A 221,631-nucleotide genomic window follows, 5' to 3' on the forward strand; every position below is an offset into this window, starting at 1 on the left:
CCTTGTCGGCGATCACGTGGTCGGGCCGGGTGCGAGGCCGCCCGGGCCCGATGCGTGGGACGCGGATGGCCTGCATGACGTGCTCGAAGCGGGTGCAGTCGTTGGTGTTGCCGCCGGTCAGGACGAAGCCGAGCGGGCGCCCGCGTCCATCACATGCCAGGTGGAGTTTGGTGCTCAGTCCGCCACGGGACCGGCCGAGGGCGTGATCACCCGCTTCGTCCTGATCGAGTGCCCCTTTTTGCCGCCGGCAGCGTGCTGGTGGGCCCGGACGATTGTGGAGTCGACCGACACCAGCCAGTCGATGTCTCCGGCCGCGTCCTTCTCGGCCTGGACCTGCTTCAGTATGCGCGAGAACGTGCCGTCCAGCGCCCACCTGCGGAAACGCGTGTACAGGGTCTGCCACGAGCCGTACCGCTCCGGCACGTCACGCCAGGCCGAACCGGTCCGCAGCTTCCATACGATCCCGTTCAGCACCACCCGGTCATCACTGCGCGGCCGCCCCGCGGTCCCCGAACTCGGCAGGAACCGCGAGAGCACGGCCCACTCGGCATCGGACAGCTCATGACGACGTATCACGCCCCAGATGATCTCACTGCTTGATCTTCTTTGAAGACGGGCCCTAGGGCGTCGCCGGTGCTGCGGTAGGTACGGGTGCCGCTGACGGGGTCGGTCAGGATCGTGGCGGTCTTCTCGTCGTGGTGCCGGGCGGCGATGTGCCCGGCCCGGCCCCAGGGGCCGTCCGGCAGAAGCCCTCGTCGACGCCCATGTCCGCTGCGGGGTGGCGGTGGGCGTGGATCTGTAGGTAGTCGCCGGTCATCAGGGCGTGGACCGGTTTGGTGAACGTCGCGGCGCGCCGCGGCGCCCGGGGCGACGGTTAGGCACCGAGCGGGGCGGGGAGCGGTTCGGGGCCTGCGGCCTCGGTGCGGGAGTGGTGCGCGTCGGCCGGTTCGGTCGTGTCCCGGAACCACAGCGGCTCCCCGGGCGGCCAGGTCGGGTTGGTCTCGTCCCACGCCAGGCGCTGCGCGTGGATCGCGTCCGCCACCCGGTGGCCCCCGCAGCGCAGCAGCAGCGGTCCGGGCATGCCCTGGCAGAACACGGCGGCCGTCGTCTGGCCGCGCGCCATCATCGTGAGCAGCCCGTCGGCCTCTGGGTTGAGGAGGCCGTCCGCCGACGGAATGTGCTCCACGCGTTCGATCCGGGCGTATCCCTCGCCGGGTCCATGGCCGTCCACGGACCACCGGAAGGACGCGATCTGCAGGTAGTCCCCCGCGCGAAGTGCCTTGTCCAGATGCACGCCCACGCCCATCTCCCCTCCCTACGCGACCTGGCCCATCATGGTGGGCCCTCGCCGCGGCGGCGAACGCCCCGGCCTACACCGTCTCCTCGGGCTTGTAGTACCGGTGGTCGGCGAGCTTCTCGCCTCTACGGGCGGCACGACGCAGGTAAGGAACAGGCGCCAGCCGTTGGCGCATTCGATCGTGGCGCCGTAGCGGAAGGCGGGGCGCTCGGGCTCGGGCCGGGTACTGTAGCGGTCGGCCCGGGCGACGTCCCCGGCCTCGGTGCCGGCCTTCAGCGCGGCCAGCAGGGCCAGCTCGATCTGGTCGACCGCGGCCTTGCCGTCGCCGGGCAGGTCGGGCACGGGCTGCTCGGCCACGGGCTCGGCCCTCTCACCGGCGGAGACGGCGTTGGACGCGCCGGTGATCGTCCAGTAGACGGTGCTCGCCGACGCGCCAGGACTCATGGCCGCGATGGGACCGGGGTTCGCCATCGAGCTGGTGCTGACCCGGTGGTGAGGGCGGCGGCACGCTGGAGGGGGCGGCGGGGGCCGGTGCGAGGCGGGAGCGTGCACCTCGTCGGGAACGCTGCTCTCGGGTGGTGGGCGACACGGTCGGCGGGGACGGTGGCGCCGGGCGAACTGGGAGAGCGGGTGGAAGACGGCCGAGCGTAGGAGCCGGGCGCCCGTCCCGTGGGGGCCGGGGCAGGCACTCGTACAGCACCGGTAAGGCCCCCTCGATCGAGGGGGCCTTACCGGTCTGCAGTGTTTCACGACAGGAGTGCCGAGAAGTTCGACCTTCGGAGTGGGGAGATGGTTACGCGGCAGGGCGGGAGAAGAAGCCGGCCGGTTGTCAGCGCCGTCGGCGGCGCGACCAGACGATTGCTCCCACCACGAGCACGAGTCCCACGGCAAGAAGTACGGCGTCACCGATCGGTCCGATTCCGAGACCGGCCCCACGAGCCAGTTGGTGCATTTTCGATCCTTTGCTCTGTCGATTCATGCCCTGCGGCGCAGGATGTTCATTCCGACGAGGAACACGGCGACCCCTGCAGCCCCGATCGCAATGAGCAGGGCGCCTGCCTGCCAGCTGCGGAAAATCCCTATGCCGAGTCCCAGCACCATGAGGACCGACGAGGACACCACGGTCAGGTAGCCGTTTCGCCCAACAGCCCTGGGAGACCCGTACGAAGACTCGAAGAATTTAGCCAAAATTGTTACCCCGCCTTCTGCTCGACATAACTGGAGGCCCTGTCACCGACCGATGTCGCTATGGCCGCGCAGCCCACCTCCACCGCCATGCCCCCTATGCCTGCCGTCGGAGCGGCGGCCAGGCCTGCAACGAATTGGCAGCCACTTTCCACGGCGATTCCGGTGGCCACTCCGGCGAGGTCCCCGAGCAGTCCCGCTCCGTCTCCTTCTTCTGCGTCCTGCAGAGTGCTGATGACGTCATTGGCGTCGTCCCAGAGGCCTTGGACGCTGCCTATGAGGCTGGTGCCGTTGGGGTCGGTGTGGTTGACGGGGTCACCGGCGGTGTAGGCGTAGGGGTTGGTTTCGCGGCCGGAGGGGTCGGGCTGGGTGAAGCGGGCGAGTGCGGGGTCGTAGTAGCGGGCGCCGAGCTTGTAGAGGCCGGTGGGGTCGAGGTAGGCGCCGGTGTAGCGCCAGGGCTGGGGGACGGTTTCGGTGGTGCTGCGGGCGGTGCCGTACGGGGTGTAGGTGTAGGCGTCGACCTGCTGGCCGGCGTTGTCGACCACGGTGGTCACCGAGCCCTGGGCGTCGGTGAGGTAGTGGTAGGTGGCGCCGCCTCGGGTCATACCGGTGAGGGTGCCCGAGGGTTCGCGGATCATGCTGGTCGTGGTGGTGCCGGTCTGAAGGGCCGTCACGCCCAGGGCGGTGTTGGCGAAGGTGGTGGTGCCCAGGCGGGTGCGTTCGCCGTTGTCGGTGCCCGCGTAGGCGGCGTCCAGGTGGGTGGTGCCCGTGGTGATGCCAGCCAGTTGGGAGAAGTCGGTCCAGGTCTCGGCGGTGCGGGCGCCGGTCGGGGAGGCGGCGGCGCTCTCGTTGCCGGCGTTGTCGTAGGACCAGCCGGTGGTGGAGCCGCCGGAACCGGTGAGCTGGTTGGCGGCGTTGTAGGCGTAGGTGGCGGCCTGGCCGGTGCAGGTGCTGCTCGAAGTGGCGGTACTGGTCGTGGTGGTGAGGTTGCCGGCGTTGTCGTAGCAGTACAGCCAGCCCGCGGTGCGGGCGCCGGAGCCGTTGGTCTCCACGGCGCGGGTGAGGCGGCCGAGGGTGGTGTAGGTGTAGGTGGTCTTGTTGCCCGCGTTGTCGGTGCGGGTGGCGGTCTTGGTGCCGTCGGTGCCGTTCGGCCCGGTGGTGTAGGCGTAGGTGAGCTTGGACAGGACGGTGCCGCTCGCGCTGGTGGCGGTGATCGAGGTGGGGCGGCCGTCGTTGTCGAAGGCGGTGGTCTGCTTGGCGCCGCCGGGGAGGGCGGTGCCGGTGCGGTGGTTGGCGTCGTCGTAGGTGTAGGTGGTCTTGGCGCCGCCGGGTTCGGTGAGCGTGGTGAGGCGGTTGGCGTCGTCGTAGCCGTAGGTGAGGGTGCCCGAGGGGTCGGTGGAGGTCTTCACGTTGCCGGCGGCGTCGTAGCCGAGGGTGGCCTGGTCGCCGGTGGGGAGTTTGCGCCAGTCCTCGCGACCCAGCGGGTCGTAGTGGAAGGTGGCGGTCCCGGTGGGGCCGGTGCGGGTGGTGAGGTTGCCGTCGGTGTCGTAGGCCAGGGCGATGTGGGTGGTGGGGGTGTCGAGGGCGGTGGGCCGGTCGTGCTTGTCGTAGGTGTAGGTGGTCTTGACGCCGCGTCCGTCGGTGACGGTGGCGGGCCGTCCCGCGCTGTCGTAGGTGATCGTGGTCCGGCCGAGCGGGGCGGGCGGGGTGACGGTGGTCAGGTTGCCCTGGGCGTCGTAGGCGAAGGCGGTCTTGTTGCCGCCCGCGTCGGTGGCCGAGCAGCGCTGGCCGGGGAAGCCGCCGCAGGTCGCGGTGGCGGGGTTGTAGGTGTAGTCGAGGTGGGCGGCGCTGCCGCCGCTGGTGGTGTCCTTGGCCTGGGTGAGGTTGCCGGAGGTGTCGTAGCTGTAGGTGGTCTGGTTGCCCTGCGCGTCGGTGAGGGTGGCGGGCAACTGCGCGCCGCCGCGGGCCGCGTAGCCGCCGAGCAGGGCGCTCGCGCCCAGCGGGAGCTTGGCGGAGGTGGGGTTGTTGCCGCTCCAGCCGAAGGTGGTGGTGTTGCCGGGCGTGGTGCCGGTGCCGAGGGCGTCGGTGGCGGTGGCCTGGTTGTGCGCGGCGTCCCAGGTCGCCGAGCGGGAGTGGCCCAGGGCGTCCTTGACCGAGGTGGTCTGCCCGTCGCCGTCGTAGCTGTAGGCGGTGGCGTGGCCGGCCGGGTCGGTGACCGTCGTGGTGCCCGCCCGGAAGCCGCTGTAGGCGTAGAGGGTGGTCAGGCCGGTGCTGCCGCCGGTGGTGGTGAGGCGGGTGACGGAGGTGACCCGGTCGTAGTCGTCGTAGGTGAAGGCGGTGGAGCGGCCTTCGGGGGTGGTGACCTTCGCGATGCGGTGGTCGGCGTCGTAGGCGTAGACGGTCGGGTGGCCCTCGATGTCGGTAACGGTCAGCACCTGCGCGTCGTCCGGGCCGGTGAAGGCGTAGGAGACGGTGCGGCCGGTGCTGTCGGTGGCCTTCCAGGTACCGGTGCCGGTCGCGCTCAGGTCGATCCAGCGGCCCGAGCGGGTGTCGGTCGCCCTGGAGCCGGTGGTGAACCCGTTGGAGTCGGTGTGCTGGGTGACGTTGATCGCGTCGCCGTTGCGGTCGGTGATCGCCGCCAGGTTCCCGGAGGAGTCGTAGGTCTCCTTCGTGCCGTCCTTGCGGTGCAGCAGGGTCCAGGTGCCGTCCGCGTTGTGGGTCAGCGACTCGTCGTAGCCGGTGGCCACCTGGTAGGTGCCGTCCGCGTTGGCGTCGAAGGTGACGTTCTCCCCGGACGGTCCGTAGGCCACGACCTCGTCGGAGAAGACCTGCAGGTAGCGGTCGTAGGCGCCGAACCAGCCGTGGTCCAGCGGCCCGTAGGGGCCGCCGCTGAGCGAGTTGAACGTGCGGGTCAGCTGCAGGCGCTGCCCTACCGCCGCCAGGTCGAGGTCCGTGGCGTCCAGCATCAGGTTCCCGTCCCACAGGTTCACCTTCGCCACCAGCGCGTCGTCCAGCCGCACCGTCGTGTAGCTGTTCCACGGGATCTCGCCCTGGCCGTAGGGGACGAACACCCGCGGCGACACCACCCCCTGCGTGGTGCCCGGCGACGAAGCCGAGGACGGTGACGGGGCCGGGGACTTCGCCTGCGGCTCCGCCGGGGACACGGCGGGCCGGGGTGACCTGGAGTGCTGCGAGAGCGGCGCCTCGGTCACCCCTGTCGGGACGGCCGGGCGGGCCAGCGCCGCACCCGATCCCCACCCCGACGGCGCCACCGGCGCTGCCCAGGAAACCCCCGGCACCAGCGCACCGGCGACCGCCAGGGCCACCGCCACCGCGCTCGGACGGACATGCCGGAACGACGTGCTCCGGGCACGTGAAGAGAGCATCTTCCCCCCAAGGAAGACATTCGCCGACCCTGCCGGCCGACGAGCCGCGCAAACGTTCCCACACGCACCGACCCGAAAAGAGGCCCCCTTCTACCCCCGAACTTTCTCCCCAGACACCCAGAACCCGCCAACCCCGACCGGCGGACGAAACACCACCAACCACCCACGGCCACAGCCCCCACCCGCCAGCACACGCCGACGCGACCACCGAGCACGACCCGCCGAACTGGACCGACCCGCGCCCGAACGTCCGTCGGCACCCGCCACGTCCACAACGTCCGGAACACGCCCACCCACTTGCCCCCACGAAATCCTCGAACCGGACAACTGCGACACCCGCGTGCCACGGGCAACGACCACCGCCACCAGGGGCTCCGCCGGGGCCCCGGTGCGCGCGGCGCGGCCGGAGCGGCTCGGCCGGGACGGTGCGTCAGCTTTCTGGACGTGCCCACAGCGGCTTCCGCGGTGTCCCGGGCGTCGACGGGTACCACGGCACTCCCCGCCGGTGGGCGGTGTGGAGCGAGGCGCACCACACCCGTTGCTCGGACTGCAGGAACCGCTCCCACTGCTCGGGTCCGCCGCGCAAACGCGGCGTGCTCCCCACTCAGGCGCACCGGCGTCCCGACCGGGACCAGGCCGGTGGCGAAGGCGAAGTCGATGACCGGCGGCCAACCGTCGACGGCCGAACGGTAGTACGCGGACGAAGGCCCTCGCCTCCGTGGTCTGGTGCCCGCCGCGGGGCGGGCACCAGACCACGGCTTCAGCGGGGGTTACGACGCACCAGGACCTCGAGGGCTCCGCGGGCATCGTCGCGGCGCCGGTCGGGGGTGGGCGCCGCGACGGCGGTGACGGCGGCGGCTGCCGCGTACCAGGCACTGCCGACCGCGGCGGTGAGCGCAGCGTTCTCCAAGACGGCGGTGGGCATGGCGGTGTTCTCCGATCAAGTGGCGTGGGCTGGGTAGTGCCGTGACCGGGCAGGTGTCGGGCCGGCCCCGGCAAGGCGGACGGGTCAGCTGGAGGTGAGTGCGTGCAGGTGTCCGGCGATGTCCTCCGGCTGGGCACCGCGGTCGATCGCCTGGCAGCGCGCTTACGTGGCCGCGCGGACCTGGTGGCATGAGGCGGACGGCCGGGTCGACTGGTCGGCGCTGGCGGCGGAGACGGTATTCGAGGGCGAGCAGCTCGGCCACTGGGTCGCCGCCCAGCGCGGGGCGTTCGCGGACCTGGGGCAGGAGCAGGAGGGCCTTCTCGTCGCCATCGGCGTCGAGGAGGACCCGGCGCTGGCGCAGGCCGCCGCGGCGACGGAGACGCTCCCGGTCGGGATCCGCGCGGGCACCATCGCGGCCGAGCAGGAGGGCCGGGTGCCGCTGTGGGGGCGCCGGTACGTGCGCTTCCCGCGGCTGCTGTTCGCCCTCACCGGCACCGGCCGGGTCGGCTTCGACAACCGGGTCGACGAGCTCCAGCTGCACGCCCGGGACCGGCACGTCGCCAAGATGCCCCGGGCTGTTCCGGCCGCCGCGGCCAGCCTGGAGGGCCTCCAGCAGTACGGGCCGAGCGGCGAGGTCCGGTACCCGCTGGTGGACCGCCGGGCCGAGCCGGCCGGCTTCGACGAGCTCACCTGCCCGGCGCCGGCTGATCGCGGACCGTGCGCACCTTGACGGCCGCCCCGGGCTTTCGGGGCGGCCGTTGTGAACCGACCCGGCGTCAGCTTCCGTGCCGGGCCGGTCCGGAGGGTCCGGGTCAGCGCGGAGGGTGTGCGGCGACTCGTGCTACCGTCCGGTCCTCACGTGATCGCTCGTATGCGGACGCAGGGGGTGCGGGGTGCCGAAGGGGTGGGAGCGCCTGGTGCGGTGGATCGTCGGTCTCGTCGCTCTGGCCGTACTGGCGCTGATCGGGACGGAGGTGGTGCGCTGGGCCACGGACCCGGGGCCGCCACTCGGCGACGAGCGCGCCTGTGCGGGAACCGGCGTCCCGCTGCGGCAGGCACTGGCCGTGACCGGGCTCGACCTGCCGGCCGGGGCGCAGGACGTCCACTACCTGGCACAGGAGGATCCCGCGACCGGCCGCGTCTCGCTCTCGTTGGTCCTGCGCACCACCCGCTCCGCGATGACCGACTACTTGGCCTCCCACGGCATTGCGGTCGACCGGCCCGGCAGCCTCGACGATCCCCGCTACTCGCGGGTCGACACCGGGATGGACCCCGATCTGTGCGGCGGCGTGCTGCGGACCCCGGCCGTGCTGCTTCCGCTGCCCGCAGGTGACGGGACCACGGCCAACGCCGTGGTCGAACTCGACGACAGCGACGCCATCCGCGCGGACACCACCGTGATCATGCACGCCTCGACCCGCTGAGCCGCCCCGGCATGGCACCGAGCACACTGCCGGACGGCTGGCAGGCCGACAGCCGGCTGTTCGAGGAGGCCACCGGGGCGGCCTTCGCGGCCTGCTTCTCGTACCAGGACGTGGCGTTGACGCTGCTGGTCGAGGACGCGGTGACCACGGCCCGGCTGGTGGAGCACGCGGTGGTGCACGGCACCGCGCAGGTCAGCGCCGCGCTCGGCCCGCTGTTCACCATCGTGATCGGCGCCGCGCTGATCCTGGTCGCGGTCCGCTACCTGGGCACGCTGCTCAAACTGCTGATGGTCGGCCGGGCCCGGGACGCCCTGCTCAAGGCCGTCGGCCGCAACGAGTACCTGGCCATGGCGACCGGCATGGGCGTCACCGTGGTCACCCAGTCCTCGACCATCACCACCTCGGTGCTGGTGCCGTTCGCCGGTACGGGCATCCTGACGCCCGCTCAGGTGTATCCCGTCGTGGTCGGCTCCAACCTCGGCACCACCTTCACGGTGGTCTTCGCCGCCTTCGCCGGCGTCGGGCCGGACGCGAAGATCGGGCTGCAGGCCGCATTCGTCCACCTGATCTACAACCTCTTCGCGATCGTGGCGATCTACGTGATCCCGTTGCTGCGCCCCGTGCCGCTGTACTGCGCCGAGCAACTCGCCCGCCTCGCCTCCGAGCGGCGCTGGATCCTCGGCGTCTACCTCGGCACGGTCTTCGTCGCCCTGCCCGCCCTGGTCATCGTGCTGGTGGGCGTGCTCTGAGCAGCCGAGCGGCCGAGCACTTTCGAGGGCGCCCTCGCGGCCGCAGCCGGGACGGGGGCCGGTTCCAGGAACGGCGCGGGCTCCACAGGACGACGTGGTCCGCCCCCGGGGGCGACGGGCTCGTCGACGGCGGAGGAGGAGAACAGGGGCTGCCCCAGCGGGCTGCGGTCAACGTTCATGCCCCCAGTCTGTCCTCCCGTCACCGGCCCAACCCCACCGGGCCGTCCGGCTGCACGCGGGTGTCGGGCCGGAAGCGCGGTCGCCCTGGAGCTGCGCGCCGGCGGGGGCGGCGCCGGCGCGGGGGCGCGGCTCAGCCCGTCGGCTTGAACTGGAAGCCGCTGCCGCGTATGACCACCTGGAGCGTGGTGTAGCCGGGCTTGCCGTTCGGGGCGTGCGGGCTCCAGTACTGGCAGGTGAAGCCGGTGTCCACCCCGGAGTCGTAGGCCGCGACCGCGGGCATCTCCTGGCAGGCCAGCTTGCTGGTGTCCGCAAGGCCGGAGCCCGGGCCGTAGTTGTCGTACAGCTTGGCCTGGACGGTCTTGGCGACCACCAGCACCTTCATCGGGCTCATGGTGTACGAGACCAGTCCCTGCTTCGGGTCGTACGAGGAGCTGATCTGCACGGCGTACGGCACCTCCACGCCCTCGTAGGCGACGGTGCACCGGCTGGTCACCCCGGCCTCCACCTTGATGCCGTCCGGGCAGGAGACACTGGTCCTGCCGGGCACCAGGGCCCGCTGCAGGAGGTCCTCGCGGAGCTTGGCGCCGATCTGCTCCTCCAGCGGGGCGTCCTTGGCAGGCCGCTCCACCGACAGGGCGTCACCGGCCCTGCTGGGGATCAGGTACACGCCTTCCACCGGTCCGTTCACCGCCACCGGCAGCGCAGCACCACCGGCTGTTTCCGAGGCGGAGCCGGAAGCCTTGCCGGCAGCGGTGTCCGGAGCGGGGCCCGCGGCAGAGGAGCAGGCGGAGGTCAGCAGCAGCGCCGCGAGGGCACCGGCGAGCAGAGGCGTGGGAATGCGCATGAGCGGGGACCTTACTCGCCCACCGGTCCGTGCCAGAACCGTTTTCACCATCCGGACCGCGGCCGCGGCGGCGCCGCGGAACGCTCGGCCGCGGACACCGGGACCGACTGCTGCTCGGCCTCCCCCGCACCCCGGTGAAGGGGCGGGCCCCGGTGTCGTCGGGGCGTCAGGTGGCGGTGGTGGGAGGTGCGGCGGCGAGGATGCCAGCCTTCTGGTCGGTGCGGCCGGAGGCATGAGGATTCGGGAGAGCCCGGACGCGGAACGCCCGGGGCGGCGGGGTCCGGGCGCGGGTGCGTCCGGTCCCCGCCGCCCCGGGCGAGGGTCGGGGCTCTCAGGAGCGGGCCGTGAAGGTCCGTTCGAGGAACCCGTCCAGGGCCTTCCTGGCCTGCTCCCGGTGCTCGCCGTCGAAGATCTCCGCGGCGTGCAGGGTGCCGGGGAGCACGGTGACCTCGGACTCCGGGAAGCGGCGGGCGACCTCGCGCAGGCGGCCCTCGTCGGCGAGCGGGTCGCGGGCGGTGCCCAGCAGCAGCATCTCGCCGCGGTAGGCGGCGCCGCCGTCGACCCGGGTGCCGAGCAGGGAGGCCAGCGGGCTGACGCCCGCGATGCCGGCGGGGCGGTCGGGGGTGTCGGCGGCCATGGCGAGCATGACCGTCGCCCCCATGCAGCCGCCCACCCAGGCGACCGACTCGGCGCCCTGTCCGCGCAGCAGCGCGGTGGCGGCGGTGACGGTGCCGCGCCGGTCGCCACCCCAGTCGAAGGTGAGGACGCGGTAGCCCGCGCCGGCCAGCCGCTTGGCCTCACCGGCCCACTCGCAGGCGTCGCCCCAGGAGATCGGGGCGAACACGATGCCGTGCGGGCCTTCGCCGAGGGTGATCATCCGGCTGCCGGAGCCGCCGCCCGTGGTCACCCGGTGGACGGTCGCCGCGGTGTCCCGGAAGCAGTCGGGGACGGCCGTCCGCTCCGTGGTGGTGTCGCGGCGCGTGGCCACGGTGGCCTCCTCACCGGCCCGCGGGGCCGTCGTCGTGCCGGTGCCTGGTCCGGCGCCGGGGTGGGCCGTCGAGCAGCCCGCGGTCAGGAGCAGGGCCAGTGCGGCCCACCGGGTGCGTGCGCGTGCCCTCCCGGCCCCGGTCACGTCAGAGGGCGGCCGGTTCGAGCTCGGTGGCGGCGCGGCCGCGGAGCTGGATGTGGGTGATCTCGGCGACGCGGCGGCCCAGGGCCTCGGCGGTGCGCAGGTCGGAGGCGGAGGGGGTGACCTCGGGGCTCTGGTCGTTGTTGGACTGGGACATGGCGCCGAGCCAGCTGCCGAGGCGGTTGAGGTCCTCGGTGCTGCCGGTGGAGGTGTTCCAGCCGCCGTACTCGGCCAGGCCGACCCAGATCATGCCGTGCTGGGCGGCGAACAGGGCGATGTCGGTCAGGGTGTGCAGCTTGTCGCCGGACATGTTGCCGCTGTTGGTGAAGCCCGCGGCGATCTTGTTCTTCCAGCGCATGTTGTCGCCCCAGACCTGGGACGTGGCCTCGACGAAGGTGCGGAAGACGGCGCTGGAGCCGCCCATGTAGGTGGGCGAGCCGAAGACGATGGCGTCGGCCTCGCCGAGGGTCTGCCACAGCTCGTCGTTCAGCTCGGCCAGCGAGACCAGCTGCACCGTGGTGTCCTCGACCTTGCCCGCGCCCGCGGCCACCGCCTCGGCCTGCTTGGCGGTGTGGCCGTACCCGCTGTGGTAGGCGACGACGACTCGAGCCTGCATGATCACTCCCAGTTGGGTCACGAAAAAGCTATGTGGAAAGCTTTATGCTGAGATTGAACATAGCGCCTCCCCGTCGGACGGGCAACAGTGGAGGTGGGAGCGCCGCGAGGCCCTGAACGCCCGCCGCCCTCACCCCTTGAGATAGCTTTACGCCGAGCTATCCTGGAGGGCCGACCCGGCGAGAGCGCCGCGGACCAAGGGAAGGAGGGGCCCGCCATGTCCGAACCGGACCACGTCGACGAGATCATCAGCGCCTGGCACGTCCAGCTGCCCGAGATCGCCGGCCTCCCGCTGGAGCTGGCCAAGCGCAGCGCCCTGCTGACCGCCGCCTTCGACGAGGTCGCCGCCCGCGAACTGGAGCGTCTGCGGCTGACCCAGGCCGAGTACGGGGTCCTCGCCGTGCTGCGCCGGGTCGGCGAGCCCTACCGGCTCAGGCCCAGCGAGCTGACCGGCGCCCTGCTGCTGTCCTCCGGCGGCACCAGCAACGTCCTCAAGCGGCTGGGCGCCGCCGGGCTGGTCTCCCGCGAGGCCGACGCCGACGACGGCCGCAGCACGTGGGTGCGTCTGACCCCCCGCGGCGTGGAGGTCGCCGAGGCGGCCGTGCGCGCCGTCACCGCCGCGCACGCCCGCATCGTCGACCGCATCCCCCGGGCCGAGGCCGAACTCCTCAACAACGTCCTCAAGGACGTCCTGGCCGCCGTCGAGGAGGGCGTCCTCGTCCGCCGCTGAACCGGCGATCCAGCCGTGGCCGCCGGTCCAGCCGTGGGCCTTCGGTTCAGCCCGCGAGCCGCCGGCGCAGCTCCTCGGCCTGCTCGACCAGGCCGGGCAGGCCGGGGTGGAGCAGCCGGCCGTCGCGCTTGACCACCCGGCCGGCCACCAGGACGGTGTCGACGTCGGCCCGGTCCATCGCGCAGACCACGGTGCCCACCGGGTCGTGCACCGGCAGGACGCCGGGGCGGTCGGCGCGCAGCAGCAGGAGGTCGGCCTGCTTGCCGGGGGTGAGCGAGCCGATCCGGTGGTCCAGGCCGAGTGCGCGGGCGCCGTCGATGGTGGCGGCGGCCAGCACGTCCCGGGTGGTGGGCAGCCGGTCGACGGGGGTGTCGGCGAGGTGCAGCGCGGAGTACCGGGCGATCTGGAAGGCGGCCCGCATCTGGCCGAACAGGTCGCTGCCGGTGGCGACCTCGACGTCGGCGCTGAGCGCGGGGCGCAGCCCGGCGGCGGCCGCGGCGGCGAACGGGGGCAGGCCGTGGCCCATCGTCAGTTCGATGGCGGGGGCGATGGAGAGCGCCCCGCCGCTGTCCGCGATGAGCTTCAGCTCGCCCGGCTCCAGGCCGGTGCCGTGGACGTAGACGGTGCCGGGCCTGAGCAGTCCGAGTCCGCGCAGCCGGGAGACCGGCCGGCCGCCGCGCACGTGCAGGACGGTGGACAGGCCGAGTTCGGCGGCCAGGGCCCACTCCTCCCGCACGGCGCGGTCACCGCCGAGTTCGGCGTTCAGCGCCATGGTGACCAGGGCGTCGTCCCGGTGCAGCCGCTCGGTGCGGATCCGGCGGGCGTCCGCGGCCGGACCGTAGCCGTAGCCGAACACGGCGCGCAGGCCGGAGTGCTCCAGGGCGTCGACCAGGGCGTCGCTGTGCTCGGGGGTGGTCTTGGTGACGTTGGAGACGTCCTGCACGGTGGTGACGCCCGCGTCCAGCGCGCCCAGCGCGCTGAGCAGTTCGCCGAGGTACAGCTCGGCGGGGTCGAAGGCGGTGCCGTAGGCGTGCAGGGTCTCGCCGAAGTACTGCTCCAGCGTCTGGTCGGTGCCGAAGCCGCGCAGCGCGGCCTGCCACATGTGCCGGTGGGTGTCGACGAAACCGGGCAGCACCAGGTGGTGGCGGGCGTCGAGGCGTTCGGCGCCGTCGGCCTCGATGCCGGGGCGGACGGCGGTGATCAGGCCGTCCTCGATCAGGACGTCGGCGTGGTCCAGTTGGCCGAGGGCCGGGTCCATGGTGAGGACCCGGCCGCCGGTGACCAGCAGTCGGCGGGGGGAGTCGGCGCTCACCGGGCGGTGCCCCAGCCGGCCGGCGGGGCGAGCCGTCCGGGCTGCAGGTTCCAGTACTCGACGTTGTGCCGGCACAGCAGGTCGGGGGTGAAGGTCAGCACGTTGGTCTCGATCAGGGTGATCCAGTCGTCGCCGGACGGGTTGGCCCCGGCCGCGCGCAGGGTGACCCACAGCTCGACGCAGGCCCGGTCGCCGGTGACCAGCGGGGTGCCGCGCAGGGTGGTGATCTCGCTCTGGCCCGCGGTGACGCCGCTCCAGTAGCCGCGGATGGCGTCGCGGCCGACGTAGGTCTGGTCGGCGACGCCCGGCACCGCCTCGTAGCGGGCGTCGGGGGTGAACAGCCGGGCGGCGGCCGCGGCGTCCTTGCTGCGCCAGGCCGCGAGGTAGGCGTCGGTCCAGCGCGCCGCCTGCTCGACGGTCAGGCAGGCGGCTGCCGCGGGGGCCGGGGCGGCGGCGAGGGCGGCGGGGAGGGCCGCGGCGGCCCCGGTGAGCAGGGCGGTGCGGCGGCTGAGGCGCGGTGTCATGGCGGTCGTGGTGCCTTTCCTGGTGGTTCGGCGGCTCGGTGGTTCTGGCGGCTCGGTGGTTCTGGCGGTTCGGTGGTTCGGTGGTTCGGTGGTTCGGGTCCTGCGGGCCCCGCCGGTGGCGCGGGCCGGGCGGGCCGACGGGTCCAACGATCCGTCGGCGGTGTGGTGGCGGCCGGAGCCGGGTGGGTCGCCGGAGCCGGGTGGCCCCGCCGCGCGGCGGGGCCGGTCCCGGTGTCAGATCCCGGCGGCGGCCCGCAGGGCGTCCACCCGGTCGAGCCGCTCCCAGGGCAGGTCGACGTCGGTGCGGCCGAAGTGGCCGTACGCGGCGGTCTGCGCGTAGATCGGGCGCAGCAGGTCGAGGTCGCGGATGATGGCGGCCGGGCGGAGGTCGAAGACCTCCCGGACGGCGGTCCGGATCCGGACCGGGTCGGTGTGCTCGGTGCCGAAGGTCTCCACGAACAGGCCGACCGGGGCGGCCTTGCCGATCGCGTACGCGACCTGCACCTCCAGGCGTTCGGCGAGGCCGGCGGCGACGGCGTTCTTGGCGACCCAGCGCATCGCGTAGGCGGCCGAGCGGTCGACCTTGGAGGGGTCCTTGCCGGAGAAGGCGCCGCCGCCGTGGCGGGCCATGCCGCCGTAGGTGTCGACGATGATCTTGCGGCCGGTCAGCCCGGCGTCGCCCATCGGGCCGCCGGTGACGAACCGTCCGGTCGGGTTGACCAGCAGGACCGCGCCGGAGGCGTCGATGCCGAGCCGTTCGAGTTCGGGTTCCACCACGTGCTTGCGGATGTCGGGTTCGAGCAGTTCGGTGAGGCTGACGTCGGCGGCGTGCTGGCTGGAGAGCACCACGGTGTCCAGCCGGACGGGGGTGTCGCCGCGGTACTCGACGGTGACCTGGGTCTTGCCGTCGGGGCGCAGGTAGGGCAGGACGCCCTCCTTGCGCACGGCGGTGAGCCGGCGGGTGAGCCGGTGCGCGAGGGAGATCGGCAGCGGCATCAGTTCGGGCGTCTCGATGGTGGCGTAGCCGAACATGAGGCCCTGGTCCCCGGCGCCCTGCCGGTCGAGGTCGTCGCCGGCCCTGCCGGTGCGCTCCTCGTGGGCGGAGTCGACGCCCCGGGCGATGTCGGGGGACTGCGCGCCGATGGCGATGTTGACGCCGCAGGAGTTGCCGTCGAAGCCCTTGGCGGAGGAGTCGTAGCCGATGCCGAGGACGACCTCGCGGACGATCCGCGGGATGTCGGCGTAGGCGCTGGTGGTGACCTCTCCGGCGACGTGCACCTGGCCGGTGGTGACCAGGGTCTCGACGGCGACCCGGGAGGCCGGGTCCTGGGCGAGCAGGGCGTCGAGGATGCTGTCGCTGATGGCGTCGCAGATCTTGTCGGGGTGGCCTTCGGTGACCGACTCGCTGGTGAAGAGCCGTCCGGACATCCAGGGGTACCGTCCTTTCGTGAACGGGTGGGCACGGGCGGGTGGCGGGGTTCAGGCGGTGCGCAGGCTCAGTTCGACTCCCTCGCCGAGGGCGAGCGGCTGGGAGAGGTAGCCGGCGGCCGAACCGCGCACGTGCTCCAGGAACTCGGGCGGCAGCATCGGCAGGTTGTCGGAGACCACGGCGGCGCCGTCGCGCAGGGCGGGTTCGAGGGTGCGCAGCACCGGCAGGTAGAGCTCCTTCCAGCCGTCGAGCAGCAGCACGTCGATCGGCCCGGGCAGGTCGGCGAGTTGTTCGAGGGCGTCGCCGACGCGTATCTCGGCGTACTCGGCGAGGCCGGCCCGTTCGAGGTTGGCGCGGGCCCGGGCGGCCTTGCCGGGGTGCAGTTCGGAGCCGATGACCAGGCCGGTGCCGTTGTCGCGCAGGGCGGCGGCGAGGTGGACGGTGGAGGCGCCGAAGGAGGTGCCGAACTCGACCACCAGGGCGGGCCGCACGGCCCGCACCAGTTGGTAGAGGAAGCGGCCGACCTCGGGGGCGACCGGGAGGGCGGCCCGGGCGCACAGTTCGGCGGCCTGCAGCGGGGTGGGCTGTTCGGCCCAGCCCGCGGCGGTGGCGTACGCCTGCCGGACGACGTCCTCGTCGTGCTCGGCCGAGGCGGCGATGTCGGCCAGGACGGCGCCGACCGCGGGGTCGGCGAGCGAGTGGGGCGCTGGGGCGGTGTGGGCGCTCATCGCGTTCACGCCCGGCCGGGCATCAGGTCGCGGTTGAGGTAGCTCTGGGCGTTGTAGATGGTGCGGTCGGGGTCGAGGATGGCGCGGCGGCCGTGCATCACCCGGGTGTTGTCGATCAGCGCGATGTCGCCGTCCTGCCATTCGAGGTCCTCGGTGACCTCCTCGGTGAGGGCGAGCAGCTCGTCCAGCAGCCACTGGGGCAGGTCGCTGCCGTCGGCGAACGTGATCTTCGGGGGCTCGTAGTTGTAGGAGGGGCCGAAGATGCTGTTGGCCCAGGCGAGGCGGGTGCCGAACAGGGTGGGGTGGGCGGCGCCGACCCGGTAGGAGTAGGAGATGGAGCCGTCCTCGTTGAGGGTGATGTCGCTGCCGCGCTGTCCGGCGGTCAGGGCGGTGATGTCGTCGAAGGTGATCTCCTCGACGCTCTTGCGGCCTTCGAGCTGGTGCACGACGAAGGCCTTCCACTTGGCCTCCTCGACGCTGCGGGTGTAGACGATGTCCTGCGCCGCGAACAGTTCGCGGGCCCGCTCGCTGATGCCGTCCCAGACCCGGTAGCCGTCGCAGACGGTGGTCTGCGAGCCGCTGGAGGCGGCCTTCTCGCACAGGAACCAGGTCAGGTCGGGGCCGAAGGGGCTGTTGCCGTTCTCCAGGTGCAGGCCGACCGCGGCGGTGCCGGCGTCGACCTTCTGGGCGACGTCGCCGCCGTGGAAGGAGCGGGCCGGGTCCAGGGTGATGCGGTCGGAGTGGGCCTTGACGAAGGCGCTGAAGTCGCTGAGGTCGGGGCCGAAGCCGCGCAGCAGCAGGAAGCCGGACTCGGCCAGCAGGCCGATCACGGCGGCCGGGTCGAGGTCGCCCAGCGTGGTGCCCCCGACCGGGCTGATCACCTTTCCGGTGCCGTTGCCGTAGGGCCGGATGTCGACGGTCGTGGTCATGGGGTCCTCTTTCGCGGCGTGGTCGGTGCTCTGGTCGGTGGGGCGCTCCGCGGCCGGTGCGCCGGTGGCGGGTGCGGGCGCGGGCCGGTGGCCCTGCAGCGCGCCGGAGGCCAGGGCCTCGGCGATGGCGGCGCGCATCGGGCGGCCGGTGACGGTGAAGTAGGTGCGGTAGGTCTGTTCGTCGAGGGTGACGAGGTGGGCCACGGCGACGCGTTCGACCTCGGAGAGCCGTTCGGCGCCGAAGGCGTGGACGGCCGCCAGCGCCCGGTCGGGGTCGGTGCCCTCGGCGACGACGAACAGGCCGTGCAGGGCGGCCATGCCGTCGCCGACCACGGCGACCGTGCGGACGAACGGCAGCTGGCGGTACTGCGCCTCGACCCATTCGGGGGCGACGTTGCGGCCGGCGGCGGTGATGATGACGTTCTTCTTGCGGCCGGTGATGGTGATGTACCCGTCCGGGTCGATCCGGGCGAGGTCGCCGGTGCGCAGCCAGCCCTCCTCGTCGAGGATCAGGCTGGAGGGGTCGTCGCGGGTGTAGCCGGCGAACAGCGAGGTGCTGGTGACCAGCAGTTCGCCGTCCTCGGCGAGGCGGACGCGGACGTGCGGCAGCGGGCGGCCGACGGTGCCGTTGCGGCGGGCGCCGGGGGTGTTCCAGCTGACCACGGAGCTGTTCTCCGACAGGCCGTAGCCCTCGTGGACCGGCAGGCCGTGCCCCTCCAGCCGGTCGAGCAGGTCCGGGTGGACGGGGGCGCCGCCGGCGCACAGCAGCGGGGTGGTGCCGGTGCCGAACAGGACCGCGGTGGGGTCGAGTCCGGCCTCGGCGGCCCGGTCGGCGGCCGCGGCGAAGGCGTCGACCAGGGCGGGCGGGGCCACCAGGGCGGTGGGGCGGGCGGCCGCGACGTGCGGCAGGACGTCCTCGGCGGCGGTCGCGGTGGTGCCCACCAGGGCGGTGGCGGGCGGCAGTTGGACGAGCGTGCCGCCGTCGAGGAGCACCAGGTACAGTCCGGTGACCTGTTCGATGAGCAGGCTGAAGGGCACCAGCGACAGGTAGCGGGTGTAGGCGCCGACGGGCATGGCCGTGTGCAGCGAGTCGAGCAGGGCGTCCAGCGCGTGGGCCCGGATCCGGACGCCCTTGGGGCGGGAGGTGGTGCCCGAGGTGTGGATGACCTTGCACTCCCAGTCGGCGTCCGCCTCCGGGCCGGCGGGCAGTTCCAGCGGCCGGCCGTCGGCGAGCAGTTGGTGCTCGTCGAGGGTCAGCAGCGGGCAGCCGGGGCGCAGCACCCGCTCGGGGCCCCATTCGGCCATCCGGCGTTCGCCCTGCTCGTCGAGCAGGCACAGGTCGACGTCCTCCAGCAGGCTGGCGGCCTGTTCGGCGGAGAAGGCCAGCGGCACCGGGACCTCGACCAGCCGGGCGGCGATGAGGGCCAGGTCGGCGAGGGCGAAGGCGGGGGTGTTGCCGCAGACCACGCCGATCCGCGGGGTGCGGCCGTCGGCGGGCAGCGGGTGTGCGGCCAGCCGGTCGATCAGCGCCTGGGCGCCGCGGGTGACCTGGCGGTAGCTCAGCACCCGGGCGGGGGCACCGTCCTCGCCGAGGACCTCGACGAAGGGCCGGTCGGTCTCGGCGTGGGTGCGCAGCGCGTTCTCAACGGTTCGCATGGGTGGCCCCCTGGTCGCCGATCAGGTTCAGTTCCATGTCCGTGAACAGGTAGCGGCCGGTGGCCGCGGAGAAGAGTCGGTGCAGCGAGTTCAGCTGGATGACGCCGACCTGCGGCTTGTGGTCGTAGTAGCTGCCCCAGCGGGCGTCGTCGCCGGGGTCGAGCCGGTCGGGGTCGGCGGGGCCGAAGGGCGTGAACTCGATGCCGGCCCGGTCCAGTCCGACGACCAGGCTGCTGGTGACGGTGCACAGGATGTACTCCATGCCCAGGCACCAGGCGACGATCGGGGTGGCGCGGATGACCTCGCCGCCCACGGAGCGCTGCCGGGTGGCCAGGGCGCCGACCTCGACCACCCGGCGGCGGTCGGGCCGGGCGCCGAAGCGTTCGGCGATCTCGTCCTCGACGGGGCGGTCGAGGTAGCGTTCGGAGAACAGCGGCCGGTCGGTGCCGAAGGTCAGGCCGGCGCAGGCCAGCATCTGCTCCCCGTCGTCCGCCGCCCCCGGGCCCGGGGGGTCGGCCGGTTCGGCGACGATGAAGGCGTCGGGCGCGGGCAGTACGGTGGCGCCGTACGTCTTCCGGTAGATGTCGCGGGCGAGTTCGGACGCCGCCAGCCACTTGCTGGTCATGGCACGCGCCAGAGCGATCTTCACTGCTTGCCTCCGGGCTCGGGGGACGGGCGGACGGGCGGGCCCTGCTACTTGGTGCCCACCACCAGGGAGACCGAGGACGGCAGCGCGATGTGCTCGACGGTGGCCAGGTCGGCGTCCTCCATCCAGCCGGTGATCTCCGGCAGGCTGTAGGTGCGGTCGCCGGAGCAGGCGAACATGGCGAGGCTGAAGGCGGCGTTGTGCTCGTCGAGCTTCTCGCCGCGGACGTCCTCCAGGACGACGATCTTGCCGCCGGGGCGCAGCGCCTTGGCGGCGCGGGCGATCAGGTCGCGGTTCTCCTCGTCGGTGTGGTTGTGGACGATCTCGAAGAGCAGGACGACGTCGTAGCCCTCGCCGAGGTCCTCGGTGAGGAAGCTGCCGCGGCGCAGCGAGACGCGGTCGGCCAGGCCCTCGGCCTCCAGGGCGGCGCCGGTGTTGGCGAGCGCCTCGGGCAGGTCGAGGATGGTGGCGGTCAGTTCGGGGTAGCGGCGACAGAACGCCATGGTGTGCAGGCCGTGCGAGCCGCCGAGGTCGAGCAGGCGCTGCGCGCCCTCGGGGACGGGGACGGCCTCGGTGATGGAGTCGACGGTCAGCCGGGACTTGACCTTCATGTAGGCGGAGAAGTCCTTGCCGGCCTCGGGCTTGTCGGCCCAGCGCTCCCAGAGCGACTGCGCGGGCTTGCCGTCGCGGACGGCCTGCGGCAGCTCCCACAGCACGTTGGTGAGTTCGTAGGCCCACAGCAGGGCGGGGGTGAAGTCGAGCACGGAGTCGGTGTCGAGCCAGCGCTCGGCCAGCGGGCCGGTGGCGTAGCGGCCGTCGGAGAGCTCCAGCCAGCCGAGCACCGCGGCGACGTCGGCGACGGCGCGGGTGCCGTCCACGCTGGCGCCGATGGCCCCGGCCAGTTCCTCCAGGGTCTTGGGGCCCTCGCGGAGCGCGGTGAAGACGCCCAGCTTGGCGGCGGCCGTGACGGCGGCGTACTTGATCGAGTTGCCGATGAACTCGTCGATCGGGTTGCCGGCGAGGTCGGCGTCGGTGGTGGTCTTGAACATGGCTGTTCTGCTCCTCGGTACGGGTGACGGGTGGGACGGGTGCTGCGCACGGCCCGCCCGGAGGCGGGCGCGGCCGGTCGGCACGCCGGCCGCGGGGGCGGCGGCGTGCGGAGCCGGGCACCACTGCGCGCAGGGGTGCCCGGACGTGCGGGCGGTGGAAACGGGCGTGCCGGAGCCGGCGGGCGGGCCGGGGAAAAGGGCTCGGCGCACCGCGGGGAAACGGGTCGGGCCACCGTGGGAAACGGGTCAGGGCGTCGCGGTGCCCTGGGTGGGGGCGTCGCGCGGGGCGTCGCGGCGCCCCGGTCGGGGGCGTCGCGCGGAACGGCTCAGGGCACCGTGGGCGGTCCGACCGGTAGGGTGCCGGCCCAGGGGCGGGCCTGTTCGAGCTGGGCGGCGAGGGCCAGCAGGGTGGCCTCCGCGCCGAACGCGCCGGTGAACTGCACGCCGACGGGCAGTCCGGTGCGGTTGCGGTGCAGCGGCACGGACATCGCGGGCTGCCCCGAGAGGTTGGCCAGCGGGGTTTCGTGCGCGAAGGCCAGGGCGTCGCGCAGCTGCTCCTCGGGGGTTCCCCGGCCGAAGCGCCCCAGCGGGGGTGCGGGTTCGGAGGTGACCGCGGACAGCAGCACGTCGTAGCGCTGGTGGAAGCCCGCCAGCGCGCGGGCGGCGCGCTGCATCCGGGAGACGGTGAGCAGGTAGGAGGCGGCGCTGAGCCGCCTGCCCCGCTCGTAGAGCCACCAGGTGAGTTCCTCCAGCAGCTCGGGCCGGGGTTCGCGGCCGCCTGCCGCCGCGCCCTGTCCGGTGACGGCCGAGGAGACCCCGGCGGCCCAGACGTCGAGGAAGGCGTCGGCGAGTTCGGCCATGCCGACCTCGGGCGCGTCCTCCACCACCTCGTGCCCGAGTTCCGCGCACAGCCGGGCGGCCTCGCGCACCGCCTCGGCGCAGTCTGGGTGCGGTTCGGTGCTGCCCGCCCGGAGGGTGAACGCGATCCGCAGCGGCCGGGGCGGGGCGTCGAGCGCGCCCGTGAAGGGTCCTTCGGCGGGCGGGGCCCAGTACGGGTCGCCGAGGTCGGGTCCGGCGATCAGGTCGAGCGCGGCGGCGCTGTCGCGCACCGTGCGGCTGACGACGTGCTCGCAGGCCAGGCCGTTCATCAGGTCGCCGACGTCCGGTCCGAGCGGGGTGCGGGCCCGGGTGGGCTTGAGTCCGAAGACCCCGCAGCAGGAGGCCGGGATGCGGATCGACCCGCCGGCGTCGTTGGCGTGGGCGAAGGGGACCATTCCGGCGGCGACCGCGGCGGCCGCGCCGCCGCTGGATCCGCCGGCGCTCCGGGTGAGGTCCCACGGGTTGCGGGTCGGCCCGAAGCGCACCGGTTCGGTGGTGGGCAGGACGCCGAACTCCGCGGTGGCGCTCTTGCCCAGCACCACCAGCCCCCCGTTGCGGAACCTGCGGGCCAGCGTGCTGTCCCGGGCGGGGGTGTAGCCGTCCAGGAACGCCGAGCCGGCGTTCGCCGGGACGCCCGCGCAGCCGGGTCCGAGGTCCTTCAACAGGAAGGGGACTCCGGCGAACACCGCGCCCGGGGTGCCCGCCGCCCGTTCGGCGTTTTCCAGCGCCTGTTCGTAGCAGGTGATCGACACCGCGTTGACGGTGCTCCGGAGCTGTTCGATCCGGTTGATCGCCGCCTCAGTCAGCTCTCGGGCCCCGATCTCCCCCTTGCGCAGCAGCGCTGCTTGGTCATGGGCGTCAAGCGCGCTTAACGCGTCTAACGTGCCTTCCAGATCAGTCACGGTCGCGGCCCCCTCGTACCAACACCATTAGCTGCATGGAAAGCTTTTGATTGAGCTCCTGGAGCCTAGCTCGTGTCGTGCTCGTGATGCAACGCCCTTCTTTTCGAGTCTGTTCGAGTGGTCCCCGACCGGCCGGGAGGCCGCTCCCGGGGCCGTTTCCGCGACGGCGACGCGGACGCACGGGACGGCCCGGCGGGCCGGGTGCGGTCCGCTTTCGTCCCAACTGGCCTGCGGGTGAACGGTGTTGGGGAAGTATGGTCGGCGCCTCGGCGGGCGACCTTCCGGACGGGGCGTCAGCTTCCCGGACGGGCGGACGGTGGCACCGGCGCGCCCGTGCCCGTGGCGGTTTCCGCGGCGTCCCGGCCGTCGACGAGCACCACGGCACTCCCCCGCCGGTGGGCGGCCCGGAGCGAGGCGCACCACGCCCGCTGCTCCGGTTGCAGGAACGGCTCCCAGGTCCGCCACGCGAACGCGTCGTGCTCGGCGCTCAGGCGCACCGGCGTCCCGACCGGGACCGGGTCGGCCGCGAAGGCGAAGTCGATGACCGGCGGCCAGCCGTCGGCGGCCGAGCGGTAGTCCACCGCCAGCGGGCGCAGCACCCTGGCGGGGTGGAGGCCGGTCTCCTCGGCGAGTTCGCGCCGGGCGGTGACGGGTGGGGCCTCGCCCGGGTCGGCGAGCCCGGCGGGGAGCTGCCACCAGGCCGGGTGGCCGGGGTAGGGGCGGGCCTGGTGGAGCATCAGGACTCGGCCGTCGGTGTCGGTGAGCAGGACGGTCGCGGAGACGACGTGCCGCGGCAACGAGGCGGCGAACACCTCCGGGTCGACGTGGGCCGCGGGAACGGTGGTTTCGCAGGAGGAGGTCAGGGCTCGCTTCCCCTCTTGGCGGTCGGTTTCTCGGACGGGCGTCAGCGGGCGGGGTGAACCCGCTGCTGGGGCACACCGTGAACGACGCACTCCCCCGTCGAGTTACGCCGACCCGCACCCTGTTCGGGCCGGACGGCCGGACGGTCCGACCGCCGGCGGCTCCGGCACCCTGCGGCCGGGGATCAGCGCAGCAGGGCGTCCAGGAACGGGTTGCCGAAGACCCGGGCCGGGTCGTACCCGTCCAGGGTGGCCACCGCCTCGTCCCAGCCGGGGGCGCCCGGAGCCCGGAGCGTGGCCGGGACGGTGCGGCCGAGCACGGCCGGATCGGCCCAGGCGGCATCGGTGGTGTAGGCCCAGCCCTTGGACCACTCCACCCGCAGCCCGGCCCGGGTGCCGTCGAACAGGCCGAGCAGCTCCTGCTCGATCTCCCGGTAGAAGGCGTGCAGGCCGGGGGTGCCGGGCAGGGTCAGGAGGTCCAGCCAGACGGCGGTGTCCCACTCCGGGTGGTCGGCGTGCGGGCGCAGTGCGGAGAGCAGCGGCGGCTGCGCCCCCGGCACCCCGCAGGCGACCGGGTCGTCCAGGCCGGTGACCCGGATCTCCGCCGCGCCGTTCATCGGGTACTCGCCGCGCGCCTGGTGGGTGGCGAGCACCTGCTGGTAGGACGAGGCGAACCGGGAGACCACCCACTGCACGTCCGAGCGGCGGCAGTGGATCGCGTACCCGTTGGCGGTGACCCGCAAGGTGGTCGGGCGGACGTACTGGAGCAGGTGGCGGGAGGCGCCCCACAGGTCGGAACGGAGGCCGCCGGCGAGCAGGTGGGTGAGGGTGTCGCCGCTGAGCAGGCTGCGCAGCAGGCCGGGGGCGAGCAGCAGGTCGGTCACGTCGCCGGTGAGGCCGATCTTGGTGATCAGGAACTGGAGCTGGCCGAAGACCGGAGCCAACTGCTCGGAGCCGCTGACGAGTTGTCCGGCGAGCTCGGCCACCGGCTGCGGGAGGTTGTCCGAGAACGGGTAGTTGTAGGGCGCGGAGACCTCGTGCGCGAAGAGCGGCTTGTCCGGAGCGGGCTGCCAGGTCTTGAGCCAGGGGTGGTCGGTGAAGGCGAACCAGATCGCCTCGACCCGGCCGGTGCTCGCCAGGAAGTCCGCGAACGTCCGTCCGCCGCCCGCGGCCGGGCTGCCCGGGGCGGCGAACAGTTCGGTGGCGGGCACGTCGACCCGGCTGAGGCAGCGCAGCCGGGTGTCGGGCGCGGCCCGGAGGACCACCTCGGTCAGGAAGGCCCGGCCCAGGTGCACCAGGAAGGCCGCCGCGTCGGCCTCCGACCGGTCGAAGGTGCGCAGCACGTACCGACCGGCGGAGGCGTCGTGCACCACGGCGGTGAGCGAGAGCACCTGGTTGCTCAGGCTGCCGAAGCCCTGACCGGGCCGGGGCGTCTCGCCCGCGGCCGGGACGGCCGTGCCGTGGCCGCCGACGGCCAGCGCGCCGCCGACCGTGAGGTCGCCCGGCGCCGGGCAGGCGGCCACTCCGAGGCCCTGGTCGGCCAGGAAGGCGAGCAGGTCCTCCAACGAGGCGCCCGTCTGCGCCCGGACGGCCCGGCCGCCGGCGCCGCCGAAGCCGCTCGCCAGGCTCAGCGCGGTGAGCGAGCGGGTGGTGTCCACCAGCAGCACCCTGGTGTCGGCGGGCGTGCCCGCTGCCACCGTGAACGGCGCCCAGCCGTGCCGCTGCCCCTGCGCACGCAGCCGCCACCCGTTGGCCGCCGCCCAGTCGGCCAGGTCGGCCACCTGCTGCGGGGAGTCGGGGGCGCAGACCCAGAGCGGGCTGGTGCGGATCTCGCCCGCCCAGTTCTCGTACACCTGCTGGTACGGCACCAGCCCGCCGGGCAGCACCGGCGCCGTGCCGATCGCCCGGGCGCTCTCCGGCCCCACCGTGCCGCGCAGCAGCCACACCGCCCCGCCGGCCGCCGAAGCGGCGAGCAGCCGCCTCCTGCTCAGCCCGTCCGGGCCCCGTTCCGCCGCACCCTGTTCGGCCATGCCCCACCCCTCGCACTGTCGGGTCGCCCTGTCGGACCGTCAGCCCGGTCAGTGACGTTAGGACAGCGACCCGGCCGACCGGGCTCGCAATGATCAGCGTCACTCGAACGAGTGATCACGCCCGGATTCGTCCCGGCGGAGAAGGACGGCGTCGGCCACGCGGCGTTCCGGCCCGGTGGATTCGGCACCGGGGGGAAGGCGGGGCCGTGACCGGTGCGCCGGACGCGGGGAGTCGGAGGAGGAGGACACGGTGACCGAGGACGGAAGGAGTGGTCCGGTGGAGCGCAGGGACGGCGGGGGTGCGGCCGGGGAGGACGGGGCGTGGTGGAGGTCGGCGGTCGTGTACCAGATCTACCCCCGCAGTTTCGCCGACTCGGACGGCGACGGGATCGGCGACCTGGACGGCATCACGTCGCGGCTGGACCACCTCGCCGAACTGGGCGTCGACGTGCTGTGGCTGTCGCCGGTGTACCCGTCGCCGCAGGCCGACAACGGCTACGACATCAGCGACTACCAGGACGTCGACCCGCTCTTCGGCGACCTGGCGGCCTTCGACCGGCTGCTGGCGGCCGTGCACGGGCGCGGCATGCGGCTGGTGATGGACCTGGTGGTCAACCACACCTCGGACCGGCACCCGTGGTTCCGGGAGTCGCGCGACCCGGCGAGCCCCAAGCGCTCCTGGTACTGGTGGCGGCCGCCGCGCGGGGCCGCCGGTCCGGGTGCCGCCCGGCCGCACGACGCCGAGCCCAACAACTGGGGTTCGTTCTTCTCCGGGCCGGCCTGGACGTACGACGGGGCGTCCGGCGCGTACTACCTGCACCTGTTCGCTCCCGGGCAGCCGGACCTCAACTGGGAGGAGCCGGAGATGCGGCAGGCGGTGTACGCGATGATGCGCTGGTGGCTGGAGCGCGGCGTGGACGGCTTCCGGATGGACGTCGTCAACCTGATCTCCAAGGATCCGGCCCTGCCGGACGGCCCGCTGCGCGGCGACGGCCCGTACGGTGACGGCTCGCCGTTCTACCTCTGCGGGCCGCGGGTGCACGAGTACCTCCAGGAGATGCACCGCGAGGTGTTCGCCCGCCACCCGGGCCGGCTGCTGACGGTCGGCGAGATGCCGGGGGTGACGGTCGAGCAGGCCCGGCTGTTCACCGATCCGGCGAGGGCCGAGGTGGACATGGTGTTCCAGTTCGAGCACGTCAGCCTGGACCACGGCCCCGGCGGGAAGTTCGACCCGAAGCCGCTGCGCCTGACCGAGTTGAAGGCGTCGCTCGCCCGCTGGCAGCAGGGCCTGGCCGACACCGGCTGGAACAGCCTCTACTGGAACAACCACGACCAGCCCCGGACCGTCTCCCGCTTCGGCGACGACCGCCCGGCCCACCGGGTCCGCTCGGCCACCATGCTCGCCACCGTGCTGCACCTGCACCGGGGCACCCCGTACGTCTACCAGGGCGAGGAACTCGGCATGACGAACGCCCCGTTCGCCTCGATCGAGGACTTCCGCGACATCGAGTCGCTGAACCACTACGCGCAGGCGCTCGCGGCCGGGCAGGACCCGGAGCGGGTGCTGCACGGGCTGCGGGCCATGGGCCGGGACAACGCCAGGACGCCGATGCAGTGGGACGCCTCGCCCGGTGCCGGGTTCAGCACCGGCACGCCGTGGATCGCGGTCAACCCGAACCACACCACCGTCAACGCGGCCGACGCCCGGCGCGATCCCGGCTCGGTCTACCACCACTACCGGCGGCTGATCGACCTGCGCCACCGCGAACCGGCCGTCGTGCACGGTGACTTCACCCCGCTGCTGCCCGAGGACGAGCGGGTGTACGCCTTCACGCGCCGCCACCGCGGCACCACCCTGCTGGTCCTCGGGAACTTCACCGGCGAGCACGTGCCGGTCGACCTGCCCCCGCACTGGCGGACGGCCGAGCTCGTCCTCGGCAACCTGCCCGAGCCAGGCGCCCCCGCCGTCCTGGAGCCCTGGGAGGCGCGCGTGCACCGCATCACCGAAGAGGAGGACGCCCGATGAGACTGACCGAGACCGCCGACCTGTGGTGGAAGAACGCGGTGGTGTACTGCGTGGACGTCGAGACCTTCCAGGACGGCAACGGGGACGGCGTGGGCGACTTCCCCGGCCTCACCCAGCGGCTCGACCACCTGGTCCGGCTCGGCGTCACCTGCCTGTGGCTGATGCCCTTCCACCCCACCCGCGAGCGCGACGACGGCTACGACATCACCGACTACTACGCCGTCGACCCCCGGCTGGGCACCCTCGGCGAGTTCACCGAGTTCGTCCGCACCGCCCGCGACCGGGGCCTGCGGGTCATCGCCGACCTGGTCGTCAACCACACCTCCGACCACCACCCGTGGTTCCGGGACGCCTGCTCCGGCCGGGACGCCGCCCGGCGCGACTGGTACGTGTGGTGCGACACCCCGCCCGAGGACGGCCCGCGAGGCGTCACCTTCCCCGACGCCGAGCAGAGCCTGTGGCAGTACCACGAGCCCACCGGCCAGTACTACTTCCACCACTTCTACAAGGAGCAGCCCGACCTCAACATCACCAACGCCGAGGTCCGCGACGAGATAGCCCGGATCATGGGCTTCTGGACGCAGCTCGGCCTGTCCGGCTTCCGGGTCGACGCGGTGCCGTTCCTGCTGGAGACCGCCGGGCAGGTGGACGCCGACGACCTGCCCGACCCGCACGCGTACCTGGCCGACCTGCGCTCCTTCCTCGGCCGCCGCAACGGCGAGGCGATGCTGCTGGGCGAGGTCAACCTCCCCTACGACGAGACGCTCCGGTTCTTCGGCGACCCCGCCTCGGGCGGCGACGAGCTGACGATGTGCTTCGACTTCATCGGCATGCAGCGGATGTACCTGTCGCTGGCCAGGGAGCAGGCCGCCCCGCTGGCCGACGCGCTGCGCGGGCGGCCGCAGCCGCCCCGCTGGCCGACGCGCTGCGCGGGCGGCCGCAGCCGCCCCGCGACGCGCACTGGGCGACGTTCGTGCGCAACCACGACGAACTCACCCTCGACAAGCTCTCCGCGGCCGAGCGCGACGAGGTCTTCGCGGCGTTCGGCCCCGAGGCGGACATGCGGCTGTACGGCCGGGGCCTGCGCCGCCGGCTGCCCCCCATGCTCGGCGGCGACCGGCGCCGGATCGAACTCGCCTACAGCCTGCTGTTCACCCTGCCGGGCACGCCGGTGCTCTTCTACGGCGAGGAGATCGGCATGGGCGAGAACCTCGCCGCCGACGGGCGGCTCGCCGTCCGCACCCCCATGCAGTGGGCCCCGGGGCCGACGGCGGGCTTCTCCGGCGCCGACCCGGCCCGTTACCCCCGGCCGCTGACCCGGGGCGCCTTCGGCCCCGATCGCGTCAACGTGCGCGACCAGGCCCACGACCCGCACTCGCTGCTGTCCCGGATGCGCTCCTTCGTCCAGGGCTACCGCGAGGCCCCCGAACTGGCCTGGGGCCGCTGCGAGATCCTCGACGCGGGCGACCCGGCCGTCCTGGCCCACCTCAGCTCCACCGGGGACGGGGCCATCCTGGTGCTGCACAACTTCGCCGGTCGGCCGGTCACCGCCACCACCGCCGGGGTGCCGGACGGCCGACTGACCGACATCCTCACCGGGGCCGCCGTCGAGCGGGCGGCGGACGCGCCGCGCGTCGAACTGCCGCCGTACGGCTACCGCTGGCTGCGGGTCGGCGAGCCCTGATCCGCGGTCCGGGTCGGCCCGTTCGCGAGCGGGCCGACCCGGCGCGGCTCAGAGCCGCTCCTCCAGGCGGATCGCCTCGCGCAGCTCCCGGTGCGCCCGGTCGCCCTCGCCCGCGTGCTGCTCCAACAGGGCGGCGGCGATGGCGTCCAGCTTGCGCTGCAGCGCGTGCTCCGCGCGACGCTCCGCGTTCTTCAGCAGGGCCAGCAGGACCAGCGTGACGGCGGTCATCACGTCACCCGCGAGGATCTGCCACTCGGTGGACAGGCCCAGCGCGTGCACCGTGAAGAAGCCCGCCACCAGCAGCAGGCAGAACACCGAGAACACCGGCGAGCTGCTCAGGTTGGACGCGGCCTCGGCCAGCCGCTCGAACCGGCCCCGCCCGTCGTCGGTGCGCTCGGCGGGGTGCGGGAAGACGGTCATCCGGCCCTCCCCGTACGGTGGTCCGCCGGTGCGTCGGCCCCGGGCCGGGGCGCGGGCGTCACCGTCGGCGCCCGAGGTAGGTGCCGATCGCCACGGCGGCGGTGGCGGCCAGCGCTCCCGCGACGACGCCCCGGTGGGTGGTCGCCCACAGCTGCGGGCTCCGGTCGACGGCCCTGTCGGTGAAGCGGCCGTGCGCGCCGTGGTCCTGCCGGGCGTCGGCGGGCTCCCACAGGTTGACCGGATCGTCGGCGCCGCGGGGCCGGTCGGTCTGCTGGGAGTCCAGTCCGGTCCGGGCCAGGTAGCGGTCGAGCAGTCCCGGCACCACGGCGTTGGCGATCAGGGTGGCGGCCGTGCTGCCGCCCACCCAGTACTCGCGCCGCTCCGGGCGGTCCGCCGCGCGGACGACCGCGCGGGCCGCCACCTCGGGCTGGTAGATCGGCGGGACGGGCTGCGCGCGGTGCGGCAGCCGGGAGAGCACCCAGTCGAACTGCGGGGTGTTCACGGCCGGCATCTGCACCATCGTGGTGCGCACCCCCGAACCGGAGGCCAGCAGTTCGCAGCGCAGCGCCTCGTGCCAGCCCTGCAGGGCGTGCTTGGCGCCGCTGTAGGCGCTCTGGAACGGGATGCCCCGGTAGGCGAGCGCCGAGCCGACGTGCACCAGCGTCCCCCGGTCGCGCGGCAGCATGCGGCGCAGTGCGGCCTGGGTGGCGTACACGTAGCCGAGGTAGGTCACCTCGGTGACCCGGCGGAACTCCTCGGCCGAGATCTCGGTGAAGGGCGCGAAGACGGAGGTGAACGCGTCGTTCACCCACACGTCGATCGGCCCGAGTTCGCGCTCGACGCGTTCGGCGGCGGCCTCCACGGCCCGCGGGTCGCTGACGTCGGCCTCGATCACGACGGCCGTCGTGCCCGCCTTCCGGGCCTCGGCCGCTGCTGCTTCCAGCCCGGCGCGGCCACGGGCGATCAGGGCGAGGCGGTCGCCGCGCCCGGCGAACGCCTCGACGCACGCCCGTCCGATTCCTGCACTGGCGCCGGTGATCACCACGACGCGTGAAGTGGGTGTGGTCATGCCCTGTGGTGTGTCCGGTCCTCCCCACCGCAAACCGCCCGAACCGGACGCCGCGGGAGGCCGCTGCGGCCCCTTCGACGCCGACCGGCCCCCGACCCGTGCAGTGGGTGCCCGGTCGAACCGGACGGTTGGGGGCGCGTCCCGGCGTGGTCGCGCACTGGGGCACCGGGCACGCGTCAGCTCGTCCCGGCGGGGTATTCGCACGCCGTCCCCGGACCGGCCGGTGCGCGGTCCGGACTCGAACCCAAGGAGCGACATGGCCACTTCGTCGGCACGGCGGCTGCAGCAGAGCGCGCGGGAGGTCTTCGGCTGGGAGCGGTTGCGGCCGGAGCAGCTGCTGGCGATGGAAGCGGTGATGGAACGGCGCGACACCCTGGTGGTGATGCCCACCGGAGCCGGCAAGTCGGCGGTGTACCAGGTGCCCGGGCTGCTGGTCTCCGGCCCGACGGTCGTGGTCTCCCCGCTGATCGCCCTCCAGCGCGACCAGGTGCAGGGCCTGCTGCGCCGGGCCGGGACGGACGCCGCTGCGGTCAACTCGGCGAACAGCGGCCGGGAGAACGCGGCGGTGTGGGACCGGATCAGCGCGGGGGACGTCGACTTCCTCTTCCTGTCCCCCGAGCAGCTCTCCAAGGACGAGGTGGTCGAGCAGCTCGCCGCTGCGGGGCCGGCGCTGTTCGTCGTGGACGAGGCCCAGTGCGTGTCCTCCTGGGGCCACGACTTCCGGCCCGACTACCTGCGGCTCGGCCAGGTCGTCGACCGGATCGGCCGGCCGCCGGTGCTGGCCCTGACGGCGAGCGCCGCCGCGCCGGTGCGGGCCGAGATCGTCGCCCGGCTCGGCATGCGCGACGTGCGCGAGGTGGTCACCGGCTTCGACCGTCCCAACATCCACCTGGAGGTGGTGCCGTTCCGGGACGCGGCGGCGAAGAGGCGCGCGGTGGTGGAGCGGGCGGCGGCCGAGCCCAAGCCGGGACTGGTGTACGCGGCCACCCGGCGGGAGGCGGAGGAGTACGCGGCGGAGCTCGGACAGCTCGGCTTCGACGCGGCGGCCTACCACGCGGGGATGCCCGCCGCGGAGCGCGCCGCCGTCCACGACCGTTTCCTGGCGGGCGGGTTGGACGTGGTGGTGGCGACGTCGGCGTTCGGGATGGGCATCGACAAGCCGGACGTGCGCTTCGTGCTGCACGCGTCCGTCCCCGGCTCCCTGGACGCCTACTACCAGGAGATCGGCCGGGCCGGGCGGGACGGCGGGCCGGCCCGGGCGATCCTCGCCTACCGGCCGCAGGACCTGGGCCTGCAGCGGTTCTTCACGGCGGGCCGCCCGGACCCGGACACCGTCGCCCGGGTGGCGAGCGCCCTGGCGGACCACGACGGACCGGTCCACCCGAGCGATCTGCGGGCCTGGACCCGGCTGACGGCGAGCCGGCTGACCGCCGTGGTCAACCTGCTGGAGCAGGTCGGCGCGGTGACCACCACCGGGGACGGCGAACTGGCACCCGCCGGTGACGCCGACCCGGCGGACGCCGCTCGGAGGGCAGTCGAACTCGGCGACGCGCACCAGCAGTTGGAGCGCTCCCGGGTGGACATGATGCGCGGCTACGCGGAGAGCACCGACTGTCGGCGCCGCTTCCTGCTGGGCTACTTCGGCCAGCCGCGGAAGGCCTCCGACAGCGGCGGCGGCTGCTGCGACCGCTGCGAGGCGGCCGAGCTCTCCCGGCGGGGGCCGGTGAACGGTCCCGCCGTCCTGGCCGGCACCGGCGGCGCGCTGCCCGGACCGTCCGCCCCGGATGACGACCCGTCCGACGGCTACCCCGGCCCGGCCGGGGAGCAGCACCCGTTCCGGCCGGGGGTGCTGGTGCGGCACGAGCACTGGGGCGAGGGCGCGGTGATGAGCGAGGAGGACCGCCACCTGACGGTCCTGTTCGACAGCGTCGGCTACCGCACCCTGTCGCTGGACGTGGTGCGCGAGAACGGCCTGCTCACCGTCACCCGATCGGTGGGGGCGGCGGCCCGGTCGGCATCGCCGTGGGAGGCGGGGGTAGCAGGGGGCTGCCAGTGAGGCGGAGGGTGAGAAGAGAGGAGGCCTTCGTGGCCGGAGGCATCTGGGACTACGAGAACGCCACGGGGTACGCGACGGGCGTCGATCTGACGGGGTACCGGGTGGAGGCCGCCGACGGTCGCATCGGGAGGGTCGACGCGCACAGCGAGGAGGTGGGGGACGCCTACCTCGTGGTCGACACCGGACTGTGGATCTTCGGGCGGACGGTGATCGTCCCGGCCGGCACCGTGAACCGGATCGATCACGAGGACAGGTCGGTGTGGCTGGACCTGACGACGGAGCAGGTCAAGGCGTCACCCGAGTTCGACCCCGCCGCGCACGAGGACGCGCACGGTCACCGGCGCACCGTCGGCGCCTACTACCAGGACATCGTCTGAACCGAGGCTCGTCCCGTTCGGCGCCCCGGCCTCCCGGTCCACGGCGCCGAACGGGCCCGCCCGACCCGCCGGTGAGGGCGGACTGCTGCTGCAGCTGACCAGGCGTGTGCCGTGGTCCGCCCTTGGGGGGCGGGACCACTGACCACCTCGGCTACGAGAGGCACGACAAGGCCGGGGTCTGCGGCGGCAACTCCCGCAACGGGGTCCGGTCGAAGACCGTGCTGACGGACGTCGATCCGGTCGGGATCGCCGTGCCGCGCACTCGCGAGGGCTCCTTCGAGCCGCAGGTCGTCAAGAAGCGCCAGCGGCGACCGTCCGGCGTCGACGAAACGGTGCTGTCCCTCTCAGCCCGTCGAGAACCGCGGCGTCGAGGACGTGTGCCCGGTCGTCTGCGACGGCCTGAAGGGCCTGCCGGACGCCATCGGCACGATCCGGCCGCAGGCGATCACGCGGACCTGCGTCGTCCACCTGATGCGCGTCGGCTTCCGCTACGCGACCCGCCGGGACCGGGACAAGGTCCCGGAGGCGCTCAAGCCCGTCTGCGCCGCCCCGACCCAGGACGCCGTCCAGGAGCGGTTCCGGCAGTTCGACGTCGAGATCCGCCGCGTCGTCCGCACGACGAACGCAATCGAGTCGGTCAACGCCCGCATCCACAAGGCCGTCCGGGCCCGCGGGCACTCCTCCGACGAGCAGGCGGCCCTGAAGTGCGTCTCCACGGCCGTCATGAGCCTCGGCCCCACCGGCCAGGGACGCAACCGCGGGACCATGCGATGGAAGCCCGCCCTCCAGGCATTCGCCATCGCCTTCGACGGCCGACTCTCCATCGTTCGCCGAGGACTCACACGGCATCGGATACACCAGCCACTGGACACACCCCCTCCTTGGGTGCGTGCGAGATCGGCCGAGCGCACGGCTCCCTCTCCGGGCCCGCCCCGTCCGGACCCGTTCGGTTCGCCCCCTTGACTCGTCCCGGACAACCTGCCACGGTTTGCGCAAAGATGCTCCGATGAGTCACTTATCAAGCATCTTTGAACACACCCTCCTGCGTTCCGGAGCTCCCATGAGACTTGATCGACGGCTGGCCGGGCTCGCCTCCGCTGCCCTGACGGCCACCGCACTCACCGTGGTTGCCCCGCCGGTGGCGACTGCCGACACCGTGGCCGCGAACACCAGCACCCCGATCGGCGAGAAGCCGATGATGGGGTTCAACAACTGGGCGCGCTTCACCTGCGCGGCCCAGGCCCGCCTGGACGGCACGAGGAGCGGCTACTCCTTCCAGCAGTTCATGCAGGACCAGGCCAAGGCCATGAAGGACACCGGCCTGGTCGCGGCCGGCTACACCAACCTGACCGTCGACGACTGCTGGATGCAGCGCACCAGCGCCGGCTACCTGCACGGAGCCGCCACCTGGGGCGGCAGCTCCCAGCCGGGATTCGACTGGGAGCTGACCGGTTACGCCGACTACCTCCACGGCCTCGGCATGGAGGCCGGCCTCTACAGCACCTCCGGCGTCAACACCTGTCAGGGCGTGCCGGGCGGCGTGATGGGCCACGAGCAGGCCGACGCCACCTCGCTGGCGTACTGGGGCATCGACTCGCTCAAGCTCGACAACTGCGGCACCAACAGCGGCAATCGGCAGCAGGAGTTCACCGCCATGGCGAACGCCCTGAAGACCGCCACCGCCGGCACCAGCCGCAAGATCCTCTTCAACGAGTCCGCCCCCGCCGGATACGGCCCGACCAGTGCCGAGAAGTACAACTCGATGGACTGGGTGCGCGGCCTCGGACAGATGTGGCGGGTGAGCCCCGACATCCAGGTCTGGCACTCCGACCAGCCCGACTCCGCCTGGAACTGGCCGCACGGCGGCGACTACTACGAGGGCGGCGTCTACCAGAACCTCAACGACACCGTGGCCCTCGCCCGCTACAACGGCCCCGGCAACCACAACGACGCCGACATGCTCCTGATCGGCGACAACAACCAGCTCACCCTCGCCGAGCAGCGCAGCCAGTTCGCCCTCTGGTCCGCGATGGGATCCCCCCTCATGATCAGCTCCGACGTCCGCAGGATGGCGGCCGACCCGGCCGCCTACGCCCCGCAGCTGGCCATCCTCAAGAACACCGACATCATCGCCGTCGACCAGGACTCCCTGGGGGCGGGCGGCTACCTCGCCTCCCGCACCAACGCCTCGGCAACCGCCGGGATCGACGTCGTGGTCAAGCCCCTGGCCGGCGGCCGCCGCGCCGTGGCCGTCCTCAACAAGAACGCCACGGCGACCACCTACACGCTCAACCTGGCCAACGTCGGCTTCGGCAACACCGGTTGCACCCGCACCGCCCGCGACCTGTGGTCGCACACCGACCTGCCGGTGCAGTCCGCCGTCACGACGACGATCGCCGCCCACGACACCGCCATGTACACCATCGACCCGGGCAGTTGCGGCTCCGCCGTCCCCGTCGGACAGATCCAGGCCCCGCAGGCCGGCTTCCAGGCCTCCGCCCTCTGCCTCGACGCCTACGGCGGCGCGACGACCGGGACGAAGGTCGCCCTCTACGGCTGCACGGGCAACGGGAACCAGCAGTGGCAGCGCCGGGCCGACGGCCTGATCTCCTCCCTGCAGAACCCCGCCCTGTGCATCTCCGGCGGCTCCACCGCCCTCACCCTTGCCGGCTGCAACAGCGGCGACACGAAGCAGCGGTGGACCTACAACCGGCAAGGACAGCTCCGCCTGGCCGACGGCACCTGCATGGACATCACCGGCTCCGACTTCACTGACACCACCGCCGCGGTCAAGACCTACGCCTGCGGCGCCCACCAGCCCAACCAGTCCTGGAGCGCCCCCTTCGCCACCCCGCCCGCTCCCTGACCGGCCCGTCGCCACCCGCGCTCCGTGCCCGGCGGGCACGGAGCGCACGGCTGCGTGCGGTCCCGTCGGAGGACGTTTCATCCCGTTGTCCGGTCGCGAGGTTCCGGGCTGACGGCGGCTCAGGTGCCACGCCGTGTCGAGGTGCTCTCGCCGGTGAGCCTTGCGGATGGTGGTGCGGCAGGTGGCGCCAGGGGACGCAGGTACAGTTCACGTGGAGGACCGCGTCCAGCAGGCTCCGCAGTCCGGCGGTCGGCCGATGTCCAGCCTTCACGTCCGTGAGGTGTGCAGGGGACCGTTCTGAACAGTACCCCCCTCCGTCTGGCCTGCGTGCCGGGCCCCGGTGCCGAACTCGACCGGGTCCTGGCCTTCACCTCCGGGGAGCCCGTAAGGCTGCTGCCCCCGACGACTACCGGGCGGAAGCCGCCCGACGCCGCTACCGCCCCGAGCGGACCTGGGCGGCCTGGGCCCCCGACGCCCGGCACCTGCCCCGGGCCGGGCGGGACGGGACAGGGGTGGCATGGTGGGCCTGCACCGGCCGTGCGGGGGGCTGCGCAGCCGGCCGGCGTGTGCGGGATCGGTCGTGGAACTCCGTACGGCCGCCGGGTTGTCCGGCCCTGTCAGGGTGACTCCGTTCCGCCGGAAGGGACCACCCCGTCGTCCCGGCCTGCCGCGGGCCCCTCGGCCCTACGGATGACTTCGCCGGCGGCGTTTCGCACGTCGTCGAGCACGCCGCCGGCCCACGGCCCTGTCGTCGTGTCGGAGAGGTCGCTGCCCAGCATGCCGGTGAGCACGGTGGCGGCACGGGCCATGGCGGCCGCCAGCGTACCGACGGCGTCGGCGACGGGATCGATCCAGCTGTCACCCGTCTCGTCGGAGACGACCGCCACTGCCACCTGGTCAACGTCGTAGAAGGTCCTGCTGGCATCGCGCGCCGCGGCCAGGATCCCGAACAACCGGTCGGCGAGCGCATCCCGTGCCCGCAGCACCGGCTGCCTCGGGCAGGTCATCGAATCGTGGCCGAGCACGACCTCGACCTCCCGTGCGATCGCCACGGCCTTGTCCACGAACCGCTGATTGGCTTCCGTGCTCTTCCTCGCCCACTCGCTCTCGAACGTCATTCGACGATTATGGGCGGGCGCCGTCAGGCCCCGCGACGGCCGGCTACGGCTTGTTGACGGGTCGAGAGCGGACTTGGATCCTGCATTGGGAGGGATCCCGCAGCGCCTACCGTGAGGGGGAGCTCTACGTCAGCGTTGCCCGCGCCTCCTACGACCGGCAGTCCTTCCGTGACGTCGTCGCCCGGACCAAGGGGCAGCCCGTCACGGAGCCCGGACTCGGCGACGCGGCGTACAGCTTCCACGTGCAGGGGGACTCGCAGGACTTCGTCCTGCTCGACGTCCTCAAGGACGGCAGGCTGGTGCAGATCACGGCGCCCTCCGCCGAGGAGGCCCGGAAGGCCGCTTCGACGGTGCTGGCACAACTGGGCTGATCGCACCCCGCCCGGACGAGCAGCCCGAGCACCCCGGCACGCCCGGCGTCGAGCCACCGGCCGCCCCGGCCGGGGCAGGAGGTGCTGCACGTGGGTGGCTCGAGCTCCCGCCCCCTCGCTGATCGAGGGGGCCGCGTCGACCGTGCTCGGTTGGTGGACGTGACCTCGGCGTGACGGACGGGATGCGAATCGGTGCGCCGGGCGGCGGGGTGCAGGTCGAGCACGACGGGTACGACAGGGGGCGGCTTGCCCACCGGTCGGGCGGCAAGCCGTCCGGGAGTCTCGGCTACTGCGGCGGGGTGTCCTGCGTCCCCTCGTTGCCCAGCTGTTCCTTGAGCCTGTCCTGAGCGGTGTCGACCTGGCCGCTGTACTTGCCCTGGGTCTTCTCGTCAGCGAAGTCCCCTGCCTTGTCGATACCCCGCGAGGCCTGGTCCTCGTGGCCCTTGAGCATTTGCTTCAGCTTGTCCATGACCGACATGTCCACACTCCTCGAAGCCGGTTCATCAGCAGTGGATCCCAGGATCACTCCCCGCGGCTGCAACCGCATCCGAGGAATCCTGCCCGGCCTCCTCCGCCGCGCCGTCCCGACCGGTGCCGCCCGTCCCGAAGACCTGCTGCCGCACGGCTCCGGCTCGGCGGAGGACGGGACGTGCGCCAGCAGGGGACGAGGTGCGCCTGCCGCGGCCGCGCCCGCGGTGCCCGCTGCCCGGTGGACTGGGCCGTCCGTCGTGGGCCGTGTTCCACCTGCCGAGGAAGGGGCTGCCGACGTTGATTCGGTACTCGGACGTCGAGTGGACGGTGAAGGTCACCGTGCAGCTGCCGCCGACCGGGACCGAGGACGGCGGCAGTTGCGAGGAGGCCCGCGGGCGGAGTGGCGGCCGGCCTGGTGGGGCGGTCGATGGCGGGTCTCCGACTGTTCGTTCGCACGGCGGCGGACCGGTGTACCAGGTCACGCCTTCGTAGCCGAGGCGGCCGCGGCGGTGTTGTCCCGCGGCCGCTGCGGGTGCGGCCGGAGGCGTCGCGACAGGGGTGCAGTACGGCGCAGCGTCACCGGCCGGTCGGTCGGTGCGGCAGGTCGTGGACGTCGTCCAGGGCGCGCAGACTGCCCTCCCAGCGGTGGCGGCGTTCCGGGAGGGTCTGCTCCCACCAGGGGGTTCCCCGCTCGCCCAGGCCGACCTTGGCCAGCTGCACCCGGGCCCGGGCGGCCTGCTCCGCGTCCCGGTCGTCGCCGGTGCGGGCCAGGGCCCGGCGGGCCGCCATCAGGTGGCGGGTCAGCTGCTCCCGGACCCCGTCCGGCAGTTCGGGGTCGCTCGCCCGCCAGCGTCGGCCGCCGATCACGACGTAGCGGCCGTCGGGTGTGCGCTCGACCTGCTCGTTCCTCGCCATGGGGCCATGGTCCCCCGGCTGGTGGCCGGGCACGCTTCGGTCCGTCCCGCCGACGGGCTGCCCGCACGCCCGCCCCGAGCCGGCCGGTGCGACCGACGGCCGGGCCCGCCGCCGCTCCGCGCAGCAGCACGGCCACCTCGCCGACGCGGCGGCGCTGGGGCGGCGCACGACGTCCGGGGCCCCGCGTCGCTGGACGCGGGGCCCCGGACGGCCCGGACCTGGTGGGTCAGACGGCGGTGCCGCCGTAGTAGCCGCCGACCTGGTTGCGGTAGGCCGGGTCGTCGGCGTGCTTGTCCCGGTCGTACTCCGGGGAGTTCTTCACCTCGTCCTGGGTGCGGTTGACCCACACCGTCTTCTCCGCGTCGTCGACCCGGGTGATGGTGCCCGCCGGGAGCAGCACCTCGCGGCCGAAGATCCACGGGCCGGTGTCGACCACGATGTAGCCCGCGCCGACGTCCACGGTGTGCTTGTCGACCTTCCCGATGTGCCCGTCCGTCGCCTCGACCCGGTACCCGGTCAGGTCCGCGCCCGCGGCGTAGCCCTCGGCACCTTCGTAGCCCCACATCGCCTCGGTCATCTGCTGCCTCCTCGTACTCGGCGTGCCTCGTTCTCCGTACGGCACGCCGCCTGCCCGGACGCCGGGCAAACATGCCACGTCCTGTCCCACCGACCTCAACGCCCTCATCCGCCCCCGCTCCGGCCCCGCTCCGCCCCGCCCGGCGCGGGCCGGGGTCGAGGCCGCTGAGCCACGGCCAAGGCGGTACCGGCCGAGCTCCTCGTGCAGTTCCCGGCACAACGCGGCGCGACCGGGCCTGCGGCCTGCGGGCAGCGCGTGTCGTACAGCGCCGGGGCGGCGGGAGCGGCGGTGGGCCGTGGGGGCGTGCTCGCCGTCCGACGGCCCGCCGTGCAGCTCGGCCAGGGCCCACTGCTCGGTGCCCACGATAGGGGGACAGCGCGGGCAGCGCCGTCTGCCACGGGATCCGGAGCGAATCACCGTTGCGCGGAACCCCGTGGTTCACACCTGCCCGTGCTCGGCGGCCCATCCGATGATGGCGACGAACGCCCGGTCGAGGCTGTTGGCGTGGCCCAGGCGCACGCTGTCACCGTGGCCCTTCCGCCCGTAGGTGTCCCATCCGCCGGCGTGGTTGACGGCCCATCCGATGGCCATGAACCCGTCGTGATAAGCGGGATGCCACAGGAAGACCGTCTCTTCTCCGAACTCGACTTCCCTGGTCGTCCGGTACCCGGCCCTGGCCAGTTCCTTCTGCATCTTCCGCGACGGCTCCGTCACAACTCCCCCTGAGTAGACGAGTGACTTCAGGCTAGGCGCTCGACGCGAGGTGCGGAAGAAGGCTTGCTCGGGGCGATCCACCGCGGACCAGCCTGCGCGAGGACGCGCTGAAGGCGATGAACGCGATCGTTCGGACGGGGGCGGCGACGCACGGGGACCGGTGCGTCGACCTCCACACCTCCGGCGTGGGCCACGACGTGTGCGCGCCCGGGGACACCCGGTGGACCGGAGGCATCTGCGGCGACGCCGGGCCCTCTGGCCGACCGCGTTCCCCGGCCTGCGTTCGACTGCGCCGCCAAGGGCGTGTTGGCGGCCGTGTCCGGCGCGCCGGTGGTGGTTCCTGCACGTCAGTCGGCGGGCCTATAGTGCTGGCCGACCTGCTTGACTCCTGCCGCGCCCGCGGCGCGCCCCGGCGCCGCGCGGCCTCCCACGTTCTGGAGCCGCCCCCGATGGCTGCTGTCTGCCCCTCGTGCTCGCTGGCCGACCGCACGGTGCCCGTTCCGACCGCGCTACAGGACCACGACGCCCCGCTGGACCGGTCGGCCCGCCGGCTGCTGGGCGTGCCGCCCGAGCCGGCCCGCGGGAGCAGGGTCTCGACGCTGTTGCTCCTGCTGGCGGTGTTGTCGGCGCTGCAGACGCTGCGCGGCCTGGTGATGCTGGTCCGGGCGGGGAGCGCGGCCGGGCTGCGCGAAGTGGTCTTCGTCGTGGTGGCCGGCGCGGTCGCGGTCGGCTCCTACTGGGCGAGTTCGGCGCTGCGCCGGGCCGGGGACCGGAAGGCGGACCGGCGGCGGGCGGCCGCGGGCGACTGGCCGGTCTCGTACGAGCAGTGGACGCTGGTGCACCAGGCGTGGCGGGCGTCCTGGCTGTGCCGGGCCTGCCGGTCCGCGTTCCTCCCGGCCGGGGCGCTGGGGGCGGACTTCCCGGCGTCCGGCCCGCTGTCGTTCGAGCACTTCAGGGACCGGCTGACCGAAACCGCCCGGCGGGCCGACCTGGCAGGCGGCTTCTCCCCCGTCGACGAACAGCCCGCCGCGGCCGCCCGTGAATGAACCCGCGCCCTGCGCGCTCCACCGGTGCGATCCAGTCGGCCCCTCTCGCCGGGTCCGGTTCCATGGACCGGACGAGCAGTGTCAACGTCTCCTGAAAACTGCCCCCGGCCGGTTCTCCGTGTTCACGCACCGATCAGCCGGGCCGCCTGCCGCGGGTCGCGCCACCCCTCGCTCTCGGCGACGATGTGGGTTCGCGCCCACTCCGGAACGCTCGACCGGCAGTAGTACTCGTACGAGCGGCATTGCTCGCACCACTCCCAGTACCGTCCTGTCCCGCACATTGCCACCCCGCGCTCCACCCAACGCCGTTCGGGCCCGTCGATGGTGAACGCCAGCTGCAGCCTCCCCGTCCCGCAGACCGGACAGCCACCCTCGAGGGTCACCACCTGCTCCTCGAGCATCGCGTTGCAGACGCTGCGCCACGCGACGTGGTCATCAGGCGCGTTCCAGGTGCCATCACCGGGTGTCACCAGTGGTCCCCCATTCCTCGGCCGTACGCTTCGAGCCAGTTTCCGATGCCCCACGGGGTGCAGTCCATGGAGTATTCGTGCCCATGGAACTCCACAGTGCAGGGTGAAACCGGCCCCCCATTGGCCCTCAGCTCCGCCGTGTGACAGCGAGATGGGTCCACCGCTCAAGCTACGTCGGTGTCCTGGCTGACAGCCTGGAGACGGTTCTTGAGGCGGTAGCCGTATCAACTTTGGCGCACAGTCACTCGTACGAGATGGTGCATGTTGACTCGTACGCCGACAACCCCGGTTGGTTGTGGCGGAAGCTGCAGTGACGCGGGGCTGTGCTCGTGGAAGTCTTCGGGGGCCTCCTTGCCCTTCGGGGGTGGCTCGGCCGGAGGAACCCGCCCGGTGGCCCTCGCCGTCGGACCCGGCGAGGGAGGGCGCCGCCTCCCCGGGATCGGCCGCCTGGGCCGACGCGCGAGGAGCAGGGAACCGCGGGCGGTCGCCCCGGCGAAAAGGGGGTGCGGGGAGGATGTCAGGCAAGTGCCATCCCGCTGTAACGGTGGTCCATTGACCGGCCGCACCCGGCTTGCGAGCATCCGGCGCACAAGGCCGTCGAACCGATCCCGACAGAGGAACCCCCATGCTGCCAGCGCTCGTTGCCAGGCCCGGCTCCCCGGCCGGCGTCGATCGGCCGGACAGTGCCGCCGCCGTGCTGCGGGCGGTGCTGGACCAGGGGCCGCTCGGTCGTACGGCGATCGTCGGGGAGACCGGGTTGAGTGCGGCCGCGGTGTCTCGGCACTCGGCCGACCTGCTCGCGATGGGGCTGCTCTGGCAGCCGCCGGAGCCCGCGCAGCGGCCGCGGCCGGGGCGGCCGCGCATTCCGCTGGACATCAACACCTCGCACCACCTGGCGGCGGGGGTGCACGTCGCGCTGCCGCGGCTGACCTTCTCGCTCACGGACCTGCGCGGGCGGATCGTGGCGTCCGAGCACCTGCCGAGGGCCGAGCGTTCGGGGGCGGTGCTGGCGGAGGTCGCCGCGCGGCTGCCCGGTTTCCTGGGGCGGTACGCGCGGGGGCGGTCGGTGCTGGGGCTGGGGGTGGTGACCGGGGGGTGGGTGGATCCGGAGGCCGGGGTGGTGGTGGAGAACGCCGCGCTCGGCTGGCGCGACGTGCCGGTGCGGGACGCGTTGCAGCGGGTGGTGCGCCTCCCGGTGCACGTGGAGGGGCACGCCCGGGCGCTGGCCCGGGCCGAGATGCTGTTCGGCCGGGTCGGCGAGGGGGTGCTGGTGCACCTGTTCGTGGGCAATGCCGTGGATGCGGCGATCGCCACCGGCGGGGTCCTGCTGCAGGGGCGGCGGCACGGCGCGGGCGGCATCGCGCACCTGCCCGTTCCGGGCTCGACGCAGCCGTGCCCGTGCGGCCGGACCGGTTGCCTGCAGGCGACCGTGGCGGACCGGGGCCTGCTGGGGCGGGCTGTGGCGGAGGGCGTGGTGCCGCGTCCGGACCTGCAGTTGTTGCTGCGGGCCGCGGGCGGGGGCGACGCCCGGGCCGTGGAGCTGTGCCGTTCCCGGTTGCGGATGGTGGCCCGGGCGGTGCGGCCGATGCTGGAGGTGATCAGCCCGGACGCCGTGGTGCTGACCGAGGCCGCCACCTTGCAACTGCCGTACCTCTTGGATGAGTTGAGTCGGGAGATCGGTGGGGCCGACGGTGTGGTGCGGACCGGCTCGTTCGGCCCGGACACCCTCGCGCTGGCGGCGGCGGTGCCGGTGCTCGCGGCCGTCTACCAGGACCCCCTGGGGCTGCGCACGGTGGGGGCCGGCCGGTGAGCGGCCGCCCGGCGGAGTTTCTTCCGCGCCGTCACAAACCGTTGTCCGCGGGGCGACCGGGGCAGCAGACTGCTGCCATGGACGCGCAGGAGAAGGCCACGATCCGGGCAGCCGCACAGCGGCTCCCCGTGAACGCCTTCCGCGCGCACCACTTCGCCGGCCTGCGCTGTCACGCCTGCTGACCGGCGTTCCGCCGACGCCCCGCCGGGCGTGCGCCGCTCCGTGCTGAGCTGCACGCGGCGTCCTCCGTCCCGCTCGCGGTGACCCCGGGCGGACGCGTCCCCGGCGAGCCGCACCCATCTGCACTCCGTCACGCATCTGTACCCCCTCACCCGCCTGCGCCCCCGCGCACCCCGGCACCGTCGTGCCGCGGTGCCCCCCCGGTGCCCGGGTGCCCGTCCGTCACCGAAAGGACCCCACTGTCATGAGCACGCTCACCGTACGTCCCGTCGCCGGTCACATCGGCGCCGACATCGACGGCGTCGACCTCTCCCGGCCGCTGGCCGCGGAGGACGTCGCGGCCGTCCGGCAGGCCCTGCACCGCCACAAGGTCGTCTTCTTCCGCGGCCAGGACCTCGACCACGCCGCCCAGATCGCCTTCGCCCGCCAGTTCGGCGAGCTCACCTACGCCCACCCGCACGACGACGCCCCGCCCGCGGACCACCCGGAGATCTTCACCGTCGACCCGCGCCGCTTCGAGGAGCGCTACGGCAAGGGCTTCCAGGAGGAGTACCGCAAGCGCCGGTACAGCTACGTCGACGGCTGGCACACCGACGTCACCGCCGCCGTGAACCCGCCCGCCGGGTCGGTCCTGCGGGCCGAGACCGTCCCCGCGGTCGGCGGCGACACCCAGTGGACCAACCTGGTCGCGGCCTACCAGGGCCTGTCCGCGCCCGTCCGGGCCTTCGTGGACACCCTGCGCGCCGAGCACCGCTACGGCGGCGGGCAGCAGGTGGCGGGCGACAGCGAGTACGGCCGCCGGATCAACGACAACCTGCTGGTGGCCGTCCACCCCGTGGTGCGGGTGCACCCGGAGACCGGGGAGCGTGCGCTGTTCGTCAACCCCGTCTTCACCAGCCACGTCGTGGACGTCACCGCGGTCGAGAGCCGACGCATCCTCGACCTGCTCTACGCGGAGATCACCCGGCCCGAGTACACGGTGCGCCTGCGCTGGGAGGCCGGGCACGTCGCCTTCTGGGACAACCGGGTGACCGCCCACCTGGCCCCGCTCGACCTGGACCACCTGGACGTCGAGCGGCGCCTGCACCGGGTCACCCTGATCGGCGACGTCCCGGTCGGGCCGGACGGGCAGCGCTCCGAGCTCGTCGCCGGACGCCCGTTCACCGCCGACCACCGCGTCGCGGTGGCCTCCTGACCCCGTACCGGCCCCGGCCGACCCGCTGCGAAAGGAACCGCACTCCCGTGTCCCCGCTCCAGGACCTCCCCGCCCCGAACCGGAGGCTCTTCCTCCGGACCCTGCTCGGCGCCGGTGCCGCGCTCGGCCTCGGCGCCTGCACCAGCGCCGCCGCCAGCGGCCCCGCGCTGTCGGCGGACGCCGCGCTGCCGACCGAGGTGCCCTCCGGCACCAGCCTGCGCATCGCCTCCTCCCTCGGCGCCCAGCAGCTCCAGCTCCAGCTCTCCGGCCTGATCCGGCAGATCCCGTTCGACGTCCCGTCGTGGCCGAACATCGGCGCGGGGCCGGACGTCATCAACGCCTTCCGCGCCAACTCCCTGGACCTGGCCAACAACGCGGGCATCCCGCCGATCCAGGCCCACTTCCAGGGCTACGACGCGCGCATCGTCGCGATCAACCTGACCCGCAAGCCGTCCTACCTGTTCGCGACCAAGCCGCACAGCGACATCCAGTCGGTGGCGCAGTTCGCGGGCAGGAAGCTGGCGTTCTCGCAGGGGCAGGCCCAGGGCGTGGTGCTGCTGCGGGCGCTGCGGCAGGCCGGGCTGAAGAGCTCGGACGTGCAGCTGGTGCCGCTGACCAGCAACCAGTTCCTGACGGCCCTGCAGGCCGGGCAGGTGGACATCGCCCCGCTGGGCATCGCGCAGGCCCCGGCCTACCTCAACCAGTACGGCGCGGACGGCGCGCACACCATCGCCACCGACGTGGTGGACCTGCTCAGCCTGCTGTGGGCCCCGGCCGGGGTGCTCGCCGACTCCCGCCGGGCCGCGGCGATCGCGGCGTTCGTCCCGATCTGGGCCAAGGGGCTGGTGTGGGTGTACGAGAACGCCCCGGTCTGGGAGCAGGAGTACTACGTCAAGTCGCAGAAGATCACCGCCGAGCAGGCCAGGCAGGTGACGGCACTGAGCAACAAGCCCCTGCTGCCGCCGAGTTGGGACGAGGCGATCGCCTGGGAGCAGCAGACGGTCGACCTGCTGGCCGAGGGCGGCTTCGTGAAGTCCTTCAAGGCGGACGTCCTCTTCGACCGCCGTTTCGAGCACCTCGCGGCGGCGGCCGTTCCCGCCGAGTACCGGAGCTGATGATGGCTGAACACGTGTCAACCGCCGGGCCGACAGGCCGGTCGACCGGCCTGTCGGCCGGCGTGGTGACCGGCGTGGTGACCGCCCCGAGGCGACCCGGCGGCACGGCTGCGGGGGCGACTGCTGAGCGGCCCGCGGTACCGCCCGAGGCCGTCGTCGCCGGGCCGGGGCCCGCTCCGGGCGGGCCGGTCGCCGGTCGCCCGCGGGCGCGCCGGCTGGGCCCCGGGCCGCGCCGTCCGTACGCCCGGCTGGTGGGTCCGCTGCTGCTGCTGGCGGTGTGGGCCGGGGCGAGCGCGGCCGGGGTGCTGGACCCGCGGGTGCTGCCCGCGCCGTGGTCGGTGGTGCGGACCGGGGCGGAGCTGTGGAGCGGGGGGACGCTCCGCACCGACCTGGGCACCTCGCTGTGGCGGGCGGCGCAGGGCTTCGCCATCGGCCTGACGGCGGGTGTGGTGCTGGCGCTGGCCGCGGGGCTGAGCCGGGTCGGCGAGGCGCTGATCGACGGGACGGTGCAGGTCAACCGGGCCGTGCCGACGCTGGGTCTGATCCCGCTGTTCATCCTGTGGCTGGGCATCGGCGAGACGTTCAAGGTGGTCATCATCGCGATCGTCGTCTACATCCCGGTCTACCTGAACCTGCACGCCGCGCTGGCGGGCATCGACGCGCGCTACGTCGAGCTCGCGGAGGTGCTGCGGTTCGGCCGCTGGCGGTTCGTCCGGCAGGTGGTCGTGCCCGGCGCGCTGCCCGGCTTCTTCGTGGGGCTGCGCCTGGCGGTCACCGGCTCCTGGCTGTCGCTGGTCGTGCTGGAGCAGATCAACGCCACCAACGGCCTGGGCTACATGATGTTCCAGGCGCAGAACTACGGCCAGACCCAGGTGATCGTCCTCGGACTGCTCATCTACGGGGTCTTCGGCTTCGCTTCCGACACCGCCGTCCGTCTCCTGGAGAGGAGGGTCCTGTCGTGGCGCCGATCGCTGAGCAGTTGACCCGGCCCGCTGTCCGACTCGCCGCCCTGACCCGTTCGTTCGGGTCGCGCACCGTCCTCGACGCGATCGACCTGGAGATCCCGGCCGGCCAGTTCGTCGCGCTGCTGGGCCACTCCGGGTCCGGCAAGAGCACGCTGCTGCGGGCGATCGCCGGGATCGACCACGACACCGCGGGCAGCGGCGGGCTGTCCGCCCCGGAGCGGGTGTCGGTGGTCTTCCAGGACTCCCGGCTGCTGCCGTGGTCCCGGGTGCTGGAGAACGTCCTGCTCGGCGTGGGGAAGCGGGACGCCGACGGCCGCCCGCCGGCCGAGCGCGGCCGGGCGGCGCTGGCCGAGGTCGGGCTGGCGGGCCGCGAGCGGGCCTGGCCCGGGGAGCTCTCCGGTGGCGAGCAGCAGCGGGCCGCGCTGGCCCGCGCGCTGGTCCGCGAGCCCGAACTGCTGCTCGCCGACGAGCCGTTCGGGGCGCTCGACGCGCTGACCCGGATCCGGATGCACGCCCTGCTGCGCGAGCTGTGGCAGCGCCACCGCCCGTCCGTGCTGCTGGTCACCCACGACGTGGACGAGGCGGCGGCGCTGGCCGACCGGGTGCTCGTCCTCGAGCGGGGGCGGATCTCGGTGGACCTGGAGATCGACCTGCCGCACCCCCGCTCCTACCGGGACCCGCTGCTGGGCGAGTACCGCGAGCGGCTGCTGGCGGCCCTCGGGGTGCGGCCCGACGGCGCACCCGCCACCGGGGCGGCGCGGGACGGCGCGGCCTCCGCGGGGTCGGCGGGGCCCGGAGGGGAGAGCTGAGGTGGGCGAGTTCCTGTGGTACCTCCCCAACACGGTGGAGCCCGGCCACCGCGGCGACGAGCCGCGGGAGGACTGGGGCAGCCTCGACCACTCGACCGAGCTCGCCCGCACGGTGGAGCGGCACGGCTGGGGCGGGGCGCTGCTGGGCACCGGCTGGGGCAGGCCGGACACCTTCACCGTCGCGACCGCCCTCGCCGCCCGCACCACGACCTTCAAGCCGCTGATCGCGGTCCGGCCCGGCTACTGGCACCCGGCCAACTTCGCCTCGGCCTCGGCCACCCTCGACCGGCTCAGCCGGGGACGGGTGCTGGTCAACGTCGTCAGCGGGCTGGACGACGCCGCCTCCTACGGCGACGGCGAGTTCGACCGCTCGCGCCGCTACGGCCGCACGCTGGAGTTCCTCCGCCTGGTCCGCCGGCTGTGGAGCGAGGAGCGGGTGACCTTCCGCGGCGAGCACTACCGGGTCGCGGACTCCGTGCTGCGGCCGCGGCCCTGGGGCGCCGAGCAGGGGCGCCGCCCGCGGCTGTACTTCGGCGGTGCGAGCGCGGCCGCCGAGCGGGTCGCCGCGCAGGAGGCCGACGTCCAGCTGTTCTGGGGCGAGCCGCTGGACGGCGTCGCCGAGCGCATCGGGCGGCTGCGTGCGCTCGGCGCGAGCCTCGGACGGCGGCACCAACCGCTGGAGTTCGGGCTGCGGGTGACCACCGTCGTGCGGGACACCTCGGCGGAGGCGTGGCGCGCCGCGGAGCGGAAGGTCGAGCTGATGGCCCGGCAGGGCGCGCAGGAGCCGGAGGCGTTCCGCAGCCGGGCGGCGGTGGGCCAGCGCCGCCTGCTCGACCTCGCGGACCGCGGCGAGGTCCTGGACGACTGCCTCTACACCGCGCCGGGCCGCTACGGGGGCGGGGGCGCCGGGACGACCTGGCTGGTCGGCTCCGCGTCGGAGGTCGCCGACGCCCTGCGGAAGTACCGCGCCCTCGGGGTGACGCACTTCGTCCTGTCCGACACCCCGTACCGGCAGGAGGCGGCCCGGGTCGGTGACCGGCTCCTGCCGCTGCTGCGGCGGCCCGATCCGGTGGCCGCGGCGTCCGGGGAGGTGCGCGGATGACCGCCGTGGCTCCCGACGGCAGGACCCTGCGGGCGGTGTACGGCGCCTTCCCCACCGGTGTGACGGCGGTGGCCGCGCTGGTCGACGGACGGCCGGTCGGGTTGGCGGCCAGTTCGTTCACCCCGGTGTCGCTGGCGCCGCCGCTGGTCTCGCTGTGCGTGGCGCGCACCTCGGGGACCTGGCCGGTGCTGCGGCGCGCCGAGCGGCTGGGCGTCAGCGTGCTCGGTGCGCAGCACGCGGCGCTGTGCCGCCGGCTGGCGGGGCCCGCCGCCGGGCGGTTCGCCGACGCCGCGTGGCGGGCGGCGCCGGGCGGGGCCGTGCTGCTGGACGGTGCGGGCGCCTGGTTCGCCTGCTCGGTCGAGCAGGAGGTCCGCGCCGGGGACCACGACGTGGTGGTGCTGCGCGTGCACGAGCTGCACCTCGATCCGGCCGTCGACCCCCTGGTCTTCCACGCGAGCACGTTCCGCTCCCTGAACCGCTGATCCCTCGCCCCCTCGATCCACCGACCGATCCACCGACTGTTCCACCGACCGATCCACCGACGGAGGACCGCCCCATGGGCAAGCAGCTGCACTTCAACCTGTTCATCCACGACACCGGCCACCACGAAGCCTCCTGGCGGCTGCCGGAGTCCGATCCCGCCGCCGACCTGGACCTGGCCTTCCACCAGCGGCTGACCCGCATCGCCGAGGAGGCGAAGTTCGACTCGGTGTTCCTCGCCGACAGCCCGTCGCTGTGGGGCGATCCCAGCCGCCGTCCCTCGGGCAAGCTGGAGCCGACCGTGCTGCTGGCCGCGCTCGCCGCCGGGACCAGCCGGATCGGACTGATCGCCACCGCCTCGACCAGCTACAACGAGCCGTACAACCTGGCGCGGCGGTTCGCCTCGCTCGACCACCTCTCCGGCGGCCGCGCGGGCTGGAACATCGTCACCACGGCCGGTGACGCGGCGGCCCGCAACTTCGGCCTGGAGGGGCAGCCGCTGCACCGCACCCGCTACGAGCGGGCGGCGGAGTTCCTGGAGGTGTCCACCAAGCTGTGGGACAGCTGGGCCGACGGGGCGCTGGTGGCGGACAAGGAGGCGGGCGTGCACGCCAGCCCCGACCGGGTGCGCCCGGTCGACCACCGCGGCCGCTTCTTCCGGGTCGAGGGGGCGCTGAACGTGCGCCGCTCGCCGCAGGCGTACCCGCTGCTGGTGCAGGCCGGGTCGTCGGAGGACGGCAGGGAGTTCGCCGCGCGGTGGGCCGAGGCGGTGTTCACCGCGCAGCCGACCCTCGCGGAGGGCCAGGCCTTCTACGCGGACGTCAAGCGCCGCGCGGCCGCCGCCGGACGCGACCCCGAGCACGTGAAGATCCTGCCCGGGATCGTCCCGGTGATCGGCGCCACCGAGGCCGAGGCGCGCGAGCTGGAGGCCGAACTGGACCGGCTGATCAGGCCGGAGTACGCGCGCGAGCAGCTGGCGACGGTGCTGAAGGTGGAGCCCGAGCGGCTGCGCTTCGACGAGCAGCTCCCCGCGGACCTGCCCACCGAGGACGAGGTCGAGGGCGCCAAGAGCCGCTACACGCTGATCGTGGACCTGGCGCGCCGGGAGCGCCTGACGGTGCGCCAGCTGATCGGGCGGCTCGGCGGCGGCCGCGGCCACCGCACCTTCACCGGCACGCCGGTGCAGGTGGCCGACACGATCCAGCACTGGTTCGAGCACGGCGCGGCCGACGGCTTCAACGTGATGCCCGCGGTGCTGCCGTCCGGGCTGGAGGTGTTCGTGGCGGAGGTGCTGCCGATCCTGCGCGGGCGCGGCCTGTTCCGCACCGAGTACGAGGGCACCACGCTGCGCGAGCACTACGGCCTGCCCCGGCCCGCCAACCAGTACGCGTTCGCCGGGGCCGCCGCCGTGTCCGCCTGAGCGTCCGAGCGCCCGAGGACCGGGCGCCGTGCTGCGGTTCAGGCGGCCGCCGGGGCGAGGCCGGCGAGGGCGGAGCGGACCTGGTGGCGGAACCAGCGCTGGGCCGGGTCGCTGTCGTGGCGCGGGTGCCAGCCCATGGAGATGTCGATGGGCGGCAGGGGCAGCGGGATCGGCAGCGCGGTCAGGCCGAGGGCGGCGACCAGGGGTGCGCCGGTGCGCGCCGGGACCTGGCTCACCAGGTCGGAGGCGGCGACGAGTTGGAGCGCGGAGGCGAAGGTCGGCATCGCCGCGACCACCCGGCGCCGCAGCCCGACGGCCTCCAGCGCGTCGTCCAGCGGCCCGCGCAGGCGCCCGCGCCGGGAGGGGACGACGTGCAGCGCGTCCGCGAGCGCGGCCGGGGTGAGGGGGCCGCGGGTGAGCGGGTGCCCGGGCCGGACGGCGGTGGCCATCGCGTCGACCAGCAGCGGCTCGACGCGGGTCTCCGGTGCCGGGGCGGTGATCACCCGGACCTCCAGGTCGGCCCTGCCCTCGCGCAGGACCAGGTCGTCGGGGTCGGGGCCCTCGGAGAGCAGGACGACGGTCACCTCCGGCGCGCTGCGGCGCAGGCGCGGCAGCAGGCGGTCGGCGAGGGCCCCGGCGAGCAGGTCGTTGGCGACGACGGTGAACGTCCGCTCCAGCCGGGCCGGGTCCACCGGGCGGTCCCGGGCGAACAGGGCGCGCGAGCGCTCCAGGACGGCCTTCACCTCCGCGTGCACCGCCTCGGCGCGCGGGGTCGGCACCATCGTCTGCCCGGAGCGGACCAGGATCGGGTCGTCGAACGCGGTGCGGATCCGGGCCAGCGTCCGGCTCATCGCGGGTGCGGAGAGGCCGAGCCGGTCGGCGGCGGCGGAGACCGAGCACTCGTCGAGCAGGACGTCGAGCGCGGTGAGGAGGTTCAGGTCGACGTCCCGGGTGGTGGTGGCGGCCACGGGTGCCCTCCCAGCTGGATGATTGCGTCCGGTGCACTGTACTCGTGCAACGGGTGCATTTGTCGTCATGGCGGTCCGCCCCTAGCGTCTCCCCCAGTGAGGTCCACGACCTGGAGGGGACGAGATGAAGACCGAGCACCTGTCCGTCGGGCGCGCCGCGCCCGGTGAGCCGACGAGCGCGAAGCGGGTGGGGGCCGGGGGCACCGTCGCCCTGATGTCCCTGTGCGCGGGGACGCTGCAGGCCATGGCCGCCGCAATGAACCTCGCGGTGCCCTCGATCGCGCGCAGCGCCCTGCACCCGGGCCCGACCGCGCTCGTGTGGATCGTGGACGCGTACCTGATCGCCTTCGCCTGCCTGCTCGTGCCCGGCGGTGCGCTGGCCGACCGGCTCGGGCGCAAGGGGGTCCTGCTGGCGGGGCTGGGCCTGTTCGCGGGCGGCGGGCTGCTCGCGGCCTGGGCCGGGAGCGTGCCGCTGCTGATCGCCGGGCGGCTGGTCGCCGGGGTGGGCGCCGCCCTCGCCCTGCCCGTCACGCTCGGGCTGCTGGTGCTGGTCGTCCCGCAGGCCGGTCGCCCGGCGGCCGTGGCGACCTGGACGGCGTCGCTCGCCGTCGGCGGCATCCTCGGCAACGTGGTCGGCGGCGTCGTGCTCGAACTCCTGCCCTGGCAGGGGCTGTTCCTGGTGTTCGGCACGGCGGGGGCGCTGCTCCTGCTGGCCTGCGCGCGGTGCGCGCCCCGGACTCCCCGGCGGGCCGTCCCGCTGGACGCGCCGGGCTCGGTGCTGCTGGCCGCGGCGATCGTCGCCCTGGTCCACGGCCTGATCGAGGGCCGCGAGCGCGGCTGGACCTCCGCCTGGGTGCTCGGCTCCTTCGCCGCCGCGGTGGCGGTAGCGGCGGTGTACGTCCGGGTGGCGCTGCGCCGCGAGCACCCGCTGCTGGACCCGCGGGTGTTCGCGCTGCGCCCGGTGCGGGCCGGGACGGCCGGAGTGGCGGTGGCCTTCGCCGGGGCGTTCGCGATGTTCTACGTCAACGCCCAGTACCTGACGCTGGCCCACGGCTACTCCCTCGCCCTGGCGGGCTTCGCCATCGCGCCGATCGCCGTCGCCATGACGCTGGCCTCGCGCTCCTCCGGCCGGCTGGTGGAGCGCTGGGGCGCGAAGCGGGTGGTCGCGCTCGGCTTCGCCGGGCTGGTGGCCGGTCTCGGCGCCTTCTCCTTCGTCGGCGCCGGCACCCCGTACGCCCTGTACCTCCTGTGCCCGGCGCTCGCCCTGGCCGGCATCGGCCTGGCGCTGCCCCCGCTGTCCGGCGGCATCATGGCCGCGCTGCCCGCCGACCGGGCCGGTACGGGCTCCGGGCTCAACGGCGCCGCCCGCGAGGTGGGCAGTGCCGTCGGTGTCGCGGCGATGGGCACCGCGCTGGGCGCCCACGCCGTCGGCTCCGGGGCCTCGGCCGCCGCCCTCAGCGCCGCGATGGACTCCGGCTTCCGGGTGGTCGCCGTCGTGGTGGCCCTGGCCGCCGTCCTCGTCGTGCGCTGGACCGACTGAGCGGGGCCGCTCCCGGCCGGAGGGCCGGACCGCCCCGGAGCGCCGGGCCCGCGGGCCGCCCGCGGGGCCCGGCCGAAGGACCTGCGCTCAGGGGCAGGTGGCGGGCGGCTCCGCGGCGGGGCGGGAGGTGCCGAGGTGCCCGGCGGCGCGGTGCAGTTCGGCCGTGAACTGCGCGCCCGCCAGCAGTGCCAGGTTGGTCAGCCACAGCCAGACCAGGAAGACCACCGTCCCCGCCAGCGAACCGTACAGGCGGCTGTAGGTGCCGAAGGCACTGGTGTACAGGGCGAAGCCCGCCGAGAAGACCAGCCAGAGCGCCGCGGCCAGGACGCCGCCCGGCAGGCTGCCCCACCGGCGCCAGGCCGGCTCGGGGCCGGTGCGGAAGACGACCAGCACCAGCGCCGCCGCCACCACCAGCAGCACGGGCCAGCGCACCACCGACCACACCAGCGGGGCCGTCCCGCCCAGGTGCAGCACCTCTCCCGCCTCCTGCGCGAGCGGGCCGCTCAGGATCAGCGCCAGGGCACTCACGGCCAGCAGCACCAGCAGCACGGCCGCGGTCGCCACGATCCGCGGGGCCTTGCGCAGCGGGGAGCGCCGGTCGCTGGTGCCGTGCATCCGATGCAGCGCCCGCCGGAACACCGCCAGGTAGCTGCAGCACGACCACAGCGCGCTGCCGGTCCCCGCGGCCATCAGCGTCCAACCGGTCGAGCCGCCGCCCAGCGCCTGGATCAGCACCCCGCCGAGCTCCGTCCCCGCCTGGCCCGGCACCACCCCCGCCAGGTGCACCGCCGCCTCCCGGGCCGCCGCCGGGCTGATCAGCGCGAAGCCCACCACCGTGGCCAGCAGCGCCGGGAGGATCGCCAGGATCGCGTAGTACGTCAGGGCCGCCGCGAAGTCGGTGACGTCCTCGTTCCACATCGTCAGCGGCGTGCGCCGCAGCGCCCGCCCCCACCGTCTCCTCCCGCCCGACGACCGGACCACCGCGAACCCCCACCGCTGAGAGAACCGAACGCGTCCGAGCGGCCGCCCGGACCGGCTTCCCGCTCCACCCGGCCCCAAACCGCGGGGCGGGCGACCGACGGGCCACGCCGCCGGGCCGCTGCTCGGGCAACGGGCCGGGGAGTCACGGCGCGGGCCGCCGACGGGGGTTGACCTCCACCAGGTCGTCCACTCCCAGTTCCCGGTAGCGGTGGTGCGCCCGGTAGCGGGTGGCCACGCTGAGCACCGTGGCCACGGACTGTCCGAGGACGTGCGGGTCGATGCCGGTGCGGGCGCGGTGGACCGCGGTGCCGAGGACGTGCAGGAGGTGGTCCTTGACCGTGCCCGGCCCCGGGCCGAACTCCTCCTCGACCTGCTCGCGGCAGAAGGCGTACAGCTCCGGGAGGAGGACCAGGGCGGACTTCGCCCGGTGCCCGCTCCCGGTCGGCGGGTACCCGGTGGCCGGCGCGTGCGGCAGGGGGACGGGTGCCGACGACGGGGCCTTCCGGTTCGGGTCGTCCGCGAAGGGGCCCGCGCCGGGAAGGGGCTGGGTCATGGGTACTCCTCGGTCGGGAACGGGAGCCGCTCGCACGGTCACGGCCCCGGCGCGGGGCGTCACGTGCGCGTCGCCCACCGTACCGGGCCGGTGGGCGGGTTCGGCCCACGGGGTGCGTGCGCGAACGCTCGGACGACTCCCCGGAGGCATACGCGCGTCCTCGGGAACCGGCGTGACCTCGAGGGCCGGTACGGGGTTGGGCAGGGCATGGACACCTACGGCGTGGTCGTCACCGGCCGCTTCCCCGCTCCCGCAGCGCTCGCCCCGGACGACGGCGGGGCCGGCCGGGGCGGGCCGGACCTCCGGTACGAGGACCTCCGGTACGAGCCGGACCTGCAGGAGCGGCGGGCGATGGCGCGGGCGCGCGGGGCCGGGGAACGCGCCGCGGCGTGGGTGCGGGCGCTGGCCGGGCGGCAGCCGGAGCGCTCCCACGGCCGGACGCTGCTGCGCACGGCCGCGGCGCTGGAGGCGGCCAGCGGGGCGGCGGTCGTGCCGGGCGGGGACGGCTCGGCCCTGGACGGCGGCAGCCGCTACCACCTGCTCGCGTCGTGGGCGATCGGCCCGGTCTACCACTACGGCCGGGACGCGCGGACGCTGCCCGAGCTGACCGGCGCCGAGCGCCTGGCGCTGGTGGCGGCGTGCGCGCTGGCCGCGGCGATGCCCGGCACGGTCGGCGGCGACTTCGCCCCGGAGCTGGACGTCCTGGCCGCCGCCCTGGAGGACGCCGTCCGGGCCGGACGGGGCGCCGCCCCCTCCTCCCCCGCCGACGCCCGTCCGCCGGAGGCTCCCTGACGACCGGTCGACGACGGCGGAGGGGGGCCGCCCGGCCGCGGGAGGCGCTCAGAAGGCGTAGCGCACCCGCAGCCACGGGGCGCGGGCGCCGATCAGCGCACGCAGCGTCTCGACGGCGGACGCCTTGACACCGGCGCGGTAGCGCACGTTCCGGCTGCCGTTCTGGGAGCGCTTGGGCTCCTGGAGGTCCTCCCGCCACAGGACGTCCTCGGCGCGCGGGTGCCAGCCGAGGTTGACCTCGTGCAGCTCCTGGTTGTGCGTGAGCATGATGATCTCCGCGGCAGCCTGGGCCTTGACCCGTCCCGGGAGCGTGTCGTCCATGGCGCGCAGCAGTTCGCCCCAGTCGCGTTCCCAGCCCGGGCGGATGACCACCGGGGAGAGGTTGAAGTGCACTTCGTAGCCGGCGTCCAGGAAGTCGGCAGCCGCGGCGAGGCGCTCCGGGACCGGGGTGGTGCGGATGTCGAGGTGCCTGGAGTCGTCGGGCGGCATCACGGAGAAGCGGATGCGGGTGCGGCCCCGGGGGTCCAGTCGCAGCAGGTCGGGGTTGACGAACTTGGTCGCGAAGGAGGCCTTGGCGGTGGGCAGGCGGCGGAAGGCCCGGACCAGGTCTGCGGTGTTGTCGCTGATCAGGTCGTCGACCGAGCAGTCGCCGTTCTCCCCGATGTCGTAGACCCAGGCGCGCTCGTCGCACTGGTTGGGCTCGCGCTTGGGGCCGGTGGAGGCGACGTGCCGTTCCACGGCGGCGAGGACGCGCTCGACGTTGGTGAAGACGGTGATCGGGTTGGCGAAGCCCTTGCGGCGCGGGACGTAGCAGTACGCGCAGGCCATGGCGCAGCCGTTGGAGAGGGCGGGGGCGATCCAGTCGGCCGACCGTCCGTTGGGGCGGATGCCGAAGGACTTGCGCTCGCCGAGGACCAGGGTGCCGCGTTTGACCCGCACCCAGCGTTCCACGTTGCCCGCGTGGCCGTGCAGGTCGGGGATGCGCCAGTGGGAGGCCGTCTCGACGATCCGCGCACCGGGGAAGCGGGCGATGATCTGCCGGCCCCGCCAGGAGCGCGCGGCTGCGGGTTCGGCGTGGATCTCGGTCACGTCGAGCAGCCTGCGCGCCTGTTCCCCGTCGCGGAACGAACGGTCCGCCCGCTCCGCGGCCGGTGCCGAGGCGGCCAGGAGTTCGTCCAGGTCGAACAGGCCCTCGGCACCGTCTTCCGGTCCTCCGGGACGCTGTCGCATGCCCACCAGTGTAGGGAGGGGCGGTGACCGTCCCGGGACGGCGCGGGCCCTGCCCGCGGGGGGGGGGGACGGTCGCGGGCAGGCCGGCGTCAGGCGGCGGCGACCAGGTCCGCGCGGCCGAACAGCAGGGCGTAGCCGCGTGGCAGGTGGTCGAGGAGGCGGTCGGTGAGGCCGTCGTCGTCGGTGAGGTCGGTGAGGGCGGCCAGGACGGAGGAGGCGTCCCAGCGGGCGGCGGTGAGGCTGGTGCCGAGGGCGTGGGCGAGGCTCTCGACGAAGGCGGGGGCGGTGACGGGGCGGGGCAGGGGCAGCTGGGCGGCGAGGACGGCACGGGCCCGTCCGGGCAGGCGGGCGGCCAGGTCGCAGCGTTCGTCACCGGTGAGCTGGGCGCCGAGGAGGGCCAGGACGGCCTCGAGGACCCGTTCGGCTTCCGCGTCGGTGGGGTAGCGGCCGAGGTGGCGGACGTGCCGGAGGAGGTGGTGGTAGCGGGTCATGACCATGGAGGGCCTTCCGGGACCGGCCGCCCGCGGGTGGCGGCGTACGAGGGTGGTCAGGGTCGTTCGCCTGCGGTCGGGCGGCCGAACAGCAGGTCGTAGCCGGGCGGCAGTTGGAGCAGGACGCGCCCGGTGAGGTCGTCGCCGGCGGCGTCGGCCACCGTGGACAGGACGGCGCCGACGTCCCACAGGGCCGTGGCGTCGGTGGCCCCCTCGATCCAGGCCGCGGTCGCGCGCACGAAGCGCTCCGGGCTGAGCGGCTCGGCGGCCTGCAGGGGGTTGAGCAGGACCAGGGCCATGGTCTCCGGCAGCCGGGCGGCCAGTTCCGTGCGGACGTCACCGACCAGGTGGGCGCCGAGCAGGGCCAGGACGACCCGGGCGGCCCGCTCGGCCTCCTGCGGGGTGTCGTACTCGCCGCGCTCCCGGACCTCCTCCAGGAACGCCTCCCATCGAAGGGTCATCGCCGTTCTCCCTACCGTTCCGACGGACGGGCGCGACAGGTGCCGGGCCGGGGCCCGGCGGTCGGGGGTGTTCCGGCCGCCCCTGGCATCGAGGGGGAGGGATCGGGGCGGCGCGGAACGGCTTCGGGGCGGGTCAGGCCGAGATCTGCTTGCGGCTCCCGCTGTGGCCGATCGCGACCTTGCGGGGCTTGGCCTTCTCGGCGACCGGGATGCGCAGGGTCAGCACGCCCTCGTCGTAGTCGGCGGTGATGCCGTCCGGGTCGAGGGTGTCGGCGAGCACGACCTGCCGGGAGAAGACGCCCAGCGGCCGCTCGGACAGCTCCCACTGCACGTCCTCGCCCTGCTGGCGCGGGCGGCGCTCGGCCTTGACGGTCAGGACGTTCCGCTCGACGTCGATGTCGATCGCCTCCGGGTCCACCCCCGGCAGGTCGAAGCAGATCACGTACTCGTCGCCGGCCCGGTACGCGTCCAGCGGCATCGGGGTCGGGCGGGACCAGGTCCCCGTGCCGCCCAGGAACTGCTGGGCCAGACGGTCCAGGTCACGGAACGGATCGGTGCGCAGCAGCATCGCGAAACACCTCCACTGGTCGAGTGGTTGCCGGTGCGCTTCACCTGACACCTTTCTAGCGCGTCATCTATCGGATGACAAGTGCCGGTGTCACCGATGGAGTGACTTCGCGGACGGGCGCGTTCCGCGGGGGGCGGGGCGCTCGGCCGGTGCCGTCAGGCGGGGAGCAGGAAGAGTTCGTCGGTGTAGCACCAGGCCCAGTTCTCGCCGGGTTCGAGGGACCGGGCGACGGGGTGGCCCTCCTGGGCGTGGGCGTGCCGGTGGGCGTGCTGCCGGGGGGAGCTGTCGCAGCAGCCGACGTGCCCGCAGCTCAGACACTCCCGCAGGTGCACCCAGGTGCTGCCCTCCCGCAGGCAGTCCTCACAGCCGGCGGCCGGAGGGGCGGGGACGTCCCGGACCGGGTCGAGGTGGTGGCAGACCGGCTGGACGACGAGTCCCCGGTCCACCGCGACGCGCCATGCTCGCTGCTCGTTCACACCGTCCACGGTAACCGGCTACCGCGCCCGCTCCGGCCCGTCGCGGGTGACGGCGTCCCGGCCGCCGGCGCCGAGCAGGCCGGTGGGGCGGAAGGGGTGGTGGGCGGCGATGCGCGGCACCTCGGTGCGGGACAGCCGGGTGACCAGCGGCGGCAGGGCGGCGCGGACGGGCTGGACGGCGCGCAGCCAGCCGGGGACGTAGACGGCCGGGGAGCGCCGTTCGACGGCCCGCACCAGCCTGGCCGCCACGGTGCGCGGCGGGTACACCTTGCGGGCGGGGCGGGGCATGTGCGTGCGCAGTTCCCGCAGGACGGTGTGCCGGTCGGCGTCGCGGACCATGTCGGTGTCGATCCAGTTCAGGTAGGCGATGCCGACCCCGACGTGCCGGTGGGCGAGTTCGGCCTGCAGGGCGTGCGCGAAGGCTTCGACGCCCGCCTTGGAGGCGCAGTACGCGCTCATCATGGGCGAGGTCCCCATCGCCGCCAGGGAGGCGATCTGCAGGAGGTAGCCGCGGGTGGCGAGCAGGTCGGGCAGGAAGGCGCGGGCGCTGGTCGCGCTGCCGGTCAGGTTCACCTCCACCACCCGCCGCCAGGTGGCGGGGTCGGAGTCGGCGAACGGCCCGCCCTCGGCCACCCCGGCGTTGGCGACGAGCACCGACGGCGTGCCCAGTTCCTCCCGCACCCCGGCGGCGGCGCGGTCCATCGCCCCGTCGTCGGTGACGTCGGCCTCCCAGCAGCCGCTGGGCCCGGGCAGGGAGCGGGAGACGCGTTCCAGCGCCCGCCCGTTGAGCCCGAGCAGCGCGACGGTCGCGCCCCGCTGCGAGAGTTCGGCGGCCAGGGCCGCGCCCAGGCCGCGCGCGGCACCGGTCACGACGGCGACCCGGCCCGCCAGGGGCGAGCCGCTCCCGCTGCCCGCCGGTGCCGTGGGGGACGTATCGTCAGGTCGTTTCACGGCGCTGCTTCATCTCGGCTTCGGCGATGTGGGCGCGGCCGTCGACCAGGGCCTCGCGGACCTGCCGTTCGACCTCGGTGAAGCGCCGGTGGTACCCGTCGTCGTAGGCCTCGACGACCTGGAACGTCCACATGCCCGGCAGGACGTCCGCCCCCTGGACCTCGCGTTCGACCAGGTCGGCCTGCTCGTCGTGCCCGGCCTCCCGCAGTCGGCGCACCGCCGCGCCGACCGCCTTGTCCGCGGCGCCGGTGAGCTGGTGGAAGTCGTACAGGCGCCCGCGGGCCCGCTGGGTGGTCTCCAGGGCCTCGGACAGCAGTCCGAGCGCCTCGACCGTCGCGTCGTCGGTGTCCGGCGGCCGTTCGTACCGCCGGGCCCTTCCCTCCGTGCCGTCAGCCATCTCGTCTCCCGCCTTCCTCCCCCGCACCGGGGGGCCGGGTCCGTCGACCGGCCCCGCCGCGTCTGCCCGGTCGGGCGCGGGCCACACGGGGCCGACCGGGTGGCAGCCGTCCCCGGGTGGCCCGTCGGGGGGACATGGGTGCATCCGGGGGGTGAATCGCGGTGCGGCGGACGACTGGGGCGCCGGGAGGGGGATAGACGAGGGGAGCCTTCTGCGCCGCTGATGCACGGCGCCCCCGGGTGCCCGCACAGGGGCGCGCCGGAACCCCACGGGAAAGCGAGTCCGATGTTCTCCGTACCACTGTCGGCGTCCGCGGAGGGCCGAGTCGGCCCGCCCGGGCGGGTCGGTCCCCCCGGTGCGCTCCCTCACCCGGCCGAGGGACGCGGCTCGCCCGGCGGAGCGGGGTGGGGCCCGGAGTCGGCCGGGTGCGTCGACGACGACGTGCCGGACGCGGTCGGCCGGGTGCTCGACCGGTTCCTGGACCACCGGGTGGCGCGGGCGGCCGCCGCCGACGGCACCTTCGCGGTCGACGTCGCCCGCCGGGTGGCGGAGTTCACCCGCAGCGGGGGCAAACGGACGCGGGGACAGTTCCTGTGGTGGGCGATGCGCGCGTGCGGGCGGGGGGACGGACCGGTCGGCGCCGCACTGGCCACGGCGGCGGCGCTGGAACTGCTCCAGACCTGTGCGCTCGTCCAGGACGACGTGATGGACGGATCGGCGACGCGCCGGGGCCGCCCGGCCCTGCACCTGGACGTGGCCGCCCAGTACGCGCCCGGCGCGGGCGGGCGGGGCGCCGCGGACCTCGGCGCGGCCGCGGGCGTCCTCGCCGGGGACCTGGCCCTCGCCTGGGCGGACGACCTGGCGGCCGCCGCGCAGACGGAGCTGCGGCCCCGGGCGGGGGCGCTGGTGCGGGAGGTCTGGTCGGACCTGCGGACGGAGCTGGTGGCCGGTCAGTACGCGGACGTGCACGGCCAGGTGACCCGGTCGCGTTCGCCGGGCCGGGCGGTCCGGACCGCCCGGCTGAAGAGCGCGATGTACTCGGTGGAGCGGCCCGTGCACCTGGGCGCCGTGCTGGCCGGGGCGGACCCCGGGCAGGTGGCGGAACTACGCCGCGCGGGCCGCTGCGCGGGAATCGCCTTCCAGCTCAAGGACGACCTCGACGGAGTCTTCGGGGATCCCGCGCGGATCGGCAAGCCCTGCGGCGAGGACGTCCGGGCGGGCAAGCCGACGTACCTGGTCACGGTGGCGCACGCCCGGGCGGCGGCCCGCGGCGACCGGGCCTCGTCGAGCGTGCTGGAACGGTGCCTGGGCGACCCGGACCTGGACGACGGCGGGTTGGCGGAGGTCAGGGAGGTGCTGGTCGGGACGGGGGCGGTGGCCGCGGTGCGGTCCCGCATCGAACGGCTCTCCGCGCGCAGCGCGGAGCACCTGGAGCGGGCGCGCCCGACGGGCCCCGGCGCCGGGCGGCTGGCCGACCTGCTGCGGGCGGCCGCCGGGCTGCCGCCCGCCGGGGCGGGCGGCGCGGGGGCGACGCGGTGAGGCGCGCCGTGCCGCCGTCCGACCACGTGGTCGTCGTCGGAGCGGGTCTGGCCGGGCTGTCCGCCGCCTGCCACCTGCTCGGCGCGGGTCGGCGGGTGACGGTCGTCGAGCGGGACGAGGAGCCCGGCGGGCGGGCGGGGCGGATCCGGCGCGGCGGGTACCTCTTCGACACCGGGCCGACCGTGCTGACCATGCCCGACCTGGCCGACGAGGCGTTCGCGGCGGTCGGCACCTCGCTGCGCACGCACGTGGACCTGCTGCCGCTGCACCCCGCCTACCGGGCCCGGTTCGCCGACGGCAGCACGCTGGACGTGCACACCGACGCGCAGGCGATGGAGGCCGAGGTGGCGCGCTTCGCCGGGGCGCGGGAGGCCGCGGGGTACCGGGAGCTGCGCCGCTGGCTCGTCCGGCTCCACCGGGCGCAGATGCGGCGCTTCATCGACACCAACTTCGACTCGCCGTGGCAGCTGCTCAACCCGGACCTGGTGCGGCTGGCCGCGCTCGGCGGGTTCGGTCGGCTCGCGCCGCGGATCGGGCGCCACCTGCGCGACGAGCGGCTGCAGCGGGTCTTCTCGTTCCAGTCCCTGTACGCGGGGGTGGCCCCGGCCCGGGCGCTGGCCGCCTACGCGGTCATCGCCTACATGGACACGGTGGCCGGGGTGTGGTTCCCCCGCGGCGGCATGCACGCGCTGCCCCGGGCGATGGCCGCCGCCGCCGGGGCGGCGGGGGCCGCGTTCCGCTACGGGAGCACCGTGGTGGGCCTGGAGCGGAGCGGGGGGAGGGTCACGGCCGTGGTCACGGACCGCGAGCGGATCGCCTGCGACGCGGTCGTCCTGACGCCCGACCTGCCGGTGGCGTACCGGCTGCTGGGGCGGGCGCCGCGGCGGGCGGTGCCGTTGCGGTTCTCGCCGTCGGCGGTCGTCCTGCACCTGGGGACCGACCGGACGTGGCCGGAGCTCGCCCACCACACCCTGTCGTTCGGCCGGGCCTGGGAGCGGACGTTCGACGAACTGACCCGCACCGGGCGCCTGATGACGGACCCCTCGCTGCTGGTCACCCGGCCGACCGGCACGGACCCGTCGGCGGCCCCGGCCGGGCGGCACACCCACTACGTGCTGGCCCCGGTGCCCAACACCGTCATCGGTCCGGACGCCGCCGCCTGGGGCGACCTGGCGCCCGGCTACCGCGACCACCTGCTCGACACCCTGGAGCGGCGCGGGTTGACCGGGATCGGTGCGGCGGTGGAGGAGGAGTGCCTGGTGACCCCGGCGGACTGGACCGCCCTGGGGCACGCGGCCGGCACGCCGTTCTCCGCGGCCCACACCTTCGCGCAGACGGGTCCGTTCCGGCCGCGCAACCTGGTGCGGGGCCTGGAGAACGTGGTGCTGGCCGGGTGCGGCACCACGCCCGGGGTCGGTGTCCCGACCGTCCTGATCAGCGGGAAGCTCGCCGCCGCCCGGATCACCGGTGCGGCGCGTCCGGCCCGCGCGCGTCGCCGTGCGTCCGCGGCCTGCCCCCCTCCGCCCGGCACCGGCGCGACGCCGGCCCCGCCCCCGACCGCAGGAGTGCTGCATGACGGTCCGTGAACTGGACGCCGCGGGGATCACCGACCCCGGCCTGCGGACGGCGTACACCGCCTGCCGCGAGCTCAACGCCCGGCACGGGCGCACCTACTTCCTGGCGACCCGGCTGCTGCCGCCGGAGCGCCGGAGCGCGGTCCACGCGCTGTACGGTTTCGCCCGGTGGGCGGACGACATCGTCGACGGGCTGGACCGCCGCGAGACGCCCGCCGAGCGCGACCGGCTGCTGGAGGTGCTGGAGCAGGACCTGGCCGAGGGCCTGCGGCGCGGCGACGCGGACGAGCCGGTGGTGCGGGCGGTCGCGGACACCGCGGGGCGGTACGGCATCGACCCGGTGCTGTTCACCGACTTCATGGCCGCGATGCGCGCCGACCTCACCGTCACCGACTACCCGACCTACCGGGACCTGTGCGGTTACATGCACGGTTCGGCGGCGGTGATCGGCCTGCAGATGCTGCCCGTCCTGGGCACGGTGACGTGCCGCGCCGAGGCCGAGCCGTACGCGGCCGCCCTCGGGGTGGCGTTCCAGTTGACCAACTTCCTGCGCGACGTGGGCGAGGACCTGGACCGCGGCCGGGTGTACCTGCCGGCCGACCTGCTCGCGGCCCACGGGGTGGACCGGCCGCTGCTGGAGTGGAGCCGCCGCACGGGCCGGGACGACGCCCGCATCCGGGCCGCGCTGGTGACCGCCGCCGCGCTGACCCGCGGCGTCTACCGGGAGGCCGAGCCGGGCATCGCGATGCTGGAGCCCCGGGTGCGGCCCTGCATCCGGACGGCGTTCCTGCTGTACGGCGGCATCCTCGACGCGATCGCCGGGGGCGGCTACCGGGTGCTGCACCGGCGGGCGGTGGTGCCGGTGCGCCGGAGGGCGGCCGTCGCGGCGTCGGGGCTGGTCCGCGTCGCGGCGGCCTGGGTGCGGCCCCCGGGGCGCAGCGGTGCCCCGCCCGGGCGCCCGCGCCGTCGGCGGGCGGACCGGGAGGCGGGGCGGTGAGCGCCCCGCGCCGCTGGAGGCCGCCGCTGCGGCTGCGCCGGGGGCCGGAGTGGGCGCGGCAGGAGCCGTCGTGGCGGGAGGCGAGGCCCGCGCTGATCGCCGCCGCGCTGGAGCGGGCGGGGGCCCGGCCCTCCGGGAACTGGTTCGCCGTCGGCGCGGCCGGGGAGGTCGCCGCCGGTGGTCGGCCGTGCGGGCGGCTGGTGGGCGGCACGGAGGTGGTGCTGTGGCGGGACGCCGCGGGCGTGCTGCGGGCCGGGCCGGGGGTCTGCCCGCACCTGGGCGCGCCGCTGGCGGACGGCCGGGTGGTGTGCGGCACGCTGGTCTGCCGCTGGCACGGGCTGGCCCTGGACGGCGGCCCGACGGCCGGGTGGGAGCCCTTCCCGGCGTACGAGGACGGGGTGCTGGCCTGGGTGCGGTTGGACGCGGTGGGGGGCGAGGAGCCCGCCGAGCGGCCGGTGGCGGTGGAGCGGCCCGATCTGCGGGGGGCGCTGGCGTCGGTGTACACGGGGCGGGGCCGCTGCGAGCCCGAGGACGTGGTGGCCAACCGGCTGGATCCGTGGCACGGCTCCTGGTTCCACCCCTACTCGTTCGCGGACCTGACGGTGCGGGAGGTGCCGGACGGCACCGGGGAGGACCGGTTCGCGGTGAACGTGTCGTTCCGGGTCGCCGGGCGGCTGGTGGTGCCGGTGCGCGCGGTCTTCACCGCCCCCGGGCCGCGCACGGTGGTCATGCGCATCGTCGAGGGCGAGGGGGCGGGGTCGGTGGTGGAGACCCACGCGACCCCGCTGACCGCGCCCGCCTCCCCCGCGCCGCGCACGGCGGTGGTGGAGGCGGTCGTCGCGTGTTCCGGGCGCCGGGGCTTCGCCATGGCCCGGGCGCTGGCCCCGGCCCTGCGGCCGCTGGTGCGCCGCACCGCGGGCCGGCTGTGGCGCGACGACCTGGCCTACGCGGAGCGCCGCTGGGCGCTGCGCAGCACCGGCCGCTTCCCCGGCTGAGGGCGCCGCCGGGCGGTCAGCGGGCCGCCCGGCGGGCCAGGGCGCGCAGCAGGCGGGAGCGGCCGGCCCGGGGCACCGACCACAGGGTCTGGCCGGTGACGCCCCAGCGGGCGAGCAGGGCGTTGGCGGCCTGGAAGCCGGTGGTGGCGGCGCGTTCCATCAGGGCGACGGGCAGGTCGGTGCGGACGAGGTCCCCGGCGAGGACGACGGCGGGGTGCGGGGTGGTGACGCCGGGGCGGCGGGGCCAGCCGCCGACCGGGAAGGCCGGGCAGTCCTGGCGCCATTCGTGGCGGACGTCCACCGTCCGGGCGTCGCGGGTCTCCGGGTAGACCTCGTGCAGCCGGGCCGTCATGCGTTCCTGGACCTCCTCGGGTGCGGCGTCCCCGTCCACGGCGTAGGCGTGCAGTTCGACCACGGACCCGCCGGTGCGGGCGGCCCAGCGGGCCGCTTCGCCCTCCCAGCGCTCCAGCACGCTGACGTTGTCCAGTCCGTCGTAGCCGCTGGTGCCGAGGAAGCCCGGCCGGTCGGCGGCGACGGGGCGGTCCAGCCAGAGCCGGGAGACCAGGAAGGGCGGCGCGGTGCGCAGCGCGGCGATGTCGGCGCGCCAGGCGGGGTCGCCCAGTGCCGCGGAGTTCGCGACGAGGGTGCGCAGGCCGGCCGGGTCCAGGGCGAGGACCACGGCCCGGTGGCGTTCGGTCCTCCCGTCCGGGGTGGCCACCTCGAGGTCCCCGCCGGGCAGCGGCCGGACGGCGTCGACGGCGGAGCCGGTGCGCAGGTCGACGCGGAGGGCGGTCAGGTAGGCGGCCAGCGGCTCCCACAGGGCCTGCGGGTAGGGCTCGGCGGGGACGTCGAAGAGCAGCCCCTCGGAGGAGCCGAGGAAGTAGATGTGGAACATCAGCAGCAGTTCGGCGGCGGACAGGTCGCGCGGGTCGGTGAAGAAGCTGCGGGAGAACACCTCGAAGGCGAGGTAGCGGGCGGCCTCGGGGAAGTTGATCCGCTGCAGCAGGTCGTGCGCGCTGGTGGTGTCGTGGCGTTCGAAGACCTCGGGGAGGCGGACGTCCAGCAGCGGGAGGGCGGCCCGGGCGTCCAGGGCGGCGAGGTCGCGCAGGCCGAAGGTCGGGCTGAGGGCGACGAAGCCGGCGGCGCTGAACGGCGGGGTGCGCGGCACCCGGGCGAAGCTGTCGGTCGTTCCGGAGCGCCGGCGCAGCGGGTAGTCGGGCAGGCCGACCAGCCGGGTCAGGCCGGGGTCGGTGCGCCGCAGCAGGCCGCGCAGGTTGTAGTACTGGCGGAAGAAGGCGTGGAAGCCGCGGCTCATGGTCGCGGTCGATCCGTCGGCGAGGCGGGTGCTCCAGCCCGCGACCCGCCCGCCCAGCACGGGTTCCCGTTCGTGGAGGACCACGTCGACGCCGCGTTCGGCGAGGGCCGTCGCGGCGGCCAGGCCGGCGATCCCGCCGCCGACGACGGCGACCCGGGGCGGCTCGGCCCCGGGGAAGCGGGCGCGGCCCGGGGCGGCGGGCACCACCTCGGCCCGGCGGTCCCGCCCGTGCCGGGTGGCGGACGGGGTGCGGCTCATCCCCGCACCGCCGGAAGGGCGGCGGCGGGGGCGGGACGGTGCCGGGGCTGGGTCAACGGTGGTCCTCAGGGTGTGCGGGGCGGGTGCCGGGCGCGGTCCGGCGGGGCAGCAGCGGCAGTTCGACGGCCGAGCGCAGCATGGGGCCGACGGGGCAGCGCAGGCCGATGCGGAGTTCCTCCAGGGGCGTGCTCGCCCCGTCCAGGAAGCGCAGCACCTGTGCGGCGGGGGTGCGGCGGAACAGGTCGGTGAAGAAGCGGGGTCCGTCGACGCGGCCGGTGTCCAGGGCGCGCAGCAGCACGGCGTCCATGGCCAGGGCCCGTCGGCGGTGGGGTGCGGGCGCCGGTGCGGGGCGGTGCGGCGCGGCCGGTCGGCCGAGGGCCTCGGCGATGGCGCGGCTCTGCCGCTGGACGGCGGCGAAGGTGTAGCCGGTGGCGGGGCGGGTGGCGCCGCCGGCCGTGCCGATGTGCACGTGCGCGGGGGCGGTGCGGCGGGGGAAGCGGCCGTCCGTCATCGGGATGGCGCCCTGTTCGACGTCCTCCACCGTGAGTCCGCCCAGCCCCAGGACTCCCGCGGTGTAGGCGCGCAGGGCCCGCTCGTACGCGGGGACGGTCAGCGGGTGCCGGGAGAACTCGGTGTACTCCACCAGGGCCCGGTCGGGGGCCAGCGGCAGGACGTACCCGAAGGCGAGGCCGTGGGCGGGCTGCGGGACGCGGAAGTCCATGAGGTCCGCCGCGCCCGGGTCGAAGCGCGGGCGGTCGGTGCGCACGAACCAGCCCCGGAAGTGCTGCAGCAGGGCGGTGCGGGCCAGCGGGGGCCGGGCGGGCGGCCGGGAGTCGAAGACGTACCGGGCGTCGAGGGTGAGCGGCCGCCCGGCTGCGTCGTCGGCGTGCACGCGGGCGCCGGGCCGTCCGTCCGGCCGTGCCCGCACGTGCCGGACCGTGGCGCGCAGGACCCGGGCCCGGGGGTGGGCCGCGAGGCGGGCGTGGACCAGTTCCTCGAAGGCGGTGGAGCGCAGCATCCGGTAGCGCAGGGGGGCGGGTGCCGCCTCGACGCTCCCGCCGTCGGGGCCGGTGATCCGCAGCCGGGACCACTGCGCCGTGACGGCCTCCTCGTACGCCCCCGGGCCGTCGTCCCAGAAGCACCACGTCCGGGGGGCCGGGCGCAGCGGGCCCTCCGGGGCCTCGACCAGGGTCACGTCGAACCGGGGGCCGCCGTCGGCTCCCCGCGGGTCGTGCCTGACCAGGCAGTCGGCCAGGCTGAGTCCGGCGGCTCCCCCGCCGACGACCACCAGCGTGAGGGGGGCGGCTTCCGGCGTGCTTCTCAACTCGCTTCCGCCTTCCGGTTCCGGACGGGGCGCGGGGCGTTCGGCCCGTCACCCGGCGCACTGCCGGGGCTCCGGGCGGCGGGCGCCGCGGGGGTGTCCCCACCCTGCCACCTCTGCCCCGGTCCGGCCGTGCCATTCGCCGGGACGTGCCGCCGTGTCCGCTGTCCGGCGGGTACGGCGGGTCTGGTGCGGAGGGTCGGGGAGGGCACGGCGGGGCGCGGCGGGTCGGCCTTCCGTCCGGACGGTGCGGAAAGGGTGCGCCTTTGCGCCCGGGCGCTGCCGGGTGGACCGTGGGGTGTGGCAGCGAACCCGCACGCCACGAGACTCGGGACCACCGGGAGGACGCCATGTCCGTCAGCCACTCCGTCCCCGCTTCGGCCCAGGTGCCCGGCCACTCCGTGCCGGTCGAGACCCCCGAGTGCGAGTCCTCGACCACGCACGGCATCTCCACGCCCGAGGCGGTGGAGCTGCACACGGCCTGGCCCGGCTGGATCCCGCTGCTGGTCATCATGGTCATGGTGGCCTGCTGCATCGGCTTCGTCGTCGGACGGATCTTCGCCTGAGGGCTGCCCTCCCCGCCCTCGGCGGGTCAGCAGTGGATGTTCCCGCGGTAGTGCCAGCGGAACGGGTCGTCGGGGTCGGACTCGTAGTTGGCCCGGGGGCCGGTCCGGTCCCCGGGAACGACGAGCCGGGCGCCCCCGGCGAGCTCGTCGGGGGTCCAGCCCGCGACGTCCAGGAGCTGGCCGTCGAACGGGCCGCCGTGGAGTTCGAGGTAGACGCCGTCCGGGGCCGGTCGCCTGCGCGGTGCGGAGCCGTAGACGGTGCGCCATCCGTCGTACTGCCAGTCCATGCGGTGTTCCTTCGGGGTGGGCAGGGTCAGGAGCGGCCGGGGAGGGCAGTGGTTCTCCCCGGGGCCGAGGCGTGGTGGACCGGTGGCGGGGGGCCGGGCCGGACGGTCGGCGGCCGGTCGGGGTGCGCGGTCCGTGCGTGGTCCTGAGCCACGAGGTCCCCCTCCTGTGGTCCTGGTCTTGCCGGTGCGGAACTCTACGCCCGCCGCCCCTCGGCGTCCACGAACCTTCTCCGCTGCCCGGGCCCGCACCTGCGGCGTTGCGCCGCTCCCCGCCGGTGGCGGGCGCGGCCGGAGGCCCGGGAGCGGCGCTCCCGGGCCTCCGGCCGCACGGGGTCAGCGGCGGCGGTCGGCGAGGGCGCGGGCCGCGGCGGCGATCGCGTCGCGGGAGATGCCGGCGGCCTGCAGGAGCTCCTCGGTGGTGCCGGAGCCGGGGAGGCCGGTGGCGGCGAGGTGGGTGACCGCGGGGTGGGCGTCGGCGGCGGCGAGGGCGGACAGGACGGCCTCGCCGAGGCCGCCCTCGGGGTGGTGGTCCTCGGCCACCACCAGGGCCCCGGTCTCGCGGGCGGCGCGCAGCAGGGCGTCGGTGTCGACGGGCTTGACGGAGTAGAGGTCGATGACCCGGACGGGGACGCCCTCCTCGGCCAGCCGGTCGGCGGCGGCCAGGCACTCGTGCAGGGTCACCCCGGCGCCGACCAGGGTGACCCGGTCGTCCGGGCCGTGGCGCAGGGTCTTGGAGCCGCCGACCGGGAACTCCTCCTCGGGGCCGTACAGCACCGGGTAGGCGCCGCGGGTGGTGCGCAGGTAGGAGATGCCGGGCAGGTCGGCCACGGCGGCGGTCAGGGCGGCGGTGGCGGTGGCGTCGCCCGGGTAGAGGACGGTGGAGCCGCGGACGGCGCGCATCATGGCGAGGTCCTCCAGGCCCATCTGGGAGGGGCCGTCGGCGCCGATCTCCACGCCGGTGTGGGTGCCGCACAGCGTCATGGTGACCTGGGAGACCGCGGCCATCCGGATGAAGTCGTGGGCGCGGGTGAGGAAGGCCGCGAAGGTGGTCGCGTAGGGCCGGAAGCCCCGTACGGCCATGCCGACGGCGGTGGCGACCATCTGCTGTTCGGCGATGTAGCTCTGGAAGTACCGGGTGGGGTGGGCCTTCGCGAAGTCCTCGGCGTGGGTGGAGTTGCCGACCTCGGCGTCCAGGGCGACCACGTCGGGGCGGGCGCCGAGGGCGGCGAGCGTCCTGCCGTAGGCGACCCGGGTGGCGACCTTCTCGCCGGTCTCGAAGCGGGGCACCTCGACCTCGGGGGCGTGCACCTTGAGGGCGGGGCTGCCGTGCGGGGGCTGCGGGCCGCGCACCCGCAGGTCGCGCTGCCCGCCGAGTTCGGCGACGGCGCGTTCGGCGAGGTCCTCGGGCAGCGGCTTGCCGTGCCAGCCCTCCTGGTCGGCGACCTCGGCGACGCCCTGCCCCTTGACGGTGCGGGCGACGATCACGGTGGGCGCGGTGCCGTCGGCGGCCGTGGTCAGGGCCCGGTCGACGGCGTCCAGGTCGTGGCCGTCGACGACCAGGGCGCGGCAGCCGAAGGCTTCGACCCGGCGGGCGTAGGCGTCGGTGTCCCACTGGAGTTCGGTGGGGCCGCTCTGGCCGAGGCGGTTGACGTCGATGATCGCGGTGAAGTTGGCGAGCCGGTGGCGGCCCGCCGCGTCCAGGGCCTCCCAGACGGAGCCCTCGGCCGTCTCGCTGTCCCCGCACAGCACCCACACCCGGAAGTCGCGGCGCTCCAGGTCGCGGCCGGCCAGCGCGATGCCCACGGCGTAGGCGACGCCCTGGCCGAGCGAGCCGGTGGCCAGGTCGACCCAGGGCAGTTCCGGGGTGGGGTGGCCCTGGAGGCGCTGGCCGAAGCGCCGGTAGGTGGTCATCAGCTCCTCGTCGTCGATCGCGCCCGCGGCCTTGAACATCGCGTACAGCAGCGGGGAGGCGTGGCCCTTGGAGAACACCAGGTGGTCGGCGTCCGGGTTGTCGGGCGCCTCCCAGTCGTAGCGCAGGTGGCGGGCCATCAGCACGGCCATCAGGTCGGCGGCGGACAGGCTGGAGGTGGGGTGCCCGGACCCGGCCGAGGTGCTGGCGCGGACGGCGTCGACGCGCAGCTGCTGGGCGAGGTCGAAGAGCCGGGCGGGTTCGGTGTCGGGGCCGAGCAGGGACGGGGTGGTCATGTCGGACGGCCTTTCTGGTCGTGGGTGCACCGGGCGGGGCCGCGGGGCGCCCCGTGGGGGCCCCGGGGCCGCGGCGCGCCTACCCGCTGCGGCCGGGCCGACGCGCGCCCCGCCCCGAGGGGCGGGGTGCGGCGGGTCGGGGTGTCGGGCGGGTCGGGGTGGGTAGGGGCGCAGGGAGTCGAGGAGGTGATGGAGATGGCAGCGACCACTGTGGTCCGACGCCCGGCGCCACCGCGTCCGCGTCCCCCGCTCGACCTGCGTACCCCCTCGGGCCGCCCGATGCCCTACTGAGCCCGCCGTCCGGCGCAGCCCGGAGGACGGGACCGCGGGTCCGGGGCCGGGATGCAGGGAGCGGTTCGTGCTCGTAGTGTCGAACGAGGGGGCGTCACCCGATCGGGTGGTGAAATCCAGACGAGGAGGCACATCTGATGCTTACTCAGTTCCGGACCGAAACGGCTCCGACGTCACGCACCGCGACGTCGACCGAGGCCACGGCCTTGGCGAGCCTGATGCTGGAGGACGAGGCCGTCGTGTCCGACGCGCCCACGTACTCCCCCGAGGCGGTGGGTGGTGGACTCCTGGTGCTGGGGCTGCTGCTGTCGCCGAAGCCCCCGAAGGAGAAGCCGACCCGCTAGGCGGGGCGGTTCGATCGCCGGGCCGGTCCGCCGCGCGGGCCGACCCGGTACCGCACCAGGAGGGACTTCGCAGATGCCGTTCGCCGAGACACCGCTGCGCGACGAGTACGCCGCCGCCGTCGAACGGGTGGCGCGCCTGACGCTCGACGCCCTCCGGGACGGCTCCCCCGCCGCCGCGCTCGCGGAGCAGCCGGCGGCGACCGCGCCCCGACCGCTGCTGGCGGCGGTCCGGGTCCTCGGCGCCGATCTCTTCGCCCCCCGCCTGCTGGCCGGGGCCGGGCCGGACGGGCCCACCGCCGCGCTGCTGGCCGAGGCCCGGCGGGTCCTCCCGGCCCCGCTGGCCCCCTCCGAAGAAGCCGCCCGGGTGCTCGGGTGGCAGGACTGGGCCGTCGGGCACCTGCTCGCCCGCACCCCGTACGGGGGCGCCGTGCCGCCGCCCGCGGCACTGCCCGGGCCGGAGGAGGTGGGCTGGCGGGCCTGGTCGGTGCGGATGGCCCAGCTGTCCGGGCTGGCGCTGCCCGGGCTCGACGGGCCGGTGCACGAGGGCGCCCGCCGACACGTCCTGGGGCTCGCCCGCGGCACCGTCCGCTCGCTGCTGCGCCACGACCTCACCACCGCCGCCCGGCTCGCCCGCTGGCTCGCCTGGACCGAGGCCGAGGGCCTGCCGCCGCGGCTGGAGCTCGGGCCCGTGCTGGACCGGATCCGACTGGCCGGGGACGGCAGCGCCCGCACCGGGCTGGACCTCGCCGTCGCCGGGCGCCTCGCCGCAGGCTCCGCGGGTTCCGGTGCTGCTGGAGGCGCCGAAGGCAGCGGGGGCTCCGCCGACGGGGGGCGGGCCGCGTGATCGACACCGAGGTCCTCGCCACCGCCCAGCGGCTCGGCTCCCGCGCGCTGTCCTGGCTGCACGCCGCGCACCGGGACGGCCTCGGGCGGATCCCGGACAACACCCTGATCGACTTCGCCGACGCCGACAACGCCTACAAGCCGCTCGGCGAGGTCGCGCTCGCCGCCTCGCTGGTCCTGCGCGACGGCGTCAGCGGCCCCGCCGACACCCGGGCCGCGCGCGAACTCCTGGACGGCTGCTGGGCGCAGCTGCGCGAGGGCGACCTGCTGTACGAGCGCCAGCTGCACCACTTCACCATGACGGACCCGCTGGAGACCTACGGCCACTTCGCCCGGGCCGGGTACCGGCACCCGGCGCTGGAGGAGCTGCTCGACTCGCTCGGCCGCCTGCGGGCCGCGCACGCCGAGGAGATCCGGCCCAACCGGCGCCTCGGCGTCGCCAACGCCCGGCGGGTCGTCGGGCTCGACCACCGGCCGGACTGGGAGGCGCTGGCCCGCGGCACCTGGCTCGGCGCCCGCCCGGAGCCCTGGGCCGTGAACTGGATGACCGGCTACGACATCACCCACACCGTCTTCCACCTGACCGACTGGGGCGCCCGCCCGGAGGGCCTGCCCGGGCCGATGCGCGACTACGTGCGGGACTGGCTGCCCGTCTGGCTGGACGTCTGGGCGGAGGTCGGGCAGTGGGACCTGGTCGCGGAGCTGCTGGTGGTCGACGCCTGCTTCGGCGAGCCGACCACCGGGCGGCAGGGCTGGGACGCGCTGGCCGCCGTCCAGCACGAGGACGGGCTGCTGCCGCGCGACGGCGACCCGGTCGACGGGGACCGCGAGCGGGCGTTCCTGGACCACCAGCACACCGCCGTCGTCGCGGTGGTGGCCGGGGACGTCACGCTCGCCCGGGCACTGCGGGCGACGGCCGACGCGTGAGCGGGGTGGCGGACCGCGCGGGCGAGGTGGCGGACGCGGTCGCGGCGGCCGTGCGGGCGGGCGCGGCCTCGTCCGCGACCGCGGTGGTGGTGGCCGTGGCGGTCGGCGACCGGGAGCAGGTGCGGTGCTTCGGGCGGACGGGCCGGGGACGGGCGGCGCCGTGCACCCCGGACACCGTCTTCGAACTCGGCTCCGTCAGCAAGACGTTCACCGCGCTGCTGCTCGCCGCGATGGCGGCGGACGGCGAACTGGCCCTGCACGACCCGGTGGCGCACCTGCTGCCCGCCGACTGGCCCGGGCCGACCGTCCGCTCCGGCGGTCCGGTCCGGCTGCTGCACCTGGCCACCCACACCTCGGGCCTCCCCCGGCTGCCGCCGGGCCTGCTCGTCTCGGCCCTGCCGACCTGGGGCGGCAATCCGTACGCGGCCTTCGGCGAGGAGGAGCTGCGGGCGGCCCTGGCCCGGACCACCGTGCGGGCCGCCCCGGGCAGCCGGTACCGGTACTCCAACTACGGGGTCGGGCTGCTGGGCCGGGCGCTGGCGGAGCGCGCCGGGCTCTCGTACGGCGGGCTGCTCGCACGGCGGGTGCTGTCGCCGCTGGGGCTGGGCGCCACGACCTGCGCCCCGGACGCGGCCGGACGGGCGGTCGGGCACCGGCACGGGCGGGCGCTGCCGCCCTGGCGGATCCCCGGCCTGCCGGGGGCGGGCGCGGTGCGGGCGAGCGGCGCCGACCTGCTGCGCTACCTGCGGGCCCACCTCGACGCCGGCCCCGCCGACCTGGCGGCCGCCCTGCGGGAGGTCCGGCGGCCGCGGCTGCGGCTGCCGGGCTCCGGCGACGAACTGTGCCTGGTGTGGAACCGCCGCCGCTCGGCCGGTCGGGACCTGTACTTCCACTCCGGCGGCACCCGGGGTTTCACGGCCTTCGTCGGGTTCTCCCCGCAGGGGTCGGTCGCGGTGGCGGCGCTGGCCAACGCCGGGCCGGTGCTGAACGGACGCTTCGTCCAGGCGGGGTACGAGGTGCTGCGGGCCGCGGGGCGGCAGGCGTGAGCGGCCCCGCACGGGAGGCCCCGGCCCGGAGCCGGGCGGGCGGGCCGCAGCGGGCGGGGCGGGGGTGGGGGCGAGCCCACGCGGCACCGGCCGGTGGCCGGACGCGGACGCGACCGACGACGGAGTCCGGGACCGCGGGACGGCGGGCCCCGCAGCGGACCGTCCGGCCCGGAGCCGGCGGACCGGCGGCCGGGAAGGGCCGGGCGGGGGCGAGCGCACGCGGCACCGGCCGGCGCACCGGACCGGGACGCGTCCGGCCGCCGGTCCGGGCGTCGCGCCCGGGACTGGGCGGGCCGTCGGCGGGGCAGACGGGCGGGTGGGAAGTCCGTACGGGAGTGGAGGCGAGCACATGGCACCGATCGGTGAGCCGCAACGGCCGGAGGGTCTCCCCGAGGACCCGGACGAGATCGCGGCGAAACTGGCCCGGATCGCCGCCGAGGCGGAGGAGCGGGACGGCGGGCCGCGGAACGGGACGGCGCACCGGGTGCGTGCGCTGGCGCGGCGGCTGCGCAACGGCCTGGCCCGCGGCGGCCACCGGCTCGGGACGGGCCCCCGCACCGGGCTGCGGCTGCTGACGGAGCGGCTGCTGGACGCGGCCCCGCGGATCCCGGTGCGGAACCTGGCGACGCTCCGGGCCCAGCACCCCGGGGCCCGGACGCCGGACGAGCTGGCGGACCTGCTCGTCGCCGGGTCGGTGCGGGCCTCGACGGCGGTCGGCGCGAGCGCCGGGACGGTGGCGATGATGCCCGTGCCGCTGGCGATGCCGGTCGAGCTGGCGTCCGAGCTGCTCGCCTCCGCGGCGATCGAGCTGAAGCTGATCGCCGAGCTGTACGCGGTCTACGGCCAGGTGCCGGAGGGTTCCGCGCGGCAGCGCTCGTACGCGTACCTGGCGGTGTGGAGCGAGGGCCGCGCCCTGGACCTGACCCGCCCGGGGACGCTGCTGGCGCTGAACCGGAGCGCGGCGCTGCGCCGCCAGGTGAGCAGGCGCCTGACGCGCTCGGGGCTGCGCAGGCTCCCGACCCTGGCCCCGCTGCTGGCCGGTGCGGTGATCGGGGCGCGGGTCAACCGCAAGGACACCCTGCGCCTGGCCACGACCGTCCGGGAGGGCCTGCGCGGGCGCCGGCCCGCCGACCCCGGCTACTGGGACGCCGCCGGGGCCTGAACGCGGGCCGTTCCGGTGGTCAGCCGCGCTCGGCGCAGTTCTCCGCCTCCGCCAGGTAGCGGGCTACCGGCCCGAGCGTCAGCAGTCCGCTCGCCGCGCCCGCGTGCTCGGCCCGGGCGGGGCGCAGGGCCGCCGCGGCGCGGGCGGCGGTGCGGGGTTCGCCGAGGCGGGCGGCGGCGTGGGCGGTGAGGCACCAGAGTGCCTCCTGCAGGTGGTCGTGGGGCGGTTCGGGGGCGGTGGCGAGGGCGGCGCGGGCCTCCTGCGGCCGGTGCTGGGCGAGCAGCACCAGGGACTGCGTCCAGGGGCGGTAGGGGCCCCAGTCGAGGGCGGGGTCGGTGGGCGCGGGGCGGCCGTGCAGGAGGCGCAGGCCCAGCAGGGCGAGGGGGAACAGGCCGCGGTGCAGTCCCGGCATGGCCGCCGACGCGGCGAGGGCGTCCTCGGCGGCGCGGTAGTGGGCCGCGGCGGTGGCGGCGCTCGGTCCGCCGGGTTCGGTGCTGCGGGCGGCCGTGGCCCGGGCCCGGAACCAGGCGGTGAGGACGGGGACGAGGGACGCCTCGGTGGTGGCGGCGAGCCGCTCGGCGGCCTCCGCGTGCCCGGCCGCGGCGTCCAGGTCGCCGCGGGCGGAGGCGGACTGCAGGCGGACGAGCCGCCCCAGCACGGCGAAGTTCGGCAGGCCGTGCCGGGTGGCCAGGTCGAGGATCTCGGCGCCGGTCGCGTCCCGGGCGGGCGCGAGCCCGGGGCGGGTGAAGGACTGGAGGAAGACGCCGTTCAGGGCGAAGACCAGCAGGGCGGGGTCGTCCAGGCCCCGGGCCAGCGCCTCCGCCTCGCGCGCGGCCCGGGCGGCGTGCGCCTCGGCGTCGGTGCCGGTCAGGTCGGCGCTGCGGCTCTCGACCGCGACGGTGGCCAGCAGGCGGGCGCGCAGCTCGGCGGGCCCTGCGGGGCCGAGCGCGTCGAGGGTGCGCTCGGCCGCTTCGACGACGGCCCGGGACTGCTCGGGGTCGTCGGCCCGGCTCCAGAGCGCGGGCACGTCGTAGGCGCCGATGACGCGGGCGGTCAGGGCGACGTCCCCGGTGCGCTCCGCGGCCCGGACGGCGGCGAGGCGGTCGCGCCGCGAGTGCGCCAGGGCGTCGCCGCCCGCCAGGGCCAGGGTGCGGGCCAGTTCGACGGTGGTGCGCGGGCCGAGCCGTACGCCGGTGGGCCAGGTGGTGGGCGTGGTCGGGGAGCCGGCCGGGGGCCGGGGCTCGGCCGGGGGCGGGGACGGTGGGGTGCCGCGGAGGATGTCCGTCTCCAGGCGGCGGAGGTCGGCGCCGGGGTCGAGGCCGAGCTGGTCGGCGAGCATGGTGCGGGCGCGGCGGAGGGTGGCCAGCGCGTCCGCCTGGCGGCCCGCCCCGTGCAGGGCGCGGGCCAGCAGTCCCCAGGCGGGCTCGCGCCAGGGATGTTCGGCGACGTGGGCGCCGAGTTCGGCGACGAGTCCGGCCCCCGCGCCCGCGCTCGCGTCGAGCAGGAGGCGGGCGCGCAGTTCCGTCGCCTCCAGGCGCAGTTCCTCCAGCCTGGTGCGTTCGCGCCGGGCCCAGGCGGCGGCGGTCACGTCGGCGTAGGCCGGGCCGCGCCAGGCGGCGAGGGCCGCGTCGAGGTCGGCCAGCGCGGCGGGGACGGCGGACGGGGTGGCGGGGGACGGGGTGGCGGGGGACGGGGTGGCGGGGGTGCGCCGGGCGCGGGTCAGGGCGTCCTCGAAGCGGTGGACGTCGACGGCCTCGCGCGGCAGGCGCAGGGCGTAGCCGGGGCCTTCGGTGACCAGGAGGCGCGGCGGAGTGCGGGGCGGCCGTTCGGGTTCCAGGGCGCGGCGCAGCGCGGCGACGAAGGTGCGCAGGGCGCCGACGGCGCGCACCGGCGGATCGGGCCACAGGTCGTCCACGAGGGTGTCGGTGGCGACCATCCGCCCCTCGGCGGCGACGAGCCGGGCGAGCACCTCGCGGTGGCGGGGGCCGCCCAGGTCGACGGGGGTGCCGTCGTCGTGGAGGGCCCGCACGGCGCCGAGCACGTCGATTCGCATGCCCCCATCTTCCGGGTCCGGGGGTGGTGGCGTCGAAGCGTGCTGATCGGCTGCTGATCGGCCTCGTCCAGGCTGGTCGCACCAGTCCTCGGACCGGCTCCGCCCGGTCCGCCGACCCCCTGGAAGGGGTTTGTCATGACGCTCTCCGTTCCCGGTTTCGACCGTGTCCGCCTGCCCGGTGCGGACGGGGTGGAGCTGACCGCCGCCGTCGGCGGCAGCGGCAGTCCGGTCGTGCTGCTGCACGGCTTCCCGCAGACCCACCTGATGTGGCGGCACGTCGCCGGACGGCTCGCCGACCGGCACACGGTGATCTGCCCCGACCTGCGCGGCTACGGCGCCAGCGACAAGCCGGTGGCCACCGGCCCCGAGGTGTACTCCAAGCGCACCATGGCCGCGGACGTGGTCGCCCTGGCGGCGGCGCTCGGCCACGAGCGCTTCGCCCTGGTCGGCCACGACCGGGGCGCGCTGGTCGCCTTCCGGGCCGGTCTGGACCACCCGGAGACGATCACCCACCTGGGCATCCTCGACGTCGTACCGACGCTGGACATGTGGGAGGTGCTGCACGGCGTCCCGGCGGCGGTCGGCTACCACCTCTTCCTGATGGCGCAGCCGCCGGGGCTGCCGGAGACGATGATCGCCAACAGCGCGGACGCGTTCTTCGGCTCGTTCCTCGACGCGTGGGCGGGCGACCCGGCCGCGCTGCCGCCGGAGGTGCGCGCCGAGTACCTGCGGGCCAGCGCCGCGGCGGTGCCGTCGATCGTCGCGGACTACCGGGCCTCGGCGGGCATCGACGTCACCCACGACCGGGCGGACCTGGACGCCGGGTCGCAGCTGGCGATGCCGGTGACGGTGATCCAGCAGGACTGGGGCGCCCAGCTGGGCTACGACGCCGCCGGGGTGTGGCGGGCGTGGGCACCCGACCTGGAGCACCGGCTGACCGGGGCGGGACACTTCATGGCAGAGGAGGCGCCCGACGAGATCGCGGGGGCGATCCGCGAACTGCTGCTCCGCTGAGCCCTGCGCCGGACGGCGGGCGAGCGGGCGGCGGGCCGGCGAGCGGGCCGACGGGCGGACCAACAGGCAGGCGAGCGGGCGAGCAGGTGAGCAGCCAGACCGAGGCACCGGCCGCCGGACGGCGAGCCACGAGGTGGGCGGGTGCCGCGGCAGGGGCGGTCGGCCAGCCGCGTCCGTGGGCCGCCCGCTCACCCGGCCTGACGGCAAGCGGGCAAGCCGACAGGCGGTCAAGCGAGCCGACAGGTGAGCAAGCAGGCAGGCAGGCGAGCAAGCAGACCGAGGCACCGGCCCCGGACGGCGAGCCACGAGGTGGGCGGGTGCCGCGGCAGGGGCGGGCGGCCGGCCGCGTCCGTGGGCCGCCTGCTGGTTCGGCCTGGCGGCGGGTCGGCTGCTCGCCGGTACCGGCTGCGGGGGGATGGGGGCGATCCGGATCGGGTGGGGTTTCGAAGGAATCCGGGAATTGTCCGCCACGCGTCAGGGCGGGGTGGGACGATCACGGTCGGGAGGGGGTCGGGTGGAGGCGATCGAGGTCGGGGCGGGGCGGGTGTGGGGGCCGTGGCCCGAGTTGATGGCCGATCGGCGGCCGGTTGTCGTGGTGCCGCTGGCTCCGGGGCTGGCCGTGTCCGCTGCGGAGGGGTGGAGCGGTGCCGAGGTCCTTCCGCGGTTGCAGGAGGGGTGGTCGGCCGCCTTCGACGGCGTCCGGCTGGTCGTCACCCGTCCCGACGGCACCGCCTGGTACGACGGTCCGCTCGCGGCGGCCCGCGACTGGGCCCGGGCCGTGCGGGCCCACCGCACCCTGCTGATCGTCACCGGCCCCTTCACCGCCCCGTTCGACCTGCACCCCGCCGCCGCCGCGGGCAGGCTGTCCGTGCTGGCGGTCCCGGCCCGGCTGGTCGACGCGCACGGACTGCCCGGGGCCGTCGGACGGGCGGCTCCCGGCCACGGCTAGGCTGACCGGTCAACCGCACGGGGAGGCAGTGGATGAGCCAGTACTACGACCTGGGTGACGAGACGCTCTGGAACCCGTCCAACGGGGCGTCCCGGCTGTTCCTGCACCAGGTGGCGGTCTTCGAGGCGGAGCTCGGCCTCCCGTCCGGCATCGGCCCGATGGAGATGGACGAGTCCCAGGTCGACCCGGCCGCGCTGGGCGTCTTCGCCAACGCCCTCCTGGACCGGTACCAGCAGTCGCTGCACGCCGTGGTGCGGGCCCTGACCGAGGGGTTCCTCCTCACGGTGCTGGCCCTCGCCGAACGGGCGGGCGTCGGGATCCGCTGGGAACCGTCCGCCCCCGCACCCGGCGCCGGGCTCCGGGACGTGCAGGTTCCGGTGGGCGCGAGTGCACCTGACGGGGTGGCGGAACTACGCCGGAAGGTAAGGGAGTTGAGCCGGTTCATGGCGCGCTGACGGCGGCGCGCCGGGTGAGTGGGGAAAGCCTGGCGGGTGGGCGGCTGGACGCGGAGCGGGTGCGGTCCCGGCAGGGGCGGACGGGTGCGGCGGCGGGTCTGCGGGAGTTCCTCGGAGGGCTCGGCGGGCGGGTGGCGGCCGGGGGCTGAGGCGGGACGGGTGGTCAGCCGTCCCCGCGGGCCGTCCGCTCGGCCTGGCGGCGGGTCAGCCGCCAGACCTGTTCCTCGCCGGTCTCGGCCGGGGCCAGGCGCTCGGCGGGGCGGCGGAGGTGCTCGGTGAAGCCCAGGCGGGCCGGTACCGCGCCGCTGGCGCGGTTGGCCGGGTCGTGGACGACCTCGACGTGGTCGACCCCGGGGAGGCGGAAGGCCGCCGCGACCAGGGCGCGCACGGCCCGGGTGGCCACTCCGCGGCCGGTGGCGGCGGGGTGCAGCCAGTAGCCGATCTCCCGGCCCCCGTCGGGGGTCTCCTCGCGCCGGAACAGGCTGCAGACGCCGACGATCGCCCCGTCCAGCACCACCGCGTAGCTGAAGTCCGCGCCGTCGGCCCAGCGTTCCGCGTGGCGGGCGAGGAAGTCGGCCGTCGTGGCCCTGCTGTGCTCCGCCACCCACGGCATCCACGGGCGCAGGTGTTCCAGTGACTCCTCGATCACCTGGAAGAGCTCGGGGAGGTCCGCCTCGCCGTCGAAGCGGCGCAGCACGAGGTCGTCCAGGCTGATCGCCGGTGGTGGGGATTCCATGCCGGAAGGATCGTGCACGGTCGCTGCCGTCGGCAACGGGTTTTGGGTGCGCGCCCCCGGTGGTCAGGAGGCGGCCGGTCGGTGCGGCGCGGTGCGGTGGGCCGGGGCGGGGGTGGCGGCGGCGGTGGTGCAGGCGGCGCGGACGAAGGCGGCGACGGCCGGGGAGCGGGCGTCCTGGGGCCAGGCGACGGCGAGGGTGGAGTCGGGGAGGCCGTGGACGGGGCGGTAGGCGATACCGGGGCGGGGGTGGCGGCGGGCGAGGGAGGCGGGGGCGAAGAAGACGATGCTGCCGGTCTCGACCAGGCTGAGGATCTCCGACAGGTTCGAGGCGCGCCGGGCGGCGGTGGGCCGGAGGCTGCTGGGGCGGGCGGGGCGGAGGCCGTCGGCCGGGGCGCCGTCGGGGAGTTCGCGGCCGGACAGGTCGTCCGGGTGGAGTGCGGTGCGGGCGGCCAGCGGGTCGGTGGCGGCGAGGGCGACCAGGGTGGTTTCGGTCAGCAGCGGTTCGCTGTCCAGCCCGCGGTCGTCGCACGGGAGTTGGAGGAGCGCGACGTCGGCGCGGCCGTCGCGCAGGGCCTGCGGCTGTTCGCCGTAGCCGCCGAGGACGAGTTCGGGGGGCAGGGCGGCGGCCTCGGCGGCGTAGGCGTCCAGGATCCGGGGCAGCAGGCCGCCGTCGAGGTCGGCCTTGAGGGCGATCCGCAGGCGGGGGGCGGTGCGGCCGGCCTGGTGGGCCCGGTGGGCGGCGGCGGTGACGGCCTCCAGGGCGGTGCGGGCGTCGCGCAGCAGGACCTCCCCGGCGGGGGTGAGGGCGACCTGCCGGGTGGTCCGTTCGAACAGCGTGGTGTCGAGCTGTCGCTCGAGGGCGCGGATCGCGCGGGACAGCGGGGGCTGGGCCATGTCGAGCCGGGCGGCGGCGCGGCCGAAGTGCAGTTCCTCCGCGACCGCGACGAAGTAGCGCAGCTGCCGCACCTCCAGATCACCCATACCGCCAGGGTATCAATGCCGACCGGACCGGTCCTTCACCCGTCCGCGCGGGGCCGGTTGACTCGGCGGTGGCAGCGCCCGCGGGGCCTGCTCCCCCGCCCGCGGACCGCACGGGTCCCGCGCGTCCCACGCACTCTCACGGAGGCACCTCATGATCGTCATCACCACGCCGACCGGCGCCATCGGACGGCAGCTCGTGGACCGCCTGCTGGACGCCTGGGAGCCGGTGCGGGTGGTCGTCCGCGACCCGGCCCGGCTGGCGGCGCACGTGCGGGAGCGGGTCGAGGTGGTGCCGGGCTCGCACGGCGACGCGGCGACCCTCGCCCGGGCACTGGAGGGCGCCGACCGGCTGTTCTGGGTGGTGCCCCCGGCCGGGTTCCGCGACGCCGGGCCCGCCGAGCGGTACTACGTGGAGTTCACCCGCGCCGCCTGCGGGGAGGCCGCCCGCCGGGGCGTGCGGATGGTGGGCGTCACCTCGCTGGGCCACGGCTACCGGGGCGGGGCCGGGCTGCTGTCGGCCGCGCTGGCGATGGACGGGCTGATCGGCGCCAGCGGCGTGGCCCACCGCGCGCTGGCCCTGCCGTTCTTCATGGAGAACCTGCTGCACCAGGCCCGCACGATCGGCGAGCAGGGGGTGCTCGCCCTGCCGAACGCCGCGGACCGGCCGCTGCCGACCGTGGCCACCCGGGACGTCGCGGCCGCGGCCGCGGAACTGCTGCTCGACGCCTCCTGGGACGGCCGGGCCCGCGTCCCGCTGACCGCCCCGGGGGACCTGACCCCGGTGGGCATGGCCGAGGCCGTCTCCGCCGCCCTGGGCCGCCCCGTCCGTTACCGGCAGGTGCCGCTGGACGAGTTCCGGGCCGGGATGCTGGCGCGCGGGGCGAGCCCGGCGCTGGTGCGGGACATGGCGGACATGGTCGCGGCGCAGAACGACGGGATCTACGACGCCGAGCCGCGCGAGCCGGGTGCGGCCGGTGCCACCGGGTTCGGGCAGTGGTGCCGGGAGGTCCTGGCGCCCGCCGTCCCGGCCTGACGGGGCGTCATTCGACCGCGGCGGCGGGGGCGGTGACGGAGCGCCCGCGCTCCTGCGGACGGCCCGCCCGTCGGTGGCAAAGAGGAGGCAAAGTACGATCGGTGCGCTGGTGATCCTTCGACTCTGTGAGGAAGTGCCCCGGATGGTGTTCAAGCGGCTTCTCGGCGCCCTGGGCGTCGGCGGACCGACCGTCGACACGGTGCTGTCCACCCCGACCGTCTACCCCGGCGGCACCGTGCACGGCCAGGTCAACCTGGTCGGCGGCGAGCGCGAGGCCGAGATCAACGGCATCACGCTCTGCCTGGCCGCCCGGGTCGAGGTCGAGTACGAGGACGGCGAGGGCCACACCACCAAGGAGTTCGCCCGGGTGCAGGTCAGCGGCCCGCTGCGGCTGGCCGCCGGGGAGCAGCGGGCCGTCCCGTTCGCCTTCCCGGTGCCGTGGGAGACGCCGCTGACCGCGATCGGGGGCCACCACCTGTCGGGCATGGTGCTGGGCGTGCGCACCGACGTGGACATCGCCGGGCAGCTGGACCGCGGGGACACCGACCCGCTCGCGGTGCAGCCGCTGCCGGTGCAGCAGCGGGTGCTGGAGGCGCTGTCGGCGCTCGGCTTCCACTTCCACCGGGCCGACCTGGAGGCCGGGCACATCCGCGGCACCGGCCAGACGCTGCCGTTCTACCAGGAGATCGAGTACAAGGCGGCGCCGCAGTTCGCCGGGCGCTGCAACGAGATCGAGCTGTCCTTCGTCACCGACCCGCACCGGGTCGAGGTGGTGCTGGAGTTCGACAAGCGCGGCATGTTCCACGGCGGCGACTCGGTGCGCACCTTCGTGCTGGACCACGGGGCCGGGCAGCACGACCTGACCGGCACGGTGGACGGCTGGATCCGGGGCGTGCTGGGCCACTGACCGCGGGGGGAGGCGCTCCTCGTCCCGGCCGGGGACGGCGACCGGGCTGGGCGAGGAGCGCCTCCGTGACGGCGGTGCGGGGAGGGGCCGTCGGGGCGGGTGGGGTTCGCGGGTGCACGGGTGCACGGGCGTGCGGGTGTGCGCGCCGGGTCGGGGGCGGTCTGCGGGACGCGCCCCGCGACGGAGGGCGGTCAGCCGGTGGGCAGGCCGATCCGGTCGCGTTCGAGCGTGGCGCGGAGCTCGGCGAGGAGCTGGGCGGCGACCGGTCCCGCGGGGCCGCGGAGGGTGGCCGCGGTCAGTTCGGTCAGCGTTTCGGTGAAGGTCGCCTCCGCCGCGTCGACGAGGCGCAGGCCGTCGTCGGTCAGCTCCAGCAGCGAGGAGCGGCGGTCGGCGGGGTTGGTGCGCCGCCTGGCCCACGCCTGTTTCTCCAGGCGGTCGGCGCCCTTGCTGGCGGCGCCGATCCCGATGGCGAACTCGGCGGCGAGGTCCGCCACCCGGGAGCCGGGGTGGTCGCGCAGGAAGCGCAGGGACTCGAACTGCGAGGTGACGATCCCGTGTCGCTCGCGCAGGCGGTCGTTCAGCGCGTTGTAGAGGCGCGTCTCGCAGCGGACGAGGTCGGCGAAGAAGGCCGGGAGGTCGGTGCCGCCACCGCTTGACTTGGTTGCCATGGCATATATCTTAGCTTACATGCCTGGGCACATACTTCCCCGGCATGCACTCGCGATGGAGGCGGCAGTGAGCAGGCAGCAGCGGGCGGAGATCGACGCGATGGTCCGGCGGCCCCGGCCCGAGGGCCCCCGGTCGGTGGAGGAACTCCGCGCCGGGTTCCGGGCCCTGATGGCCGGGATGATCGTCCCGGCCGGGATCCGCACCCGGGCCACGACGCTCGGCGACCGGTCCGCGGTGCTCGTCGAGCCGGTCGGCGCCCCGGAGGAGCCGGTCGGCGCCCCGGAGGCCGACACCCCGGGGACCGGCACCCCGGCGGGCGGGACGATCCTCTACTTCCACGGCGGCTCGTACGTGGCCGGTTCGCCGGAGACGGCGATGTCGCTGACGGGGAACCTGGTGGTCCGGACGGGGTTCCGGGCGCTCTCGCTGGACTACCGGCTCGCCCCCGAGCACCCGTTCCCGGCCGCGGTCGAGGACGGGCTGAACGCCTACCGCGCACTCCTCGACGACGGGGAGGACCCCGCGGCGATCGCGTTCGCCGGGGACTCCGCCGGTGGCGGCCTCACCGTCACCACCTGCCTCGCCGCCCGCGACGCGGGGCTGCCCGTGCCCGCCGCGATCGTGGCCCTCTCCCCCGGGCTCGACCTGACCCGGACGGGCCGGAGCATGGACGACAGGGCGGACCTCGACCCGTTCTTCACCCGCGAGGGCATGGAGCGCACCGGCGCCATGTACCTGGCCGGACAGGACCCGCGCCGACCCGCGCTCAGCCCCGCCGTCTACGCCGACCTGACCGGTTTCCCCCCGCTGCTCCTGCAGGCGGGCGGCAACGAGATGCTCCTGGACGACTCCACCCGCCTGGCCGCGCGGGCGAGGGAGGCCGGAGTGGACGTCGTCCTGGACGTCACCGCCGACGTCCCGCACGTCTTCCAGGCGTTCGTCGGCGTCCTGGACGAGGCCGACCAGGCACTGGAGCGCGCCGCGCTCTTCCTTCGCCAGCACCTCCGCACCGGGAGCACCGCCCCGGCCCCGACGAGCTGAGGGCCGCCTCGCCGGGGGCCGCCCCCGGAGGGGTCAGTGGTCGCGGGTGGTGGACCAGGCGGGGAGGTGGACGAAGAAGGCGACGGCCTCCGGGCGCCAGCGGGGGTGCCAGTCGGCGGCCAGGGCGGCGGCGCGCCGGGCGTGCCGGGCGGCCCGGTCGCGGAGGGCGCGGTCGATGCCGTGGGCGCGGGCGATGCGGCGGACCGGGGCGAGGACGTCCCGGTCGTGCTCGGGGGCGCCGAGGGCGGCGTGCAGGGTCCGCAGTTCTGCGGGGTCGGCGGCGGCGAGCAGGGCGCGGACGAGGTAGCTGCGGCGGCCGGAGCGCAGGTCGGTGCCGAGCGGCTTGCCGAGGGCGTCCGGGTCGCCGAAGAGGTCGAGCCAGTCGTCGTGGAGCTGGTTGGCGGTGCCGAGCGCGGTGGCGTACTCGCGCAGTTCGGGCTCGTACGGGGTCGGGTCGGCTCCGGCGGCGAGCAGGCCGAGGCGCAGCGGGGCGAGCACCGAGTAGCGGGTGGACTTGTACTCGGTGACGGTGTCCAGGAAGGCGGTGTCCGGTTCGGGCGGGAAGTCGCGTTCCAGGTCCAGGAGTTGGCCGTTGACGGCGTCGGCTCCGGCGTCGACGGGGACGGCGGCCATGGCCAGGGCGCGGTCGGGGGGCAGGTCGCCGGTGAGCAGGACCCGGACGGCGAGGAAGGCGGCCAGGTCCCCGGCGAGGACGGTGAGGGCGAGCGCGGTGTCGGGCCGGTCGGGGAACTCCTCGCGGTACGCCTGGTGGGTGGAGGGTCCGCCGCGGCGCACGGGCGAGCCGTCGATGAGGTCGTCGTGGATCAGGCCGTGGGTGTGCAGCAGTTCGATGCTGAGGGCGGCGGCGTCCAGGCCGGGCACCGGCCGGTCGGTGACCAGGGCGGCGGCCTCGTGCAGCAGGGCGACCCGCAGGCGCTTGCCGCCGCGCAGGGAGAGTTCGCGGACCAGGGCGAGGGCGCGGGTGGGGAACCCGCCGTGCGGGGGCGCGTCCAGGGTGCCGCCCGCGGCCGGGTCGGTCAGGGCGTCGAAGTAGGCCGCGAAGCGGGTTTCGAAGCGGCGCTGGTGGGCGGCCGCACGGTGCAGGGCGGCGGTGAGGACGTCGTTCACGCCGTCAGGTTTCCATGCCGCCGGGGGCGGTGGGCGCCACGGGGTCAGAGACCTTCGACGGCGGGGGCGGTGGCGGCGTCGGGGGTCAGGGCGTGGAGCAGCCGCAGCAGGGTGGCCCGGTCCTCGGCGGGGAGCGGGGCGAAGTGGGCGGTCAGGACCTCGTCCGCGACCTGTTCGCCGGCGGCGAGGACGCGCTCCCCGGCGGGGGTGAGGCGGTGCTCGAGGCGTCGTCCGCGCCCCGGGTCGCGGACGATCAGGCCCTGGGCGACGAGGCGTCCGGCGAGGGTGCCGAAGGACTGCTCGGTCTGGAAGGTGACGGCGGCGAGCTCCCGGGCGGAGGCGCCGGGGCGGCGGGCGACCGCCCGGAGGGCGTCCCACTGGGCGAGGGTGGTGCCGACGGCGGCCAGGGCGGTGTCGAGGGCGCGGTGCTGCCGGTACTGGACCTGCTTGACGGCCCGGCCGAGGACGTGGAGCTCAACGTTCATGCCTCCACCCTACCCGTAACTCAACTAGCTTAAATAAGCATCCTTAGTTATGGTGGGCGCATGACCACCGAACCCCTCCTCACCGAGGCCGGCACCGGCCGCCCCGTCCTGCTCCTGCACGGCGGCGGCGGTCCGGCCACCGTCGCCCCGCTGGCCCGTCACCTGGCCGGCTCCGCCCACGTCCTGACCCCCGTCCACCCCGGCTGGGACGGCACCGAGCGCCCGGCCGCGCTCGCCCGGGTCTCCGACCTCGCCGACGCCTACCTCGACCTGCTGCGGCGGCGCGGACTGCGCGACGTCCTCGTGGTGGGCTCCTCGCTCGGCGGGTGGATCGGCGCCGAGATGGCCCTCCGCGACGGGGACGGCAGCGGCGGCGAGGAGGGCGGCGCGACGGTGAGCGGGCTGGTGCTGATCGACGCCGTGGGCATCGGGGTGGACGGCGAACCGCTCGCCGACGTCTTCGCCCTGGACGCCCGCGGCCTCGCCGAGCACTCCTGGCACGACCCCGACCGCCACTTCGTCGACCCCGCGACGCTGCCCCCGGCCGAACTCGCCCGCCGCCGGGGCAACCTGGCCACCATGCTGGCCCTGGCCGGCGACCCCTACATGCACGACCCCGGCCTGCGCGAGCGGCTGCGGCAGGTGCGGGTGCCCGTCCTGGTGCTGTGGGGCGAGAGCGACCGGGTCGCCACCCCCGGGTACGGCGCGGCCTACGCCCGCGCCTTCGCCGACGCCCGCTTCGTGACGGTGCCCGGGGCCGGGCACCTCCCCCACCTGGAGCGGCCGGAGGCCGTGTTCGCGCACCTCGACGCCGTGCTGGCGGGCTGAGGCCCGCCCCCGGCCGCACCGCCCCCGGCCCCGGCCGCCGGGCTCAGGACTCAGGGCTCAGGACTCGGGCCTCGGGGCTCGGGGCTCAGGGCCGGGCGCCGACCAGGCGGCGGGCGAACCAGTCGACGGTCTGCGCCAGTCCGCGGTCGGTGTCGACGGTGGGCCGCCAGCCGAGCACGGTGCGGGCCAGGGTGATGTCGGGTCGGCGCAGCGAGGGGTCGTCGCCGGGGCGTTCGACGAACTCGACCGGGGAGGCGGATTCGCACAACGCGCGGATGCGGTGGGCGAGTTGGAGGATACTCAGCTCGGCCGGGTTGCCGATGTTGATCGGCCCGGGGTGTCCGGCGGCGGCCGCGGCCAGGATGCCGCCCACGGTGTCGTCGACGTGGCACAGCGAGCGGGTCTGGCTGCCGTCGCCCGCGACGGTGAGGGGCCGTCCGGTCAGCGCCTGGGTGATGAAGGCGGGCACGGCGCGCCCGTCGGTGGGGCGCATCCGCGGGCCGTAGGTGTTGAACAGCCGGACGATGACGGTGTCGGTGCCGCGGGCGGTGCGGTACGCGGTGGTGAGCGCCTCGGCGTAGCGCTTGGCCTCGTCGTACTGGCTGCGCGGGCCGATCGGGTTGACGTTGCCCCAGTACGTCTCGGGCTGGGGGTGGACGAGCGGGTCGCCGTAGACCTCGGAGGTGGAGGTCAGCAGGAAGCGGGCCCCCTTGCGGCGGGCGAGTTCCAGGGCGTGCTGGGTGCCCTGGGCCCCGGCCCGGAGGGTTTCGACGGGGTGGCGGGCGTAGTCGTGCGGGGAGGCGGGCGAGGCCAGGTGGACGACCAGGTCGACCGGGCCGGTGACGTCGAAGGGCTCGCAGACGTCCTGGTGGCGGAAGGTGAAGCCGGGGTCGTCGGCGCGGTCGGCGAGGTTGTCCGGGCTGCCGGTGAGCAGGTTGTCGAGGCAGACCACCTCGGTGCCGTCGGCGCGCAGCCGGTCGCACAGGTGCGAGCCGACGAAGCCCGCGCCGCCGGTGACCACGGCGCGGCGGACGGTGCGCGGGGACGCGGGGGCGGGGGCCGCGGTCACGACTCCTCCAGTGAGCGGCCGGTGCGGGCGAGGAAGACGTCGTCCAGGGTGGGGCGGTGCAGCGCGATGGTGGCGGTGGCGATGCCGGCCCCGGCCAGTGCCCGCATGACCTGCGGCATGGCGCTCTCGCCGGTGTCGACGGACAGCCGCAGCGTGCCGTCCGGGCGGACCTCGGCGCCGCGGACGCACTCCTGGGTGGTGAGCACCTCGGCGGCCTTGGGCGCCAGGTGGGGTTCGGCGACGCCGACGGTGACCACCTCGCCCGCGATCGAGCGCTTGAGTTCGGCCGGGGTGCCCTCGGCGACCAGGGTGCCGCCGTCGACGATGGCGATCCGGTCGCAGAGCGCGTCGGCCTCGTCCAGGTAGTGGGTGGTCAGGAAGACCGTCGTGCCCGCGTCGCGCAGGCGGCGCACCTCGGCCCACAGCCGGGCCCGGGCGGCCGGGTCGAGGCCGGAGGTCGGCTCGTCCAGGAACAGCACCGCGGGGCGGTGGACCACGCCGAGGGCGAGGTCGAGGCGGCGGCGCTGGCCGCCGGAGTAGCCGCGGCAGGGGCGGTCGGCGTACTCGGCCAGGTCGAAGGAGTCGACGGCGGCGGCCGCCCGGGCCTGCGCCTCGGCCTTGCCGAGGCCGTGCATCCGGGCCTGCAGCACGAGTTCCTCCCGGGCCGTCACCTCGTCCCAGGTGCCGCCGCCCTGGGCGACGTAGCCGATGCTGCGGCGGACCTCGGCGGGGCTGGCGAACAGGTCGGCGCCGGCCACGGTGGCCGCGCCGCCGTCGGGCGGGAGCAGGGTGGCGAGCATCCGCAGGGTGGTGGTCTTGCCCGCGCCGTTGGGGCCGAGGAGTCCGAAGATCTCGCCCTCGGCGACGTGCAGGTCCAGTCCGGCCACGGCGTCCACGGTGGTGGTCCGGCCGCGGCGGCCGGTCCGGTAGGACTTCCGCAGTCCGCTGGTCTCGATCATCGGGGGTCCTTCTGGTACGGGGTCGGGGGACGGGGTCGGCGGACCGGGCTCAGCGGACGGTGCGGGCGAAGCGGCGGGCCGACCAGAGCAGGGCGGCCAGGGCGACGGCCGCCATCAGGGCGAGGCTGCGCCAGACCGCGGGGTCGCCGGGGTGGCCCGCGAACAGCTCGCGCATGCCGGTCACCGCCCAGCTGAACGGGTTCCAGTCGGAGACCCGGCGCAGCCACAGCGGGGCCAGTGCGAGCGGCAGCAGGGTGCCGGAGAGCAGCATCAGCGGCTGGGCCAGGTTGTTGACCAGCTGGCCCAGCACGTCCGGGTTGCCGACCTTGAGCGCCAGGCCGTACGAGACCGCGGAACTGGTCAGCGAGATCAGCGCGAGCAGCAGGTACGCCAGCAGCAGGTCGGGGACGCGCACCAGGAGGCCGAGCGGGATCGCCAGCACGATGATCACGGCGGCCTGCACGGCCAGCACCACCACGTCCCGCAGCGAGCGGCCGAGCAGCAGCGCGACCCGGCTGACCGGGGTGACCCGGGCCCGTTCGATCACGCCGGAGCCGAGCTCGGCGAGCAGGCCGAAGCCGACGTACAGTCCGCCGCCGAGGGCGAGCGCGACCAGCATGCCCGGGACGTAGATCCGGTAGGCGTCGGCCATCGTGCCCGCGCCCATCGAGGCCAGCGCGGGCTTCAGCAGCGGCGCGAACAGGGCCAGGTAGACCACGGGTTGGGCGACCCCGAGGAAGATCTGCAGCGGGGAGCGGGCCATCAGCAGCAGGTGCCGCTGGAACACCAGCCAGGTGTCGCGGAGGCTTTTCACGGTGGGCGTTCTTCCTGTTCGGTACGGGGTCAGGGGCGGGTGGGACCGGCGGGGAGCAGGGTCTCCAGGTGGTCGGCGGCGGCCGGGGCGCCACCGGCGGCGGCGAAGGACTCCCGGACGCGCCGGGCCGCCGCGGCGTGGGACGGGTCGTCCAGGACGGCCAGCAGTTCCGTGCGCAGCTGCTGCGGGCTCGCGTGCGCGAACCGCACCCGGCGGCCCGCGCCCGCGGCCGCGACCTGGGCGGCGTTGATCGGCTGGTCGCCCTTGATCGGGGCGACCAGCAGCGGCACGCCGTGGGCGAGCGCCTCGCAGACGGTGTTCAGGCCGCCGTGGCTGACCACCGCGGCCAGCTTCGGCATCAGCTCGAGCACCGGCACCCGGGGCCGGACCAGGACGTGGGCGGGCGGGTCGGCGACCGTCCCGTCGGGCGCGGCGACCACCGCCTGGAGGCGGTCGCCGAGCGGGCGCAGCGCCTGCACCACCCGGGCGTGGAAGTCGGCGGCGAGGTCCAGCGAGAGGGTGCCGACGGTCACCAGCACCAGGCGGCGGGCCGGGTCGATCCACTCCCACGGGAAGGTCCGGTCCGGCTCCCGCGCGGCCAGCGCCGGGCCGACCAGCACCGCGTTGTCCGGCCACTCCAGCGGGCCGGTCAGCGCCTCGCCGGTGAAGGCGACCAGCAGGTGCGGCGAGAAGCGCAGGTCGTGCGGGGGCTCCCCCGGCAGCCCTGCGGCCCGCCACATCGCGGCCATCCGCTGCTCGATCCACTCCTCCACCCGGGGCACGGTCGTGCGGTACGGGCGGGTCAGCTCCATCGTGGTCGGCGCGAGCGACGCCCACGGCAGGCCCGCCCGGTGCGCGGCCAGCGCCCCGGCCACCGCGTGCTGGTCGACGGCCAGCACGTCCGGCCGGAACGCGGCCACCGCCCGCTCGATGCCGGGCAGCGTGTGCCGGGCGTGCGGGACGATGTAGCCGTCCCACCGCGACCTGGCCGCCGCCAGCCCCCGGTCCGCCTGCCCCCGGTGCGCCCGCAGCGGGATCGGCGCGATCGGCGTCCCCTCCCCCAGCAGCGGCCGCAGGAACGCCTCCGACCCGGCCCACAGCACCTCGTGCCCCCGCGCCGTCAACTCCCGGGACACGGCCGCGAGCGGGTTCACGTGCCCGAACAGCGGCAACGACACGAACAGGAACCGCCCCGGCCGGGTCCGGGCGCCGACCGCGACGGCAGACGGGACGGCCGACGGATCAGAGGGCGGAGACGGGGACGGGGAGAGGGAGGGCAGGTCGGGGACCGGCTCGGCCACACCGGGGGGAGCCCCGGGGGCAGCACCGGTGGGCCCCTCGGCCCGCTCACCCCCGTACGGCTCCGTCCCGTCCGAGGCCGCGACCTTTCCCGGGACCGGTGCCCCGGCCGCCCGGTCCTCGGCGGTCGCGGCCAGGGCGGCGACGTCGGCGAGGGTGACGGTGGTGAGGGCGTCGAGGTCGAGGGTGGTGAGGTGGGTGGCGAGGTCGGCGGCGGGGCCGTAGCGGGTGCGGAGGGCGAGGCTCCAGGTGGCGAGGTCGTGGCTCTCCAGGTGGAGTTCGCTGTCGAGGAGGGTGTCGGGGTGGAGGGTGTCGAGCCAGGCGGGGGGCTGGCCGAGGGTCCGGCGGAGGAGTTCGGCGACCTCGCGGAGCAGGGGGTGCGCGGTCATGGCCGGTGGGGTTTGACGGCTCGTAGGGCGCCGTAGGTGATGACGCCGGTGTCGAAGCCCTTCTTCATCAGCGGTCCGGCGTGGAAGAAGCCGAGGACGTCGACGCCGCGGCTGCGGGCCAGCTCGCGCATGGTGGCGGGGCCGTCGTCGAGGCGGGGGACGCGGGCGAAGGAGGGGTCCCAGGAGTTGGCGACGGCGGCGCTCCAGTCGGCGGTGGCGACCTCGGTGAAGCCGGCGGCGCGGGCGAGTCGTTCGTGCTCCTCGAGGGAGGAGAAGTCGGGCATCACCTGGTGCTGCAGGATCTGCCGGACGAGTTCCTGCTCCCCGGTGTCGAGGGCGCCGTCGCGGACGGCCCAGGTGGCGACGGCGAGGGTGCCGCCGGGGCGCAGCAGGCGGTGGGCCTCGGCGAAGAAGGCGGGGCGGTCGTCGAGGTGCATGAGGCTCTCCATGGCCCAGACGACGTCGAAGGCGTCGTCGGGGTGGCCGGTGGAGAGGGCGTCCTGCTGGTGGAAGCGGGCGCGGTGGGCGAGGCCGGCGGCGCGGGCCTTCTCGTTGGCGCGGGCGGCCTGGCGGGCGCTGAGGGTGACGCCTTCGACGGTGCAGCCGTGCGGGCCGGCCAGGTGGAGGGCGGGGCCGCCGATGCCGCAGCCGACGTCGAGGACGTGGGCGCCGGTGGGGACGGCGGCGTGGGCGACGAGCTCGTGGACGAGGCGGTCGGTGGCGGCCTGCCGGGCGGCGCCGTCCCGGGCGGGGGTCTGGTGCTCGTCCCAGTAGCCGTGGTGGACGTGTTCGCCCCACAGGTCCTCGTACAGGTCGAGCGTGATGTCGTAGTAGCGCTCCACGGCCGTGTTCAGGCCGGGGCCGGTCGCGGGTCCCCGGACGGGTCCGGGGGCTGGTTCCACTGCAGGTTCCACTGGGCCGATCCTCGAAAAGTTGACATGGATGCGCCCATAAATGACGGCCGAAATGCCGCGGAAATGCGCGCGATAACGTCGGATTGGTCTGGTCCATCGCATGATCGACCCACCGGGGAAACGACCCGTGGGCATGCGGAAGGCACTCCGCCCGCAGCGGTGGCGACGCTCGGGGGCGCCGGGCGGGACGAGGGGTGCGACTGACGGATCGTCAGCAGACGGACCGTCATGTGCTGGCAACAGGCTGCCGTACCAGGCAAGTTGGCCAACCGGCGGTCACACTAGCGAGGGGCTGGGCACTCGTCAACGCAGTCGGCGAGGTCGGCGGGAACCGGACCGGCGCGGTGGAATTCGGCCCGGATCGCGGATTCGGGCAACGGGTCTTGACACCCGGTCAATTCAGAGTTGAAAGTTCGGCGTGGGAATTTCACAGGTTCCCCACGACCGTGCCAGGAAGAGGTTCGGGTTCCCCATGAAAGATGTTGCGGCAGCTCCGACCAGCAGTATGGGAGCGCTCCCACAGGTCCCTTCCGGGTCGTTGGAGCCCGAATGGGTCGACGAGGTGCTCCTGCGCGGCCCGGGCGGCGAGCCCTGCCTCTTCTTCGGCGCCGACGCCCCGGTCACCCGGGACGGGCTGCGCCGGCTGGTCCGGGAGCGGCAGGCCGTGCTGGGCGCGGCCGGGCTGCGCCGGGGCGGGTCGGCGGCGATCCGGTTGGCGCCCTCGCTCGAACTGGTCGTCCAGTTGCTGGCCTGCTGGCGGACCGGGGCCCGGGCGGCGCTGCTCGACCACCGGCTGACCCCCTTCGAGGCCGAACGGGCGCTGGAGCGGCTGGCGCCGCAGGTGGTGGTCACGGCCGAGCACCCGGTGCCGGACGGCCCGCCGCGCGGCCACCACCCGCAGCGCGCGGTGGTCACCGCCCGGCCGGGGCGTCCGGCCGGAGGACCGCACGCGCTGGTGCAGCTCAGCTCGGGCTCGACCGGCCCGGCGAAGGTGATCGGGCGGACAGCGGCCGACCTGGTCGCCGAACTCGACCGGTACGCCCGGATCGACGGGGTGCCGCGGGCGGGCGAGCGGATGGTGTCGCTGGCCTCGCCGGTGCACGTGCTGGGCCTGGTCGGCGGCCTGCTGCACTGCCTGCACGCGGGCGTCCGGCTGGCCTTCCCGGACCGGGTGTCGGCACAGGGCGTCCTGGACGCGGTCGCGGCCGGCCCCGAGCCGACCACCCTGCTGGGCGTGCCGTTCCACCTGGAGCTGCTCGGCTGGCTCCCGGACCCGCCGCGGCTGCCCCAGCTCACCGGCATGACCACCGGCGGCGAGCCGGTCCGCGCCGAGCTGCACGAGGCGTTCGTCGACCGGTACGGCGTCCGGCTGGGCTGCATGTACGGGATGACCGAGGTCGGCGTGATCGCTACCGACCTGCACGGGGCGCACCGGCCCGAGCTGACGCCCGCGCCGGGCCTGGGGGTGCGGGCGGTGGACGGCGAGCTGCTGGTCACCGCCGCGCGCTCGCCGTACCTGGACGGGGCGGGGGCCGAGCGCTGGGCCGACGGCTGGCTGCACACCCGGGACGGCGGGTCCGTGGACGCCGCCACCGGGCGGGTCCGGGTCCGCGGGCGGCTGGACTCGCAGGTGTCGGTCGGCGGGCTGAAGGTCGACCTGACCGAGGTCGAGCACACCGTCCTCGCGCTGCCCGGGGTGGAGTCCGCGGTCGTCCTGCACGGCTCGGTGATCGAGGCGTACCTGGTGCTCGCCCCCGGCGGCACCGCGGCCCGGGTCGAGGAGCAGCTGGCCGAGCGGCTGGCGGCGTACAAGCGGCCCCGGCTGCTGCACGTGCTCGACCGGATGCCGCGCACCGCCACCGGGAAGCCGGTGCGCGAGCGCACGGCGCTGGCGGCGGCCGCGGCCGCGGGGCGCTGACGCCCCGTCCCCACCGACTTGTCCGATCCATCGACGAAGGTAGAAGAGGAAGGAACGGCGATGTCCATCGAGACCGCCCCCCTGGCGGAGATCCGCGCGTTCGTGCTGTCCGCGCTGCGCGAGATGAACTACGACACCACCGACGTGGACGACGACACCCGGCTCGGCCCGGCCGGCGCGGACCTGGAGTCGCTGGCGCTGGCCGAGCTGGGCGTCCGGGTGGAGGAGCGGTTCGGCGTCCGGTTCGACGACGACGAGGCCGAGCTGCTGGGCACCATGACGGTCGGCGAGTTCGGCGCGGCGGTGGCCGCCCGGCTGGGGTCCGCGGCGGCGGGGCGCTGACCGTGGCGGTGACGGCGCGGGAGGAAGTGGTGGCGCTGCTCGCGGAGTTCGGCGGGCGGACGCCGCAGGAGGTGCCGGAGCGGGTCGACTCGATGGAGCTGGCCTGGCTGGCCCACGTGCTGGAGCAGCGGCACGGGCGGCAGTTGGACGACGACACGCTGTCCCGGATCGCCACCGTCTCCGACGCGGCGCGGTTGCTGGAGGGGCTCCGGGCTGCCGAGCGGTAGCGGGCGGCAGGTAGAGCAGGGGGCAGGTGGCAGCAGGAAGCGCAGCGGGCGGGAACCGGCCCCGTACGGCCGGTCCGCCGTCCGCGTGCGCACCGGAACGCGCGGGAGAGCGCGGCGCGGTCAACGGCCCTGCGGGGCACGGCGAACCAGGGAGGTGATCGACGGTGACCGACACCGTACTGACGGCCCGTCGGGGCCCCCGGTCCGTGGTGGTCGGCGGGATGGGGGTGCTGAGCGCGTTCGGGCGGGGGGTGGAGCCGCTGCTCGGGGCGGCGCTGGCGGGACGGGCCGGGTTCGGGCCGGTGGGGCGGTTCGAGGTGGCGGGGCGGCGGGTGGACCGGGCCGCGCTGCACCCCGGGGAGCCTTCGCTGGAACGGGAGTTGGACCGGGTGGTCGACGAGGCGTGCGGGGCGGCGGGGCTGTCCGCGGCGCGGCGGGCCGGGTGTCCGCTGTACCTGGCGGTGCACGGCGATCCGGCGCTGGCCCGGGCGGCGCCGGTGCGGCGTGCGGAGCACGCGGTGGAGGCGTTCGCGGCCGGGGTGGCCCGGCGGGCGGGGCTGGCCGGGGGCGGCCGGGCGTACACCTCGGGGTGCACGGCCTCGGCGGACGCGGTGGCGGACGCGGCGTCGGCGGTGGCGCGCGGGCGGGCGGAGCGGGTGGTGGTGGCGGCCGGGTACCTGGTGGAGGCGGACCAGTTCGCGGTGTTCGACGCGGGCGGGGCGCTGGCCCGGGACGGGCGGGTGCGCCCGTTCAGCGCGGGCCGCACGGGGCTGCTGCTGGGGGACGGGGTGGCCGCGGTGGTGCTGGAGTCGGCGGACGCGGCCCGGGCCCGGGGTGCGGAGCCGCTGGCGGTGCTGGCGGGCTGGGGCCGGGCGGGCGACGCGCACCACGTGTGCCGGCCGCGGCCGGACGGGGCGGGGCTGGCCCGGGCGGTCGGGGCGGCGCTGCTGCGCGGCGGGGTCGGTCCGGAGCGGGTCGGGTACGTGAACGCGCACGGCGCGGGCAGCGTGCTGGGCGACCGGGCCGAGGCGGCCGCGCTGCTGCGGGCGCTGGGGCCGGTGGCGGAGCGGGTGCCGGTCTCCTCGTCCAAGTCGGTGCACGGCCAGGCCCTGGAGGCCGGGGCGCTGCTCGAACTGGTGGTCACGGTGGCCGCGTTGCGGGCCGGTCGGCTGCCGGTGAACGCGGGCCTGCTGGGGCCGGACCCGGAGTGTCCGCTGCACCTGGTGCGGGCGCCCGACCCCGTCGGTCCGCCGACGGGCCCGGTGGCGCCCGGTTCGCCGGGCGGTTTCGCGCTGAGCCTGAGCACGGCCTTCGGCGGCGCGAACACGGCGCTGCTGGTGGGCGTCCCGTGAGCGCAGCGGGGCCGTCGGCCCTCGCGGACCCGGACCCGTGGCGGGCGGCGGCGGACCTCGGGCTGCGGGTGCTGGCCGCCGGGCGGTGGCCGGAGTCGGGGGCGGACGCGGCGCCGCCGGTGCTGCCGGGGTTCACCGGCTCCTCGTTCAGCCCGCTGGCCGCCGAGGCCGCCCGGCGCTGCCTGGACGCGCACGCGTCCGGCCCCGGCGCCGCACTGCCGGTCACCGCCGTGGTGGTGGCCAGTGCGCTGGGGGACGTGGCGGGCGCGGCGCAGGTGGCGCGGGCGGTGGACGGCGGGGACCGGCTCGGGCCGCTGCTGTTCTTCCAGGCCGTGCCGAACGCGGTGGCCGGGCACCTGGCGGCGCGCCGGGGCCTGACCGGCCCGGTGGTGTGCGTCGGCGGGGTGCGCTCCGGGTTCGAGGTGGCCGAGGTGCTGCTCGCGGACGGGGACGCCGAGCTGGCGCTGCTGGTCCTGGTCGAGCAGGCGGCCGGGCCGGGCGGGGCGGACCGGGCCGCCGCCGTCCTGCTGGCCCTGCAGGAGCACTGTCCCACTCACCGTCAGCTGGAAGGAGCACGGCCATGAGCACAGCCCTGGGCGCACCCGTGGGCACGGACGTCGCGGTCACGGTCACCGGGATGGGCGTGGTGACGCCGGTCGGCGGGAGCGCCGCGGCGGTGTTCGACGCGATGTGCGAGGGCCGGTCGGGGCTGCGCCGGCCGGAGCCGGACGGGCCGCTGGCCGGGTCGCTGGAGGTGGCGGGGTTCGCCCCGCCGATCGATCCGGCCTCGGTGCTGCCCGCGCCGGAGACCCGGGTGGTGGACCGGTACATCGTGATGGCGCTGCGGGCGGCGGCGGACGCGCTGGCGGACGCCGGGGTCGTGGCGGGCCGGGACGTGGACCCGTACCGGATCGCGGTGGTGCTGTCCGGGACGGGCGGGCTGGCGACGCTGGAGTCGCAGGTGGTGGCGCGCACGGAGCGCGGGCGGCTGGGGGTGAGCCCGTACCTGCTGCCGGGGATGCTGCCGAACATGGCGGCGGCCCGGGTGGCGATCGGGCACGGCATCCGGGGCTACAGCTCCTCGGTGGGGACGGCGTGCGCGGCGGGGGCGCAGTCGGTCGCGGAGGGGTGGCGGCTGCTGCGCGAGGGCCTGGCCGACGTGGTGGTGGCGGGCTGCTCGGAGGCGCCGCTGTTCCCGACGCTGGCCGACACCTTCGCCAACGCCCGTGCGCTGGCCCGGGGTTGGGCGGACGATCCGGCGGGGGCGAGCCGTCCGTTCGACCGGCGCCGGGGCGGCCTGGTGCTGGGCGAGGGCGCGGGCGTGCTGGTGCTGGAGCGGGCCGCGCACGCGGACGGCCGGGGAGCGGCGGGGTACGCGGACGTGCTGGGCTGGGGGGCGACCAACGACGCGCACCACCCGACCACGCCGCACCCGGACGGGGACGGTGCGGCGGCCTGCATGCGGCTGGCCCTGCGCAGCGCGGGCCTGGCGGCCGGGGACGTGGGGTACGTGAACGCGCACGGCACCGGCACCCGGCTGGGCGACCGGGCGGAGGCGTCGGCGGTGCGCCGGGTGTTCGGGGCGGACGGGCCGCCGGTGAGCGCGACCAAGGCGGTCACCGGCCACCTGCTGGGCGCCTCGGGGGTGGTGGAGGCGGCGGTGTCGGTGCTGGCGCTGCGGCGCGGGCTGCTGCCGCCGACGCACAACCTGGACGACCCGGACCCGGAGTGCGCGCTGGACCACGTCCGCAAGGGGCCGCGTCCGGCGCCGGGCATCCGGTACGCGGTCGCGAACTCGTTCGGGTTCGGCGGCCACAACGTGAGCCTGGTGCTGGGGTCGCCGAGCACCCGACTGGCCCGGCCGGTCTGATCGACCTCCTTGCAGGACAAGCAATCCGACGCACCGTCGGTGAAGAGAAGGAACTGCTGAGCAATGGATTTCCTCGATCTCGACCACGTCGAGTTCCACGTGGGGGACGCGCGCCAAGCGGCGTACGTGCTGTCCGCGGGGCTCGGTTTCCGCCTGCTGGCGCAGGGCGGGCCGGAGACCGGCCTGCCGGGGCAGCGCAGTCTGCTGCTGGGGCAGGGCGGCTGCCGGGTGCTGCTGACCTCGGGCCTGGAGCCGGGGCACCCGGCGGCGCGCTACGTCGCCCGGCACGGGGACGGGGTGGCGGTGCTGGCGTTCGGCGTCCGGGACGCGGCGGCCGCGTACGCGGCTGCGGTGTCCGGCGGGGCGCTGGGGCTGGAGCCGCCGCGGGAGCGCGGCGGGGTGGTGACGGCGGTGGTGTCGGGGTTCGGCGACGTGGTGCACCGGCTGGTGGAGCGGCCCGGCGCGGGCGGGGGGTTCCTGCCGGGGCTGGCCGCGCTGCCGGGGGCGACTGCACTGCCGGTCCCGGAGCCGGGCCCCGAGCTGGTGCGGGCGATCGACCACGCGGCGGTGTGCGTGCCGGACGGGCAGTTGGACGCCACGGTGGCGTACTACTGCGGCGCGTTCGGGTTCGAGGTGGTCTTCGAGGAGTACATCGAGGTCGGCCGGCAGGGCATGTTCTCCCGGGTGGTGCAGAGCCCGTCGGGCGGGATCACCCTGACCCTGATCCAGCCGGACGGGGCGCGCGAGCCGGGCCAGGTGGACGACTTCCTGGCCTGGCACGGCGGCCCGGGCGTGCAGCACCTGGCGCTGTCCTGCGGCGACGTGGCGGCGGCGGTGGACGCGATGGCGGCGCGCGGGGTCGGGTTCGCGCCGACGCCGGACGCCTACTACGACACCCTGGCGACCCGTCCGGCGGAGCGGCTGCGCAGCCGCGGGATCCTGCTGGACCGGGACCACTGGGGCGAGCTGTACCAGATCTTCGCGACCTCGCTGCACGTGCGGCGGACGTTCTTCTGGGAGCTGATCGAGCGGCACGGCGCCCGCACCTTCGGCACCGCGAACATCCCGGCGCTGTACGCGGCCAAGGAGCGCGAGCTGGCGGCCCTGCGGGTGGCGGCGGTGACCCGGTGAGCACCGAGACGCTGCGGTTCGAACTGACCGACGGGGAGCTGGAGCTGCTGCCGAGCGCGGCGGACGTCGCGTTCTACGCGGAGCACGGCTGGTACCTGTCGCCGAAGCTGTTCACGGACGCCGAGGTGGACGCCCTGGCGGCGGCCGCCGAGGCGTACTACGCGGGGGCGCGCAGCCGGGAGCTGCCGGTGCGGCCGCCGCGGCTGGCGGCCTGGAAGCCGTCGGACGGGCCGGTGCAGCGGCACAACGACTACGTGCACTACGAGAGCGAGGCGATCGCGCGCGTGCTGTGCAAGCCGCTGCTGGGGGCGGTGGCGGCGCTGCTGGCGGGGGCGTCGGAGATCCGGGTGTTCCAGTCGACGCTGATCCTGAAGCCCGCGGTGGCGGGCGAGCCGAGCAACGTGGTGCCCTGGCACATCGACAAGCACTACTGGTCGACGTCGAGTTCGGAGCGGATGCTGACGGCGTTCGTGCCGTTCCACGACTGCGACGAGGAGATGGGCACCCTGACGGTGGTGGACGGCAGCCACCGCTGGCGGGAGGTGGGCCGGGAGGACTCGGTGACCCGGCACTTCGCGGACCGCGACCGGGACGACCTGGAGCGGCTGCTGGCGGTGAACGCGGCGCACAACGGCGCCGAGGTGCGCAAGGTGCCGCTGGTGATCCCGAAGGGGCACGTGTCCTTCCACCACTGCCGCACGTACCACGGCTCGGGTCCGAACGTCAGCGGGCGGCCGCGCCGGGCGGTCTCCTTCCACCTGCAGGACGGGGCGAACGAGTACCGGCGCTTCGCGCTGTCGGACGGCAGCGCGGCGGTGTACAACCACGACGTGCTGGTGCGGCGGCTGCCGGACGGACGGCCGGACTACGCGGACCCGGAGTTCTGCCCGGTGCTGTGGCGCTCCCCCGGTGCCGTGGCGCTCCCCGGGGCGGGCCGCGATGACGGCTGACGCGGGCCCGGACCCGGACCTGGACCTGGACCTGTACCGGACGGTGGCACTGGTCCGGGGCTTCGAGCGGCGGGCGGTGGAGCTCGTGCGGGCCGGGGTGGTGCCGGGCGGCATCCACCCGTGCACGGGGCAGGAGGCGGTCGCGGCGGGCGTGTGCGCGGCGCTGCGGCCGGACGACCTGCTCACCTCCACCCACCGCGGGCACGGGCACGTGCTGGCGAAGGGCGCCGACCCGGCCCGGATGATGGCCGAACTGGCGGGCCGGGAACCGGGGTTGAACCGGGGCAGGGGCGGTTCGATGCACGCGGCGGACTTCTCGCTGGGCGTGCTGGGCGCGAACGCGATGGTGGGCGCGGCGGTGCCGATCGCGGCGGGTGCGGCGTGGGCGCTGCGCCGGGCGGGCTCGGACCGGGTCGCGGTGGCGTTCTTCGGGGACGGCGCGGTGAACCAGGGCGTGGTGCTGGAGGCGTTCAACCTGGCGGCACTGTGGCGGGCGCCGGTGGTGCTGGTGTGCGAGAACAACGGGTTCGCGACCTCGATGCGGACCGCGGACGCGGTGGCGGGCAGCGTCCTGGGCCGGGCCCGGGCGTTCGGCATCCCGGCGCGGGCGGTGGACGGGACGGACCCGCGGGCGGTGCGGGCGGCGGCCGCCGAGGCGGTGGCCCGGGCCCGGGCGGGCGGCGGTCCGACACTGCTGGAGTGCGCGGTGTACCGCTTCGACGCGCACCACACCTGGGAGCACACGGCGCGGCCGGGCTACCGCTCGGCGGCCGAGGAGGCGGCGGGCCGGGCCCGGGACCCGCTGGAGGTGCAGGGGGCGCGGCTGGCCCCGGGCGTGCGCTCGGCGGTCGACGCGGAGCTGGACGCGCTGCTGGACGCCGCGGTGGAGTTCGCCCGCGGCGCGCCGCACCCGGACCCGGCCGCGGCGCTGGAGCACCTGTACGCGACGGAGGTGGGCTGAGGTGCCGAAGCTGTCGTACCTGAAGGCGTTGAACCGGGCGCTGGGCGACGAGATGGCGCGCGACCCGTCGGTGTGCGTGCTCGGCGAGGACGTCCGGGTCGCGGTGTCGAACGTGACGGCGGGGCTGGTGAAGCGGTTCGGACCGGAGCGGGTGCTGGACGCGCCGATCTCGGAGCAGGCGTTCACCTCCTTCGCGACGGGCGCGGCGCTGGTGGGGCTGCGGCCGCTGGTGGAGTTCCAGATCCCGTCGCTGCTGTTCCTGGCGTTCGAGCAGATCGCCAACCAGGCGCACAAGGTCTCGCTGATGTCGGGCGGCCGGGCGCGGGTGCCGGTGACGTACCTGCTGCCGGGCTCGGGCTCGCGGGAGGCCTGGGCGGGGCAGCACTCGGACCACCCGTACGGCCTGTTCGCGCACGTGGGCGTGAAGACGGTCGTCCCGGCCACCCCCTCGGACGCGTACGGGCTGCTGCTGTCGGCGCTGCGCGACGACGACCCGGTGGTGGTGTTCGCCCCGGCGGGGGCGCTGGGGGTGCGCGAGGACGTGGACCCGGCGGCGCTCGGGCCGGTGCCGCTGGGCCGGGGCCGGGTGCACCGGGCGGGCACGGACGTGACGGTGGTCGCGGTCGGCCACCTGGTGCACGAGGCGCTGGCGGTGGCGGAGGAGCTGGCGGGGCGCGTCTCGGTGGAGGTGTTCGACCCGCGCACCCTGCACCCGCTGGACCGGGCGGGCCTGGCGGCCTCGCTGCGGCGGACCGGGCGGCTGGTGGTGCTGGACGACTCCAACCGCTCCTGCGGGTTCGCCGCGGAGGTGCTGGCCACGGCCGCCGAGGGGCCGCGGCTGCGGGCCGCGCCGCGCCGGGTGACCCGGCCGGACGGGGCGGTGCTGCCGTTCGCCCCGGCGCTGGACCGGGCCTGCCAGCCGGGTCGGGCCGGGCTGCTGGCGGCGATCGGAGAAGTGACGGGCGTGATCGAGGAAGGTGGCGGGACGTGAGGGACACCGGTATCAGGGCGCGGCTGGCCGCCGACCCGGGGCTCGGCACGGGCAACGTGCTGACCTCGCTGCTGGCGCACGGCGCGGACCCGGACGGGCCGGGCGCGGCCTTCGACGTCCCGGTCGACGGCTTCCCGGCCGGGCACGGGCTGACGCTGGGCCAGCTGCGGGAGCGGGTCGCCGCCCGGGCGGCCTGGTGGCACGGGCGGGGCGTCGGGCCGCGCGACCCGGTGGCGCTGTACGTGTCGGGGTCGGCGGACTGCCTGCTGAACTTCCTGGCGCTGACCTGGCTGGGCGCCGTCCCGGCGCTGCTGAACCGGCACCTGCCGGGCGACGTGGCGGCCGAGTACGTGCGGCGGCTGCGGGCGACGGCGCTGCTGACGGACGCCGAGCACCGGGAGCGGCTGGCGGGCGAGGAGGTGGGGGTGGCGCTGCACGCGGACGCCTCGGCGCCCGGCGGCGGCGATCCGGCGGCGGCGCCCGCCCCGTACCGGCACCACGCGGACGACCCGGTGGTGATCACGCACTCCTCGGGGACGACCCGGATGCCCGCGGCGGTGGTGCACTCGCACGCCAGCCTGTTCGCGGCGGTGAAGCTGTTCCGGCTGGCGGCGCCGCGGGCCCGCGGCACCGAGCGGATCCTCAGCGCGCTGCCGGCCGCGCACGCGGCGGGCGTCTCCACGCTGAACCTGGCGCTGTGCCACCGCAGCGAGGTGCTGTTCCTGTCCGCGCAGGACGGCGACGGGGTGCTGGCGGCGATCGAGCGCTGGGAGCCGACCGGGGTGTTCGGCTTCGCCGCGACCTGGGCGCAGTTGGCCCGGCACGACCTGACGAAGCGTCGGGTCTCTTCGGTGTCGCTGTGGTTCAACACCGGTGACTGCGCGCACGAGCCGCACGTCCGCCGGCTGGTGGCGGCCGGGTCCCGGGTGACGGTGACCCGGGAGGGGGTGCGGCGGGTGCCCGGATCGCACTTCGTGGACGGTCTGGGCTCCACCGAGATGGGCCACTCCGCCTTCCACCTCACCCACGGCCCGGACACCGAGCGGTACGGGCGCTGCGTCGGCGTGCCGCACGGCTTCGCCGAGGTCGCGCTGCTGGACCCGGCCACCGGCCGGGAGGTGCCGGTCGGCGAGGTCGGCCACTTCGGCCTGAAGGCGCCGACCCTGGCGCCCGGCTACTGGAACGACTCGGGGGCGACCTACCGCAACCGGCTGAACGGCTACTACCTGACCGGCGACCTGCTGTACCGCGACGCGGAGGGCTACTACTTCCACGTCGACCGGGCGGTGGACGCCGTCGACCTGGGCGGCGGCGAGTGGCTGTACACCGCACTGAGCGAGGAGCGCATCCTGACGGCCTGCCCGGACGTGCTCGACTGCACGGTGGTGTCGCTGCGCGTCCCGGACGGCCCGGTGGTGACGGACGTGCTGCTGGCGCTGCGCCCGGACGCCGACCCGTCCGTCGACCGGACCCCGGCCGTCCGGGCGGCGCTGACGCCCGCGGCGGCGGCGACGCTGCGGGCGGTGCTGGTGATCGGCGAGGAGGAGCTGATCCTCGGGCCGACCGGCAAGGTCCGCAAGTTCCTGATGCGGGAGCGGCACCGGGCCGCGGCGGCCGGGACGGCTGCGGCGGCTGCGGCGGTGACGCCGTGACGGGCCCCGCCGAGCGGATCGAGGTGTCCCGCGCCGGAGACGGTTCGACCGTCGGCGAACTGTGTCCGGACACGGTCGAGGTGTCCTTCGCCGGAGACGGTTCGGGCGTCGGCGAACTGTCCTGGGGCATGTGGGAGATCTGGCACGCCATGGTCGCGCAGCGCAGCTCGCTGCCGATCGGCGGCACGGCCGCCCTCCAGGCGGACAGCACGGTGGAGGCGGTGGCGGCGGAGCTGCGCTACCTGATGGGCCGCTTCCCCTCGATGCGCACCCGGCTGCGCTTCGGCCCGGACGGGCACCCGACGCAGGAGTTGTTCGCGTCTGGCCGGATCTCGCTGGAACTGTACGACGCGCCCGCCGGGGAGGACCCGGCCGGGCTGGCGGCGCGGGTCGAACTCGCCTACCGGGAGCGGCCGTTCGACCACACCGGGGAGTGGCCGGTGCGGATGGCGGTGGTGCGGGCGGACGGCCGCCCGACGCACCTGGTCAGCATCATGAACCACCTGGTGACGGACGCCGCGGGCGGGGCGATCATGCTGCGCGAGGTGCGCGAGCGGGCCGACGGCCCGGTGGTCGGCCTGCAGCAGTTGGAGCAGGCGGCCTGGCAGGGCTCGGCGGCCGGAGTGCAGCAGAACGCCCGGGCGATGCGCCACTGGGAGCGGGTCCTGCGCACCGTCCCGGCCCGCCGCTTCGCTCCCTCCGCCGACCCGCGCCGCCCCCGGCACTGGACGGGCGAGTTCCGCTCCCCCGCCCTCCCGCTGGCGCTGCCCGTGGTCGCCGCCCGCACCGGCGGCGACCCGCGCACCGCGCTGCTCGGGCTGTACGCGCTGGCGCTGCGCCGGATCGGCGCGGCCGAGCCGGTGGTGCTCCGGCCGGTGGTCAACAACCGCTTCCGCTCGGTGATCGGCGAGACGGTCTGCATGGCCGCCCAGGCGGGCATCGCCGTCCTGGACGTGGGCGACGGCGACGTCCAGGACGCGGTCGCGGCGGCCCGGGGCGCGACCCTGGCGGCGTACAAGCACGCGTACTTCCACCCGGAGCGGCTGAAGGAGCTCCTCGCCCGGGTCTCGGCGGAGCGCGGCGAGGAGGTGGACGTGCAGTGCTTCTTCAACGACCGCAGCACGCTCGGCGCCGCGGTGCCCCGCCCGGCCGCCACCCCGGAGGAGCTGCTGGCCGCCCGGGCCCGCAGCACCTTCCGCTGGGTGCGCCGCATCGACCTCGCGGGGCGGATCCTGCAGGCCCAGTTCGAGGACGCACCGGAGGGGCTGCTGATGGAGGTCCTGACCGACACCCACCACGTCTCCCCCGCCGACGCCGAGACCCTGGCCCGCACGGTGGAGGAGCTGGCGGTCGAGGCTGCGCTGGGCTTCCTGGCGACGGGGGCGGACGCCGACGCCGACGCGAGCCCGGACACGAGCCCGGGCACGGTGGCGACGGGGGTGCCGCGGTGACCTCGCTGCTCGCGGTCTCCGACCACGTGCCGTCCGGCCGGGTGCCGGTCGAGGTGCTGGGCGAGGAGCTCGGGCTGACGCCGATGCAGGTGCGGATCTTCCGCCGCTACCACGGGCTGGGCGAGGTCAGTCGGGACGAGGGCGGCAGCCTGCTGGACCTGCTGCGCGGCGCGGCCGCGGGGCTGGTGGCGCTGCGCGGCCGGGAGCACCTGGTGCGCTACGTGCTGCACGCCCGTTCCTTCCCGACCGTCGTCCCGTACCCGCACGATCCGGTGCGGGAGCTGTGTGCGGAGCTGGGCCTGGACGCGGGGGTGCCGGTGTTCTCGGTGGGTCACCACGCGTGCGCCTCGGGCCTGTTGGCGATCGACGCGGCGGGACGGCTGCTGGCCGCGGACGGCGATCCGGACGCGTTGGCGCTGGTGCTGGCCGGGGAGAAGGCGTTCACGCCGGAGGCCGCGGCGGTGCCGGGCAGTTCCTTCTTCGGCGAGGGCGCCGGGGCCTGCCTGGTCTCGGCGTCCGGGGGGCGCGACCGGGTGCTGGCGTACGCCGTCGACCTGCGCGGGGAGTTCGACACCGTCGCGGACCGCCCGGAGCTGGAGTCGGAGTTCCAGCGGATCTACGGCGAAGCGCTGGCGGCGGTGGTGCGCGCGGCGGTCGAGCGGGCCGGGCTGTCGCTGGAGCGGGTCACCGCCGTGCTGCCGCACAACGTCAACCGGGTGGCCTGGCACCAGGTCTGCCGGGTCCTGGGCTATCCGCGCGAGCGGGTGGTGCTGGAGCACGTGCCGACGGTGGGGCACGTGTTCTGCGCCGACCACTTCCTCAACCACCGCACCGCCCGGCAGCGCGGCCTGCTGCGACCGGGCGAACCGTACGTGATGGCCGCGGCGGGCGCCGGGCGCGGTGCGACGTTCGCCGCCATGGTCCTCCAGCACTGACCACCCCCGTTCGAAGGGTTCCTCCCGATGACCTCCCGTACCGAACCGACCTCCCGTACCGAACTGATCTCCACCATCTGCGCGTTGCTGCCGGTCGTGCTCAAGCGCGAGGTGTCCGGCGCGGACGCCGACACCGCGCTGCTGGACGCCCTCGGGCTGAACTCCACCACCGGTCTGGAACTCGTCCTGGAACTGGAGGAGCGCCTCGGCCTGGAGATCAGCGTGGAGGACCTCGGCCGGGACGACTTCGCCACCGTCGGCTCGCTCGCCGCGTACGTCGCGGACCACCTGCTGGCGGACGCGTGAGCGCCCGCACCCTGCTCCCGCCCGACGCCGCCGCGTCCCCCTCGCACCCGCGGTGGGGCGTGCGCCGGGCGGCCCGGCTGGCGTTCCCGGAGCCGTCCGCGCTGGCCGCCGACCCGGTGCACGCGGCCCGGCTGCGCCGCTACCTGGCCGACCTGCTCGCCCCGTACGGCCTGCGTCCGGACCCGATCGTCGGCGGTCAGTCGTACGGGGAGATGGCCGAGGCGCTGATCGGGGCGGTCGTCCCGGCGGGCGAGCAGGTGGACCTGCTGGTGCTGGCGCACTCCGTCCCCGACCTGGCTCCGGGCCGGGCCACCGCCTGCCGTCTGGGCCACGTCTGTCCGGGCGGCCCGCTCTCCTTCGCCGTCACCGACCAGGGCGGTACGGCCGCGTCGACCGCGCTGCGGCTGCTGGCGGCGTACGCGGACTCGGCCGGGTTGCGGCGGGCGCTGCTGCTGGTGGTCGAGCAGGACCGGCTGCCGTACGACCCGGGTGTCCCGGTCGCGCTGCCCGCCGTCAGCCGGGGCGTGGCGCTGCTGTTCGGCGACCCGCTGCCGGGCGAGCGTCCGCTGCGGGTCGATCCCGCGGCGACCGCCCGGCCGGGCACCGGCCCGTGGTGGGAGCTGGCGGGGCGGGTGGCCGCCCGGTGAGCGCGCCCGCCACGCCTCTCCGGCTGACCGACTACCGGGAACCGGCGTACCGTCGAATCGCTTCCTCCGTACGGGACTTCGTCGAGGGCGGGGCCGGTGACGAGCGGGCGCTCGGCGCGGACCGGCGGGCCTTCGCCCGGGTCTCGCTGCGGCCCCGGGTGCTGGTCGACGTCTCGGCGCCCGACACCGCCACCGAACTGCTCGGCTCCCCGCTGGCCACCCCGGTCGGCGTGGCGCCCACCGCGTACCACCGGCTGCTGCACCCCGACGGCGAACTCGCCACCGCCCGCGGGGCGGGGCGCGCCGGGGCGCTGTACGTGGTGAGCGTGTTCGCCTCGCGAACCCTGGAGGAGATCGCGGCCGCGGCGGACGGTCCGCGCTGGCTGCAGCTGTACTGGCTGCGCCGCCGGGACGTGCTGGCGGGCCTGGTCGACCGGGCCGCCGCGGCGGGCTACCGGGCCCTGGTCCTGACCGTGGACGCCCCGTACCTGGGTCGCCGCCACCGGGACGCCCGCAACGGCTTCGCGGTGCCCCCGGACGTCCGGGCCGTCAACCTGGCCCCGGCCCTGATGGCCGCCGCCCACCGCTCCGCCCCCGGTCGCTCGGCGCTCGCCGCGCACACCGCCGAGGCCGTCGACCCGGGCGTGACCTGGTCCGACCTCGCCTGGCTGCGCGCCCGCAGCCCGCTGCCGCTGGTCCTGAAGGGCGTGCTGACCGCCGAGGACGCCCGGCTGGCCGTCCGGCACGGCGCCGACGCGATCGTCGTCTCCAACCACGGCGGCCGCCAACTCGACCGCGCCCCGGCCGGGTTGGACGTCCTGCCGGAGGTCGTCGACGCGGTCGCCGGGGCCTGTCCGGTGCTGTTCGACGGTGGGGTCCGCAGCGGCGCCGACGCCTACGCCGCCCTGGCGCTGGGCGCGCGGGCGGTGCTGCTCGGCCGACCCGTCCTGTGGGGGCTGGGGGCCGACGGCGCGGACGGCGTGGCCGGGGTCCTCGGCCTGGCCACCGCCGAACTCGCCCACACCATGGCCCTCACCGGCCGCCCGGCCCTCGCCGCCCTGGACCGCAGCGCCGTCTCCTTCACCCCCGCCCCGTGACCGCCGACCTCCGCCCGGTGAGCGACGGGCCCCGGGACACCGTCCTGCTCCACCTCGTCCCCGACCCCGGCCCGGGCCTGCCGCTGGCCCCGCTGCTCGCCGACCTCTCCCCCGCGGAGCGGCTGCGCGCCGACGCCTGCCGCGACCCCGACACCCGCCGCCGCTACGTCCTCGCCCACGCCGCCCTGCGCCGCGTGCTCGCCGAACGGCTGGGCACCGCCCCCGCCGAACTGCGCTGGCAGCACGGTCCGCACGGCAAACCGTCGCTCCCCGGCGACGCGCCCCGGTTCAACCTCTCCCACTCCGGCGCCTTCGCCCTGGTCGCCGTCTCCCCCGTCCGCCCGGTCGGCGTCGACATCCAACGCGTCCTGCCCGCCGCCGACCCCACCGCACTCGCCGCCCGCTACTTCCCGCCCGCCGAGGCCCGTCTCCTGCACAGCACCGTCGACCCCGCCCGCCGCGCCGCCCTCTTCGCCCGCCTCTGGTGCCACAAGGAGGCCCTGGTCAAGGCGCACGGCGGCCGCCTCCTCCAGGGCCTGCGCGTCCCGCTGCACGGCCCGCCGCCCGCCGAGGAGGCCTGGTCCCTCTCCTACCGCGTCAGCGACGCCCCCGCGCCGCCCGGCCACCACGCCGCCGTGGCCCTGGCCGGCACCGCCCCGTTCCGCACCACCACCCGCCGCTGGAGCTGGAGCTGACCCGCCCGCGGCCCCGCACCGCCGACGGGTCAGTCCGGCAGCCAGTGCAGCTCGTGCGCCAGGGCCCTGGCGACGGCGCGGACCCGGCGGTGCAGCGGCGTCTGCTCGCGCGGGAGGACCAGGTGGTAGGTCAGGGCGGGCGCGCCGCGCAGCGGGCGCCAGGTGAGGGCCGCCGGTTGGGCCGCGGTGGCGGTCTCCCCGGCCGGGGCGAGGGTGGCTCCGTCGAGCAGGTCGCGCTGGGACATGTCGAAGGGGACGGCGGTGGTGCGGAACCGGGGGTGCGGCCGGACGTCCCGGAACAGTGCGGACAGCTGGTCGTGGACCACGGGGTTGGCCGTCCGCTCCGGGAGCCGCAGCGGGTACGCGGCCGCGTCGGCGATCTCGATCTCCGCGCGTGCGGCCAGCGGGTGGTGCCGCGCCAGCTGGACCCCGGTGCGCACCCGCCGCAGCAGGAACCGGCGCACGCCGGGGCCCGGCTGTTCACCGCGGGTGATCCCGGCGTCGAGGCGGCCGTCGGCGACCGCGGGGGAGATCTCCGGTGTCGCCATCGGGGCCGCGCCGACGTCGAGCCCGCTGCTGCCGCGCATCAGCCCCTCCACCAGGGCCGGTGCCGTCCCGGCCCCGGCGCTGAGGCTGTACCCGAGGCGCAGCGTGCCCAGCTGCCCGGCCGCCGCGCTCCGGGCGGCTTCCCAGGCCCGGTCCAGGGCCGCCAGCGCGGGCGGCGCGTACTCCGCCAGGGCCGCCCCGGCCGCGGTCAGGGCGACGCTGCGCGTGTCGCGGACCATCAGGGCGGTGCCGAGTTCCGTCTCCAGCCGGCGCATCCGGGCGCTGAGCGCGGGTTGGGCGATGCCGATCCGGGCGGCCGCGCGGGTGAAGTTCAACTCCTGTGCCAGCACCAGGAAGTAGCGCAGGCTCACGGTGTCCGGCGCCACGGGCCCTCCCCCGCCGATTGACAACGATCCGTTCTGAGCCTATCCCGGACCGGTCTTTCCCCCGACGGTGCGTCACGTCCTAGCCTGCCCGTGCGGGACCGCCCCGGTCCGCGCGTCGAGGAGCAGCCGGACGTGTCCGGCCGATCACCGGAGGTTTCCGTGGCCAAGGGCTACTGGGTCAGTGCCTACCCCGCCGTCTCCGACCCCGGGGAGCTGGCTGCCTACAACGAGCTGGCCCGGGCGGCCGTCCGGGCCGCGGGCGGGCGGACCCTGTCCCGGGGCGGCCGGGTCGTCGCCCACGAGAGCGGGAGCGTGCAACGCGTCGTCCTGGTCGAGTTCGACAGCTTCGAGCGGGCCGTCGCGGCGTACGGGAGCGCGGCCTACCGGAAGGCGCTGGCGGCCCTCCCGGACGGCTTCGCGCGCGACTTCCGCATCGTCGAGGGCGTCGACTGAGCGGCGGACCCGGCGGGGCCCACCGGGGTTGCTCAGTCGCGGAGTTCGGCGGGGAGGAGCTCCTGCGGGGCGTCCTGGTAGGTGACGGGGCGCAGCCAGCGGTGGACGGCGGCGGTGCCGACGGAGGTGGTGGGGGTGGTGGCGGCGGGGTAGGGGCCGCCGTGCTGCATGGCGGGGGTGACGGCGACGCCGGTGGGCCAGGAGTTGAGGACGAGACGGCCGGCGAGGGCGGTGAGCCGGGCGAGGAGGGGGCGGGTGCGGGCGGGGGGTTCGTCGGGGGCGTGGTGGAGGGTGGCGGTGAGGGTGCCGGGGAGGCGGTCGAGGGCGGTGTGGAGGTCGGCGTCGTCGCGGTAGCGGACCAGGACGGTGAGCGGGCCGAAGCACTCGTCGAGGAGGAGGTCGTGGAGGTCGGCGGCGGCGACGGCGAGGATGCCGGGGCGGACGGCGAGGGGGGCCTCGGGGGTGGGGGCGGGGCCGGGGGCGAGCAGGACCTCGACGCCGGGGAGGGCGGCGCGCCGGGCGGCGCCGGTGAGGTAGGCGTCGCGGATGCGCGGGTCGAGCAGGGGGGCGGCGGGCGCCTGGGCGGCCGCGGTGACGGCGGCCTTCTCCAGGGCGGGGTGTCCGGCGGGGAGGAGGACGAGGCCGGGTTTGGTGCAGAACTGGCCGTGGCCGAGGGTGAAGGAGGCGGCGAGGCCGGTGCCGATCTGCTCGGGGCGGGTGGCGGCGGCGCCTTCGGTGACCAGGACGGGGTTGAGGCTGCCGAGTTCGCCGTGGAAGGGGATCGGGCGGGGGCGGGCGGCGGCGAGGTCGTGCAGGGCGCGGCCGCCGCGCAGCGAGCCGGTGAAGCCGACGGCGGCGGTGAGAGGGTGCTGGACGAGGTGGGTGCCCGCGGTGAAGCCGTGGACGGTGGTGACGACGTCGGCGGGCAGGCCGACGTCCTCGGCGGCGCGGCGCAGCAGGCGGGCGCAGAGTTCGCCGGTCTCGGGGTGGCCGGGGTGGGCCTTGACGACGACGGGGCAGCCGGCGGCGAGGGCGCTGGCGGTGTCGCCGCCGGGGACGCTGAAGGCGAGCGGGAAGTTGCCCGCGGCGAAGACGGCGGCGACGCCGAGCGGGGCCTTGGTGCGGCGCAGGTCGGGGCGTCCGGTGGCGGGGTCGGCCCGGTCGATCCGGACGTCGAGGTGGCCGCCGTCGGCGGCGGTCTCCGCGAAGGTGCGCAACTGGTTTGTGGTGCGGGCGAGTTCGCCGGTGAGGCGGGTCTCGCCGAGGGCGGTCTCGGCGTCGGCGGCGGCGAGGACCTCGGAGCGGGCGGCGTCGAGGAGGTCGGCGGCGGCGTGCAGCAGGGCGGCGCGGCGGTGGCGGTCGGCGAGGGCGTCGAGGGTGCGGTGGGCGGCGGTGACGGCGCGGTGGACGTCGGCCGGTCCGGCTTCGCGGGCGGGGTGGGCGCGGACGTTCCCGGTGCGCGGGTCGATGCTGGGGACGGGGGCGCCGGGGCGGGGTTCGGCGGTCATGGCGCGGGCCTCCTCGTGGGGCGGCGGGGTCGGGTAGCGTCCGGTAGCGCGGCGGTGTGCGGTCGGCCGCGGGGCCGGACGGTCCGGCAACCCTCACCCGTTCAGCCACTTGTTCAGTATGCTGAACGACAGTCAACTATTTGAACTTCGCGGGACGATACGCCGCGGGACAGAAGGGGTCAAGGATGCCCTCGCCGACCAACGCCGCCCGGGGCGGCACCAGCCCGGGCGGCGGCGCCCAGGTGAAGTCCGCCGTGCGGACGGTGGAGCTGCTGGAGTACTTCGCCGGCCGACCCGGCATGCACAGCCTGGCGGAGGTGCAGGAGCAGACCGGCTACCCGAAGTCGAGCCTGTACATGCTGCTGCGCACGCTGGCCGAGCTGGGCTGGGTGGAGACGGACGCGACCGGCACCCGGTACGGCATCGGGGTGCGGGCGCTGCTGGTGGGCAGCTCGTACATCGACGGGGACGCGGTGGTGGCCGCGGCCCGTCCGGCGCTGGACGTGCTGGCGGAGGACACCGGGGAGACCATCCACCTGGCCCGGCTGGACGGGGCGAACGTGGTGTACCTGGCGACCCGCCAGTCCCAGCACAGCCTGCGGCCGTTCACCCGGATCGGGCGGCGGCTGCCCGCGTACTCGACCTCGCACGGCAAGGCGCTGCTGGCGACGCTGGGCGACGAGGCGGTGCGGCGGCTGCTGCCGGAGCGGCTGGAGCCGCTGACCGAGCACACCCACACCGACCGGGAGGAGCTGATCCGGGAGCTGGCCGAGGTGCGCACCCGCGGCTACGCGGTGGACCGGGAGGAGAACACGCTGGGGCTGCGCTGCTTCGGGGTGGCGATCCCGTACCGCACCCCGGCCCGGGACGCGGTGTCGGTGTCGGTGCCGGTGGCGCGGCTGACGCCGGGCCGCGAGCAGACGATCCGGGACGCGCTGTTCGACGCCCGCGACCGGCTGACCCTGGCCACCCGGCACCTGTGACCGCCGCCCCGCGGCGCCGCTGACCCGGCGCCATGTACCTTTCGGCGCCCCGCACTCCGCGTGCGGGGCGCCGTCGCGTTCGGGCGTCGTACGCCTTGACAGGGCAGCGGGGGCTCCCTAGGTTGCGGACACGGATGCGACCGGCGTTCACGGACATGAACGGAAACGGCGTCCGGTCGCGTCGCCCGCCGCACGCACCACCGCACCGCACGCACCACCGCACCGCACGCGTGCACCCCCACCCGACAGCTCGACGAGGAGCCCCGTCATGCGCCTGCCCCGCTCCGTCCGCACCACCGGACCGCTGCTCGCCGTCGCCGCCCTGTGCGGCTCGCTGGCCTGCGTCCCGCCCGCCCGCGCCGCCGACCTCGGCCACTCCGTGCTGACCGCGAAGGACGGCTGGGCCTCGGCCACCACCGGCACCACCGGCGGGTCGAAGGCGGACGCCGCGCACACCGTCACCGTCTCCACCCGGGCCCAGCTGGTGGCCGCGCTCGGCGGCAGGAACTCCGGCAACGGTTCCAACGCCACTCCCAAGATCATCTACGTCTCGGGCGTCATCGACCTCAACACCGACGACTCCGGCAAGCACCTGAACTGCTCGGCGTACGCCACGGACGGCTACTCGCTGCCCGCGTACCTGGCCGCCTACGACCCGAAGGTCTGGGGCACCGCGACAGTGCCCTCCGGCGCCCTGGAGGACGCCCGCGCCGCCTCGCAGAAGAAGCAGGCCGACAAGGTGCAGATCAACGTCGGCTCGAACACCACCCTCGTCGGCGTCAACGGCGGCACGCTGCGCGGCGGCGGCCTGGTGGTGAAGAACGTCGACAACGTGATCGTCCGCAACCTGTCCTTCGAGAACGCCGCCGACTGCTTCCCGCAGTGGGACCCGACCGACGGGTCCACCGGCAACTGGAACTCCGAGTACGACGCGATGACGGTCTACGGCGCCACCCACGTCTGGGTCGACCACAACACCTTCTCCGACGGCGCCGTCCCGGACTCCAGCCTGCCGAGCTACTTCGGCCGGATCTACGAGGTCCACGACGGGCTGCTGGACGTGGTCAAGGGCGCGGACTACGTCACCGCCTCCTGGAACGTGTTCGAGAACCACGACAAGACCAACCTGATCGGCAACAGCGACAGCGCCTCCGCCACCGACGCGGGCCACCTGCGGGTGACCTTCCACCACAACCTGTGGCAGAACACCGTGCAGCGCGCACCCCGGGTCCGCTTCGGGCAGGTGGACGCCTACAACAACTACTACGTGCCGACGGCCGGGGACTACGAGTACAGCATCGGGGTCGGCAAGTCCTCGCAGATCGTCGCGCAGAACAACTACTTCGCGCTGCCCTCCGGCCTCACGGCCGCCAAGGTGCTCTACAACTGGGGCGGCACCGCGCTGACCGCGAACGGCAACTCGGTCAACGGCACCGTCACCGACCTGATCGGCGCCTGGAACGCCGCCAACTCCAGCAAGCAGCTGGGCACTTCGGCGGGCTGGACGCCCACCCTGCGCACCTCGGTGGACCCGGCGAACGCCGTCCCGGCGAAGGTCACGGCGGGCGCGGGCGCCGGTCGGCTCTGAGCCCCGCACGCACCGCACGGCGCGGGCCCCGGCGACCCTCCGCCGGGGCCCGCGCCGTCCCCGCCCCGCCCCGTCGCGTGCCGCCCGCCCCGTCCTTCCCGTCCCGCCAGGAGGAACCCCGTGCCCACCCGCCGCACCGTCCTGCTCACCGCCGCCGGGGCCCTGCTGGGCGCCGGCCCCACCGCCGCCCCGGCCGCCGCCGCCCCGGCCCGTCCCGGGCGGTACGGCACGCCCGCCGACCGGCTCGACCCCCGCACGCTGTACGTGGATCCGACCGGGGCCGGCGACCACCGGACCGTCCAGGAGGCCGTGGACGCCACCCCGGCCAACGAGGACCCGGCCACCGGCTGGACGCTGGTCCTGGCGGCCGGAACCTACCGGGCACCGGTGCGCGTCCCGGCCGACCGCAGGCACCTGACCGTGCTCGGTGCGACCGGCCGCGCCGAGGACGTGGTCGTGGTGCACGACAACGCGGCGGGCACCCCGAAGCCCGGCGGCGGCACGTACGGCACCACCGGCAGCGCCACCTTCACCGTGCTGGCCGACGGCTTCACCGCCGCGGACGCGACCTTCGCCAACGACTGGCTGCGCGCCGACCACCCCGGCTGGACCGGCACCCAGGCGGTGGCGGTGAAGGCCACCGGCGACCGGACGGCCTTCCTGCGCTGCCGCCTGCTGGGGCACCAGGACACGCTGTACGCCGACTCGGCGGGCCTGACGTCCTTCGCCCGGCAGTACTACGGCCGCTGCTACGTGGAGGGCGACGTCGACTTCGTGTTCGGGCGGGCCACCGCCGTCCTGGACCGGTGCGAGCTGCGCGCCCTGGCCCGCACCGACCTGGACTCCGTCCCGCAGGGCTTCGTGTTCGCCCCGAGCACCGCCCGGGCGAACCCGCGCGGCTTCCTGGCCACCCGGTGCGCGTTCACCGGCACCGCCCCGGACGGCGCCTTCCGGCTGGCGCGGCCGTGGGTGCCGAGCAGCGACACCACGGCCCGGCCGATGCTGACGGTGCGCCGGTCGCACCTCGGCGCGGGCATCGACCCGGCGGAGCCGTACGCGAACATGTCGGCCGCCCACCCGTGGCAGCAGCAGCGCTTCGCCGAGTACGCGAACACCGGGCCGGGCGCACGGGTGCCGGTGCCCGCGAACCGGCCCCAACTGACCGCCGAGGAGGCTGCCGCGCACACCCGGGAGGCGTACCTGACGGGCACCGACGGCTGGCGGCCGTGGGAGCGCTGAGACGGCGGCCCGCGGCCGCGGGCACGACCGCAGACGCCGGCACGACCGCGGGCACAGGGGCAGGCGCCGACACGACCGCGGGCGCTGGCGCTGGCGCTGACACAAGCGCAGACACGACCGGGGGTGCAGGCGCGACCGCGACCGCGGGTGCAGGTGCGCCCGTGCGGCCTCGGCGGGGCGGGGGTGCGGGCCCGGCGTCAGCGCGGGTTCAGCAGCTGCCGGACGGCGGCCAGGTCGGTGTCGGAGGCCAACCCGGCGTGGTAGAGCCGCAGTTCGTCGGCGCCCGCGACGTCCTGCGGCGGGCCGCCGCCGAGGGCGGCGACCATCGGGCGGTTGGCGGCGAGCACGGTGCCCGGGCGGCGGTGCGGGGCGGCGAGCGGCAGCAGGTGGTGCGGGAGGACCAGGCCGTCGGCCAGGTCGAGCAGCCAGCCGGTCTCGACGCCGGGGTTGGGGCCGCTGCGGTGCGGGACGGGGTCGGCGTGCAGCAGGATCCGGAAGCCGGGCGGGGCGGCGGCCCGGACGGCGGCGACGGCGGCGCGTTGCAGGCGGCGGGCGGCGGCCAGTCGGTGGGTGCGGGCGGTGGCGGCGAGGTCGGCGCCCAGCAGCCGTTCGATCCGGTCCCACTCCTCGGGCAGGTCGGGTTCGGGGGCGCCGCGCCACAGCGGTTCCAGGGCGGTGCGGACGGCCGCCCGCAGGGCCTCGGCGTCCGGGCCGTAGCCGGTGCGGCAGGCGGGGCAGAAGCACAGCGACATCAGGAACTGCCCGGCGGGGCCGAGCGGGACGCCGCCGATCTTGTCGTGGGCGTGCAGGTGGGCCAGGCCGTACCAGCCGCAGGACTCCAGTTCGGTGCCGGTGGTGCCGGGCCGGACGGCGGCTTCGGCGGCCAGGTCGGCGCAGTACTCGACGACCTCCTCCTGCGCGATGCACGGTGCCCAGGGGTAGTGCTCGCCGTACGCGTTGCGCACCGTGCAGCGCGGGTTCTCCCGGCCCAGGCGGGAGTTGTGGGCCAGCACCACCCAGGAGTGCACCTCCAGCCCGGCTCCGGCGAGGGCGGTGGCGGCCTCGCCGAACGGGTCCTCGCCGTCCAGCCAGTGCTGGGCGGCGGGGCGCAGCGCGCGGCCGCGCCAGCGGGCGGGGTCGGGGGGGTAGTAGGCGGCGAAGTGCGGGGCGGTGACGATCCGGCGGGCGGGGTGGCGGGGGGTCAGCGCCCGGGTGGAGTGGTAGGCGGCGGCGAGGGTGGCTCCGTGCAGGCCGAGCCCGGCCAGCAGGTCGGGGGCGGCGGGGTCGCCGGTGACGTCCCAGGGGTAGAGGAAGGCGGAGGCGCGCACGGGGGCTCCTGGTGGTGGGTGCGGGGTCGTGGCGTCGGGGGTTCGGGGCGCCCGGCCGGTGGCGGTCCGGCCGGACGGCGGGCGGGCGGGTCAGAGCAGGGCGCGGCCCCGGGCGACGAGCGCGGCGAGCTGGGCGACGTGTTCGGGGGCGGGTTCGGCCAGCGGGGCGCGGACGGTGCCGACGTCGAGGCCGTCGAGCCGGACGCCCGCCTTGACCAGCGAGACCGCGTAGCCGCGGCCCTGGTTGCGCAGTTCGACCAGGGGGCGGAAGAAGCCGTCGAGCAGGCGGTTGGCGCCGGCGTCGTCGCCGCCGTTGACGGCCTCGTGGAAGGCGAGGGCGAGGTCGGGGGCGAAGCAGAAGACGGCGGAGGAGTAGAGGGTGACGCCGAGTCCGCGGTAGGCGAGGCCGGTGAGTTCGGCGGTGGGCAGGCCGTTGAAGTAGCGGAAGTCGAGGCCGGGGTGGGTGGTGCGGACGGCGCTGATGACGCGCTGCAGCAGGTCGAGGTCGCCGATGCCGTCCTTGAGCCCGATGACGTTGTCGAGGGCGGCGAGGGCGGCGACGGTGTCGGGTTCGAGGACGGCGTTGTCGCGGGCGTAGACGATGACGCCGAGGTCGGTGGCGCGGGCGAGGTCGGTGTAGTGACGCAGCAGGCCCTGTTGGGAGGGCTTGACCAGGTAGGGCGGCAGGGCGAGGACGCCGTCGGCGCCGGCCCGTTCGGCGCGGCGCAGGAACTCCAGGGCGAGGGCGGTGCCGTGGCCGACGCCCGCGACGACGGGGACGGCCCCGGCGGTCTCGGCGACGGCGGCGGCGACCACGGTCTCGTACTCGTCGAGGTCGAGGGCGTGGTACTCGCCGGTGCCGCAGGCGGCGAACACGGCGCCCGCGCCCGCGTCCAGGCGGGCCCGGACGTGGGCCCGGAAGGCGGCGGTGTCGAGGCGGCCGTCGGGGGTGAAGGCGGTGACGGGGAAGAACAGCAGGCCGTCGAGGCGGCTGCGCAGGCGGTCGGGCGTGTCGGGCACGGGTTCCTCCGGTGGGAACGGCGGGGGCGGCGGGGCGGGCTGGGCCGGCGAGGCGGTGGGCGCCACAGCAGCGTTATACATCATTCTGATCGCAGTACACATCCATGAACGACAAATCAAAATCCTTGCGCGTTCGGAGGGTTGACGACCCCTCACACCCTCCCTAGTGTGTCCACGCATGTGAACGGCGTCCATGAATGTAGAGGAGGTGAGCTCCCCCGTGACGCTCGCCGGTCCGTACGGAGCCCGCACCCGCCGGGCGCTCACCCCGTACGTCCTGATCGCCCCGACCGTGCTGCTGCTGGTCGGCTTCCTGCTGGTGCCGCTCGGCAGCGTCGGCTACTACGCGCTGCAGCACCGGGTGGTGAACGAGCCGTACGACGACGCGTTCGTCGGACTGGACAACTTCTCCCGGATGCTGGGCGACCAGCAGTTCTGGCACAGCCTGGTGTTCTCCGCGAAGTGGGTGGCCGCCGAGGTGGGGCTGCAGCTGCTGCTGGGCCTGGTGCTGGCCCTGATCGTGAACGAGACCTTCGTCGGCCGGGCGGTGGCCCGGGCGCTGGTGTTCTCGCCCTGGGCGGTCTCCGGGGTGCTGACCACCGGGATCTGGCTGCTGCTGTACAACCCGGCCACCGGGGTGTTCCACCAGCTGTCCGAGTTCGGCCTCGGCGACCCGGCGACCTCGGTGCTGGGCGACCCGGACACCGTGTTCCCGGCCGTGGTGGTGGCCGAACTCTGGCGCGGCGTACCGTTCTTCGCCATCCTGATCCTCGCCGACCTGCAGTCCGTCCCGAAGGACCTGTACGAGGCGGCGGCGATCGACGGCGCGGGCCGGGTGCGCAGCTTCCTGCACGTGACCCTCCCCCACCTGCGGGACGCGATCGTGCTGGCCACCCTGCTGCGCGCGGTCTGGGAGTTCAACAACGTCGACCTGCTGTACACCCTGACCAACGGCGGCCCGGCCGGGGCGACCACCGGCCTGCCGCTGTACGTGGCCCAACTGGCCCGCAAGTCCTACGACTTCGGCTACGGCTCGGCGCTCACCGCGGCGGCCTTCGTGCTGCTGCTGTTCTGCTCGGTGCTGTACCTGCGGCTCAGCCGCTTCGAGGGCCGGGGCGAGGGGGTGCAGCGATGAGCGCCGACGCCACCCGCCTGCCCGCCGCCCGCCCCGCCGCCCGCTCCGCCCGGGGCACCGCGGCCCGCGCCGGCACCGGGCGCCTGCTGCGGCTGTTCCTGCCGCTGGGCCTGTACCTGCTCTTCACCCTGGTGCCGTTCTACTGGATGCTGCTGTTCGCGCTGCGCCCGGCCGGTTCCACCGCGCTGCTGCCCTGGCCGGTGACCTTCGAGCACTTCGACACGGTGTGGAACGGCATGGGCTTCCGCACCTACTTCACCAACAGCGTGCTGATCGCCGCGCTGACCCTGGTCTCGGTGACCGTGTTCGCCCTGATGGGCGGGTACGCGCTGGCCAGGTTCGCCTTCCGCGGGCGGCGGGCGTTCATGCTGGCGCTGCTGTGCACCCAGTTCGTGCCGGGCGCGATGATGCTGATCCCGCTGTTCAACGTCTTCCAGCTGCTGCACCTGATCGACACCCGGTGGAGCCTGGTGATCGCCGAGACGGTGTTCCAGCTGCCGCTGGCGATGATCCTGATGAGCGGCTTCGTGAAGAACGTGCCGGTGGAGCTGGAGGAGTCGGCGATGGTGGACGGCTGCGGCCGGCTGCGCGCCTTCCTCGCGGTGGTGCTGCCGCTGCTGCGGCCGGGCATCGTCGCGGTCGGCTCGTTCGCCTTCATCGGCAGCTGGAACAACTTCCTGTTCGCGCTGATGTTCCTCAACGACCCGGAGCTGCAGACCGTCCCGGTGGGCCTGCAGACCACCATCGGCGAGAACACCGTGGACTTCGGCGCGCTGGCCGCGGGCGGCGTGGTCGCCGCGGTGCCGGTGGTGCTGGTGTTCGCCTTCGTGCAGAAGTACCTCGTCCAGGGCATGAGCGCCGGCGCCGTCAAGGGCTGAGGCCGCCCGCCCCGCACCCCGCGAGCCCTGCAGTCCCCGCAGGCTCCCCGCCCCGTCACAGACAGGACCCCCACCCATGGCCCGCTCCCTGCGCACCGCCGCCGCGGCCCTCGCCGCGCTCGGCCTGCTGACCGCCTGCTCCTCGGGCGGCTCCTCCGGCGACTCCGCGAAGAAGACCGTGATCACCTTCTGGGACAACAACGCCGGTCCGGCCCGCACCCCGCTGTACCAGCACCTGATCGACGAGTTCGAGAAGGCCCACCCGGAGATCGAGGTCAAGTACGTCGGGGTGACCAGCGCGGAGGTCGCCGAGAAGTACAACACCGCGATCGCCTCCGGCTCGACCCCCGACGTGGGCGGCGTCACCACCGCCCTGCTGGCCTCGCTCACCGCGCAGAAGGCCCTCGTCCCGCTGGACCGGCGCCTGGCCGACAGCCCGCTGAACGGGAAGCTGTCGGCGGCGATGCTGGAGACCTCGAAGGCCGCGGCCGGCGGCAAGGGCCTGTACCAGCTGCCGTCCTCCGGCAACCAGGACGTCATCTGGTACCGGGCGGACAAGTTCCAGGAGGCCGGGGTGGCCGTCCCGAAGACCTGGGACGAGCTGTTCGCGGCCGCGGCGAAGCTCACCGACAAGGCGAGGAACCAGTACGGCTTCACCATCCGCGGCGGCGCGGGCTCCGGCTTCCAGGTGCTCGCCGAGGCGTACGCCTACTCCGGGCTGACCGGGATGTTCGACGCGAGCGGGAAGTCCACCGTCGACGACCCGCGGAACGTCGAGCTGATCACGAAGATCGCCGCCCAGTACCGGAACACCACCCCGGAGGCCGACGTCTCCAACGCCTACCCGCAGATGCTGGCCCAGTTCCAGGCGGGCCAGGTGATGATGGTGCACCACAACCTGGGCTCCACCAAGGACGTGAGGTCCGCGCTGGGCGACAAGGCGGCCGGGATGCTGCTGCCCGCCGGGCCGGACGGCACCGCGACGCTGGCCAACCCGGTCGACGGGTTCGGGGTGTTCAAGAACTCCAGGCACCAGGACGCCGCCTGGACCTTCCTGGAGTTCCTCGACTCGCACGCCTCCAACTCGTACTGGAACGAGAACGCCGGGCAGATCCCCGCCAACACCGAGGCGTACGCGGACGACTGGTACCTGAAGTCCGGCATCACCAAGCAGGCCGGGGACGCGCTGAACAGCGGGAAGCTGGTGCAGCCGCCGGTCTACCTGCCGCAGTACTCGAAGATCACCAAGACCGAGGCGGAGCCGAACTTCCAGAAGGTCCTGCTGGGCAGGATGTCGCCCGCGGACTTCGCCGGGTCGGTGGCCGACGCGCTGACCAAGGCGCAGGCCGACTACGCGGCGAAGAACGGCTGACGGCGGTGGCAGCCGTCGAATCGGTCGAGGTGTCCTTCTTCACCACCCTCGCCCGCACCGCCGTCGACCCGCACGGCCACCGGCACCCGGCCGAGCCGCACGAGGTCCGCGAGGCCCTGCTGACCGTCACCGACGCCGACGGCGTCGCCGGGCGGGTGCTGGTGCAGCCCGACCACCTGCGTCCGCACGTGCTGGAGAAGTACGTCCGGCCGGCGCTGCTGGGACAGGACGCGCTGGAGCGCGAGCGGCTGTGGACGGCGCTGGCCCGGCGCCAGCGCGGTGCGGGCGGCGGCCTGACCGACCGGGCGCTGTGCTTCGTCGACCTGGCACTGTGGGACCTCGCGGGGCAGCGGCTGGGCCAGCCGGTGTGGCGGCTGCTCGGCGGCGCCCGCCGGGAGGTGCCCGCGTACGCCTCCACCATGTGCGGCGACGAGATACCGGGCGGACTGGCCACCCCGGCGGACTACGCGGCCTTCGCGGTGCGGCTGGTCGAGCAGGGCTACCGGGCGATCAAGCTGCACACCTGGATGCCGCCGGTCGCGGGCGCCCCCAGCGTGGCCCTCGACGTCGCGGCCTGCACGGCGGTGCGCGAGGCGGTCGGCCCGGACGTCGAACTGATGCTGGACGCCAACCACTGGTACTCGCGCACCGAGGCGCTGCGGCTCGGCCGGGCGCTGCAGGAGCTGGGGTTCTACTGGCTGGAGGAGCCGATGGAGGAGGCGTCGGTCTCCTCCTACCGGTGGCTGGCCGAGCAGTTGGACATCCCGGTGATCGGCCCGGAGACCTCCTGGGGCAAGAACTTCACCCGTGCCGAGTGGGCGGCCTCCGGTGCCTGCGACATCCTGCGCACCGGCACCACCGACGTCGGCGGCATCACCCCGGCGGTGCGCACCCTGCACCTGGCCGAGGCGTTCAACCTGGACTGCGAGGTGCACGGCAACGGCTCCGGCAACCTCGCCCTGCTCGGCGCCACCACCAACGCCCGCTGGTACGAGCGCGGGCTGCTGCACCCGCTGGTCGACTTCGACCTGCTGCCGCCGCACCTGAACTCCGCCGTCGACGCGATCGACGAACGCGGTATGGTGCGCTTCCCCGAACGCCCGGGCCTGGGCGACGATTTCGACCTCGACTACATCGAGTCCCACACCGTGGAGGTGTCGTGACACTCGTCCTGCTCACCGGCGCGGCCGGCGGTGTCGGCACCCTGCTGCGCGAGCTGCTGCCCCCGTACGGCTACCGGCTGCGGCTGGCCGACCTGAAGCCCGTCGAGGGCGCCCCGGAGGCGCTGGCCTTCGACCTGGCCGACGCCGACGCCGTCCGGGCGGCGGTGCGCGGCGTCGACGCGGTCGTCCACCTCGGCGGGATCTCGCTGGAGGACACCTTCGCCAACATCGCGCACAGCAACATCGAGGGCACCTACCAGCTGTACGAGGCGGTGCGGGCCGAGGGCGTGCGCCGGGTGGTGTTCGCCAGTTCGAACCACGCGGTCGGCTTCACCCCGCTGGACGGCGACCTGCCGGTGCGCGCCGACACCCCGCCGCGGCCGGACACCTACTACGGCCTGTCCAAGGTGTTCGGCGAGTCGCTGGCCTCGCTGTACGCCGACAAGTACGGGGTGGAGACCGTCTCGCTGCGGATCGGCTCCTGCTTCCCCGAGCCGCGCTCGCCCCGGATGCTCTCCACCTGGCTCAGCCCCGGCGACTGCGCCCGCCTGGTGCACGCCGCCCTCACCGCCCCCGGCGTCGGCCACACCGTGGTCAACGCGATCAGCGCCAACACCCGCGCCTGGTGGGACCTCGGCCCGGCCCGGGCGCTCGGCTACGCACCGCAGGACGACGCCGAGGCGTACGCCGAACGGATCCTCGCCGAGCACGGCGAACTGGACCCGGACAGCGTGGACGCCCGGCTGCTCGGCGGGCACTTCACCACCCTGTAGGCACCACTTCGACCCGCTCGCGCACCAGGTCGACCGCGGTGATCCGGCCCGCCACCCGCCCTCCGGGGGGCGGGTCACCGCCACTCCACCGGACGGGCAGGCCGTCCAGTCCGGCCACCCCGTCCGCCCCGACCTCGACAACGACCTGCTCGCCGACCCGCAGCGCCCGCAGCCGGGCCCACCGGAAGTCCCCGGGGGCCGGGTCGGTCCGCCAGCGGGCCCGCAGCACGCCGTCGGGGTCGGGGCGGACGGCGGTGAACAGCGGGAGGTCCTCGCCCGCGTAGATCGACAGCAGGGCGGCGCCCCGGGCGGCGGAGAGGTCGGGGGCCGCGGTGCCGGGTTCGTGGACGCCGCCGGTGATCCGGCCGTCCGCGTGCTCGACGACCAGTTCGAAGGTGTCGTCCTCCTCGGTCGTCGCGGCCAGCCGCGCGGCCACCGCACCGGCGTCGCCGAGGACGTCCGGCCGCACCGAGAGCAGGGCGCGCGGGGCCAGGCGGGCCCGGACGACGTCGAGGTTCGCGGGGGTGAGCCGGTGCCAGCGGGCTCGGTTGTGGGCGTACCCCTCCTCCAGCAGCGCGGCCTCGCCCCGCTCCACGCACCGGCGCAGCCGTTCCCAGAACTCCCGGTCGGCCGGGCGCTGTTCGATCTCGCGCGGCTCGGGTTCGCCGTCGTACGGGGAGGCGGTGATCCGTTCGACGAACAGCCCGGAGGCGCCGGTCGCGGCGACGGCCCGCTCGCACGGCAGGTGGCTGCCGACGTACAGGTACAGGTCCCACCCGACGTGCACGGCGAACCGGCCCTCCACCTCCAGCCGGCCCCAGAACCCGCTGTCGCGCAGCATCGCCCGCACCAGTTCCTGCCCGGTCGGCAGGTCCACCGGCAGCCCGTCGTGCAGCCCTTCCCGGCCGCCGGGCAGCAGCGCGTCCAACGCGTCGCCCCCGTAGGCCGGTTCGAGGCCGAAGTGAACCGTACCGAACGGCAGTTGGGGCTCCCGGACCTCCAGCACGCCCACCCCGGAGTCGGCCGCGAACGCGGCGACGGCGGCGACGTACGCGGCCTCGACCGGGCCGTGGTCGCTGAGGGTGTCCTCGGTGCCGAGGTAGCGGCCGCGCTCGTCGCGGTCGGCGGGGTCGTACTTGGTGACGCGGTACACGTGCGGCAGCACCGGGTGGTCACCGCTCCCCGGGGGCGTCGGGCGCGTCGTCCCGGCCGATCCGCAGGCGGGAGTCCGCGACCAGGACGTCCCCCGAGCCGTCCAGCCAGAGCAGCCAGTGGTCGTACTCGTGCCCGTCCGGATCGGGGCGGTGGAGGGGGAAGGTGCGCAGCCGCAGGCCGCCGAAGTCGAAGGTGGTGGCGAGCGTGCCGGGGGTGATCAGCACGTCGGTGAGCGGGCGGCCCTCCAGGTGGTCCAGGGCCTGCTGGAGGGCGGCGTCCTCGCTGCCGGCCAGGACGCGGTCGGCGCTCTCCAGCCGCCAGGCGGGGAGGCCGAGCAGCGGGGCGATCCGCTGCCGGGCCTGTGCGGGGGTGACGGTGCTCATCCGCGCGCCTCCCAGCGGGCGCCGGGGCCGATGCCCAACTGGCGGCGGGAGGGCAGGCGCAGCACCCAGTCGGGGCCGCTGTCCGGGGTGTGGTAGGTGGTGGGGAAGACGGTCAGCCGGTGGTCGCCGAACTCGATCAGGGTGTCCCAGCCGGGTTCGGTGATCCGGACGTCGGTGATCTGACGGCCGACCAGCACCCGCAGGTCGGCGGCGAGCCGCGGGACGGCGTCGCCGGAGGCGGCGGCCACCACGGGCTCCCCCGGGCCGGTGAGGTCCAGCCGCCAGGCGGGGCTGCCGACGGTCAGCCAGCGGTAGGCGAGCCCGTTCCTGCCGTTCGGCCGGCGGTACGTCAGGGCGAGCAGCAGCGCGAACCGGCCCTCGCTCTCGCTGGGGACGTGCACCGAGGTCACCTTCCCGCCCTGCAGCACGGTCAGCTGCCGTCGCAGGGCGGGCAGGTCGGTCGAGGTGCCGGGGTACGGCTCCGGGGCGCAGTCCGTCTGGGTCGTCACCGCCACAGTCTCCGGTCCGGGCGGGCGGGCGTCCAACCGTTATCGGCGTGCCGCGTACGGGGGTTGACGCCGGTCCGGCGGGGCGGTTCAGCGGGGGGCGTGCGGGTGCATGCCGCGGGCCCGGGCGGTGGCGGCGGCCGCGTCGGAGGCGAGCAGGCCGACCAGGGCGCGGGCGCGTTCGCGGTGCGGGCTGCCGGTGAGGGGGGCGGCGGCGAAGGTGGAGGTGATGGCGGTGTCGCCGGGCAGCGGGCCGAGGATCCGCAGGCCGGGGAGGTCGGCGAGTTCGCTGTGCTGCTGGAAGGCGAGGTCGGCGCGGCCGTCGGTGAGCAGGGTGCCGGCGGGGGTGCCGGGCGGGGCCTGGACGAGGCGGACGCGGTCGGTGAGGCCGAGCCGGTCGACCAGGGCGCGCAGGGCGGTGCCGCTGGGTCCGGTGGAGTGGGCGACGGCGCGGGCGGTGGTGAGCAGGGTGCGCAGGTCGTCGACGGTGTCCAGGGCGGCGGGCGGTGCTCCGGCCGCGACGGCGGCGACGGTCGAGGAGTCCCACAGCGGCCGGGGCTCCTCGGTGAACCCTTCGGCGTGCAGGGCGGCGAGCGCGTCGGCGGCGAGCACGGCGAGGTCGGCGGGGGCGCCCGCGCGGATCCGGCGGGCGACCTCGACGCCGCCCGCGGCCTCGAACCGCACGGGGGGCAGCAGCGGGGCGAGGTCGGCGAGGGCGGGGCGGACGGCCATCGAGGTCAGGGCGAGCAGGTCCACGGGGTTTTCCTCCACGGGCGGGGTGCGAGACTGGCGGGATGAGTGCGAACCGGGTTTCGGCGGCGGGCAAGGTCCTCCAGGTGCTGGCGGTGTTCGACCGCGAGCACCCGGCGCGGACGCTGTCGGAGATCGCGCAGTGCACGGGCCTGGCGGTGAGCACGGCGCACCGGGTGGTGGCGGAGCTGGCGGCCTGGGGCGCGCTGGAGCGGGCCGAGGACGGCTCGTGGCACGTGGGGCTGCGGCTGTGGGAGGTCGCCTCGGGGTGTCCGCGCACCCAGATCCTGCGGGACGCGGCGCTGCCGTTCATGCAGGACCTGTACGAGGCGACGCACGAGAACATCCAGCTGGCGGTGCGCGAGGGCACCGAGCTGGTGTTCGTGGAGCGGATCGCCGGGCACCGCTCGGTGGAGCTGCTGACGATGGTGGGCACCCGCTTCCCGGTGGCCTCCACCGGGATGGGCCGGGTGCTGCTGGCGCACGCGCCGCGCGAGTTCCAGGAGGAGGTGCTGGCGGCGCCGCTGCGCGCCTGGACGCCGTACACGGTCACCGATCCGCGCACGCTGCGGGCGCAGTTGGACCTGATCCGCCGGGAGCAGGTGTTCGTGAGCGACCGTCAGCTGTCGGAGAGCACGGTGGCGGTGGCGGCACCGGTGCGGACCGGCCGGGCGGGGCCGGTGGGCGCGGCGCTGGGGATCGTGGTGGCGGCGCGCGGCGCGGAGCGGGCGCGGGGGCTGCGGGAGCCGCTGCTGCGGGCGGTGCACGGGATCTCCGAGGAGTTGGGGCGGCGGGCCCGCACGGCGCTGTAGGGCCTGCCGGGGTGTACCGCAGTCTGCGCGGCGGGGGCCGCCGGGGGCAGGCCCTTTCCGTCAGGCGGAAAGGGTGCGGACGGGCACCGCGCCGAGCTGCCAACGTTCGGGGCGGGCCGGACCTCGTCCGGGCCGGAACCCTCACCCCCGCCCCGCCCTGGAGCCGTCATGCCCGAATCCGTCGTCGACCCGGTCGACACCGTCACCGAGGTGCCCGTCGCGGTGGTCGGCGCGGGGCCCGCCGGGCTGATGCTGGCCCACCGGCTGGGCCGGGCGGGCGTGGCGGCGGTGGCCGTCGACCTGCGCACCCGGGAGGAGATCGCCACCACCCACCGGGCGGGCATCCTGGAGGCGGACGCGGCCCGCGACCTGGTGGAGACCGGGGTGAGCGACCGGATCCTGCGCGAGGGCCACGAGCACGAGGGCACCGAGCTGCGCTTCGGCGGCCGGGCGCACCGGATCGACTTCCGCGCCCTGGTGGGCGCCTCGGTGTGGCTCTACCCGCAGACCGAGGTGTTCACCGACCTGGCGGACGCCCGCGAGCGCGACGGCGGGACGGTGCACTTCGGCGTCCGCGACACCGAGGTGCTGGACGCGGCCACCGACCGCCCCCGGGTCCGCTTCACCGCGGCGGACGGGACGCGGCACGAGCTGCGGGCCCGCTACGTGGTCGGCGCGGACGGCTCGCGCAGCACGTGCCGGGGCCTCGTCCCGGAAGCGCTGCGCACCCGCTACGGCACCGAGTACCCGTTCGCCTGGTTCGGCGTGCTGGTCCGGGCCCCGGCCAGCGCCCCGGAGTTGGTGTACGCGCACTCGGAGCACGGTTTCGCGCTGATCAGCCAGCGCACCGAGAGCGTCCAGCGGATGTACTTCCAGTGCGGTCCGGACGAGCGGACCGAGGACTGGCCGGACGAGCGGATCTGGGAGACCCTGCAGGCCCGGGTCGCGGGCGCGGACGGCTTCCGGCTGGCCGAGGGCCCGGTCCTGGAGCGCTCGGTGCTGCGCTTCCGGTCCTTCGTGCAGGAGCCGATGCGCTGGGGTTCGCTGCTGCTGGCGGGCGACGCCGCGCACACCGTGCCGCCGACCGGCGCACGCGGGCTGAACCTGGCGCTGCACGACGTCAAGGTGCTGGCGGGCGTGCTGCTGCGGGCGCTGGGCGGCGAGGGCGAGGCGGCGCTGGCCGACTACCAGCCGCTGGCGCTGCGCCGGATCTGGCGGGCCCAGCACTTCTCCTCCTGGATGACCCGCCTGCTGCACACCGCGCCGGGCGCAACCCCCTTCGAGCTGCGCCGCCAACTGGGCGAGCTGGACAGCGTGGTGGCCACCCGCGCGGGCCGCGCGTACCTGGCCGAGCAGTACACCGGCTGGCCGACCGCCGCCTGACCCCCGTCCGCACACCCCTCAGGAGCTCCCGTGATCATCGACGCGCACGGCCACTTCACCACCGCCCCGCCGCAGCTCGCCGCCTGGCGCGAGCGCCAGGTCGCCGCCGTGGGCGACCCGGCCGCCGCCCCCGACCCGTCCGGGCCGCGGATCTCGGACGACGACCTGCGCGAGGCCGTCGGGTCCAACCAGCTGCGGCTGATGGACGAGCGCGGCACCGACCTGACGGTCTTCTCGCCGCGGGCCAGTTTCATGGCGCACCACGTCGGCGACTTCGCGGTCTCCGCGACCTGGGCGCGGATCTGCAACGACCTGGTGCACCGGGTGAGCGCGCTGTTCCCGGAGCGGTTCGCGATGGGCGCGATGCTGCCGCAGTCGCCGGGCGTGGACCCGGCGAGCTGCCTGCCGGAGCTGCGGCGGGCGGTGGAGGAGCTGGGCGCGGTCTCGGTGAACCTCAACCCGGACCCGTCGGGCGGCCGCTGGACGGCGCCGCCGCTGACCGACCGCTCCTGGTACCCGCTGTACGAGGCGCTGGTGGAGTACGACGTCCCGGCGATGGTGCACGTGTCGACCTCCTGCAACCCGGCGTTCCACACCACCGGCGCGCACTACCTGAACGCCGACACCACCGCGTTCATGCAGCTGCTGCAGGGGGACCTGTTCGCGGACTTCCCGACGCTGCGGCTGGTGGTCCCGCACGGCGGCGGCGCGGTGCCCTACCACTGGGGGCGCTTCCGCGGGCTGGCGCAGGCGCTGGGCGGGCCGACCCCGGAGCAGCTGGTGGGCACCAACGTCTTCTTCGACACCTGCGTCTACCACCAGCCGGGCATCGACCTGCTGGCCTCGGTGGTGCCGTCCGAGGGGGTGCTGTTCGCCAGCGAGATGATCGGCGCCGTCCGGGGCGTCGACCCGCTGACCGGCCACCACTTCGACGACACCCGGCGGTACGTGGACGCCACCGACCGCCTCTCCGACGCGCAGCGGGCCGCGGTGTACGCGGGCAACGCGCTGCGCGTCCACCCCCGGCTGGCCGCCCGCCTCGCCGCGCGCTGACCGCCCCGACCCCCAGGAGGAGAGACCCATGCACACCGAACTCGGTGTCGTCCGCACGAAGATCGAGCGGCCCGATCCGGCCGTGGTGGCCGCGCTGTCGGCCTTCGGCACGGCCACCGTCCACGAGGCGATGGGCCGCACCGGCCTGACCCGCCCGTACCTGCGCCCGGTGTACCCGTCGGCGCGGCTGTGCGGCCCGGCGGTGACGGTGCTGCTGCAGCCGGGCGACAACTGGATGCTGCACGTCGCGGCGGAGCAGGTGCGGCCGGGGGACGTGGTGGTGGCGGCCTGCACGACGGAGAGCGAGGACGGGTTCTTCGGCGAGCTGCTGGCGACCTCGCTGCGCGCCCGGGGCTGCGCGGGGCTGGTGATCGACGGCGGGGTGCGGGACGTCGCGGACCTGCAGGCGATGGACTTCCCGGTGTTCTCCCGGGCGGTGAACGCCCGCGGCACGGTGAAGGCCACCCTGGGCTCGGTCAACGTGCCGGTGGTGTGCGCCAACGCGCTGGTGCGGCCGGGCGACGTGGTGGTCGCGGACGCGGACGGCGTGGTGGTGGTGCCGCGCGAGCGGGCCGCCGAGACCGCGGAGGCGTCGGCGCTGCGGGAGGCGAACGAGGCGGGCAAGCGCGAGCGGCTGCGCGCGGGCGAGCTCGGCCTGGACATGTACGCGATGCGCGGCCCGCTGGCCGCGCTCGGCCTGCGCTACGAGGACTGACCGCGATGGAGCAGCAGAAGACCCCGGGCTGGCTGGACTGGCACCCCTCCCCCGGCCGCCCCTCCCTGGAGCTCCCGGCGGGCGCGGTGGACGCGCACTGCCACGTGTTCGGCCCGGCGGCCGCGTTCCCGTACGCGCCGGAGCGCAAGTACACGCCGTGCGACGCCTCCGCGGAGCAGCTGTTCGCGCTCCGCGACCACCTGGGCTTCGACCGCAACGTGATCGTCCAGGCGACCTGCCACGGCGCCGACAACCGGGCCCTGGTGGACGCGCTGCACCGCTCCGGCGGCCGGGCCCGCGGCGTGGCGACGGTGCGGCCGGGCGTCTCGGAGGCCGAGCTGCGCGAGCTGCACGGGGCGGGGGTGCGCGGGGTGCGGTTCAACTTCGTGCGCCGCCTGGTGGACGTCACCCCGCGCGCGGACCTGTGGGACGTGGTGGAGCGGATCGCCCCGCTGGGCTGGCACGTGGTGCTGTACTTCGAGGCCGCGGACCTCGCCGAGCTGCGCGAGTTCTTCCTCTCGATCCCGGTGCCGCTGGTGGTCGACCACCTGGGTCGCCCGGACGTCTCCAAGGACGTGGACGGCCCGGAGTTCGCCGGGTTCCTGTCCTTCCTGCGGGCCCGGGACGACGTCTGGTGCAAGGTCAGCTGCCCGGAGCGGCTCTCGCTGACCGGCCCGCCCGCCCTGGACGGCGAGCGCGCCGCGTACCGGGACGTGGTGCCGTTCGCCCGCCGGGTGGTCGAGGAGTTCCCCGACCGGGTGCTGTGGGGCACCGACTGGCCGCACCCCAACCTGAGGGACCACATGCCGGACGACGGCCTGCTGGTCGACTTCCTCCCGCACGTCGCCCCGACCGCCGAGCTGCGTCGGCGGCTGCTGGTGGACAACCCGATGCGCCTGTACTGGCCCGAGAACGAAGGGAGTTGAGCGGCATGGCGATCGACCGCAGCTACCGACTGGTCCCCGGCACGACGATCTTCGACGCCGAGCAGTCGGCCCGCGGCTACCACCTCAACCAGTTCTGCATGTCGCTGATGACGGCCGAGAACCGGGCCGCGTACCTGGCCGACGAGCGCGCCTACCTGGACGCCTGGCCGCTGCGCGAGGAGCAGAAGCGGGCGCTGCTGGAGCGCGACCTGAACGCGGCGATGCGCGAGGGCGGGAACATCTACTTCCTCGCCAAGTGGGGCGCCACGCTGGGGTTCTCGTTCCAGCAGATGGCGGGCTCGATGACCGGCATGACCGAGCAGGAGTACCGGGACATGATGGTCTCCGGCGGACGCTCGGCCACCGCCCCCGGCAGCCGGATCGACCACGCCGTGCTGGAGGCCGCGCACGCCGACCAGGCGCCGCCCGCCGAGCACGCCGCCGTCTCGGCCGCCGTGTTCACCTCGCACGTCCCGGCGATCGGCGCCGCGCTGGACCACGGCAAGACCGACGAGCCGTACTGGCGGCCGGTGTTCGCCGGGTACGAGCCCTCCCGGCGGTGGGCCGCCGAGCACACCCCGGACGTGGTGGTCCTGGTCTACAACGACCACGCCAGCGCCTTCGACCTCTCGCTGATCCCGACCTTCGTGCTGGGCACCGGCGCCGCCTACCCGACCGCGGACGAGGGCTACGGCCCGCGCCCGGTGCCGGGCATCGAGGGCGACCCGGAGCTGGCCGCGCACCTGGCGCACTGCCTGATCCAGGACGACTTCGACCTGACCCTGGCCAACGAGATGCCGGTCGACCACGGGCTGACGGTGCCGCTGTCGCTGATGTTCGGCGAGGTGGAGAAGTGGCCGTGCCGGGTGATCCCGCTGCACGTCAACGTGGTGCAGTACCCGGTGCCCTCGGGCGCCCGCTGCTTCGAGCTGGGCCGGGCGCTGCGCCGGGCGATCGAGTCCTACCCGCGCCCGCTGGACGTCCAGGTGTGGGGCACCGGCGGGATGAGCCACCAACTGCAGGGCCCGCGCGCCGGGTTGATCAACCGGGAGTGGGACAACGCCTTCCTGGACCGGCTGGTCGCCGACCCGGCGGGCCTGGCCCGGGTGCCGCACCTGGAGTACGTCGAGGAGGCCGGTTCGGAGGGCATCGAGCTGGTGATGTGGCTGATCGCGCGCGGCGCGCTGAGCGACGTCGACGACGGCGGCAGCGTGGACGTCGAGCACCGCTTCTACCACGTCCCGGCGTCCAACACGGCCGTCGGCCACCTGATCCTGAACAACCACCACCGCCTTGCCGAGGAGAACTGAGATGACGGAGCAGCAGCCCCTGCGGATCGCCCTGGCCGGCGGCGGCGCGTTCGGCGCCAAGCACGCCGCGGCCCTGCGCCGGATCGAGGGCGTGGAGGTGGCCGCCGTGGTCTCCTCCTCGCTGGACAGCGCCCGGAAGTTCGCCGCCGAGCAGGGCGTCGCCCGGGCGGCGGGCGGCCTGGAGGAGGTGCTGTCGGCGGACGACGTGGACGCGGTGATCCTGGCCACCCCGACGCCGCTGCACGCCGCGCAGACGCAGGCCTGCCTGGCGGCGGGCAAGCACGTGCAGGTGGAGATCCCGGTGGCGGCCTCGCTGCCGGACGCCGAGGCGTGCGTCGCGGCGGCCGGGCGCACCGGCCTGGTCGCGATGGCCGGGCACACCCGGCGCTTCAACCCGAGCCACCAGTGGGTGCGCCGCCGGATCGCGGCGGGCGAGTACGCCATCCAGCAGATGGACGTGCAGACCTACTTCTTCCGCCGCAGCAACCTCAACGCGCTCGGCCAGAAGCGCAGTTGGACCGACCACCTGCTGTGGCACCACGCCGCGCACACCGTCGACCTGTTCGCGTACCAGACCGGCTCGCCGATCGTCCGGGCCAACGCCGTCCAGGGCCCGGTCCACCCCGAGCTCGGCATCGCGATGGACATGTCGATCCAGTTGCAGGCGGCGAGCGGCGCGATCTGCACCCTCTCGCTCTCCTTCAACAACGACGGCCCGCTGGGCACCTTCTTCCGCTACATCGGCGACACCGGCACCTACCTGGCTCGCTACGATGACCTGATGACCGGAGAAGAGGAACCGATCGACGTCAGCGGCATCGACGTCTCACTGGACGGCATCGAACTGCAGGACCGCGAGTTCGTGGCCGCGATCCGCGAGGGCCGCGAGCCGAACGCCTCGCTCGCCCAGGTGCTGCCCTGCTACCGCACCCTGGCCGACCTGGAACGCCAGCTCGCCGCACCGGTGGGCGCATGAACACCCTCCGCAGGATCGGGCCGTTCGAGGTCCCGGCCGTCGGCCTGGGCTGCATGAACCTCAGCCACGCCTACGGCACCGCGCCCTCCCCCGAGGACGGCGCCAAGCTGCTGCTCGCCGCCCTGGACGCGGGCGTCACCCTGTTCGACACGGCCGCGCTGTACGGCTTCGGCGCCAACGAGGAGCTGGTCGGCCGGGTGCTGGGCCCGCACCGCGAGCAGATCGTGCTGGCCTCCAAGTGCGGCATGACCGGGGTGGACGGACGGCGCGTCATCGACGGCCGCCCGGAGACCATCCGGCGCACCGCGGAGCAGTCGCTGGCCCGGCTCGGCACCGACGTCATCGACCTGTACTACCTGCACCGGCTCGATCCGGCCGTCCCGGTCGAGGAGAGCGTCGGCGCGCTGGCCGAGCTGGTCGCGGCGGGCAAGGTCCGCGAGATCGGCCTGTCCGAGGTGTCGGCGGCCACCCTGCGCCGGGCGCACGCGGTGCACCCGGTCGCGGCGCTGCAGAACGAGTACAGCCTGTGGACCCGCAACCCGGAGCGCGGCACCCTGGAGGCCACCCGCGAACTGGGCGTCGCCCTGGTCGCGTTCAGCCCCGTCGGGCGTGGCTTCCTGACCGACGCCCCGCCCGCGATGGCCGACCTGCCGCCCGGTGACATCCGGCACGCCATGCCGCGCTTCACCGACGCCCACTACCCGGCGAACCTGGCGCTGCGCGAGCAGCTCGCCGCGCTGGCCGCCGACGCGGGTCTGACGGTGGCCCAGCTGGCCCTGGCCTGGGTGCTCTCCCGCGGCGAGCACGTGGTGGCCATCCCCGGCACCCGCTCGGTCGACCACCTGCGCGAGGACGTCGCCGTCCTCGGCCTGGACGTCCCCGCCGAGCTGCTGGCCGCGGCCGGCCGGGTGCTGTCCGACGAAACGGTGCACGGCTCCCGCTACGCGGAGGCCACCCTCCCGGAGATCGACACCGAACGCTGCGGCGCGGCGGGCTGACGTCCGCTCACCTCATCCGGCGGGGCGCCACGGCTCCACCCACGGATCGGCCCCCTGCTCGACGGCGGCGAGCAGCGGGTCGAAGGTGGCGCCGTCGATGCCCTCCCGGATGAGGTCGGCGTGGCCGCCGTGCCGGGCGGTCTCCTCGATCAGGTGCAGCAGCACCCAGCGCACCGACCACTCCTCGACCCCGGCGGGCACCCACGGCGCCCCCGGCGGGACGGGCACGGCCTGCCCGAGGTCGGGGACCGCGGCGACCACCGCGTCGGTCCGGGCGGCCGCGGCCGCGTAGGCGTCCAGCGCCCCGGCCAGCGTCTCGTCCGGGGCGAGGCGGAACTCGTCGTCCTGCGGCTGCGGTCCCTGCCGCCGCAGGACCAGGTCGGTCCAGAAGCCCTCGCAGCGGGCGGCGTGCTTGATCAGGCCGCCGATGCTCAGCTCCCCGGCGGACGCGGCCGTCCGGGCCTGTTCGTCCGTCAGGCCGTGGGCGGTGGCCCGCAGGGCGCGCCGCTGGTGGGCGAGGTAGGCGGTCAGCGCCGTGCGCTCGTCGGGGACGGGCGGGACGACTCTCGGCACGGCGGGCATCCTCTCGCACTGCAAAGCTTTGCAGAAACTTTCCGGCGAACCCTACTGCCAGTCGGTCCAAAGATCCACGGCCCCTCGCGAAGCCGTTGGCGCCGTGCGCCAATTTTCTTGCGCAAGATGCTGAAAATTCTTTCACCGAGGGCTTGACCACCCGCACCCCCGGGCGAGAAGGTCTGCCCCATGCCCGCACACGTACCGCCCATCGCCGACGAGCGCGACGGACTGCTCGCCTACCTCGCCCAGCAGCGCCGGGCCCTGCGCGCCACCGCCCACGGCCTGACCGAGGAGCAGGCCCGGATGACCCCCACCGCCAGTGCGCTGAGCATCGGCGGCCTGATCAAGCACGCGGCCCGCTGCGAGGCGGGCTGGACCGACCTGGTCCTGCAGCGGCAGCGCGGACCGCAGCGGAGCGCGGACGAGGACGACTCCGCCGAGTTCTCGCTCACGGAGCAGGAGACGCTGGCCGGGGTGCTGGACGCGTACGCGGCGGCGGCCCGGGAGACGGACGCGGTGGTCGCCGCGGTCGCCGACCTCGGACAGGCGGTGCCGGTGCCGCGCGGGGTGCCGTGGTTCCCCGCCGAGGTGGAGAACTGGTCGGTGCGCTGGGTGCTGCTGCACCTGATCGAGGAGACCTCCCGGCACGGCGGCCACGCCGACATCGTCCGCGAGAGCATCGACGGCGCCACCCTGTTCCCGCTGCTGGCCGCCGCCGAGCGCTGGCCCGACCCGTGGTTCGAGCCCTGGCGGCCCCCGGCCGCCGACTGAACCGGCCGTCCGCTCACCCGTCGGCGGGCAGCACCGCCACCGAGGCGGAGGTGGTGCGCAGGCGCACCCGGTGGCCGGCGTCCGGCTGCGCGGGGAGGGCGATCCGGACGTCGGCGGAGACCTGGTCGGAGTCGAACGCGTAGCCGCCGTCCCGCTCCGGCAGCCGCAGCGCCACCGAGGCGGAGGTGGACTCCACGCTCAGCTCGCCGGGCGGGGCGGCGAAGCCCAGGTCGGCGCTGCCGGAGCGGATCGACACCGTCGCGTGCTGCGGGCGCAGGCCGACGGCGGTGCAGCGGATCGAGGCCAGTGACAGCGCCAGGTCGCCGCGCAGGTCGGTGAGCGCGATCTCCCCGGACTCCTGGCGGACCGTCAGCGCGGTGTCCGCAGGGACGGTCAGCCGCAGCCGGCCGGCGCACCGGTCGAACGAGTCGCCGTGCGCGGCGGCGCACCGCACCGGCACGGCGCCGCCGTCTCGGGCCGGGCCGAGCCCGACCCGGCCGGGCTGCTCCGACCCCTCGGGCAGGTACTCGGCGGTGGCGGCGGACCCGCGGGCGGCGACGACCTCGACCCGGCCCGACACGCCGTCCAGCAGCAGCGCCCGCGGACTGCCGGGCAGCGCCTGCGGCCCCTCTCCGCCGCCCGCCCCGTTCCCGTCGGTCAGGGCCACCGCGCCCGCCCCGACCAGCACCAGCGCGACCGCCACCGCGCCCCACTGCCAGGTCCACCGCCTGCCTCCCGCCCGCGGCGCCACCACCGGCTGCGGCGGGGCCGGGGGCGGTGGTGGCACCGCGGGCTGCGGTGGCACCGACGGGGTCGGCGGGACCGGCGGCTGCGGCTGCGGATTCCGGTTCGGCTTCGGCGGGGTGCGCTCATCCATGCCCGGCCGTGTGCCCGCTCCCGGCCGCCGCATTCCCGGCCGGGGCCGCGCCGGGGGCCTGCACGGCGACCGGCGAGGAGGCACCGGGGACACGCAGGACGGGGGCGCCGGTCCCGTCGGCGGGGACGGTCCAGATGTCGGTGCTGCGGCCGTCGCCGCCCGGGAGGGCGTAGCCGAGGGTGGCGCCGTCCAGCCAGGCGGCCTGGTCGTCGACGCTGCGGGTCTCGGCGAGGGGGTGCTCGCGCAGGCCGTCGAGGTCGAGGACGTACAGCCGCCAGGGGGCGGCGGGATCGTCGGAGACCTTCTTCTTGAAGGCGATCCGGGTGCCGTCCGGGGAGAGCGAGGGGCATTCGACGTTCTCCCGCAGGGTGCGGGCGGACCAGGCGGCGAGGTCGCCCTCGACCAGGTGGGTGCGGCCGCCGGTGGAGACGGTGGCGTAGAAGCGGTTGTCGTCGGCGGCGAAGCTGACGCCCCAGTAGTTGACGTCGGCGGCGTGGTGGCGGGCGCCGTCCACGGTCAGCGGGATGTCCTCGATCGACTTGATCAGGTAGCCCGAGCGGAGGTCGAGGACAGAGGTGCGGGTGGAGAAGCCGCTGGCGGCGTAGGAGTCGCCGACGGCGAAGGCCGTCCAGGAGAGCAGGTTGCCGGAGGCGGAGACCCGGGCCCGGTTGGGGACGCCGGGCACGGTGATGCTCTGCAGCCGGGTGAACGCGCGGTCGTAGACGACGGCTTCGGTGCGGGCGGGGGTGCCGGGCAGGGCGCGCAGGCACAGCGAGCGTTCGCCGCCGGCGTGGAAGCGGTCGCAGGAGGGGCCGCCGGCCGGGCCGGACTCGCGAGCGACCCGTCCCGTGGCGGCGTCCCGGTAGTAGAGGCCGGGACGGTCCAGGGCGAAGGAGGCGTCGGCCGCGACGGCCCGGTGCGCGCCGCCGCGGCCGCGGGCGTGCAGCACGTAGCCGAGCGAGCCGCCGAGCAGGGCGAGCACGGCGACGCCGAGCACCAGCAGGCGCCACACCGGGGTTCGGCGCTCCTGCTCCGCGTCCTGCGGCGCCGCTCCGGGCAGATCGAGCGCGGTCATGCGGGTCTCCCTTCGGGCAGGATGCGGCGGGCCGCCACCAGGGCGGCGGTCAGGGCGAGCGCGGCGGCGGCCAGGGCGGGCCCGCTGCCCCACCAGGTCCAGGCCGCCCCGAAGGCGGCGGCGCCGACCAGGCGGGCCAGGGCCTGGCCGGTCTGGACGACGGCGAGTCCGCCGGCCCGGCCGCTCGCGGGCAGGGCGGCTCCGGCCAGCGCCATCAGGACGCCGTCGGTGCTCGCGTAGAAGACCCCGAGCAGGACGAGCACCGCGACGAGGGTGGCCGGGCCGGTCGGGACGAGCAGCAGCAGGTACCCGGCCAGCAGGGCGAGGTGCCCGACCAGGAACGGGGTGCGGCGGCCGGTGCGGTCGGCGAGCCGCCCGGCGGGGACGGCGAGCAGCAGGTAGCAGGCGGCGGCGCCGAGCGGCAGCAGCGGGAAGACCTCGGTCGGCAGGTCGAGGAGGCGCTGCAGCAGCAGGTAGAGGAAGGAGTCGCCGACGGTGGCGGCGCCGAGCAGCGCGGCGGCGCCGGTGATCCGTCGCAGCGCGGGGTCGCGCAGCAGGTGTCGGACCGTCGGCCGTTCGGGGCGGGGGGCGGCGCGGGGCTTCGGCGTCTTCGGTAGCGCTGCGGCGGCGCCGTCGCGGACGAACAGGGCGAGCACCAGGACGCCGAGCAGTCCGGTGGCGAAGGAGACCACGAAGACGGCGTCGTACGCGTCGGCGGTGGCCCGGAGCACGGCGAAGGCGGCCAGGGGGCCGAGCAGGGCGCCGGTGGTGTCCATGGCGCGGTGCACGCCGAAGGCGCGGCCGAGGTCGGCGGGGGGTGTGCTGAGCGAGATCAGCGCGTCCCGGGGGGCGGTGCGGACGCCCTTGCCGAGGCGGTCGGCGGCGAGGGCGGCGGCGATGCCGCCGGCGGCGCCGCCGGCCAGCAGCAGGCCGAGCCGGGAGAGCGCGGAGAGCAGGTAGCCGGCTCCGGCGACGCTCCTGTGCCGGCCGCCGCCGCGGTCGGCGAGCCGTCCGCCGAGCAGCCGGACGAGTGCGGTGGCGCCGTTGAACAGGCCGTCGAGGAAGCCGAACTGGAGGGGTGACAGGCCGAGGCCGAGCACCAGGTAGAGCGGCAGCACGGCGGTGACCATCTCCGAGGAGACGTCGGTGACCAGGCTGACCGCCCCGAGCGCGAGGACGGTGCCGGGGACGCGCCCGCCCGTCCCGGCGGGGCGGGCGGGCGCGTCCGTGCGGCGGCCGGTGGTGGCCAGGTACATCATCAGTGGCAGCTGTAGGCGGGGCTGGTGTCCTTGACCTGTCCGTCGGTACCGACGTAGGTCCAGCTGTAGCCGCTGTCCGTGAAGTCGAGCTTCAGGACGCCGTAGTCGCCGCTGATCCGCTTCTGGCTGTTGGGCTGGACCTGCTCGATCGGGTAGGGCTCGGCGCCGCCGGTGCCGCCGACGATCTCGACCAGGCCGTCGGCGGTGGCCCTGCCGTCCGGGTCCTGCGGGGCGAAGCGCTCGTAGTGGTGGTCGTGGCCGTTGAGGACCAGGTCGGCCCCGGCCGCGTAGAGGATCTTCCAGACCGGCTTGGAGACCGGGTCGTTGCCGTGGCCGCCGGAGGAGTAGAGCGGGTGGTGCCAGTAGGCGGCGATGCACTTCTTGCCGTTGGCGGCGAGGTCGGCCTTCAGCCAGTCGATCTGGGCGCTCTGGTCGAAGGAGTTGGAGTCGAGCGCGATGAAGTGCCAGTTGCCCTGGTCGTAGCTGTAGTAGCTCTTGCCCTGGGGGTAGGCGACCGCGCCGAAGTAGGACTTGTACCCGGCCAGCGACCCGGCCGGGTCGTAGGTCTCGTGGTTGCCGGGGACGGGGCGGGTCTTGGCCTTGAAGGCGCCCCAGGTCTTGTCGTAGTAGTTCTTGAAGTCCGCCAGGCGGGCGTCGTCGTACTGGCTGTCGCCCATGGTGATGTAGAAGGCGGGGTCGATCCGCTGGGCGAGCGCGGCGGTCTTCGGGTGGGCGCAGCCGCTGTCGGCGGCGGTGCACTGGGCGGCGATGTCGCCGGCCGCGACCACGGTGAACGCGCCGGTGGTGGGCGGCGTGCTGGACGAGGGGCTGGGGGTGGTGGCGCCGGTCCTCCCGTAGACCTCCATCTCGTACAGCGAGTACCCGTAGGAGGTGCCGCGGGCGGTGCCGTACATCCGGACGTAGCGTCCCTTCCCGGACAGGCCGGTGAACTCGTCGGTGCCGCCGTCACCGGCCTTCTCGGTGGTGAGGGCGGTCCAGGTGGTGCCGTCGGCGGAGGCCTCCAGCCGGTAGGCCTTGGCGTAGGCGGCCTCCCAGCTGAGCTTGATCCGCGTGATGGTGGCGGTGGTACCGAGGTCGACCTGCAGCCACTGCGGGTCCTTGCCCTCGGCACTGGCCCACCGGGTGCTGCCGCTGCCGTCGAAGGCCTTCCCGGCGGCGTACGAGGATCCTTCGGTGGAGGAGGCGGTGGCCGCCCTGCCCTTGGAGAGCAGCGGGTCGGCCGCCGCTCCGGCCCGTTCGGACCAGCCGAGCAGCAGTCCGCCGAGGAGGGCGAGCGAGACGGCGCAGCCGCCGATCCTGGCCCGCCGGGCCGTGATTGCCTGGTGCATCTGGACTCCCTGACCTGGAGGGGGAGAGCTGGAGGTGGGCGCACGCCGCGGACGGACCGCGCCACGCCACTGCCAGCGAGAGTAATAGAAAGTAAAGTTTCCTTCCAGTGGGAGTGACGATCGAACTTCCGTGCGCGCCAATGCCGTTCACCCTTCACGTTGACGCTCCGTCAGGTTCACCCGGCGGACGGCCGCCGCGGCGGCGAGGGTGCCCGCGGCGAGGGCGGGCCAGAGGGCGAGCGGGGCCAGGGCGGTGATGACGGCCGGGGAGAGCGCCAGTCCCAGGCCGGTGGAGAGCTGCAGGCGGGACAGTGCCCGGCCGAGTCCGCCGGGCGGGGCGAGGGCGGTGACCAGGGGCGTGGCGCTGCCCGCGTAGAGGATCTCGCCGAGGGTGCACGGGACGGTCACCAGGGCCACCGCGAGCGGGCCGAGCGCCGTGGCGGGCAGGAAGGCGAGGTAGCTCGCGGCGAGCACCGCCCCCGCCCGCGCCAGCACCCCGGCCCGCGGCCAGCGGGCCGCCGCCCACGCGGTGACCGGCACCTGGAGGGTGACCACCAGCACGGTGTTGGCGACGAACACCGCGGCGGGCCAGGCCGGGGAGGCGTGCAGGACCGTCACCAGCACCAGCGGCACCGCGACCTCGGGCACGTTGAGGCAGAACACGTACACCGCGTTGGCCAGCAGCACCGCCCGCAGCCGCCGCGTCCCGCCGTCCCCCGGCGCGGCCCCGGGGGCGCGTTCCGTCCGCCCGGCGGTGACCCGCACCGAGCGGGCCAGCACGGCGGCGGCCAGGAATCCCGCGCCGGAGACCGCGGCCAGCGCCCGCAGGGCGGGGGCGCCGCCGGTCAGGCAGACGGTGGCGAGCAGCGCGCCGAGGCCGAGCCCGGCGTTGCGGACGGCGCGGGCGGCGGCGAGCGCGGTGTCGCGCAGGCCGTCCTCGGCGACGGTGGTGACGAGGGCGGCGTGCGCGGCGGGCCACGCCTGGTTGCCGATGCCGAGGAACAGCGCGGCCAGCGCGAACGGGGCGACGCTCCCGGTCGGCGCGGCCAGCAGCACGGCCACGCCCGCGACCCGCACCAGCATCGCCGCGGCGACGGCGGCGCTGCGGGCGCCCCGGTCCAGCCAGCGGCCGAGCGGCGGCATGCAGGCCAGGCCCGCGACGATCCCGCCGGTCATCGCCAGCCCGGTGGTGGCCGGGTCCAGGTGCAGCACCGAGATGCCGTAGAGCAGCAGGAACGGGCGCAGCAGGCCCGAGCCGAGGGCGTCCACGAGCAGGGCGGTGGCGTAGCGCGGGCCGCCGCCCGCCCGGACGAGCCGGCGGAGGGTCGGGCGGGGCGGCGCGGCGACGGCGACGACGGCGGGGGCGGTGGTGGTCATGGCGCCACGGTGCGGGCGGGGCGGCGGGGCGGTCACGTCGGTTGACGCTTTCCGTCAACCGGGGCCGGGGCCCCGCCCGTGAGCAGCGAGAATACCGGGGTGACCCTGCGCATCGACCTCGCCGGGACGCCGCCGGAGCGGATCCGGTTCGGCGTCTCCCCGCTCGCCGAACTCACCGCGATGCTGCACGTGCTGGCCTCGCCGGAGCACCATCCGCAGCTCGCCGGGTGGGCGGCGGGCGTGTGGGCGGGGCTGCGGCCGGAGCTGGCCGAGCGGCTGCGCGAGGCGGAGTTCCTGTGGCGCTCCTCCCGGGCGGACTTCCTCGTCCCGGCCCGGCCGCGGGCCACCCTGGAGGCCGAGCTGGACGAGGTGGACGCGCTCGGCGACGAGCGGTACGCGCACGCGGCGCTGGTGACCACCTGCGGCTCCAACCGGCGGACCTTCGCCGACCGCTCCCCGCTGCACGACCCGGCGGCCCGGGCCGCCGCGCTGGAGCGGGCGCAGGCCCGCGGGCCCGTCCAGGAGGCGTTCGCGGAGCGGCTGCTGTCCGATCCGGCGGCCGTCCGGGCCCGGGTGCGGGAGACCCTGGAGCTGTGCGCGGAGGCGTTCTTCGACGCGGAGTGGCCGACGCTGGCCGCCCGCCTGGGCCGGGACGTGCGGGACAAGACCGAGCTGAGCCGCCGTCAGGGCCTGGCCGCGGCCCTGGCCGGGGTGTCGGCGGCGGTCGCCGTCGCGCCGGACGGCGGTTCGCTGGTCCTGGACAAGCTGCAGGACTCCACCGCGCGGGCGGGCCGGGCCGGGGTGACCTTCCTGCCGAGCGTGTTCGGCCACCCGCACCTGGTCGTGGTGCACGCCCCGGGCTGGCAGCCGGTGGTGCAGTACCCGGCGGCGGGCGGGGAGCGGGCGGCGGCCGTCCCGCTGGAGGCCGTCAGCCTGCGCCTGGAGGCGCTGGCCCACCCCGTGCGGCTGCGCCTGGTCCGCACCCTGGCGCGCGGGCCGCACACCACCGGCGAGCTGGCCCGGGCCTGGGACCTCACCCCGCCGGAGGTCTCCCGGCACCTGGCCGTGCTGCGCCGGGCGGGCCTGCTGACCGCCCACCGCCGGGGGCGGCACGTGCACCACGCCCTGGACCTGGCCGCCACCGGCACGCTCGGCACCGACCTGCTGGCGGCCGTGCTGCGCTGACCGTCCTGCGGGCCGGCCCGGGCGGTGCTCAGTCGCCGGGCGCCAGGAGGGCGCAGAGGGCGCAGAGGCCCATGAAGGACAGCAGGACGACGGGGACGGTGCGGTCCGGGGCGTCGGGGCGGGGGCCCAGGCGGGTCCCGACCGTGCCGCGCGGGTCCCGGGTGACCTGGAGCCGGTCACCGAGCGCGGGGTGGTCGCCCTTGGTGCTGATCCCGTGGAGCACGGAGCCGTCGTCGAGCTCCACGTCCACGGCGGTGACGGACGGGCCGACGCCGCCCATCGGGTCGGAGGTGACGATGGCGCGCACCACCGTGGCGTTCGAGGTGGTGCCGCGGTCGTGCAGGATCTGCTGCTCCTGCACGCCGAGCACGGCGATGAAGAGGGCGATCCAGGCCGAGTACAGCAGCATGACGGCCAGGGCGGCCGGTGCCTCGTCGTCCTTGACCAGCCGGATGACGCCCGTCACGCCGAGGGCCACCACCAGGAGGAAGCCGACGAAGCCGACCGGGCGCGCGGGCCCGTCGTGCAACGCCAGCACGCCCCACAGCAGCAGGACGGCCACCACCCCGCCGATCGGCCCCCACAGCAGCTTCTCCACGGCCTCACCCCCGACCGACCCGTACCCTGCGAGGGAGTCCCCAACTCCCTTCCGCAGCAGGTTTTCTGATGGGACGTCAGAGCGTGGTGGCGATCAACGCGAGCGCGCCCGCGCAGGAGACCACGAGGACGCCGGCGCGGGTGGCGGCGGGTGACAGGCGCGGGGAGAGCGCCGTGCCCGCGGCGGCTCCGGCGGCGAGGGCGGCGATCAGGGCGGGCCGGCAGCAGGGCCGCTCGCGTGCAGTCGGCGCGGGTGCCGCGCAGGCTCTCGTCCTCGTCCGCCGGCGGCCGCTCACGCGGCGGCGGCCCCGACCCGCTCCGAGCGCCCCGCCGCCAGCACCGGCGCCACCGCGGCCCGGAAGCCCGCCCGGTCGCTGCCGTACGCCGCGGACATCGCCCGCAGCCACCACGCCCCGATCACCGCCTCGCGCTCCACCGGGTCCTCCACCGGCCCGAGTTCGGCGTAGAACCCGGCCCGCTCCTCGTACGTGAGCGCCTGCTCGATGCCGTTGATGCTGCGCGGCACGCGCAACGTCCCGGACTCTGCCGTCGCGGTCATCCGTCCACCCTCCCACGTGTCTGCTCCGACGGTACCCGGCCGGACCCGGTCCGTCCCCCACCGCCCCGGACCCGACCCGGCTCCACGCCCCGCAGCGGGCCGGTCACGCCCGGCGGCCGCGGCGGCCCGCGCGCCGGGCGACCCCCTCGGGGAGGGCCTTGTTGAGCGAGCGCAGCGCCAGCAGCAGGACGCCGAGGTCGTCGATCAGGACCGGGTCGGGCATCAGGTCCACCGGCCAGACCAGGTAGGCGATCGCCGCCCAGAACAGCACCTTCTTCGACCGCGGGACGCCCGCGTCGACCAGCAGCCGCCTGGTGCGCACCAGTTTGACCACCAGCACGATCGCCGCGGCCACCGTCGCGACCAGGAACACCGCGGCGGCGATCCACAGCAGCGCACTCGTCCCCTCACCCATGCGTCCACCCCTTCGGTGTTCCTACCGGTTCCGTCGGAACACGTATGCCCCGCTTCGGGCGGAGTTCCCCTGTCCGGAGGAAGGTGACGGGCGGTCGGGCCGACGGCTCAGCGCAGCAGGGCGCGCAGGGCGCGGCGGAAGAGGAGGCGGCCGCACCAGGCGGTGGGGCGGTCGAGGAGGGCGGGCAGGGCGGCGACCCGCAGGTCCTCGCTCCAGCGGACGAGTGCGCCGCCGCGGTGGGGGCGGACCTCGATCCGGGCCCACCCGGTGACCACGGGGCCGCGTTTGACGAGGTGGCAGGTGCCGGTGCGGCCGCCTTGCGGGGGTTCCCAGCGGGTCAGGTCCATCGTGTCGTCGAAGCCGAGGCGGCCCGCGCCGGTGCGGGCCACCACCGTCCGCCCGTCGGAGCGGACGGTGGTGAACGGGACGCCCGCGCCGTGCCGGGGCCAGTCGGTGACGCGTCGCCACGCCTCCTCGGCGGTCAGTCCGGTGGCCTGCACGATGCGGAACTCGGTCATCCCTCGATGCTATCCGGCCGGTCAGGGGCGGGTGTGCAGGGCGAAGCCGGTGCGTCCGGCCGGTTCGAGGCCGGCCTTGAGGTGCAGCGAGGGGATCTCGTAGTCGCCGGAGTTCTGGGGGCGGTACGGGATCGGCTCGGTGGTCTCCAGGGTGAGCAGGCGCTGCTCCCAGGCCGCGGCGACGGCCGGGTACTCCTCGGGGGTGATCCGGTCGGTGCCGTGGACCACGAAGGGCGGCAGCACCTCCAGGCCCGGGTAGTAGAGGATGCCGTGCTGGATGGGGAACAGCAGGTCGTCGACGGGCCCGTTGATGCCGCGCTCCGCGTAGTGCGAGGCGGGGCCGCCGACGGTGACCGACAGCAGGGCGCGCCGCCCCGCGAGGGTGCCCTCGCCGAAGCGCTCGCCGTACTTGGTGTCGCTGTGCTCGCCGACGCCGTACGCGAAGTTGTAGGTGAAGACCCGGTCGACCCAGCCCTTGAGGATCGCGGGCATGGTGTACCACCACAGCGGGAACTGCAGGATGACGGTGTCGGCCCACAGCAGCTTCTCCTGCTCGGCGCGGACGTCCGCGGTGAGCTCCCCGGCGGCGAAGGCGCGGCCGGAGTCGCGGGCGACCTTCAGCGGGCTGGAGGCGTGCGGGCCGTAGTCCGCGGCGTCGACGGTGGCCTTCCAGCCCATCGCGTACAGGTCGCTGACCCGCACCTGGTGCCCGGCGGCCCGCAGCACCGCGACCGCGTGGTCGGTGAGCGAGCCGTTGAGCGACTTCGGCTCGGGGTGGGCGTGGACGATCAGGGTCTTCATCGGGGTCTCTCTCCTCCGGTCGGGCCGTCTGCGGCACTCCCGATCCTGGCCGCCGCGGGGCCGGCCGTTCAGGGGCCGCGGTTCCGTAGGACCGGACTTCCTGGTACTCGCAGGACCACCGTCCGCGGCGCGCCGCCGGGCGATACTGGGGCGCATGGACGATCTCGCGGGCTTCCTGCGGACCCGGCGCGCCCGGGTCGACCCGGCGGCGGCCGGGATCCCGGTCGACGGGCGCCGCCGGGTGGTGGGGCTGCGGCGCGAGGAGGTCGCGCACCTGTCGGGGGTGAGCGTCGACTACTACGTGCGCCTGGAGCAGGGGCGCGCCACCCAGCCCTCCGAGCAGGTGCTGGACGCGCTGGCCCGGGTGCTGGGCCTGGACCGGACCGAGCGGGAGCACCTGCACCGGCTGGCCCGGCAGCCCCGGCGCCGGACGAAGGCCCCGAGCGGGCGTGTCCGGCCGGAGCTGCTGCGGGTGCTGGACCTGGTCGTCGACGCCCCCGCGCTGGTCATGGGCCACCGGCTGGACGTGCTGGCCGGCAACCGCCTCGCCGGGCTGCTCTACGGCCGTCCGGACGTCGTGGGCCTGAACGTCGCCCGGCACCTCTTCCTGGAGGAGGGCGAGCACGGCCTCTACGCGGGCTGGGAGACCTGCACCCTCGACGTGGTCGGCCACCTGCGGCTGGCCGCCGGGAAGTACCCCGACGACCCCCGACTGACCTCGCTGATCGGCGAGTTGGCGGTGGGCAGCGAGCGCTTCCGCCGCCTGTGGGCCCGCGCGGACGTGCGCGCCCGCACGCACGGGTGCAAGGCGTACCGCCACCCGCTGGTGGGGCTGCTCGAACTGCACCAGGAGAACTTCGCGCTGCCGGACGGGTCGGGCACCGAGCTGCTGGTGCTCACCGCGGCCCCCGGCAGCCCCTCCGCGGACGGGCTGCGCCTGCTCGCGGGCCTGGACGCGGCGGGGGCCGCCGACGAGGGCGTCCGGGACGCGGCGGGGGCCCGGGCCGCCGAGTAGCCCGGGCGCCCGGAACCCGTCACCCGGCGCCGGGCTCAGCTCGCGGTCGTGCCCGTGGTCGCGCTCGTGTCCGTGCTCGCGGCGAGTGCCTGCGCGATGGTGTCGGCCAGCGGCGTGGTCGGGCGGCCGATCAGCCGGGACAGTTCGCCGCTGCCGCCCGCCAGCAGGCCGCGGGCGATGCCGGAGACGTCGACGTCCACCAGGATCTCGGCGAGCTGCGGCGGCAGGCCCGCGCCGGTGAGCACGCCGAGGTTGGCCTCGGCGGGCAGCTCGTGGTGGGCGACCTCCCGGCCGCTCTGCCGGGAGAGTTCGGCGGCGTACTCCTCCAGCGTCCAGGCCCGGTCGCCGCTGAGCTCGTAGGCGCGGTTCTCGTGGCCCTCGCCGGTCAGCACGACGGCGGCCGCGGCGGCGTAGTCGGCGCGGGTGGCCGAGCCGATCCGGCCGCCCGCGGTGCTGCCGACCACGCCGTGCTGCAACTGGACCGGGATCAGGGCGGTGTAGTTCTCGGTGTACCAGCCGTTGCGCAGGAAGGTGTACGGCAGGCCGGAGTCGAGGACCAGCTGCTCGGTGGCCCGGTGCTCCTCGGCGAGCCGGAAGTCGGCGTCCGGGCCACCGAGCACCCCGGTGTAGACCAGGCGGGCGGCCCCGGCGGCCTTCGCGGCCGCGACCACGGCGGCGTGCTGGGCGACCCGGCGGCCGACCTCGCTGCCGGAGACCAGCAGCACGGTGTCGCCGGGCCGGATCGCCGCGGCCAGCGTCTCGGGCCGGTCGTAGTCGGCGAGGCGCAGTTCGACGCCGCGGGCGGCCAGGTCGGCGGCCTTCTGCTCGTCGCGGACGGCGGCGACGACCTCGCCGGCCGGGACGCGGGCCAGCAGTTCCTCGACGACGAGGCGGCCGAGCTGTCCGGTGGCGCCGGTGACGACGATGCTCATGGGGATGCAACTCCTGGGTCGGTGCGACGGCTGTCGCACCCACCGTAGGAAAGTCACTAACCATTCGGAAGTACCCACTTTCGAGTAAGCTACTTCCATGAACCCCAGGGTGAAGGAACTGACCGGCGGCCTGCAGCCGAACGTCAACTCGGCGGGCTGCGCCTCCCGCGGCATCCTCGAACACGTCACCAGCCGCTGGGCGGTGCTGGTGCTGGCCGTGCTGCTGGACGGCACCCACCGGTTCAGCGAACTGCGCCGCGCGGTGGGCGGGGTGAGCGAGAAGATGCTCGCCCAGACCCTGCAGACCCTGGAGCAGGACGGCCTGGTGCACCGCGAGGCGCACGCCGTCATCCCGCCGCGGGTCGACTACACGCTGACCCCGCTCGGGGAGGAGGCCGCCCGGCAGGTCTGGGCGCTGGCCCGCTGGGCCGAGTCGCGCGTCCCCGAGGTACTGGCGGCCCGGGCGGCGCACGCCGAGGCGAAGGCGGCGGGGGTGCGGGCGGAGGTGACGACGCGGGCTTGACTTCAAGTCGACTTGAAGAAGGAGACTGGGCGGCATGCCGAACACCAGCGCAGCCACCGCAGCCACCGCCCGACCCACCGGCCCGGGCGACGACCTGATCCCCCGTCACCCCGCCGACGACCTCCCGCTCCCGGACGCCGTGCTCGACGAGATCGCCGCCCGGCTGGCCGCCGGGGCGGAGGTGGTGGGCCTCGGGGAGTCCACCCGCTTCTCCCGGGAGACCTTCGCCGTCCGGGACCAGCTGTTCCGCCGGCTGGTGCGGGAGCACGGCTTCCGCGCGCTGGCCGTCCAGGACCACGCGGTGGCCGCCGCCGCCCTCGACGCGTACGCGAACGGCGGCCCGGGTTCGGCCGCGTCCGCGCTGGCCGGCGCCTGGAAGCCGTGGCGCACCGCCGAGATGGCGGCGGCGCTGGAGTGGGTGCGGGCGTTCAACCGGGAGCACCCGGACGATCCGGTGCGGATCTTCGGCGTGCGTCCGGCCGAGGCGGGGCCCGCCGACTACGACGCCGTGCTGGCGTTCGTGCGCGTGGCGGCCCCGGAGCTGTCGGCCCCGGTGGCGGCCCACCTGGAGCCCGTCCGCACCGCCCACGAGATGGCGGAGCACGTGCAGCGTGCGCGGGGCGTCCACCCGGGGCGGCCGTTCGCCGAGCACGCCCGGGACGCGCTCGCGCTGGTCGAGCCGCTGCCCGGCGCGGACCGGCCCGGCGGCGCGGCCGAGCGGATGCGGCTGATCGTGCAGTTCCACGAGCGCAGCGTCGCCGGGCGCGGCAGCTACGCGGGCGAGGCGGAGCTGTGGGCCGGGGTGGTCGCGGACTTCCGGCGGCGGACCGGCCTGCGCGTCGTCTACTGGGACGGCATCGGGCACACCGTGGCGGCCGGGGCGGTGCTGGGCCTGGCGTCCGAACGCGGCGCGCAGGCCACCGTGGGCAGCGTGCTGCGCGAGCGCTACGGCGCGGGGTACGTCTCGGCGGCGATCGGCTTCCACCACGGCGACCTCGGGGTGGTCACCGTCCCGGCCCCGACCGCGGACCTGGTCGACGCCCGGCTCGGCGAGGGGGCTCCGGCCGCCCGCTGGCTGGACCTGCGCGAGGAGGACGTCCGCCGCCGGTGGGACGGCCCGGCGAAGGTCCGCGTCGTCAGCGGCGTCTACACCCCGGAACGCGACGCCGCCGAACACCTGGCCGTCGCCTCACTGGCCGCCGCCTTCGACGTCCTGCTCCACCTCCGCCGGGCCACCGCGGCGCACTGGCTGCCGTGACGCCCGACCGGGCGGCGTCAGGGGGCGACGACGAGTTCCGGGCGGTGCTGCTTCATCGTGGCGAGGAGCACCTCGGGCGTGACCGGGAGGGTGTTGACCGGGATGTTCGCGGGGCCGAAGCCGAGCCCGAGGTTCATGCCCGCGGTGGCGCGGACCAGGCGCGGGGCGCGGGCCAGGTAGGCGTCGGGGTCGTGCAGGACGAGTTCGACGAAGCGCTGCGAGGTGGTGCGCACCTGCTGCACGCGCAGCCGGACGGCGGCGATCTCGGTCCACTCGAAGCGGCCGAGACTGACGTGCTCCAGGCCGCCCGCGTCGATGACCAGTTCGGGCCGCCCGCTGCCGAGGCGACGGCCCAGGACGACCGCACAGGCACCGAAGAACGGTACGGCCACCGCCCCGGCGACGGTCATCTTCACCGTGCTGTGCGCGACCAGGAACGCCGCGCCCGCCGCCACGAAGGCCACGGAGCCGGCCAGGAGCAGCCAGAGCTTCCGCCGGGAGGAGTGGTACACCGCGGGGGCGGGCCGGTCGCCGTCTTCGATCACGGCCGCCACCGTAGCGCCGCGCCTCCCCCGCCGTCAGCCCTCTTTGCCAGACCTTGATCGACTTCCCCGTCGCGGGCCCGGTACCCCGGCGGCGTGGGCGGCGCGCGGGCCGGTGAGGGCGGCGCGCGGGACCGGCGGGTGCGGCAAGGAGGGGTCGTCCGGTCAACCGGCTCGGGGCGGAGCCCAGTTCGGGTCGCGACCGAGCAGCCTGAGCACCCGGTCGAACGGGTCGACCGCGCCTTCACCGGTCGCGTCCTCACCGGCCCCACCCCTACCGGCCGCGTCCTCCAGGACGGGGCCGAAAGCCGCGCCGGGGACCTCACGGGCGGGCCCGGCGGGGACGAGGGCGGCGATCGGGAGGACGGCGGCCACCAGGTCGGCGTCGAAGGCGGGGCGCAGGCCGATCGAGACGGCGACGTCCCAGCCGTGGACGAGGTAGTCCAGGAAGTGGAAGGCGATCGCCTGCCGGGCCGGGAACGGGCCGCCGTCGCGCACCTCGGGCAGCCAGAACGCCCGTTCCAGCACGCCCTCCTCGGCGAAGGCCGCGGCGACCTCGGCCGCCGAGGCGGCGAACACCCCCGCCGGGTCCGCCCCGACGGGGCGGTCCGCCCACTCGGCGAGTGCGCGGCCGCCACCGCGGGCGGCGGCCGCGAAACCGTGGTTCTGGCCGGTCATGTGCGCGAGCAGCTGCCCGAGCGTCCACGCCCCGCAGGGGGTCGGCCGGTCGAGGGCGGCGGCCTCGACCCGGTCGACGTAGGAGCGCGCGGCCTGCAGTGCGCGCCCGTCGAGCGCCCGGATGTCCACGTCCTGAGTGTCCGTCATGTCGCCGAGCATACCCGATATTTCAGCACGGTCGTGCGAATTCTTTTCCGGGCTCCTTCCCCGGGCTTCCTTCCCGGGCCGCGGCGGCGTCAGCGCAGCGCGTACATCCGGATCACCACGGTGCGCCCCTCGTCCTCGGGACGGGCCAGGCCGACGAAGACCGTCTCGGCCAGCCAGCGGTGGGCGGGGGCGTCGGTGCGGAAGACGGGGGCGGTGCGGAAGTAGACGCCCGCCTCGCTGACCTGCAGGCCGTCCTCCTCGTACTGGGCGGGGCAGTCGGCGCCGAGCCGGTAGTAGCCGCGGTTGACGACGTCGATGACGGCGCCGTCCTCGGCCTGCAGCAGGTAGCGGGCGTCGAGCTGGCAGACGGCGCCGCGGGTGCTGCCCCAGTCGCCGCCTCCGGGCAGCACGGTGCCGGTGAGGCGGGGGCCGGTGACGGTGCCACCGGTGATCGGGGTGAACGCCAGGCTCTCGCCGTCGCCGTGGCCGACGTGCCGGGCGGGGGCGAGGTGGGCGCGGATCTCGAAGGCGAGGTCGAGGGCGGGGGTCACGGGGTCACGGCCTTTCGTTCGGGCGGCGGGACGGACCGCCGGGCGGACTGCCGGGCGGGCTTCCGACCGGAGCGGGGGGACGGAGTCGACCAGGGCGCGAGTGTACGGGCCACCCGGGGCGCTGAACACGCCCCGGGAGCGGCCGGCCCCGACGTCGCCCCACACCCACTGCGGCCTGCCCGACCGGAGGACGGCCACGGCTTGCCCGGTGCGGCCGGGTTCGACGAGGCACTCGGCGCGTGCCTGTCGCCGGCCGGAGGCGGCCCGAGGCGCGCGAGGACCCCTTCGACACGGCCGGAAGCGGCGGGCAAATCGGCGGCGACCCAGCCCTCCCCGTACGCCTGCACCCCCTCAACCGCCGCACCGCCCCGCCCGTGGCGGACCAGCAGCCGCGCCGGCAGCACCGCGTGGTCCCCGCCGGTGCTCCGGATTGCCCGGGTGCCGGTAGGGCGCCGCCGCGCCGTCCACGTCACCGCGCGCCTCCAACTCCTCGGCCAGGCACTGCGTGGCGGACCCGTGGTGCTCGCCGGCCGCATAGACGCACAGCTCGTCGATCCGGCCCTGCCGGGCCAGCAGCCCCGCCAACCAGTCGCGGCCGTTGACCGATGCTGGGCCCGTGCATTGGAGGGCTCTGTCCAGTGCCGGCTACCAGAAGAGCCGCGGGAGCCGTTCAGGCCCATGGATCCGGAGGCTGACAAGATGGACCGCGCCACGGCTGGGTCGTCAGAAGGCTGGCACGTCAATGATCGAAGATCACCTTGCAAGGGCAGTGCTCTCAGCCATCATGCTGCTCGATCATTCATCGGCCGATGAGATCGATCGCGATATCGCCTCCCAAGGGCTCGAGAACATCGCAGCGGACCTGAACTCCATGAACGAAGCGGAGCGCCAGGAGTTCAGGCGCGTACTTGGCCGCATCGCCGAGGAAGAGCCCGACTACGCACCGTACATCGATGCATTGCCGGACCTGCTGGGCTGGTGAGATCGGTGCGGCCGGTGCTGCGATCCACCGCGCCCAGCACCATGAGGCTGTTGTCGAGGACATGCTCGTCGGCCGGATCCGGGCAGTACTGGATGTGCTCGGGACAGCGCTTCACGGCCCGACCGGTGTGTCGTTGAGGAGTCGTCGGATAGTGGTGAGCCGTCGCCGCCTCCATAACCGGGTGCGGGTCGGGTCCGGGAGCTGGGAGGCTGCACCCACTGACGGTGAACAGATGTCCGGGCCCGCCCGAGGGGAAATGGAAATGTCGAAGTTCGACCTGCTCGTGGTTCTGCCGCCCACCCCGCCGGAGCGGTACGACGCCGCGATCGCCGAGGCGATGGAGCCGTACTCCGCGCAGGAGTCCACATACGAGCGGGCGGACCCGAACGGCATCGCCTGGGTCGAGGAGCTCCGTGCGGGCGGGGTGCTGCCGCAGGGCGTCGAGCTGACCTGGCCGCAGGTCGCGGAGGCGTACAACTCGGCACACGGGTACGAGAATTCGCACAGCAAGGCGCTGCGCGTCGGCTGGGAGGGCCGTGGGTACTGGCTGCGGGAGTGGAACCCGAACGGTCGGTGGGACTACTACGGCGCGTATCGGCACGAAGGCCCCTACTTCCCGTACCGTCCGGAGGCTGCCGACGACTCCCGTCTGTGGATCGCTGAGTACCCGGAGGAGTTCGCCTCCCGGGGCCCTCTGGCCGGACTCACCGCCCGTTGCGACGGCGGTCCGCTCGGCCTGCTCGACCTCGAGACCCTGCGCGACACCCTCGGTCGGCTCGCCGCCGAGGACCACGACGCTTGGCGGGCCGGCAACGGCGATGCCCCGAGGTGGGATTGGTTCCGGTTCACCGAGGACCGTGAGGAGAACATCGCCAAGGCCCGCGCGTCCGCTGTCCCTGCCTCCGCACTGCTGCGGCTTGACGGCACCTGGGCCGACGCCGACGACTGGCGTGACGACCACGCGAGCTACTGGCAGTACGTCAATGCTTACCTGGATGCCCTGTCGGACGACACTGTGGTGCTGGCCGTCACCTGCCATTGCTGAGCACCCGGGCAGGGAGCCGTTGCAGCCGACGGACGTCGTTCCGGATCGTGCCGCCCGCCAACCTGGCTGATGCCCAGGTCAGGCCCCCGGCATCGCATCACTCCAGCCCGTCCGCCGAAACCGGCCCCCGGTCCTACTGAACCTGAAAGGGTGCTGTCGGGGCTGGCCGCTCGCCCACGGGTGGACGGACCAGCGGTGGACGCTCGCGCGGATCAAGACGCAGATCGGCCGGCCGTTCCACCTCTCGTGCACGTTCGAGGGCACGTGGCAGTCGCTCAAACGCCTCGAGTGGCCGTGGCAGCAGCCGACGCGTCGCGCGATCGAGCGCGCCAAGGGTGCTGTCGAGGTGGGGCGGAAGGAGACCTGGCCGCGGGTGAGAACTGCCAACAAAATGAGGTGATGGAATCCCCCGACCGGACGAGGGTGTCTCAGTACTCGCCGATGAGAGGGCAGCCATGGGCGACAGTGCTCCGCGGGAACTCCTCTCCCTAGCTGACGACGAGGGGAACAGCGTCACCGTCAACGTTCTGGGACCGAGCGCCAGCTGGAGTGCTGGCCTCGACGCTGAGATCGTCGTCAAGACGCCCTTCGTCGCCGGCCGCATCGACCTCACGTTGTACGTCTCGAAGCTGGAAAGCTGGGCGAACGCGCTGGACATGCTCGACGCTGGCGAAGATGTCTCCTGGATGGAGATGAGCAGAGGGCCGTCGATCTTCATCCAGCTCACCGGCGAGCGTGACTGCCCAGAGGTGGTCGTGGAGGACGAGTCGGGGTCCATGGTCACCGTGCGCGTCCCGCTCGTTCCGCCGGACGACTGGATCGCCGACCACCGGCAACGGCTGCACCAGGTGATGAACTACTGGGTGCCGATGCTGTCAGGGTAGGGAGACAGGCCGCCGCCAGCAGATGGACGATGGCGCGCTCCACGACCCGACGTTGGGTGCCGCGTCGGGCGATCGCCGGCTTCACGCCGAGGGCCCGGACGAGGTGACGGTACTTGTCGTGGTCGTCACCGCGGTCGCCGAGCACGATGCCCGGACGGCGCCTGGGACGACCTCGCTTGCCGCGTACCGGCGGGACGGCTTCGAACAGGTGGCGTCGGTGATCAGGTGGTGCTTGCTGCCGGTTCTGCCCCGATCGACAGGACTTCGTCCTGCCCTGGGGCCCCTTTGACGCCCGGATGTGGGAGCCGTCAACCGCCGACCGGGAGAAGTCCAGGGCATTCGCGCCCCGTAGCTTCGTCAGAGGAGTCTGGTGCAGCCGGGACCACACGCCGGCTTCCAGTCACGCAGGAGGTCGGCCCACGGCTCGGTCGACTCGCGCAGTCCCTCGCCAGGGCGATCAGTTCCTTCGTGCCGTCCAACCGGACACCGAGCAGGACCAGGGTGCACGAGTGCGCCTGGCCGAGTAGCAACCTTCGGGTGCACGCCGTCCGCCCTGGCGTAGACGGGTTCCCAGTCGGACAGGTCGCGATCCTGGAAGGCAGCGTGGTCGTCGGCCCACTGCTTCGTCAGTCGGGTGATCGTGGCCGACGACAGGCTGGCCGGGCCGCCGGGGGACCGCTTCAGTGCGGGCACGAGGTCCCTGGAGGACAGGCCGTAGAGGTGGAACAGCGGCAGGACCTCGGAGACCTTCAGGGATCTGCGGCACCACGGGGGAAGCTTCGTGGAGGAGAGCCGCTTCCAGCGCGGCGGCGGGCATCCGGCAGGTACTCTCGCGGGCGATTTCGTCGATCAGGGAGCCGGATCGTGCGGAGCCACTGTCGGTGACTACGCTGAGCACGGTGTACGTTCCCGATCCGCGCTGCAACGCTGGTCCACTCGGAGAGCTGACGGATCATTCGGGAAGGTACGCCCCCGCGTCCCCGACCGGGGGCTGATCCACAAGTGCTGCGCACTGCTCTCCGACGCGGGACACCGCCCCGAGGAGAGCTGCATGACCCACCTTCGACTGCCCGTCGTCGACCCGAGCGCCGCACTGGTCGTCCGGACCGACCGCACCGACCCGGCCGCCTGGCGGCGGCTCCTCACGGAACTGCGCCGCCTCCCCACCACCCCGCTGCACCTGGTGGACGACCCCGGCTGGGCGGACGCCGGGCCGCTGGCCGTGCTCGCCTCGGCGGCGGGGCAGGAGGACCTCTCCGTGGTCTTCCTCGCCGACCGCCGCACCATGCGCTCCCCCGACCTGGCCCTGCTCGCGCTCGACACCTCCGAGGAGGACGAGGACGACCCCGAGGAACTCGATCCGGCGTACTACCAGGACCTGATCGACCGGCTGCGCGCGGACCCGCCCGTCCGGGAGTTCCGCCTCGTCCCGGCGGCCGTCGACACCGTCCACGGCAACCTGTTCCTCGCGAACCTGGGCTTCGACGAGCTCGCCCGCCGGGCCGCCGAGTCGCCCGACGGCGTCCTGCGCGCCTGATCCCGCCGCGGCCGACCGGCGGTCAGCAGTCAGGCAGTCGGTGCGCTCAGGCGGCCGGTGCGGTCAGGTAGTCGCCGTGCTCCAGGTCCTCCAGCAGGGTCGGGCCGGTGGGCGACCAGCCGAGCAGTTCCCGGGTGCGGGCGCTGGAGACGGGGCCGTCGAAGGCGTAGGCGGTGGCCATGAACGGGCTGACGAAGTGGGTGGCGGCTTCGGCGGGGGTGAGCGAGGCGGTGGGCAGGTCGAGGCCCCGGGCGACGGTCTCGGCGATGCTCCGGAAGGTGACGCCGTTCTCGGCGGCTCCGTGCAGCACGCTGCCCGCGGGCGCCTGTTCCAGGGCCAGCCGGAAGAGCACCGCCGCGTCGAGCCGGTGCACCGCGGGCCACCGGTTGCCGCCGTCCCCGACGTAGGCCGAGACGCCGGTGCTCCGGGCGGTGGCGACGAGCATCGGGATGAACCCGTGGTCCGCGGGGCCGTGGACGGTCGGGGCGAGGCGGACCACGCTCGCCCGCACGCCCCGGGCGGCGAAGTCGAGGCAGGCCCGCTCGCCCGCGATCCGGAACGCGGCGATCCCGGCCGGGTCGGGCTCGTCCTGCTCGGTGGCCTCCCGGCCCACGGGCAGAACCAGGGTGCCCGAGGTGCTGACGAACGGCTTCCCCGTCCCTTCCAGCGGCCCGCCCAGCGCCCGGATCGCGGCGCAGTCGCGCCGCCTCATGTCGTCGGGGTCGGAGAAGTCGCCGCCGAAGGCCATGTGCAGGACGGCGTCGGCGGCCTCGGCACCGCTGCGCAGGCGGTCGAGGTCGTCCAGCGAGCCGCGGTGCGGCGCGGCGCCGAGCGACTCCAGCCGGGCGGCGGCCGCGTCCGAGCGGGCCAGGGCGGTGACGGTGTGGCCGGCCGCGACGAGTTCGGCGACGACCGCGGGCCCGGTCTGGCCGGAACCGCCGGTAACGAAGACGTGCATCTGAGCGCTCCCTATTTTTTTACGTCAGTGACTGGCGCTACGCGGCGCCGTCGCCGAGCCTAGGTAGCGTCAGTGACTGGCGTCAAGAAGCGCCAGTCACTGGCGCGTGCGCTACCCTCGGGGCGTGCCACGGAGCGGAGCAGAAGCTCGCCGCCGCCTTCAGCAGGCGGCTTTGGAGCTGTACCAGGAACACGGGTTCGACCGGACGACGACGGCCGAGATCGCCGCCCGGGCGGGCGTCAACGAGCGCACCTTCTTCCGGCACTTCCCGGACAAGCGCGAGGTGCTCTTCGACGGCGAGGCGGACCTGCGCGCCGTACTGGTCCGGGCGGTGACCGAGGCCCCCGACGGCCTGCCCCCGCTCGACGTGCTGCTGCGCGCCTTCCGGACGGCCGAACCGGTCCTGGAGCGCAACCGCCCCTTCGCCGAGCCGCGCCTGCGGGTCATCGCGGCGACCCCGGCGCTGCGCGAACGCGACCTGGCCAAGGCCGCGGCGCTCGGCGACGCCCTGGCCGAGGCGCTGCGGCAGCGCGGTGTGGCCGACCGGTCCGCCGCCCTGGCCGCCGTGGCCGGGTGGGCCGCCTTCCACCAGGCGGTCCGGTCCTGGATCGACACCCCCGCCTCCCGCCTGAACGTCCACCTCCGCCGGGCCTTCGACGACCTGCGCGCCCTCCTCGACGACTGACCCCCTCCCCCGGCCGTCACTCTCCGGAGCCGGACCAGCCGACCGGCCCAGGACGGCCGCCCCGGCCAACGGCCTTCCACCTGCGTCTACTTGGTTTCCCCGAACGGTGCGCCAGCCACCGGGCGGGCAAGTAGGGTGTCACCGTCCGCAGTCGGGGAGGAAGGGGCGCGGCATGCCCGAATTCGGGGAGTGGGACGGCCTGTTCGAGGGGATCGACGTCACCGGGATGCGCTGGGCGTGGCTGTCGGGGCTGTCCGGGCACCCCGCCCCGGACGTCCGGGTGCGGCTGGCGCCCTTGCTGTTCTCCATGGCGATGGACGAGGGGCAGCCGCCGGAGGTCGTCGACGCCGCCGTCGCCTCCCCCGACTGGCGGGTGCGCCGCTACTGGGCGGAGTACCAGCGGGGCATGACCCTCGCGCAGTGGGTGCGGCTGCTCGACTTCGACGGCCCCGACTGGCAGCAGCGGGCCCTCCGGCACTTCGCCCGCAGGAACGCACCGCGGCCGCCCGCGCAGTGGTTCGCCCGGCGGGCGGCCGATCCGGACCCGCGGGTGCGGCTGCGGACGCTGTGGTTCCGTGGCCTGCCCGGGGAGGTGGCGGTGGCGCTGGCCGCCGACCCCGACTCCGGGGTGCGTGCGGAGGTCTGCGGGTGCGCCTGGGAGCACCTGGGCGCGGAGCAGCGCGCGGTGCTGGCCACCGACCCGGACCCTGGCGTTCGGGAGGCCGCGCAGGGACAGGTGGAGTCCGAACGCCCCCTCTCCCCGGCTGAGTTCGAGGAACTGGACGAGAACGGTCGCATCAAGGCGGTCCACCTGCGGGAAGTCGAGGAGGAACTCGCCCGGCACCTGGTCGACCACCCGGACCCGAAGCTGCGCCGCTTCCTGGCGGGGCGGCCGCTGCCCCCGGACGTGCTGGCGGCCCTGGCCGCGGACCCGGACGAGGACGTCCGGGCCGAGATCGTCGCCCGCCCCGACACCCCGGAGGAGTTGCGGGCCAGGGCCTGCACCGGCCTGCCACCGAACAAGCCCTCCTGGGACCTGCGTTGGGTGGAGGAGTTGCACGGCGACCCCGAGGCCATGCGCCGCCTGGCCGCTTCGGCGAGCGCCGCCGTCCGGCGCTCCGTCGCCCGCGCCCGCACCCTGCCGCCCGACGTCCTGGCCCGACTGGCCCACGACCCCGTCAGCAGCGTGCGCACCGCGATCACCGCCCACAACGAGGCCGCACCCCCCGAACTGCTGCTGGAAGCCGCCCGGACCTGGAACTACCCGGGCTCGGTGCTGCACCACCCGCACTTCCCCTTCGACCGGCTGCGGGCCGCCTGGGCCGACGACCCCGAACCGACCGTGCGCCGCCTCGCCCTGTACGCACCCGACTGCACCCCCGAACTGGTCGAACGGCTCGCCGAGGACCCGGACGAGCGGGTGCACCAGCGTGCCGCGGCCGACCCGCGCCTGTCGCCCGCCACCGTGCTGCGCCTGCTCGACGCCACCGAGGCCGACTACCGGGCCACGCTGGAGACGCCCGGCCTGCCGGTGCCCCACACGTACGAGCTGCGCCGGGCGGTGATCCGCAACCCGCGGCTGCCGGTGCCGGTGCTGATCGGCCTGCTCCGCGACCGGGAGCAGGCCCAGGCCGCCGCCGCCAACCCGGCGGTCCCGGCGGCGGTGGCGCACCGGCTGGTCGACCTGGTCGCCGACCGGAAGGACTGAGCCGGCCCGGCCGTCCGGCTCGAAGGAACTCGAGGGAAGGGGAGTGGGAAGTGCCGGAGTCCGGGGAGTGGGACGCGCTGTTCGCGGGCGTCGAGGAGGTGCTCGCGGAAGGGGAGGTGGCCTTCGAGTGGCTGCAGGGGTTGTCCGCGAGCCGATCGGTGGAGGTCCTGGCGCGGCTGGCGACCGAGAACAGGTACCTGGCGTACGACCGGCAGCCGCCGGAGGTCGTCGACGCCGCCGTCGCCTGCCCCGACTGGCGGATCCGCCGCTACTGGGTCGAGAACCAGCGGGGGATGAGCCTCGCGCAGTGGGAGCGGCTGATCCGCGACGAACCGCCCCTCGACTGGCAGCGCACCTTCATGGCCTACCACACCCGCCAGCACGCGCCGCGGCCCACCGCGCAGTGGTTCGCCCGGCGGGCGGCCGACCCGGACCCGCGGGTGCGGCTGCGGACGCTGTGGTTCCGGGGCCTGCCCGCGGAGGTGGCGGTGGCGCTGGCCGCCGATCCGGACCCGCAGGTGCGCCGGGAGGTCTGCCTCCACGCCTGGTACGAGGCGGGCGAGGCGAGCCGGGCGGCGCTGCTCGCCGACCCCGATCCGCGGGTCCGGGAGGCCGCACGGGAGGAGGAGGGGGGCGAACCCCGCTTGTCCCTGGCCGAGTTCGCGGCGCTGGACGCGGAGGACCGTCTCGACGAACTGCACGAGCAGGGTGCCGCGGAAGAACTCCTGCGGCACCTGGCCGTCCACCCCGACCCGAAGCTGCGCCGCTACGCGGCCGGGGCCCGGCTGGACCCGGAACTGCTCGCCGCGCTGGCCGCGGACCCGGACGAGGACGTCCGGGCCGAGATCGCCGTCCGCGAGGACGTGCCCGACGCGGTGCGGGACCGGGCCGCGGCGGGCCTGCCGCCCGACCGGAAGTTCTGGCACCTGAAGTGGGTCGAGGACCTGCACGACGACCCTGCGGCCATGCGCCGCCTGGCCGCCTCCGCCAGCGTCCCCGTCCGGCGCTCCGTCGCCGAGGCCCGCACCCTGCCGCCCGACGTCCTGGCCCGACTGGCCCACGACCCCGTCAGCGGCGTGCGCGACGCGATCACCGCCCACAACGAGGCCGCACCCCCCGAACTGCTGCTGGAAGCCGCCCGGACCTGGAACTACCCGGGCTCGGTGCTGCACCACCCGCACTTCCCCTTCGACCGGCTGCGGGCCGCCTGGGCCGACGACCCCGAACCGACCGTGCGCCGCCTCGCCCTGTACGCACCCGACTGCACCCCCGAACTGGTCGAACGGCTCGCCGAGGACCCGGACGAGCGGGTGCACCAGCGTGCCGCGGCCGACCCGCGCCTGCCCGCGGCCGCCCTGCGGCGCCTGCTCGACACCACCGGGTCGGACGTCCGCGCGGGCTTCGAGACCGACGGGCTGCGCCGGGCGCTGGCCCGCAACCCGGCGCTGCCGGTGCCGGTGCTGATCGGCCTGCTCCGCGACCGGGAGCAGGCCCGGGCCGCCGCCGCCAACCCGGCGGTCCCGGCGGCGGTGGCCCTCCGGATGATCGACCTGGCGGCGGCGCGGCTGTGAACGGGCGTCAGTCGATGCAGAACTCGTTGCCCTCGACGTCCTGCATGACGATGCACGAGTCGTCGCCGCCGTCGTACAGCAGCTGGACCCGGACGGCGCCGAGCGGGAGCAGGCGGGCGCACTCGGCTTCGAGCGCGGCCAGCCGCTCTTCGCCGAGCAGGCCGGTGCCGACCCGGACGTCGAGGTGGACGCGGTTCTTGACCACCTTGCCCTCGGGGACGCGCTGGAAGTACAGCCGGGGGCCGACGCCGGTGGGGTCGGTGCAGGCCGACCAGGAACCGCGCTCCTCGGGCGGGCAGGAGGCCTGGTACTCTTCCCAACTGCCGAAGCCCTTGGGGGGACGGGACTCGTAGCCGAGCACCTCGCACCAGAAGCGGGCGACCCGGGCCGGGTCGGCGCAGTCGAAGGTGACCTGGAACTGTCTGAGCACTGCCATGGCGGGCACCCTAACAGCACGTCAGCCGGGTGTCGTCCGAATATCGGTCGCTCGTAACTGCCCGCTCTCCCCCGCCCCGGCGCCCCGTCAGGCGTAGAAGCGCACCTTGTTCAGGCCGTGGTTGACCTTGGTGGTGACGCCCTCCGCCTCCAGCAGTTCGGTGAACAGCGGGATGAACAGCGGGAGCGTCGGGTGGCCGTGCGCAACGGGCGCGCCGAACGGGCCGGTGGCGGCGCGCTCGGGGCCGGCCGGGGCCCTGAGGGCGTCGAGTCCGTTGACGGCGAGTGCCACGGGGAGGTGCCTTTCGGAGAGGAGAGGGGGTCATCCGGCGTGCAGGGCACGGAGCCGGTCCTTGAGGATCTTTCCGGTGGCGGTGCGCGGCAGTTCGTCCGCGAGCACCAGGGTCTTGGGGAGCTTGTACTTGGCGAGGAGCCCGGCCAGTGCGGCGAGCAGTTCCGCCGGGTCGGGCGCGGTGCCGGGTTCGGGGACGACCACGGCGCGGCCGACCTCGCCCCACCTGGCGTCGGGGACGCCGTGGACGGCGCACTCGGCGATGCCGGGCAGGGCGAGCAGGGCCTCCTCGACCTCGGCGGGGTAGACGTTCTCGCCGCCGGAGATGTACATGTCCTTGATCCGGTCGGCGATGGTGAGGTACCCGTCGGCGTCGGCCCGGGCGGCGTCGCCGCTGCGGAACCAGTCGCCGTGGAAGGACCGGGCGGTGGCCTCGGGCAGGCCCCAGTAGCCGGGGCCGACGTTGGGCCCGCTGACCAGCACCTCGCCGACCTCGCCGATCCCGGCCTCCCGCCCGTCCGGGGTGGTCAGCCGCACGTCGGTGAAGAAGTGCGGGACGCCCGCGCTGCCCGCCTTGGCGACGGTGTGCCCGGCGTCCAGGAAGAGCACGCCGGGCCCGGCCTCGGTCATGCCGTAGCCCTGCTGGAAGGACAGGCCGCGGCGCAGGTAGGTGTCGATCAGCGGGCGCGGGACGGGGGCACCGCCGCAGTTGAGGATGCGCAGGCTGCTCAGGTCGGCGTCGTCCCAGCCGTTCTGGCGGGCCATCAGGTCGAACATGGTCGGCACGCCGAACATGTAGGTGATGCGTTCCCGGGCGACCAGTTCCAGGGTCGCGGCCGGGTCGAAGGACTCGACCAGGTGGCAGGTACCGCCCTTGAGCAGGACGGGCAGGGTGAGCATGTTCAGGCCGCCGGTGTGGAACAGCGGGGCGGCGACCAAGGCGCTGTCGTCGGCGAGCAGGTCGGTGTCGACCAGGACGTTGTAGGCGTTCCAGGTGAGGTTGCCGTGGGTGAGCAGGGCGCCCTTGGGGCGGCCGGTGGTGCCCGAGGTGTACATGATCAGGCAGGTGTCGTCGAGGCCGACCGGCTCGTCGATCGGCGCGGTGCCGGCCCCGGCCAGCCAGGACTCGTACGCCTCGCCGGTCTCCACCGTCACCGGCACCGCGCCGGGCGGCACCAGCGGGGCGCAGCCGGGTGCGTGGACCAGCGCGCGGGCCCCGCTGTCGTCGAGCTGGAAGGCGATCTCGGGCCGGGCGAGGCGGGTGTTGAGCGGGACGAAGAGCGCGCCGAGCAGGCCGGTCGCGAACAGCGTCTCCAGGAAGGCCGGGTGGTTGGGGCCCAGGTAGGCGACCCGGTCGCCGCGGCGGACCCCGGCGGTGCGCAGGGCGTGGGCCAGGCGGGTGCTGCGCTCGTGCAGGTCGGCGTAGCTGTGGCGGTGTCCGGCGTGGACGAGGGCGGTGCGGTGCGGGGTCTTCCTGGCGCGGCGGGCGGGCCAGGAGCCGATTCCCTGGTTGCGCATGAGGGTGTGACAGCCTTTCGGGACTCGGGACTCGGGAGTGAGGGCTCAGGGCTCGGGACTCGGGGCTCGGGGCGGGGCCGCTCCCGCCCTGCCCGCGCATCCGGACCGCGGCGGCGCGGGCTCAGGTGAAGGTGCCGCGCAGGTGGGTGGTGACCACGGCGTCGCGCTCCTCGTCGGTCATCTTCCACAGCACCCGGTCGTGCAGGATCCCGGCGTCGGTGACCAGCACGTCGATCCGGCCGAAGGCGTCCACCGCCCCGTCCACCAGGGCCTGTGCGGCCTCGGGGTGGCGGCCGCGGCCTCGGCGACCTTGCCGGTCAGGTCCAGGTGCCGACCCGGGCTCAGGAGGGTTTCGCTGCTCATGGCCATTGAAGCTAGGAACAATCATTGTTGATGTCAATGATTGTTCCGGACATCTTCGCCCTGGCATGATGACCCCATGAACGACGCCCCCTGGATGCACGGCCTGCACGCCGACACCGGCTACCTGCTCTACCGCCTCGGCCAGCGCTCCGGCAGCGCGTTCAACGCCGCCCTCGAACAGCACGGCCTCCGCCTGCGCCACCACGCGATCCTGCGCTACCTCGCCACCGTCGACGGCGCCCGCCAGCGCGAACTCGCCGACCGCCTCGGCTACGACCCCAGCGCGATCGTCTCCCTGCTCGACGACCTCCAGCAGCTCGGCCTCGCCGAACGCCGCCCCGACCCCGCCGACCGCCGCAGCCGCCTCGTCGTCCTCACCCCGGCCGGCCACGCCCTCCTCCGCACCGCCGACCACGACAGCCGCCGCGTCACCGAGGACCTCCTCGCCCCCCTCTCCCCCGCCGACCGCGCCACCCTCAACGACCTGCTCCAGCGCATCTCCACGCTCTGAACCCCGGCCCGGCACCGCCCTGATCCGCCGTTGAGGAGCGCGACCGGGCGGCTGCCTGGCATGCTGACGGACATGATCGATCCTTCCGCCGCCCCGTCGGCCACCGCCGCGTCGGCCGCCGATCCGCTGGACGTGTTCACCGCGCACCGGGGGGTGCTGTTCGGCACCGCCTACCGACTGCTGGGCAGTGTCGCCGACGCCGAGGACGTGCTGCAGGACGCCTGGATCAAGTGGTCGGCGGCCGGGCGGGCCGAGCAGGTGGAGAACCCGCGGGCGTACCTGGTGCGGACGGTCACCAACCTGTCGTTGACCAGGCTGACGTCGGCGCGGGCCGTGCGGGAGTCGTACGTGGGGCCGTGGCTGCCGGAGCCGGTGCTGACCGAGGCGGACGCGGCGGAGGGGGCGGAGCTGGCGGACTCGGTGTCGACGGCGCTGCTGGTGGTGCTGGAGAGCCTCGGGCCGGTGGAGCGGGCGGTGTTCGTGCTGCGCGAGGCGTTCGGGTTCAGCCACGCGGAGATCGCCGGGTTCCTGGACCGCAGCGAGGCGACGGTCCGGCAGACGGCGCACCGGGCGCGTGAGCACGTCCGGGCCCGGCGGCCCCGCTTCGACACCGACCCCGAGCAGCGCCGCGAGGTCACCGGCCGGTTCCTGGCGGCCTGCGACGGCGGCGACCTGAACGCGATGCTGGAACTGCTCGCCCCCGACGTCACGGCCTGGTCGGACGGCGGCGGCAAGGTCACCGCGGCCCGCCGCCCGCTGCACGGCGCCGACCCGGTGGCCCGCTGGATGGTGGGCGTGCTCGCCAAGCCCTCGGTGCGCGGCACCACGTGGCGCTCGGCCTCCATCAACGGCGAGGAGGGCGTGCTGTTCACGGTGGACGGCCACCCGATCGGCGCGCTCACCTTCGACCTGGCGGACGGGCTGATCCGCAACCTGCGCTTCCAGGTCAACCCGGACAAGCTGCGCGGCCTGCTGCCCTGACCCGACGACGCCCGGCCCCGCCCCGGTCGATCGGGGCGGGGCCGGGCGTCGCGGTGGCGGCGGGTCAGGCGGTGACCGGCGCCGCGGGGGCCTTCGGGGCGAGGAGCAGCTGGAGCAGTTCGGCGTCGTGGCCGCGCAGCCAGTAGGTGTCCCCGCCGAACTGCACGGACGAGGTGTAGCCGAGGCGGGCCTGGGTGGGGTTCAGCTGCTCCCGGCCCGGCCGGAAGGTCGGGACCGGCGGGTCGATCGGCCGGGTCCCGGCGTTCTTGCCTCGGCCGCGCCAGGCGAGCGCCGTGCCGCCGTCGGGGGTGCGCCGCAGCAGCAGGTGGCCCAGGGTCTGGCTGCCGTCGTGCACCCCGAAGGAGAGCAGGCACAGCGGCACCCCGGCGGCGAGGCGGGCGGCGTCGCCCGCGGGCGTCCGCTTCCGGGCCGGGGCGGTGCCCGCGACCAGCTTGGCCGCCCAGCCCCGGTACACGGCCGAGGTGGCCTGCGCGTCCTCGACGCCGGGCAGGAAGGACGGCGGCAGCAGCGCCTTGACCAGGCTCTCCAGCACGTACCAGAGGACCAGGCCCAGCAGGGCCAGGGCGGGTCCGCCGATCGCGGCGCCGGTGAACACCAGCACCAGGGCCAGGGCCAGCGACGCGATCAGGTGGACCGTCAGACGGGCGTTCATGTTCTCCTCGTGTGTTCGTGCGGGGTGGTCGTCGGTGCGGATTGTTCCGGTGCGGATCGTTCCGGCAAGGATCGTTCTTGTGCGGATCGTCGGTGCGGACCCTGGCGCCCGGCGGCGGGCGCCGGACGTCCGGGGGCGGTTCAGCCCGTCCGCAGCCGGGGGTCGCGCTCGCCCAGCACCTGCTCGGCGGGCCAGCGTCCGGCGAGCACCCCGGCCAGCACCGGGCGCTCGGACTCCACCACCTCGCACAGGCCGACGGCCCTCTCCGCGACCGGCGGCCGGCCCTCCAGCACCACCGGCGCGTCGAGCAGGTCCCCGTCCCACGGCCGGACGCCGTTGGCCAGGGTGCCCGCGAAGCGGTGGCCGGTCAGGGTGCCCGCGCGCACCCGCTGCACCACCTCCTCGATGGTCGCGGCGTCCAGCCGGGCCCAGAGCAGGTGGTTGACCGTCCGGCCGTCCTCCAGCCGGACCGGCAGCCGCACCTTCAGGAAGTTGCCCACCCCCTCCACGGCCATGACCGCCCCGGTGTCCACCCTGGTCCGGTCGGCCCGTTCGGCCTCCGGGAGCCGCAGGACCGGGTCGGGCAGCGGCTACAGGAAGCCCGGGTGCTCGGGGTCGATCCGCCCGCCGCAGCCGCACGCGTCGCCGCAGCCGCACCCGTCGGCGTGGTCACCGTGGTCGGCGTGGTCGGCGGGGTCCTCGTCCCGGTCCGCGAAGAGTTCGGCGTTCTCCGGCAGCGGCAGCATCAGGGCGTAGTAGCGGGCCACCGCGGGCGCGGCCGGTTCGGGCAGGCCGAGCGCGGCCAGGGCGGCCGACGCGGCCTCGTGGCGTTCGCCGTTGACCCGGACCTCGGCCTGCACGGCGCCGGGGGCGCCGCCGTAGAAGACCTTGACGCCGTTGACGTGCGGGGAGGTCAGGTCCGCGGTGAAGGTGTGGGCGGTCCGGGGGAGCACGTTGGCGAGGAGCAGGGCGCCCTGCAGCTTGCGATTCTCCGTGACGTCGTGGCCGAAGCCGATCGCCCCGGAGACGATCAGGCCCCAGCCGGGCACTCCGCCCGCGTCCCCGGGGGCCACCCGCTCCGCGAAGTGGCCCCGCCCGTCGACGAGTTCGACCAGGCAGGCGCCGGTGGTCTGCGCCCAGGAGGCGGCGGTGTCCCGCTCGTCCGCGGAGAACGCCGTCACGCAGTCGGCGAACGTCCACTCCTGCCCGGGCAGTCGGAGGTCCGGTGTGGCGACCAGGTCGTAGTGGCGCCCCGTGCTGTGCTGCGGCGGCAGCAGGACGACCGCCCAGTCGTGCGGGCTCACCATCAGGTCGTCCTTGATCACGACGCCCTCGGTGAACCCGGGCGCGACCTCCTCCAGCGCCTCCCGCACCAGGGCGAGGAACCGGGCCGCGGGCAGGCGGCCGTCGGACGGAGCGGGGGCCTTCTTGCTGCGCCGTGTCCAGAACATGCGGCGCAGCCTACTCAGCGGCCCCGGCCGCACCAGTGGTTTTCCACCCCGTGGACGGGCCGGGCGGCCGGGCCCGTCAGGGACGGTCGTCGCGGCGGACGGTCCACTCGTCGTCCTCGTCCGCGTACGGGTCCGGTCCGTGCTCGTTCTCGTAGTCCTCGCGCAGCTTCGCGGCCCGCTTCTCGGAGGCCGCGCGCTCCTCCGGCGAGAGGTTCTCCGCGGCGGCGCGCATCTCGCCCAGGCGTGCGCCGATCGCCGACAGGTACCGGTCGGACTGGATCGCCTCCCGCATGCCGATCCGCCCGCTGAGCACCTCCCGGGCCATCTGCTGCAGCTCCGGCCCGACCTTGTCGTTGCTCGCCAACGTCCGCAGGGCGCGGTGCAGTTCGGCCGCCTGCCGCGGGTTGTCCGCGACGTCCAGCAGTTCGTCGTCGGTGATCTCCGGACCGCCCAGGTCGTCGTCCCGTCCTGCCGCCATGTCCACTCCCCCGTCGTCGGTTCCCTCCCCGTCCGGGCCCGGCCCGGCCCGGACGGGCGTTCGGTTCGTCAAGCCGCTCCGTGCGGGGGCGACTTGACGGGGAGATCATATGTCCTTCCCCCGAGGGGGGCACGGCGTCGGCCGGAGCGGGACGGCTATGCGCCCGCGCCCTCCAGCCGGGCCGCCACCATCGCCACGAAGTGCTGCAGCACCGCGAACGGCAGGGTGGAGCCGTCGCCGAAGAAGACCACCGGCTGGTCCTCCGGCTCCAGCGCCCGGACCACCACCGTCACGGCCGTCGGCCCCGGTGCGGGCGAGTCCGGCACCCCCGGACCGCCGCCCGGCACCACCCGGGCCTCGCTCAGTTCGAAGTGCCCGACCCGGCTCCCGTCCACTCCCGTCTCGGTGAACAGGGCGCAGTACAGGTCGCCGTCGTGGCTCCAGGTCGTCAGAGACATGGCGGGGATGTTCCCACACCCGCCTCCCCCGCCGACAACGGCCCCCTCCCGGCCGCCGGTTCACCGCAGCAGCGCGGTCCACCCCTCCAGCGAACGCAGCACCCGCGGCAGCTCCCGCGCCGTGTCGGTGACGACCCGCAGCCCGAACGCCCGCCGGTCGGCGTCCGCCCCGCGGTGGCCCAGCGCCAGCCACAGGCACCAGGCGGCGGTGGCCAGTTGGCCGCGCAGCAGGCCCGCGAAGGCAGAGGCGTCCGCCGGACCGGCCGGGCCGCCCGCGTCCAGGTAGGCGGCGAGCAGCGGACGGACCGTCCGGGGGTCGGGGTCGACGGCGGGGCCGTTGAAGGGGGTCGCGAAGCGGAAGGCCACGCTCACCGCCTCCCACCAGGGGACCTCCGGGCCGACCGTCTGCCAGTCGATCAGCGCGTACCCGTCGGGCGTGCGCAGCACGTTGGCCCTCGAGGTGTCGCCGTGCACCAGGACGGCCGCGGGGGCGCCGCGCGTCGCCTCCCGCACCAGGGCGGCGGCCTCGGCGACCACGGGCAGCAGTGCGCGGGCCGGGCCCGCCACCGGGAGGCCGCCCGCCTCCGCCTCGGCCACCCACTCCCGCCACTCCGCCACGGGGTGCGGCGGGGGCGGCTCCTCCCCACCGGTGTCCAGCAGCGCGATCCGGGCCAGCGTCCGTCCCGTCCAGTCGGCCGCCGCGGCGTCGGCGCCGCCCTGCCGCAGGTCGTGACCGTCCAGCCAGGCGCTCACCCGGACGACCGTGTCGCCGGGGCCGCGGTGCCAGTAGCCGACGGCGGGGGCGGGCGGCTCGACGGGGCGCGGCATCGCGACCCCGGCCGCCAGCGCCGCCTGCTGCAACCTCCTCACCCGGTGGGCCTGTCGGTGGTGCCAGTCGCTCAGCAGTCGGCCCGTCACCACCGTCCAGCGCCCGCCGGAGGTCTCCAGCACCCGGCTGTTCGTCGGGGCGCCCCCGTTGTCGAGCACCCGCCACGGCCCCAGGGCCCGCCCCAGCCCGAAAGCGGCCGCCACCGCGTCGTGATCGAGGTCCACCCCGCGAGTCTGCGCCCCGCCCCTCCCCCGCGCACCCGGTTTTCCACCGCGCCGGGAGCCGGTCCGGCCGGCTCCCGGCTCCGGGCGCCGGCGCCCGGAGGAGGGACAGCGGCGCCCGCCCCCGCAGCGCCCCTCAGACCACCGCTCCCAACCGCGTCGCCGCCTCCGCCGCCTCCGCTCCCCACCGCCCCGCGCCCGCCGCCAACCGGCTCCGCACCCCGCGCAGTTCGTGGCGGACGAGGGCCGGGAGCGGGGCGGGGTCGGCGGTGAGGAGGGGGGTGAGGGTGGCGAGGGCGGGGCGGGGGTCGTCGGCGCAGAGGTGGCAGTCGGCGATGCGGACGGTGAGCATGGCGCGGGCCGCGGGGAGTCGGCCGTCGCCGAGGAGGTCGAGGGCGGCGGTGGCGGCGGTGAGGGCGTGCCGGGCGAGGCGGGGGTCGGCGGTGGCGGCGGCCAGGTCGCGGAGGGCCGCGGAGGAGCCGGACTCGACCCGGAGGCGGAGCGCGGCGGGCGCCAGCCAGGGGACGCGGGCCTCGGCGTCGGGGAGGGCGCGGTCGGGCCGGTCGAGGTGCTGGCGGGCGCGGCCGAGGTGGCGGGCGGTGGTGCGGGCGTCCCCGGCGAGGGCGGTGGCGCGGGCTTCGCCGAGTTCGGCGAGGGCGTCGGACCAGTGGCGGTCGGGTGCGGCGCGGCGGATCTCGCGGGCGTAGTCGCCCGCGGCGGCGGGGTCGTCGTCGAGGAGGCCGAGGACGGCCATGTCGCTGAGGGCGGCGGCCTGGGTGGTGGGGTCTCCGGCGAGGGCGGCCCAGCCGAGGGCGCGGTCGAAGCAGGCCATCGCGGTGGCGGGCCGTCCGCCGTGCAGGCGCAGGCTGCCCGCGGCGTGGGCGTACTCGGCGGCGAGGCGGGCGAGGACGCGGCGGTGGCGGACGGGTGCGTCGGCGAGGCGGGCGACGACGGCGCGCAGGGTGCCCTCGATGACGGTTCCTGGTCCGCGTTCGCCCATCGCCCTTTCGGCGCCGTGGAGTTGGGTGCCGAGGACGGCACCGAGGACGGCGGCGAGGGCGTGCACGGTGTCGGTGTCGAGGGGGGCGGCGGGGTCGGCGCAGAACGCGGCGTGCAGGGCGAGGGCGGTGGCGGGGGGCGGGGGCTGGCAGCCGGCGGCGCCGTGCAGGGGGCACTGGACGTCGTGGTCGGGCAGGGTGGCGGGGCAGTCCTCGGCGGGAACGGGGCCGCCGCCCGGAACGGGGCCGGGGCCGGGGCCGGTGGGCAGCGGGGGGCGCAGCAGGTGCGGGGGGAGGGCGGGGCGGTCGCCCTCGGCGCTCTCGGCGCGGTCGTGGCTGCGGACGAGTTCGCCTCCGGCGCCGAGGAGTTCGTCGATCCGGCGGGCGAGGCGGGGGGTGGCGCGGCGGGCGCCGTGTTCGAGGCGGCTGACGGCGGTGTGGTCGTAGCCGACGGCGGCGCCGAGTTGGGCCTGGGTCCAGCCGGCGTGGCGGCGCCAGTGGCGCAGCAGGGCGCCGAATTCCTGCCAGCTTCCGCCGTCGGGCAGTTCGACCGGGTTGGGTGCCCCGAGCATCCGCCGACACCTCCCCCGGGTCCGTTCCTGCGGCCGTTCCTGTTGCCGTACCGCGACGGTACCCGCCCGGGCCGTGCCCCGTACATGGCGTGGTCTGTACCTCTTCTTTGCCATCGCCCTTGCTCCGGCCCTTGTCGGCGCCCCGGCCGGAGGGCTCCGGAACCCTTGCTGACGTTGCGCCAATTGCCTTCTGAGTCAGTGCATTTGACGGAATTTGCCATCCCGTGCCGGGGACTGTCAGCTCCGTTGACCGGGCCATGGCGGCGGTGTGAGGGTTCCGGGCACCCCCACACCCGAAGAGCTGAGGAGCTCTGATGAAACGCAGATTGCTGACCGCCGGCACCACCCTGGCCGTGCTGGGAGGCATGCTCGGTGCTTTCGCCGGGCACGCGAACGCCGCGCCCCCGCCCGCCCCATCGGCCCCGACCCCGCTGGCGGCCGCCGTCTCGGCGGCGGACCTGGCGGCTTCGGCCGGCCTGGACGCGCTGGCCAAGGGCCCGGACGAGAGCTACGAGCGCCGGAACGTCACCCAGTTCCTGAACGGCCTCTACTCGGTCTCGTACGAACGCAGTTACAAGGGCCTGCCGGTGGTCGGCGGCGACGCGGTGGTGCTCGCCGACGGCCAGGGCAAGGTCCGCGGCGTGCAGAACGCCGCGTCCGGGCCGGTCGGCGTGCCGACGAAGGCGAAGGTGAGCGCGGCGGCCGCGGAGCGGACGGCGCGGGCGCAGCTGGCGAAGGTCGACTCGGCCGAGGCGCCGCGGCTGGTGGTCCGGGTCAAGGACGGCACCTCGCGGCTGGCCTGGGAGTCGGTGCTGACCGGTTCGTCCGGGAACCGGCCCAGCCACCTGCACGTGTTCGTGGACGCGGTCACCGGCGAGGTGGCGGACAGCTACGACGACGTCAAGGCCGGCACCATCAACAGCAAGTGGAACGGTCCGGCGGGCCTGACCATCAGCACCACCGGTTCGGGCAGCTCCTACTCGCTGCGCGACCCGAGCCGTCCGGGCCTGCAGTGCTCGGACTACTCGACCGGCCAGGTCTTCAGCAAGTCCTCCGACTCCTGGGGCACGGGCAGCGCCACCTCCAAGGAGACCGGCTGCGCCGACGCGATGTTCGCGGCGCAGAAGGAGTGGGACATGCTCCGCGACTGGCTGGGCCGCAACGGCCACAACGGCAACGGCGGCAGCTGGCCGGTCAAGGTCGGCCTGAACGACGTCAACGCGTACTGGGACGGCTCGTCCATCTCGATCGGCCACAGCCAGGCCAACGAGTGGATCGCCGCGATCGACGTGGTGGGCCACGAGTTCGGCCACGGCCTGGACCAGTACACGCCGGGCGGCGCCAACAACGAGGCGGGCCTGGGCGAGGCGACCGGCGACATCATGGGCGCGCTCACCGAGGCGTACGCCAACGAGCCGGCCCCGTACGACTCCCCCGACTACACGGTCGGCGAGATGATCAACCTGGTCGGGCAGGGCCCGATCCGGGTGATGTACAACCCCTCGCAGGTCTCCGGGAACCCGAACTGCTACTCCTCCTCGATCCCCAACACGGAGGAGCACGCGGCGGCCGGCCCGCTGAACCACTGGTTCTACCTGCTGGCGGAGGGCTCCAACCCGGGCGGCGGCAAGCCGTCCAGCCCGACCTGCAACTCCTCGTCCGTCACCGGCATCGGCATCCGGGACGCGGGCCGGGTCTTCTACGGCGGCATGCTGCTCAAGACCAGCGGCATGACGTACAAGAAGTACCGGACCGCGACCCTGACCGCGGCCAAGAACCTCGACCCGTCCTGCACCTTCTTCAACCGCGCCAAGGCCGCCTGGGACGCGGTCAGCGTTCCGGCGCAGACCGGCGACCCGACCTGCGCCGCGACGCCGACCAGCGACTACTCGCTGTCGCTGAGCCCGTCCGCGGGCACCGTGCAGGCGGGCGGCTCGACCAGCGCGACCGTCTCCACCGCCGTCACCGCGGGCTCGGCGGCGAACGTCTCGCTGGCCGTGACCGGCGCCCCGTCCGGCACCACCGCGACGGTCTCGCCGTCCACCGTGCAGTCCGGCGGCTCGGCGACGCTGAGCGTCAACGTCGGCGCGAGCACCCCGGCGGGCACCTACACCCTGACCGTGACCGGCACCGGCCCGGCCACCCACACCGCGCAGTACCAGCTGACGGTGAGCGGCGGGGGCAACCCCGGCGGCTCGGCCCCGGACATCAACGTGGCCAACGTGCAGGCGCACCTGAGCCAGCTGTACACCGTGGCCCAGCAGAACGGCGGCAACCGCCGGGCGGGCACCGCGGGCTACAGCCAGTCGCTGGCGTACGTGAAGGGCAAGCTGCAGGCGGCGGGCTACACCGTCACCGAGCAGACCTGCACCTCCTGCACCTACACCGCCAACAACCTGATCGCGGACTGGCCGGGCGGCCCGTCCGACCAGGTCACCATGTTCGGCGCGCACCTGGACTCGGTCTCGGCCGGCCCGGGCATCAACGACAACGGCTCCGGCTCGGCCGTGCTGCTGGAGAACGCGCTCGTCCTGGCGCAGCAGAACCCGACCATGACCAGGCACGTCCGGTTCGCCTGGTGGGCCGGTGAGGAGCAGGGCCTGCAGGGCTCGCAGTTCTACGTGGGCCAGCTCTCCTCGACCCAGCGCTCGGCGATCAAGGGCTACTACAACTTCGACATGGTCGGCTCCCCCAACGCCGGGTACTTCGTCAACAACCTCAACTCGGCCACCGCGGCGCCGCTGAAGGCGTACTGGGACTCGCTGAACCTCCAGCCGGAGGAGAACGTCGAGGGCCAGGGCCGTTCCGACGACTACTCCTTCCAGCAGGGCGGCATCCCGACCTCCGGCTACGCGGCGGGCGCCGACGCCGTCAAGACCCCGGCGCAGGCCGCCAAGTGGGGCGGCACCGCGAACCGCTCCTACGACTCCTGCTACCACTCCGCCTGCGACACCACCTCCAACGTCGACGCGACGGTGCTGAACCGGAACGCCGACGGCGTGGCGTACGCGATCTGGAAGACCTCGGTGGGCGGCACCACCACCCCGGTCAACGACTTCACCCTCGCGGTGAACCCGGCCACCGGCACCGTCCAGGCGGGCTCCGCGGCCAGCGCCACGGTCGCCACCGCGACCAGCTCCGGCAGCGCGCAGAGCGTCTCGCTGACCGCGAGCGGCGCCCCGTCCGGCGTCACCGTCTCGTTCAGCCCGTCCTCCATCACCAGCGGCGGCAGCGCGACCATGACGGTCTCCACCTCCGCCTCCACCCCCGCCGGCACCTACACCGTCACGGTCACCGGCACCGGCGCCTCCGCCACCCACACCACCGGCTACACGCTGGTCGTGAACGGCGGCGGCACCGGCAGCGGCACCTGGGCCGCCGGGGTGGCCTACAACGCGGGCGACGTGGTCACCTACAACGGCGTCAGCTACCGGTGCCTGCAGGCCCACACCTCGCAGAGCACCTGGACGCCGGACGTCGTCCCGGCCCTGTGGCAGCGCCTGTAGCCACCCGGAGCAGGTGAGCGACCACAGCACCAGATGAGTACGGCGGGTGTGCCGCGACCGGTTGGGGGACGGGTCGCGGCACACCTGCGTTCCCGCGGCGGGCGGGCGGACGCCCTTACGCCGCACACACGCACGGTGCACGTACGATGACCGCCGTCCTGACCGACCGTCATCACCCGCCGCGCCCCTCGCCCGGGCGCGGCCCGACCGCCCCGGGCGGGAGCCACCGTGACCACCGCAGCCACCGAGTCCGACTCCGCCCCCGAGCCCGGGACCGGACCCGGGACCGCAGGACCGGACGGGCCGGAGGGAGCGCAGGCACCGGGCGGACGGGCTCGGCGGCTGCTGCGCCGGGCGTTCGGCCGCTCCCGCGCCCGCACCCTGCTGGGGTGCGTGGCCTCGGCGCTGCTGCTGTCCCTGCTGATCAAGACCTTCCTGGTGCAGGTCTTCGTCATCCCCTCGGGCTCCATGATGGGCACCCTGCAGAAGGACGACCGGGTGGCCGTCGACAAGTTCAGCCCCTGGCTGGGGGAGCAGCCCCACCGCGGCGAGGTCGTCGTCTTCCGGGACCCGGGCGGCTGGCTGACCGAGCCGCCCGCCCGCGGCAACCTCCTGCAGGACGTGCTGAGCCACCTCGGGCTGATGCCCTCCGCCGACGAGAAGGACCTGATCAAGCGGGTGATCGCGGTCGGCGGGGACACCGTCGAGTGCAACGCGGGCCAGCCGCTGAAGGTCAACGGCACCGCCCTGGACGAGCCCTACCTCTACCCGGGCGCCACCCCCTGCGACGACTACCCGGTCGGCACGGTCGAGGTCCCCGCGGGCTTCCTCTGGGTGATGGGCGACCACCGCAACGACTCCGCGGACTCCCGCTACCAGCTCCTGCACAACCCCGGGGGCGGCTTCGTCCCGGTCGACCACGTCATCGGCCGCGCCCGCGTCCTGGTCTGGCCCGCCGGGCGCTGGACCACCCTGCCCGTCCCCCCGACCTTCGACCGGCTCGGCTGACCCTCCGGGGCCCCGCGGGCCGTCAGGTGCCGCGGGTCGCCGCCAGTTGCCGCGGGTCGCCGCCGGTCGCCGTCAGTCGCCGTCCCCGAGCACGTACACCCCGGCCCGGGCCGCCGTGGCCGCCGCGGCGGCGGCCCGGTCGGCCTCCGCCGGGCCGACCGGCTCGCCGGTGACGTGCATCCGCAGGTAGAGGGGGGCGACGGTGGCCCGGACGACCTCGTGGGGGTCGGTGCCGGGCGGGACCTCGCCGCGGGCGATCGCCTCGGTGACCGCGACGGAGGTGAGTTCGCGGCGGCCGGCCAGCACCGCGGAGAGGGCCTGCTGCGCCTTGGGGGAGCCCGCGGCGGCGGAGACCATGGCGCGCAGCCAGGCCCGGTGGGCGGGGTCGCCGTGCAGGGTGACGACGGCGCGGGCGATGGTGCGCAGGTCGTCCTCCAGGCTCGGGCCGGCGCCGAGGGTGACCGTCACGGCGAGGTGGTCGGCGAGGTCGACGACGATGTTCTCCAGGCTGCCCCAGCGCCGGTAGACGGTGGTGGCGGCGACTCCGGCGCGGGTGGCGATGCGGTCGATGCGGGTCTCGGCGTAGCCGTGCTCGACGAGTTCAGCCAGGGCGGCCTCCAGGACGGAGGCCCGGGTGCGGGCGGTGCGGCCGCCGGGGCGGCGGGTGCCGGGCGCGGGCTCCGGAGCGGCCTCGGTCCCTGACGCGGTGTCACGTTCCTCGGGTGCCAAATGAAAATCCCCTTGCGTTAGTGGTGCGGGTTCCGCCAGGATCGAGCCTAACGCAGGATCACCTGCGTTTGTCCCGTGTCCTGGAGAGGGCTCCGCATGCCCCTGCCCCTGCCGCCGCTGCCCCGCGTGGAGCACCGTTTCGTGGACGTCGACGGCGTCCGCGTCTTCTACCGCGCCGCCGGGCCGGAGAACGCCCCGGTCCTGTTACTGCTGCACGGCTTCCCGTCGGCCTCGCACCAGTTCCGCCGCCTGTTCGACGCCCTCGGTGCCCGGTTCCGGCTGATCGCCCCGGACTACCCGGGCTTCGGCCACACCGAGGCCCCGGCCTCCTTCCGGTACTCCTTCGACGCGCTGGCCGAGGTGCTGGAGGGCTTCGTCGGGGCGCTCGGCCTGGAGCGCTTCGCGCTGTACGCCTTCGACTTCGGCGGCCCGGTGGGCTTCCGGCTGGCCACCCGCCGCCCGGAGCTGGTCACCGGCCTGGTGGTGCAGAACGCCAACGCGTACGCCGAGGGCCTGTCCGAGCTGGCCGTCGGGACGATCGCGCACCGCACCGGCGAGCCGGGCGCGGCGGAGGCCGTCCAACCGCTGTTCACGCTGGAGGTGACGCGCGGTCAGTACGAGGGCGGCGCCGCCGATCCGGCCCTCGTCCCCCCGGACGGCTGGACGCTGGACCAGCACTTCCTCGACCTGCCGGGCCGCCGCGAGGCGCAGACCGCGCTGGCCCTGGACTACCACGCGAACGTCGGGCTGTACCCGGTCTGGCAGCGCTGGCTGCGCGAGCACCGGCCGCCGCTGCTGGTGCTGTGGGGCCGCAACGACCCCTTCTTCCTGCCCGCCGGGGCCGAGGCCTACCGGCGGGACGTGCCGGGCGCCGAGGTCCACCTGTTCGACACCGGCCACTTCGCCCTGGAGGAGTGCGCGCCCGAGATCGCCCCGCTGGTCGCCGACTTCCTCGACCGGCTGACCGAGCCCCGTCCGCTGCGGATAGCCGTGCTCGGCGCGAGCGGGCAGCTCGGCGGGGAGGTCGCCCGCGAGGCCGGGCGCCGCGGCCACGCCGTCACCCCGCTCGGCCGGGCGGACGCGGACGCGGCGGACGAGGCCGCGCTGGTCGCCGTGCTGGCCGGGCACGACGCGGTGGTCGCCGCCCTCAAGGGGCCCGACCGGCTGGTGCCGCGGGCGGCCGGGGCGCTGCTGGCCGCGCTGCCGGAGGCGGGGGTGCCGCGGTTGCTGTTCGTGGGCGGCGGCGGCAGCCTGGAGCACGCGCCGGGCGAGCGCTTCGTCGACTCCCCCGACTTCCCCGCCCCGTACCTGGAGACCGCCCGGGACCAGGCGGCCGCGCTCGACCTGCTGCGCGCCGCCGACACCCCGGTGGAGTGGACGTACTTCAGCCCGCCCCCGGTGCACCTCGTCCCGGGCGCCCGGACGGGCCGCTACCGGGTGGCGGCCACCGACGCCCCGCTGACGGACGCGGCGGGCGTCAGCCGCCTCACCACCGGCGACTTCGCCTCCGCGGCAGTCGACGCACTGGAGCGGGGCAGCTTCCCGCGCGCCCGGATCACCGCCGCCACCCTCGGCTGACGGCGCCCGTCCGCCCCGGCCGGACCCCCACCCGGCCGGGGCCCCCGCTACTGCTCCGGCCGCTCCGGCCGCTCCAGTCGCGGCAGCCACGCGTGCCCGGGGTGCACGTCGCGCAGCCAGCGGGCCAGCGTCCGGCGGCGTTCGGCGTCCAGCCGGGGCAGGGCGCGCTCGAAGTCGGCCCGGTCCTTGTCCCGGACGGCCTTGGCCTTGAACAGCAGCACCAGTTCGGGCCGCAGGTAGGGGACGCCCGCGGCGGTCCGCTCGAACGTCTCGGGGTACGGCAGCCGCAGGCGCTCGTCGCGCCGGCAGATCCACGTCCCGCCCTCGTGCGGTTCGCGGAACACGTCGAAGCGGTACTGCCCGCTCGCCGGGTCGCGCGCCCAGGTCTGCCGGGTCGCCGCCAGCACCGCGGGCCCGGCGTCCGGCCAGGTCCGCCCCCAGCCGACGGCGTCGAACGCCAACTCGGGGAAGCACGCCCGCAGTTCCCCGAACGCCCCGGCCGGCACGGCGACCTCCAGGTCGCCGTGCGGCCGCGACTGCCCGCCGAGGAACAGGTCCAGCGCCCAGCCCGCCGCCACGCACCAGGGCGCGGCGAGCCCCGCCAGCCGCTCCGCGACCTGCTCGGGCCGCCAGGCCCCGGCCCAGCGGGCGTCCGCCTCGTCCCCGTCCATCCGCACGCCGCCGTCCGGCGGCCCTCCCGCGTCCATCCGCCGAACCTACCCTCCGCGCACCCCGTGCTATCCCCCCGACGCCCCCTCCCCCGGGGCGACCTGCCGTGCGAGGATCGACCACCATGGAGATCATCGACAGCGGCCGCTTCCGCCCCGCCCCGGACGGCTCGCCCGACTACGCGGAGCACCTGAGCGTGCCCGCGCTGAGCTTCGGCACCTACTCGCTCCCGGCGGGCTCCACCGACGATCAGTCACCGCACCTGCAGGACGAGGTCTACGTGGTCACCCGCGGCCGGGCCCGCTTCACCTCCGGCGGGCGCACCGTCGAGGTCGGGCCCGGCACCTCGCTCTTCGTCCCGGCCCGGGAGGAGCACCGCTTCCACGACATCACCGAGGACCTGGTCGCCCTGGTCCTCTTCGCCCCGGCCTACAGCGGCGTCCCCGCCCCGGGCGACCCGGCCTGAGACCCGCCCCGGCCCGCGGGAGCCCGGCCGGGGCGGAGCAGCACCTCGCTGCCCACGGGGGTGAAACCAGCGGCGAGGAAGGCGCGCAGGGAGCGGGCGTTGCCGGGGGCGACGGCGGCGAAGAGGGGCGTTCCGGCGGGGAGGAGGGTGAGGGCGTCGCGCAGCAGGGCGCGGCCGTGGCCGTGGCCGTGGCCGTCGGGGTGGGCGGGGTCGAGTTCGATGCTGAGTTCGTGGCGCCCGGCCAGGCCCTCGGCGAGGGTGACCAGCCCGCGTTCGTCGCCGTGGACGGTGACGCGGGTGCGCAGGCAGCGGGCGAAGCGGACCCGCGGGTGGTCGTCGAGGTGGTGGAGGGTGTCGAGCCGGGGCGGGCCGCCGGTGGCGCGGGCGGTGAGGGTGGCGTCGGTGACGCCGATCCAGCCGTCGGGGCCGGCCAGGTGGAGCAGGAACCGCGGGTCGAGGGAGCCGCCGAAGCCGTCCGCTCCGGCGGCGGTGACCCGTCCGGCGTCCTGGGCGGTGGCGATGACGGCGTGTCCGGTGAAGGCGACCGAGCACTCCAGGCCGCCGGGCAGCGGCGGCAGGACCGTCACCCCTCCGTCGGCGGGCGGGAAGCGGCCCTCGGCGGCGGCCAGCAGGTGGGTCAGCAGGGGGTGGGGGGCGTCGGTCACGGTCGGGGGCGTCCTTCGGTGGATCGGTGGGTCGGGAGGGGGCGCTGCGGTGTGCCTGGAGCCTTGGGCGGCAAGGCCGTTCGGTTCGAGTACGTCTTCCGGTGGGCCTATAGTGCTGGCCGTCCTGTTCTCCCTCCGCCCCGCCGCGGAGCGTCCGAGCCCTGGAGCCGCACACGATGACTGCCGCCTGCCCGTCCTGCTCGACGGCCGACCACACGCTGCTGGTCACCGCCGCGCTGAACGACCCGCGCGGGGAGCTGGACCGTCCGACCCGCGGGCTGCTGGACGTGCCGCGTGAGCCGAAGAGCCTGAGCCCGGGCAGCACGGTGCTGTACGTGCTGGCGGGCCTGACGGGCGCGCTGCTGCTCACGTCGTTCTTCGCCCTGCTGCAGGCGGAGGGCCAGGAGTTCGCCAACGACGCGACCGCCCTGGTGGTGTACCTGCTGTTCACCACGGTCCTCGCCGTGGCCGGCTGGCTGGTGCGCCGGGAAGCCCGCAGGCGCCGCCTGGAGCAGGGCGGTTGGCCGGTCTCGTACGAGCAGTGGACGCTGGTGCACAAGGTGTGGCGGGTGGCCTGGCTGTGCCGCGCCTGCCGGGTGGCGTTCTTCCCGCTGGGCGCGCTGCGGCCGGACTTCCCGGCCTCTCCCCCGCTGCGGTACGAGCACTTCCAGGACTGGCTGAACGAGACGGCCCGGCAGACCGAACTGGCGGGCGGCTTCCTCCCCGCCGCCGGAACGCCCGCCACCGGAACGCCCGCTGCCTGACCGGCCGTCACCCGGTCGGCCGCCGATCGGCAGACGCCCCGTCAGCACGGCCCGCGGAACCGGACGGTGCGCGCGACCCGGACGGTGCGTGGGCGCGGGCGGTGCGAGGACCTCCAAGCGGCGTTCCCTCCTCGTTCAGTACGCGTAGCGGGTGCAGCGGGACGAGGGCGAGGTCGGGCGGGGGCCGGTGAGCGGCAGGTCGGGGCCGTACGGGGTGCAGCGCTCGGCGGGGCCGGTGGCGTCGCCGGGTGCGAGCAGCACCCGGCCGAACGGGCCGGCCGGCACCCGCGACACGGGCACGTGGGAGCCGCGGGCCGCGGCCTCGCCCGCCGCGAGTTCCTCCCGGCGCCGCCAGGGCACCCCGGAGGGTTCGGGGTCGACCGCGTACGCCCCGGCGTCCGTCAGGACGGGCGTCGGATGGCCGTTGCCCACCGGGTGGTGGGCGTGCGGCGGGAGACGGGCCCTGGTGACGGGCCTGGTGAGGGCTGCCCCGCAGTGCGCGCAGGCGAGGATCTCCACACAGCGCTCCTTCCGGCGCTGGGAGTATGCGACGGGGCGCGGTTCGGACGCAAAGGGTTTTCCGACGCCCCGTCAACGCCCCGTCCGGTCAAGGCTCGCGCCCGGTCAAGGCTCGCGTCCGGTCAAGGCTCGCGCCCGGCCGCTCCTCACAACCGCCCCGCCCTCACAGCCGGTCGGCGTCGAGCACCGCCCGGACGAACTCGCCGGGTGCCTCCTGCGGCAGGTTGTGGCCGACGCCGTCGACGGTGCGGTGCAGGTAGGGCCCGGCGAACCGGTCGCGGTAGGCGCGGCCGTTGCCGGGGGCGGTGAACGGGTCGAGGGCGGGGTCGAGCGCGACGGTGGGGACGGTGATCACCGGCCGGTCGGCGAGCCGCCGTTCGTCGGCGTCGAAGCGGCGTTCGCCGCCCGCCAGGCCGAGCCGCCAGCGGTAGTTGTGGAGCACGATCTCGGGGTAGTCGGGGTTGTCGAAGGCGGTGGCGGTGCGGTCGAAGACGCGTTCCTCGAAGCGCCAGGTGGGCGAGACGGTCTGCCACACCAGTCGGCAAAGGTCGCGGCGCAACCGCCGGTCGAGCAGGGCGCGCCGACCGCGCTCGGTGGTGAAGTAGTACTGGTACCACCAGGCGTGCTCGGCCTCGGCGTTGAGCGGGTCGGCCTGGGCGTGGACGTCGGTGATCAGGTAGCCGCCGACCGTGACCAGCGCCTTGACCCGCTCGGGACGCAGCGCAGCGACGATGGCGGCCGTCCGGGCGCCCCAGTCGAATCCGGCTAGCAGGGCCCGGCTGATCCCGAGCGCGTCCAGCAGCGCGACCAGGTCCCGGGCGACGGCGGCCTGTTGGGCGTTGCGCGGGGTCTGCTCGGAGCGGAACCTGGTGCGTCCGTGGCCGCGCAGGTAGGGCACCAGGACCCGGTAGCCGCGGGCCGCGAGCAGCGGGGCGACCTCGGCGTAGCTGTGGATGTCGTAGGGCCAGCCGTGCAGGCACACCACCACGGGGCCGTCGAGCGGGCCGCACTCCGCGTAGCAGACGTTGAGGTCCCCGGCGGCGACCTGCCGCAGCGTCCAGGGCACCGCGAGCCCGTCCGAGAGGACCGGCCCGTAGGGCGCCGGGCGCGGGGGCACCACGTAGCCGGGCCCGGGCATCAGGTAGGCGGGTTCGGCATAGGCCGGTTCCGCGTAGGCCGGTTCGGCGTAAGCCCGTTCCGGGTAGCCCGGTTCGACGTAGGCGGGCGGCGGCGGGTACGCCTGGGCGGCGTAGGGAGGTGCCGGGTAGGACTGCGCCGCGTAGGCGGGTGCCGCGTACGCGGTGTGCGTCCGGGCGCCCGCGGCGGCCGCGAACAGCCCGGTGCCTGCCGCGACCCCCGCCCGGTGGAAGCTCCGCCTGTCCATCCGCCCGCCCTCCGCCCGCGTCCAGCCGACCGTTGCTCCTTGCTCAGTCAGCAAGCATGCCGGAGAGGGGGGTTGACCAGGACGAAGACGCGCCGATCGGACATTTCGGTCGTTCGCGGGTACAAACGCCCCAAACCCGTCCGCACGGGGCCCCGCGCGGACGGTCCGGGTCGAACTGCGGTGCGGTCGGCAGCCGTTGGGGACGTCGGTTCGGCAGCCGTTGGGGACGTGGGCTCAGCAGCCGTTGAGGATGTTGGTGAGGGCGGTCTTCTCGGCGCTGTCCACGGACAGGTTGTAGTAGTACTTCACCTGCACCCAGGCGCGGACGTAGGTGCAGCGGTAGCCGGTGACGGAGGGCAGCCACTCGGCCGGGTCCTTGTCGCCCTTGGCCTGGTTGACGCTGTCGGTGACGGCTATCAGCTGGGGGCGGGTCAGGTCGTTGGCGAAGGCCTGCCGCTGGGCGGTGGTCCAGGCGGAGGCACCGGAGTCCCAGGCCTCGGCGAGCGGCACCACGTGGTCGATGTCCAGGTCGGAGGCGGCGTGCCAGGTGGCGCCGTCGTACGGGGAGTACCAGGTGCCGGAGGTGGCGGCGCAGTTGGCGTCGGTGACCACGCCGGAGCCGTCGCGCTTGAGGACGGTCTCGCGGGTGTTGCAGGTGCCGGAGATGGTGATCCAGTGCGGGAACAGGTCGCGGCTGTAGCCGGTGCGGTTCTCGACCTTCACGCTCAACTGGGTCAGGTAGCTGCGGGCGGTGGCGGCGGAGACCGGGGTGGGCAGGGCGGCCTGGGCGGTGCCGCCGCTCGCGGTGACGGCTCCGGCGGCGAGGACGGAGGTGGTGGCGACGGCGGCGAAACGGCGGAGGAAACGATTCGGCACGGGGACGCTCCTGGGCTCGGCGGAGGGGCGGTTGGCGGTGCCGGGCCAGACTGGCAGCCGGCTGTCTATGCGGGTAGATACCGAGCCGTGAAGATTGCATTACCGTCATATGGCGATTCCGGCGCCCGATGTGAACGCCCGTCACCGGAGGTGTCCGGAGCAATGCGCGCGATGAACCCCAACTACCGTAGGAACAAAGCGAGTTGACGCTCCGTCCGGCACGCCGCGATCACCCCTTGACCGCCCCCGGACGGTGATCTACCTTCGTGCCTCGCCACGAGTTCCGGAGCGCGCCCCGCCCGACCGGACCGACCACGACCGGGAGGACGAGGGTGCCCACGGCTCTGTACGGCCGCCGCCACATCGACCTGCTCATGGTCTCCAGTTCGCTGTGTAGGTGAGCCCGCAGGCACCGCCGCCGCCCGGCCCGCTCCAGTCGCCCGGCCCAGTCGCCCGGCCCGGCCGCCCAGTCCAGCCCGCCCGCACCCCCGTGCCGGCCCGCGCCCGCCCGCACCCCCGTGCCCGCCCGCGCCCGCCGTCGCCCCCGCGCACCGCGAAACCGGAGAACCACCATGCCCAAGCCCCCTGCCGGACACGGCAGTTCGCCCACGTCAGGCCCCGCCCGCCACCGCCTCGGCGCGCTCGCGCTGACCGCCGCCGTCTTGGTCGCCGCCGCGGCCTGCACCAGCGCCAGGTCCGGCGGGAGCGCTTCGGGCGACGCCGCCGGTCCCGTCCTGACCATCGGCACCACCGACCAGGTGGTCAGCCTCGACCCGGCCGGCTCCTGGGACGCCGGCTCCGGCACGATCGCGGACGAGGTCTACGCCCCGCTGCTCAGCGCCGCGAACGGCACCTCCGACGTCACCCCGGACCTGGCCGCGAGCGTGAAGCTGACCGCGCCCACCCAGTACACCGTGACCCTGAAGCCCGGCCTGAAGTTCGCCAACGGCCACGACCTGACCTCCTCCGACGTCAAGTTCAGCTTCGACCGGCAGCTGCGGATCGCCGACAGGAACGGCCCCTCCACCCTGCTCCACAACCTCGCCTCGACCGCCGCCCCCGACCCGGCCACCGTCGTGTTCACCCTCAAGTCCGCGAACGACAGCCTCTTCCCGCAGGTGCTCTCCACCGGCGCGGGCTTCGTCCTGGACGAGGAGGTCTTCCCCGCCGACAAGGTCCTCGACGACGACGCCGTGGTCAGGGCCCGCCCCTGGAACGGCCCGTACGGCATCACCAGCTACGCCAAGAACTCGCTGGTCGCCTTCGAGGCCAACGGCGCCTACCGGGGTCGGCTCGGCACGCCGAGGACCGCGCGGGTGCGGCTGAAGTACTACACCGACCCGAACAACCTGAAGCTGGACGTCCAGCAGGGCGGCGTCGACGTCGTCTACCGCACCCTGCCGATCGCCGACCTGCAGGACCTCTCCGGCAAGCCCGGCGTCAGCGTCCACACCGGCTCCGGCAACGGCATCCGCTACCTGGTCTTCGACTTCGCCTCGCAGCCCTACGGCAGCGCCACCGGCCAGGCCGACCCGGCCAAGGCGCTCGCCGTCCGGCAGGCCGTCGCCCACTCCGTGGACCGGGCCCAACTCGCCTCCCAGGTGTACAAGAACACCTTCGAGCCGCTCTACACCTCGGTGCCGGACGGCATCACCGGCGCCACCCCGTCCTACCGGACGCTGTACGGCGACGGGAAGGGCGGCCCCGCCGAGGACGCCGCCGCGGCGGTGCTCGCCGCCGCCGGGGTGCAGACCCCGGTCACCCTGCACCTCCAGTACAACACCGACCACTACGGCTCCTCCTCCGCCGACGAGTACGCCCTGGTCAAGACCCAGCTGGAGGCGACCGGCCTGTTCAAGGTCGAGCTGCAGTCCACCGAGTGGGCGCAGTACGGCAAGGACCGGGTCGCCGACCTCTACCCGCTCTACCAACTCGGCTGGTACGCGGACTACCTGGACGCCGACAACTACCTCGGCACCTTCTTCGTCCCGGACAGCTGGGTGCACAGCGGCTACCGCGACCCGGCCGTGCAGGCGCTGATCGCGCAGGAGCAGACCGAGACCGACCCGGCCGCCCGCACGAAGCTGCTGGAGCAGGTGCAGGACGCCACCGCCCGGCAGGTGCCGCTGCTGCCGCTGCTGCAGGGCTCCACCGCGATCGTCACCCGCTCCGACGTGCGGGGCGTGCCCGAGCGGCTGAACAGCGCCTACCGGTTCCGCTGGGCCGAGATCAGCAAGGGCTGACCCCGGCCGCCCCCGCCACCCGCCATCCCGAGGACCACGCCATGACGCTCGCCCCGCCCCTGGACGGACGGCGCGACGGACCGCACGGCGGACAGCGGGACGGGGCGGGGCGCGGCCGGTTCCGACCGGCCGTGCTCCGCTCGCCGCTGGCCCGCTACCTGGCCGCCCGCCTGCTGCTCGTCCTGCCCACCGTCCTGCTCCTGCTCACCGCGGTCTTCTTCCTGATGCGGGCCACCGGCGACCCGGTCACCACCGCCTTCGCCGACCGGCTCACCCCGGCCCAGCTGCAGCAGAAGCTGCACGCGGCGGGCTACGACCGGCCGCTGCTCACCCAGTACCTGGACTACCTGCGGCAGGTCGCCACCGGCGACTTCGGCCGCACCGCCACCGACAACCGGGCGGTCGGCGAGGTCCTGCTCACCTACGGCGCCGCCACCCTCGAACTCGCCTGCTGGGCGCTGCTGGTGGCCGTCGCGGTGGGCGTCCCGCTGGGCGCGCTGGCGGCCCGCCACCGCGACCGCGCCCCGGACGCCGTGCTGCGGCTGGCGGCCGTCCTCGGCTACGCCACCCCGGTGTTCTTCGTCGGGCTGCTGCTGAAACTGGTCTTCGCGGTCGGGCTCGGCTGGCTGCCGGTCGCCGGGCGCGCCTCGGTGCAGACCGAGCTGCGCCTGCAGGACCTCGCCGACCCCACCGGCCTCTACCTGCTGGACGCCCTGCGCAGCGGCGACGGCGCCGCCGTCGCCGACGTGCTGCGGCACAGCGTGCTGCCCGCCCTGGCGCTGGGCCTGCTGCTGGCGGGGGTGCTGCTGCGGCTGGTGCGCACCCACCTGATCGCCACCCTGGAGGCCGAGTACGTGGTGGCGGCCCGCTCGCGCGGCGTCGGCGCCCGGCGCCTGCTCACCCGGCACGCCGCCCGGCCCGCGCTGGTGCCGGTGGTGACGGTGCTGGGCCTGCAGGTCGCCGGGCTGCTCGGCGGCGCGGTGCTCACCGAGACCACCTTCGAGTGGAAGGGCCTGGGCTACCAGCTGGCCCACTACCTGACGGTGCGCGACTTCGCCGCCGTCCAGGGCATCGTCGCGCTCTTCGCGGTGGTGGTCGCGGTGGTCAACTTCCTGGTGGACGCCCTGGCCGCGCTGATCGACCCCCGGGTGAGGTACTGATGTCCGACCGTCCTGCGGCGCCCGACCGGCCCCGGCACCCCGCGGCGCCCGACCGCCCCCGGCGCCTCGCCCGGTTGGTGCCGCAACGGGTGCGCGGCAGCGTCGGCCTGCAGCGCGCCATGCTGCTGACCGGCGCCGGGCTGACCGCGCTGCTGCTGCTGGCCGCGCTGCTCGCCCCGTGGCTCGCGCCCTGGGGCCACGCCCAGCTCCAGGACGGCGGCGCGCTGTTCGGCTCCCGGCAGCCGCCCGGCCCCGGCCACCCGCTGGGCACCACCGCGGGCGGCTACGACGTGCTGGCCCGCACCCTGTGGGGCACCCGCACCGCCGTCGCCGTGATCGGGCTGTCGCTGCTGCTGTCGGTGCTGCCCGGCACCCTGCTCGGGCTCTTCTCCGGCTACCTGGGCGGCTGGGCGGACCGGCTGCTGGTCGGGGTCGCCGACGCGCTGTACTCCTTCCCCTCGCTGCTGCTGGCCATCGTCATGTCGGTGGTGATCAGCGGCGGGCGCTCCAGCCTGGTCGGCGGGCTGACCGCGGCGGCCTGCTCGATCGCGCTGGTCTTCGTGCCGCAGTACTTCCGGGCGGTGCGCGCCGAGGTGCTGCGGGTCAAGGCCGAGCCCTTCGTGGAGGCGGCCCGGGTGATCGGCACCGGCCACCTGCGGATCATGTTCCGGCACGTGCTGCGCAACTCGGTGCGCTCGCTGCCGCTGCTGCTGACCCTGAACGCCGCCGAGTCGGTGCTGACCCTGGCCGGGCTCGGCTTCCTCGGCTTCGGCATCGAGCCCAACTCCGCCGCCGAGTGGGGCTACGACCTCAACCGCTCGGTCTCCGACGTCACCTCGGGCGTCTGGTGGACCGCGCTGGCCCCGGGCACCGCCACCGTCCTGACCGTCCTGGGCGTCACCCTGCTCGGCGAGAGCCTCAACGACCTGGCCGACCCGCGCCTGCGCCGCCGCCGCGCCCCGGCCGCGTCCACGTCCCCGACCGCGGCGAAGGAGCCGACCCGTGCCTGAGGAGCCGACCGATGCCCGGGAGCCCGCCCGTGCCTGAGGAACTGCTGCGGATCGAGGACCTGCACGTCTCCTTCGCCACCGACCGCGCGGCCGTGCCCGCCGTCCGGGGCGTCGACCTGACGGTGGCCGCCGGGGAGGCGGTGGCGCTGGTCGGGGAGAGCGGCAGCGGCAAGACCGTCACCGCGCGCAGCGTGCTCGGCCTGCTGCCCTCCTCGGCCGCCGCCACCGGACGGGTGCTGCTCGACCACGGCGCCGCGGGCCCGGTGGACGTGCTGGCCGCGGACCGGCGCACCCTGCGGGCGCTGCGCGGGACGGCGGCCGCCATGGTCTTCCAGGAACCCGCGACGGCGCTCAACCCGGTCTTCCCGATCGGCTGGCAGCTCGCCGAGGGCCTGCGGGCCCACGGCCGCGGCACCCGCGCCACCCGCCGCGCCCGCGCGGTCGAACTGCTCGGGCAGGTCGGCATCCCCGACCCCGAACGGCGGGCCGACCACTACCCGCACCAGCTGTCGGGCGGCCAGCAGCAGCGCGCCGTGATCGCGATGGCCCTCGCGCTGGGCGCCCGGCTGCTGATCGCGGACGAGCCCACCACCGCCCTGGACGTCACCGTGCAGGCCGAGATCCTCGACCTGCTGCGGCACTGCCGGGACGAGCTGGGCACCGCGCTGCTGCTGATCACCCACAACCTGGGCGTGGTCGCCGACCTGGCCGACCGGGTCGCGGTGATGCGCGCCGGGCGGATCGTCGAGCAGGCCCCGGTCGGCGAGCTGTTCGCCGCGCCGCAGCACCCGTACACCCGCCAACTGCTGTCCGCCGTACCGGTCTTCGGCAGCGCTCCGCCGTTGCCCGCCCGCCCGGCCGGGGCCGTGGACGCCCCGCCGGTGGTCGCGGCCCGCGGGCTGGTGGTCGAGTACCCGGGGCGGTGGGGGCGGCCGCCGTTCCGGGCCGTGGACGGGGTCGACCTGGAGATCGGCGCGGGCGAGGTGCTGGGGCTGGTCGGGGAGAGCGGCAGCGGCAAGACCACCATCGGCCGGGCCCTGGCCGGGCTCACCGCCACCGGCGGCGGCACCCTGACCGTCCTGGGCGAGACGCTGCGCCCCGGCCCGCGCCGCCGCACCGGCACCGCGGCCGGACGCGGCGGCCGGCTCGGCTTCGTCTTCCAGGACCCGGCCGCCAGCTTCGACCCCCGGCTCACCGTCGGCGCCTGCGTGGCCGAACCGCTGCGGGTGCACCGGCCCGAGCTCGACGGCGCCGCCGTCGCCGCCCGGGTCCGGGAGCTGCTGGAGCACGTCCGGCTGCCCGCCGACACCGCCGACCGGCACCCGCACGAACTCAGCGGCGGCCAGCGTCAACGCGCTTCGCTGGCACGGGCGTTGGCCCTCGACCCGGAGCTGGTGATCGCGGACGAGCCGACCTCCGCGCTGGACGTCTCGGTGCAGGCGCAGGTGCTGGAGCTGTTCACCCGGCTGCAGCGCGAACTCGGCTTCGCCACCCTGTTCGTCAGCCACGACCTGGCCGTGGTCGAGCGGGTCGCCGACCGGGTCGCCGTGCTGCACCGCGGCCGGGTGGTCGAGAGCGGGCCCACCGCCCGCGTCCTGGGCGCCCCCGCACACCCCTACACCCGGCGGCTGATCGCCTCGCTGCCCGTCCCCGACCCACGGCGGCAGGCCGCCCGGCGCCGCGCCGCCGCCCTCCCCCGGCAGGAGTCCCAGCAGCCCCAGCAGCCCCAGCAGGAGCAGCAGCCCCTCCAGCACCCCCTCCAGCAGCCCCACCAGCAGTCCCGGCAGACAGGAGCCACCACCCCGTGAGCAGCCACCACGACACCGTCCGGGAGGCGTTGCGCCGCACCCCCGTCGTCGACGGCCACAACGACCTGCCGGTCGCCCTGCGGGCCCGCGCCGGGGGCTCGGTGGAGGGCTTGGACCGGCACCGGCCGGAACTGCACACCGACCTGGACCGGCTGCGCGCGGGCGGGGTGGGCGCGCAGTTCTGGTCCGTCTACATGCCCTCCGACCTGCCCGAGCCGGACGCCGCCGTGGCCACCCTGGAGCAGCTCGACCTGGCCCACCGGCTGATCGCCCGCTACCCGGAGCGGCTGCGCCCGGCCGCCACCGCCGACCAGGTGGAGGCGGCGATCGCCCAGGGCCGGATCGCCTCGCTGCTCGGCATCGAGGGCGGCCACTCGCTGGCCTCCTCGCTCGGCGTGCTGCGCGCCTACGCCCGGCTGGGCGTGCGCTACCTGACGCTCACCCACAACCACCACACCCCGTGGGCCGACTCCGCCACCGACCCGGACTCCCCCGGCGTCGGCGGGCTCTCCGAGGCCGGGCTGGCCGTGGTCGCCGAGCTGAACCGGATCGGCGTGCTGGTCGACCTCTCGCACACCGCCGAGGCCACCCAGCGGGCCGCGCTGGCCGCCTCCACCGCCCCGGTGATCTTCAGCCACTCCTCCTGCCGGGCCGTCGACGACCACCCGCGCAACGTCTCCGACGAGGTGCTGGCGCTGCTGGCCGCCAACGGCGGCGTGGTCCAACTGACCTTCGTGCCGGACTTCGTGTCCACCGAGGTGGCCGCCTGGCGCGCCGAGCTGGCCGCCGAGCGCGCACGCCTCGGCCTGCCCGAGCAGCGCTGGTCCTGGCCGCGGCACCCGGCCCCGGACGAGAGCCCGGCCGACGCGGCCGCCGAGTACGCCGCCGCGTTCGCCGCCGGACCCGGGGCGCCCCCGCCGCCGGAGCTCCGGCGCTGGCTGGACGCCCACCCGCGCCCCGAGGCCACCGCCGCCCAGGTCGCCGACCACGTCGAGCACGCCCGCGAGGTCGCGGGCCCGGCCCACCTCGGCCTCGGCGGCGACTACGACGGCGTCGACCGGCAGCCCGCCGACCTGCCCGACGTCGCCGGGTACCCGGTCCTGCTGCGGGAGTTGGCCGCCCGCGGCTGGTCGGCCGCCGAACTGGAGGCGCTCACCGGCCGCAACGTGCTGCGGGTGCTGCGCGAGGCCGAGCGGCGGGCCGAGGAGCCGCTCTGGCCCCGGTGGTGAGCGCCGGTGGTGAGCCCCGGCGATCCCCTGTGGTGAACCCGGGGACGTACGGCCGTCGCCCCTACGGCTGCTGCCAGTACGTCCCGGTCAGCACCGCGAACTCCCACTCCTCCAGGCGCTCCGCCAGCACCTCCCGCCCGGCGGCCTGCCGCGCGACCAGTTCCGCCAGCGCGGCCACCAGCGGGCGGCAGGCACCGATGCCGTGGCGCTCCACGAACTCGTCCAGCAGCGCCGTCTCCGCCGCGCCGCCACCGGCGCGCACCAGCGCGATCGCCGCCAGCACCACCGAGTCGGCGAAAGCCTGCGGCCCGTGTCCCGTCTCCATGCCCCACCCTCCCCCGCCGCCGGACGCCGCCTTCACCCCCGTCCCCACGCCCGGGTGAACCCCGCCCCGCCCCTCCACCCGCCGGGGACCGGCCTGCTAGGGTGCGCGCCCGGCCCGGCGCGGGGATATCCGGTTGACCGGGGCGGCGGGCGTTGCGCATCATCCCGGCATGGAACCGGCCCTGTTGAACGTGGTGGACGTCGAGGCCACCTGCTGGGACGGGCAGCCGCCGCCCGGCCAGGTCAGCGAGATCATCGAGATCGGGCTGACGGTGGTCGACCTGTCCTCCCTGCAGCGGGTCGGTCGGCACCGGATCCTGGTCCGCCCGCGGCGTTCGACGGTCAGCGCCTTCTGCACCGAGCTGACCGGGCTGACCGCGTCCGAGGTGGCCACCGGCCTGTCCTTCGCCGAGGCGTGCCGCCTGCTGGCCGCCGAGCACCGGGCGGGGCGCCGCCCGTGGGCGAGCTGGGGCGACTACGACCGCCTGCAGTTCACCCGCCAGTGCCGGGCCACCGGCACCGCCTACCCGTTCGGCCGCCACCACACCAACGCCAAGGCCGCCTTCACCGAGGCCCACGCCCTGCGCAAGCGCCCCGGCATGGCCCGCGCCCTCGAACTCGCCGGCCTCCCCCTGGAGGGCCGCCACCACAGCGGCGCGGACGACGCCTGGAACATCGCCGCCCTCGTCCTGTCCCTGGCCGGGGCGGGCGACTGGCCGCCGCCCCAGGCGCGTTGAGCGTCTCCGGAAGGCAGCGGCCCCGGGGCGGCCGGCCGGGCGGCCCCCGTCGCGTCCTGCCAGCCTCTGCGACGTGAAGCGCGCCGCTGTGACGACGACGCCGGAGAGCGTCCCGGTGCGCCGGCTGCCCGACGGAGCGGCCGTGCGGCACCGCGCCGCGCTCCTGCGGGCCCGCGCCGTCCGTCACGGCACGATGACCAGCTTCCCCCGGGTGTGGCCGGTGCGGCTGGCGTCGAAGGCGTCACCCGCGCGCTCCAGGGGGAAGGTCTCGGCGACCTCCACGGTGAGGGCCTCCCGGTCGACCGCCGCCGCCAGCTCGGCCAGCTCGGCGCCGTCCGGGCGGACCCAGATCCAGTGCCCGCCGTGCTGCTCCACTCCCGGGTCGGCGACCGAGACGTGTCGGCCGCCGTCGGCGAGCACGGCCAGTGTCGTCTCCAGCTGGCCGCCGACGAAGTCCGCCACCGCCGACACCCCGTCGGGCGCCAGCGCCCGCACCCGCTCGACCAGGCCCTCGCCGTAGCTCACCGGTTCGCCGCCCAGCCCCTTCACGAACGCGTGGTTGCGCTCGGAGGCGGTGCCGATGACCCGGGCCCCGCGGTCCCGCCCGAGCTGCACCGCCAGGCTGCCCACGCCACCGGCCGCACCGTGCACCAGCAGCACGTCGCCGGGCCCGACCTCCAGCCGCTTCAGGCTCCGCAGCGCGGTCAGCCCGGCCAGCGGCAACCCGGCCGCCTGCGCCCAGTCGAGCGCGGCGGGCTTGCGCGCCACCGCCGGCGCCGCGACCGCGACGTACTCGGCGAAGGTGCCGCCCTGCACCACGTCCTTGCGGGCGTAGGCCATCACCTCGTCCCCCGGGGCGAACTCGGGCGTGTCGGGACCGGTCCGGACGACCACCCCGGCCACGTCCCAGCCGGGGACGACGGGGAAGACCGCGTCCATCATGCCGTCCAGGCCGCCCGCCATCACCTTCCAGTCGACCGGGTTGACGGCCGCCGCCCGGACCTCGATCAGCACCTGCCCCGGCCCCACTTTGGGCTCCGCCACCTCGCCGTAGCTCAACCGCGAGTTGTCCGGGGCGTACGAGTCGTAGGTCACCGCGCGCATGAACCGACCTCCAGGGGTGTGCCGTTGTCACCGTCCGGCGCGCCGTCAGCCGAGGTACGGGCGCCACCGCCCACGCTATCCAGGCGGGGGGTGTCCGGCGTTCCCGACAGGCCGTCGCAGCGCGCCGGAAAACGGGGCCGGGACGGAACCGGAACCCGCACCCGTCCGCGCGCCGCACCCGCTTCAGGACAGGGGTTCGTGGAAAGCGCCGTCGGGCGCGAAGTTGCGGGAGCCCGCCATCACGTCCTCGCCCCGGAGGTAGGCCAGCAGCCATTCGCCGAACGTCATCTCGTAGAGGACCCAGGAGAAGGAGTCGAACTCCTGGACCAGGACGCGCCAGGGCGACGAGGGGCCGACCGGGACGCGGAGGAAGACGGTCTCGCCGGTCCGGGCCGTCGCGACCGGCATCAACTCGCCGGGCCCCGCCCCTACGGGGCCGGGCAGGAACTCCGCCGAGTCCTCCTCCTGCCAGAACCGGAGGTTGTCGCGGACGGATTCCCGCAGGTTGCGCCGGAGGTGGCCGGCCGGATGCTCCAGGTACAGCTGGTCGTTGACCAGGACCGACCCGTAGGCGTCGACGACCTCACGGAAGTCCGCCGGGAACTCGAACCCGAACTCCCGCTCCGCCTCCGCCCACGGAGCCGGATCCGACCAGTTGAACCGGGGCTCGCCCAACAGCGACCGAACCTCCGGGAACGGTGCCACCACTGCGCCCTCCCACCGGGTTGCGGACGTCCCGACCGGAGCACCCGCACCGGCAGCATACGAGCTGCCGCCCCGCGCCCGAGCGTCGTGATACGGGATCCGGCCGGTCGGACACGGCCGCCGTCGGCCCGCTCGAAAATGATCAGCAGTCGAACGGCTCCTGTCCTACCCTTCCCGCATGGAACGCGTGAACGTCAGCACCCTCGCCGAGCGACCCGAACTGGCCGACGCCCTGTGGGAGATGCCGGACAGCTGGCCCACCTTCATGCTGCAGGACCCCGTCGGCAGCGCCTGCATCAGCCGGCTCCCCGAGGTGTTCCGCGACCACGTCCTGGTCGCCACGGACGGCGACGGCGCGCTGGTCGGCCGCGCGCTCGGCGTCCCGTTCCGACTGACCGGCCCCGGGCGCAGCGGTGAGCTGCCCTCCCGCGGTTGGGACGAGGTGCTGCTCCGGGCTTTCGCCGACCACCGTCGCGGCGAGGCGCCGGACACGGTCAGCGCGATCGAGATCGCCGTCCGCCCCGATCTCCAGGGCCGCGGCCTGTCCGGGCGCTTGCTCACGGCCCTGCGCGAGAACGCCCGCGGCCGCGGATTCGCCGAAGTCGTCGCTCCCGTCCGGCCCAGCGCCAAGCACCACGAGCCGGGGACGCCGATGGGCGAGTACGCCTTCCGGACGCGGGAGGAGGACGGGCTCCCGCACGACCCCTGGCTGCGGGTCCACGTTCGTGCGGGAGCGGTGATCGAGAAGGTGGCACCGGTCTCGATGACCATCGCCGGGTCCCTCGCCGAGTGGCGTGACTGGACCGGCCTGCCCTTCGACCGGCCCGGCGACGTCGTCGTGCCCGGCGCGCTCGCACCCGTCCACTGCCACCTGGAACGTGACTGCGCCGTGTACGTCGAGCCGAACGTCTGGGTGCGGCACCGCCTCTGAGCGGCCGGAGGCGACGGGAACCCTTGACGGCCTCGTCGGTGGGCCGTACGTTCTGCGCTGCCGAAAACGTTTCCGGCAAGTTGCAGTCGGATTGCAGAAAACCCGCGCAAGCCGAGACGTTCCGGCACTCCCCGCCTCCCACCCCACCCGGAGGAACACCGTGGACCACCCCTCCCCCGCACCCCGCCACCGGCGCCGGGCGGCGCTGACCGCCACCGCCCTGGCCGTCGTCACCGCGGCCACCGGCCTGGCCACCGCCCCCACCGAGGCCGTTGCCGCGACCCCGGGCAGCAGGACCGTGACGGCCACCCTGTTCGAGTGGTCCTACGCCTCCGTGGCGAAGGAGTGCACCAACGTGCTGGGCCCGAAGGGCTACGGCTACGTCGAGGTGTCGCCCCCGCAGGAGCACGTCCAGGGCAGCCAGTGGTGGACGTCCTACCAGCCGGTCAGCTACAGGATCGCCGGACGGCTGGGCAGCGCGACCGCCTTCGCCGCCATGGTCAGCACCTGCCACGCCGCGGGCGTGAAGGTGGTCGCGGACGCCGTGGTCAACCACATGAGCGCGGGCTCCGGCACGGGCACCGGCGGGACGGTCTACAGCAAGTACAACTACCCCGGCTCCTACCAGAACCAGGACTTCCACTCCTGCCGGACGAACATCTCCAACTACGCGGACCGCTCCAACGTGCAGAACTGCGAGCTCTCCGGCCTGGCCGACCTGGACACCGGCAGCGACTACGTCCGCTCCACCATCGCCGCCTACCTCAACAGCCTGATCGCCAAGGGCGTCGACGGCTTCCGGATCGACGCCGCCAAGCACATCGCCGCCACCGACCTCGCCGCCATCAAGGCCAAGCTGACCAATCCCGGCATCTACTGGGCGCAGGAGGTCATCTACGGCGCGGGCGAGGCGGTGCAGCCCGGTGAGTACACCGGCACCGGCGACGTCGACGCCTTCATGGGCGCCTACGACCTCAAGCGGATCTTCAGCAGCGAGAAGCTGGCCTACCTGAGCAACTGGAACGACTCCTGGGGCGCGGGCTACCTGCCGAGCGGCAACTCCCGCACCTTCACCGACAACTGGGACACCGAGCGCAACGGCTCCACCCTGAACTACAAGTACGGCAACACCTACACCCTGGCCAACGTGTACCTGCTGGCCTGGCCGTACGGCTCGCCGAACGTCTACTCGGGCTACGAGTTCAGCGACATCGACGCCGGGCCGCCCAACGGAGGCACCGTCAACGCCTGCTACCAGGACGGCTGGAAGTGCCAGCACGCCTGGCGGCAGATCGCCAACATGGTCGGTTTCCGCAACGCCGTCAACGGCACCGCGGTCACCAACTGGTGGTCCAACGGCAACAACGCGATCGCCTTCGGCCGCGGCAGCAAGGGGTACGTGGCGATCAACCACGAGACCACCGCCCTCACCCGGACCTTCCAGACCTCGCTGCCCGCCGGGAGCTACTGCGACGTCCAGCACGGCGACCCGAGCGCGGGCGGCGGGTGCAGCGGCCCCAAGTACACCGTCGCCGCCGACGGCACCTTCACCGCCACGGTCGGCGCGGGCGACGCCGTCGCGCTGTACGCGGGCGCGGGCGGCTGACCGCGCACGGCGTGCCCGGGAGCCGGACGGTCCGGCTCCCGGGCGCGCGGCCCGGCTCAGGACCGGCTCAGGACCGGCTCAGGACCGGTCCGGACCCGGCTCAGGGCCGGGTCAACCGCAGGCCGACCCGGGCGTACGGGGTCGGCTCCCGCGCGAGGTCACCGCTCGGGGTACGGCTCCCCCATCGGCGGCTCGTCCGGGCCCGTCGCCCGGCACCGACGTCCCACGGGCCGTTCACCAACCAGCCGTCGGGGGCAGGCCCTTGAACGGGCCGGTGATCTCCTCCGTGATCCAGCCCCCGTAGAACCCGCCCTCCTGCGGTCGCACGACCTCGCCGGCCACCGTGCAGCGCTCCATCCGGCTCGGGTAGAACGCCAGGTGGCCGCGGAGTTCCCGGTACCCGGGCGCCGGGTGCGGGTAGCTCCACGCCGCCCGGACCGAGAACCGGCCGTCGACCTCGACGTCCCAGTACTGCGCGCGCCCCTTCCACTCGCAGAAGGTCGAACCGTCGACGGGCCGGAGCAGCTCGGTCGCCACGTCGGCCGGCGGGAGGTAGAACACCGGCGGGTGGCTGGTCTCCAGGACGCGCAGGGCCCGTCGACTGGAGGCGATGACCCTCCCGGCGAAGGACACCTCGACGAGCCGGTCGTCCGGCACGACGACGGGCGGCCGAGGGTAGTCCCAGACCGATTCGGCGGTCCGTACGTCTCTCTGCGCCATGCCTTGCCTCACCTGCTTCCCGTGCGGTGCGCCCTGCGGACGCCGGTCCTCCCCCTGGGGAAACAGGCTCCGTCGCGGCTCCGGAGCGGTCCACTCGCACCGTTCGTGCACCGTTCGCGCACCGCCGCGCACCCGCCGGAGCCCGGCCGCGACCGGGCAGCGACTGAAGCAGACAGTACATCTGTTGGATGTATCGAGTTTTCTGTATCTTCTGTTCCACCCCTGCAGGGTCCCTCAGGCATTCCCCCACAGCCGAGTTGGAGGCCCCGTGCCCATCCGAACCACCACCCGACGCCGCGCCGGTCGCTCGGTGGTCGCCGCCGCCCTGGCGGCCGCCGCGGTCCTGTCGCTGCCCGCGGTCGCCGAGGCCAAGGTCACCCGCTACCGCCAGGGCAGTGCGAGCGACGTGGCCCGGACCGCCTGGAGCGGCCCCGCGTACACCATGAACGGGTCGGGCGCCGTCATGCCGGACACCATGGCCAAGGCCGTGAACGCGATCCGGGGCGGCAGCGGCAGCATCGACGTCACGGTGCTCGCGGCGTCCGCCGCCTCCGGCAGCCCCACGCCGGAGTGCGACGTGATCATCGGCCTGCCCGGCGTCAACTCCTGCACCACCGACGTCCTGACCTCGACCCAGGACGCGTCGAACAGCCAGGTCAACGCCGACGTGCGCAATGCGGAGTTCGTCTACTTCGCCGGCGGGAACCAGTGCAACTACGTCCGCTGGAAGGGCACCGCGCTCCAGGCGTCGGTGCAGTCGGTGGTCGCGAAGGGCGGCGGCGTCGGCGGCGGCAGCGCGGGGCACCACGTCAACAGCTCCGTCGTCTACGACGCGTGCACCGCGAGCACCGACTCCGCCACCGCCCTGGCCGACCCCTACGACCGGAGCGTCACCTTCACCACCGGCCTGTTCAGCTGGCCGAACTACGGCGACACCGTCAACGACTCGCACTTCGTCACCCGGGACCGGATGGGCCGCACCATGGCCTTCGTCGCCCGCGCGGTCAAGGACGGCCTGACCACCTCCGGCAAGGCCTGGGGCGTCGGGGTCGAGGAGGGCGGCTCGCTGTTCCTGGACCGCAACGGCCTCGCCACGCTGTCCGGGCAGGACGCGTACGTCGTCCTGGGCGACCACCAGCCCGAGCAGGCCGTCCCCGGGCGCCCCCTCACCTACTCGAACTTCAAGATCTGGCACCTGACCGCCGGACAGACCTTCGACTTCAAGAACCGCCCCACCTGCGGCTACTACACCCGCAGCGTGGTCAACGGCACCCCCGACACCAACCTGTACTCCGGGACGCCCGTCTGCTGACGCCCCGTCACCGGGGCGGGCCTCAGGTGAGGCCCGCCCGGGTGGCGGTCTCCTCGTTGTGGCGCATGTGCTGGTGGGCCCGGTCGCCGAGTTCCGCGATCAGTCCGGCGACGAGGCTCTCGACCACGGCCAGCGTCGGCACCAGGCTGTCGTACGGCGAAGGGGCGCCGACCTGGCTGGAGAAGACGACTTCGGCGTGGGTGCTCACGGGCGAGAGCCAGGTGTCGGTGAACAGGACGACGCGTCCTCCGGCCTCGCGGACGAGTTCGGCGACGGTGACCTTGTCCTCCTCGTAGCGGCGGTAGTCGAAGACGACCAGGACGTCGCGGCGGGTGAGCGAGGAGAGCAGCGCGGTGCGCTCCACGGGCCGGTCGGGCAGGAAGCGGACGTCGTCGCGCACCTGCATCAGGTGGAGCCCGAGGTACTGGGCGAAGAGGTTCGTGAAGCGGCCGCCGACGAGGGTGATGCGCCGCTTGGGGTCGGCGAGGAGCTGGACGGCCCGGTCGAGGTCGTGCGGGGTGACCTCGGCGAGGGTGCGGTCGAGCGCCGCGGTGAACACCTCGCGGCCGTGGGCGAGCAGGTTCTCGGCCTTGGCCCCGACGGCTGCGGGGTCGGCGGCGGCGCTGCCGTAGTTGCCGCTGCTGTAGAGCGTCACGGGCGAGGCGTGGCGTTCGTCGAGTTCGGCGCGCAGGGCCGCCTGGAAGTCCGGGAAGCCCCGGTAGCCGAGGCGGTTGACGAACCGGATGACGGTGGGGGCGCTGACGTCGGCGCGCTCGGCGAGGGTGGCGATGGTCTCGAACCCCGCGGCCGGCCACCCGGCGAGCAGGATCCGGCCGACCTTGCGCTCGGCGGGGCTGCAGTCGCCGAGTCGTTGGCGGATGTCCTCGGCGAGCGTGACGGTGGCCATGGGCGGTTCCCCTTCCCGGGCTGCGGGCGGTGGTGGTGCGGCGCGGAACGTGCCTCCGCAGCCTAGCGAAGTGCCGGGCTGCGGAGATCACGGAACGGTTCGGTGCCCCGGAGCGGGGCCGGGATCAGTCGGCGGCCGGGTGGACGCCGACCTCCAGGTCGGTGAAGGAGGCCGTGGTGGTGCCGTCGGCGGTCCACGCCCGGGTGCCGCCGCGCTTGTGGAGGAGGGCGGTGAACGCGGGGGCGGACTCGAAGGTGTCGGCGGTCGCGGTGCGCTGGGCGGTGGTCGCGGTCAGGGCGCGGGCCGTGCCGGAGAAGGAGTAGGGGTGGCCGTCCGGGTCGGCGGCGGAGTAGAACGCGTCGTGGTTGGGCGGCACGGGGGTGTCGGAGGTGGCGGTGAGGGGGCGCTTGCCCGCCCCGGCCTGCGCGTGCCAGGTGCGCGGGTCGTAGCGGTCGCCGTCGGTGAGGTAGCTGTAGCGGACCCCGTCGATCGTCCAGTGCCCGCCGGTGGTGCCGGTCCGGGCGGCGCGCAGGTCGAACACCGAGACGCCGTGGGTGCCGAGGACCCGGATGCTCTCGCCACGGGTACCGGCGTGCTCGACCTCGATCGCGGTGTTCTCGTCGAGGGCGAACACCCGGTCGTGGCCGGTGTCGGCGGCCAGCCGGATCGCGCGGCCCTCGCGGCCGTAGGTGCCGGTGTGGGTGTCGAGCAGCCCCGCGTCGAAGAGGCCGAAGCCGCCCTGCGGGAGGTAGCCGAGCCGGGTCGGGTCCTCGAAGTAGCCGGGGGCGCTGCCGTCGCGCAGGGCCTGGTAGCTGTCGCCGCCGGTGACCATGTCGGGTCCGGAGGCGATCTGCGCCCCGGCGCTGGAGCCCGCGACGACGGCCCCGGCGGCGAGCTTGCGGCGGATGGCCGCCATGACCTTGGAGTCGGTGCGGGCGTCGCCGTGCAGCAGGCTGGTGACGTAGCGGTACTGGTCGCCGCCGCCGAAGAAGAAGCCGCTCATGGACTCGACCTGGGCGACCACGGCGTCCGAGTCGGCGGCGTCGACGTGCTCGATGTCGATCGGGATCCACTCGGCGTCGGCCGCGCCGTGGTGCTCGAGGAGGGCCGCGTAGTAGAGGCCGTTGCAGCGGGAGTTGGAGCAGGCGTCGGGGTCGGCGGCGTCGGGGTCCTGGCTCTCGGGGACGGAGGCGGCGGTCAGCACGCCGATGCGCGCCTTCCCGGCGCCGCCGGCCTTCTGGACGATCTCGCCGTAGATCTCGCTGTTGTCGTCCTTCAGGCCGCCGCCGACGAGGATCAGGGTGCCCCCCGCCGGGGCCGGGCGGGCGGCGGCGGTCTGGGCGGTGGAGGCGAGGAGGGTCAGGGCGGCCGCGAGGGCGAGGGCGGTGCGCCCGCAGCGGGTGCGGAGGTGTCGGTTCATCCGGGAACTCCGTGGTCGTTGGATTCTGGAACCGTGCGGCGCCGGGTGCGCGTCCGGGGGGGGCGCGCACCCGGCGGTGGTGCGGCCCGCGCGGGCGGGGTGAGCCGGGCCGCGCGGGCCGGTCAGGGGTGCCCGACGGGGTGTCAGCGCCGTCCGAGGCGCTCGACGAGCATCGCCAGCAGGGCGATCCGGTCCGGTGCACCGGCGGTGTCGAGCCACTCCTCGGGGGTGTGGTCGGCCCCGCCGACCGGGCCGAGGCCGTCGAGGGTGGGGATGCCCAGGCCCGAGGTGAGGTTCGCGTCGCCCACCCCGCCGGTGGCGGCGCCGCGGATCCGCAGGCCGAGGTCGGCGCCGGTGCGCAGGGCCGTGGCGAGCACGGCCGCGGCCTGCGGGGTGTGCTCCATGGGCGGGCACAGGTCCAGCTGGTCGACGCGGGCCGTGGTGCCCTCGACGACGGTCCGGGCGGCGACCGCGCGGATCTCGGCGATCGCGGCGTCCAGGCCGACGGTGGTGGTGGCGCGGACCTCGACGTACAGCTCGGCCCGCGGGCACACGATGTTGGTGCGGGTGCCCGCGCGGACGACGCCGACGTTCAGGGTGACGCCGGGCCGGGTGCCGTTGAGGGCCTGCAGGGCGACCACCAGGTGGGCGGCGGCGAGGGCGGCGTTGGCGCCGCGCTCGGGCTCGATCCCGGCGTGGGCGGCCCGTCCGGTGACGGTGACCAGCAGGTCGGCGACGCCCTTGCGCGCGATGACCAGGTCGCCGTTCTCCCGGGCGCACTCCAGGCCGAGCGCGTAGTGCGCCCCGCGGGCGGTGCGCTCGGTGACCGGTCGGCTGGCCGGCGAGCCGACCTCCTCGTCGGGGGTGGCGAGGACGACGAGCTCGGCGAAGGCGGTCCGGCCGTGGCGGACCAGGAGTTCGGCCGCGGTGACCCCGGCCAGCAGTCCGCCCTTGTCGTCGCTGACGCCGGGTCCGTGGGCCCGGCCGTCCAGGACGCGGAACGGGCGGGCCGCGGCGGTGCCCTCCTCGAAGACGGTGTCCAGGTGGCCGACGAGGACGATCCGCGCTCCGCCCTCCTCCACCGGCACGGACCCGGTGAGCCTGGCGACGAGCACGTCCCCGAAGCGGTGCCCGTCCACCCGCCCGGGGGTGGTGCGCTCGGTGCGGAACCCGATCGAGCGCAGCCGGTGCTCGAACCAGTCGGCGACCCGGTTCACGCCGTCGGCGTCGTAGGAGCCGGAGTCGATGGCGACGAGTTCGGCCAGGTCGGCGAGGTAGCGGGGCAGGGCCTGCTCGGCGGCGGCGGCCAGTTCGGCGGCGGCCGCGCGGTTCGCCGGTTCGGCGGGGGCGCTCACAGGACCTTGGAGAGGAACGCCCTGGTGCGCTCCTGCTCCGGGTCGACCAGGACCCTGCGCGGGTCCCCGGCTTCGACGACCACACCCTCGTCCATGAAGACGGCCGTGTCGCCGACCTCGCGGGCGAAGCCGATCTCGTGGGTGACCACGACCATCGTCATGCCGTCGGCGGCCAGGTCGCGCATCACGTCCAGCACGTCGCCGACGAGTTCGGGGTCGAGGGCGGAGGTCGGCTCGTCGAAGAGCATCAGCTTGGGCTGCATCGCCAGCGCGCGAGCGATCGCCACCCGCTGCTGCTGGCCGCCGGAGAGCTGGGCGGGGTAGTGGTCGGCGCGGTCGGCGAGGCCGACCCGCTCCAGCAGGCGCAGGGCCTCCTGCCGGGCGTCGGTGCGGTTGACCCCGGCGACCCGGACCGGCGCCTCGGTGACGTTCTCCAGGGCGGTCAGGTGCGGGAAGAGGTTGAAGCGCTGGAAGACCATGCCGATCTCGCGGCGGCGCTCGGCGACCTCGGCCTCGCGCAGCTCGTGCAGCCGGTTGCCCGACTGCCGGTAGCCGACCAGGTCGCCGTCGACGGTGAGGCGTCCGCCGTCGACCTTCTCCAGGTGGTTGATGCAGCGCAGGAAGGTCGACTTGCCGGAGCCGGACGGGCCGAGCAGGCAGCAGACCTGTCCGCGTTCGACGGTCAGGTCGATGCCCTTGAGGACCTCCAGCCTGCCGAAGTGCTTGCGCACGCCCTCAGCGTGCACCATGGGGCGGGCCATCGGTTCAGCCCTTCCGTTCGCGGGTGGTGGGGAGCAGGCCGGGGAGGCCGGTGAGCATCCGCCGCAGCGGGGAGGCGTGCCCGGCGCGGGCGGTGCCGCGTCCGTAGCGGCGCTCCAGCCAGGCCTGCGGCACGGACAGCACGGTGACCAGCGCCAGGTACCAGAGGGCGGCGACCACCAGCAGCGGGATGATCTGGTAGTTCTGGTTGTAGACGTCCTGGATGTTGGACATCAGGTCGTGCGCGGCGATCACCGAGACGTACGCGGTGGTCTTGAGCATGTTGATGGTCTCGTTGCCCATCGGCGGGATGATCACCCGCATCGCCTGCGGCAGCACGATCCGGCGCATCGTCAGGGCGGGCTTCATGCCCAGCGAGTGGGCGGCCTCGGTCTGGCCCGGGTCGACGGACTGGATGCCCGCCCGGACGATCTCCGAGGCGTAGGCGGCCTCGTTCAGGCCCAGCGCGAGCAGCGCCGCGACGGAGGCGGGCAGCAGGCTGTTGGTGTCGAACTCGACGAAGGTGACCGTGGTGAACGGGATGCCGATCATCAGGTGCTTGTAGAGCGCGGCGGCGTAGCCCCAGAAGAGGATCTGGACCAGCAGCGGGGTGCCGCGGAACAGCCAGACGAAGCCGGTGGAGAGCCCGTACAGGACGGGGTTGGCCGACAGCCGCATGACGGCGACCAGGGTGCCCAGGACCAGGCCGACCGCCATCGCGGCGGCGGTCAGCCACAGGGTGGTGAACAGGCCGTCGAAGATCAGGTCGGCGAACAGGTAGTGGCCGACGACGTCCCACTTCAGGTTGGGGTTCTTGGCGAGCGAGCCGACCAGGCCGACCAGGCCGAGCACGGCGACGGCGGCGGCGGTCCACTGCCCCCAGTGCCGGACCGGGACGGCCACCAGGTCGTCCGGCCGGGCGGGGGCCGCCTCGGCGGGGCGTTCGGTGACGGGCATGTCAGTCCACCGCGCCGTTCCTGGTGGCCTGCTTCACTGCGATCGAGGCGACGCCGTACGTGTCGTAGATCTTGGCGAGCGTGCCGTCGTCGATGAGGGCCTGTACGGCCTTCTGCACCGCGTCGGTCAACTGCGGGAGGTTCTTGGCGACGGCGATGCCGTTCGGGGAGGCGTGGTAGCCGCCGAGCGCGGCCGGGTCGTCGACGACCTCGAACGCGGAGCCGCCGTCGGCGGTCTTGGCGGTCCAGCCGGCGGCGGGCTTGGTGAGCACGTCGGCGACCACCTTGCCGGAGCGCAGGGCGAGTTGGGCGTCGGAGTCCTTGGGGAAGGTCTGCACGTCGATGGCGCCCCGGCCGAGTTCGCGGCACTTGTCCTGGTGCTGGTCCAGGAGCTTCTGCTGGTTGGTGGCGCTCTGCACGGCGACGGGGTGGCCGCACAGGTCGTCGAGGGTGGTGATCTTCTGCGGGTTGCCCTTGGCGACCAGGACGCCGCTGCCGGAGACCGAGTAGTCGACGAAGTCGACGACCTGCTCGCGCTCCTTGTTGTCGGTGATCGCGCTGATCGCGGCGTCGTACTTGCCCGCCTGGAGGGCGGGGACGATGCCGTCGAACTTCTGCGCCTGGAACTCGAACCGGACGCCGAGCTTGGCACCGACGGCCTGCCCGAGGTCATGGTCGAGGCCGGTCATCTCCTTGCTGCCCTCGGAGACGTACATCTCGAACGGCGGGTAGGGGACGTCGGTGGCGACGCGGACCTTGCCCGCCTTCCTGACCGCCTCGGGCAGCGCGTCGTGGAGGGCGGGGTCGGCGCTGATGCTGACACCGGCGACCGTGACCGGGCCGGTGGCCGCGGGACCGCTGGTCCCGCTGCTCCCGCAGGCGGTCAGGGCGAGGGAGCCGCACAGGAGGAGGGCGACCGCGGCCGGCCGGGCCGGTCTGCGGGGGGTGGAGGGGTTCACGGGCAACCTTTCGAGGACCTGAGCGGCGCTGAGGGGCCGCGCCGCACGCCAGGACGTTACAGGTAAACCATCTTGATGGCTATATGTAATGAAGGCTACGAATGCGTAACGCTCGACAGGCCCCAAGAAAAGCACTGATGGGCCCTCAGATGTCAGAGGACCCCGCACGAAAGGTCGTTACAACTACCGAGAACCATCACAGTTCTGTATGTTCTGCTTCGGCCTCAGCGGACCAGGTCGGTACCCGCGAACAGCGCGTCCAGGACGGCACCGGCCCACGGACCGGGGTCGCTCCCGGCGGGCAGCCGCGGCGGGGCCCCGGCGAGGGCACGCGCCGCGAAGCCGTTCGCCAGGTGGGGGAGCCGGGCCTCCAGGACGCCGACCGCCCTGGCCCGCTGTTCCAGGCGCGCGGTCTCCAGCCACCCGCCGAGCGCCGCCTTCGACGCGCGGTAGGCGCCCGCCGAGGCCGTCGGGCGCTCGACGACGATCCCGGTGACGGCCCCGACGGCACCGCCCCTGCCGACGGTGCGCAGGGCCCCGCGCAGGACGGCGATCGGGGCCAGCGCGTTGACCGCCATCAGGTGCTCCTCGATCTCGGCCGACGTCTCCTCGGCCCGCCCGAAGGCCACGGCACCGATGCTGACGAAGGCGGCGTCGAGCCCGCCCAGGTGTCCGGCGGCCAGTGCGGCGAGCGCGGAGCAGCGGTCGAGGTCGTACGCGTCGAAGGCCAGCGCGGCCGGGGAGCCGGTGCGCCGGGCCACCGCCGCGAGCCGCCCGGCATCGCGCCCGGCGGGCACCACGCGCGCCCCGCGGTCGGCCGCCAGTGCGGCCACCAGCGCGCCGAACTCCCCCGTCGCACCCACCACGAGCAACCGTGCACCGTGCACGTCCATGCCGGGCCTCCCTCTCGTCCGTCGAACCCTTCGGCTCCCGCGGACCCCGACGGTGTCGGGGGCCGCGGGAGCCGTCTTGCGTCCGGTCGGGGCCGCGCGTCCGGCTACCGCGCCGGGCCGGTGATGCCCGGACGGGCCTCCGGGGCGCCGAGCAGCCGCGCCGCCACGGGTTGGGCCGCCTCGGACCGGGCCCCCTCGGGGTGGCGGTGGCGCCAGTACGGGTTGTCGAGCGGCAGCTTGGAACTGACCCGGCCGTACATGCCGAACGTGGCGATGACCAGGCCCATGACGAAGCTGAACAGGACGTTGGGGATCCGGAAGGCCAGGACGTTGGCCCCCGAGTCCAGCAGGGCGAGGTTGACGAACCCGCTCAGGACGAAGAGGGTGCCCACCACGATGTTGATCGTGGAGGCGGTGTTGCCGCCGATCGCCGCCCCAACGATCAGCACCGCCGCGGTGGCGATGGAGACCAGGCTGAGCAGGCCGTTGCTCGTCAGCCCGGCGACCCGCTCGCCGCTGGTGCTGAAGAACGCCAGGCCGTCCGCCAGGCCCAGGCAGCCGAAGACCAGCAGCACCACGCCGCACAGTCCGGCGCCGATCCGGTAGACGTTGGCGAGTCGGTGGTCGACGGGAAGCTCGTCGCGGAAGTCCATGACAGCGCTCCATTCGTGCCTCGGGGGTGGTTCCCCGCCATCCACTCTCGCCGGAGGCTCCGCCCGGCGGAAGTCGCATCGTCTGCGCACCGTTCGGCGTGTCCGGTCGGCCGGAGGGGGGCGGACGGGCTACCCGCCGACCAAGCGGCGGGGGTCGAGCAGTTCGTCGAGGACCTCGGGCGGCAGCACCCCCGCCTCCCCCGCGACCTCGCGCACCGGACGCCGCTGCGCCACCGCGCGCCGCGCGAGTTCGGTGGACAGCTCGTAGCCGATGACCGGGTTGAGCGCGGTGGCGAGGGCGGCGGACCCGCTGGCGTGGCCGTACGCCCGCTCGGCGTCGGCCCGGATCCCCTCGATGCACGCGGTGGCGAGCAGCGTGCAGGCGGCGGCGAGGTGCCGTTGGGCGGTCAGCAGGCGGTGGGCGATCAGCGGTTCGAACGCGTTGAGCTGCAGCTGGCCGGCCTGGGCGGCCAGCGAGACCGCGGTGTCGGCGGCGACGACGTCGAAGCAGACCTGGGTGACGGCTTCGGGGACGACGGGGTTGACCTTGCCGGGCATGATGCTGGAGCCCGCCTGCAGCTCGGGCAGTGCGATCTCGGCGAGCCCGGCCGACGGGCCGGAGGACAGCAGGCGCAGGTCGTTGCAGAGCTTGACCAGGCGGAGCGCGAAGCGCTTGAGGGCGTGGGAGAGCTCGATGAACGCCCCGGTGCTCTGGGTGGCCTCGACGAGGTCGCGGGCCGGGTGCACGGGCACCCCGGTGATCTCGGCGAGGTGGTCGGCACAGGCCCGCGCGAAGCCCGGATGGGCGTTGAGGCCGGTGCCGATGGCGGTTCCGCCCATGGTGATCTCGCACAGGGCGCGGGTGGAGCGGAGTAGGACGGCGGTGTCGTCGCGGACGCCGAGCGCGAAGGCCCCGAACTCCTGACCGAGCGTCATGGGCACGGCGTCCTGCAGCTGGGTCCGGCCGAGCTTGACGACGTCCGCGAAGGCGGCGCCGCGTTCGGCGAGCGCGGCGGAGAGGCGCTCCATGGCCGGCGCGAGTGCGTGGGCGGCCTCGTGGAGCGCGAGCTTCACCGCGGTGGGGTAGGCGTCGTTGGTGCTCTGGCCGAGGTTGACGTGGTCGTTGGGGCTGAGCAGGGCGTAGTCGCCGGGGGCGCTCCCCAGGATCTCCAGGGCCCGGTTGGCGATGACCTCGTTGGCGTTCATGTTGGTGGAGGTGCCGGCGCCGCCTTGGAGGACGTCGACCACGAAGTGCTCGTGCCAGAGCCCGGCGCGGATCTCCCGGCAGGCGGCGACGACGGCCTCGCAGCGGCGGGCGTCCAGGACGCCCAGCTCCCGGTGGGCGAGCGCCGCGGCCTGCTTCACCGCGGCGAGGGCGGTGACGAGTTCGGGATGGACGGAGACGGGCGTCCCCGTCAGGGGGAAGTTCTCGGTGGCCCGGAGGGTGTGGATGCCGATGTAGGCCCCGGCGGGCAGCTCGCGCTCGCCGAGGAGGTCGTGCTCGACGCGGCGGGGGCCGCTGCCGGGCTCGGTGGGCGTGGGGTGGGGGTTCACGGTGTCCCGGATCTGTCGCGGATGCCGCACAGCTCGTACTGTACGTTTCAAAACCAGTAACTAGCAGAGCTTTCGTAACGAATCAATAGCCCTGCGCCCGGCAGTCAGCCGCACGGAACGCGCGGTCACCTCGCCCCTCGACACCGTTGCGCGAACGTAACTCTCGATACATGTTCGCCAAACATGAGTCAGATGTAACTTCTGTTCGCGCCGCGCACACACTCCTCCGAGGCGCACGATCGAAGGGCTCCCCCATGACCTCCTCCCGTACCGCCACGATCAGACTGATCGCCTCCACGGCCCTGGCGACCGCCTGCGGCCTCGCCCTGACCGCCTGCGGATCGTCCGCCGCCGACCCGGCCCGCAGCGGCGGGACCGCCTCGCCGGCCACCACCGTCGTCAAGGGCGTCACGATCTCCTCGGACCCGAAGCTCACCGAGCAGCTGCCCGAGGCGGTCAGGAAGGCGGGCAAGGTCCGGGTCGCCACCGACGTCCCGTACCCGCCGTTCGAGATGTACGTCTCCGAGGGCAGCCAGGAGATCACCGGCATCGACCACGACCTGGGCCAGGCGATCGGTGCGCGGCTGGGCGTCCGGTTCGAGTTCACCGGCCAGAAGTTCGACGGCCTCCTCCCGGCGGTGCAGGCCGGCAAGTTCGACGCCGTCATGTCCGCCATGACGGACAAGAAGGCGCGCGAGGAGGCCGTCGACTTCGTCGACTACGTCAACGCCGGGCCGGGCTGGCTGGTCAAGGAGGGCAACCCCGACGGCATCAGGGTGGTCACCGACGCGTGCGGCAAGAGCGTCTCGGTGCAGGCCGGCACCAACCACCAGAAGATCCTCGACCAGCGCCAGGAACTCTGCCGGCAGGAGGGCAAGCCGCCGATCACCGTCCTCGCCTTCCCGAAGGACTCCGAGGCGCAGCTCGCGCTGCGCTCGGGCAAGGTGTCCGCCGACTTCCTCGACGAGGTGACCGCCGCCTACGTGGCGGACACCGCGGACGGGGGCAGCACGTTCGACACCGTCCTCGGCAAGGCGGCCGTCGGGCCGACCAGCGCCTCGCCGATCGGGATCGGCGTCTCCAAGTCGGTCCCCGGGCTGAAGGAGGCGATCCGGGCCGCGCTCCAGTCCCTGATGGACGACGGCTCCTACGGCAGGATCCTCGACGCCTACCACGTGCCCAGCATCGCCATTCCGCAGGCCACGATCAACGGCGCCCTCGACTGACGCCCCCCGCACGGGGAAGGACCCGGGTCCGGTGCACCGTGCACCGGACCCGGGTCGGGTTCTCCGCCTCCACCGCCCGCCGCTCCGACCGGCGGCGGCGCTCAGCCCGCCTCGGCGGTGGCCGCCCGGCGGTCGAACCACGCGCTGCGGTGGTCACCCGCCTCGCCACCGGCCCGGCTCTCGTACTGCGCGAGGGCCAGGCCGAGGCCGAAGAAGGTCGGTGCCCACTCGCCGACGAAGATGCCCCACCGGTCGGCCCGTTCGACGCCCGCCTGCTCGGCCTTCATGGACACCACCCAGCTCAGCAGGGAGAGCCCCACCGAGCCGAGCGCGGCCGCGTAGGCGTGCTCGCTGGTGACACCGGCTTCGTGCAGCTTGCGAACGATCATCATGGCGATCACTCCTCGTTCCGTAGGCCCCCGCCGACCACCGTGCACCCGGGCGCCCCCGGCCGGGAGTCGCATCGATTGCGCACGGCCTGGGCCGCAGACCCTTGGAAAAAGCTTTGCCACCGCAACGGGCATTACATCTATCGATAAAGCAACAGCAGATGTAACTTCTGCTACGCACCCCTCCCCACGGCGGTGCGCCCACCCTCCCCCACACCCAGGAGTGCCCCCATGCGCCCAGCCCTGTCCCGCCTCCGCTCCACCAGATCCGCCGCGCTGCTCGCGCTCGCCCTGACCGCCGCCGGGGCCGGGGCGGTGGCGTCCCCGCAGACCGCACACGCCTCGGTGACCCGCATCCGCCTCGGCAGTTCCTCCGACGTCAGCCGCACCTCCTGGAGCGGCCCCGCCTTCACCTTCAACGGCGACGGCGCCGTGGTGCCCGCCACCGCGGCCAAGGCGATCGCCGCCATCACCGGCGGGAGCGGCAGCATCGACGTGACAGTGCTCGCCGACTCCGCCTCCACCGGCACCAGCCAGACCCCCGAGTGCGACGTGTTCATGGGGCTGTCCGGCGTCAACTCCTGCACCACCGACGTGGTCACCTCCGCGGCCGACGGCAACAGCTCCCAGGTCAACACCGACGTGCGCAACGCCGAGTTCGTGTACTTCGCCGGTGGCAACCAGTGCGTCTACGCCTCCTGGAAGGGCACTGCGCTGCAGGCATCCGTGCAGTCCGTCGTCGCCAAGGGCGGCGGCTCCGGCGGCGGCAGCGCCGGGCACCACATCAACAGCTCCGTCGTCTACGACGCGTGCACCTCCAGCACCGACTCCGCCACCGCCCTGGCCAACCCGTACGACAGCAGCGTCACCTTCACCACCGGCATGTTCGCCTGGCCCAACTACGCGGACACGATCAACGACTCGCACTTCGTCACCCGGGACCGGATGGGCCGCACCATGGCCTTCGTCGCCCGCGCGGTCAAGGACGGCCTGACCACCTCCGGCAAGGCCTGGGGCGTGGGCGTCGAACAGGGCGGCGGCTCGCTGTTCCTGGACAAGAACGGGCTGGCCACCCTCTCCGGCGCGGACGCCTACGTCGTGCTCGGCGACCACCAGCCCGAGCAGGCCGTCCCCGGCCGCCCCCTCACCTACTCGAACTTCAAGATCTGGCACCTGACCGCCGGCCAGACCTTCGACTTCAAGAACCGTCCCACCTGCGGCTACTACACCCGCAGCGTGACCAACGGCACCCCCGACGCCAACCTCTACAGCGGCACCTCGGTCACCGACTGCAGCGGCGGGGGCGGCGGCACCGGCACCGGCTCCTCGTACACCGAGACCGAGCCCAACGACGGCACCGGCACCGCGAACGACATCACCGGCCTCACCTACCCGGCGACCGTCACCGGCAGCATGAGGTCCACCTCGGACCGCGACTACTACAGGCTGTCCCTGACCTCGGGTCAGACCGCCACCGTCACCTGCACGATCCCCTCCGCCTACGACGCGGACCTGTACTTCCTGAACGCGAGCGGCAGCACCCTGACCCGATCGGTCAACGACGGCAAGGGGGTCGGCGAGTCGCTGAGCTGGACGGCGACCGGCAGCGGCACCTACTACGCGGACCTGGAGGCGTACAGCGGATCGGGCAGCGCGACCTACTCCTGCCGCGTCACCAAGAGCTGACCCGGTTCGGACCGGAGGCCGCCGCGCCGCCCGGTCCGAACCGGACGGACACCCCCGGCGAGAACAGGACGCTCGCCGGGGGCCCGGACACGTCGACGCCCGCCGCCCGCAGCAGGGTCTCGTCGAGGTGCTCCACCTGCGCCTGGTGCAGCGGCCACGGCGGGTGCTCGACCGGCAGGTAGAGCGTGCGCCCGGCGGTGCGGGTGTGCAGTCCCCAGCGGGCGGTGAGGAAGTCGGCGAGCGGGCCGGGGCGTTCGAGGCGCGGTCCGACCCGGGCGCGCAGCACGCACCGGGCGCCGCCGCCCCCGGCCCGGCGCACCCGGGTGGCGAGGTGCAGCGCGTCGCCGTCCACCGTCCAGCGGGTCCGCGACCAGCGGTAGGGCAGCCCGAGCGCCGCGTGCGCCACCAGCACGGCGGGCAGCCGGGGGCAGTCGAGCGAGCGGAACACCACGCCGCGGCGGCCGCGCCCGTCGACGGAGTAGAGCCGGACGTTGACCTCGGGGAACGTCCCGACGTACGGAAGGGGCGTGCGGCCGGGCCCCAGCCGCTGCATGGAGAACGCGACCAGTCCCACCCAGGTGGTGCCGTTGCGGACGTCCGGGAAGGTGCCGGCCGGCAGCAGCGGCGCGACCGCGGCGGGGTGGACGGGCCAGTGCAGGAAGAGCACGTCGCGCCAGTCCTGGGACAGCAGCGTCGGCCGCACCGTCCGCGGGGCGCGGGCGGTCACCGGTTCGGGCAGCACGGGGTCCCCTTCCGTCCGGACGGGTCGGCGGCTTCCGTCCGTCATCGCCGTCGACCGGGCCCGCCGCCCGCGCTGCGGGGCCCCGGACCGGGACGGGTGCCGCCGGACGGGGCCCGGTCCTCGACCGCCTCGCGGAGCAGGTCGAGGGCGGCTTCGAGCGTGCGCGGACAGGCGAGCCCGGCCGGGTGTCCGTGGCGGTTCCACCCCGGTCCGGCCGTGACGACCAGGGCGTCGACCCGCGAACCGGCGGCTCCCCACGAGGCTCGGCCCACCTCGCGCGCGAGGTGCGGGTCGGCGGTGGTGCGGCCCTGGGCCCACAGCAGCACCGCCGAGGGGCCGAGCCGGGTGACCGCGTCGAGCAGCGCCCGCGGGGGCACCGCGGCGCCCAGCATCCGGTAGGGCAGGCCGTGCACCGCCATCCCGGCCGCCACGGCCTCCAGCGGGAGCGTGTGCTGCTCGCCCGGCATGGCGGCGAGCAGCACCGGCGGGGCCTCCCGGAACCGCACCGGGGCGACCGCCGCGGTGCGCAGCGCGGCGGAGACGTGCCAGGAGAGCAGGTGCTCGACCTCGACGTACTGCTCGCCGTCGGCGGCCCACTTGCGGCCCGCGGCGCGCAGGGCGGGCATGATCACCTCGGTCCAGGCCCGGACGGGTCCGAGCCCGTCCACGGCGCCGCGCAGGATCTCGGCCACCTCGGGCCCGTCGAGCCGGACGGCCGCGCGGGCGAGGCCCCGGCACTCGGGGCGGACGGTGCCGAGCGGCATCGCGCGGCTGCCGCCCGGGCGGCGCGCGAGCGGCCCGGTGCCCCCGGCGCCCTCCGCCGGGGGCGGGACGTCGTCGGGCACCGGGAGCGCGCCCGGCACGGCGGAACGCGCCGCCCGGGCCGCCTCCGCGGGCGGGATGCCGCGGGCGGTCAGCCGGCACATCTCGTCCAGCAGGGAGACGTCCTCGGGGTACCACCTGCGGTGCCGGCCCGGGCCGCGGTGGGAGGGGCCGATGCCGTAGCGGCGCTCCCAGGAGCGGATCGTGGTGGGCGACACGCCCAGTCGGCGGGCGACCGCCCCGGTGGGCACGCCGACGCCGGGGTCGACACCGGGGTCGACACCGGGGTCGACACCGACGTCGCCGGGGGCGGGCTCGGGGGCGGGGCCGGGGCGCGCGGGCCCGTCCTGGTCGCTTCCGTTCCTCATCGCGGGTGCTCCTCCGGGTCGGGGCGGGTGACGGTCATCTCGTCGCACAGGGCGCTGCGCAGGCGCAGCAGGCCGTCCCTCGTCCGGGACTTGACCGTACCCAGCGGCAGGTCGAGGAGGGCGGCGATCCGGCGCTGCGAGTAACCGCAGTAGTAGGCCAGGACGAGTGCCTCGCGCTGGCCCGCGCTCAGGGCGGACAGGGCGCGCCGGATCCGGGCCGCCTCCATGGTCCGCTCCACCTCCTCGGCGACCTGCTCCGGCCGCGCCGTCTCCTCCCGGAGGACGCGCTGCTCGCGCTCGCAGGACGCCCGGACCGAGCGGACCCGGTCCACGGCGCGCCGGTGGGCGATCGTGCACGCCCAGGTGGTGACGGAGCCCCGACCGGGCCGGTAGGACGGCGCCGAGCGCCACACCTCCAGCAGCGCCTCCTGGGCGACCTCCTCGGCCTGCGCCGGGTCCCTCAGCACGCGCAGCGCGATGCCGTAGACGCTCGGTGCGAGCTCCTCGTAGAGGCCGGTGTACGCCTCGCGGTCGCCCCGGGCCGTCCGGTCCACCAGGCCGCGCAGCCGTTCGGCGCGCGGCGGGCGGACGTCCTCGGGAAGGGACGGCGCGGGGGCGGGGAGGGAGGTGGATCTCATGGTCCGAACGTGCCGCGAACCGCTGCGCCCTGCCACTTGCAGTGTTGCTGCATCGTTTTCCGCGCGACCGGGGCGGAAGGCTGCCGCCCTTCCCGGTCAGGGCGCGGCGCTCCCGCGGGCGGCCTCGGCCGCCAGCACCTCGGGGAGGTCGTCGAGCCGGTCGAGCCCCGCGACGGCGCGGGCGGTGCGGTGGTTGGCGGCCAGCAGGGCCCGGTGGCGGTGGACGAAGGGCCAGTAGCCGGCGGTGAACGGGCAGGCCCGCTCCCCGCTCCGGTCGCCGGGCCGGTAGGCGCAGGGGCGGCAGAGGTCGCTCATCCGGTTCAGGTACGCACCGCCGCAGGTGTAGGGCTTGGTCGTCGTGGTGCCGCCGTCGGCGTACTGCGACATGCCGATCACGTTCGGGACCATCACCCAGTCGTAGCCGTCCACGAAGCTGCGGTGGAACCAGTCGGTGACCGCGGCCGGGTCGTAGCCGTGCTGCAGGGCCCAGTTCCCGAGCACCATCAGCCGCGGGACGTGGTGGACCCACCCGGTGTCCCGCACCTGGGCGAGCACGTGCGCGAGGCAGCGGGCCCGCACCGCGTCCGCGTCCAGTTCGGCGAACCAGTCGGGCAGGGGCGTGCGGTGGCCGAGTCCGTTGCGGTGCCGGTGGTCCTCGCCGAGGTACCAGTACAGCTGCCAGACGTACTCGCGCCAGCCCGCCACCTGCCGGACGAAGCCCTCAACGCTGTTGAGCGGGGCGCTCCCGGAGCGGTACGCGTCCTCGGCCCGGCGCACGCACTCCCCCGGGTCGAGCAGGCCGAGGTTCAGCGGGACGGAGAGCAGGCTGTGCGCCATCCACGGGTCGGCCGCCAGGACGGCGTCCTCCCAGCGTCCGAAGTGGGGCAGGCGGGCGGTCACGAAGTGCTCCAGCGCACGCACGGCCTCGGCGCGGGTGGCGGCGAAGCGGCGGGGACCGTCCCGTCCGACGAAGCGCACCTCGCCCGAGCGCTCCCACCGGTCGAGGTCGGCCCGCACCTGCTCGTCGATCTCGTCCTCCTCCGGCCACCACGGCGGCGGGACGGGGAGGACGGACCTCCCGCGCGGCGGCGGCTCCCGGTTGTCGGCGTCGAGGTTCCACCGGCCGCCGGCGGGCTCCCCGCCGGGTTCCAGGAGCAGGTGCTCGGCCCGGCGGACCCGCCGGTAGAAGTCCTCCATGAGCAGTCGCCGCCCCCCGAGGCCGTCGGCCCAGCGGCGGAAGTCCCCGAACGGCACCAGGAAGCCGCGCGGCGGGAGCACCTCCACCTGCGTCAGTGCCGTGACCAGGCCGAGCGCCGCCCGGGACGTCGGGTGGCGGACCGTGACGGCGCGCTCCCCCGCGGCCTGCCGCAGCCCCTCCCGGTAGGTCTCGGCCCGCACGTAGCGGGCCCGGTCGCCGAGTTCGGCGGCCCGGTGCCGCATCGCGGACAGCACCAGGTGGGCCTTGGCCCGGTGGAAGCGGCGGCGGCGGAACACCGAGCGCGCCTCGACGATCACCACGGGCGCGTCGGGCCCCGGCCCGTCCTCGGACGGGGCGAGGAAGTGCGGGCCGAGCTGGTCCCCGAAGAGCCAGTGCGGCCGGGCCCCGCTCACCGGGCCCGCCCGGCGGCGGCGGTCGGTGCGGGGCGCCGGTGGCGCCGCGGTCGGACGTCCATGAGGGGTCTCTCCTTCGCCGGGGAGGCGGGCGCCTCCACCCTCCAGGCTCGGCGCCCCCGCCCGACCCGGGAAAACCGCACCGCTCCCGCAGCGTTCCCGCAGCGGAGCGCCCGGGGCGGCCCGGTCTCCGGTCGGGTGTCACGACGCGTCCGGGGGAAGGCCCGGCAGCGGTCCTCCCGTGGTGATCGCCGTGACGGAGCGGGCCGCGAGCGACTGCCAGGCTCGGGCCCCGCCGATCATCGCGTGCCCGCCGCGGGGCATCGCGACGAACCGCACCTCGGCCCCGGCGCGCCGGGCCCGGGCCGCGAGGGCGCGGGAGGCGCCCGCGCCGGTGACGCGGTCGGACGGGTCGTGCAGGACGACCAGGCGCCTGCCGCGCAGGTGGTCCACCGGGTCGCCCGGCTCGCACCACGGCGCCAGCAGGACCGCTCCGCGGACCTGCGGGTGGCCCGCGACGGCGAGTGCCGCCCGCCCGCCCATGGAGTGCCCGAGCAGCACGACCCCGACGCCGGGCGCGTGCGCCGCGAGTTCCCGCAGGGCCCGCTCCGCGTCGGCGACGGGATGCGCGTGCCCGCCGTTCCACCCCCGGTAGCGGTACGCCACCTCGATCTCCACCAGCGACGGATCGGCCACCCGGCGCCGGACGGCCGCGCCGAAGGCCCGCATGCGCAACCTGGCCAGGCCCAGCCGGGGCTGGGGTGCGAGGCTCTCGGCCCTGCCCCCGTGCAGGACGAGCAGGACGGACCCGGTCCCGGGCGGGAGGCGGTCGGTACGGGCGGGCATGGGGTTCCTTAAGAATGTGGGGCGGTCCGGGGGGACCGGGTATGGCTGATGGGGTTTCTGCCGTTGATGGCTCCTGGAGAGTGGCCGCCCGGTTCTCCGGGACGCTCCGACCACTGATTGAGAACTGCGGTCATCGCTGGTTAAGGACCTGTCGGCGGAGTGTTCTCCGGGCCATGGACGGACTTGGTCAGGGTGGGACGGAGCAACGGGCGTGAGCACACCGCACGAGCGGATATGGGTCGGCATCGACGCCGGCAAGGGGCGCCACTGGGCGGTGGCGGTCGACGCCGAGGGTCGGTCGCTGTTTTCCACGAAGGTGATCAACGACGAGTCGCAGATCCTCCGACTCATCGCCGCGGCTCGGGAGAAGGCCGGCGAGGTCCGGTGGGCCGTCGACATATCCGGCCGGGCCTCCGCACTGCTGCTGGCCCTGCTGATCGCGGATGGCCAGCAGGTCGTCTACGTGCCGGGACGGACCGTCAACCGAATGACCGGCGCCTACCGGGGCGAGGGCAAGACCGATGCCAAAGACGCTCTGGTCATCGCCGACCAGGCGCGGATGCGCCGGGACTTCACTCCCATCGAGACGCCCTCGGAGCTGGTCTCCACGCTGCAGCTGCTGACCGCCTACCGCCGCGACCTGATTGCCGACCGGGTTCGGCTGATCAACCGACTGCGCGACCTGCTGGTCGGCATCTGCCCGGCCCTTGAACGGGCCTTCGACTACTCCGCCGCCAAGGGCCCGGTCGTGATGCTGACCGAGTACCAGACCCCGGCCGCGCTGCGCCGGACCGGAGTCAAGCGGCTGACCACTTGGCTGGAACGCCGCAAGATCCGCGGCGCCGACACCGTCGCCGCGAGGGCGCTCGAGGCCGCCCAGTCCCAGCTCACGGCCCTGCCCGGAGAGGCCCGGACCGCCAAGTTGGTGCACGACCTTGCCCACCAGCTCCTGGCCCTGGACGAGCGGATCAAGGACAACGACAAGGAGATCCGCGACACCTTCCGAACCGACGAACGCGCGCCGATCATCGAGTCCATGCCCGGTATGGGCCCGATCCTCGGCGCCGAGTTCGTCGCGATCACCGGCGACCTGTCCGGCTACCGCGACGCCGGCCGCCTGGCCTCTCACGCCGGTCTGGCCCCGGTCCCCCGCGACTCCGGCCGCCGCACAGGCAACCACCACCGACCCCAGCGCTACAACCGGCGCCTGCGCTGGCTGTTCTACATGGCCGCGCAGTCCGCGATGATGCGCCCCGGACTCTCCCGGGACTACTACCTCCGCAAACGCGCCGAAGGGCTGCTGCACACCCAGGCCCTGCTCTCCCTCGCCCGCCGCCGGGTCGATGTGCTCTGGGCGATGCTGCGCGACAAGGAGCCGTTCACCTCCGCCCCGCCAGCCGCGCAGACCGGTTGACACAGTCATTGAGATTCTCCTCCGTGGTCGGCCGCGCCGGTCGGCAGCCGGTGCTGCTCCCCGGCGGGCGGCGGCTTCCGCCGGAACGGCGGGGGGTGGCGACGGGCCGTCGTCCCGTCAGCTCCCCCACCGCTCGGCGGGCCTGACGGTCCCGTCCCCGCCGCCGGGGCGGCGGGCCAGGATCTGGTCGACGCCCATCCGCCCCTCGGCGAAGGCCAGCGAGCTCCCGGCCAGGTAGAGCTCCCACAGCCGCACCGTCGGCCGTCCGACCAGTGCGGTGAAGCGGTCCCGGTGTGCGGTGAGAGCGGCCCGCCAGGCGTCGATGGTGCGGGCGTAGTGCGGGCGCATCGCCTCGGCGTGCAGGACTTCCAGGCCGGCCGCTTCGATCAGGTCGACGGTCTGGCCGAGCGGGCGCATGTGCATGTCCGGGGCGATGTACGCCTCGATGAACGCGCCGCCGCCGGGCGCGGTGGCCCCGCGCGACATCTGCTGGACCAGCAGTCGGCCTCCGGGGCGCAGCAGGGCGTGCAGGCGGGCCGCGAAGGCGGGGTACTCGTCCCGGCCGACGTGTTCGCCCATCTCCACGCAGCTGACGGCGTCGTAGGCGTCCGCGACGATCTCCCGGTAGTCGCAGCGGCGGACGTCGACCAGGTCCGCGACGCCCGCCTCGGCGACCAGGGCGCGGGCGTGGGCGTGCTGGCGGGCGGAGAGGGTGACGGCGGTGACGCGGGCCCCGTGGTGGAGGGCGGCGTGCCGGGCGAGCGCGCCCCAGCCGCAGCCGACGTCGAGCAGGCGCGTGCCGGGGCGCAGGTCGAGCTTGCGGCAGATCAGGTCGAACTTGGCCTCCTGGGCGGCCTGCAGGGGCTGGTCGTCGGAGGTGTAGTAGGCGCAGGAGTAGGCCATCGCCGGTCCGAGCAGCAGGGCGTAGAACTCGTTCGACAGGTCGTAGTGGTGGCTGACCACCGCCCGGTCGCGGCCCCGGCTGTGCAGGGGCCCGCGGACCTTGGCCCGGCCGCCGGGCCGGGGCGGCGGCGGCCCGACGACGCCGAGCCGGGCGGCCGCGGCGGCCAGGGCGGGCCAACTGCGCGGCGCCGGGCGCCCGGGGGCCCGCCCGGCGAGGCCGCGCCGGACGGCGGAGAGGGCCTCGGCGAGGTCGCCCTCGACGTCGAGCTCCCCGCTGATCCAGGCGTCGGCCAGGCCGAGTTCGCCCGGCTGCCACAGCAGCCTCCGCAGCGCCCGGCGGTGGCGCACCAGCACCGTCGGCCCGTCCGCCGGACCGGTGGCCGAGCCGTCCCACAGCCGCAGGGCGAAGGGCGGTGGTCCCGCGAACAGCTCGTGCAGGACCGGTTCGAGCACGTCGGCGGCGCTCGCCCCCCGTCCGGGGGCCGGGGTGGTGCGGGTCGTGGGTGCGGTCATGGGTTCCCCTCCGCCGGACGGGCCGTGGCGCGGCTCCGTGGTCGTCTGCTCCCCTTGCTTCGGAGCGACGCCCGGTGCGGCTTGGTCCGGCGGGACACCGGCCGCTCCGGCGGGTCAGTTCCGGGAGACCCGCAGCGCCCAGGCGATCAGCGGGGCCTGGAGGGGCAGCCGGGCCAGGGCGGCGGCGCGCTGCGGGGCCGGGCGGTGGCGCCAGTCGTACGCCATCTTCACGTTGGCGGGGAAGACCGCCGCGAACAGGCCCGCGGCGGCCAGCGCCCCGGTGCGGCGGCTGCGCGGGTGGAGGACGGCGGCGCCGACGGCCAGTTCCGCGGCGCCGCTGATCCGGGTCCAGGTCCGGGGCGAGCCGGGCAGGGAGCGCGGGACGATCGCGTCGAAGGGCTTCGGAGCCGCGAAGTGCGCGATCCCGGCGGTCAGCAGCAGGCCGCCCAGCAGGCGGGCGGAACGGTCGGATGCCATCAGCGCTCCAGGGACGTGTCGGCGGAGAAGGTGCTACCGAACAGTAGCTTCGGCGGGCCGGGGGCGGAACACCCTCGGCCCGCCGGCGGTGTTGCCGGAGGACGGGCACCCGGGACGCACCGCCGGTTCCCCGGTCGGAGGAGTCGGAAAGTGCGACCAATCCGGGCCCACCGGGGCGCCGAACCGCAGATGTGACCGATGAACCGACTCCCCCCGCCGCCCCGCCCGGCCGCCGCCACCGCCTCCTGCGCACCGCCGGTGCGGCCGCGGTCGGCCTGGCGTCCGCGGCGGCCGCACTGGGGGCGGGTGAGCTGGTCGCGTACGCGACGGGGGCGCCGACCGCGCCGGTGATCGCGGTCGGGTCGGCGGCGATCGACCTGACGCCGACGCCGCTCAAGGAGTACGCGGTCCGCACCTTCGGCACCCACGACAAGGCGGTGCTGCTGGGCGGCATCTACCTGACGATGACGCTGCTCGCCGCGCTGGCCGGACTGCTGGCGGTGCGTCGCCCGCTCGCCGGGGCGGCGGTGTTCGGGGCGTTCGGCGCCCTCGGCGCCTGGGCGGCGCTGTCGCGTCCCGGCGCGGCCGCCGCCGACTGCGCGCCGTCGATCGTCGCGGGCCTGGTCGGCGCCACGGCCGTCCTGCTGCTGGCCCGGCTGTGGCGCCGGGCGCTGTCCACCGCCGCCACGCCGCGTCCGGGAACAGCGGAAGTCGGGGAGACGGTGGAGAGGCCGGAGGACACGGAAGCCGAAGTACCTTCACCACCAGTCGGGTTGACCAGCCGCCGGACGGTGCTCGCCGCCACCGCCGGGACCTTCACGGCGGGCGCGCTGGCCGGGTTGGGCGGACGCGCCCTGACGGACCGGCGCTACGACGTCACCGCCGCCCGCGACGCCGTCCGCCTCCCGGCCCCGGCCGCCCCGCTGCCCCCGCTGCCCGTCGCCGTGCACCCGAACGTCCCCGGCCTGTCGCCGTTCACCACCCCGAACGCCGACTTCTACCGGGTCGACACCGCGCTGACGATCCCCAAGATCGACCCGCGGGACTGGACGCTGCGCGTCCACGGCCTGGTGGACCGCCCGCAGTTGCTCACCTTCGACGAGTTGCTGCGCGAGCCGCTCGAAGAGCTCGACCACACGCTGTCCTGCGTCTCCAACGAGGTCGGCGGCCCGTACGTCGGCACCACCCGCTGGCTGGGCGCCGCGCTGCCCGCGCTGCTGCGCCGCGCCGGGGTCCGTGCCGGGGCGGACCAGTTGGTGGGGCGCTCGAAGGACGGCATGACCATCGGCACGCCGCTGGAGTCCGTCCTGGACGGACGCCGCGCCCTGCTCGCCGTCGCGATGAACGGCGAGGCGCTGCCGCTGGCGCACGGCTTCCCGTGCCGCAGCGTGGTGCCCGGCTTCTACGGCTACACCTCGGCCACCAAGTGGCTGGTCGACCTGGAGGTCACCACCTTCGCCGCCTTCGACCCGTACTGGGTGCGCCGCGGCTGGGACCGCACCGGCGCCGTCCGCACCGCCTCCCGGATCGAGGTGCCCGCGCCGTTCGCGAAGGTCCCGGCCGGGGGCGTCGACGTCGCGGGCACCGCCTGGGCGACCCACCGCGGGATCGCCGCCGTCGAGGTCCGCGTCGACGAAGGGCCTTGGCAGCAGGCCGAGTTGGCCGCTGATGCCGGGCCCGACCTGTGGCGCCAGTGGTCGTACCGCTGGCCCGCCGCGACCCCCGGCACGCACCGCATCGAGGTGCGCGCCACCGATGCCACCGGCGCCGTGCAGCCCGAGAGCCGCGCCGCGCCGTTCCCCGCCGGGGCGACGGGCTGGCACAGCACCGTCGTCACCGTCACCTGACCGATCGACCGACCACCATCCACCAACAGCACCACGTCACCCCAGCACCGAGGAGAGATCCGCCATGTCCGCGCAGACCCGCAACCGCCGCACCCTCACCGCCCTGCTCGCCGCCGGGGCCCTCGCCCTGACCCTGGGCGCGTGCAGCAGCAGCGG

General features: G+C 75.1%; 215 protein-coding genes and 8 pseudogenes. 107 read left to right on the top strand and 116 right to left on the bottom strand.

Annotated features, from left to right (window positions below):
* From QSK52_RS18410 to QSK52_RS18430, 5 genes and pseudogenes are all read right to left on the bottom strand, one after another.
* Positions 1-576 (bottom strand): annotated as a pseudogene (locus QSK52_RS18410) (IS5 family transposase); the annotation flags it as partial.
* A gap of 298 nt (positions 577-874) precedes the next feature.
* A complete protein-coding gene (locus QSK52_RS18415; RefSeq protein WP_285737165.1) occupies positions 875-1,300 on the bottom strand; it encodes a hypothetical protein in 426 nt (141 codons plus the stop codon).
* A 15-nt stretch (positions 1,301-1,315) separates the two neighbouring features.
* Positions 1,316-1,741: a hypothetical protein gene (locus QSK52_RS18420; RefSeq protein WP_285737166.1), complete on the bottom strand. Its 426-nt coding sequence runs from the start codon at positions 1,739-1,741 to the stop codon at positions 1,316-1,318.
* 749 nt (positions 1,742-2,490) lie between these two features.
* Positions 2,491-5,568, bottom strand: coding sequence for an RHS repeat-associated core domain-containing protein (locus QSK52_RS18425; RefSeq protein WP_285737167.1), 3,078 nt, complete (start codon positions 5,566-5,568; stop codon positions 2,491-2,493).
* Positions 5,569-6,628: 1,060 nt separating this feature from the next.
* Positions 6,629-6,793, bottom strand: coding sequence for a hypothetical protein (locus QSK52_RS18430; RefSeq protein WP_285737168.1), 165 nt, complete (start codon positions 6,791-6,793; stop codon positions 6,629-6,631).
* Between the two features lie 118 nt (positions 6,794-6,911).
* Here QSK52_RS18430 and QSK52_RS18435 point away from each other — a divergent pair, with 118 nt between their 5' ends.
* From QSK52_RS18435 to QSK52_RS18445, 3 genes are all read left to right on the top strand, one after another.
* Complete coding sequence (locus QSK52_RS18435; RefSeq protein ID WP_285737169.1) at positions 6,912-7,523, top strand: helicase associated domain-containing protein; 612 nt, start codon at positions 6,912-6,914, stop codon at positions 7,521-7,523.
* Between the two features lie 163 nt (positions 7,524-7,686).
* The gene (locus QSK52_RS18440; RefSeq protein WP_285737170.1) at positions 7,687-8,217 is read left to right on the top strand and encodes a hypothetical protein; all 531 of its coding nucleotides are present in this window, start codon (positions 7,687-7,689) and stop codon (positions 8,215-8,217) included.
* An 11-nt stretch (positions 8,218-8,228) separates the two neighbouring features.
* On the top strand, positions 8,229-8,966 hold the full coding sequence (locus tag QSK52_RS18445) for a Na/Pi symporter (RefSeq protein WP_285737171.1): 738 nt from the start codon (positions 8,229-8,231) through the stop codon (positions 8,964-8,966).
* Positions 8,967-9,276: 310 nt separating this feature from the next.
* On the opposite strand, the gene QSK52_RS18450 is transcribed toward QSK52_RS18445, so the two are convergent.
* The 3 genes from QSK52_RS18450 to QSK52_RS18460 all read right to left on the bottom strand — a co-directional run bounded on the left by QSK52_RS18450 (position 9,277) and on the right by QSK52_RS18460 (position 11,735).
* On the bottom strand, positions 9,277-9,990 hold the full coding sequence (locus QSK52_RS18450; protein ID WP_285737172.1) for a DUF4333 domain-containing protein: 714 nt from the start codon (positions 9,988-9,990) through the stop codon (positions 9,277-9,279).
* 331 nt (positions 9,991-10,321) lie between these two features.
* Positions 10,322-10,978, bottom strand: a complete 657-nt coding sequence (locus QSK52_RS18455) for an alpha/beta fold hydrolase (RefSeq protein WP_285737173.1) — start codon at positions 10,976-10,978, stop codon at positions 10,322-10,324.
* 145 nt (positions 10,979-11,123) lie between these two features.
* Positions 11,124-11,735 (bottom strand): flavodoxin family protein, encoded by a 612-nt coding sequence (locus tag QSK52_RS18460; protein WP_285737174.1) that lies wholly within the window; start codon positions 11,733-11,735, stop codon positions 11,124-11,126.
* Between the two features lie 216 nt (positions 11,736-11,951).
* Here QSK52_RS18460 and QSK52_RS18465 point away from each other — a divergent pair, with 216 nt between their 5' ends.
* On the top strand, positions 11,952-12,464 hold the full coding sequence (locus QSK52_RS18465; RefSeq protein WP_285737175.1) for a MarR family winged helix-turn-helix transcriptional regulator: 513 nt from the start codon (positions 11,952-11,954) through the stop codon (positions 12,462-12,464).
* Positions 12,465-12,510: 46 nt separating this feature from the next.
* Here the strand turns inward: QSK52_RS18465 and QSK52_RS18470 are convergent, their stop codons facing one another.
* The 10 genes from QSK52_RS18470 to QSK52_RS18515 form a co-directional block, all read right to left on the bottom strand.
* Complete coding sequence (locus QSK52_RS18470; RefSeq protein WP_285737176.1) at positions 12,511-13,776, bottom strand: amidohydrolase family protein; 1,266 nt, start codon at positions 13,774-13,776, stop codon at positions 12,511-12,513.
* The gene (locus QSK52_RS18475; protein WP_285737177.1) at positions 13,773-14,300 is read right to left on the bottom strand and encodes a nuclear transport factor 2 family protein; all 528 of its coding nucleotides are present in this window, start codon (positions 14,298-14,300) and stop codon (positions 13,773-13,775) included. Before QSK52_RS18475 ends, QSK52_RS18470 begins: the two co-directional genes overlap by 4 nt.
* A 234-nt stretch (positions 14,301-14,534) precedes the next feature.
* Entirely contained in the window at positions 14,535-15,728 is a 1,194-nt protein-coding gene (gene metK, locus QSK52_RS18480; RefSeq protein ID WP_285737178.1) for a methionine adenosyltransferase, read from the bottom strand.
* A 51-nt stretch (positions 15,729-15,779) separates the two neighbouring features.
* Complete coding sequence (locus tag QSK52_RS18485) at positions 15,780-16,457, bottom strand: O-methyltransferase (RefSeq protein ID WP_285737179.1); 678 nt, start codon at positions 16,455-16,457, stop codon at positions 15,780-15,782.
* 5 nt (positions 16,458-16,462) lie between these two features.
* Complete coding sequence (locus QSK52_RS18490; protein ID WP_285737180.1) at positions 16,463-19,042, bottom strand: AMP-binding protein; 2,580 nt, start codon at positions 19,040-19,042, stop codon at positions 16,463-16,465.
* Positions 19,029-19,691 (bottom strand): thermostable hemolysin, encoded by a 663-nt coding sequence (locus QSK52_RS18495; protein WP_285737181.1) that lies wholly within the window; start codon positions 19,689-19,691, stop codon positions 19,029-19,031. Before QSK52_RS18495 ends, QSK52_RS18490 begins: the two co-directional genes overlap by 14 nt.
* 44 nt (positions 19,692-19,735) lie before the next feature.
* The gene (locus QSK52_RS18500; RefSeq protein ID WP_285737182.1) at positions 19,736-20,737 is read right to left on the bottom strand and encodes a methyltransferase; all 1,002 of its coding nucleotides are present in this window, start codon (positions 20,735-20,737) and stop codon (positions 19,736-19,738) included.
* A 326-nt stretch (positions 20,738-21,063) separates the two neighbouring features.
* Entirely contained in the window at positions 21,064-22,518 is a 1,455-nt protein-coding gene (locus QSK52_RS18505) for an amidase (RefSeq protein ID WP_285737183.1), read from the bottom strand.
* A 293-nt stretch (positions 22,519-22,811) separates the two neighbouring features.
* On the bottom strand, positions 22,812-23,315 hold the full coding sequence (locus tag QSK52_RS18510; RefSeq protein WP_285737184.1) for an NUDIX hydrolase: 504 nt from the start codon (positions 23,313-23,315) through the stop codon (positions 22,812-22,814).
* 248 nt (positions 23,316-23,563) lie between these two features.
* Positions 23,564-25,408: a cholesterol oxidase substrate-binding domain-containing protein gene (locus tag QSK52_RS18515; RefSeq protein WP_285737185.1), complete on the bottom strand. Its 1,845-nt coding sequence runs from the start codon at positions 25,406-25,408 to the stop codon at positions 23,564-23,566.
* 277 nt (positions 25,409-25,685) lie between these two features.
* Here QSK52_RS18515 and QSK52_RS18520 point away from each other — a divergent pair, with 277 nt between their 5' ends.
* The 3 genes and pseudogenes from QSK52_RS18520 (at position 25,686) to QSK52_RS18530 (ending at position 29,118) form a co-directional block, all read left to right on the top strand.
* The gene (locus QSK52_RS18520; RefSeq protein ID WP_285737186.1) at positions 25,686-27,434 is read left to right on the top strand and encodes a glycoside hydrolase family 13 protein; all 1,749 of its coding nucleotides are present in this window, start codon (positions 25,686-25,688) and stop codon (positions 27,432-27,434) included.
* A pseudogene (locus QSK52_RS39680) lies at positions 27,431-28,219 on the top strand (alpha-amylase family glycosyl hydrolase); the annotation flags it as partial. The gene QSK52_RS18520 and the pseudogene QSK52_RS39680, both read left to right, overlap by 4 nt.
* Positions 28,220-28,536: 317 nt before the next feature.
* A complete protein-coding gene (locus QSK52_RS18530) occupies positions 28,537-29,118 on the top strand; it encodes an alpha-glucosidase C-terminal domain-containing protein (RefSeq protein WP_435053285.1) in 582 nt (193 codons plus the stop codon).
* A gap of 48 nt (positions 29,119-29,166) precedes the next feature.
* Here the strand turns inward: QSK52_RS18530 and QSK52_RS18535 are convergent, their stop codons facing one another.
* Positions 29,167-29,538 (bottom strand): low affinity iron permease family protein, encoded by a 372-nt coding sequence (locus QSK52_RS18535; protein ID WP_285737189.1) that lies wholly within the window; start codon positions 29,536-29,538, stop codon positions 29,167-29,169.
* 58 nt (positions 29,539-29,596) lie between these two features.
* Complete coding sequence (locus tag QSK52_RS18540; RefSeq protein WP_285737190.1) at positions 29,597-30,607, bottom strand: SDR family oxidoreductase; 1,011 nt, start codon at positions 30,605-30,607, stop codon at positions 29,597-29,599.
* A 256-nt stretch (positions 30,608-30,863) separates the two neighbouring features.
* On the opposite strand from QSK52_RS18540, the gene QSK52_RS18545 reads away from it, so the two are divergent.
* From QSK52_RS18545 to QSK52_RS18560, 4 genes and pseudogenes are all read left to right on the top strand, one after another.
* Complete coding sequence (locus QSK52_RS18545; protein ID WP_285737191.1) at positions 30,864-32,663, top strand: RecQ family ATP-dependent DNA helicase; 1,800 nt, start codon at positions 30,864-30,866, stop codon at positions 32,661-32,663.
* 29 nt (positions 32,664-32,692) lie between these two features.
* Positions 32,693-33,040: a PRC-barrel domain containing protein gene (locus QSK52_RS18550; protein ID WP_285737192.1), complete on the top strand. Its 348-nt coding sequence runs from the start codon at positions 32,693-32,695 to the stop codon at positions 33,038-33,040.
* Positions 32,985-33,856, top strand: a pseudogene (locus tag QSK52_RS18555) (transposase); the annotation flags it as partial. The gene QSK52_RS18550 and the pseudogene QSK52_RS18555, both read left to right, overlap by 56 nt.
* A 244-nt stretch (positions 33,857-34,100) precedes the next feature.
* Positions 34,101-35,906, top strand: a complete 1,806-nt coding sequence (locus QSK52_RS18560; protein ID WP_285737193.1) for a ricin-type beta-trefoil lectin domain protein — start codon at positions 34,101-34,103, stop codon at positions 35,904-35,906.
* Positions 35,907-36,523: 617 nt separating this feature from the next.
* Here the strand turns inward: QSK52_RS18560 and QSK52_RS18565 are convergent.
* Positions 36,524-37,024, bottom strand: coding sequence for a hypothetical protein (locus tag QSK52_RS18565; protein WP_285737194.1), 501 nt, complete (start codon positions 37,022-37,024; stop codon positions 36,524-36,526).
* Between the two features lie 53 nt (positions 37,025-37,077).
* Between QSK52_RS18565 and QSK52_RS18570 the strand changes: the two genes are divergently transcribed.
* Positions 37,078-37,395: a hypothetical protein gene (locus tag QSK52_RS18570; RefSeq protein WP_285737195.1), complete on the top strand. Its 318-nt coding sequence runs from the start codon at positions 37,078-37,080 to the stop codon at positions 37,393-37,395.
* A gap of 286 nt (positions 37,396-37,681) precedes the next feature.
* On the opposite strand, the gene QSK52_RS18575 is transcribed toward QSK52_RS18570, so the two are convergent.
* The 4 genes from QSK52_RS18575 to QSK52_RS18590 all read right to left on the bottom strand — a co-directional run bounded on the left by QSK52_RS18575 (position 37,682) and on the right by QSK52_RS18590 (position 40,051).
* Positions 37,682-37,873, bottom strand: a complete 192-nt coding sequence (locus tag QSK52_RS18575; protein ID WP_285737196.1) for an antitoxin — start codon at positions 37,871-37,873, stop codon at positions 37,682-37,684.
* A 569-nt stretch (positions 37,874-38,442) separates the two neighbouring features.
* The gene (locus QSK52_RS18580; protein ID WP_285737197.1) at positions 38,443-38,781 is read right to left on the bottom strand and encodes a hypothetical protein; all 339 of its coding nucleotides are present in this window, start codon (positions 38,779-38,781) and stop codon (positions 38,443-38,445) included.
* A gap of 226 nt (positions 38,782-39,007) precedes the next feature.
* A complete protein-coding gene (locus tag QSK52_RS18585; protein ID WP_285737198.1) occupies positions 39,008-39,358 on the bottom strand; it encodes a PRC-barrel domain-containing protein in 351 nt (116 codons plus the stop codon).
* Positions 39,359-39,796: 438 nt separating this feature from the next.
* Positions 39,797-40,051, bottom strand: coding sequence for a hypothetical protein (locus QSK52_RS18590; RefSeq protein ID WP_285737199.1), 255 nt, complete (start codon positions 40,049-40,051; stop codon positions 39,797-39,799).
* A gap of 470 nt (positions 40,052-40,521) precedes the next feature.
* Between QSK52_RS18590 and QSK52_RS18595 the strand changes: the two genes are divergently transcribed.
* A complete protein-coding gene (locus QSK52_RS18595) occupies positions 40,522-41,118 on the top strand; it encodes a hypothetical protein (RefSeq protein WP_285737200.1) in 597 nt (198 codons plus the stop codon).
* A gap of 122 nt (positions 41,119-41,240) precedes the next feature.
* Here the strand turns inward: QSK52_RS18595 and QSK52_RS18600 are convergent, their stop codons facing one another.
* Positions 41,241-41,501, bottom strand: a complete 261-nt coding sequence (locus QSK52_RS18600; protein WP_285737201.1) for a hypothetical protein — start codon at positions 41,499-41,501, stop codon at positions 41,241-41,243.
* Positions 41,502-42,213: 712 nt separating this feature from the next.
* Here QSK52_RS18600 and QSK52_RS18605 point away from each other — a divergent pair.
* From QSK52_RS18605 to QSK52_RS18640, 8 genes are all read left to right on the top strand, one after another.
* Positions 42,214-43,398: an ROK family protein gene (locus QSK52_RS18605; protein WP_285737202.1), complete on the top strand. Its 1,185-nt coding sequence runs from the start codon at positions 42,214-42,216 to the stop codon at positions 43,396-43,398.
* A gap of 424 nt (positions 43,399-43,822) precedes the next feature.
* Positions 43,823-44,773, top strand: coding sequence for a TauD/TfdA dioxygenase family protein (locus tag QSK52_RS18610; protein ID WP_285737203.1), 951 nt, complete (start codon positions 43,823-43,825; stop codon positions 44,771-44,773).
* Between the two features lie 47 nt (positions 44,774-44,820).
* Complete coding sequence (locus tag QSK52_RS18615; protein ID WP_285737204.1) at positions 44,821-45,888, top strand: ABC transporter substrate-binding protein; 1,068 nt, start codon at positions 44,821-44,823, stop codon at positions 45,886-45,888.
* Positions 45,889-45,950: 62 nt separating this feature from the next.
* Positions 45,951-46,871 (top strand): ABC transporter permease, encoded by a 921-nt coding sequence (locus QSK52_RS18620; RefSeq protein WP_435053292.1) that lies wholly within the window; start codon positions 45,951-45,953, stop codon positions 46,869-46,871.
* Positions 46,847-47,662, top strand: a complete 816-nt coding sequence (locus tag QSK52_RS18625) for an ABC transporter ATP-binding protein (RefSeq protein WP_285737205.1) — start codon at positions 46,847-46,849, stop codon at positions 47,660-47,662. Before QSK52_RS18620 ends, QSK52_RS18625 begins: the two co-directional genes overlap by 25 nt.
* 1 nt (position 47,663) lies before the next feature.
* Positions 47,664-48,764, top strand: coding sequence for an LLM class flavin-dependent oxidoreductase (locus QSK52_RS18630; RefSeq protein ID WP_285737206.1), 1,101 nt, complete (start codon positions 47,664-47,666; stop codon positions 48,762-48,764).
* Positions 48,761-49,246 carry a flavin reductase family protein gene (locus QSK52_RS18635; protein WP_285737207.1) on the top strand — a complete coding sequence of 162 codons (486 nt, stop codon included), beginning with the start codon at positions 48,761-48,763 and terminating at the stop codon, positions 49,244-49,246. Before QSK52_RS18630 ends, QSK52_RS18635 begins: the two co-directional genes overlap by 4 nt.
* Positions 49,247-49,320: 74 nt before the next feature.
* Positions 49,321-50,664 carry an LLM class flavin-dependent oxidoreductase gene (locus tag QSK52_RS18640; RefSeq protein WP_285737208.1) on the top strand — a complete coding sequence of 448 codons (1,344 nt, stop codon included), beginning with the start codon at positions 49,321-49,323 and terminating at the stop codon, positions 50,662-50,664.
* 38 nt (positions 50,665-50,702) lie between these two features.
* Here QSK52_RS18640 and QSK52_RS18645 read toward each other — a convergent pair whose 3' ends face one another.
* Positions 50,703-51,632 carry a LysR family transcriptional regulator gene (locus QSK52_RS18645; protein WP_285737209.1) on the bottom strand — a complete coding sequence of 310 codons (930 nt, stop codon included), beginning with the start codon at positions 51,630-51,632 and terminating at the stop codon, positions 50,703-50,705.
* A 124-nt stretch (positions 51,633-51,756) separates the two neighbouring features.
* Here QSK52_RS18645 and QSK52_RS18650 point away from each other — a divergent pair, with 124 nt between their 5' ends.
* A complete protein-coding gene (locus QSK52_RS18650) occupies positions 51,757-53,172 on the top strand; it encodes an MFS transporter (protein ID WP_285737210.1) in 1,416 nt (471 codons plus the stop codon).
* Positions 53,173-53,259: 87 nt separating this feature from the next.
* On the opposite strand, the gene QSK52_RS18655 is transcribed toward QSK52_RS18650, so the two are convergent.
* On the bottom strand, positions 53,260-54,090 hold the full coding sequence (locus tag QSK52_RS18655) for a YihY/virulence factor BrkB family protein (protein ID WP_285737211.1): 831 nt from the start codon (positions 54,088-54,090) through the stop codon (positions 53,260-53,262).
* A 205-nt stretch (positions 54,091-54,295) separates the two neighbouring features.
* Positions 54,296-54,706, bottom strand: a complete 411-nt coding sequence (locus QSK52_RS18660; protein ID WP_285737212.1) for a hypothetical protein — start codon at positions 54,704-54,706, stop codon at positions 54,296-54,298.
* A 207-nt stretch (positions 54,707-54,913) separates the two neighbouring features.
* Here QSK52_RS18660 and QSK52_RS18665 point away from each other — a divergent pair, with 207 nt between their 5' ends.
* Entirely contained in the window at positions 54,914-55,498 is a 585-nt protein-coding gene (locus QSK52_RS18665) for a hypothetical protein (RefSeq protein ID WP_285737213.1), read from the top strand.
* Between the two features lie 48 nt (positions 55,499-55,546).
* Here the strand turns inward: QSK52_RS18665 and QSK52_RS18670 are convergent, their stop codons facing one another.
* From QSK52_RS18670 to QSK52_RS18700, 7 genes are all read right to left on the bottom strand, one after another.
* Positions 55,547-56,728, bottom strand: coding sequence for a spore photoproduct lyase family protein (locus QSK52_RS18670; RefSeq protein ID WP_285737214.1), 1,182 nt, complete (start codon positions 56,726-56,728; stop codon positions 55,547-55,549).
* 89 nt (positions 56,729-56,817) lie between these two features.
* Positions 56,818-57,219 carry a DUF2267 domain-containing protein gene (locus tag QSK52_RS18675; protein ID WP_285737215.1) on the bottom strand — a complete coding sequence of 134 codons (402 nt, stop codon included), beginning with the start codon at positions 57,217-57,219 and terminating at the stop codon, positions 56,818-56,820.
* A 56-nt stretch (positions 57,220-57,275) separates the two neighbouring features.
* Positions 57,276-57,680 (bottom strand): DUF2267 domain-containing protein, encoded by a 405-nt coding sequence (locus tag QSK52_RS18680; protein ID WP_285737216.1) that lies wholly within the window; start codon positions 57,678-57,680, stop codon positions 57,276-57,278.
* Between the two features lie 133 nt (positions 57,681-57,813).
* Positions 57,814-58,248 carry an Hsp20/alpha crystallin family protein gene (locus tag QSK52_RS18685; protein WP_285737217.1) on the bottom strand — a complete coding sequence of 145 codons (435 nt, stop codon included), beginning with the start codon at positions 58,246-58,248 and terminating at the stop codon, positions 57,814-57,816.
* Positions 58,249-58,403: 155 nt separating this feature from the next.
* Positions 58,404-58,694, bottom strand: a complete 291-nt coding sequence (locus QSK52_RS18690; protein ID WP_435053293.1) for a UBP-type zinc finger domain-containing protein — start codon at positions 58,692-58,694, stop codon at positions 58,404-58,406.
* A gap of 48 nt (positions 58,695-58,742) precedes the next feature.
* Positions 58,743-59,615, bottom strand: coding sequence for an SDR family oxidoreductase (locus tag QSK52_RS18695; RefSeq protein WP_285737374.1), 873 nt, complete (start codon positions 59,613-59,615; stop codon positions 58,743-58,745).
* 46 nt (positions 59,616-59,661) lie between these two features.
* The gene (locus QSK52_RS18700) at positions 59,662-60,072 is read right to left on the bottom strand and encodes a hypothetical protein (protein ID WP_285737219.1); all 411 of its coding nucleotides are present in this window, start codon (positions 60,070-60,072) and stop codon (positions 59,662-59,664) included.
* Between the two features lie 441 nt (positions 60,073-60,513).
* Here QSK52_RS18700 and QSK52_RS18705 point away from each other — a divergent pair, with 441 nt between their 5' ends.
* From QSK52_RS18705 to QSK52_RS18720, 4 genes are read left to right on the top strand one after another with little or no spacing between them, the layout of a single operon-like run.
* A complete protein-coding gene (locus QSK52_RS18705) occupies positions 60,514-61,611 on the top strand; it encodes a polyprenyl synthetase family protein (protein ID WP_285737220.1) in 1,098 nt (365 codons plus the stop codon).
* The gene (gene crtI, locus QSK52_RS18710; protein WP_285737221.1) at positions 61,608-63,197 is read left to right on the top strand and encodes a phytoene desaturase family protein; all 1,590 of its coding nucleotides are present in this window, start codon (positions 61,608-61,610) and stop codon (positions 63,195-63,197) included. The genes QSK52_RS18705 and crtI overlap by 4 nt, the downstream gene beginning before the upstream one ends.
* Positions 63,184-64,182, top strand: a complete 999-nt coding sequence (locus QSK52_RS18715; RefSeq protein WP_285737222.1) for a phytoene/squalene synthase family protein — start codon at positions 63,184-63,186, stop codon at positions 64,180-64,182. The genes crtI and QSK52_RS18715 overlap by 14 nt, the downstream gene beginning before the upstream one ends.
* Positions 64,179-65,177: a DUF5914 domain-containing protein gene (locus tag QSK52_RS18720; protein WP_285737223.1), complete on the top strand. Its 999-nt coding sequence runs from the start codon at positions 64,179-64,181 to the stop codon at positions 65,175-65,177. Before QSK52_RS18715 ends, QSK52_RS18720 begins: the two co-directional genes overlap by 4 nt.
* 16 nt (positions 65,178-65,193) lie before the next feature.
* On the opposite strand, the gene QSK52_RS18725 is transcribed toward QSK52_RS18720, so the two are convergent.
* A complete protein-coding gene (locus QSK52_RS18725) occupies positions 65,194-66,750 on the bottom strand; it encodes an FAD-dependent oxidoreductase (RefSeq protein WP_285737224.1) in 1,557 nt (518 codons plus the stop codon).
* 52 nt (positions 66,751-66,802) lie between these two features.
* Complete coding sequence (locus QSK52_RS18730) at positions 66,803-68,074, bottom strand: lycopene cyclase family protein (RefSeq protein WP_285737225.1); 1,272 nt, start codon at positions 68,072-68,074, stop codon at positions 66,803-66,805.
* Positions 68,075-68,421: 347 nt separating this feature from the next.
* Between QSK52_RS18730 and QSK52_RS18735 the strand changes: the two genes are divergently transcribed.
* A complete protein-coding gene (locus QSK52_RS18735) occupies positions 68,422-68,637 on the top strand; it encodes a DUF6480 family protein (RefSeq protein ID WP_285737226.1) in 216 nt (71 codons plus the stop codon).
* A 26-nt stretch (positions 68,638-68,663) separates the two neighbouring features.
* On the opposite strand, the gene QSK52_RS18740 is transcribed toward QSK52_RS18735, so the two are convergent.
* Complete coding sequence (locus tag QSK52_RS18740; protein WP_285737227.1) at positions 68,664-68,924, bottom strand: hypothetical protein; 261 nt, start codon at positions 68,922-68,924, stop codon at positions 68,664-68,666.
* Positions 68,925-69,257: 333 nt separating this feature from the next.
* Complete coding sequence (locus QSK52_RS18745; RefSeq protein WP_285737228.1) at positions 69,258-71,129, bottom strand: transketolase; 1,872 nt, start codon at positions 71,127-71,129, stop codon at positions 69,258-69,260.
* A gap of 497 nt (positions 71,130-71,626) precedes the next feature.
* Between QSK52_RS18745 and QSK52_RS18750 the strand changes: the two genes are divergently transcribed.
* The 5 genes from QSK52_RS18750 to QSK52_RS18770 all read left to right on the top strand — a co-directional run bounded on the left by QSK52_RS18750 (position 71,627) and on the right by QSK52_RS18770 (position 75,742).
* Positions 71,627-71,764, top strand: a complete 138-nt coding sequence (locus tag QSK52_RS18750) for a hypothetical protein (RefSeq protein ID WP_285737229.1) — start codon at positions 71,627-71,629, stop codon at positions 71,762-71,764.
* A gap of 73 nt (positions 71,765-71,837) precedes the next feature.
* Positions 71,838-72,608 carry a hypothetical protein gene (locus QSK52_RS18755; RefSeq protein ID WP_285737230.1) on the top strand — a complete coding sequence of 257 codons (771 nt, stop codon included), beginning with the start codon at positions 71,838-71,840 and terminating at the stop codon, positions 72,606-72,608.
* Entirely contained in the window at positions 72,605-73,534 is a 930-nt protein-coding gene (locus tag QSK52_RS18760) for a DUF6895 family protein (protein WP_285737231.1), read from the top strand. The genes QSK52_RS18755 and QSK52_RS18760 overlap by 4 nt, the downstream gene beginning before the upstream one ends.
* Positions 73,531-74,580 (top strand): serine hydrolase domain-containing protein, encoded by a 1,050-nt coding sequence (locus QSK52_RS18765; RefSeq protein ID WP_285737232.1) that lies wholly within the window; start codon positions 73,531-73,533, stop codon positions 74,578-74,580. Before QSK52_RS18760 ends, QSK52_RS18765 begins: the two co-directional genes overlap by 4 nt.
* Before the next feature lie 349 nt (positions 74,581-74,929).
* Positions 74,930-75,742, top strand: coding sequence for a hypothetical protein (locus QSK52_RS18770; RefSeq protein WP_285737233.1), 813 nt, complete (start codon positions 74,930-74,932; stop codon positions 75,740-75,742).
* A 19-nt stretch (positions 75,743-75,761) separates the two neighbouring features.
* Here QSK52_RS18770 and QSK52_RS18775 read toward each other — a convergent pair whose 3' ends face one another.
* A complete protein-coding gene (locus QSK52_RS18775; protein ID WP_285737234.1) occupies positions 75,762-77,795 on the bottom strand; it encodes a BTAD domain-containing putative transcriptional regulator in 2,034 nt (677 codons plus the stop codon).
* 135 nt (positions 77,796-77,930) lie between these two features.
* On the opposite strand from QSK52_RS18775, the gene QSK52_RS18780 reads away from it, so the two are divergent.
* From QSK52_RS18780 to QSK52_RS18790, 3 genes are all read left to right on the top strand, one after another.
* Complete coding sequence (locus QSK52_RS18780) at positions 77,931-78,809, top strand: alpha/beta fold hydrolase (protein ID WP_285737235.1); 879 nt, start codon at positions 77,931-77,933, stop codon at positions 78,807-78,809.
* Positions 78,810-79,323: 514 nt separating this feature from the next.
* Positions 79,324-79,758 carry a hypothetical protein gene (locus QSK52_RS18785; RefSeq protein ID WP_285737236.1) on the top strand — a complete coding sequence of 145 codons (435 nt, stop codon included), beginning with the start codon at positions 79,324-79,326 and terminating at the stop codon, positions 79,756-79,758.
* A 32-nt stretch (positions 79,759-79,790) separates the two neighbouring features.
* Entirely contained in the window at positions 79,791-80,213 is a 423-nt protein-coding gene (locus QSK52_RS18790) for a DUF6086 family protein (protein WP_285737237.1), read from the top strand.
* A gap of 163 nt (positions 80,214-80,376) precedes the next feature.
* On the opposite strand, the gene QSK52_RS18795 is transcribed toward QSK52_RS18790, so the two are convergent.
* Both QSK52_RS18795 and QSK52_RS18800 read right to left on the bottom strand, forming a co-directional pair.
* Positions 80,377-80,949 (bottom strand): GNAT family N-acetyltransferase, encoded by a 573-nt coding sequence (locus QSK52_RS18795; protein ID WP_285737238.1) that lies wholly within the window; start codon positions 80,947-80,949, stop codon positions 80,377-80,379.
* Between the two features lie 63 nt (positions 80,950-81,012).
* Positions 81,013-81,930 carry a LysR family transcriptional regulator gene (locus QSK52_RS18800; RefSeq protein WP_285737239.1) on the bottom strand — a complete coding sequence of 306 codons (918 nt, stop codon included), beginning with the start codon at positions 81,928-81,930 and terminating at the stop codon, positions 81,013-81,015.
* 151 nt (positions 81,931-82,081) lie between these two features.
* On the opposite strand from QSK52_RS18800, the gene QSK52_RS18805 reads away from it, so the two are divergent.
* Together QSK52_RS18805 and QSK52_RS18810 are read left to right on the top strand one after the other, a co-directional pair.
* The gene (locus QSK52_RS18805) at positions 82,082-82,963 is read left to right on the top strand and encodes an NmrA family NAD(P)-binding protein (protein ID WP_285737240.1); all 882 of its coding nucleotides are present in this window, start codon (positions 82,082-82,084) and stop codon (positions 82,961-82,963) included.
* A 142-nt stretch (positions 82,964-83,105) separates the two neighbouring features.
* A complete protein-coding gene (locus QSK52_RS18810) occupies positions 83,106-83,870 on the top strand; it encodes a sporulation protein (protein ID WP_285737241.1) in 765 nt (254 codons plus the stop codon).
* A 191-nt stretch (positions 83,871-84,061) separates the two neighbouring features.
* On the opposite strand, the gene QSK52_RS18815 is transcribed toward QSK52_RS18810, so the two are convergent.
* The gene (locus QSK52_RS18815) at positions 84,062-84,538 is read right to left on the bottom strand and encodes a MarR family winged helix-turn-helix transcriptional regulator (RefSeq protein ID WP_285737242.1); all 477 of its coding nucleotides are present in this window, start codon (positions 84,536-84,538) and stop codon (positions 84,062-84,064) included.
* 67 nt (positions 84,539-84,605) lie between these two features.
* Between QSK52_RS18815 and QSK52_RS18820 the strand changes: the two genes are divergently transcribed.
* On the top strand, positions 84,606-85,580 hold the full coding sequence (locus tag QSK52_RS18820) for an alpha/beta hydrolase (protein ID WP_285737243.1): 975 nt from the start codon (positions 84,606-84,608) through the stop codon (positions 85,578-85,580).
* A 33-nt stretch (positions 85,581-85,613) separates the two neighbouring features.
* On the opposite strand, the gene QSK52_RS18825 is transcribed toward QSK52_RS18820, so the two are convergent.
* Both QSK52_RS18825 and QSK52_RS18830 read right to left on the bottom strand, forming a co-directional pair.
* Positions 85,614-86,708 (bottom strand): polyprenyl synthetase family protein, encoded by a 1,095-nt coding sequence (locus QSK52_RS18825; RefSeq protein WP_285737244.1) that lies wholly within the window; start codon positions 86,706-86,708, stop codon positions 85,614-85,616.
* Between the two features lie 44 nt (positions 86,709-86,752).
* On the bottom strand, positions 86,753-87,193 hold the full coding sequence (locus QSK52_RS18830) for a MarR family winged helix-turn-helix transcriptional regulator (RefSeq protein WP_285737245.1): 441 nt from the start codon (positions 87,191-87,193) through the stop codon (positions 86,753-86,755).
* A gap of 60 nt (positions 87,194-87,253) precedes the next feature.
* Between QSK52_RS18830 and QSK52_RS18835 the strand changes: the two genes are divergently transcribed.
* A complete protein-coding gene (locus QSK52_RS18835; protein ID WP_285737246.1) occupies positions 87,254-88,021 on the top strand; it encodes an alpha/beta fold hydrolase in 768 nt (255 codons plus the stop codon).
* A gap of 85 nt (positions 88,022-88,106) precedes the next feature.
* Here QSK52_RS18835 and QSK52_RS18840 read toward each other — a convergent pair whose 3' ends face one another.
* From QSK52_RS18840 to QSK52_RS18860, 5 genes are read right to left on the bottom strand one after another with little or no spacing between them, the layout of a single operon-like run.
* Positions 88,107-89,090, bottom strand: coding sequence for an NAD-dependent epimerase/dehydratase family protein (locus tag QSK52_RS18840; protein ID WP_285737247.1), 984 nt, complete (start codon positions 89,088-89,090; stop codon positions 88,107-88,109).
* Entirely contained in the window at positions 89,087-90,049 is a 963-nt protein-coding gene (locus QSK52_RS18845; RefSeq protein WP_285737248.1) for an ATP-binding cassette domain-containing protein, read from the bottom strand. Before QSK52_RS18845 ends, QSK52_RS18840 begins: the two co-directional genes overlap by 4 nt.
* Positions 90,050-90,098: 49 nt before the next feature.
* The gene (locus tag QSK52_RS18850) at positions 90,099-90,863 is read right to left on the bottom strand and encodes an ABC transporter permease (protein WP_285737249.1); all 765 of its coding nucleotides are present in this window, start codon (positions 90,861-90,863) and stop codon (positions 90,099-90,101) included.
* A 29-nt stretch (positions 90,864-90,892) separates the two neighbouring features.
* Positions 90,893-92,551 (bottom strand): nucleotide disphospho-sugar-binding domain-containing protein, encoded by a 1,659-nt coding sequence (locus tag QSK52_RS18855; protein WP_285737250.1) that lies wholly within the window; start codon positions 92,549-92,551, stop codon positions 90,893-90,895.
* The gene (locus QSK52_RS18860; protein ID WP_285737251.1) at positions 92,548-93,453 is read right to left on the bottom strand and encodes a methyltransferase domain-containing protein; all 906 of its coding nucleotides are present in this window, start codon (positions 93,451-93,453) and stop codon (positions 92,548-92,550) included. Before QSK52_RS18860 ends, QSK52_RS18855 begins: the two co-directional genes overlap by 4 nt.
* 550 nt (positions 93,454-94,003) lie before the next feature.
* On the opposite strand from QSK52_RS18860, the gene QSK52_RS18865 reads away from it, so the two are divergent.
* The 17 genes from QSK52_RS18865 (at position 94,004) to QSK52_RS18945 (ending at position 109,990) form a co-directional block, all read left to right on the top strand.
* Complete coding sequence (locus tag QSK52_RS18865) at positions 94,004-95,383, top strand: class I adenylate-forming enzyme family protein (RefSeq protein ID WP_285737252.1); 1,380 nt, start codon at positions 94,004-94,006, stop codon at positions 95,381-95,383.
* A gap of 60 nt (positions 95,384-95,443) precedes the next feature.
* Positions 95,444-95,725 (top strand): acyl carrier protein, encoded by a 282-nt coding sequence (locus QSK52_RS18870; RefSeq protein ID WP_285737253.1) that lies wholly within the window; start codon positions 95,444-95,446, stop codon positions 95,723-95,725.
* Between the two features lie 8 nt (positions 95,726-95,733).
* Positions 95,734-95,952 carry an acyl carrier protein gene (locus QSK52_RS18875; protein ID WP_285737254.1) on the top strand — a complete coding sequence of 73 codons (219 nt, stop codon included), beginning with the start codon at positions 95,734-95,736 and terminating at the stop codon, positions 95,950-95,952.
* Positions 95,953-96,116: 164 nt separating this feature from the next.
* A complete protein-coding gene (locus QSK52_RS18880; protein ID WP_285737255.1) occupies positions 96,117-97,304 on the top strand; it encodes a beta-ketoacyl synthase N-terminal-like domain-containing protein in 1,188 nt (395 codons plus the stop codon).
* Positions 97,301-97,888: a beta-ketoacyl synthase chain length factor gene (locus QSK52_RS18885; RefSeq protein WP_285737256.1), complete on the top strand. Its 588-nt coding sequence runs from the start codon at positions 97,301-97,303 to the stop codon at positions 97,886-97,888. Before QSK52_RS18880 ends, QSK52_RS18885 begins: the two co-directional genes overlap by 4 nt.
* Positions 97,885-99,174 carry a beta-ketoacyl-[acyl-carrier-protein] synthase family protein gene (locus QSK52_RS18890; protein ID WP_285737257.1) on the top strand — a complete coding sequence of 430 codons (1,290 nt, stop codon included), beginning with the start codon at positions 97,885-97,887 and terminating at the stop codon, positions 99,172-99,174. Before QSK52_RS18885 ends, QSK52_RS18890 begins: the two co-directional genes overlap by 4 nt.
* Before the next feature lie 63 nt (positions 99,175-99,237).
* Positions 99,238-100,305, top strand: coding sequence for a 4-hydroxyphenylpyruvate dioxygenase (gene hppD, locus QSK52_RS18895; RefSeq protein ID WP_285737258.1), 1,068 nt, complete (start codon positions 99,238-99,240; stop codon positions 100,303-100,305).
* Positions 100,302-101,255 (top strand): phytanoyl-CoA dioxygenase family protein, encoded by a 954-nt coding sequence (locus QSK52_RS18900; protein ID WP_285737259.1) that lies wholly within the window; start codon positions 100,302-100,304, stop codon positions 101,253-101,255. The genes hppD and QSK52_RS18900 overlap by 4 nt, the downstream gene beginning before the upstream one ends.
* Positions 101,245-102,216 (top strand): thiamine pyrophosphate-dependent dehydrogenase E1 component subunit alpha, encoded by a 972-nt coding sequence (locus QSK52_RS18905; protein ID WP_285737260.1) that lies wholly within the window; start codon positions 101,245-101,247, stop codon positions 102,214-102,216. The genes QSK52_RS18900 and QSK52_RS18905 overlap by 11 nt, the downstream gene beginning before the upstream one ends.
* A gap of 1 nt (position 102,217) precedes the next feature.
* A complete protein-coding gene (locus QSK52_RS18910) occupies positions 102,218-103,207 on the top strand; it encodes an alpha-ketoacid dehydrogenase subunit beta (protein WP_285737261.1) in 990 nt (329 codons plus the stop codon).
* Positions 103,204-104,859, top strand: a complete 1,656-nt coding sequence (locus QSK52_RS18915) for a class I adenylate-forming enzyme family protein (protein ID WP_285737262.1) — start codon at positions 103,204-103,206, stop codon at positions 104,857-104,859. Before QSK52_RS18910 ends, QSK52_RS18915 begins: the two co-directional genes overlap by 4 nt.
* On the top strand, positions 104,856-106,310 hold the full coding sequence (locus QSK52_RS18920) for a condensation domain-containing protein (protein WP_285737263.1): 1,455 nt from the start codon (positions 104,856-104,858) through the stop codon (positions 106,308-106,310). The genes QSK52_RS18915 and QSK52_RS18920 overlap by 4 nt, the downstream gene beginning before the upstream one ends.
* Entirely contained in the window at positions 106,307-107,245 is a 939-nt protein-coding gene (locus tag QSK52_RS18925; protein ID WP_285737264.1) for a 3-oxoacyl-[acyl-carrier-protein] synthase III C-terminal domain-containing protein, read from the top strand. Before QSK52_RS18920 ends, QSK52_RS18925 begins: the two co-directional genes overlap by 4 nt.
* Positions 107,246-107,272: 27 nt before the next feature.
* Positions 107,273-107,551 (top strand): phosphopantetheine-binding protein, encoded by a 279-nt coding sequence (locus QSK52_RS18930; protein WP_285737265.1) that lies wholly within the window; start codon positions 107,273-107,275, stop codon positions 107,549-107,551.
* The gene (locus tag QSK52_RS18935) at positions 107,548-108,198 is read left to right on the top strand and encodes a hypothetical protein (protein ID WP_285737266.1); all 651 of its coding nucleotides are present in this window, start codon (positions 107,548-107,550) and stop codon (positions 108,196-108,198) included. Before QSK52_RS18930 ends, QSK52_RS18935 begins: the two co-directional genes overlap by 4 nt.
* Positions 108,195-109,295 (top strand): alpha-hydroxy acid oxidase, encoded by a 1,101-nt coding sequence (locus tag QSK52_RS18940; RefSeq protein WP_285737267.1) that lies wholly within the window; start codon positions 108,195-108,197, stop codon positions 109,293-109,295. Before QSK52_RS18935 ends, QSK52_RS18940 begins: the two co-directional genes overlap by 4 nt.
* Positions 109,292-109,990, top strand: a complete 699-nt coding sequence (locus tag QSK52_RS18945; protein WP_285737268.1) for a 4'-phosphopantetheinyl transferase family protein — start codon at positions 109,292-109,294, stop codon at positions 109,988-109,990. The genes QSK52_RS18940 and QSK52_RS18945 overlap by 4 nt, the downstream gene beginning before the upstream one ends.
* Positions 109,991-110,019: 29 nt before the next feature.
* On the opposite strand, the gene QSK52_RS18950 is transcribed toward QSK52_RS18945, so the two are convergent.
* The gene (locus QSK52_RS18950; RefSeq protein ID WP_285737269.1) at positions 110,020-110,922 is read right to left on the bottom strand and encodes a LysR family transcriptional regulator; all 903 of its coding nucleotides are present in this window, start codon (positions 110,920-110,922) and stop codon (positions 110,020-110,022) included.
* A gap of 159 nt (positions 110,923-111,081) precedes the next feature.
* Between QSK52_RS18950 and QSK52_RS18955 the strand changes: the two genes are divergently transcribed.
* Entirely contained in the window at positions 111,082-111,375 is a 294-nt protein-coding gene (locus QSK52_RS18955) for a DUF1330 domain-containing protein (RefSeq protein WP_285737270.1), read from the top strand.
* A gap of 32 nt (positions 111,376-111,407) precedes the next feature.
* Here QSK52_RS18955 and QSK52_RS18960 read toward each other — a convergent pair whose 3' ends face one another.
* Positions 111,408-112,883 (bottom strand): aldehyde dehydrogenase family protein, encoded by a 1,476-nt coding sequence (locus QSK52_RS18960; RefSeq protein ID WP_285737271.1) that lies wholly within the window; start codon positions 112,881-112,883, stop codon positions 111,408-111,410.
* A gap of 185 nt (positions 112,884-113,068) precedes the next feature.
* Here QSK52_RS18960 and QSK52_RS18965 point away from each other — a divergent pair, with 185 nt between their 5' ends.
* The 3 genes from QSK52_RS18965 (at position 113,069) to QSK52_RS18975 (ending at position 116,693) form a co-directional block, all read left to right on the top strand.
* Positions 113,069-113,866, top strand: a complete 798-nt coding sequence (locus tag QSK52_RS18965) for an IclR family transcriptional regulator (RefSeq protein ID WP_285737272.1) — start codon at positions 113,069-113,071, stop codon at positions 113,864-113,866.
* A gap of 268 nt (positions 113,867-114,134) precedes the next feature.
* On the top strand, positions 114,135-115,454 hold the full coding sequence (locus tag QSK52_RS18970) for a pectate lyase family protein (protein WP_285737273.1): 1,320 nt from the start codon (positions 114,135-114,137) through the stop codon (positions 115,452-115,454).
* A 120-nt stretch (positions 115,455-115,574) separates the two neighbouring features.
* Positions 115,575-116,693 (top strand): pectinesterase family protein, encoded by a 1,119-nt coding sequence (locus tag QSK52_RS18975; protein ID WP_285737274.1) that lies wholly within the window; start codon positions 115,575-115,577, stop codon positions 116,691-116,693.
* A gap of 197 nt (positions 116,694-116,890) precedes the next feature.
* Here QSK52_RS18975 and QSK52_RS18980 read toward each other — a convergent pair whose 3' ends face one another.
* Complete coding sequence (locus QSK52_RS18980) at positions 116,891-118,021, bottom strand: hypothetical protein (protein ID WP_285737275.1); 1,131 nt, start codon at positions 118,019-118,021, stop codon at positions 116,891-116,893.
* A 90-nt stretch (positions 118,022-118,111) separates the two neighbouring features.
* Positions 118,112-119,041, bottom strand: coding sequence for a 5-dehydro-4-deoxyglucarate dehydratase (locus tag QSK52_RS18985; protein ID WP_285737276.1), 930 nt, complete (start codon positions 119,039-119,041; stop codon positions 118,112-118,114).
* A 208-nt stretch (positions 119,042-119,249) separates the two neighbouring features.
* On the opposite strand from QSK52_RS18985, the gene QSK52_RS18990 reads away from it, so the two are divergent.
* From QSK52_RS18990 to QSK52_RS19010, 5 genes are all read left to right on the top strand, one after another.
* On the top strand, positions 119,250-120,176 hold the full coding sequence (locus QSK52_RS18990; protein ID WP_285737277.1) for a carbohydrate ABC transporter permease: 927 nt from the start codon (positions 119,250-119,252) through the stop codon (positions 120,174-120,176).
* Positions 120,173-121,054: a carbohydrate ABC transporter permease gene (locus tag QSK52_RS18995; RefSeq protein WP_285737278.1), complete on the top strand. Its 882-nt coding sequence runs from the start codon at positions 120,173-120,175 to the stop codon at positions 121,052-121,054. Before QSK52_RS18990 ends, QSK52_RS18995 begins: the two co-directional genes overlap by 4 nt.
* A gap of 76 nt (positions 121,055-121,130) precedes the next feature.
* Positions 121,131-122,426: an ABC transporter substrate-binding protein gene (locus QSK52_RS19000; protein WP_285737279.1), complete on the top strand. Its 1,296-nt coding sequence runs from the start codon at positions 121,131-121,133 to the stop codon at positions 122,424-122,426.
* A 5-nt stretch (positions 122,427-122,431) separates the two neighbouring features.
* The gene (locus tag QSK52_RS19005; RefSeq protein WP_285737280.1) at positions 122,432-123,589 is read left to right on the top strand and encodes an enolase C-terminal domain-like protein; all 1,158 of its coding nucleotides are present in this window, start codon (positions 122,432-122,434) and stop codon (positions 123,587-123,589) included.
* Positions 123,586-124,362: an NAD-dependent epimerase/dehydratase family protein gene (locus QSK52_RS19010; protein WP_285737281.1), complete on the top strand. Its 777-nt coding sequence runs from the start codon at positions 123,586-123,588 to the stop codon at positions 124,360-124,362. The genes QSK52_RS19005 and QSK52_RS19010 overlap by 4 nt, the downstream gene beginning before the upstream one ends.
* On the opposite strand, the gene QSK52_RS19015 is transcribed toward QSK52_RS19010, so the two are convergent.
* The 4 genes from QSK52_RS19015 to QSK52_RS19030 form a co-directional block, all read right to left on the bottom strand.
* Positions 124,349-125,527 (bottom strand): RNA-binding protein, encoded by a 1,179-nt coding sequence (locus tag QSK52_RS19015; RefSeq protein WP_285737282.1) that lies wholly within the window; start codon positions 125,525-125,527, stop codon positions 124,349-124,351. The genes QSK52_RS19010 and QSK52_RS19015 overlap by 14 nt on opposite strands.
* Before the next feature lie 7 nt (positions 125,528-125,534).
* Positions 125,535-125,900, bottom strand: coding sequence for a hypothetical protein (locus QSK52_RS19020; RefSeq protein WP_285737283.1), 366 nt, complete (start codon positions 125,898-125,900; stop codon positions 125,535-125,537).
* Complete coding sequence (locus QSK52_RS19025) at positions 125,897-126,409, bottom strand: hypothetical protein (protein WP_285737284.1); 513 nt, start codon at positions 126,407-126,409, stop codon at positions 125,897-125,899. The genes QSK52_RS19020 and QSK52_RS19025 overlap by 4 nt, the downstream gene beginning before the upstream one ends.
* Positions 126,410-126,496: 87 nt before the next feature.
* Positions 126,497-127,162 (bottom strand): substrate-binding domain-containing protein, encoded by a 666-nt coding sequence (locus tag QSK52_RS19030; RefSeq protein WP_285737285.1) that lies wholly within the window; start codon positions 127,160-127,162, stop codon positions 126,497-126,499.
* Between the two features lie 38 nt (positions 127,163-127,200).
* Here QSK52_RS19030 and QSK52_RS19035 point away from each other — a divergent pair, with 38 nt between their 5' ends.
* The 8 genes from QSK52_RS19035 (at position 127,201) to QSK52_RS19070 (ending at position 135,329) form a co-directional block, all read left to right on the top strand.
* The gene (locus tag QSK52_RS19035; RefSeq protein ID WP_285737286.1) at positions 127,201-127,968 is read left to right on the top strand and encodes an IclR family transcriptional regulator; all 768 of its coding nucleotides are present in this window, start codon (positions 127,201-127,203) and stop codon (positions 127,966-127,968) included.
* A 168-nt stretch (positions 127,969-128,136) separates the two neighbouring features.
* Entirely contained in the window at positions 128,137-129,351 is a 1,215-nt protein-coding gene (locus QSK52_RS19040; protein ID WP_285737287.1) for a 4-hydroxybenzoate 3-monooxygenase, read from the top strand.
* A 30-nt stretch (positions 129,352-129,381) separates the two neighbouring features.
* Positions 129,382-130,404, top strand: a complete 1,023-nt coding sequence (locus QSK52_RS19045; RefSeq protein WP_285737288.1) for an amidohydrolase family protein — start codon at positions 129,382-129,384, stop codon at positions 130,402-130,404.
* A 28-nt stretch (positions 130,405-130,432) separates the two neighbouring features.
* Complete coding sequence (gene ligK, locus QSK52_RS19050) at positions 130,433-131,119, top strand: 4-carboxy-4-hydroxy-2-oxoadipate aldolase/oxaloacetate decarboxylase (RefSeq protein ID WP_285737289.1); 687 nt, start codon at positions 130,433-130,435, stop codon at positions 131,117-131,119.
* Positions 131,120-131,124: 5 nt separating this feature from the next.
* On the top strand, positions 131,125-132,045 hold the full coding sequence (locus QSK52_RS19055; RefSeq protein ID WP_285737290.1) for an amidohydrolase family protein: 921 nt from the start codon (positions 131,125-131,127) through the stop codon (positions 132,043-132,045).
* A gap of 5 nt (positions 132,046-132,050) precedes the next feature.
* Positions 132,051-133,355: a protocatechuate 4,5-dioxygenase subunit alpha gene (gene ligA / locus QSK52_RS19060; RefSeq protein ID WP_285737291.1), complete on the top strand. Its 1,305-nt coding sequence runs from the start codon at positions 132,051-132,053 to the stop codon at positions 133,353-133,355.
* 1 nt (position 133,356) lies between these two features.
* Entirely contained in the window at positions 133,357-134,331 is a 975-nt protein-coding gene (locus tag QSK52_RS19065) for a Gfo/Idh/MocA family oxidoreductase (RefSeq protein ID WP_285737292.1), read from the top strand.
* The gene (locus QSK52_RS19070; RefSeq protein WP_285737293.1) at positions 134,328-135,329 is read left to right on the top strand and encodes an aldo/keto reductase; all 1,002 of its coding nucleotides are present in this window, start codon (positions 134,328-134,330) and stop codon (positions 135,327-135,329) included. Before QSK52_RS19065 ends, QSK52_RS19070 begins: the two co-directional genes overlap by 4 nt.
* A gap of 12 nt (positions 135,330-135,341) precedes the next feature.
* On the opposite strand, the gene QSK52_RS19075 is transcribed toward QSK52_RS19070, so the two are convergent.
* Positions 135,342-135,902, bottom strand: a complete 561-nt coding sequence (locus QSK52_RS19075) for a DUF664 domain-containing protein (RefSeq protein ID WP_285737294.1) — start codon at positions 135,900-135,902, stop codon at positions 135,342-135,344.
* Positions 135,903-136,091: 189 nt separating this feature from the next.
* Here QSK52_RS19075 and QSK52_RS19080 point away from each other — a divergent pair, with 189 nt between their 5' ends.
* Positions 136,092-136,676 (top strand): DinB family protein, encoded by a 585-nt coding sequence (locus QSK52_RS19080; protein WP_285737295.1) that lies wholly within the window; start codon positions 136,092-136,094, stop codon positions 136,674-136,676.
* A 13-nt stretch (positions 136,677-136,689) separates the two neighbouring features.
* Here QSK52_RS19080 and QSK52_RS19085 read toward each other — a convergent pair whose 3' ends face one another.
* The 5 genes from QSK52_RS19085 to QSK52_RS19105 all read right to left on the bottom strand — a co-directional run bounded on the left by QSK52_RS19085 (position 136,690) and on the right by QSK52_RS19105 (position 142,613).
* Complete coding sequence (locus QSK52_RS19085) at positions 136,690-137,553, bottom strand: hypothetical protein (RefSeq protein WP_285737296.1); 864 nt, start codon at positions 137,551-137,553, stop codon at positions 136,690-136,692.
* Positions 137,546-138,628 (bottom strand): hypothetical protein, encoded by a 1,083-nt coding sequence (locus tag QSK52_RS19090; protein ID WP_285737297.1) that lies wholly within the window; start codon positions 138,626-138,628, stop codon positions 137,546-137,548. Before QSK52_RS19090 ends, QSK52_RS19085 begins: the two co-directional genes overlap by 8 nt.
* On the bottom strand, positions 138,625-139,884 hold the full coding sequence (locus tag QSK52_RS19095) for an MFS transporter (RefSeq protein WP_285737375.1): 1,260 nt from the start codon (positions 139,882-139,884) through the stop codon (positions 138,625-138,627). Before QSK52_RS19095 ends, QSK52_RS19090 begins: the two co-directional genes overlap by 4 nt.
* A gap of 2 nt (positions 139,885-139,886) precedes the next feature.
* A complete protein-coding gene (locus QSK52_RS19100) occupies positions 139,887-141,236 on the bottom strand; it encodes a discoidin domain-containing protein (RefSeq protein ID WP_285737298.1) in 1,350 nt (449 codons plus the stop codon).
* 147 nt (positions 141,237-141,383) lie between these two features.
* A complete protein-coding gene (locus QSK52_RS19105) occupies positions 141,384-142,613 on the bottom strand; it encodes an MFS transporter (RefSeq protein WP_285737299.1) in 1,230 nt (409 codons plus the stop codon).
* A 99-nt stretch (positions 142,614-142,712) separates the two neighbouring features.
* Between QSK52_RS19105 and QSK52_RS19110 the strand changes: the two genes are divergently transcribed.
* Positions 142,713-143,798, top strand: coding sequence for a DUF5937 family protein (locus tag QSK52_RS19110; RefSeq protein ID WP_285737300.1), 1,086 nt, complete (start codon positions 142,713-142,715; stop codon positions 143,796-143,798).
* 28 nt (positions 143,799-143,826) lie between these two features.
* Here QSK52_RS19110 and QSK52_RS19115 read toward each other — a convergent pair whose 3' ends face one another.
* The 6 genes from QSK52_RS19115 to QSK52_RS19140 all read right to left on the bottom strand — a co-directional run bounded on the left by QSK52_RS19115 (position 143,827) and on the right by QSK52_RS19140 (position 146,688).
* Positions 143,827-144,396 carry a hypothetical protein gene (locus QSK52_RS19115; protein ID WP_285737301.1) on the bottom strand — a complete coding sequence of 190 codons (570 nt, stop codon included), beginning with the start codon at positions 144,394-144,396 and terminating at the stop codon, positions 143,827-143,829.
* Positions 144,397-144,472: 76 nt separating this feature from the next.
* A complete protein-coding gene (locus QSK52_RS19120) occupies positions 144,473-144,691 on the bottom strand; it encodes a hypothetical protein (RefSeq protein ID WP_285737302.1) in 219 nt (72 codons plus the stop codon).
* Entirely contained in the window at positions 144,688-144,954 is a 267-nt protein-coding gene (locus QSK52_RS19125) for a hypothetical protein (RefSeq protein WP_285737303.1), read from the bottom strand. The genes QSK52_RS19120 and QSK52_RS19125 overlap by 4 nt, the downstream gene beginning before the upstream one ends.
* 103 nt (positions 144,955-145,057) lie before the next feature.
* Complete coding sequence (locus QSK52_RS19130) at positions 145,058-145,369, bottom strand: YkvA family protein (protein ID WP_285737304.1); 312 nt, start codon at positions 145,367-145,369, stop codon at positions 145,058-145,060.
* A 107-nt stretch (positions 145,370-145,476) separates the two neighbouring features.
* Positions 145,477-145,887: an SRPBCC family protein gene (locus QSK52_RS19135; protein WP_285737305.1), complete on the bottom strand. Its 411-nt coding sequence runs from the start codon at positions 145,885-145,887 to the stop codon at positions 145,477-145,479.
* A 21-nt stretch (positions 145,888-145,908) separates the two neighbouring features.
* Entirely contained in the window at positions 145,909-146,688 is a 780-nt protein-coding gene (locus QSK52_RS19140) for an NAD(P)H-dependent oxidoreductase (protein WP_285737306.1), read from the bottom strand.
* 154 nt (positions 146,689-146,842) lie between these two features.
* Here QSK52_RS19140 and QSK52_RS19145 point away from each other — a divergent pair, with 154 nt between their 5' ends.
* Positions 146,843-147,703 carry a helix-turn-helix transcriptional regulator gene (locus QSK52_RS19145; protein WP_285737307.1) on the top strand — a complete coding sequence of 287 codons (861 nt, stop codon included), beginning with the start codon at positions 146,843-146,845 and terminating at the stop codon, positions 147,701-147,703.
* Positions 147,704-147,738: 35 nt separating this feature from the next.
* Here QSK52_RS19145 and QSK52_RS19150 read toward each other — a convergent pair whose 3' ends face one another.
* Complete coding sequence (locus tag QSK52_RS19150; RefSeq protein WP_285737308.1) at positions 147,739-148,635, bottom strand: NAD(P)H-binding protein; 897 nt, start codon at positions 148,633-148,635, stop codon at positions 147,739-147,741.
* Between the two features lie 97 nt (positions 148,636-148,732).
* On the opposite strand from QSK52_RS19150, the gene QSK52_RS19155 reads away from it, so the two are divergent.
* Complete coding sequence (locus QSK52_RS19155) at positions 148,733-149,158, top strand: winged helix-turn-helix transcriptional regulator (RefSeq protein WP_285737309.1); 426 nt, start codon at positions 148,733-148,735, stop codon at positions 149,156-149,158.
* 34 nt (positions 149,159-149,192) lie between these two features.
* Entirely contained in the window at positions 149,193-150,416 is a 1,224-nt protein-coding gene (locus tag QSK52_RS19160; RefSeq protein WP_285737310.1) for an erythromycin esterase family protein, read from the top strand.
* A 17-nt stretch (positions 150,417-150,433) separates the two neighbouring features.
* Here the strand turns inward: QSK52_RS19160 and QSK52_RS19165 are convergent, their stop codons facing one another.
* The 3 genes from QSK52_RS19165 to QSK52_RS19175 all read right to left on the bottom strand — a co-directional run bounded on the left by QSK52_RS19165 (position 150,434) and on the right by QSK52_RS19175 (position 152,334).
* Positions 150,434-150,961 carry an STM3941 family protein gene (locus QSK52_RS19165; protein WP_285737311.1) on the bottom strand — a complete coding sequence of 176 codons (528 nt, stop codon included), beginning with the start codon at positions 150,959-150,961 and terminating at the stop codon, positions 150,434-150,436.
* Positions 150,962-151,123: 162 nt separating this feature from the next.
* On the bottom strand, positions 151,124-151,783 hold the full coding sequence (locus tag QSK52_RS19170) for a TIGR03086 family metal-binding protein (RefSeq protein WP_285737312.1): 660 nt from the start codon (positions 151,781-151,783) through the stop codon (positions 151,124-151,126).
* An 89-nt stretch (positions 151,784-151,872) separates the two neighbouring features.
* Complete coding sequence (locus QSK52_RS19175) at positions 151,873-152,334, bottom strand: DUF3237 domain-containing protein (protein ID WP_285737313.1); 462 nt, start codon at positions 152,332-152,334, stop codon at positions 151,873-151,875.
* A 742-nt stretch (positions 152,335-153,076) separates the two neighbouring features.
* Here QSK52_RS19175 and QSK52_RS19180 point away from each other — a divergent pair.
* From QSK52_RS19180 to QSK52_RS19195, 4 genes and pseudogenes are all read left to right on the top strand, one after another.
* Entirely contained in the window at positions 153,077-153,316 is a 240-nt protein-coding gene (locus QSK52_RS19180) for a hypothetical protein (RefSeq protein ID WP_285737314.1), read from the top strand.
* Positions 153,317-153,578: 262 nt separating this feature from the next.
* The gene (locus tag QSK52_RS19185; RefSeq protein WP_285737315.1) at positions 153,579-154,361 is read left to right on the top strand and encodes a hypothetical protein; all 783 of its coding nucleotides are present in this window, start codon (positions 153,579-153,581) and stop codon (positions 154,359-154,361) included.
* 166 nt (positions 154,362-154,527) lie between these two features.
* Positions 154,528-154,719, top strand: a pseudogene (locus QSK52_RS19190) (helix-turn-helix domain-containing protein); the annotation flags it as partial.
* 97 nt (positions 154,720-154,816) lie between these two features.
* Entirely contained in the window at positions 154,817-155,245 is a 429-nt protein-coding gene (locus QSK52_RS19195; RefSeq protein WP_285737316.1) for a DUF5959 family protein, read from the top strand.
* Here the strand turns inward: QSK52_RS19195 and QSK52_RS19200 are convergent.
* Both QSK52_RS19200 and QSK52_RS39685 read right to left on the bottom strand, forming a co-directional pair.
* Positions 155,241-155,642 (bottom strand): annotated as a pseudogene (locus tag QSK52_RS19200) (IS5/IS1182 family transposase); the annotation flags it as partial. The gene QSK52_RS19195 and the pseudogene QSK52_RS19200 overlap by 5 nt on opposite strands.
* A 2-nt stretch (positions 155,643-155,644) precedes the next feature.
* Positions 155,645-156,040: pseudogene (locus QSK52_RS39685) on the bottom strand (transposase); the annotation flags it as partial.
* A gap of 256 nt (positions 156,041-156,296) precedes the next feature.
* Between QSK52_RS39685 and QSK52_RS19210 the strand changes: the two are divergent.
* Positions 156,297-156,782 carry a DUF6924 domain-containing protein gene (locus QSK52_RS19210; RefSeq protein WP_285737317.1) on the top strand — a complete coding sequence of 162 codons (486 nt, stop codon included), beginning with the start codon at positions 156,297-156,299 and terminating at the stop codon, positions 156,780-156,782.
* A gap of 46 nt (positions 156,783-156,828) precedes the next feature.
* Here QSK52_RS19210 and QSK52_RS19215 read toward each other — a convergent pair whose 3' ends face one another.
* Positions 156,829-157,740, bottom strand: a complete 912-nt coding sequence (locus tag QSK52_RS19215) for an SDR family oxidoreductase (protein WP_285737318.1) — start codon at positions 157,738-157,740, stop codon at positions 156,829-156,831.
* A 172-nt stretch (positions 157,741-157,912) separates the two neighbouring features.
* Between QSK52_RS19215 and QSK52_RS19220 the strand changes: the two genes are divergently transcribed.
* The 3 genes from QSK52_RS19220 (at position 157,913) to QSK52_RS19230 (ending at position 161,704) form a co-directional block, all read left to right on the top strand.
* Positions 157,913-158,425 (top strand): TetR family transcriptional regulator, encoded by a 513-nt coding sequence (locus QSK52_RS19220; RefSeq protein ID WP_285737319.1) that lies wholly within the window; start codon positions 157,913-157,915, stop codon positions 158,423-158,425.
* Between the two features lie 172 nt (positions 158,426-158,597).
* Positions 158,598-160,133: a PE-PGRS family protein gene (locus QSK52_RS19225; protein ID WP_285737320.1), complete on the top strand. Its 1,536-nt coding sequence runs from the start codon at positions 158,598-158,600 to the stop codon at positions 160,131-160,133.
* Positions 160,134-160,183: 50 nt separating this feature from the next.
* Positions 160,184-161,704 (top strand): hypothetical protein, encoded by a 1,521-nt coding sequence (locus QSK52_RS19230; protein WP_285737321.1) that lies wholly within the window; start codon positions 160,184-160,186, stop codon positions 161,702-161,704.
* 7 nt (positions 161,705-161,711) lie between these two features.
* Here QSK52_RS19230 and QSK52_RS19235 read toward each other — a convergent pair whose 3' ends face one another.
* The 4 genes and pseudogenes from QSK52_RS19235 to QSK52_RS19250 form a co-directional block, all read right to left on the bottom strand.
* On the bottom strand, positions 161,712-162,140 hold the full coding sequence (locus tag QSK52_RS19235) for a VOC family protein (RefSeq protein WP_285737322.1): 429 nt from the start codon (positions 162,138-162,140) through the stop codon (positions 161,712-161,714).
* A gap of 96 nt (positions 162,141-162,236) precedes the next feature.
* Positions 162,237-162,431, bottom strand: a pseudogene (locus QSK52_RS19240) (MaoC family dehydratase); the annotation flags it as partial.
* Positions 162,432-162,461: 30 nt separating this feature from the next.
* Positions 162,462-163,949, bottom strand: coding sequence for an acyl-CoA synthetase (locus QSK52_RS19245; RefSeq protein WP_285737323.1), 1,488 nt, complete (start codon positions 163,947-163,949; stop codon positions 162,462-162,464).
* Between the two features lie 124 nt (positions 163,950-164,073).
* Positions 164,074-164,232, bottom strand: a pseudogene (locus QSK52_RS19250) (SDR family NAD(P)-dependent oxidoreductase); the annotation flags it as partial.
* Between the two features lie 156 nt (positions 164,233-164,388).
* Here QSK52_RS19250 and QSK52_RS19255 point away from each other — a divergent pair.
* Complete coding sequence (locus tag QSK52_RS19255) at positions 164,389-164,823, top strand: MarR family winged helix-turn-helix transcriptional regulator (RefSeq protein ID WP_285737324.1); 435 nt, start codon at positions 164,389-164,391, stop codon at positions 164,821-164,823.
* Positions 164,824-164,895: 72 nt separating this feature from the next.
* Positions 164,896-165,804: an RNA polymerase sigma-70 factor gene (locus QSK52_RS19260; protein ID WP_285737325.1), complete on the top strand. Its 909-nt coding sequence runs from the start codon at positions 164,896-164,898 to the stop codon at positions 165,802-165,804.
* A gap of 64 nt (positions 165,805-165,868) precedes the next feature.
* Here QSK52_RS19260 and QSK52_RS19265 read toward each other — a convergent pair whose 3' ends face one another.
* The 7 genes from QSK52_RS19265 to QSK52_RS19295 form a co-directional block, all read right to left on the bottom strand.
* Positions 165,869-166,477, bottom strand: a complete 609-nt coding sequence (locus tag QSK52_RS19265) for a hypothetical protein (RefSeq protein ID WP_285737326.1) — start codon at positions 166,475-166,477, stop codon at positions 165,869-165,871.
* A gap of 140 nt (positions 166,478-166,617) precedes the next feature.
* Positions 166,618-166,992: a hypothetical protein gene (locus QSK52_RS19270; RefSeq protein ID WP_285737327.1), complete on the bottom strand. Its 375-nt coding sequence runs from the start codon at positions 166,990-166,992 to the stop codon at positions 166,618-166,620.
* 75 nt (positions 166,993-167,067) lie between these two features.
* Positions 167,068-167,928, bottom strand: coding sequence for a DUF6348 family protein (locus QSK52_RS19275; protein WP_285737328.1), 861 nt, complete (start codon positions 167,926-167,928; stop codon positions 167,068-167,070).
* Between the two features lie 76 nt (positions 167,929-168,004).
* Positions 168,005-168,406 carry a hypothetical protein gene (locus tag QSK52_RS19280; RefSeq protein ID WP_285737329.1) on the bottom strand — a complete coding sequence of 134 codons (402 nt, stop codon included), beginning with the start codon at positions 168,404-168,406 and terminating at the stop codon, positions 168,005-168,007.
* A 155-nt stretch (positions 168,407-168,561) separates the two neighbouring features.
* A complete protein-coding gene (locus QSK52_RS19285; RefSeq protein WP_285737330.1) occupies positions 168,562-168,864 on the bottom strand; it encodes a hypothetical protein in 303 nt (100 codons plus the stop codon).
* A 60-nt stretch (positions 168,865-168,924) separates the two neighbouring features.
* The gene (locus QSK52_RS19290) at positions 168,925-169,917 is read right to left on the bottom strand and encodes a phosphotransferase (protein ID WP_285737331.1); all 993 of its coding nucleotides are present in this window, start codon (positions 169,915-169,917) and stop codon (positions 168,925-168,927) included.
* Positions 169,918-170,050: 133 nt separating this feature from the next.
* A complete protein-coding gene (locus QSK52_RS19295; protein WP_285737332.1) occupies positions 170,051-171,484 on the bottom strand; it encodes a helix-turn-helix domain-containing protein in 1,434 nt (477 codons plus the stop codon).
* A 314-nt stretch (positions 171,485-171,798) separates the two neighbouring features.
* On the opposite strand from QSK52_RS19295, the gene QSK52_RS19300 reads away from it, so the two are divergent.
* Together QSK52_RS19300 and lepB are read left to right on the top strand one after the other, a co-directional pair.
* Positions 171,799-174,990, top strand: a complete 3,192-nt coding sequence (locus QSK52_RS19300; RefSeq protein WP_285737333.1) for a M28 family peptidase — start codon at positions 171,799-171,801, stop codon at positions 174,988-174,990.
* 228 nt (positions 174,991-175,218) lie between these two features.
* Positions 175,219-175,998 (top strand): signal peptidase I, encoded by a 780-nt coding sequence (lepB, locus tag QSK52_RS19305; protein ID WP_285737334.1) that lies wholly within the window; start codon positions 175,219-175,221, stop codon positions 175,996-175,998.
* A 72-nt stretch (positions 175,999-176,070) separates the two neighbouring features.
* Here the strand turns inward: lepB and QSK52_RS19310 are convergent, their stop codons facing one another.
* Complete coding sequence (locus QSK52_RS19310) at positions 176,071-176,727, bottom strand: TetR/AcrR family transcriptional regulator (RefSeq protein ID WP_285737335.1); 657 nt, start codon at positions 176,725-176,727, stop codon at positions 176,071-176,073.
* A 96-nt stretch (positions 176,728-176,823) separates the two neighbouring features.
* On the opposite strand from QSK52_RS19310, the gene QSK52_RS39465 reads away from it, so the two are divergent.
* A complete protein-coding gene (locus QSK52_RS39465) occupies positions 176,824-178,305 on the top strand; it encodes an alpha/beta fold hydrolase (RefSeq protein ID WP_352230294.1) in 1,482 nt (493 codons plus the stop codon).
* Positions 178,306-178,352: 47 nt separating this feature from the next.
* Here QSK52_RS39465 and QSK52_RS19325 read toward each other — a convergent pair whose 3' ends face one another.
* Positions 178,353-179,012 carry a hypothetical protein gene (locus QSK52_RS19325; RefSeq protein WP_285737336.1) on the bottom strand — a complete coding sequence of 220 codons (660 nt, stop codon included), beginning with the start codon at positions 179,010-179,012 and terminating at the stop codon, positions 178,353-178,355.
* Positions 179,013-179,098: 86 nt separating this feature from the next.
* Between QSK52_RS19325 and QSK52_RS19330 the strand changes: the two genes are divergently transcribed.
* Entirely contained in the window at positions 179,099-179,440 is a 342-nt protein-coding gene (locus QSK52_RS19330) for a cupin domain-containing protein (protein WP_285737337.1), read from the top strand.
* Here QSK52_RS19330 and QSK52_RS19335 read toward each other — a convergent pair.
* On the bottom strand, positions 179,404-180,105 hold the full coding sequence (locus QSK52_RS19335; protein WP_285737338.1) for a hypothetical protein: 702 nt from the start codon (positions 180,103-180,105) through the stop codon (positions 179,404-179,406). The genes QSK52_RS19330 and QSK52_RS19335 overlap by 37 nt on opposite strands.
* A gap of 176 nt (positions 180,106-180,281) precedes the next feature.
* Here QSK52_RS19335 and QSK52_RS19340 point away from each other — a divergent pair, with 176 nt between their 5' ends.
* Positions 180,282-180,869, top strand: coding sequence for a hypothetical protein (locus QSK52_RS19340; protein ID WP_285737339.1), 588 nt, complete (start codon positions 180,282-180,284; stop codon positions 180,867-180,869).
* A gap of 135 nt (positions 180,870-181,004) precedes the next feature.
* On the opposite strand, the gene QSK52_RS19345 is transcribed toward QSK52_RS19340, so the two are convergent.
* The 3 genes from QSK52_RS19345 to QSK52_RS19355 all read right to left on the bottom strand — a co-directional run bounded on the left by QSK52_RS19345 (position 181,005) and on the right by QSK52_RS19355 (position 183,648).
* A complete protein-coding gene (locus tag QSK52_RS19345; RefSeq protein ID WP_285737340.1) occupies positions 181,005-181,388 on the bottom strand; it encodes a hypothetical protein in 384 nt (127 codons plus the stop codon).
* A gap of 163 nt (positions 181,389-181,551) precedes the next feature.
* A complete protein-coding gene (locus QSK52_RS19350) occupies positions 181,552-182,526 on the bottom strand; it encodes an alpha/beta fold hydrolase (RefSeq protein ID WP_435053294.1) in 975 nt (324 codons plus the stop codon).
* A 480-nt stretch (positions 182,527-183,006) separates the two neighbouring features.
* Positions 183,007-183,648, bottom strand: coding sequence for an HNH endonuclease family protein (locus tag QSK52_RS19355; protein ID WP_285737342.1), 642 nt, complete (start codon positions 183,646-183,648; stop codon positions 183,007-183,009).
* Positions 183,649-184,220: 572 nt separating this feature from the next.
* Here QSK52_RS19355 and QSK52_RS19360 point away from each other — a divergent pair.
* The 5 genes from QSK52_RS19360 to QSK52_RS19380 are packed head-to-tail and all read left to right on the top strand — an operon-like array spanning position 184,221 to position 191,098.
* Positions 184,221-185,891, top strand: coding sequence for an ABC transporter substrate-binding protein (locus QSK52_RS19360; protein WP_285737343.1), 1,671 nt, complete (start codon positions 184,221-184,223; stop codon positions 185,889-185,891).
* 41 nt (positions 185,892-185,932) lie between these two features.
* Positions 185,933-187,051: an ABC transporter permease gene (locus tag QSK52_RS19365; RefSeq protein WP_285737344.1), complete on the top strand. Its 1,119-nt coding sequence runs from the start codon at positions 185,933-185,935 to the stop codon at positions 187,049-187,051.
* A complete protein-coding gene (locus QSK52_RS19370; protein ID WP_285737345.1) occupies positions 187,051-188,061 on the top strand; it encodes an ABC transporter permease in 1,011 nt (336 codons plus the stop codon). The genes QSK52_RS19365 and QSK52_RS19370 overlap by 1 nt, the downstream gene beginning before the upstream one ends.
* An 11-nt stretch (positions 188,062-188,072) precedes the next feature.
* Complete coding sequence (locus QSK52_RS19375) at positions 188,073-189,869, top strand: ABC transporter ATP-binding protein (protein ID WP_435053289.1); 1,797 nt, start codon at positions 188,073-188,075, stop codon at positions 189,867-189,869.
* Positions 189,866-191,098, top strand: a complete 1,233-nt coding sequence (locus tag QSK52_RS19380) for a dipeptidase (protein WP_285737347.1) — start codon at positions 189,866-189,868, stop codon at positions 191,096-191,098. The genes QSK52_RS19375 and QSK52_RS19380 overlap by 4 nt, the downstream gene beginning before the upstream one ends.
* A gap of 61 nt (positions 191,099-191,159) precedes the next feature.
* Here QSK52_RS19380 and QSK52_RS19385 read toward each other — a convergent pair whose 3' ends face one another.
* Positions 191,160-191,423: a hypothetical protein gene (locus QSK52_RS19385; RefSeq protein WP_285737348.1), complete on the bottom strand. Its 264-nt coding sequence runs from the start codon at positions 191,421-191,423 to the stop codon at positions 191,160-191,162.
* A gap of 169 nt (positions 191,424-191,592) precedes the next feature.
* Here QSK52_RS19385 and QSK52_RS19390 point away from each other — a divergent pair, with 169 nt between their 5' ends.
* A complete protein-coding gene (locus tag QSK52_RS19390; RefSeq protein WP_285737349.1) occupies positions 191,593-192,159 on the top strand; it encodes a 3'-5' exonuclease in 567 nt (188 codons plus the stop codon).
* 183 nt (positions 192,160-192,342) lie between these two features.
* Here QSK52_RS19390 and QSK52_RS19395 read toward each other — a convergent pair whose 3' ends face one another.
* Positions 192,343-193,263, bottom strand: coding sequence for an NADP-dependent oxidoreductase (locus QSK52_RS19395; protein ID WP_285737350.1), 921 nt, complete (start codon positions 193,261-193,263; stop codon positions 192,343-192,345).
* A 183-nt stretch (positions 193,264-193,446) separates the two neighbouring features.
* On the bottom strand, positions 193,447-193,938 hold the full coding sequence (locus QSK52_RS19400) for an SMI1/KNR4 family protein (protein WP_285737351.1): 492 nt from the start codon (positions 193,936-193,938) through the stop codon (positions 193,447-193,449).
* A gap of 208 nt (positions 193,939-194,146) precedes the next feature.
* On the opposite strand from QSK52_RS19400, the gene QSK52_RS19405 reads away from it, so the two are divergent.
* Together QSK52_RS19405 and QSK52_RS19410 are read left to right on the top strand one after the other, a co-directional pair.
* Positions 194,147-194,899, top strand: coding sequence for a GNAT family N-acetyltransferase (locus tag QSK52_RS19405; RefSeq protein WP_285737352.1), 753 nt, complete (start codon positions 194,147-194,149; stop codon positions 194,897-194,899).
* 160 nt (positions 194,900-195,059) lie between these two features.
* Positions 195,060-196,505 (top strand): alpha-amylase, encoded by a 1,446-nt coding sequence (locus QSK52_RS19410; RefSeq protein ID WP_435053290.1) that lies wholly within the window; start codon positions 195,060-195,062, stop codon positions 196,503-196,505.
* 234 nt (positions 196,506-196,739) lie between these two features.
* On the opposite strand, the gene QSK52_RS19415 is transcribed toward QSK52_RS19410, so the two are convergent.
* Complete coding sequence (locus tag QSK52_RS19415) at positions 196,740-197,225, bottom strand: DUF427 domain-containing protein (RefSeq protein WP_285737353.1); 486 nt, start codon at positions 197,223-197,225, stop codon at positions 196,740-196,742.
* A 268-nt stretch (positions 197,226-197,493) separates the two neighbouring features.
* Between QSK52_RS19415 and QSK52_RS19420 the strand changes: the two genes are divergently transcribed.
* Complete coding sequence (locus QSK52_RS19420; protein WP_285737354.1) at positions 197,494-198,537, top strand: hypothetical protein; 1,044 nt, start codon at positions 197,494-197,496, stop codon at positions 198,535-198,537.
* 22 nt (positions 198,538-198,559) lie between these two features.
* On the opposite strand, the gene QSK52_RS19425 is transcribed toward QSK52_RS19420, so the two are convergent.
* From QSK52_RS19425 to QSK52_RS19465, 9 genes are all read right to left on the bottom strand, one after another.
* On the bottom strand, positions 198,560-199,444 hold the full coding sequence (locus QSK52_RS19425) for a MurR/RpiR family transcriptional regulator (RefSeq protein WP_285737355.1): 885 nt from the start codon (positions 199,442-199,444) through the stop codon (positions 198,560-198,562).
* A 124-nt stretch (positions 199,445-199,568) separates the two neighbouring features.
* Entirely contained in the window at positions 199,569-200,864 is a 1,296-nt protein-coding gene (locus QSK52_RS19430) for a cyanophycinase (protein ID WP_285737356.1), read from the bottom strand.
* Positions 200,865-201,007: 143 nt separating this feature from the next.
* Positions 201,008-202,219 carry a M20 family metallopeptidase gene (locus QSK52_RS19435; protein WP_285737357.1) on the bottom strand — a complete coding sequence of 404 codons (1,212 nt, stop codon included), beginning with the start codon at positions 202,217-202,219 and terminating at the stop codon, positions 201,008-201,010.
* On the bottom strand, positions 202,216-202,968 hold the full coding sequence (locus QSK52_RS19440) for an amino acid ABC transporter ATP-binding protein (RefSeq protein WP_285737358.1): 753 nt from the start codon (positions 202,966-202,968) through the stop codon (positions 202,216-202,218). Before QSK52_RS19440 ends, QSK52_RS19435 begins: the two co-directional genes overlap by 4 nt.
* 16 nt (positions 202,969-202,984) lie before the next feature.
* Positions 202,985-203,935, bottom strand: a complete 951-nt coding sequence (locus tag QSK52_RS19445; protein WP_285737359.1) for an amino acid ABC transporter permease — start codon at positions 203,933-203,935, stop codon at positions 202,985-202,987.
* Between the two features lies 1 nt (position 203,936).
* The gene (locus tag QSK52_RS19450) at positions 203,937-204,893 is read right to left on the bottom strand and encodes an ABC transporter substrate-binding protein (protein ID WP_285737360.1); all 957 of its coding nucleotides are present in this window, start codon (positions 204,891-204,893) and stop codon (positions 203,937-203,939) included.
* A gap of 224 nt (positions 204,894-205,117) precedes the next feature.
* Entirely contained in the window at positions 205,118-205,786 is a 669-nt protein-coding gene (locus QSK52_RS19455; RefSeq protein ID WP_285737361.1) for an SDR family NAD(P)-dependent oxidoreductase, read from the bottom strand.
* A 104-nt stretch (positions 205,787-205,890) separates the two neighbouring features.
* On the bottom strand, positions 205,891-206,439 hold the full coding sequence (locus QSK52_RS19460; protein ID WP_285737362.1) for a DUF4383 domain-containing protein: 549 nt from the start codon (positions 206,437-206,439) through the stop codon (positions 205,891-205,893).
* Positions 206,440-206,568: 129 nt separating this feature from the next.
* Positions 206,569-208,023 carry an aspartate ammonia-lyase gene (locus QSK52_RS19465; protein WP_435053291.1) on the bottom strand — a complete coding sequence of 485 codons (1,455 nt, stop codon included), beginning with the start codon at positions 208,021-208,023 and terminating at the stop codon, positions 206,569-206,571.
* A 224-nt stretch (positions 208,024-208,247) separates the two neighbouring features.
* Between QSK52_RS19465 and QSK52_RS19470 the strand changes: the two genes are divergently transcribed.
* Positions 208,248-209,219 carry an ABC transporter substrate-binding protein gene (locus QSK52_RS19470; protein WP_285737363.1) on the top strand — a complete coding sequence of 324 codons (972 nt, stop codon included), beginning with the start codon at positions 208,248-208,250 and terminating at the stop codon, positions 209,217-209,219.
* A 101-nt stretch (positions 209,220-209,320) separates the two neighbouring features.
* Here the strand turns inward: QSK52_RS19470 and QSK52_RS19475 are convergent, their stop codons facing one another.
* On the bottom strand, positions 209,321-209,608 hold the full coding sequence (locus QSK52_RS19475) for a hypothetical protein (protein WP_285737380.1): 288 nt from the start codon (positions 209,606-209,608) through the stop codon (positions 209,321-209,323).
* 231 nt (positions 209,609-209,839) lie between these two features.
* On the opposite strand from QSK52_RS19475, the gene QSK52_RS19480 reads away from it, so the two are divergent.
* A complete protein-coding gene (locus QSK52_RS19480) occupies positions 209,840-211,294 on the top strand; it encodes a pre-peptidase C-terminal domain-containing protein (RefSeq protein WP_285737364.1) in 1,455 nt (484 codons plus the stop codon).
* Here QSK52_RS19480 and QSK52_RS19485 read toward each other — a convergent pair.
* The 5 genes from QSK52_RS19485 to QSK52_RS19505 form a co-directional block, all read right to left on the bottom strand.
* Positions 211,281-212,036, bottom strand: coding sequence for a YqjF family protein (locus QSK52_RS19485; RefSeq protein ID WP_285737365.1), 756 nt, complete (start codon positions 212,034-212,036; stop codon positions 211,281-211,283). The genes QSK52_RS19480 and QSK52_RS19485 overlap by 14 nt on opposite strands.
* Positions 212,037-212,077: 41 nt before the next feature.
* The gene (locus QSK52_RS19490) at positions 212,078-213,226 is read right to left on the bottom strand and encodes a MerR family transcriptional regulator (protein WP_285737366.1); all 1,149 of its coding nucleotides are present in this window, start codon (positions 213,224-213,226) and stop codon (positions 212,078-212,080) included.
* The gene (locus QSK52_RS19495; protein WP_285737367.1) at positions 213,223-213,864 is read right to left on the bottom strand and encodes a sigma-70 family RNA polymerase sigma factor; all 642 of its coding nucleotides are present in this window, start codon (positions 213,862-213,864) and stop codon (positions 213,223-213,225) included. Before QSK52_RS19495 ends, QSK52_RS19490 begins: the two co-directional genes overlap by 4 nt.
* A 96-nt stretch (positions 213,865-213,960) precedes the next feature.
* Positions 213,961-215,475 carry a cryptochrome/photolyase family protein gene (locus QSK52_RS19500; RefSeq protein WP_285737368.1) on the bottom strand — a complete coding sequence of 505 codons (1,515 nt, stop codon included), beginning with the start codon at positions 215,473-215,475 and terminating at the stop codon, positions 213,961-213,963.
* Positions 215,476-215,676: 201 nt separating this feature from the next.
* Positions 215,677-216,321 carry a serine aminopeptidase domain-containing protein gene (locus tag QSK52_RS19505; RefSeq protein WP_285737369.1) on the bottom strand — a complete coding sequence of 215 codons (645 nt, stop codon included), beginning with the start codon at positions 216,319-216,321 and terminating at the stop codon, positions 215,677-215,679.
* Positions 216,322-216,532: 211 nt separating this feature from the next.
* Between QSK52_RS19505 and QSK52_RS19510 the strand changes: the two genes are divergently transcribed.
* The gene (locus QSK52_RS19510; RefSeq protein ID WP_285737370.1) at positions 216,533-217,735 is read left to right on the top strand and encodes an IS110 family transposase; all 1,203 of its coding nucleotides are present in this window, start codon (positions 216,533-216,535) and stop codon (positions 217,733-217,735) included.
* Positions 217,736-217,852: 117 nt separating this feature from the next.
* Here QSK52_RS19510 and QSK52_RS19515 read toward each other — a convergent pair whose 3' ends face one another.
* Positions 217,853-219,151: an SAM-dependent methyltransferase gene (locus QSK52_RS19515; protein WP_285737371.1), complete on the bottom strand. Its 1,299-nt coding sequence runs from the start codon at positions 219,149-219,151 to the stop codon at positions 217,853-217,855.
* Positions 219,152-219,265: 114 nt separating this feature from the next.
* Entirely contained in the window at positions 219,266-219,631 is a 366-nt protein-coding gene (locus tag QSK52_RS19520) for a DoxX family protein (protein ID WP_285737381.1), read from the bottom strand.
* Positions 219,632-219,819: 188 nt separating this feature from the next.
* Here QSK52_RS19520 and QSK52_RS19525 point away from each other — a divergent pair, with 188 nt between their 5' ends.
* Entirely contained in the window at positions 219,820-221,475 is a 1,656-nt protein-coding gene (locus QSK52_RS19525) for a molybdopterin-dependent oxidoreductase (RefSeq protein ID WP_285737372.1), read from the top strand.
* Positions 221,476-221,631 lie beyond the last annotated feature (156 nt).

The sequence above is a fragment of the Kitasatospora phosalacinea genome (assembly GCF_030268885.1).
Lineage (GTDB): Bacteria > Actinomycetota > Actinomycetes > Streptomycetales > Streptomycetaceae > Kitasatospora > Kitasatospora phosalacinea_C.

Bases quoted from the DNA above. Each gene is read 5' to 3' on its own strand.
- QSK52_RS18420 (WP_285737166.1), bottom strand. From the start codon at position 1,741: ATGAGTCCTGGCGCGTCGGCGAGCACCGTCTACTGGACGATCACCGGC.
- QSK52_RS18430 (WP_285737168.1), bottom strand. From the start codon at position 6,793: ATGCCCACCGCCGTCTTGGAGAACGCTGCGCTCACCGCCGCGGTCGGC.
- QSK52_RS18435 (WP_285737169.1), top strand. From the start codon at position 6,912: ATGTCCTCCGGCTGGGCACCGCGGTCGATCGCCTGGCAGCGCGCTTAC.
- QSK52_RS18445 (WP_285737171.1), top strand. From the start codon at position 8,229: ATGGCACCGAGCACACTGCCGGACGGCTGGCAGGCCGACAGCCGGCTG.
- QSK52_RS18450 (WP_285737172.1), bottom strand. From the start codon at position 9,990: ATGCGCATTCCCACGCCTCTGCTCGCCGGTGCCCTCGCGGCGCTGCTG.
- QSK52_RS18460 (WP_285737174.1), bottom strand. From the start codon at position 11,735: ATGCAGGCTCGAGTCGTCGTCGCCTACCACAGCGGGTACGGCCACACC.
- QSK52_RS18465 (WP_285737175.1), top strand. From the start codon at position 11,952: ATGTCCGAACCGGACCACGTCGACGAGATCATCAGCGCCTGGCACGTC.
- QSK52_RS18475 (WP_285737177.1), bottom strand. From the start codon at position 14,300: ATGACACCGCGCCTCAGCCGCCGCACCGCCCTGCTCACCGGGGCCGCC.
- metK (WP_285737178.1), bottom strand. From the start codon at position 15,728: ATGTCCGGACGGCTCTTCACCAGCGAGTCGGTCACCGAAGGCCACCCC.
- QSK52_RS18485 (WP_285737179.1), bottom strand. From the start codon at position 16,457: ATGAGCGCCCACACCGCCCCAGCGCCCCACTCGCTCGCCGACCCCGCG.
- QSK52_RS18490 (WP_285737180.1), bottom strand. From the start codon at position 19,042: ATGCGAACCGTTGAGAACGCGCTGCGCACCCACGCCGAGACCGACCGG.
- QSK52_RS18500 (WP_285737182.1), bottom strand. From the start codon at position 20,737: ATGTTCAAGACCACCACCGACGCCGACCTCGCCGGCAACCCGATCGAC.
- QSK52_RS18515 (WP_285737185.1), bottom strand. From the start codon at position 25,408: ATGGCCGAACAGGGTGCGGCGGAACGGGGCCCGGACGGGCTGAGCAGG.
- QSK52_RS18530 (WP_435053285.1), top strand. From the start codon at position 28,537: ATGCTCGGCGGCGACCGGCGCCGGATCGAACTCGCCTACAGCCTGCTG.
- QSK52_RS18535 (WP_285737189.1), bottom strand. From the start codon at position 29,538: ATGACCGTCTTCCCGCACCCCGCCGAGCGCACCGACGACGGGCGGGGC.
- QSK52_RS18540 (WP_285737190.1), bottom strand. From the start codon at position 30,607: ATGACCACACCCACTTCACGCGTCGTGGTGATCACCGGCGCCAGTGCA.
- QSK52_RS18545 (WP_285737191.1), top strand. From the start codon at position 30,864: ATGGCCACTTCGTCGGCACGGCGGCTGCAGCAGAGCGCGCGGGAGGTC.
- QSK52_RS18560 (WP_285737193.1), top strand. From the start codon at position 34,101: ATGAGACTTGATCGACGGCTGGCCGGGCTCGCCTCCGCTGCCCTGACG.
- QSK52_RS18565 (WP_285737194.1), bottom strand. From the start codon at position 37,024: ATGACGTTCGAGAGCGAGTGGGCGAGGAAGAGCACGGAAGCCAATCAG.
- QSK52_RS18575 (WP_285737196.1), bottom strand. From the start codon at position 37,873: ATGTCGGTCATGGACAAGCTGAAGCAAATGCTCAAGGGCCACGAGGAC.
- QSK52_RS18580 (WP_285737197.1), bottom strand. From the start codon at position 38,781: ATGGCGAGGAACGAGCAGGTCGAGCGCACACCCGACGGCCGCTACGTC.
- QSK52_RS18585 (WP_285737198.1), bottom strand. From the start codon at position 39,358: ATGACCGAGGCGATGTGGGGCTACGAAGGTGCCGAGGGCTACGCCGCG.
- QSK52_RS18590 (WP_285737199.1), bottom strand. From the start codon at position 40,051: ATGCAGAAGGAACTGGCCAGGGCCGGGTACCGGACGACCAGGGAAGTC.
- QSK52_RS18595 (WP_285737200.1), top strand. From the start codon at position 40,522: ATGGCTGCTGTCTGCCCCTCGTGCTCGCTGGCCGACCGCACGGTGCCC.
- QSK52_RS18605 (WP_285737202.1), top strand. From the start codon at position 42,214: ATGCTGCCAGCGCTCGTTGCCAGGCCCGGCTCCCCGGCCGGCGTCGAT.
- QSK52_RS18610 (WP_285737203.1), top strand. From the start codon at position 43,823: ATGAGCACGCTCACCGTACGTCCCGTCGCCGGTCACATCGGCGCCGAC.
- QSK52_RS18635 (WP_285737207.1), top strand. From the start codon at position 48,761: ATGACCGCCGTGGCTCCCGACGGCAGGACCCTGCGGGCGGTGTACGGC.
- QSK52_RS18640 (WP_285737208.1), top strand. From the start codon at position 49,321: ATGGGCAAGCAGCTGCACTTCAACCTGTTCATCCACGACACCGGCCAC.
- QSK52_RS18650 (WP_285737210.1), top strand. From the start codon at position 51,757: ATGAAGACCGAGCACCTGTCCGTCGGGCGCGCCGCGCCCGGTGAGCCG.
- QSK52_RS18655 (WP_285737211.1), bottom strand. From the start codon at position 54,090: ATGTGGAACGAGGACGTCACCGACTTCGCGGCGGCCCTGACGTACTAC.
- QSK52_RS18660 (WP_285737212.1), bottom strand. From the start codon at position 54,706: ATGACCCAGCCCCTTCCCGGCGCGGGCCCCTTCGCGGACGACCCGAAC.
- QSK52_RS18665 (WP_285737213.1), top strand. From the start codon at position 54,914: ATGGACACCTACGGCGTGGTCGTCACCGGCCGCTTCCCCGCTCCCGCA.
- QSK52_RS18670 (WP_285737214.1), bottom strand. From the start codon at position 56,728: ATGCGACAGCGTCCCGGAGGACCGGAAGACGGTGCCGAGGGCCTGTTC.
- QSK52_RS18675 (WP_285737215.1), bottom strand. From the start codon at position 57,219: ATGACCCGCTACCACCACCTCCTCCGGCACGTCCGCCACCTCGGCCGC.
- QSK52_RS18680 (WP_285737216.1), bottom strand. From the start codon at position 57,680: ATGACCCTTCGATGGGAGGCGTTCCTGGAGGAGGTCCGGGAGCGCGGC.
- QSK52_RS18685 (WP_285737217.1), bottom strand. From the start codon at position 58,248: ATGCTGCTGCGCACCGATCCGTTCCGTGACCTGGACCGTCTGGCCCAG.
- QSK52_RS18700 (WP_285737219.1), bottom strand. From the start codon at position 60,072: ATGGCTGACGGCACGGAGGGAAGGGCCCGGCGGTACGAACGGCCGCCG.
- QSK52_RS18715 (WP_285737222.1), top strand. From the start codon at position 63,184: ATGACGGTCCGTGAACTGGACGCCGCGGGGATCACCGACCCCGGCCTG.
- QSK52_RS18725 (WP_285737224.1), bottom strand. From the start codon at position 66,750: ATGAGCCGCACCCCGTCCGCCACCCGGCACGGGCGGGACCGCCGGGCC.
- QSK52_RS18735 (WP_285737226.1), top strand. From the start codon at position 68,422: ATGTCCGTCAGCCACTCCGTCCCCGCTTCGGCCCAGGTGCCCGGCCAC.
- QSK52_RS18740 (WP_285737227.1), bottom strand. From the start codon at position 68,924: ATGGACTGGCAGTACGACGGATGGCGCACCGTCTACGGCTCCGCACCG.
- QSK52_RS18745 (WP_285737228.1), bottom strand. From the start codon at position 71,129: ATGACCACCCCGTCCCTGCTCGGCCCCGACACCGAACCCGCCCGGCTC.
- QSK52_RS18755 (WP_285737230.1), top strand. From the start codon at position 71,838: ATGCCGTTCGCCGAGACACCGCTGCGCGACGAGTACGCCGCCGCCGTC.
- QSK52_RS18770 (WP_285737233.1), top strand. From the start codon at position 74,930: ATGGCACCGATCGGTGAGCCGCAACGGCCGGAGGGTCTCCCCGAGGAC.
- QSK52_RS18775 (WP_285737234.1), bottom strand. From the start codon at position 77,795: ATGCGAATCGACGTGCTCGGCGCCGTGCGGGCCCTCCACGACGACGGC.
- QSK52_RS18780 (WP_285737235.1), top strand. From the start codon at position 77,931: ATGACGCTCTCCGTTCCCGGTTTCGACCGTGTCCGCCTGCCCGGTGCG.
- QSK52_RS18790 (WP_285737237.1), top strand. From the start codon at position 79,791: ATGAGCCAGTACTACGACCTGGGTGACGAGACGCTCTGGAACCCGTCC.
- QSK52_RS18795 (WP_285737238.1), bottom strand. From the start codon at position 80,949: ATGGAATCCCCACCACCGGCGATCAGCCTGGACGACCTCGTGCTGCGC.
- QSK52_RS18800 (WP_285737239.1), bottom strand. From the start codon at position 81,930: ATGGGTGATCTGGAGGTGCGGCAGCTGCGCTACTTCGTCGCGGTCGCG.
- QSK52_RS18805 (WP_285737240.1), top strand. From the start codon at position 82,082: ATGATCGTCATCACCACGCCGACCGGCGCCATCGGACGGCAGCTCGTG.
- QSK52_RS18810 (WP_285737241.1), top strand. From the start codon at position 83,106: ATGGTGTTCAAGCGGCTTCTCGGCGCCCTGGGCGTCGGCGGACCGACC.
- QSK52_RS18815 (WP_285737242.1), bottom strand. From the start codon at position 84,538: ATGGCAACCAAGTCAAGCGGTGGCGGCACCGACCTCCCGGCCTTCTTC.
- QSK52_RS18830 (WP_285737245.1), bottom strand. From the start codon at position 87,193: ATGAACGTTGAGCTCCACGTCCTCGGCCGGGCCGTCAAGCAGGTCCAG.
- QSK52_RS18835 (WP_285737246.1), top strand. From the start codon at position 87,254: ATGACCACCGAACCCCTCCTCACCGAGGCCGGCACCGGCCGCCCCGTC.
- QSK52_RS18845 (WP_285737248.1), bottom strand. From the start codon at position 90,049: ATGATCGAGACCAGCGGACTGCGGAAGTCCTACCGGACCGGCCGCCGC.
- QSK52_RS18855 (WP_285737250.1), bottom strand. From the start codon at position 92,551: ATGACCGCGCACCCCCTGCTCCGCGAGGTCGCCGAACTCCTCCGCCGG.
- QSK52_RS18870 (WP_285737253.1), top strand. From the start codon at position 95,444: ATGTCCATCGAGACCGCCCCCCTGGCGGAGATCCGCGCGTTCGTGCTG.
- QSK52_RS18890 (WP_285737257.1), top strand. From the start codon at position 97,885: ATGAGCACAGCCCTGGGCGCACCCGTGGGCACGGACGTCGCGGTCACG.
- hppD (WP_285737258.1), top strand. From the start codon at position 99,238: ATGGATTTCCTCGATCTCGACCACGTCGAGTTCCACGTGGGGGACGCG.
- QSK52_RS18905 (WP_285737260.1), top strand. From the start codon at position 101,245: ATGACGGCTGACGCGGGCCCGGACCCGGACCTGGACCTGGACCTGTAC.
- QSK52_RS18930 (WP_285737265.1), top strand. From the start codon at position 107,273: ATGACCTCCCGTACCGAACCGACCTCCCGTACCGAACTGATCTCCACC.
- QSK52_RS18960 (WP_285737271.1), bottom strand. From the start codon at position 112,883: ATGACCGCCGAACCCCGCCCCGGCGCCCCCGTCCCCAGCATCGACCCG.
- QSK52_RS18965 (WP_285737272.1), top strand. From the start codon at position 113,069: ATGCCCTCGCCGACCAACGCCGCCCGGGGCGGCACCAGCCCGGGCGGC.
- QSK52_RS18970 (WP_285737273.1), top strand. From the start codon at position 114,135: ATGCGCCTGCCCCGCTCCGTCCGCACCACCGGACCGCTGCTCGCCGTC.
- QSK52_RS18995 (WP_285737278.1), top strand. From the start codon at position 120,173: ATGAGCGCCGACGCCACCCGCCTGCCCGCCGCCCGCCCCGCCGCCCGC.
- QSK52_RS19000 (WP_285737279.1), top strand. From the start codon at position 121,131: ATGGCCCGCTCCCTGCGCACCGCCGCCGCGGCCCTCGCCGCGCTCGGC.
- QSK52_RS19020 (WP_285737283.1), bottom strand. From the start codon at position 125,900: ATGAGCACCGTCACCCCCGCACAGGCCCGGCAGCGGATCGCCCCGCTG.
- QSK52_RS19035 (WP_285737286.1), top strand. From the start codon at position 127,201: ATGAGTGCGAACCGGGTTTCGGCGGCGGGCAAGGTCCTCCAGGTGCTG.
- QSK52_RS19040 (WP_285737287.1), top strand. From the start codon at position 128,137: ATGCCCGAATCCGTCGTCGACCCGGTCGACACCGTCACCGAGGTGCCC.
- ligK (WP_285737289.1), top strand. From the start codon at position 130,433: ATGCACACCGAACTCGGTGTCGTCCGCACGAAGATCGAGCGGCCCGAT.
- QSK52_RS19055 (WP_285737290.1), top strand. From the start codon at position 131,125: ATGGAGCAGCAGAAGACCCCGGGCTGGCTGGACTGGCACCCCTCCCCC.
- ligA (WP_285737291.1), top strand. From the start codon at position 132,051: ATGGCGATCGACCGCAGCTACCGACTGGTCCCCGGCACGACGATCTTC.
- QSK52_RS19065 (WP_285737292.1), top strand. From the start codon at position 133,357: ATGACGGAGCAGCAGCCCCTGCGGATCGCCCTGGCCGGCGGCGGCGCG.
- QSK52_RS19070 (WP_285737293.1), top strand. From the start codon at position 134,328: ATGAACACCCTCCGCAGGATCGGGCCGTTCGAGGTCCCGGCCGTCGGC.
- QSK52_RS19080 (WP_285737295.1), top strand. From the start codon at position 136,092: ATGCCCGCACACGTACCGCCCATCGCCGACGAGCGCGACGGACTGCTC.
- QSK52_RS19085 (WP_285737296.1), bottom strand. From the start codon at position 137,553: ATGGATGAGCGCACCCCGCCGAAGCCGAACCGGAATCCGCAGCCGCAG.
- QSK52_RS19090 (WP_285737297.1), bottom strand. From the start codon at position 138,628: ATGACCGCGCTCGATCTGCCCGGAGCGGCGCCGCAGGACGCGGAGCAG.
- QSK52_RS19095 (WP_285737375.1), bottom strand. From the start codon at position 139,884: ATGTACCTGGCCACCACCGGCCGCCGCACGGACGCGCCCGCCCGCCCC.
- QSK52_RS19100 (WP_285737298.1), bottom strand. From the start codon at position 141,236: ATGCACCAGGCAATCACGGCCCGGCGGGCCAGGATCGGCGGCTGCGCC.
- QSK52_RS19105 (WP_285737299.1), bottom strand. From the start codon at position 142,613: ATGACCACCACCGCCCCCGCCGTCGTCGCCGTCGCCGCGCCGCCCCGC.
- QSK52_RS19125 (WP_285737303.1), bottom strand. From the start codon at position 144,954: ATGACCGCGACGGCAGAGTCCGGGACGTTGCGCGTGCCGCGCAGCATC.
- QSK52_RS19130 (WP_285737304.1), bottom strand. From the start codon at position 145,369: ATGGGTGAGGGGACGAGTGCGCTGCTGTGGATCGCCGCCGCGGTGTTC.
- QSK52_RS19135 (WP_285737305.1), bottom strand. From the start codon at position 145,887: ATGACCGAGTTCCGCATCGTGCAGGCCACCGGACTGACCGCCGAGGAG.
- QSK52_RS19140 (WP_285737306.1), bottom strand. From the start codon at position 146,688: ATGAAGACCCTGATCGTCCACGCCCACCCCGAGCCGAAGTCGCTCAAC.
- QSK52_RS19145 (WP_285737307.1), top strand. From the start codon at position 146,843: ATGGACGATCTCGCGGGCTTCCTGCGGACCCGGCGCGCCCGGGTCGAC.
- QSK52_RS19150 (WP_285737308.1), bottom strand. From the start codon at position 148,635: ATGAGCATCGTCGTCACCGGCGCCACCGGACAGCTCGGCCGCCTCGTC.
- QSK52_RS19155 (WP_285737309.1), top strand. From the start codon at position 148,733: ATGAACCCCAGGGTGAAGGAACTGACCGGCGGCCTGCAGCCGAACGTC.
- QSK52_RS19160 (WP_285737310.1), top strand. From the start codon at position 149,193: ATGCCGAACACCAGCGCAGCCACCGCAGCCACCGCCCGACCCACCGGC.
- QSK52_RS19170 (WP_285737312.1), bottom strand. From the start codon at position 151,783: ATGACGGACACTCAGGACGTGGACATCCGGGCGCTCGACGGGCGCGCA.
- QSK52_RS19180 (WP_285737314.1), top strand. From the start codon at position 153,077: ATGATCGAAGATCACCTTGCAAGGGCAGTGCTCTCAGCCATCATGCTG.
- QSK52_RS19185 (WP_285737315.1), top strand. From the start codon at position 153,579: ATGTCGAAGTTCGACCTGCTCGTGGTTCTGCCGCCCACCCCGCCGGAG.
- QSK52_RS19195 (WP_285737316.1), top strand. From the start codon at position 154,817: ATGGGCGACAGTGCTCCGCGGGAACTCCTCTCCCTAGCTGACGACGAG.
- QSK52_RS19210 (WP_285737317.1), top strand. From the start codon at position 156,297: ATGACCCACCTTCGACTGCCCGTCGTCGACCCGAGCGCCGCACTGGTC.
- QSK52_RS19215 (WP_285737318.1), bottom strand. From the start codon at position 157,740: ATGCACGTCTTCGTTACCGGCGGTTCCGGCCAGACCGGGCCCGCGGTC.
- QSK52_RS19225 (WP_285737320.1), top strand. From the start codon at position 158,598: ATGCCCGAATTCGGGGAGTGGGACGGCCTGTTCGAGGGGATCGACGTC.
- QSK52_RS19235 (WP_285737322.1), bottom strand. From the start codon at position 162,140: ATGGCAGTGCTCAGACAGTTCCAGGTCACCTTCGACTGCGCCGACCCG.
- QSK52_RS19245 (WP_285737323.1), bottom strand. From the start codon at position 163,949: ATGCGCAACCAGGGAATCGGCTCCTGGCCCGCCCGCCGCGCCAGGAAG.
- QSK52_RS19255 (WP_285737324.1), top strand. From the start codon at position 164,389: ATGAACGACGCCCCCTGGATGCACGGCCTGCACGCCGACACCGGCTAC.
- QSK52_RS19260 (WP_285737325.1), top strand. From the start codon at position 164,896: ATGATCGATCCTTCCGCCGCCCCGTCGGCCACCGCCGCGTCGGCCGCC.
- QSK52_RS19265 (WP_285737326.1), bottom strand. From the start codon at position 166,477: ATGAACGCCCGTCTGACGGTCCACCTGATCGCGTCGCTGGCCCTGGCC.
- QSK52_RS19270 (WP_285737327.1), bottom strand. From the start codon at position 166,992: ATGGCCGTGGAGGGGGTGGGCAACTTCCTGAAGGTGCGGCTGCCGGTC.
- QSK52_RS19275 (WP_285737328.1), bottom strand. From the start codon at position 167,928: ATGTTCTGGACACGGCGCAGCAAGAAGGCCCCCGCTCCGTCCGACGGC.
- QSK52_RS19280 (WP_285737329.1), bottom strand. From the start codon at position 168,406: ATGGCGGCAGGACGGGACGACGACCTGGGCGGTCCGGAGATCACCGAC.
- QSK52_RS19285 (WP_285737330.1), bottom strand. From the start codon at position 168,864: ATGTCTCTGACGACCTGGAGCCACGACGGCGACCTGTACTGCGCCCTG.
- QSK52_RS19295 (WP_285737332.1), bottom strand. From the start codon at position 171,484: ATGCTCGGGGCACCCAACCCGGTCGAACTGCCCGACGGCGGAAGCTGG.
- QSK52_RS19300 (WP_285737333.1), top strand. From the start codon at position 171,799: ATGAAACGCAGATTGCTGACCGCCGGCACCACCCTGGCCGTGCTGGGA.
- QSK52_RS39465 (WP_352230294.1), top strand. From the start codon at position 176,824: ATGCCCCTGCCCCTGCCGCCGCTGCCCCGCGTGGAGCACCGTTTCGTG.
- QSK52_RS19325 (WP_285737336.1), bottom strand. From the start codon at position 179,012: ATGGACGCGGGAGGGCCGCCGGACGGCGGCGTGCGGATGGACGGGGAC.
- QSK52_RS19330 (WP_285737337.1), top strand. From the start codon at position 179,099: ATGGAGATCATCGACAGCGGCCGCTTCCGCCCCGCCCCGGACGGCTCG.
- QSK52_RS19340 (WP_285737339.1), top strand. From the start codon at position 180,282: ATGACTGCCGCCTGCCCGTCCTGCTCGACGGCCGACCACACGCTGCTG.
- QSK52_RS19350 (WP_435053294.1), bottom strand. From the start codon at position 182,526: ATGCCCGGGCCCGGCTACGTGGTGCCCCCGCGCCCGGCGCCCTACGGG.
- QSK52_RS19360 (WP_285737343.1), top strand. From the start codon at position 184,221: ATGCCCAAGCCCCCTGCCGGACACGGCAGTTCGCCCACGTCAGGCCCC.
- QSK52_RS19365 (WP_285737344.1), top strand. From the start codon at position 185,933: ATGACGCTCGCCCCGCCCCTGGACGGACGGCGCGACGGACCGCACGGC.
- QSK52_RS19370 (WP_285737345.1), top strand. From the start codon at position 187,051: ATGTCCGACCGTCCTGCGGCGCCCGACCGGCCCCGGCACCCCGCGGCG.
- QSK52_RS19375 (WP_435053289.1), top strand. From the start codon at position 188,073: ATGCCCGGGAGCCCGCCCGTGCCTGAGGAACTGCTGCGGATCGAGGAC.
- QSK52_RS19385 (WP_285737348.1), bottom strand. From the start codon at position 191,423: ATGGAGACGGGACACGGGCCGCAGGCTTTCGCCGACTCGGTGGTGCTG.
- QSK52_RS19390 (WP_285737349.1), top strand. From the start codon at position 191,593: ATGGAACCGGCCCTGTTGAACGTGGTGGACGTCGAGGCCACCTGCTGG.
- QSK52_RS19395 (WP_285737350.1), bottom strand. From the start codon at position 193,263: ATGCGCGCGGTGACCTACGACTCGTACGCCCCGGACAACTCGCGGTTG.
- QSK52_RS19405 (WP_285737352.1), top strand. From the start codon at position 194,147: ATGGAACGCGTGAACGTCAGCACCCTCGCCGAGCGACCCGAACTGGCC.
- QSK52_RS19415 (WP_285737353.1), bottom strand. From the start codon at position 197,225: ATGGCGCAGAGAGACGTACGGACCGCCGAATCGGTCTGGGACTACCCT.
- QSK52_RS19425 (WP_285737355.1), bottom strand. From the start codon at position 199,444: ATGGCCACCGTCACGCTCGCCGAGGACATCCGCCAACGACTCGGCGAC.
- QSK52_RS19430 (WP_285737356.1), bottom strand. From the start codon at position 200,864: ATGAACCGACACCTCCGCACCCGCTGCGGGCGCACCGCCCTCGCCCTC.
- QSK52_RS19440 (WP_285737358.1), bottom strand. From the start codon at position 202,968: ATGGTGCACGCTGAGGGCGTGCGCAAGCACTTCGGCAGGCTGGAGGTC.
- QSK52_RS19445 (WP_285737359.1), bottom strand. From the start codon at position 203,935: ATGCCCGTCACCGAACGCCCCGCCGAGGCGGCCCCCGCCCGGCCGGAC.
- QSK52_RS19455 (WP_285737361.1), bottom strand. From the start codon at position 205,786: ATGGACGTGCACGGTGCACGGTTGCTCGTGGTGGGTGCGACGGGGGAG.
- QSK52_RS19460 (WP_285737362.1), bottom strand. From the start codon at position 206,439: ATGGACTTCCGCGACGAGCTTCCCGTCGACCACCGACTCGCCAACGTC.
- QSK52_RS19470 (WP_285737363.1), top strand. From the start codon at position 208,248: ATGACCTCCTCCCGTACCGCCACGATCAGACTGATCGCCTCCACGGCC.
- QSK52_RS19475 (WP_285737380.1), bottom strand. From the start codon at position 209,608: ATGATCGTTCGCAAGCTGCACGAAGCCGGTGTCACCAGCGAGCACGCC.
- QSK52_RS19480 (WP_285737364.1), top strand. From the start codon at position 209,840: ATGCGCCCAGCCCTGTCCCGCCTCCGCTCCACCAGATCCGCCGCGCTG.
- QSK52_RS19490 (WP_285737366.1), bottom strand. From the start codon at position 213,226: ATGAGGAACGGAAGCGACCAGGACGGGCCCGCGCGCCCCGGCCCCGCC.
- QSK52_RS19495 (WP_285737367.1), bottom strand. From the start codon at position 213,864: ATGAGATCCACCTCCCTCCCCGCCCCCGCGCCGTCCCTTCCCGAGGAC.
- QSK52_RS19505 (WP_285737369.1), bottom strand. From the start codon at position 216,321: ATGCCCGCCCGTACCGACCGCCTCCCGCCCGGGACCGGGTCCGTCCTG.
- QSK52_RS19515 (WP_285737371.1), bottom strand. From the start codon at position 219,151: ATGACCGCACCCACGACCCGCACCACCCCGGCCCCCGGACGGGGGGCG.